Genomic DNA, 167122 nt, shown 5'->3' on the forward strand with positions numbered 1-167122 from the left:
CTTGGAGTTGGGCGGCACCGACCAGAAGTTCAACTTGCTGGTCGGCCGCGAACTGCAGAAGGAATACGGCCAGGAGCCGCAGTGCATCTTGACGATGCCGCTGCTGGTCGGCCTGGACGGCGTCGAGAAGATGTCCAAGTCCAAGGGCAACTACGTCGGTATCAGCGAGGCGCCGAACGAGATGTTCGGCAAGCTGATGAGCATCTCCGACGACCTGATGTGGACGTACTACACGCTGCTGTCGTTCCGCCCGCTGGCCGAGATCGACATGATGAAGGCGGAGATCGCGCTGGGCCGCAACCCGCGCGATTGCAAAGTGCTGCTGGCCCAGGAGATCGTTGCCCGCTTCCATAGCCAGGCCGATGCCGAGCGCGCGCTGGAAGACTTCAACCACCGCGCACGCGGCGGCGTGCCGGACGATATTCCGCAGATCGAGCTGGCAGGCGCGCCGCTGGGCATTGCGCAACTGCTCAAGCAGGCTGGTCTCTGCCCGTCCACGTCGGACGCCAACCGCAATATCGAGCAGGGCGGCGTGAAGATCGACGGCGCCGTCGTCAGCGACAAGGGCCTGAAGGTGGAAGCCGGCACCTTCGTGATGCAGGTCGGCAAGCGTCGCTTTGCGCGCGTGGTGCTGAAGTGATTGGGCTGATTCAGCGGGTGTCTGAAGCGGCGGTCCGTGTGGATGGCCGCGTTGTCGGCGAGATCGGCCCGGGGTTGCTCGCGCTGGTCTGTGCCGAACGCGGGGACACCGCCGCCGAGGCCGACCGCCTGCTGGAGAAGCTGCTGAACTATCGCGTGTTCTCCGACGCGCAGGGCAAGATGAACCTGCCCGTGCGCAACATCGACGGCAACGGGCAGGCAGGCGGCTTGCTGGTGGTTTCGCAGTTCACGCTGGCAGCCGATACCAAGTCCGGCACGCGTCCGAGCTTTACGCCCGCTGCCGCTCCGGAAGATGGCCGCCGCCTGTACGAACACTTCGTGGCGCGCGCCCGTGCGCAGCATCCCATCGTGGCCACCGGCGAGTTTGGCGCAGACATGAAGGTGTCGCTCGTCAACGATGGTCCGGTCACATTCTGGCTGCAGGTGGCGCCGCAAGTCGCTCCGTCCGCCGCAAAAGCGGCCGCGCCGGAAGCGGCCAAATCTGTCTGATTCGTTCGGGAACCTGTGATGCCACGCGCCGCCGCCATTCCTCTGCCGATGCCGCAGATCACCCACATCGTGCTCATCCGCCACGGCGAGACCGACTGGAACCGCGAACGCCGCCTGCAAGGCCAGCTCGACGTGCCGCTGAACACGCAAGGGCTGGAGCAAGCGGCGCAGCTCGGCAAGGCGTTGGCGCGCGAGCGGTTCGATGCGGTGTATGCGAGCGATCTGTCGCGGGCCAAGCAGACGGCGCAGGCCCTGGCAGATGAAGTGGGTGTGACCGTGCGCGACGACGCCGGTTTGCGCGAGCGCTGCTACGGCCAGTTCGAAGGTCTGACCTACGCTGAAGTCGCCGCGCAGCATCCAGCCGACTTTGATGCCTGGCAAAACCGCGTGCCCGAGTTCGCCCCGCCTGGCGGCGAGACGCTGACTGAATTCCACGAACGTGCGGTCGAGACAGCGCTTCGCTTGATCCGTCGTCACCCCGGCGAGCGCATCGCGCTGGTTAGCCACGGCGGCGTGCTCGATTGCCTGTACCGCCACGCCAACGCCATGACGCTCACCGAGCCGCGCCAGCATGAGCTGCGCAACGCGAGCATCAACCGGCTTTCATCCGATGGTCATCAACTGACCGTGCTGCAATGGGGGGATGTCGCGCACCTGGATTTGCTGGTGCTCGACGAGGTGGACCGCCGCGTTCCTTAAACCTTCAGCCGGAACGGCGTGAAGTCGGTGTCGCGGTCGTAGTAGTCTTCGTGCTCGACGCGTTTGAGGAAGGCGACGACCCGGTACGTGAGGGGCGTCGCCACGACCTCCCAGCCGGTCTTGAGGATGTATTGCGCGATGGCCACGCGAAGCACCTGCTGGTGGGGCCAGATCCCGTAGAAGGCGATGACGTAGAACAGCGAAGAATCCACTGCCTCGCCCACCACCGTAGACCCAATGAGCCGGGTCCACAGCCATTTTCCCTCGGTAGCGATCTTCATCTTCGCCAGCGTATAGCTGTTGGCAAAGCTGCCGCACCAGAACGCGATGAGCGACCCCGCGACGATGCGGGGCGTGTTGCCGAACACGTCGTTCAGGCTCTTCTGGTAGTCCGCCATGAAGGGCGCTACCGGTAGCGCCAGCACGACCAGCGACATGAACGACGCGAAGATCAGCGCGCCAAAGCCCGCCCACACCACGCGCCGGTCGCGCCCGTAGCCGTACACCTCGGTAAGGATGTCGCCAAAGATGTACGAGATCGGGAAGAACAGCACGCCGGCGCCAAACGTCACCGGCCCGACGATCGGCAGTGTGACCTGCGCCGCCTTGGCCGCGCCGATCAGGTTCGAGCACAGCAGCACCGTGACAAAGGCTGCCATGACGAAGTCGTAGTAGCGGAACGTGCGGTTTGGGTGGTGCGGGGCGGCGGACATGTCGGGGGCGGGCGGAGGTTTATTCGTTGTCGTCCCAGAGTTCACGAACTGGGCCGCTCTTGGGGGCGCCCAGCCCGAAATGCTGGTACGCCGATGCGGTGGCCACGCGCCCGCGCGGCGTGCGTTGCAGGTAGCCCTGCTGGATCAGGTAGGGCTCAAGCACGTCCTCGATCGTGTCGCGCTCCTCGCCGATGGCGGCCGCCAGGTTGTCGATGCCGACCGGGCCACCGTTGAACTTGTGCAGAATGGCTTCGAGCAGCTTGCGGTCCATCAGGTCGAAGCCAACCGCGTCCACGTCAAGCATGGCGAGGGCCGCATCGGCCACTTCGCGGGTGATGATGCCGTCGGCCTTGACCTCCGCATAGTCCCGCACGCGGCGCAGCAGGCGGTTGGCGATACGCGGCGTGCCGCGCGAGCGCTTGGCAATTTCCAGCGCACCTTCGTCGACGATATGAGCGTTCAGCAGGCCCGATGAACGCGTGACGATCTTCGCCAGTTCGGCAGGCGTATAAAACTCAAGCCGGGCGACGATGCCGAAGCGGTCGCGCAGCGGGTTGGTCAGCATGCCGGCGCGCGTGGTGGCGCCCACGAGCGTGAACGGCTGCAGATCCAGCTTGACCGAGCGCGCCGCCGGGCCCTCACCGATCATGATGTCGATCTGGTAGTCCTCCAGCGCCGGGTACAGGATTTCCTCTACCACGGGCGAGAGCCGATGGATCTCGTCGATGAAGAGGACGTCGTTGGCTTCGAGGTTCGTGAGCAGTGCGGCCAGGTCGCCCGGGCGCTCCAGCACGGGGCCGGAGGTCTGGCGCAGGTTGACGCCCATCTCGCGCGCAATGATGTGCGCCAGCGTCGTCTTGCCCAAGCCCGGCGGCCCGAACAACAGCACGTGGTCCAGCGCTTCGCTGCGGTTCTTGGCCGCGGTCATGAAGATGTCGAGCTGGCCGCGCACCTTTTCTTGGCCGACATATTCGTCTAGCAGCTTGGGGCGCAGCGCGCGCTCGAACGCCTCCTCGTTGGGGGAGGCGGGGGAGGCTGAGATGATGCGCTCAGCAGAAACAGCCTTGGCGGCGAGCTTGTCGGTTTCGATCATGACGGGCAGACGGCGCCGGGGCGGCGCGAGCAGGCCATTCTACCGTTTCGCCGCGCCTCGGGCGTCAGCCCTTGGAGAGCGCCTTGAGCGCCAGCTTGATGCCTTCGGAGACGCCCGTACCGGCCGGCACCTGCTTGATGGCGAGCGCCGCTTCCTTGTCGGAATACCCCAGCGCCAGCAAGGCGTTGAGCACGTCGACCGCGTCGTCTGAGACGGCAGGGCCGCCGGCCACCGCACCCAGATCGGCGCCCAGCTTGCCCTTGAGTTCGAGCAGCAGGCGCTCGGCCGTCTTCTTGCCAATGCCCGGGATGCGCGTCAGCCGCCCGGCTTCCTGAAGCGTGACGGCCTGCGCGAGTTCGGCCACCGACATGCCCGACAGCACCGCCAGCGCGATGCGCGCGCCGATGCCGGAAATCTTGATGAGCTGGCGAAAGGTTTCGCGCTCGGCGGCGGTGCCGAAACCGTAGAGCAGGTGCGCGTCCTCTCGCACGATCTGCTGCGTGAGCAGCACGACCTTTTCGCCGGTGGCGGGGAGGTTGTAGAACGTGCTCATCGGCACGTCGATCTCGTAGCCGACGCCGTGGCAATCGACCAGCAGGTGCGGCGGGTTCTTTTCGATCAGCGTCCCGGCGATGCGTCCGATCATGGGTGGGGTTCCTCGTCCAAAACGGGACGCAGTGTAGCCCAAACCTTCTGCGAGACCCGATCCGGGGTCGGCCGCTCGCTACGGATTGATGCGCGAAAACTAACGCTGGAAGGTCGACACGGCTTGCCGCCCGGCAGCCGGGTCATCGGTGAAGAAGCCGTCGACGCCCGCACGCAGGAACGCCTGGATTTCCGTAATCGAGCCGTTGACGTTGCGCGTGTTGTCAGCACCGCTGCGCAGCGACGGCGGCAAGAAGGTGTTCTCGGGGCGGAATGTGTACGGGTGGACGATCAGCCCGGCGTCGTGCGCGTTGCGGATCAGGTCGGTCGGGTCAGTGAGTCGGCCGTTGGCATCCAGGCCCATGATGCTGCTCTTGTCAGGGCCGACACCATTGGCATACGCGGCGATGTCGCGCATGCCTTGGCTGGTCATCATGTCGCCGAAGGTGCGGCTGTCTTTGGCGACCACAAAATCGTAGGGCTGCCGGCTGGATGTGCCCATCAGTTGCACGAGCTTCCAGTTGGGTTGGCTGCTGCCGATCTTGTTGCGAATCGCCTTGAGGTTGGCGACTTCGAACGACTGGATGTAGACCGTGGTGCGGCTGGCCGTAAAGGCGTCGCGGCGCAGGCCGTCGATCAACCTGTCTTCCAGCGGCAGGCCGATCGACTGGAAATACGTCGGGTGTTTCGTTTCCGGATAGATGCCGATGTTGCGGCCGAGCCTGGCGGATTGGTCCCGCGCCAGCACGATGATCTCGTCGAGCGTGGGGATGTCGAACTGGTCGTTGTAGGCGACGTTGTCGGGGCGGATGCTCGGGATGCGCTCGCGTGCGCGCAGCGTTTTCAGTTCCCCCAGCGTGAAGTCTTCGGTGAACCAGCCGGTGACACTCTGGCCGTCGATCGTCTTGGTGGTCTTGCGGCCGGCAAACGCTGCCACGTCGGCCACGTTGGTCGTGCCGGAGATTTCGTTCTCGTGGCGCGCAACCAGCACGCCGTCCTTGGTGGAGACGAGATCGGGCTCGATGATGTCGGCGCCATCGTCGATGGCCTTCTGGTATGAGGCCAGCGTGTGCTCGGGCCGCAGTGCCGGCGCACCGCGATGGCCGATCACCTGGACGGTGGCGATGGGCGTGGTGTTGCCCCCGCCGCCGCCGTGATTGTATTCCAGCCGGCAGGCCGACAAGGCCAGGGAGGCGCTCAAGACGAACGGGCTCAGCAGGATGAGACGGCGCAGCATCGGAGGCTCCTGAAGACGGATACCCGCATGGTAGTCGCCGTGTATGCGCGCAGCTACCCGTCGTCCTTAAGAATCCTGTCAGCCGACGAGGCGCCCGCGCCGCACGCGCAAGCCCTTTTGCGCAAGCTGCGGCGCCAGCCCGGCCATGGCGGCCAGTGTCTCGCCGCCGTGCGCATGACAGATGGCCACGCCCAGCGCGTCGGATGCATCGGCACCGGGTTTGCCTTCGAGGTTGAGCAGGCGCACGACCATTTCCTGCACCTGATCCTTATTGGCGCGGCCGTAGCCAACCACGGCCTGCTTCAGTTGCAGCGCGGTGTATTCGAACACCGGCAGGTTGCCGCTCATCAGGCCGCAGATCACCGCGCCGCGCGCCTGGCCCAACAGCAGCGTCGATTGCGGGTTGACGTTGACGAACACCTTTTCGATGGAAGCGCAGTCCGGCCGGTAGGTGCTCACCAGTTCAGAGACGCCGTCGTACAGCGTCTTCAGGCGGCTGGGCAGGTCGGCATTGCCGTTGCTCTTGATCGTGCCCGAGGCCACGTAGACGAGCTTGTGGCCGTGCCGTTCGAGCACGCCGAAACCCGTGGTGCGAAGGCCGGGATCGATGCCGAGGATGCGCATGAAATGGAGCGGAGCAGAAAAGAAAAACGGGGCAGGCGCCAGTCTACGCCTTGCCCCGCTGATCGGTCGAACGACCGTGCCGTTTAGTGGCGGAAGTGGCGCGTGCCCGTGAAGATCATTGCCACGTTGCGCTCGTCGGCGGCAGCGATGACTTCATCGTCGCGCACCGAGCCGCCCGGCTGGATCACGCACGAGGCGCCAGCGTCGACCACCACGTCCAGGCCATCGCGGAACGGGAAGAACGCATCCGATGCCACAGCCGAACCTGCCAGCGTCAGGCCGGCGTTCTGCGCCTTGATGCTCGCGATGCGGGCCGAGTCCACACGGCTCATCTGGCCGGCGCCCACGCCCAGCGTCATGCCGCCGCCGCAGAACACGATGGCGTTCGACTTGACGAACTTGGCGACGCGCCAGGCAAACATCAGGTCGTCCATCTCCTTCGGGGTCGGGTGGCGCTTGGTCACCACGCGCAGTTCGCTCGGTTGCACGTTCTTGGCATCCGGGCTCTGCACCAGCAGGCCGCCGCCAACGCGCTTGAAGTCGTACGCGTTCACGCCCTTGCCCAGCGGAATCTCCAGCACACGCACGTTTTGCTTGGCAGCAAACACCGCACGCGCGCCTTCCGAGAAGCCCGGGGCGATCAGCACTTCCACGAACTGCTTGGCCACCACCTGCGCAGCCGCTTCATCCAGCGGCACGTTGAAGGCGATGATGCCCCCGAAGGCCGAGGTCGAGTCGGTCTTGAAGGCCTTCTCATACGCTTCCTGCGCGGTACCGCCGATGGCCACGCCGCACGGGTTGGCGTGTTTGATGATCACGCACGCCGCGCCCTTGGCCGGGTCGAACGACTTCACGCATTCCCATGCGGCATCGGCGTCGGCGATGTTGTTGTACGACAGCTCCTTGCCCTGCAGTTGCGTGTAGTTGGCGAGCGCGCCGTCCACGACCTTCAGGTCGCGGTAGAACGCGGCGGACTGGTGCGGGTTCTCGCCGTAGCGCATTTCCTGCACCTTGTCGAAGGCCAGGTTCAGCGTTTGCGGATAGGCGCTGCGCGTGCTGTGCGACTTATCGGCGCCAAGGCTCGTCAGGTAATTCGTGATCGCACCGTCGTACTGCGCGGTGTGCGCGAACACCTTCTTGGCCAGCATGAAGTTGGTCTCGTAGCCAACCGTGTTGTTGTTGGCCTGCATTTCGGCCAGCACGGTGGCGTAGTCGGCCGGGTCAACGATGACCGTCACGTCACGATGGTTCTTCGCGGCCGAGCGCAGCATGGTCGGGCCGCCGATGTCGATGTTCTCGATGGCGTCGGCCAGCGAGCATTCGTCCTTGGCCACCGTTTGCTGGAACGGGTACAGGTTCACCACCAGCAGGTCGATGGTCGGGATGCTGTGTTCGGACAGCGCGGCCATGTGTTCGGGCAGGTCGCGGCGGGCCAGGATGCCGCCGTGCACCTTCGGGTGCAGCGTCTTCACGCGGCCGTCGAGCATTTCCGGAAAGCCGGTGTAGTCCGCCACTTCCGTCACGGGCAGGCCGGACTCGGCGAGCAGCTTGGCGGTGCCGCCGGTGGAGAGGAGCTTGACGCCGCGCTCGTGCAGGGCACGGGCAAAGTCGACGATGCCGGTCTTGTCGGAAACGGAAAGCAGGGCTTGCTGGATCATGGTGGAAACGCCGGTGGGCGGGTGTGGCGCTGGGTTTGCCAAACTGGCAGGAGGCGCCGTCAGAAAGGAAATCGGTTCAAAGGCCGGCCTGCGACCTCAGATTAGGCCGTGCTGCTGCAACTTCTTGCGCAGCGTGTTGCGGTTGATGCCGAGGTAGTCGGCCGCCTGCGACTGGTTGTTGGAAGCCCATTCCATCACGGTTTCCAGCAGCGGCCGTTCAATGGCCTGCAGCACCATGTCGTAGACGTTGGACGGGTTCTCGCCGTCCAGGTCGCGGTAATACGCATCCAGGCTGTCGCGGATGCAACGTTCGATCGGGTTGCGGCTCATGCGGCAAGCAGTTCCTTGTTGTTGTCGTTGTTGCCCGTCGTGGGGTGGCCGCCACCGGTGGTCTGGTCTTCGTAGACCAGACGGTCGGACAGCGCACGCTGCTCGTCGAAGAACGCGTTGACGGCCGCCAGTTGGGCCGCGGTGTCTTCGATGGTGTTCATGCGGTGGCGGAACAGGTTGGCCCCCGCCAACCCGCGCGTGTACCAGGCGATGTGCTTGCGTGCGGTGCGCACGCCGGTGTATTCGCCATAGAACGCGTAGTGCTCTTCCAGATGCGCATTCATGATGCCGCGAATCTCTTCGACTTCCGGTGCGGGCAGCAGCGTGCCGGTTTGCAGGAAGTGGGAAATCTCGCGGAACAACCACGGGCGCCCCTGCGCTGCGCGGCCGATCATGATGGCGTCGGCGCCCGTCACGGCCAGCACGTGCTTGGCCTTGGCCGGCGTGGTGATATCGCCGTTGGCCACCACCGGAATGCGTACCGACGCCTTGACCGCGGCGATGGTGTCGTATTCCGCTTCACCGTGATACAGATCGGCGCGCGTGCGGCCGTGCACGGTCAGCATGCTGATGCCGGCGTCCTGTGCAATGCGCGCCACGCTCAATGCGTTGCGGTGTTCGCGGTCCCACCCGGTGCGGATTTTCAGCGTCACCGGCACGCGATCGCCCACTGCACCCACCACCGCCTCGACAATGCGCTGGACCAGCGGCTCGTTCTGCAGCAGTGCAGAGCCGGCGGCCACGTTGCACACCTTCTTGGCCGGGCAGCCCATGTTGATGTCGATGATCTGCGCGCCGCGATCGACGTTGTAGCGCGCGGCTTCGGCCATCATCATCGGCTCGGCGCCGGCGATCTGCACGGCAATCGGCTCGACCTCGCCCGTGTGGTTGGCGCGCCGCATCGTCTTCTCGCTTTTCCACAACTGCGCGTTGGACGCGACCATTTCCGACACCGCATAGCCCGCGCCCAGCCGTTTGCAGAGCTGGCGGAACGGGCGGTCCGTCACACCCGCCATGGGCGCGACGAACAGGTTGTTGCGAAGGGTATGGGGTCCGATCTGCAAGGCTGGCGAGGAAGACGCGGCTGAAAGAAACGAAAAATCACCCCTTCCGCCCAGAGTCGAACGACGATCGGGCGGAGCGACGGGAGTGAAAAAATGCGAGGACGAGATTTTACCGCCAAACCGCCGGATTGCCTAAATGTTGTGCACAAACTATGCGGCAGTGCGGTCGGCGGCCGGGTGCTTGCCGTGGCTGGCGCTAGCGGAACCGTTGCAGGCCGTAGGCGTGGGCGTCGATGAAGGGTTTGCGCTCGCTGACCAGATCGGCGATGAGTTGGGCGGTGCCTGGCGCGCCCGTCATGCCCAGATGGCCGTGCCCGAACGCGAAAAACACGTTGCGGTGGCGCTCAGAGCGGTCGATCACGGGCAGGCTGTCGGGCAGGGAGGGTCGATGGCCCATCCATTGGCTGTCATCCGAGAATCTGAGGCCCGGAAAGAGCTGCTGGCCCTGCTGGATGAGAATGCGGGCGCGGCGATAGTCAGGCGGCGCGTCCAACCCGCCGATCTCCACGGTGCCGGCAATGCGCAAGCCGCCTTCCATGGGCGTGGCGATGAACTTGCGCTCGCAATCCATGATCGGCCGCGAGGGCTGCACGGTGGGAGCGCGCAGCGTGGCGTGATAGCCGCGTTCGGTGTCGAGCGGAATGCGGATGCTGGTGAGCTTGGCCCCCAGCCGCATCGACCATGCGCCTGCGCACAGCACAAGCTTCGACACGGGCAGCGTGCCGCAATCGGTGTGCAGCCGCGTCGGGCCGCCGAAGTCGCTTCGGCCGAATTCCACGTCCAGGACCTTCCGGCGCAGGAAGGTGCCGCCGGCCGCTATGAAGTTGGATGCCAGCGTCTTGACGAGCCGTTCCGGGTTGATCGTGAAGCCGTTGTCCGGCAGCAGCAGACCGGATTGGATGTCGGCAGCCAGCGCAGGCTCCAGTTCGCGCGCTTCACCGGCGCTCAGGGCTTGCGAGCGCACGCCGGTGGCGTCGCGAATGGACTGCGCCAGCACATCGCCCGACGAACGTGCCAGCGTGCGCCACACATACAGGTGGCCCGCCTGGCGGATCAGGCCGTCGTATTGCGCGGCGTCGAGCAGGTTGCGATAACCGGGGAAGGTCGCGCTGAAGAGGCTCGCCAGAGGCTGCGCCGTCGCACGGGCTTGCGCCTCGTTGCCTGCGAGCACCCATTGCAGCAGCCAGGGCAAGGCGCGCGGCAGATAGGGCCAACGCACCGTCAGCGGACCCATCGGATCGGCCAGCCATTTGGGCACCTGCTTGAGCATGCCCGGCAGCGCCATCGGCACGACCGACGCCACGCTCAGGCAGCCGGCGTTGCCGAACGAGCAGCCTTCGCCAATGCCCGCCTGATCGAGCAGCGTGACCTGATGACCCTCCCGCTGCAGCTGCAGCGCGCATGCCGTGCCGACAATGCCGGCGCCCACCACGGTGATCTGCTGGCGATCGCCCGCAGTGCTGACCTCGGCAAACGCCATCCGTTAACCTCGCTGCCCGAACATCATCTGCCGGGCCAGCCCGTGTTTGAGCGGCGGCAGGCATTCCAGCAGCGTAAGCGCGGCGCCGCGCAGGTGGCCAAACGGCCGGCCCGGCACGGCAAACGCGCGCGGCAGCAAATCGGTCAGGCCGATGGTGACAGCGCGGTCAAACGCGCGTTCGCGCGCGAAACGGGCGAGCGTGGCTGCCGTTGCCCCATCCCGAAGCGCGCGCGCCATTTCGAACGCGTCGCGCAGGCCGAGGTTGAAGCCCTGGCCCGCCACGGGGTGGATCGTCTGCGCGGCATTGCCGATGGCGGCGACGCGGCGGTCGACCGGAATGCGCTGCGCGTGCAGCCCGAGCGCGAATGTGTGGCGCGGGCTGGCGTGCGTGAAGCGGCCCATGCGCTCGCCAAAGGCAGCACCCAGTTCAGCGAGGAAGGCGTCGTCGGGCAACGCTGCGCGTCGGCGTGCTTCGTCGGGCGCGCAGCACCAGACGAGCGCGTAGCCAGGGCCCTGCGCGTCATCTTGCGGCAGCAATGCGAGCGGGCCTTCGGGTGTGAAGCGCTCCCATGCCCAGCCTTCCAGCGGCGCGCTGCAGCGCACGTGCGCGACGATGGCGGTCTGGCCGTAATCGCGGCGCCGTGCGTGGCCGATACCGCCTTGCTGCTTGCGTGCGTCGTCGAACAAGCCGCCTTCGGCCTGGATGACGACTTCGGTTTCGATGGCCAGCGGATGACGCCCTTCGCGTAGCGCCCGCACGCGTGCCGGGGCGATGGTGCCGTCGGCTCGCGGCAGTTGTTCGACGCGCTCCACGGGCGTGTGGTCGTAGCGGGTGAGGCGGTTTGGGTGGCGCGCCATCTGCGTGCCAAGTGCGGCGTTGAGCGCGGCGCTCAGGTTACCGTATTGCACGACGTGGCCGAGCGCCGGGACGTCGTAGTCTTCACGGCGGATATGCGCTTGCCCGAAGTGGCCGCGTTGCGAGACGTGGATGTGCGTGATGGGCGTGGCGCGCTTGGGCCACCCGCCAATCTCCTGCAGCAGCACGCGCGAGCCATGCGAGAGCGCCAGCGAGCGCGGGTCTCGCGCGGCGGCTTCAGCATCGCGCGCATCGAACAGGGCGATGCGCCAGTCGGTGTCGCGCAGCAACCAGTTGGCCAGCGCCAGCCCGACGGGCCCGGCGCCGACGATGGCGACGTCGAAATCCGGCACCGCGTTGCTTGCTGTGATGCTGTCGGTCATGCCTGGCTCCGCATCACCAGTTCGATTTCGTCCGGGGCCACGGGCACGTCGCGCGTGATGATTTCGCAGCCTTCGGGCGTGACGATGGCGTCGTCTTCAATGCGGATGCCGATGTGCCAGTACTGTTCCGGCACGCCAGGCGCGGGGCGCACGTAGATGCCGGGTTCGACGGTCAGCACCATACCGGCTTCCAGCGGGCGCCACGGGCGTTCGCCTTCTGCAGGCGCGGCGGTGCCGGGTGTGCGGTATTCGCCCACGTCGTGCACGTCCATGCCGAGCCAGTGGCCAGTGCGGTGCATGTAGAACTGGCGGTATTGGCCACCGGCGATCACGTCGTCAAGCGTGCCGACCGTGTTGCGGTCAAGCAGGCCAGTGTCGAGCATGCCTTGCGCCAGCACGCGCGTGGCGGCATCGTGCGGCACGTTATACGGCACGCCCGGGCGCGTTTCGGCCAGGGCGGCTTCCTGCGCGGCAACCACAAGCGCATACAGCTCGCGTTGCGGGCCCGTGAAGCGGCCGTTCACCGGGAACGTGCGCGTGATGTCCGATGCGTAGCCGTCCAGCTCGCAGCCGGCGTCGATCAGGCAGAGATCGCCGTCGCGCAGTTCGGCGTCGCCGGCACGGTAGTGCAGCACGCAAGCGTTGGGGCCAGTGGCAACGATGGAGTTGTAGGCGACGCTTTGCGCACCGTGGCGGCGGAATTCGTACAGCAGCTCGGCTTCGAGATGGTATTCACGCAGGCCGGCACGTGAAGCCTGCATGGCGCGCACATGCGCTCCCGCGGAGATGCGGCCGGCACGACGCATGATGTCGAGTTCACTCGGGTCTTTGAACAGGCGCAGCTCGTCGAGGATGGCGCGCACGTCCAGCGCCTGGTGTGGCGACGACACACCTGCGCGGCCTTGCATGCGCACCGCGTCGAGCCAGCGGCGCATGCGGCGGTCGAATATGCCGCTTTCAGCCAGCGGATAAGCGACGGCCGCAGCGTTGGCGAGCAGCTTGGGCAGCGTCGCGTCGATCTCTTCCACCGAGTCCGCCTCATCCAGGCCGAAGGCTTCCTTAGCGGCTTCGGGGCCGAAGCGGAAGCCGTCCCAGATTTCGCGCTCTTCATGCTTGGGCCGGCAGAACAGCACGCTGCGCGCGGGGGCGCTGCCAGCGGGGACCACGATGGCAAGCACCGCTTCGGGCTCGGTAAAGCCGGTCAGGTAATAGAAGTAGCTGTCGTGCCGGTAGGGGTAGTCGCTGTCGCGGTTGCGCATCGCCTCAGGTGCGGTCGGCACGATGGCGACGCCGCCATTGCCACCCGATGCCGCGCGCAGCCACTGCACGACGCGCTCCCGGCGCTGGCGATAGGTCTGGAGGAAAGCGAGTTCGGTGGCGGACATAGCGTGTTTTCCGGCAGCAAAAAGGATGCGTCGATTGTAACGCCGCGCCCGGCGGGCATTCGCAGGAGGGGCATTGCCACACCCGAAAGGAGACTTGTGCGCTGCGGACGGCCTCTCCTAAAGTCTCGGGCGGCCGCCGCCGTTAATACTGACCTGTTTTGCATCCCGGTTGCGACCTCCGCCTGCAGTGGACTGGCCGCATTGGATCGGCCTGCCCAGGAGAACCGATGCTCGCCAGCAGTTACAACCCTCTTCTTGTCCTGCTTTCCCTCTTCGTGGCCATCCTGGCGTCATATACGGCGCTGGATATGGCAGGACGTGTCGTCACGGCGCAAGGCCGCGCGGCGTCGTGGTGGCTCATCGGCGGCGCATCGGCCATGGGGCTGGGTATCTGGTCGATGCACTTTGTCGGCATGCTGGCGCTGAACCTGCCGATCCCCGTTGGATATGACGTTGGCATCACGCTGACCTCGCTCGCCATCGGCATTGGAGCGTCGATGTTTGCGTTGTGGCTGGTCAGCCGGCGTGAATTGCCTTGGCCGCGCCTGGCAGGCGGTGCGCTGCTCATGGGCGCGGGTGTCGCGGGCATGCACTACACCGGCATGGCCGCGCTGCGCATGAACCCCGGCATTCAATACAACCCCGCGAGGTTTGCGCTGTCGATCGTGATTGCCGTGCTGGCGTCGGGCGTGGCGCTGTGGATCGCGTTCCGCCTGCGGCGGCAGTCGCGGCGCGTTCGTGCACTGCGTGCCGGTTCGGCGGTGGTGATGGGCGTGGCCATCGTCGGCATGCACTACACGGGCATGTCGGCGGCAGCGTTTCCATTCGGCAGTGTGTGCGGCGCTGCGCACACCGGGGCGAGTGCCGAATGGCTGGCGCTGGTCATCATCATCGTGACGCTGGCGGTGCTGGCTATCGCGCTCATCATCTCGGTGCTCGACATGCGCATGGAAGCGCGCACCGCCTTGCTGGCGAACTCGCTGGCCGCGGCCAACAAGGAGCTGGCCTACCTAGCGCTGCACGACAACCTGACCAAGCTGTCCAACCGCGTCCTGCTGGAAGACCGCCTGACCCAGGCGATCCGCACGGCTGAACGCGAGAAGCGCCGCTTCGCGCTCATGTTCATGGACCTGGATGGCTTCAAGTCCGTCAACGATGTCTATGGCCACCACGTGGGCGATCTGTTGCTGATCGACGTGGCGCAGCGCATCGGCGCGCGGGTGCGGCAGCAGGACACCGTGGCGCGTGTCGGCGGCGATGAATTCGTCGTGCTCGCCTATGTGGACGATCCGGAAGACGCCGGCACCCTGGCCGACGCGCTGCTGGAAGTGGTGCGCGAGCCCTTCATGGCGGGCGGTCACGAGTTGCGTGTTTCCACCAGCATCGGCATTGCGATCTACCCGGGCGACGGCGGCAACCAGCACGATCTGCTGACCAATGCCGATGCGGCGATGTACCACGCGAAGGGCCTGGGCCGGAACGCCTACAGTTTCTTCGAGCCGTCAATGAACGCCGACGTGCATCAGCAGTTGCAGCTCGTGCAAGACCTGCGCCGCGCGGTCGAGCGGCACGAACTCGTGCTGCATTACCAGCCCAAGTTCAACGCGCCCAACGGGCCGATCATGGGCGTGGAGGCGCTGGTGCGCTGGCAGCATCCGCAGCGCGGCCTGGTGCCCGCCGACGAGTTCATCCCGCTGGCCGAGAAGACCGGGCTGATCGTGCCGCTGGGCGCATGGGTGCTGGACGAAGCCTGCCGCCAGATGGCGCAATGGCACCGCGAGGGGCGCACCGGCTGGACCGTCGCCGTGAATCTCTCTGCGTTGCAGTTTGGCCATGTCGCGCTCATCGACACCGTGCGCGACACGCTCGCGCGCCATGCGCTGGACCCCCGCAGCTTGACGCTGGAGATTACGGAATCGACCGCCATGCGCGACGTTGACGCAAGCCTGCAGATCCTGCAGCAGCTCGATGCGATGGGTGTGCGGATTTCGATCGACGATTTCGGCACCGGTTATTCAAGCCTGCTGTATCTCAAGCGCTTGCCTGCCAGCGAGCTGAAGATTGATCGCGGTTTCGTGCGCGACCTGGCGCACGACACGGAAGACGCGGCCATCGTCTCGGCCATCGTGGCGCTGGGCCAGACGCTGAACCTGCGCATCGTCGCAGAAGGTGTGGAGACGGCCGAGCAGCAGGCGTTTCTGACGCGGCTCGGTTGTCACTCGCTGCAGGGCTACTTGTTGGGCCGCCCGATGACGGCGGAATCGCTGAGCGCCGCGATGGCGTAAGTGCTTAGCGCGACGCGACTTCCGCGTCGAGCGCGGCCAGCTGCGCTGGCGTCCCGACGTTTTCCCAGCGCCCGTCGAAGCGCTCGCCCGTAGCGCGGCCTTCGGCGATGGCCTGGTGGTACAGCGGCGTCATCGCCAGCCGCGTACCGGGCGCGATGCCGGCAAACAGGCGCGTGTCGTACAAGCCGATGTTGCCGAACGTGAGACGCTCGGGGCCTTCGGCGTGGAGTGTGCCTTGGTCATCCAGGGCGAAATCGCCGCGCAGGTGATAGGGCGGATTGGGCACCATCACCAAATGCATGCCGGGTATCGCTTGCGCCGCCATCGCGGGCGCACGGTCGCATAGCACGGTGTAGTCGTAATCGCAGAACACATCGCCGCTGACAGCAATGAATACGCTGTGCCCATCGCCGGCATGCAGCAGCGGCATCGCCTGGGCGACGCCGCCTGCCGTTTCCAGCGCTTGCCGTTCCGGTGAATACGCGAGGCGCACGCCCCACGCGCTGCCATCTCCGAGCGCGGCTTCGATCTGCACGCCGAGCCACGCGTGGTTGATGACAATGTCGCGCACGCCGGCTGCAGCCAGGCGCTCGATCTGCCAGACGATCAGCGGTTTGCCGCCCACGTTGAGCAGGGGTTTGGGCGTGTGGTCGGTCAGCGGGCGCATGCGGTCGCCACGGCCCGCTGCAAAAATCATGGCGCGCGTCGTCGAATTCAAGCCATCACCTTCATAAGAATCAGCAGCACGGCCATGCCGCCGACGATGGTCCACATCGCGCTCTTTGTCACCCGTGCGATGACGATGGCGACGATGCCGGCAAGCAGACGGGGGTTGTCGACCGACACTGCGAGCGCGCCGTCACGCATCAGCAGATCGGGCGCGATCAGCGCGGTCAACATCGCGGCCGGCACGTAGGGCAGGGCGCTGCGGAACCACATCGGCAGGTTCATGCGCCCTTCCAGCGCGATGAACGATAGGCGGATCAGGTAGGTGGCCGCGCCGGAAATCAGTAACACGCCTAAGAGGATGAGGGCTTTCATGCGGTGGCCCCCTTGTCGGACGGTCGGGCGAGCAAGCGCTCAACCAGCGCGCCGACGGCGATGCCCACACATGCCGCGCTCATCAGCCCCAGCTTGTGCGGCCAGCCCGTCCAGGCCACGGCCAGCGCGGCGCCGGTCACGGCAGCGGCCAGCTGGGCACGCGTGCGCAGCGCCGGCACCACGATGGCGATGAACGTGAGCGGCAGGAAGAAATCAAGCGGCCACGAGGTCGGCACCTGCGCGCCCAGCACCACGCCGACGATCGTCGACGCCTGCCAGCTCGACCACAGCGCCACGCCAGCGCCAAGGAAGTACCAGTGGCGGTAGGCGGCTTCCTCGCTGCCAGGCTGCGCGGTGACAACGCGGCGGTTCATGGCGGCGAACGCCTCGTCGGTCAGCAGATAGGCGATCAGCCATTTCCAGCGGCGTGGCAGATGCGCGAGCGCCGGCGCGATGCTGGCCGAATACAGCGCATGCCGCAGATTCACCATCGAGACCGTCGCCGCAATCACCAGCGCGGGCGCGCCACCGGCCCACAATTGCACGAGGATCATCTGCGAGGCGCCACCGAAAACGATGGCGCTCATCACCACGGCAAGCCACGCGGGCATGCCGGCGGACGTGGCCAGCACGCCGTAGATCAGGCCGAACGGCACCACGCCCAGCAACATGGGCGCGAGTGCCAGCATGCCGGCGCGAAACTCGACGGCGCGGCGGGAAGCCATCAGAACGTATAGCCGATCTGCTGCGCGCGATCTTCGAGTTGATCGAGCAGGCGGGCCAACGGTGCCAGCGCGTTGTAGCGGCTGCATACACGGCGCAGGTAGGCGATGAAGCGCGGAGTGTCTTCCACGTAGCCGGTCTTGCCGTCGCGGTAGCGCAGGCGCGCGAAGATGCCGGCTACCTTCAGATGGCGTTGCGCGCCCATCCATTCGAGCGCGCGGTAGAACTCGCCGAAGTCGTCGTCCACGGGCAGCTTGGCGGCGCGGGCGGCTTCCCAGTAGCGCACGGCCCAATCCAGCTCCTGCTCTTCGTCCCACGACAAAAAGGCATCGCGCAGCAGCGAGGCGGCGTCGTAGGTGATCGGGCCGTAGACGGCGTCCTGGAAGTCCAGCACGCCCGGCTGCGACGGGTCGGCCACGTTGATCATCAGGTTGCGCGGCATGTAGTCACGGTGGACGTACACGCGCGGCTGGGCCAAGGCGCTGTCGACCAGCAGCTTGAACACCTTGTCGAGCGATTCGCGCTGCGCGGCGTCCAGCGGGCGTTGCAGGTGGCGCTCGACATACCAGTCGGGAAACAGCGACAGCTCGCGGCGCAGCAGCACTTCGTCATACGGGGGAAGCTCCCCCTCGCGTGAGGCCAATTGCCAGCGCACCAGGGTATGGATGGCCGGGCGGAACAGCGTGTTGGCGTAGGCGAGGTCGAAATCGTGCTCGCGCAGCGATTGCAGATACGTTTGCGGGCCCAGATCGGTTAGCAGCAGGAAGCCCTGCGCGAGATCCTGCTCCAGCACCTGAGGTGCATGCACGCCGGCCCCATTCAGCAGGCCCGCCACGTGGACAAACGGGCGGCAATCTTCCTGCGGCGGCGGGGCGTCCATGACGACCAGCGTGCCGGGTTTGCCACTGACTGCGCTGTCCAGGCGGAAATAGCGGCGGAAGCTGGCATCGGCCGAAGCGGGTTGCAGCGTGTCGATGCGCAAGCCGTGGGCGGCGGGCAATGTGCCGAGCCAGTCGCGCAGTTGGCCAAGGCGTGCGTCGGTTGCGCCTGCTGCGGCGCCAGGGGTCGAAGCCATGCTGAGAGAATGCTGGAATGAGGCTGGAAGGAAGCCCCGTATAATACCCGACCGAGTTTCGCCGCGAGCGAGCGCCGGCCCTGTCCAGGCCGCGTCCGGCGGCGGGATTGATCGCAGTACTGACTGATTTTGTGCCTGTGCGTGCCGTTGCGCGCGCGGCCCTGTTCCCGATCTGCATGACCGAACCGAACCGAGCCAGGAAAAACCGGCAGCGCGCTGCTGTTGCCGCGCCCGATCAGCGGCCCGCCAACCGGCGTGGCACGCTGGCATTGCGCCCGCTGGTATTTGCGGTGGCCGGTGTCTGGACAGCGACGTCCGCGGCGCAGAGCGCGGACACCACGCAAGCGACGGCGCCTGCTGTCACCCCGGCCTCGTCGGTCACAGCCCTGGCCACGTCCGGCCCGACCACGCCCGGCGGCAGCCCGCTGGTGCCCAAGATGGCCGAGCCCGTCCAGCGCCCGGACAACACCGTCCCCACCTTTACCGCGGCCGACAAGATGGACGGCCGCACCAACGAAGACATCCACCTGCGCGGCCATGGCGAACTGCGCCGCAACGGTTCGGTGCTCAAGGGCGACACGCTCGACTACAACCAGGACACCGACGTTGCCACCGCCACCGGCAACGTGCGTCTGTTCAAGGGCGGCACGCTCGTCACCGGCCCGGACGCCAAGCTCAAGGTCACCGCCAACGAAGGCACCATTAGCACGCCCACGTACGAGTTCCACACGACCGGCGGGCACGGCACCGCAGACCGCATCGATTTCATCGACAAGGACAACAGCCGCATCACGCGCGGTACGTACACTACGTGCTCGCCCGACAACGTCGACTGGTACTTCAGCGCAAGCCGCATCGACATCGACAGCGACCGCCAGGTCGGCACTGGCCGCAACGGCGTGCTGCACTTCTTCGGTGTGCCGGTGTTTGCCGCGCCGATCATGGACTTCCCGCTCAATGACGACCGGCGCAGCGGCTTCCTGGCACCCGTCTTCGGCTACAACAGCCGCAGCGGGGCGGACGTCACGCTGCCGTACTACTTCAACATCGCGCCGAACCGCGATCTGACGTTGTACCCGCGTCTGCTGAGCCAGCGTGGCCTGCAGCTTGGCGCCGAGTACCGTTATCTCGATACGTCGTACAGCGGCGTCCTGCGCGGCGAATTCCTGCCCGATGATCGTGAGGCGGGTCGCAATCGTTGGTCGATTTCGGCAGTACACACCCAGAGCTTGGCGCCAGGCCTGACCGGCTACATCAACTACAACAAGGTTTCCGATAACACCTACCCGGATGACCTGGGCCGCAGCATCGTCACGGCGACGCAGCGTCAGTACGTCCAGCAGGGCAGTCTCTCCTACACCATTGGTGATTGGATTGCCTCCGCAAGCGTGCTGAAATTCCAGACATTGTCTACGGCCACCACGCCGCTCGCCGCACCGTACGAACGCGTACCGCAGTTGAATCTGTCATATATGCGCTATGACCTCGCAGGGTTCGACGTCACCTTCCAGACCGATTACACCCGGTTCTCGATCCCAACGGCCAATACTGTCCAGGGCGAGCGGCTGTTCATGCAGCCGACGATCAGCTACCCGATCATCCGTCCGGGCTGGTACGTCACGCCGAAGTTCATCCTCAACACCACCGCATACCGCCTGGATCGTCCTGCAGGCGATACGCAGGACACGCAGATCAATCGCACGCTGCCCACGTTCTCGCTCGATTCGGGCATGACCTTTGAGCGCGATGCGCCGCTGGTCACCAAGCTGTTTGGCGTCAACTACATCCAGACGCTGGAGCCGCGCGTGTTCTATGTGTACACGCCGTATCGCGATCAGTCGCAGATTCCGTTGTTCGATACCGGTCAGTCGGACTACAACCTCGGCCAGATCTTTACGGAGAACCCGTACACCGGCTATGACCGCATTGCCGACAACAACAAACTGACGGCGGGCGTGACCACGCGCTTCATTGAGGCGGAGTCAGGCATTGAGCGCTTGCGGGCCACGATCGCGCAACGCATCGATTTTGAAGGACAGCGCGTGACGCTGGCGGGGGCGGCGCCGACGTCGGTGCGCCGCTATTCGGACCTTCTGGGCGCGACCACGATCCAGATGTTCCGCGGCATCTTTTTCGATACGAACCTTCAGTACAATCAGGACATCGACCGCATCATGCGCTCGACGGTCGCGTTCAGCTGGAAGCCGGAAGCCAACAAGGTGATCAACCTGGGCTACCGCTATTACCGGCAAGATGCCAATACCGGCCAACTGCCTCTGGAACAGGCCGATATCTCAACGCAGTGGCCGATCACACGGCGCCTGTACGGTCTGGGCCGCATCGGTTACGACCTGGATGCGCGCAAGCCGTCGGATATGCTGCTTGGCCTCGAGTATGTGGCGGACTGCTGGGTCGGCCGACTGGCGGTACAGCGCTACAGCAATGCGGTTTCGGGCTATACGACGCATATCTTTGCCCAGATCGAATTCAAGGGTTTGTCGAAGGTGGGGAACAATCCGATCGACGTGATTCGTCTGAACGTGCCCGGCTACCAGCCGGTGACCGCGCAGCCGATCACGCCGTCCGTGCTGGATCAATATGAATAACGACATCATGGCTTTCCAATCGACCGCTTTCGCCACGCGTGTGGCTCCTCTGGGCCGCTTGCGGGTTGCTACCGGCGTGCTGGTCGCGCTGATGGCGGGGACCACGCTGTCGCCAGCCGTCCACGCGCAGCAGGCGCAATCGGCAAAGAAGAGTGCACCGGTGCGCGGCATCTTCGCCAACCCGGGCTCGTCGCCAAGCCAGCCGCTGCTGCAGGGCACGCTGCCCGAGCCGACGGCTCCGGGTGCGCCGCGCAGCCAACTGGTCGACGAAGTGGTGGCCGTGGTCAACACCGATGTCATTACGCGCCGCGAACTGCTGAACCGCGCGGATCTGGTGGAGCGCACGTTCCGCGCACAGAACCGTCCGCTGCCGCCGCGCGCCGATATGCTCGGTGAAGTGCTTGAGCAACTGATCCTGGAGCGCGTGCAGGCGCAGAGCGCCAAGGAAAGCGGCATCCGCGTGTCCGACGCCGATGTGGATCGTGCCGTGGAAAGCGTGGCCCAGCGCAACAACCTGTCCGTGCCGCAGCTCAAGAGCAAGCTGAAGGATGCCGGCATGACGTACGACAAGTACCGCGACGACCTGCGTCAGGAAATCCTGCTGGCGCGCCTGCGCGAGCGCGAGGTCGACTCCAAGGTGCAGGTCTACGACGGCGAGATCGACAACTATCTGGCGCAGCAGGGCGGCGGAACGGTCCCGGCTGGCGAGCAGCAATACAACGTCGCGCAGATTCTCGTGCCGGTCGCGGAAGGCGCCACGGATGCGGAGAAGGCTGCAGCGCGCACCAAGGCCGAAAGCCTGCTCAAGCAGGCGCAGGGCGGCGCGGATTTCGCCAAGCTCGCGCGTGACAATTCGGGTGCGCAGGATGCATCGCAAGGCGGCGAGCTTGGGCTGCGTCCGATCGGTCGCCTGCCGGCTGTGTTCGCCAACGCCGTGGTCGACATGAAGGCGGGCCAAGTGGCGAGCCAAGTGGTCGAAAGCCCGGCCGGCTATCACGTGATCAAGCTGTTGGAGAAGCGCGCACCGAGCACCGCGATTGCCGCCAAGGTGCAGCAGACACAAGTGCGCCACATCCTGATCAAGACCGGTCCGACGATGTCTGCGGACGACGCGCGCCGCCAGTTGGCAGGCCTGCGTGACCGCATCGTCCACGGCTATGACTTTGGCGATGCGGCGCGCCGGTATTCGCAGGACGGTTCGGCCGGTGCAGGTGGCGAGCTGGGCTGGGTGTCGCCGGGCCAGCTGGTGCCGGAGTTCGAGCAGGCGATGAACCAGCTCAAGCCGGGTGAGGTGTCGCAGCCTGTGCAGAGCCAGTTCGGTGTGCACCTGATCCAGGTGGAAGGCCGCCGCGAGGCAGAAGTGTCGGGAGACCGCGAGCGCGACTACGCACGCTCGGTGATCCGCGAGAAGAAGGTGCAGGCCGCCTATGAGGATTGGCTGCGTGAGCTGCGCGACTCAGCGCACGTGGAATACCGCGTGAACCGCCAGCAGTAAGCTACGGATATCCGCATCGCTCACGGCCGCCTGCGGGCGGCCGTGGCGTTTCTAGATCGACCGGAAACCATCGCAGGAAAGCGCTGCATGTTGAACATTGCCATCACCACCGGCGAGCCCGCCGGTATCGGTCCCGACATCACCGTGGCTGCGTTGCTGCACCTGGCGCGGCAGGCCTCGCCGCGTTACGCCGATGTGCAGTGGCATGTGATTGGCGATGCGGCATTGCTGCAGGCGCGCGCTGACGCGATCGGGCAGGGCGATTTCTGGCGCGTTGCGTCCACGGCGCTGACCATTGTGGAGCGCCCGCTGGGTGCGCCGGTGCGCGCTGGCGTGCTCGATGCCGCCAACGGCCGCTATGTGCTGAACCTGCTCGATGCCGCCATCGACGGCTGCCAGATTGGCACGGTGGACGGCGTCCGCTACGACGCGATTGTCACGGCGCCGGTGCAGAAGAGCACGATCAACGACTCAGGGGTGCCGTTTACCGGCCATACCGAATACCTGGCGGAGCGCAGCCACACGCCGCGCGTGGTGATGATGCTCGCTGGCCCGCAGCCGGCGCACGATAACGCCATGCTGCGTGTGGCACTGGCGACGACGCACTTGCCGCTGCGCGAGGTGCCGGACGCCATCACGCCCACGGTGCTTGATGAAACGCTGGACATCGTGCAGCGTGATCTGCATACGCGCTTCGGCTTGACCGCACCGCGCATCCTCGTGACGGGGTTGAATCCGCATGCGGGTGAATCAGGTCACCTCGGCCGCGAAGAGATCGAGGTGATCGAGCCCGCCATCGCGCGTGCGCGTGCGCGCGGAATCGATGCGCACGGTCCGTATCCTGCCGATACGCTGTTCCAGCCGCGCCTTCTGGCTGACGCCGATTGCGTGCTGGCGATGTACCACGACCAAGGCTTGGCGCCGCTCAAGTACGGCACCTTTGGGCACGGCGTGAACATCACGCTGGGCCTGCCGTTCGTGCGCACGTCGGTAGACCACGGCACGGCGCTGGACTTGGCAGGTACGGGCCGTGCCGAGTTCGGCAGCATGATCGAGGCGATCGATACCGCCATCGCCATGGCGCGGCACACGGCGCGTTCCTGAGTTTCTTCACCTTTTCGATTTCGAGTTCGCAATGGCACGATCCACGACCGGCGTTCACCAGGGGCACCAGGCCCGCAAGCGCTTCGGCCAGAACTTCCTGGTCGATGACGGCGTGATCCACGCCATCGTTGCCGCCATTGATCCCAAGCCCGACGATGTGCTCGTCGAAATCGGCCCGGGCCTGGGCGCACTCACCGTGCCGCTCATGGAGCGTGTGCGCACGCTGCAGGTGGTCGAGCTGGACCGCGATCTGGTTGCGCGCTTGCAGAAGCGTTTCGGCGATCGGCTGATCGTGCATGCAGGTGATGCACTCGCGTTTGATTTCGGATCGCTGGTGGAGGCGGGCCGGCCGCTGCGCATCGTCGGCAACCTGCCGTACAACATCTCGAGCCCGCTGCTGTTCCATCTGGCCACGTTTGCCGATCGCGTGCGCGATCAACATTTCATGCTGCAGAAAGAGGTGGTCGACCGCATGGTGGCCGCGCCGGGTAGCAAGGCGTTCAGCCGGCTTTCGGTGATGCTGCAGGTGCGGTACTACATGGAGCTGGTGCTGGATGTGCCGCCGGGTTCGTTCAACCCGCCGCCCAAGGTGGATTCGGCGGTGGTGCGGATGATTCCCTGGCCGGCCGATAAATCGCCGTATGCGCCGGTCGATATGCGCGCGCTAGGCACGGTGGTGACGATGGCGTTTTCGCAGCGGCGCAAGGTGTTGCGCAACACGCTGGGCGCGCTGCGCGATGTGATCGATTTCGAAGCGCTTGGCTTTGACCTGGGCCGTCGCGCGGAAGAAGTGCCGGTGGAAGACTTCGTGGCGGTGGCGAACGCGCTGCCGGCCAACCGAATCGCCGGCAGCGTTTCCGAGCTTAGCGAAGATTGACGAGCAGGATGCCCGACAGCACGAGCGCCGCGGCCAGCGCAAACCGCAGGCCCACCGGTTCGTGCAACAGCAGCACACCAAACGCCACGCCAAACAGCGGCGTCAGGAACGAGAACACTGATAGCCGCGACGCCAGGTAGCGGCGCAGTAGCCAGAACCACGTCAGGTAACTGGCGAATGCGATCAGCACAGACTGGTAAGCGAGGCTCGCCAGCGCCGTGGGCGTGAGGTTCGCGGTAAAGACCTGCCCGGTGCCGGCGGCCATCAACAGCAGCAACACGGCGGAAACAGCCAATTGGTACAGCAGCGTCTTCGCCGCCGGGGCTTCGGAGAGCTTGCTTGCGCGCACGACGATGGTCGTCGCGCCCCATAACGCGCCTGCTGCCACGCCCAGCGCGTCACCCAATGAGGTTGATGGCCCGGCTGCCGGGTGCAGGACGCCGTCGGCAAACGCCAGCACGATCCCCCCAAACGCAATGCCGATGCCGGTCCACTGGCGCGGGCGCAGGTGCTCGCCCGGGACAAAGAAGTGCAGGCCGAGCGCGGTGAAGATTGGTGCGGTGTAGAGGAACACCGCCATGCGCGAGGCAGTCGTGTAGCCCAGACCGATGAAGATGCACAGGAACTCGACGCCGAAGAGCACACCGGCCATCAGGCCGCCGGCCAGCGTGCCGTCACGCAACGAGAGGCACGTGCCGCGCCACAGCGCAAATGCGAACACCAGGACCGACGCGATGGCCGAGCGCACGCCGGCTTGCATGACGGGGCCTACGTCGTGGGCGGCCACCTTGATGGCGACCTGCTGAAAGCCCCAGCACATGCACAGCACCACCATCAGCCCGATGGCGGTGCCGTCCAGCGGCCGGCGGATGGTGTCAGTGGCGGTTGCCATCGGGCATCGAGCGTGCCTGGATCAGCTCGATCTTGTAGCCGTCCGGATCTTCCACGAACGCAATGATGGTGCTGCCGCCCTTGACCGGGCCGGCTTCGCGCGTGACCTTGCCGCCCGCGTTGCGGATCTGGTCGCAGGCTTGCGCGGCATTGTCGACCTCGATTGCCAGGTGGCCGAACGCCGAGCCCAGATCGTATTCGCTGACGCCGTAGTTGTAGGTCAGCTCGATGACCGTGTTACCGGCCTCCGGGCCGTAGCCGACGAACGCGAGGGAGTATTTGTATTCCGGGTTATCACTGGTGCGCAGCAGCTGCATGCCGAGCACCTTGGTGTAGAAGTCGATCGATCGCTGCATGTCGCCGACGCGCAGCATGGTGTGGAGCATTCGCATGGGATTTCCTTCCTGGGGGACTGCGGAAGGCCATATTGTAGGAGGGTGTGGCGGAGCCTGCAGGCGAGGATTTTTTCTGCAGCCGCATCCCTCACATGCCGTTGCGGCGTGGGCGAGGCGAATCAGAACGCCGGCAGGTATTCCGGCGGATGCGAGCGCAGTTGCTCCCGGGCCTCACGAAACTCAGGAAAGATCGACTCCACCGTATCCCAGAAGCGCGGGCTGTGGTTCATTTCCTTGAGGTGCGCGAGCTCATGCGCAACCACGTAGTCGATCAAGCTCAGCGGGAAATGCACCAGGCGCCAGTTCAGACGGATCTTGCCGTCGGCGGTGCAGCTTCCCCACCGCGTGGCAGCTGAAGACAACGCATACGCGCTGTGCCGCACACCCAGGCGCTCGGCATACACCTCAAGTCGTTCGCCGAAGAGGCGTCGCGCCTGCGTCTGCAGCCAGCCTTGTACGCGGTCCTTGATCTGCTGCTCGGTGGTGCTGGGCGGCAGGCCCAGGTGCAGCATGCTGGTGTCGGCATCGAACATCAACGCGCCGATCGGCGACTCCAGCTTGAGCGTGATCGTTTTGCCGAGGAACGGCAGCCCGGCGCCGTCCTGCCACTCCATGGGCGGCAGCATGCGGCGTGCTGCGTTCGCGCGCCATTCGGCCAGCTTGGCGAAGATCCACTTCTGCTTTTCGGCGATGGCGTGTTCGATCTCGGCGAGTGTGACCCAGCGCGGTGCCGTGATCGACAAGCCGCGATCATCGATGACAAAGCCGATGGTGCGCCGCGACGAACGCTTGAGGTTATAGATCAGCGCACGCTCGCCCAGCGTCAGGCGGCGCTGATTGGGGCCGAGCGGTGCGGTGGAAAAGTCGAGTGCGGGCGGTGCGAGGAGGGATGCGTCTGGCGACTGCGATGGCGACGGGGCTTCGGGCGCGAGCAGCGGCAGCTCAAGCTGGACGCTGTCGGCGGTGGTGGGCGAAGTCGGTGGGCGCAGCAGTTTCATGCGTGCTCGCGGTAGCTATCGGCGTCGATTCTACGCATTTCTGCTTCGATCCACGCTTCGACTTCGCGGTTGAGTTCATCGCTGGTCTTGCCGGCGCTCGATATGGCTGGCCCGACCGACAGCGTGATCAAGCCCGGGTGCTTCAGGAACGAATTGCGCGGCCACACGCGGCCGGAGTTGTGCGCGATGGGGATGACCCATGCGCCGGTATCCACGGCAAAGCGCGCACCGCCGCTCTTGTAGCGCGGCTTCGGGTCGCCGGAGCGTGTGCGCGTGCCTTCGGGAAACATGATCACCCATGCGCCATCGGCAAGGCGCTCCTTACCCTGGCGCGCGACGGAAGCGAACGCATTGGCGCCGTCCTTGCGGTTGATATGCACCATCTTGAGCATGCCGAGTGCCCATCCGAAGAACGGCACATACAGCAGCTCGCGCTTGAACACGTAGCACAGCGGGCGCGGCATGGTCGCAACATAGGCCATGGTTTCCCACGCCGACTGATGCTTGGAAAGCAGCACCACCTGCTTGTTGGTGGCGACGGCTTCCTCGATGTTCTCCCAGCCCTGGTATTGCCAGCGGATGCCGAGCAGCCCGCGCGCCATCCAGATGGCGGACTTCGTCCAGCCGGACACCATCCAGAAACGGCGGTGCGGGTTCATGAACGGAAAGACGATGAAGCAGGCCACCGCGTAAATCGGTGTCCAGACGATCAAGAAGACCAGGTACAGCAGCGAACGGATAAAAGTCATCGGGGGCGCATTGGGGGCGAATTCAAGGGGCGCGCGTGGGCGTGCCCTGGGGCGCAGGGGACAGCAGCGCACGCGCAAACGCACGCAGGTCCTCATGAATCTGGGTGCCCGGGGGCAGGTCTCCGGCATCGCGGGTCTTGGCGCCCTTGCCGGTCAGTACGAGGTGAGGAACGGCGCCGACTTCGACGCCGGCTTGCAGGTCACGCAGCGAGTCACCGACCACCGGCACGCCCGTGAGGTCCATGTCGAACCGGCGAGCGATCTCGCGAAGCATGCCGGACTTCGGCTTGCGGCACTCGCACGCATCGGCGGCGGTGTGCGGGCAGAAGAAGACGGCATCGACGCGCCCGCCGTAGGTGGCGAGCGCCTTGTACATCTTCTCGTGCATGGCGTTGAGCGCGGCGGCCTCGAACAGGCCGCGCCCGATGCCCGACTGGTTGGTTGCCACCACCACCTGGTAGCCGGCCTGGTTCAGCTCGGCAATGGCTTCCAGGCTGCCGTCGAGGGCAATCCATTCGTCTGGCGACTTGATGAACTGGTCGCTGTCACGGTTGATGACGCCATCGCGGTCGAGGATCACCAGTTTGGGAACATGGGGCATGGTGGGCTCCGAACGGTGCTTGGGGTGCCGATCAGGCGGCCAGCTTGGAGATGTCCGCGACGCGGTTCATCAAGCCGTGCAGTTCACCCAGCAGCGCGAGGCGGTTGTCGCGCAGCGCGGTGTCCTCGGCCATCACCATCACGCCGTCAAAGAAGGTGTCGACTGCTTCGCGCAGGCCAGCCAGCGTCTTGAGCGCGGTGGTGAAGTCGCCGCGTGCGAAGGCATCGTGTACCTGCGGCTCCGACGAGGCCACGGCCTGGTGCAGTGCGCGCTCGGCGTCTTCCTTGAGCAGTTGCGGCTGCACTGCACCGATGGCCACGTCGGTCTTCTTCAGGATGTTGGTGATGCGCTTGTTGGCGGCGGCCAGCGCTTCGGCCTGCGGCAGGGCAGCAAAGGCGCGCACGGCTTCGAGGCGCGCGACGATGTCGTCCAGGCGCTGCGGGCGCTGGCTGACCACCGCTTCGACCTCATTGGTGCTGTAGCCCTTGTCCTTCAGGTAGCCGCGCAGGCGGTCGTACAGGAAGTCAGTGATCGCGGCGAGATCCGGCTTGACGGTCGCGATGCCGTCGAAGCTGGCGGCGGCAATCTGCAGCGCATCGTCAATCGTGAGCGTGAGCGGCTTCTCGATCAGCATGCGCAGGATGCCCAGCGCGTGGCGGCGCAGCGCGAACGGGTCTTTCTCGCCCGTGGGTTGCAGGCCGATGCCCCAGATGCCGACCAGCGTTTCCAGCTTGTCGGCCAGCGCCACCACGGTGCCCGTGGCGGTGCTGGGCAGCGCGTCGCCGGCAAAGCGCGGTTGGTAGTGTTCTGAGCAGGCCAGCGCCACGTCGTCGGGTTCGCCATCGTGGCGGGCGTAGTACGTGCCCATCGTGCCCTGCAGCTCGGGGAACTCGCCCACCATGTCGGTCAGCAGATCGGCCTTGGCCAGCAATGCGCCGCGCGAGGCATGTGCGACATCCGCGCCAAGCTTCTCGGCCAGTTGGCCCGCGATGGCCTGCAGGCGCGATACACGCTCAAGCTGCGTGCCGATCTTGTTGTGATAGACCACGCGTGAGAGCAGCGGCACGCGGTCGGCCAGCGGCTTCTTCTTGTCCTGCTCGAAGAAGAAGCGCGCGTCGGCCAGGCGCGGACGCACCACGCGTTCGTTGCCTTGAATGATGGCCTCGGGCGTGCCCGTGGCGATGTTCGAAACGATCAGGAAGCGGTTGCGCAGATGGCCCTGTGCATCGGTCAGCGCAAAGTACTTCTGGTTCGTCTGCATGGTCAGGATCAGGCATTCCTGCGGCACGGCGAGGAAGGCCTCCTCGAAGTGGCAGGGGTAGACCACGGGCCATTCGACCAGCGCGTTCACTTCATCCAGCAGCGCTTCGGGCATGACCACCGTATCGGCGCCGGCGGTCTTGAGCAGCTCGGCGCGGATGGCTTCCTTGCGCTTGCCATAGCCGGCGATGACTTTGCCCTGCGATTCCAGCGTGCTCGCATATGACGTAGCGTCTTGGATGACGATCTCGCCGGCTGACAGGAAACGGTGGCCCAGCGTCACGTTGCCCGATTGCAGGCCGAATGCGCTGACGGGGATGATTTCGCTGTCGAGCAGTGCGATCAGCTTGTGGGCCGGGCGCACGAACTGAACATTCTCACCGTTCGGGCGCTGATACGTCATCACCTTCGGGATCGGCAGGTTGGCGATGGTCTGCGACAGTGCCGTCTGCAGGCCGTCGGCCAGCACGGCGCCGCGCGCGGTATAGCGATAGAACAGCGCTTCGGCCTTGCCGTCAGGCGCGCGTTCGAGCGATTCGGGCGCGATGGCGTCCACGCCCACGGTCTTGGCCAGCGCGGCCAGCTTCTTGACCAGCGGTGCGGCGGGCTTGCCCTCGGCATCGAAGGCGATGGTCACAGGCAGCACCTTCTCGCGCAATTCGCGATCGGGCGCGGTGCGGCGCACGCCGGTGATCGATGCGGCCAGGCGGCGCGGCGTGGCAAAACCTTCCACGGCGGCGCCCTCTTCGAGCAGGCCTTGCGCCGACAGACCGTCAAACAGGCCGCGCGCAAACGCCTCGCCCAGGCGGGCCAGCGCCTTGGGCGGCAGTTCTTCGGTCAGCAGTTCGATCAGGAGGGTGGACATAGCGTTTGAATCGGTGACGTCGTTGTTCTGCGCCGCTTGGTGTTCAGATCAGTTGCGGCGGTACGTTGTGTTGTTCAGCTCAGTATTCAGTGATCAGCAGGGCGAGCCGGGCACGGGTTCCACGCCCGAGAGCAGCCACACGCCGTTCTGCTGCTGGAACTGCAATTGCGTGCCGGCGCACTGGCCCGGCGGCGGTGGCGGTGCAATCGGCGCGGGCGTGGTGCCGGGCGCGGCAGCATCGCGGCGCAGGAAGCGGGCTGACAGCAAGCCGCGTCGCGCGTCGTAACGCACCTCTTGCAGCGTGCCGGACACGTTGAATTCCAGACGACTCGGCAATTGCCCCGCCGAGCGGAACACGCGCGCACGGCGCTGTGCCTTCACGCCCGAGCCTTGCCACTCCACCCACGTGAGCGGGAAGCGCAGGGCCGTTGCATACGTGCGCAGCGGCACGCGATGCCAGCCGAGGTCACGCGCGCCGGACAGGTCGCAGGCCATCGTGCGCACCAGGCTCGTCCACTGATCGAGCGACGGCGGAGGCGGTGTCCAGGCCGTGCTCAGCGCTTGCTGCAGCGGCTTGGAATCGGCCACGCAAAGCTGCGTCAAAGTGTTGGGCACGACGAAAACCTTCTCCGTCGATGCCGCCTTGGACGTGCGATGCCGTGCCGCTTGTGCAACGCTCGCCGGTAGCGCCAGCGCGGCGATGGACACTGCGGTCAGCAGCGCCAGGCCACGCCGTGCTCGGTTGGCCGTCATGCGGCCTCCGTGGTCTTGGCGGCGGCGGCCGTGCCGCACATCGGGAAACCCAGGCGTTCGCGTGAGTCGTAGTAAGCCTGCGCGACCAGACGCGACAGGTTGCGGATGCGGCCGATGTAGGCCGCGCGCTCCGTCACCGAAATCGCGCCGCGCGCGTCCAGCAGGTTGAAGGTGTGGCCGGCCTTGAGCACTTGCTCGTAGGCGGGCAGGGCCAGCTGCACGACAGGTGCGTCGCCCTCGGCAGCAGCTTCGCCTTCTGCGCGCACGCCCATCAGGCGCTTGGCTTCGGCTTCGTGCTCGGCAAAGCGGCGGAACAGCACGGTCGTGTCGGCCTGTTCGAAGTTGTAGGTCGATTGCTCGACCTCGTTCTGGTGATAGACGTCGCCGTAGGTCAGGCGGCGCTTCACGGGGCCGTTCGGGCCCGGCTCTTCCCACTCCGTCCAGACCAGGTCGTAGATGTTCTCGACCTGCTGCAGGTACATCGCCAGACGCTCGATGCCGTAGGTGATCTCACCGGTCACGGGCTTGCAGTCAAGGCCCCCGACTTGCTGGAAGTACGTGAACTGCGTGACTTCCATGCCGTTGAGCCACACCTCCCAGCCCAGGCCCCAGGCGCCGAGCGTGGGGTTTTCCCAGTCATCTTCGACAAAGCGGACGTCGTTCTGCTTCAGGTCCAGCCCCAGCGCTTCCAGCGAGCCGAGGTACAGGTCGAGGATGTTTTCCGGCGCCGGCTTGAGCACCACCTGATACTGGTAGTAATGCTGCAGGCGGTTTGGGTTCTCGCCGTAGCGGCCGTCCTTGGGGCGGCGTGACGGTTGCACGTAGGCGGCACGCCAAGGCTCCGGGCCGATCGCGCGCAGGAAGGTGTGCACGTGCGACGTACCGGCGCCGACTTCGAGGTCGATCGGCTGCAGCAGGGCGCAGCCCTGGGCGTCCCAGTACGACTGCAGCTTGAGGATGAGTTGCTGGAAGGTGAGCATGGTGGAACCCGTTGGTCCGCGGCGGCACGGAACGTGCGTTGCACCGCGCGACGGTGGAATGCAGCGGCGGGCACGAGAAGCGCCTGGCTCCGTGCCCGCCGTAAAACGTTGAATTTTAGCGTTTTTTGTCAGCGACTCCGGAAAGTGGCTCGAAAGCCCTCCGGACGCTGAACGATCAATCTGGCGATGCCCGGCGGCGGCGCACAAATGCCACCAGCAGAACCAGCGCACCGAGGCCCAGCGCAGGCGCGTTGCCGGCCCGCACGAATGGCGTCAAGCCCTGCATGCCTTGCACGTCGGTCTGCAGTGTGCCAAGCGTGAAGACGGGCAGGCGCGCCTGCACGCTGCCGTCCGGTCGCACCACGGCGGTCGCGCCCGTGTTGGTGGCGCGCAGCATCGGACGGCCCGTTTCCAGCGCGCGCATTCGCGAGATCTGCAGGTGCTGGTCCAGCGCGATCGTGTCGCCAAACCACGCAAGGTTCGTCACGTTCGCGAGCATCGTGGCGGGCTGGTCCGCATGCCGCAGCGAAGCGGCAATCTCCTCGCCAAACAAATCCTCGTAGCAGATGTTGGGCGCGACGCGCTGATCGGCCACCGCCATTGGCGGCTGCACGGGCAGGCCGCGCCGGAAGTCGCCCAGCGGCATGTTCATCATGTTGACGAACCAGTGGAAACCGAAGGGGATGAACTCGCCGAAGGGCACGAGGTGGTGCTTGTTGTAGCGGTACACGCCCTGGAATTGCGGGCCGATGCCGAACACGCTGTTGGTGTAATCGACGCGCGAGTCCTCGCTGGCGGCACCAAAGAGCACGCTGGAGCCGGTGGTATCCACATAGGTGCGAATGGCCAAGGCGATGTCCTGCGGCATCTCCTGGATCATGATCGGGAAGGCCGTCTCGGGCGTGACCACGAGTTGCGCGGGCTTCTCGGTGACCATCTTGGTGTACAGCTCCAGCGAGCGCTCGATGCCGGTCTGCTGGAACTTCACGTCTTGCGGCACGTTGCCCTGCAAAAGACGTACGGAAATGGGCTTGCCCACCGGCTGCGTCCACGCAACGCTGTGCAGCGGCCAGCCGGCCACCAGCACGAGCGCGCCCGCAATGCCCGCCAGCCAATGCAGGCGGCGTTCGGCCGCGACACACAGCAGGCCGGCCAGCACGGCGGCGATCAGCACGATGCCGTAGACGCCCACCAGCGGCGCATAGCCGGCCAACGGGCCATCGGTGTGCGCGTAGCCGCCGTTGATCCAGGGGAAGCCGGTCCAGACCGTGCCGCGCAGCCACTCCGTGACGGCCCATGCCGCGCCAAACACCAGCGCGGATGCGGTACCAGACCACCGCCCGCGTCGCGTCATCCACTGCCATGCCCACACCGCGAGCGCCGGATGCAGCGCCAGATAGCCAGCAAACAGCAGCACGGCCAGCGCGGCCATCCATGCCGGCATGTCGCCGTAGACATGCATGCTGATATAGAGCCACCACACGCCCGACAGGAACCAGCCGAGCCCGAAGGCATAGCCAACCGATGCCGCGTCACGCAAGCGCGGCGCGCGCTGCACCAGCGCGGCCAGCCCCGTCAGCGAGAGGATCTGCAGCCACCACCAGTGGTTCGGCGCGAACGACAGCGTATGCATGACGCCAAGCAGCGCTGCCATTGGCATCGCAAAACGTAGCCGCGCGAGCGGCACAGCTTGGGCGTCCTGCCGACGGGACGCTGCGGCAGGGGAAGAGAACTGAGCGGGCACGGAAGGATCAGGCGGGGTGGGAACCAGAGGTGTCGGCCGTGGCATTGCCGCCGGCCGGCGCGGTGAGGCGGCGCACGAGCAGCACCTGCACCTGGCGCGCATCGGCGCGCAGCACGTCGAACTGCAGCGTGCCCATGACGATCTTCTCGCCGCGGTGTGGCACGCGGCCCAGGTGATTGGACAGCAGCCCGCCCACGGTATCGACGTCTTCGTCGGAGAAATGCGTGCCGAAGGCTTCGTTGAACTGGCTGATTTCGGTCAGCCCGCGCACCCGCATGTGGCCATCGGCGGTCGGCAGGATGTTGTCTTCTTCCTGGTCGAAGTCGTATTCGTCTTCGATGTCGCCGACGATCTGCTCGAGCACATCTTCGATGGTGATGAGGCCGGCCACGCCGCCGTATTCATCGACGACGATGGCGATGTGGTTACGGTTGACGCGGAAGTCGCGCAACAGCACGTTCAATCGCTTGGATTCGGGGATGAACACGGCCGGGCGCAGCATGTCGCGCACATCGAAGCCTTCGTCCGTATAGAAGCGCAGCAGGTCTTTGGCGAGCAGGATGCCGATGATGTTGTCGCGGCTGCCCTCGTAGACGGGGAAGCGAGAATGCGCGGCTTCCTGCACGAACGGGATGAATTCGGACGGCGCGTCGGCAATGTTCAGCGCGTCCATCTGTGCGCGCGGAATCATGATGTCGCGCGCACACAGGTCTGAGACCTGGAAGACGCCTTCGATCATCGACAGGGAGTCGGCGTCGATCAGGCTGCGCGCATGGGCGTCTTGGAGGATTTCGAGCAGCTCGGCCCGCGATTCGGGCTCGGGCGAGATGAGGTCGGTCAGGCGTTCCAGCAGCGTACGGGGTTTGTCGGCTGGCTTCGGACTGGGATACGGATCATTCATGGCGCGGTCGCGCGTCGTTAAACATCGGCCCAGCATACACCAAAAGCCCTGCCGTCCCGATGACGCGGGGTGGCCGCCCGACCTCCGGAAGTGACTTTTATTTCACATCCGGAGGCCGGGTTCGGGCGCGTTAAGGACGGATCTTCTGCCGAAGGGGGAGCGGTCAGTCGCGTCCGCCGTCGCCGCCGCGTTGCTGGCCGTTGCCGTGCGTGTTGCTGCCATCGTTGCCTTGATGATTGTCGTTCTGGCCCGGGCCGCCGTCGCCCTGACCATGATGCTGGCTGTGCCCGCCGGAGTCGTCGCGTTCGCCGCCGCGATCGTGGTCACCGCTGCGGTTGCCATCGCTGCCATGGCCGTGATCGCCGCCGTGGTTGCCGTCGCCGCCATGATCGTGGTCACCGCTGTGGTTGCCGTCGCTGCCATGGCCGTGATCGCCGCCGTGGTTGCCGTCGCCGCCATGATCATGGTCGCCGTCGTGGTTGCCGTCGCCGCCATGATCATGGTCGCCGCCGTGGTTGCCGGTGCCGCCATGATCATGGTCACCGCCGTGGTTGCCGTTGCCGCCATGGTCGTGGCTGCCACCGTGGTTGCCGTTGCCGCCATGGTCGTGATCGCCACCGTGGTGTCCGTCGCCGCCATGGTCGTGGTTGCCACCGTGATTGCCATCGCCGCCATGGTCGTGATCGCCGCCGTGATGACCGCCGTGGTCATGATCGTGGTCGTGATCATGGTGGTGCCCGGGATGGTGATCGCCTCCGTGGCAGCTTCCGCACGGCGATGGGACTGGCGATGGGCTCGGCGTTGGCGTTGGGACTGGCGTCGGTGTCGGTGCGGGTGTGGGTGTGGGTGTGGGTGTGGGACTCGGTGTCGGCGACGGACTCGGCCCGGGGCTGGGTGTTGGGGCCGGAGTGGGGCTGGGGCTGGGCGATGCGCCAGGTGCCGGTGTGGGACTGGGCTTGGACGGCGGCGTGTTGTTGCCGTTGGGTGGTGGCGCGTCGTTGTTGCTCGTCGGCGCGGTTGCGGCAGGTGCCGGGTCCGCAGGATGCGAATTGCTGTGATACCGGCCCAGGGTGCTCGCGCCGCCGTAGGCCGTCCAGCGTCCGGCGATTTCCATGTCGACGCCCGCGAGCCAATGGTCGCCTGTGGCGCCGACGCCCACCAGTGCCTTGCTGCTCGCAAAGTCGTAGCCGCCGCCAATGAGCGCCTGCACGCTCGTGCTGCCCACCACCGCCTGCACGCGCGGCCGGATGGTGCCTTGCGCGACCATCAGGTTCACCTCTGCGCCGACCACGTTGTTGCTGTCCGAAATGTTGACCGTACGGCAGCCGACCACCGCGCCCGGATGCCACGCGCCGTCAAAGACGACGACGATGCCCGCATAGCACGATTGCTTGTGATCAGCGTGTGCGATGCGCGGCGTGACCGCGAGCGCCGTGCCGACACCCACGCCAACCAGCAGCGTGGCCCACGGAATGCTGTCCATGAAGCGTTGACGCATGATGACCTCCCCGCGTGGCCTTGCCCGTCTGTGCGCGGGCTGGCCGATGGCGCTCGTTTGCGCCGAATTCGTGAAGCGCGCTCGAGCGGCGGCTTATGCGTGGAGGATAGAAATCGCTACGGCAAAACCCATGCGCCATACGGAGAGCGGCGAGGGTCCCGGATGGCCGACGGCCTGTGCGATGTGTATGCGCGATTCGAACGGCGCAAGCCTGCGCCGAATGGCGGAGGAAAACCCGTAAACCGTTGTCAGGACTGGGTTTTTCTTAATGCGGGTTGATTCAGTGTTGAAACGGCATGCTGCAAGAAAGGAACATCCAAAAGCAAAACGCCGGCGCGAGGCCGGCGTCTGAACATCAAGCGTGTGGCGCTTTAACGATCTGCGTACGGATCGGCAAAACCCAGGTCGCGGAGGATCTGCGTTTCGATGCCTTCCATTTCCTTTGCATCGGCGGCGTCTTCGTGGTCGTAGCCCTGGGCGTGCAGTGCACCGTGCACGATCAGATGCGCGTAATGCGCGAGCAGCGGCTTCTTCTGTTCCTTCGCTTCCTTTTCCACCACCGTGCAGCACAGCACGATGTCGGCGGAGACCGGGTCTTCGGCGCTCTCTGCGTAAGAGAAGGTCAGTACGTTGGTGGCGTAGTCCTTGCCACGGTAGGTGCGGTTGAGCGTGCGGCCCTCTTCTTCGCCGACAAAGCGCACGTTGAGCTGCGCATCGGCAAACAGTGCGGGGGCGATCCACGCCTCGATGTCCTGCTCTTTGGGCAGCGCCTTGCGTGCGGCGGCCTTGAGTTCGTCGCCGTACTGCACGGTCAGGTCGAGCGTGAGCATTTGAGCGCCGTCGAACGTGTCGTCGAGGTCTTCGGTTCGCTCGGTTTGTACCGGTTCTGCTTCAACGCGAAGCGTGATGCTGTCATGGTGCTCGGGACGCAGCGACAGCATGGCATTCGTGTTGGTGTCCGAATGCTCCGCGACGAGCGTGATGGCGCCATCGGCAGTGTCGGGCACGCTGATGATCAGGCTGCGGCCGTCGGCGAAGGCGATGCGCAGGGCGCTGGCATCCAACGTCTTGGGTTTGCCCTTGGCGTCGAACACGTCGACACGCGGGCCGGTGGCTTCGGGTTGGGTCTTCTTGGTTTTGGTTTTAGCTTTGGCCACGGTCAGGCGTCCTTGTGCTGTGCATGGAATTCGTCATAGGCCTCGACGATGCGGGCCACCAGCGGGTGCCGCACTACGTCGACGCTGGTAAAGCGCGTCATCGCCACGCCGCGCACGTCACGCAGCACGTGCTGCGCTTCGATCAGGCCGCTCTTCTGGCCGCGCGGCAGATCGATCTGCGTGGTGTCGCCGGTGATCACCGCCTTGGAGCCGAAGCCGATCCGCGTGAGGAACATCTTCATCTGTTCCGGCGTGGTGTTCTGGGCTTCGTCCAGGATGATGAAGGCATGATTGAGCGTGCGCCCGCGCATGTAGGCCAGCGGTGCGATCTCGATCATCTGGCGCTCGAACATCTTCTGCGTCTTGTCAAAGCCGAGCAGGTCATACAGCGCGTCGTATAGCGGGCGCAGGTACGGGTCCACCTTTTGCGCGAGATCGCCCGGCAGGAAGCCCAGGCGTTCGCCGGCTTCCACCGCCGGGCGCGTCAGCACGATGCGCTTGATGGCGTCGCGCTCCAGCGCATCCACCGCGCAGGCCACGGCCAGATACGTCTTGCCCGTACCTGCCGGGCCGATGCCGAACGACAGGTCGTGCGAGAGGATGCTGCGCAGGTACGCACGCTGCATCGGGGTACGGCCATGCAGATCGGTGCGCCGCGTGTGCAGCACCGGCGACAAATCATTGCCGTCCGGCTCGTCGGCGCTCGATTCCGGCAGGTAAGCACCATGTGCGGCGACCTGGCGGGTTTCCACCAGGCCCAGCTGGATGTCGTCCACCGACAGCGGTTCGCTCGCGGCGTTGTAGAACGTCTCCAGCGCGTTGGCCGCGCCTTGTGCGTTGGCGCCGCGCACCGTGAACTTGCTGCCGCGCCGGTTGATGGTCACGTCCAGCGCCTGCTCGATCTGGCGCAGGTTCTCGTCCAGCGGCCCGCACAGGTTCTGCAGGCGCGTGTTGTCGTTCTTGGGCGCTGTGAATTCTGCGATGGTGGGTTTCATCAAGTCGGGTCGTGTTGATGATCAGTGGGTTGCGCTGGCCATACGCTGTTCCGCCACTTCGCCACGCAGCGAATGCGGGAAGGCGTGCACGATGCGTACGTCGAGCATCTGGCCGATCAACTGGTCGCGGCGCGCCTGCGGCAGGTCGGGCAGCGCAAAGTTGACGACGCGGTTGTTCTCGGTGCGGCCGTGCAGTTCGGTCGGATCCTTGCGCGACGGGCCTTCCACCAGAATGCGCTGCACGCTGCCGACCATGCCCTGGCTGATGCGCGCTACGTTTGCTTCGATGGTCGCCTGCAGATGTTTCAGGCGTTCGAGCTTGACGGCCTGCGGCGTATCGTCGTGCAGGTTGGCGGCCGGTGTGCCTGGGCGCGGGCTGTAGATGAAACTGAACGAGGTGTCGTAGCCGATCTCGTGAATCAGGTCCATCGTCTTGGCGAAATCCGCATCCGTCTCGCCCGGAAAGCCGACGATGAAGTCGGTGGCGATCGAGATGTTCGGCCGGATCGCGCGCAGCTTGCGGATGCTGCTCTTGTATTCGAGCACCGTGTAGCCGCGCTTCATCGCCATCAGGATGCGGTCTGAACCGTGCTGCACGGGCAGGTGCAGGTGGTCGACAAGCTTCGGGTTGGTGGCATAGGCCTCGATCAGGCGGGAGCTGAATTCCTTCGGGTGGCTGGTCGTGTAGCGGATGCGCTCGATGCCCGGAATCTCGGCCACGTATTCGAGCAGCAGCGCAAAATCCGCCCGCTCGCTCGTGTCCCCCATCTTGCCGATGTACGCGTTCACGTTCTGGCCGAGCAGCGTGACTTCGCGCACGCCCTGTTCGGCCAGGCCGGCCACTTCGGCCAGCACATCCTCGAACGGGCGCGAGACTTCTTCGCCGCGCGTGTACGGCACCACGCAGTAGCTGCAGTATTTCGAGCAGCCTTCCATGATCGACACGAAGGCGCTGGCGCCATCCACGCGCGCGGGCGGCAGGTGGTCGAACTTTTCGATTTCGGGGAACGACACATCGACCTGTGACCGGCCCGTGCGGCGGCGCGCTGCGATCAGGTCGGGCAGGCGGTGCAGCGTCTGCGGACCGAACACCACGTCTACGTAAGGCGCGCGCGCCACGATGGACGCGCCTTCCTGGCTGGCCACGCAGCCGCCCACGCCGACCACGAGGTCCGGCTTGAGCGCCTTGAGCGCCTTGACGCGGCCGAGTTCGGAGAACACCTTCTCCTGCGCCTTTTCGCGCACGGAGCAGGTATTGAAGAGGATCACGTCCGCATCTTCGGGCGTGTCGGTGGGGACGAGACCTTCAGCCGCGTTGAGCACGTCGGACATCTTGTCCGAGTCGTACTCGTTCATCTGGCAGCCGTAGGTTTTGATGAAGACTTTTTTCATGTGCCGTTCACAGTGGTTGACCTGGGGGCACGTGCTTCGTGGGGTGTTCTGACTACTGGGACTGCGTTTGCGCCTGACTTTGCGCAGCCACCGCAGCCTTGTAATCGTCATCGCTGACAACCCAGGCGGTCAGCAACTGCTGATACAGATCGAGCTGGTAGCGCACCTTGAACGTCTGGCCGACCACCGAACCCGGCGGCAGCAGGCGCCCATCCAACGACAGAATCCGCACGCCCGGGGCGAAGCGGACGTCGGCGCTGCTGCTCCCAAAGCCCAACAGCAGGATGCGGACGATGCCGGTGCTGCCGGTACTCAGCGTGCCGGCGTTGGCCGAATTGACGGTCAACTGGGCCGCCGGAGCCGTCGCCGGAATGTTGCGCAGCACCTGCGCATGAGACAGCAACGGCGCCGATGCCGCAGCAAGGGCAGCAAAGGCGAGGGCGAGGACTTGGCGTCGGGTGCGCATGGCGTCATCAGGAGAAAGCCACCGCCGGGTGAGCGACCCGGCACACGAAACACGAGACAACCCGATATTGTAGCGTTCCGGGCCGAACTCTTATAGCGCTTCGGCAATCTTGGCGGCCAGCGCGACACCGCTCAGGAACGCGGCCTCCACGCGTGGGCCTTCGCACCAGTCACCGCAGGCACCGAGGCGCGCGGCGGCGTCCCAGTGGCAGGGCATGCCGGCAGACTGCTCGACCAGCGCGTGCGGCCACAGGTGCGCGGCCATCAAATCGGGTTCCGGCGTACCCGGGAAGGCTTCGGCAAAGCGGGCGTGCATGGCGTGCAGCACCTGCTCCGGTGTGTCCAGGGCATGCGCAGCCGACCAGCCCGGCGACGCATGCACCACCCAGGATTCATCGACCATGACGCGCCCCGGCTTGGTGTTGTCGCGGGCGGCCCAGGCCAGCATGTCGTCGTCGATGCGGATGCCGTCGTATGGCAAATCCAGCGGTTGCGCAAAGCCCATCATCAGCGCCCAGCATGGGGCGTAGTGCACCGGGGCGATGGCTTCCTGCAGCAACGCCGGCGTGGCGCCATGAAACAGTGCCGGCAGTTCAGGCGCGGGCAGCGCCAGCGCGATGATGTCGGCGTGGGTGGCGTCCGTGCCATTGCGCTCAATCGTCCAGCGCCGGCCATCGTGCGTCACACGCGTGACGGCGTGGCCGAAGCGCACATCCAGCGGCGCGGCCAGGCTGCGCACCAGCGCGCCCATGCCGGGCAAGCCGACGTAGCGGGCTTCGTCGCGTGAATCGGCTTGCAGGGCGTCGGCCGTGCGATGGCCCCAGCGCGCGGGCCAAGGCAGCACCGAGCCCTGACGGCCAGCGGCATCCACCGCGCGGCGGAAGGCCTCGCTGCGCACGTTGAACGACTGCGCTCCGTGATCGAACGCATACGCGGGGGCGGACTCGGGCAGCACCGTGGTGGCCAGCCGGCCCCCGACCCCGCCCGAGCGCTCATAAACCGTGGTGGCAATGCCTTCCGCGGCAAGCGCGTTGGCACAGGCAACACCGGCAATGCCGGCTCCGACGATGGCGATGGAAGGCTGGCTCATGGATGTGACGTAGGTGCGGAGCGGAGAATCCGGGAATCGGCGCGCAAATCGGCGCGTAACAGTCCGCCATGATATCGGGTGTCGCCCCAATGAAAAACGCCACCCGGAGGTGGCGTTTGCGATGTAGCAATTCTGCGGCTTAGAACTTGTAACCCACCGCCAGCCCGAACACGATCGGGTCGACCTTGATGTCGGTCTTGTTGACCGCCAGCACCTGGCCTTGCTGGCTGCGGATCGTGATGGTGGAGGTCGTCTTCAGCGGCAGGTACGACACCGTGCCGATGGCGGTCCAGTTCTTGGCGAACTCATACGACACGCCCACGTTGGCGACCGGCGTCCAGGAGCTGGACGTTTCTGCCGTCACCTTGGCCGGGCCCGTCGGAACCTGGCCCATGCCAAGCTGCAGCACCTGCCCCAGGTTCTGCAGGCCGTTGACGAAGTTCTGGTTCAGCCTCAGGTTGGTGAAGAAGTTGTAGCTGACACCCGCGCCGACGAAGGGGCGCAGCTTGCTTTCCTTGGTGCCGAAGTAGTACTGCGCGACGATCGCCGGGCTCCATTCGCGCACGGTGGCGACCGGGTTGTTCTGCGGCAGGCCCAGGTTGATCAGCGTCAGCGGCCCCACCACCGGCACCGGCGCGATCACATTGCCGCTGCCATACAGGTTGAACTTGGGCGGCACGCCACCCACGAACGTACCGGCGATGTTGTCGGTAAAGAAGTGCGTGAACGTGAGCGACAGCGTATTGGCGTTACTGACTTTCACGTCAGTTCCTGGCGATTGGTAGGTGCCGAGACCCAGCGCGCTGGTGGTGGTGGTCAGGGGCGTGGCCGAATCCATCGGACGGATGTAGAACCAGCCCAGTGCCATGACGTTGCGGCCCCAGACGTAGTTGTCCATGAAACCGCTGAAGCCGCCACCGCTGCTGCTGATGCCACTGCCGCTACCGCTGCTGGCGCTTGCAGCCACGTTGGCCTCTGCGGTGGATTGGGCGTGAGCCAGGGGGGCGGCAAGGGTGCTGGCGGCAGCGCAGGCAAGGGCTGCAGCAAGGCGACGGGCGGTGCGGTTCATGTGGTTGTCTCTCTGGATTGGATTGTTATCACGCCTTGGTGTGGCGATTTGTGTTTCCGCAGCATAACGCAGCGCTTTTGTTCGGTTGCGCTGCGATGATCGAAGTTTTCCTCTAGCGTGTACGCACGCAACAAGGGGTTTCCCCTAGTCTCGTTTCATACTCTCCACCGGTCGGCGGAGCCTTGGCCCACAACGGTCTCCGGGCTGCTGTCTAAAATTTGTATTCCGGATTTTTAGGGTTGAAAGTCTGGTCGTTCCAGGTCTTGCGCGTCACGCTCTCAATGACGATTTTCTCGAGCTGATTGCCCGATTCATCCCACGCTTCTTCAATGCGCACCCACGGGTTTTTGAGGTCAAAGTACAGGCGCACGCGCTTGGCGTAGAACGTGGGCGGTCCGCTTGGCGCATCCCAGGTCAGCCGCAGCATGCGCTCACCGTCTTCGGTCACCATTTTGGCTTCACTGAACTTGCCGCTGCCGCCGGCTGCCACGTGGGCACGTCCGTCGCGTTCGAGCGTATCGACGATGAACTGCAGCCCAAGCTCCCGCGCCGTGTGGTTCGACTGTGATCTGGCCAGCGAGCCATCCAGCGCACTCCAGATCGACACGAAACCGACGAGCCCGCCCAGGTGGCCGTACATCTCGTCCTTGCGCACGGTTTCGTCGTAGATGATCTCCTGACCGGCGTGCGCCCCGCCCTTGAGCCAGCGCGCGTAGACCTGGCGCGGTGCGTTGCGGTAACGGATGAGCATGAGTGCCGGCTGGCTCTGCCACTGGTCTTTTACGCGTTCCTGGCGGCGCATGCGGTATTCATATTCGGGCAGCTTGGCCACTTCGCCCTTGAGCCAGCGCACCAGCGTTTCGGGCTTCATGGCTTGCGCCATGGCGAGGACATCTTCGTCAGACCAGCCCGCGAACGCGTTGGCGTGGACCTGGCTGCCGAGCCAAGCCGTCTGCCTGGCGATGTCCATGGTGGCAAAGCTGCCAATGGCCGCCGATTGCGATGTAGCCGTTGGTGCGGCTGCCGCAGGTGGGGAAGCATCCGACGCGGCAGGCTGGGCCCAGGCGTGTGCGGCGCCTGCCAGCACCGTGGCCAGGGCGAGGGTACGCAAGCGCATATGAGTCTCCGGTGTTGTTGTTATTGCTGCGCCTGCGCGCGGGCGCGATTGATGTCCGGATCGGCATCGCGCAGCTCGCGGCGCAGGATCTTGCCTACCGTCGACTTGGGCAACTCTTCGTGGCGGAACTCGACGATGCGCGGCATCTTGTAGCCGGTCAGATGGGCGCGGCAGTGTTCGAGCAGCGCGGGCTCGGTCAGTGCGCCGGTGCGCGGCACCACGATGATCTTCACGCGTTCGCCGGCCACCGGGTCGGGCACGCCAATCGCCGCCACCTCCAGTACTTCGGGGTGCAGCGCCACCACGTCTTCGATCTCGTTCGGGTACACGTTGAAACCCGAGACCAGGATCATGTCCTTCTTGCGGTCGATCAGGCGGATGTAGCCGTTGGCGTCCATCACGCCGATGTCGCCGGTCGAGAACCAGCCTTCAGCGTCGATGGACTTGGCGGTCTCTTCCGGGCGTTGCCAGTAGCCGCGCATGACTTGGGGCCCACGCACCTGCAGTTCGCCGGGCTCACCCAGCGGCGCGATCGTGCCGTCGTCGCGCTTGAAGCGCACTTCGGTGGAGGGCGCGGGCAGCCCGATCGTGCCGCTGAATTCGGTCACGTGCGGTGGGTTCATCGACACGACCGGCGAGCACTCCGTCAACCCATAGCCTTCAACGATGGTATGGCCTGTCACCTCTTTCCAGCGCTGCGCAATCGCGCGCTGCACTGCCATGCCACCACCGATGGTGATCTTCATGGCCGAGAAATCGCGCTTGGCAAAGTCGGGGTCTTCCAGCAGCGCATTGAACAGCGTATTCACACCGGCAATGCCCGAGAAGCGCTCGTTGCGCAGGATGAAGATCACGCGCTTGGTGTCACGCGGATTGGCGATCAGGATATTGCGCCCGCCCAGCGTCATGAACATCAGCAGGTTCACCGTGAGCGAGAAGATGTGATACAGCGGCAGCAGCGTGACGTTGGTTTCCACGCCGCCGTTGAGCATGCTCTTGGACCACTCTTCCGCCTGCAGCAGGTTGGCGATGATGTTGCGGTGCGTGAGCATCGCGCCCTTGGCCACGCCCGTGGTGCCGCCGGTGTATTGCAGGAAGGCGATGTCTTCCGGCGCCAGTTGCACCGGTTGCATCGCGCGTGAGGCGCCTCCGGCCAGCGCATCGCGCAGCCAGACCGGCGAGGGCAGCTTGTACGGCGGAACCTGCTTCTGCACGTGGCGCATCACGAAGTTCAGCGCGCGGCCCTTGAGGTTGAGCGCACCACCCATCAGGTCGCCAATGCCGGTGATGACGATGTTGCGGATCTGGCTGCCGGGCAGCGCCTGCTCCAGCGTGCGCGCGAAGTTCTCCAGCACGACGATTGTCTGCGCGCCGGAATCGCGCAACTGGTGCGCCAGCTCCGGCACCGTGTACAGCGGGTTGACGTTGACGACGATGGCGCCGGCCAGCAGCGTGCCGAACAGGCACACGGGGTACTGCAGGCTGTTGGGTAGCATGATCGCCACGCGGTCGCCCTTCTTCACGCCGCGCGATTGCAGCCATGCCGCAAACTGCTTGGCCTGGCGTTCGCATTCGTCGTAGGTCATCTCGGTGCCGACACTCACGTAGGCGACGCGCTTGCGGTACTTCTCCACCGATTCACGAAACACCTCGGCCAGCGAGTGATAGCGATCAGGGTTGATTTCGGCGGGCACGCCCTCGGGGTACGACTTCAGCCAGATGCGGTCGGTAAGGCTGTTGCGGTCGGCAACGGTGTTCATGGTGTCTCCGTCCATGAAAGACGCGGCGTGGTTTTGTTATGTGCCGCGCGGGTTTTTGAATCTTGATAGACCCAGGCCGTTCCCGTTTTTCGGCCCGAGCGGTTTAGTGCGACATCGTTTCGGGGCGCTCCAGAATGGCAACGACGCCTTGTCCGCCCGCAGCACAGATCGACACCAGCCCGCGTCCGCTGCCGCGCTGCGCCAGCATTTTGGCCAGCGTCGCGACAATGCGCCCGCCCGTGGCGGCAAAGGGATGGCCCGTGCCGAGCGAGCTGCCATTCACGTTCAGCTTGCTGCGGTCGATGCTGCCCATCGGGGCGCTGCGGCCCAGTTTTTCGCGGCAGTATTCGGGCGATTCCCAGGCCGCAAGCGTGCACAGGACTTGCGCGGCAAAGGCTTCGTGGATCTCGTAGTAATCGAAATCCTGCAGCGTGAGCCCCGCGCGTTGCAGCATGCGCGAGACGGCATAGGCAGGCGCCATCAAGAGCCCTTCGTTCTGCTCCGGCGTGCCGCTGAAGAAATCGACGGCAGCCGTATCCGCGCAGGTCATGTAGGCGAGCACGGGCAGGTTGTGCGCGCGTGCCCAGTCTTCGCTGGCAAGCAGCACGCACGATGCGCCATCGGTGAGCGGCGTGGAATTGCCGGCGGTCATGGTGCCGGCCGCGCTGCGGTCAAACACCGGCTGCAGCTTCGCCAGTTGCTCGAGGGTCAGGTTGCTGCGCAGGTTGTTGTCGCGATCAAGCCCCAGGTGCGCGGTCATCAGGTCGGTGAAGAAACCGCGCTCGTAGGCGGCCGTGAGGTTGTGGTGGCTGCGCAGGGCCAGCGCATCCTGGTCTTCGCGGCGGATGCCCCAGCGCTTGGCCATCAGTTCGCAATGTTCGCCCATCGACAGGCCGGTGCGCGGCTCGCTGTTGCGCGGCAACAGGGGGCGCACGAACATTGATGGCCGCAGGCCGGCCAGCGCTTTGACGCGCGCGCCGGTGGACTTGGCGCGATTGGCCTCCAGCAGGATCTTGCGCATCTTCTCGTTGAGGCCGACGGGCGCATCGGAAGTGGTGTCCGTGCCGCCCGCAATGCCCACATCGATCTGCCCCAGCGCGATCTTGTTGGCGACGAGGATGGCGGCTTCCAGCCCCGTGCCGCATGCCTGCTGGATGTCGTAGGCGGGCGTCTGCTTGGCGAGCGTGGTGGAGAGCACCGTTTCGCGCGTAAGGTTGAAATCGCGCGCGTGCTTGATGACTGCGCCGGCCACGACTTCGTCCAGTCGTTGGCCGTGGAGGTTGAAGCGGTCGATCAGGCCCTGCAGCGCGGCGGTCAGCATCTGCTGGTTCGACGCCGTGGCGTACGCCGTATTCGAGCGGGCGAACGGAATGCGGTTACCCCCGAGGATGGCGACGCGGCGCACCTGCGCGTTGACGAGCATGGATTCAGTCTCCCGTGTGTTCTTGTTGTGCTTGCGGCAGCGTCAGCATGCCGCGCAGATAGGGTTTGTCGCCTGCGGCGTTGCGCACTTCAAATGCGCGGCCCGGTGTGGCTGAGGGGGCGTGCCACAACGTCGCCTCTCCCGGCAGCGATAGCGGTGTCTTGAATTCGGCCACCACTTCGCCTTGCGTGAGCGGCGCGGCCGGCAGCAGCGCCGCCAATGCACGGGCCTTCGTCCACATGCCGTGGGCAATGGGATGCGCAAAGCCGAACAGCTTCGCGCCGATGTTGGATACGTGGATGGGGTTCCAGTCGCCCGACACGCCGGCATAGCGTCGGCCGGTGTCGGCAGGCACATCCCAGCGGCCAATGGGCGACAGGTCCTGTGCCGTGGGCAGCGCAATCAACGGCGCGCCCTGCGGAGAAGACACGCCCACGCGCAGATAGGTGGAAAGCGATTCCCACACCACCGCACTGCCTCTGATGATGGCCGTTTCAATGGCGAACGCCTGCCCGCGCGCATGGTGGAACAACCGGCGCGGACGCACTTCCACGCGCACGCGTTCGCCAGCCTGCAGATGCTGGTGCTGGCGGATCGTGTTGCACAGGTGAACCAGGCCGATCACCGGGTAGGGAAACGCCGATTCCGTCATCAGCATGAGCTGCAACGGAAAGCCCAGCAGATGCGGATACGTCATTGGCACGCCATGCGCCGAGGAGAAGCCGCACACCGCCGCGTACTGCGCGATGTGTTCGGCTTCGAGCGGCACTTCCTGGCGCACCAGCGTGTGGCGCGGCAGCGGCCCGCCGCGCTTGCCCTTGCGTTGCGATAGCAGCGCGCGCCAGGCCAATGCCCCTGCCGACGGCGGCTCGGTCACCAGCGTCTGGGTCGCGATCATTGGAGAGGGCAGGGCCAGCGAGCGCATGGTCGCGTCAGGCCCCGAGCAGGCTTTGCCCGCACACGCGCACGATGTTGCCTGTTACGCCATTCGACGCAGGGTTGGCGAACCAGGCAATTGTCTCGGCCACGTCGACGGGCTGACCACCCTGGCTCATCGCATTCATCCGCCGGCCGGCTTCACGGATGGCGAATGGCACGGCCGCTGTCATCTGCGTTTCGATAAAGCCCGGCGCAACGGCGTTGATGGTGATGCCCCGCTCTGCCAGCAGCGGCGCGCCAGCCTGCACGAGGCCAATCACACCGGCCTTGGACGTCGCGTAGTTGGTCTGCCCCAGGTTGCCCGCAATACCGCTGATGGACGACACGCACACGATGGCCCCGCCTGCATGCAGCGCATTGGCCGCAAGCAGCGCGTCGTTGATGCGCAATTGCGCAGTCAGGTTGATGTCGAGCACGCTGCGCCACGCGGGTTCGGTCATGCGGGCGATGGTCTTGTCGCGCGTGATGCCCGCGTTGTGCACCAGGATGTCGATGCCGCCCAATGCGGCAAGTTGCTGGGCGAGCAGGGCGGGTGTTTCCGGTGCGGCGATGTCGTAGGTCAGTGCTTCACCGCCGATTTCCTGGGCAACGGCGTTCAGCGCTTCCTGTGCGGCGGGCACATCCAGGCACAGCACGCGTGCGCCATCACGCGCCAACACATGCGCAATGGCCGCACCGATGCCGCGCGAGGCGCCTGTCACCAGCGCGGTGCGCCCGGCCAACGGTTTCTGCCAATCCACCGGCACCGCTGCGGCGCGATGCACGCGCACCACTTGCCCCGATACATACGCCGAGCGCGCCGACAGCAGAAAACGCAGCGTCGATGCGGCTACGTTTTCCGCACCCTCTGCCACGTAGACGAGCTGCGCTGTGCAGCCGCGCCTGACTTCCTTGCCCAGCGAGCGCGTGAGCCCTTCCAGTGCGCGCTGCGCGATCGCTGCCTCCGGCGTCTTGCAGTCTTCCGGCGGACGGCCGATCACGACCACGCGCCCACAACGGCCGATGGCCCGGACGCCATCGTGGAACACGTGATACAGCGCATCGAGCCCGTCGACCGTCGCAATGCCCGTGGCATCGAAGACGATGCCGCCAATGCGGTCAAACGCGTCGCCGTCCTTGCCCGTGGGCGCGACAAAGCGGCCCGTGATCTGCCCGTGCCGGTTGGCGGCGCCGAGCCATTCCGGATCGCTTTCATGAAAACGCGTGGGTACGCCGGTCTCGGCAAACAGCGCGGCGAGCGTCTCGCGCATGGAGCCGCCCGGCGCCGCGCCCATCAGGAACGGCCCGACAAATTCCGGTTCCCCCGGCACATAACGGCGCAACGGCACCGGCTGCGGCAGGCCAAGGTTGGCCGACAGCCACTTGCCGAAACCGGAACCGACGAAATCGAGGTACTTGTCTTGCATCGTGGTTGTTGTCGTTGATCAGGCCCGGGCCATCAGGCTGCGCGGCGCTCGGCGGCCTGCAGCGCATCGAGCGCATCCTTGCGGCGCTGCAGGTCGGCCATCAGGTTGAAGTCGGGCGGGAAGTCGTCCACGGCGACCGCGTGTTCGCCATAGCACGCGTAGTCGCACAGTTGCTTGCGTTCGCCTTCGTCGATGAGGTTCTGTGCGACGGCTTGCGCGGTCCAGGCTTCGAAGTCGGGCAGGCTTTGTGGCACCGGCGGCAGCTTGCCAGCGCGGATGGCCGGTTTCAAGCGCTGCTCGATCGCGTCCACCGCGGGTTGCAGGCGGAACGCCGCTTCGCCATAGGCGATCGGGTCGACTTCGGGCGTTGGGCAGTATGAGTCGGCCAACAGGCGATCGCGCACGGCGCCCGGCGTTTGCATCAACTCGGCGACCTGCGCGGCCAGCGCATCCGACGGCTTGCGATACGGCGTCCCGAACGGGAAGATCAGCGCACGCAGCAGCGGTGCGATGCCCGCGTTCGGAAAGTTGGCCAGCACGCCGTCCAGCGCATCGTGCGCCTTCACCAGCGCGTCCTGCACCGACCAATGCACGAGCGGCGCGTCCTCGGAGGGGCGGCCCTCATCCTCAAAGCGCTTGAGCGTGGAAGAGATCAGGTACATCTGCGAGAGGATGTCGCCCAACCGCCCCGTGATGCTCTCGCGGCGCTTGAGCGTGCCGCCCAGCGTGAACATCGACACATCGGAGAGCAGCGCCAACGCAGTCGAGAAGCGGTTGACGGCGCGGTAATAGCGCTGCATTTCCGGCGCCGCATTGTCCGGCGCGCTTGCCACGCGGCCGCCCGTGAGCGCATGCAGCAGCGAGCGCACCAGGTTGCCCGCGATGAACGCACCATGGCCGAACAGCGCCGTGTCGAACGCACGCAGGGTCTCGGGGGAATCGCTGTCTTGCGCGGCCGTCATCTCGCGCAGCACATACGGGTGGCAGCGAATCACGCCCTGCCCGAAGATGATCAGGCAGCGCGTCATGATGTTCGCGCCTTCCACCGTGATGGCGATCGGCACCTGCTGATACGCACGCGCCAGGAAGTTGTTCGGCCCCATGCAGATGCCTTTGCCGCCGACGATATCCATCGCATCGGTCACCACATCGCGCGCACGTTCGGTGACGTGGTATTTGGCAATGGCGGAGATGACCGAAGGCTTCTCGCCCAGGTCTACGGCCAGCGCGGACAGGCGCCGAGCCGCATCCATCATGTACAGGTTGCCGCCCATGCGGCCGAGCGCTTCCTGGATGCCCTCGAACTTCCCGATGGGCGTACGGAACTGGCGGCGCACAGCGGCATACGCGCCGGTGCTGCGCACAGCCAGCTTGGCCATGCCCACGTTGGACGACGGCAGCGAGATCGCACGGCCCGCTGCCAGGCACTCCATCAGCATGCGCCAGCCGCGGCCGACCTGCGCCTGGCCGCCGATCACCCAGTCGATGGGAATGAACACGTCCTTGCCCCAGTTGGGGCCGTTCTGGAACACGGCGTTGAGCGGCCAATGGCGACGCCCGATGTTCACGCCCGGATGCTTCGTCGGAATGAGCGCGCAGGTAATGCCGGGCTCCTTGTCGCTACCGAGCAAGCCATCCGGATCGACCGCGCGGAAGGCCAGCCCCAACACCGTAGCGATGGGGCCGAGCGTGATGTAGCGCTTGCTCCATGTCACGCGAAAGCCCAGCGTTTCGCGGCCTTCGTGCACGCCGCGGCAGACCACGCCCACGTCGGGAATGGCCGCGGCATCGGAGCCGGCATACGCGTTGGTCAGCGCAAAGCAGGGGATTTCCTCACCGCGTGCGAGGCGCGGCAGGTAGTGGTTCTTCTGCGCTTCGGTGCCGTAGTGCAGAAGCAGCTCAGCGGGGCCCAGCGAGTTCGGCACCATGACCGACACGGCTGCGGCAGAGCAGCGCGTCGACAGCTTCATGATGACCTGTGAATGCGCGTATGCCGAGAAGCCTTTGCCGCCGTATTCCTTCGGGATGATCATGCCGAGGAAGCCGGCACGCTTCGCGTAGGCCCACGCCTCGGGCGACAGGTCCTGCCAGATCTGCGTGCTTTCCCAATCGTTGGCCAAGTCGCAGAGCTTTTCGGTCTCGACGTCGAGGAAAGATTGCTCTTCCGCCGACAGGCCCGGCGGCGGCGAAGACAGCAATCGCGACCAGTTGGGCCGGCCGGAAAACAGTTCGGCATCCCACCAGACGGTGCCCGCTTCAATGGCGTCGCGCTCCGTTTGCGACATCTCCGGCATGATCTTGCGGAACATCGCCAGCACCGGACGTGTGATGAGTGCGCGGCGAAGCGGCTTGAGCGCGAGCACCAGCGCCGACAGCACAAAGACGATGGCGAGTACCGTGGTCATCACCGGGCCGACCAGGCCCAGCCAGGCCCCCGCCACCAGCCACACAGCGGTTGCGACCAGCCAGGCGAATGCCGAGGCTTCGATGCTGGCGAGCCCGAGCACGCCGATGCAAAGCAGGACGATCCAGATCGTCGTCATGAGGGTCTCCATTCGATGCGTCTATGTGCCGGATGTCTTGAACATGGGCGGCACCTGCCGAATGCCCGAGCGACTCCCGTGCCCGCACACGGGAGATCGGGGCCGGGCCTGGGTTGTCAGGCGTTAGGGCTGCGCCAAGGGCGCATCGGATTGGCCGGGAAGATTGCGCGAGCCGCATTGCTGCGGCGAACGGCCAATGCCCGGGTGCGCGCGGAGGGCGCGGGGCCATCGCCATCGCTGTCATCGCCGTGATGATCGTCGTGTGCATCGGCGCCGAGATCGTCGTGGTCGTCTGCGGCGTCGTCGGCGCTTGCGCGAGCGGCGGGTGTGCGGCCGAACAGGTCACCGGCAAAGGGTGAGGCAGTGGTGTGCGTCGGGCTGCGTTCTGCGCTGCGGCCGTTGCCGTGCCCGGCGTGGCGCCCTGAACCGCCGTTGCCGCTGTCGTTGCCATTGGCGGCATCGTCCGCTTGCGCGACGGGCGTGGGCACCTGGGCTTCGGCCAGTTCGACCACCTGATCGAGCGCACCGGCCTCGCCGGGCAGGGGGGCGTTGAGTGTGGCCACCACCAGCGCCGTCAGGCGTGCCAGCAGCGAGGCATCGTTCATCGTTTTGCCCTGCGTGAACAGCGGCAGCAGGTTGTTGAGGTCGTCGCCGGCCAGCACCCCGGCAAGAGCCTTGAGCGCAAAGTGCAGGCGCCAGCCCAGTTCTGCGCGCGGCAGGTGCGGCAGCGCACGCGAGAAGGCTTCGAAGAAGCGATCGAACACCAGCGCGTAGTGACCGAGCAGGTAGTTCTGCACGAACGGTGAGGTGTCGGAATACACGCGCCCCATCAGGCGCAGGAACGCAGGGCCGCCGGTGTCGGGGTTGCGCGCCATCTGCAGCGCCGGCACAAACAGCGCGCCGAGCACGTGGTCGCAGGTCAGTTGTTCCTTGGTCCAGCGTTCTTCGCACGCGGTCAGCAGCGCTAGCCGACGCGTGTTGAGCGGGTCAAGCCGGCGCCCCAGCACCGACTGCATCAACGCTTCCTTGCTGCCGAAGTGATAGTTGACTGCGGCCAGATTGACCTTGGCGCGCGCCGTGATCTGCCGCAACGACATCGCCTCGTAGCCGAACTCGATGAACAGCAGTTCGGTGGCTTCCAGAATGCGGCCCTTGGTGTCTCCTGCTCCAGGACGTCCCATGTCTCCTACCTCGTTTTTTTAGGCCTGATATCGGGCTCGATTGCTGCAGTGCAGCGCTCGAACGTACGATTCAAACATGTGTATGGGGTTGCCCGGGCATGTTAGGAACAGACGTTTGAAAACGCCAAGCGCCCAATTCGAGCGGGCACTCTAGAGAGGAGACGGTGGCCAAGCCAACGTATGAAACACGTAGCTTTAAAAGTGAGTGGGCGCAAACATCGAAAAACTGGAGCGAGGTTTGCGCCCCCCTGTGGTGACCTGGGCGGGTCAGCCGGCTGGCCGATGGAGCGATGTCAGGCCGCCGAAGAATGCGGCGGCGTTCTGTGCAAGGGTAGGCAGGTGATAGCCGCCTTCCTGGACGACCAGCGTCGGCAGCCCGATCGCGCCAACGGCCTGGCCAAGCCGGCCGAACCCCTGCGTCGAGACATCCACCTGCGATTGCGGGTCTTCGCGATAGATGTCGAAGCCGAGCGAGAGCACCAGCGCATCGGGCTGGAAGCGCTCGAGTGCGGCAATCGCATCGCCGAGCTTGTCGAAGAACACCGATTCCGGCGAGCGGTGCGGCATCGGCAGGTTCACGTTCAGGCCCAGGCCTTCGCCTGTGCCGCGCTCGTCGTCAAAGCCGGCAACCACCGGGTAGAAGTTGGTCGGATCGCCATGAATGGAGACGTACAGCACGTCGGCACGGTCGTAGAAAATCTCCTGGATGCCCTGGCCGTGATGCATGTCGGTGTCGAGGATGGCGACGCGCTTGAACTTGCCCCGCAGCGCCTGTGCTGCAATTGCGGCGTTGTTCAGGTAGCAGAAGCCGCCGGCTGCCTCGCGGCGCGCGTGGTGGCCGGGCGGGCGGCACAGCGCGTAGGCCGTGCGCTCGCCATGGAGGATGGCTTGCGCGCCGGCTGCTGCGCTTTGCGCCGACCAATACGCCGATCGCCATGTGTTCTTGCCGACTGGGCAACTGCCGTCTGCCAGATAGCGCGCGGCCTGGGCCAGAACGCCGCGCAGCGCATTGGGTTCGCGCACGAAGATGTTGGACATGACCTCGTCGCCCCAGTCTTCGGGCAGGCGCTGCCAGTCGGCATGGGCGTCCTGCAGGAAGCGCAGATAGGGCTCGCCATGCACGGCGGTGAGCGGCGCGATGCCGTGGTCTTCGGGGCGCGCAATGGTAAAGCCGAGGTCGCGCGCCGCCTGCAGCAGATTCAGCGCGCGCTCCGGCACTTCCTGCGGCGTGCGCATCTTGCCGCGCGAGTAGTAGCTCTGCGGATGGTGCAGAAGCTGTTCAGGGTGAAAGAACGTCAGCATGGGTGAAACAAGGGTGGGGAGACTGTTATGCGCCGACTGCCTCGCCGGCAGTTGCACGGCCGCGCTGGCGCACATCGATGGCGGCAATGCACAGCAGCGAGATACCGGCGAGCAGCGTGTAGAACACCGCCAGCGGCCACCATTCGCCATGGAAGCGCTGCGCGAGGATGGTGCCGACCAGCGGCGTGAGCCCGCCCGCCACCGCGCCGCACACCTGGTATGACAGCGAGATCGCCGAATACCGCACGCGCGTTTCGAACACGCCCGACACGAAGCCTGCAATGACCGAGTAGAAGCTCGCCATGCACACCACGGCCAGCGCAATGCCCAGCACCATCAGCGGCGCCTGGCGCGTCTGCACCAGCAGGAACATTGGATACGGCGATGCCATTGCCAGCAGTGCCATCAGCTTGAGGAAGCGTGCGCTGCCAAGCTTCTCCGCCAGCCATGCCGCCAGCGGCTGCGCCAGGAACTGGATGAACGCCACCACGAAGAGGCAATCGAGAATCAGCGTTTTCGACAGCGACAGATACTGCGTCGTGTACGCGATCATGAACGTGTTGGTGAAGTACACACCCGCAATGCCGATGGTGTTGGCGCCAATGCACAGCAGCACCGGCACGCGAGCCGTGCGCCAGACTTCGGCGATTGGCAGCTTGGCCGTCTTGCGCTGCGCCTGCACCTGCGCAAACTCGGGCGACTCGTTCACGCCCAGGCGGATCGCCACGCCCACGAGCAGCAGCACCGCGCTGGCGAGGAATGGCAGACGCCAGCCCCAGTCCATGAACGCTTCCTTGTCCATCGACGTGACAAGGCGGAAAGCCAGCAGCGAAAGAATCAACCCGGCCGGGCTGCCGAGTTGCGCAAACGATGCGAAGAACGTGCGGCGGCCCTTGGGCGCGTGTTCGCCCGCCATCAGCACCGCGCCGCCCCATTCGCCACCGACCGCAACGCCCTGCACCACGCGCAGCAGCACCAGTAGCACCGGCGCAAGCGCGCCAGCGGTGGCATGTGTCGGCAGCAGCCCGATACCGATGGTCGCCAGGCCCATCATCGTGAGCGTGATCATCAGCGCTTTCTTGCGGCCGATGCGGTCACCCCAGTGGCCGAACACGATGCCGCCCAGGGGCCGTGCGAAAAAGCCCACGGCAAACGTGCCGAACGAAGCGAGCGTGCTCAGGAACGGGTCGCCACCCGGAAAGAACAGCGGCCCAAACACGAGCGCAGCAGCGGTGGCGTAGATGTAGAAGTCGTACCACTCGATCATGGTGCCGACAAAGGCGGCGGTGGCCGCGCGCGCAGGCTGGCGCCCGCCGGGTTGAGACGGTTGCATGGTGTAGCTCCTCACAGATTTTTTAGCCCGCCGCTTCAAGGCGGCGATGCGTGTTTATTGCCGCTTGACCGGTATTAGTCAAATTCTGAATACTTATTGTTTGTATAAATTCAACTCATATTCGCCGCCATGGATCCGTCCGCCCTTGATCCCGCCCTGGTCAGCGACCGGCTTGACTGGAACCTGCTGCGCACTTTTCTCACCATCGTCCACGAGCGGAGCATCAGTCGCGCGGCGGTGCGGCTGCACATCACGCAGCCGGCCGTGAGCCTTGCGCTGCGGCGGCTCGAAGATCAGCTCGGCCACACGTTGATTGAGCGGCGCGGCTCGCACTTTCGCCTCACGCGCGTTGGCGAAGACGTGTTGCGCATCGCCACCGATGTCTACGGCAATGTGTCGCGGCTGGGCTCAGAGCTGGGTGAACCGCAAGACGATGTGAGCGGCGTGCTGCATCTGCTGACGGTCAGCCGCATCCAGTCGGGCGTGTACGACGAATGCCTGGCGGCGTTCCATCGCCATCACCCGCGCGTGGATCTGCAGGTGGAAGTGATGCGCAGTACGGACATCCTCGATGCGCTTGCGCAGAAGCGCGCGGGCATTGGGCTGAGCCTGTGCCGCACGCCCGTCGAGAAGCTCGAGCGGCAACTATTCCTGCGCCAGCGCTATGCCGTGTTCTGCGGGCGGCATCACCGGTTGTTCGGGCGGACGGGCTTGTCGATCAGCGATCTGCTCGGCGAAAACTTTGTCTCGTTCATGAGCGACCAATTGGGCGATGCGCTATCGCCGCTGGCGGTGTTTCGGGATCAGCAGGGATTCACCGGCCGCATCGTCGCCACGTCACCGAGCCTGGACGAGATCAAGCGGCTGGTGTTTGCGGGGTATGGGATCGGCTGCCTGCCCGAGCACATCGTGGCGGACGATGTGGCGCAGCAGCGTTTGTGGCGGCTGCCGCCTGAAGAGGGCGTTGCCGACATCGATCTGTACCTGATGTGGCACAAGGAGCGGCGTCTGGCGCCAGCCGAAGACGCGTTCCTAGCGCATTTCCGGCGGTATATGGCGCGGTATTCGTTGGCCGAGCGGCTCGGGGATGTGGTGAATGCGCCGTTGGCGGCATTGCGGGCGCCGGTGGGGTAAACACCATCACCTGTTAAACTAGCGCCCTTCATGCAGTCCCCGGGGTCCAGTCGCCCCGTCACCTACCCAGGCTTTGTCCACGATTGGCGCACGAACGAATGCGCGGGACACGCCGGTCCAATCGCTTTTCCATGTCGTTTTCCGAACTCGGCTTGTCAGACAAGCTGGTACGCGCCGTGGCCGAACTCGGCTACGCAGAACCCACTCCGATTCAACGCCAGGCCATCCCCGCGATCCTCAAGGGCGGTGACCTGCTCGCCGGTGCACAGACCGGCACCGGCAAGACCGCCGGTTTCACGCTGCCGCTGCTGCACCGCCTGTCTGCCTCGCAGCCCAACAAGGTGCAGACGCCGCAGGGCATGCGCTTTCCGATCCGCGCGCTGGTGCTGACGCCCACGCGTGAGCTTGCCGCGCAGGTCGAAGAAAGCGTGCGCGCCTATGGCAAGTACCTGCCGCTGAAGTCGATGGTGATGTTCGGCGGCGTCGGCATCAACCCGCAGATCGATGCGCTCAAGCGCGGTGTCGATATCGTCGTGGCCACGCCGGGCCGCCTGCTGGACCACGTCGGCCAGCGCACCATCGATCTGTCGCACATTGAACTGCTGGTGCTGGACGAAGCCGATCGCATGCTCGACATGGGCTTCATCCACGACATCCGCAAGATCCTCAACATCCTGCCGCCCAAGCGCCAGAACCTGCTGTTCTCGGCCACGTTCTCCGACGACATCCGCGAATTGGCCGATCGCCTGCTCGACAAGCCGGCGCTGATCGAAGTCGCGCGCCGCAACACGACAGCCGAAACAGTCGAACAACGCATCTACCCGGTCGACCGCGAGCGCAAGCGCGAATTGCTGGCCAAGCTTGTGCGCGACAACGACTGGCACCAGGTGCTCGTCTTCACGCGCACCAAGCACGGCGCCAACCGCCTGGCCGAGCAGCTTACGCGCGACGGCATTCCGGCGCTGGCCATTCACGGCAACAAGAGCCAGGCGGCACGCACGCGTGCGCTGTCGGAGTTCAAGGCCGGGACGCTGCGCGTGCTGGTTGCCACCGATATCGCCGCGCGCGGTATCGACATCGACCAACTGCCGCACGTGGTGAACTTCGACTTGCCGAACGTGCCCGAGGACTACGTACACCGTATCGGCCGCACCGGACGCGCGGGTGCACAAGGCGAGGCAATCTCGCTGGTCTGCGTGGACGAGCACGGCTTGCTGCGTGACATTGAACGCCTCATCAAGCGCGAACTGCCGCGTACCTTGCTGGAAGGTTTCGAGCCGGACCCGACCATCGCGGCAGAACCGATTCCGAACGGGCGCAACTCGGCAGGCCGTGGCGGCAACGCGCGCGGTGGCCGCCCCGGCGGTGGCCGCAGCCAGCAGCCTCGCCAAGCGAGCGGCAACACCGCCCCGCGCGAGCCGCGGGCTCCGCGTGAGCCTCGCGAACCGCGTCGCGAGTCGAGCGGTAACAGCCAGGGCCAGGGCCAGGGCCAGAATCAAGGCCAAGGCCAGGGTCGCAATGGTGCCGGCAGCCGCCAGCGTCAGGCGCAAGGTCAGCAAGGTCAACGTGACGGCCAAGCTGCGCCGAAGCCGCGCAATGGTCAATCGCAAGCACGCGGCCAACGTCAGGGCAATGGCCAAGGCCAAGGCCAGGGCGGTGGGCAAGGCGGGCAGGGTGGACAACAACGCCGGGCATCGAACACGCAAGCCGCGCAGCCAGCCCACAAGGGACAGCCGGCCAAGCAGCCGTTCAACGGTTTGTTTGCCAAGGCGGCTGCGTTGCTCGGCGGCCGTAAAGCCTGACGTTCATGCACGACGACGGCCAACCGGCATCCGCTGAAGCGCCCTACGATGGCCTGACGCCCGACAGCATCCTCGATGCGTTGGCGCAGGTCGGGCTGATGCCGGACGGCCGCATGTTCGCGCTCAACAGTTACGAAAACCGCGTCTACCAGGCCGGCGTGGAAGACAGCGCGCCAGTGGTGGTCAAGTTTTACCGCCCGGGCCGCTGGACTGAAGCGCAGATCGTCGAAGAGCATGCCTTCACGGCAGAACTCGCGGCCGCGGAAATCCCCGTGATCGCGCCGCTGGAAATCGACGGCCGCACGCTGCACACGTTCGAGCGTTGGCATTTTGCGGTTTTCCCGCGCTGTGCCGGCCGGGTGCCGGCCATCGACCGCGACGACACGCTGGAATGGATGGGCCGTTTCCTCGGTCGCATTCACGCCATCGGCGCGCAGCGGCCGTTCATGGCCCGGCCCGCACTCGACATCGACACCTTCGGCGTGCAATCGCGCGACTGGCTGCTCGAACAGGATTTCATCCCGCCCGATTTGTTGCCGGCCTGGCGCAGCGTGGCCGATGCCGCACTCGACGGCGTGCGCCGCTGCTACGACCGCGCGGGCGACGTTTCGCTGCTGCGTCTGCACGGCGATTGCCACGCCTCAAACGTCCTCTGGATCGAAGAGGCCGACGCCAAGCAAGACGATCCGCTGCGCAGCGCTGGCCCGCATTTCGTCGACTTTGACGACAGCCGCACCGGCCTCGCCGTACAGGATTTGTGGATGCTGCTCTCGGGCGATCGCGCGTCGATGCAATCGCAGCTCGCCAGCCTGCTTGCCGGCTATGAAGACTTCTGCGAATTCGACACGCGCGAGCTGTATCTGGTGGAAGCGCTGCGCACGCTGCGCTTGCTGCACTACAGCGCATGGCTGGCGCGTCGCTGGAATGATCCGGCGTTTCCCGCCGCGTTTCCGTGGTTCAACACGCAACGCTATTGGCAGGACCGGGTATTGGAATTGCGCGAGCAGATCGCGCTGTTGGATGAACCGCCGCTCTGGTGAAACCGAGCGGCGGTTTTTCTTTGAGGCTTGGGCTTAGGCGAACTTGCCGGCCTGGAAGTCTCGAACAGCCTGGAAGATCTCTTCCTGCGTGTTCATCACAAACGGGCCGTATTGCGCAATCGACTCGTTCAGCGGCTTGCCAGCCACCAGCAGTACGCGCGCCTCAGCATCTCCCGCACGGATGACCACGCCCTCGGCGCCTTCCGTGTTGGCGAGGATGGCCATCTGCTTGTCTTCCACGCGCTGCAGCCCAGCGTTGCCAGATGCTTCGGCATCGCCCACCAGCGCGCTGCCACGGAACACGTAGACGAACGCGTTGTGCCCGGCCGGCAGCGGCTGCGCAAACGACGCACCCGCCGGCAGCGTGATGTCGAGGTACAGCGGCTGCGTCGCTTCACGCGTCATCGCACCTTGCACGCCTCGCGATTCGCCAGCGATGACACGCACGGCCACGCCGTCTTCCGTCGTGAACTCGGGAATCTCGTTCGACGGAATGTCCCGGTACCACGGCGTCGTCATCTTGTCGCGGGCAGGCAGGTTCAGCCACAGCTGGAAGCCTTCCATCACGCCATCTTCCTGTTCCGGCATTTCAGAGTGCACGACACCGCTGCCGGCGGTCATCCATTGCACGCCGCCGTGTTGCAGCAGGCCTTCGTGGCCGGCGCTGTCGCGGTGGCGCATGCGGCCCGCGATCATGTACGTCACCGTTTCAAAGCCACGGTGCGGGTGGTCGGGAAAGCCGGCCAGATAGTCGTTCGGGTCGTCACTGCGAAACGCGTCCAGCATCAGGAACGGGTCCAGCCGGCGTTGCAGGTTGTTCGTCAGCACGCGTGTGAGCTTGACGCCCGCGCCATCGGAGGTGGGGCGGCCCGTGATGATCCGCTCCACGCGGCGGCCACGTTGCACTTGCGGTTGCACGAGGGTTTCCATGTTGTTCTCCTGAAATCGGGCATTTGTCATATGCCAAATGTAGGGTGGTTGCCCGGTTTGCACTAGTCGGTTATTGTGGGAAAAAATGTTGCTCCCGGCGAGACAATCACAATCCCAGGCCGGCGCGCATCACGATAAGAGGAGGAAACCATGGATCTGAACCAATTGGCGCTATTCGTGCGCGTGGTTGAAGCGGGTAGCTTCACGGCAGCGGCAATGCGGCTCGATTTGCCCAAATCGTCCGTCAGCCGGGGCATCGCGGCGCTTGAACAGGATTTGAACGTACGACTGTTACAGCGCACCACGCGCACGCTGCATTTGACCGACGCTGGCCAGAGTTTGTATCAGGTGGCGTCGCATGCACTGGAAGACATCGAACGCGCCACGACCTGCGCCGGCGAACTGCAAGACCTGCCGCGCGGCAAGGTGCGGATCACGTCTTCGGAAGACGTCGGCCGCCTGCTGGTGGCGCCCGTGGCGGCGCGCTTCATGCTGCAGTACCCGGACATCGATCTGGACGTGGTGCTGACGCCGCGCAATGTCGATCTCGTGCAGGAAGGGTTTGACCTTGCCGTCCGCGTCGGGCGCTTAGCCGACAGTTCGCTCGTGGCGCGGTCGCTTGGCGTATTGCGCATCGGCTTGTTCGCCTCGCCCGATTACCTGCAGCGTCGCGGGGCTCCGGACACCGTGCAAGGGCTGGCCGACCATTGCTGCCTGGATTTTCGCGGCACGGGCCGCGGCGAAACGCAATGGCGCCTCGTCGGCCCCGATGGCCTGAAAACCGTGGCCGTGCGCGCGCGTCTGAATTCAGACAGCCTCATCTATCTGGAAACGTTGATTGCGTCGGGCGCCGGCATTGGCCCCCTGCCGCTGTACGCGAGTGCCGTGGCGCGCGCCAACGCGCCGCTGCCGCGCCTCGTGCGCGTGCTGCCCGACTACGCAACCAGCGGCGAGCCGATCAACCTCGTCACGCCATCCGCGCGGTTCGTTCCCAAACGCGTTCGGTTGCTGATCGACATGCTGACCGAGTCGATCCGGCAAGAGCTGGAAAACGCTGATCCCACCTGAGGTGTCGCGGCCCGGAAGCCGGGCGCGTCAAATGTTGTCACGAGTGCTCCGCTTACGCATATCGCACGGCATCATGCGCTTCGCATGTGCGGACCAGTACGTCGGACCCTCCATGACGTCACCCCCCGTAAGCGTCCCAGTGTTTCCCCCCGGTGCACTGGGATGTGTCCGGCACATGCGACCCTTGGGTGTTTCCGATCCCGTCACGTCGTGGGAAGCACCGCCGCCCGGACCTCGTCGTCCGGGCTTTTTTTTTGTCCACATTCCGCGGAGTGGATACGGCATTGCGTGCCTCCAGGGGTCTTCACAAATTAGGACTCTTCTCATGGTTCGTAGCAAACCTCGCCATGAAAATTGCAGACACGTAACACATGCAACGGATCGTGCTGAACGCGACTGTTTGGGCGAAATCACGCCCGCACCCTCCAGCGCGCATGTGCGTCATTTCCACGGAGCAGAACATGCGTATCGCCTTGCTTGAAGACGATCCCTTCCAAAGCGAAGTCATCGTCCAGATCCTGTCCCAGTCGGGCCACGACGTGGTGACCTACAGCGATGGCGCGACGTTGCTGCGCATGCTGGGACGCTCGTCGTACGACATGCTGATTCTCGACTGGCACACGCCGGGCATGCTCGGTATCGACGTGCTGAGCGTGGTGCGCAGCCGCCACAGGGAGGTCCTGCCGATCCTGTTCGTCACGGCCGAAGAAGGTGAAAAGAGCCTCGTGCGCGCACTCACGCACGGCGCCGACGACTACATCGCCAAGCCGTTCCGTATTGCCGAGCTGCGTGCGCGTGTCGATGCGCTACTGCGCCGTGCGTATCCGATTCCGTATGGCCGCCTGCCGTTCGCGGTGGGGCCATACCACTTCAATCCACAGCGCCAGCAGGTCACGCTGCACGGCGAGCGCGTTGCGCTGACGGCGATTGAGTTTCAGTTGGCATTGCTGCTGTTCTCGAACGTGGGCCGCACGCTGTCGCGCGACCACATCTTTGGGCAGGTGTGGGGCCGCAACTCGTCGGAGTACACGCGCACGATCGATAGCCATGTGTCGCGCATTCGTATGAAGCTGAATATCGAACCGGAAAACGAGGTGCGCTTGGTGGCGGTGTACAAGCACGGTTATCGGGTGGATCACCTGAAGCCGGCGGACGACATGAATGGGCTGTCGGACATGGAGGTCGCGTCGTACGGCGTCTAAGGGCAGGCCGATCGCGCAACCCAGGCTGGGCGCTACCGCTGAAACGCGGCGGCGCCCAATTTGTTTTCTATCGGCTGGTATGCTCGATGCCTCTCACTACTTGGGCGAGGCCAGTGTGCCGCTTGTGAATCTCAATGCAGAGGCCGACGCGCTGCCGCACGCATGGTCCTCTTGCGTGCTGGAGCGCTTTGGCGGTGGCAATTTCAAGGTGCTGCGCATGGACGGCACGCCGTATCCCGACGAAGTGCACAACTATGCAGAAGGTCTGCTTGTGATCGATGGCGAGCTGCGCCTGCGCATCGACGGCGATGCGGTGACGGTCTCGCGCGGCGAGCTGTACGTCGTGCCCGCCGGCGTGCCGCACAGCGTGGATCCTGGCAGCGCGGGTACGTTGGTCATTCTGGACGTATAAGCGGGGCGTCGCGTGCCTCCGCGAGTTGCTTGATCCGCTGCAGCATCATCCGGCGGATCAGCCCGCTCGGGATGCGGATCAGTACCCAGTAAGGCGTGAAGCGGCGGCGTGCCGTTGTGTCCGAGCAATGCACGCATGTGCGCGTGGTCAGCAGCGTGCCGGCGCCGTCGGGTTCGGCGACGAACGTCATGACCAGCTTGGCGATGTTGGATTCTGAGAACGCGCGAAATGCGCCGGCTTCAACGCGGACGAGCCCTCCGGCAGCTTCCCAGAAGCGACCGACTAGGCCCAGCGCGAATTCGCGATCTCCATCGCGGCCAAGTACCGTGAAATCGTGCAGGCCGAATCCGGCATCGATACGTCGCGCATTGGGCCTGCCCATCGCGGCGGCGATGCGCGCCGGGATGGCGCGCAAGTGCAGGAACATTCGGGCCAGCGGGAAATCGGTAACGTCAAGTTGCGAAACCATGTCGAGCACGCGCCCCGGTGCTGCATTGACGCGTATGCGGTGTTGCTCGCTGAACTGATGCTCTGGAAGGAAGGTGTGCAGCAGGCTCATGGTGATCGACGGCGTGGTGTCATGCCTGTGATTTTTCGCTGGCAGTCGTGGAAGCGGCGGCCGGGGCGAATGCGGCGTCGCGAGCGGGCGGTTCGGCCAGGCTGCGTTTCATCAGCCATGCAACACCCGGGATGCGCAAACCGGTGGCAAACACCACGTCTCGCATCCAGCCTCCATATTGAGACTGGAAGCATGGCGTAAGCGCACGGCTCAGCGTCTGATAGGCCTGCACGGTATGCAGACGACGGGCGTGATAGGCGAGGGCGCCATCGGTGGCGCCATGCACCTGCACGCACGCTGCGATTGCCAGGGCATCTTGCGCGGCTAGCGTGGTTCCCAGACCGAGCTGCGGGCTCATGGCATGCGCGGCATCGCCGATCACGCAGTAGGGCGGTTTGGCCAGCGCGCGCGGCCATGTGTGGCGATAGAAGGCAAAGGGCATGTCGTCGTGTGAGCCGATCTGCTCGACCATGGGCGCAGCTTGCGGCCACAGGCTCAACACATGCGCCTTCCACTGCGTGATGTCGGTCTGGCGCCAGGCGTTGACGGCATCGCCGGGCAGGCTCCAGAACATCGACAGGCGCGTGCGGCTGCCATCCACGTCAGTGGGCAGCAGGCCCATCATCTCGCGCGTGCCGCGAAAGCGCTGCTGCAGCACGCGCGGGTTCCAGCCGTCCACCCATCCTTGGAACCACAGCGTGCCCCATCGGTAGGTGCTCGACGGGCCGGCCAGGCCTGCAGGTTCACGCAGCGCAGACGCCGCGCCATCGGCAATCACAAACAGGTCGAAGACCGATTCGCCCTGTTCGTGCATGACCCGCGCCCGTGGGCCATCAAAAAGCAACTGCTGGATCGCGCAACCAAAGTGGAATGATGCGCCTGCGTGCAAGGCGGCGTCATACAGCATGGATGACAGCGCGTGCCGCGTGACGGCGCGGCCGGGTGCATCGGCGTAGTCAATGTCGAGCAGCCGCCAGCCGCGATGGCTCAGACCGATCAGTCGGTCGATCGGCGCGCCGATACCCTCAAGCTCGCGGCCCACGCCGAGTGCCTCCAGCGCGCGGATGCCCTGCGGCTGGATCAGCAGGCCCGCGCCCATGGCGGTCAACTGCGGATGCTTTTCGAAGACGTGCACGTCGTGCCCATGACGGGCAAACGCGATGGCGGCGGCGAGGCCGGCGTTACCGGCGCCGGCAATGCCGATGGTCAGCGGGCGGGGTGCGGTCATGAAGCGTGGCAGATCGTTTGCTCAGGATGATAACGATACGGCACGCACGTTAAGGCTGTTCGTGCACGCTGCGGAGATAATGCGCAGACCTCACGCCCACCACACAAACCGGACGCGCCATGCAGATCAAATGGCTGGAAGACTTCAAGGAACTGGCCAAGACCCGCAGCTTCAGCCGCGCGGCCGAGAACCGCAACGTCACGCACCCCGCATTCGGCCGACGGATCAAGGCGCTGGAAGAATGGGTGGGCACCGCGCTGGTCGAGCGCAGCGAGCATCCGGTCACGCTCACAGCGGCGGGGCGCTTGTTTCTGGATGCGGCGGCCAATGCCGTCGACGGCCTGAACGATGCGCGCTTGCTGCTGCGCGAGGCGCAATTGCCCGTGGCGCTCAAGATCGGCACAGGGCGTACGCTGGCGCGCACCTTCGTCCCGGGCTGGTATGAAACACTGGCACGCCAACGCGGCGTGTTTCCGCTCAGCGTGACGACGGGCGGCACGCAGGAAGGCGTCCTGGCTCTTGCCGATGGCACCGTCGATCTGCTCATCGCCTACGCCAGCCCGCAGGCCGATGCGGTGCTCGATCCGCGCAAGTACGACCATTGCACGCTGGGCAGAGAGACGCTCGTGCCGGTGAGTGCGCCTGACAAGCGCGGCCGCCCGCGCTTCACGCTGCCCGGTTCGGCCGCCGCACCGCTGCCATGGCTGGCCTTTGCGCGGGGGCTGACGTTGCGGCAAATGCTTGACAGCCACTTGGCCGCCGCCGACCGCAAGGCGCATCTGCAGCCCGTGTTCCAGGCCGATTTTTACGAGGCCGTGGAAGAGATGGCCCTGCGTGGATTCGGCATGGCGTGGTTGCCGTATCGCCTGGCCAAGCCGCACCTGAACGCGGGTGAACTGCGCCCCGCCGGCGATGACGCCTGGCACATCCACGTCAACATCCGCATGATGCGCGTGCGCAGCAACCAGAGCGCGCTGCTTGACGAGGTATGGCAACTGGCCGTTGACAACGCCAACAACAACGCCCGCACCGACCTCGCCTGACGCGCATCGCAAAAAGCCCAACCTTGTGCCGAAACGGCACAAGCTGCCTGGGCGCGGCACCTAGACTCCTCCGCAACCTTCGCCCGCCAGTGCAATCCAGCAAAACAGGCGGACCGGCACAGACCACGGGGAGACAACCATGCCAGCCCACACCCTCAATGCGAGCGGCGCATCCACACGCGCCACCGACACCCATCGACATCCCGCGCCCTGGCGTGCCGTACTGGCAGCCAGCGTTGGCAACGCGCTCGAATACTACGATCTGCTGATCTATGGCTATTTCGCCATCACCATCGGCAAGCTGTTTTTCCCGACGGGCGATGCGTGGAGCTCACTGATGCTCTCGGTCGGCACGTTTGGCGTGTCGTTCATCATGCGGCCGCTCGGTTCGATGGTGCTTGGCAGCTATGCAGACCGCGTGGGCCGCAAGGCTGCGCTGACGTGGTCGATCCTGCTGATGATGCTGGGCACGGCGATGATCGCGTTTGCACCGACGTATGCGTCGATCGGGCTGTGGTCGCCGGCCATCGTGATCGTGGCGCGCCTGCTGCAGGGTTTTTCGGCCGGCGGAGAATTCGGTTCGGCCACGGCGTTCATGATCGAACACGCCAACGGCAAGCGCATGGGCTACAACGCGAGCTGGCAGGCCGCCACGCAGGGCCTTGCCACATTGCTGGCGGCAGGCTTGAGCGCATGGCTGACTTATGCGCTGACCACCGCCCAGGTGGAGTCATGGGGCTGGCGTGTGGCGTTTCTGTTCGGCTTGCTGATCGGCCCCATTGGCGTCTACATCCGCCGTCATACGCCGGAAACGCCGGAGTTCATGGCCATGCAGGCGGAAGCGTCGGCAGCGCTGCAGGAGCGCTCGCCGCTGCGCGACACGCTCACGCAGGGTCTGCCCGGACTGCTGCTGGGCGCGGGCGTGGTGGTGGCCGTCACCGCATTCAATTACGTGCAGAAGGTCTACATGCCGACCTATGCCATCAATCAACTCCACATTGCGACCAGTGCCTCGCTGGTCTGCACGATGATCACCGGCGCGATGCTGATGGTGATGGCGCCGGCGTTCGGGTTGCTTGCGGATCGTTTCGGCAGCATCCGCGTGGTGTCGATTGCGATGGTGGTGATTGCGCTGTCGACGTATCCCATGTTTGCCACGCTGGTCGCGCAACCGACGTTCTGGACGCTGCTGATCATGCAGGCGATTGTGGGCGTGCTGTTGGCCGCCATCCTGGCGCCGCTGCCTGCGCTCCTTGCCGACATCTTCCCGACGCGTACGCGCGGCACGGGGCTGGCGCTCAGCTACAACCTGTCGGTAACGATCTTCGGCGGGTTCTCTCCGCTGATCGTTACGTGGCTGATTGGTGTTACACACATCAAGACGTCGCCAAGTTTTTATGTGTTTGCGACCACGCTGATCAGCCTGGCTTCGCTGTGGATGCTGCGCGGGCGCGCTCGTGCGGACCGAACCTGAACAGACTTCTCGTCACACCGAAGGATTTCGCATGATGACCCTGGAGGCGCTGCGCGCCACGCTGCCGGTCTACCCGATCGAGTTGCACAAGCCTGATATCCGCCGTTGGAAAGCCGGCACGCACGGCATTGATTACGTGCATACGTTCGACAGCGGGATGTCTGGCCCGCACGTGATGATCAACGCGCTCACGCATGGCAATGAGCTGTGTGGGGCGATTGCGGTAGATGCGCTGCTGACGGCCGGCGTGCGGCCGGCGCGTGGCCGCCTCACGCTGTCTTTCGCCAATGTGGAGGCGTACGAGCGTTTCGATATCAACGATCCGGATGCCACGCGCTTCATCGACGAAGACCTGAACCGCGTGTGGTCTGCCGACAAGCTCGACGGCCCCGGCAACACGCTGGAACTGCGTCGCGCGCGTGAGTTGCGCCCGGTGATCGACACGGTCGACTACCTGCTCGATATTCACTCGATGCACGAAAAGGCCGAACCGCTGATGCTGACTGGTCCGCATGCGAAAGGCGTCGCGTTGGGCCGGCAGGTCGGCGCGCCTTCGCACCTGATGATCGATGCCGGCCATGCCGCCGGCCGCCGTCTGCGCGATTACGGCGGCTTTGGCGATGCCGCCAGCCCGAAGAACGCGCTGCTCATCGAATGCGGCCAGCACTTTGAACGCGCGAGCCGCGATGTGGCGCTGGACGCGTGCGCGCGTTTCCTGGTAGCGCTCGGCACCGTCGACCCATCGACGGTATCGGATTGGCTGGGGATTGCGCCCGCGCTGGATGTGCGTTGCATTCGTGTGACGGATCCGGTGGTCGCCAAATCCACGGCCTTCCGTTTTGCGGACGACTATCGCGGTATGGAAACCGTTGAGCGCGCGGGCACCGTCATCGCCACCGATGGAGAACTGCAGATCATCACGCCGTACGATAACTGCGTGCTGCTGCAGCCGTCGCTGCGGCATCTGGCGCCCGGCGTCACCGTGGTCCGGCTGGGCAAGCCGGAAGGCACGGCTTAAGCGCCCAGCATGGCGCGCAACGTGCCGAGCACAACCTGCCGGCAGTTGCGCACCATCTTGTCTTCGGGATCGCGATAGCCTGTCAGAAGCCATGCTGCACCGACGTTGGTCAGGGCACCCACCAGCGCTAGGCCGATGATGCGTTGATCGGCGCGCAGCCCGGCATCGTCGTCATTGTGGGTGCCGGGCAGTTGGGCATTCGCCATGATTTGCTTGCCGAACTCCAGCAGGTTGCGCTGGTAGGTCGCGTCCGTTTCCGGGCTCACGCCCATTACTTCCAGCAGCAGCACGCGCGCCGCGCAAGGGTCACGCAAGAAGGCGAAAAACGCGTGCAGGCCGGCGTCGATACGAGCTTCCAGCGTGCCTTGCGCAGCGGCGGTGGCTTCTGACACCTGGGCGCGCAGGTCTTCGGCATGTTGCTGGTAGGTCGCGCGCAGCAGCGCTTCGGTGCTGTCGAATGCGGCGTAAAAGTACCGGTCATTGAGCCTCGCTTCCTGGCAGATCGCCCGCACGGTGGCCTTCCGAAAACCCACCGTGCCGAAGACGCGCGTGCCGGCGCGGATCAACGCATCCCGGCGTTCTGCAGCACGTGCTTCTGGCGCCACACCACCATACGGGCGGCCTTTCTTGGCGGGTGCGTCGGCCGTTTCAAGTGTTTTCTCCATTTCGCTATTTGACGTCAGGACGGCCAAAAATTAAAGTGGTGACGAATCGCACCACATTTAGTGCGAAATTTGCCACGCCTGCCCCCACGGCTGCAAACAGGAGACCGCATGGATACGACGATGGAGCGAAGCGCTAGCCCGGGCGCGCCCCGCAATCGGGCAACCGCACTCGATAGAGACCTCGATGTGCTCATCGTCGGCGCGGGCCTCTCGGGCATCGGCGCGGCGTATCACCTGCGCGAGCGCTGCCCGTCGGCACGCTTCGCCATCCTTGAAGGGCGCGAAACCATCGGTGGCACGTGGGATCTGTTCCGCTATCCCGGCATCCGATCCGACTCCGACATGTTCACGCTCGGCTACAGCTTCCGGCCGTGGCATAGCAGCAAAGCCATTTCCGACGGCCAGACGATCCTCGATTACATCCGCGACACCGCACGCGTGTTCGGCATCGACAAATCGATCCGCTTCCGCCACAAGGTGACGGGCGCGAGTTGGGATTCCACCGCGGCACGCTGGACCGTGCAAGCGCTGCGCAGCGATGGCGCCCGCGAGGAACCGGTGCAGTTCACCTGCAAGTTCCTCTATATGTGCAGCGGCTACTACGACTATGAGGAGGGTTACGCCCCGACGTGGCCTGAGATGGACACGTTCCAGGGCCGAATCGTCCATCCGCAGCATTGGCCGAACGATTTGTCGTATGCCGGCAAGCGTGTGGTGGTGATCGGCAGCGGCGCCACGGCCGTCACGCTTGTGCCCGCGATGGCCGGCAGCGCGCAGCACGTGACGATGCTGCAGCGCTCGCCTACGTACATCGTCTCGCGGCCCGAGCAAGATGCCGTGGCAAACACGTTGCGTCGCTGGCTGCCGTCGGGCCTGGCTCACCGGCTGGTGCGCACGAAGAACGTGCTGCTGACGATGTACTTCTACAGGCTCGCCCGCCGCAAGCCCAAGGCATTCAAAGACTTCATCATCCGCATGGCCGGTAAGCAGATCGGCCCCGGCTTCGACGTGCGCAAACACCTCACCCCGCGCTACAACCCGTGGGACCAGCGTCTGTGCCTCGTGCCGGATGGCGATCTGTTCAAGACGATCCGCGCGGGCAAGGCGTCGATTGCGACCGACGAAATCGCGCGCTTCACGCCGACCGGCCTGCAGCTCAAGGGCGGAGAGCATCTGGATGCCGACGTGATCGTCACGGCCACGGGGCTCAAGCTGAAGGTGCTGGGCGGGGCCGCCATCAGCGTCGACGGGCGCGCTGTGAACCTGGCAGAGACGGTGTCGTACAAGGGCATGATGTACAGCGGCGTACCGAACCTCGCGTCGTCGTTCGGCTATACGAATGCGTCGTGGACGTTGAAGGCAGAGTTGATCGCGCAGTACGTTTGCAGGCTGCTCAACCACATGCAGTCCAACGGGTTTGATACCTGCGTGCCGCGTCTGGACGACGAAGCCATGAGCCGCGAGCCCGCCGTCGATCTGACGTCCGGCTACATTCAGCGTGCCGCCGGCATCCTGCCCAAGCAGGGCGACAAGCAGCCGTGGAAGTCGTATCAGAACTACGCACGCGATCTGATGATGCTCAGGTTCGGCACACTCGCCGACAGCGCCATGCAGTTTGAACGCCGCGCCCAGCCGATCGGCGCGGCACAGCCCGCTTAACCGCCTGCCGCATCGGGGACACAATGACCAGCACCATTCTTGGCGTCATCGCATTTGCACTCCTGGCGCCTATTGCGTTCACTTTCTTTATCGCGCGCCGCGTCACAAAAGGGTTTCCGCCTGAAGGCAAGTTCATTGATGTCGGGGCAGACCGCGTGCATTACACCGATCGTGGCCAAGGCCCCGCCATCGTGTTCGTGCATGGCTTGTGCGGCAACCTGCGCAACTTTGCGTATCTGGATATAGATCGGCTGGCGCGCTCGCATCGCGTGATCGTGATCGATCGGCCGGGGGCAGGGCGGTCCGTGCGCGGGGCGGATTCGCCTGCCAACATCTACGCGCAGGCGCGCATGGTCGCGCAGTGCATCGAGAAGCTTGGACTCGACAAGCCCGTGCTGGTGGGGCATTCGCTTGGTGGGGCGATTTCACTGGCGGTGGGGTTGAACCATCCGCACGTCGTTCGCCGGCTCGCGTTGATCGCGCCTCTCACGCACGCTGAGAGCGCGCCGCCCGGCGCGTTCGGGGGCTTGGTGTTGCCGTCGCCGCTGGTGCGCAGGCTGGTGTCATGGACGCTTGCGATTCCCCTGTCGATCATCAATTCTCGCAAGGCGATCGCCGCGGTGTTCGCGCCTGAAACCATGCCGAGGGATTTCCCGTTCAAGGGCGGCGGCTTGCTGGGGCTGCGTCCGCACGTGTTCTATGCGGCATCGTCGGATCTCGTTTCTGCGCCGGAAGATCTGCCCGACATGGAACGCCGCTATGCCTCGATGACGGTGCCGGTTGACGTGTTGTACGGTCGCGGTGATCGCATCCTCAACGTCAAACGCCAGGGCGAAGCGCTCAAGCAGAAGCTCGACCGCGTGAATCTGCGCATCATTGACGGCGGCCATATGCTGCCCGTGACGCAGCCGGCGTTGACGACCGATTGGGTATTGGCGATTGCAGCTGCGGCGCCTGCGTACGCCGAGGCGCTTGCCTAACCTGGGCCCCTATGCGGGGCTAGGGACGCACGGAAGCAGCAGAAAAGCAAAAAGCCCTGCCGAAGCAGGGCTTTTTGGTATTTGGTGGCGAATCAGGGACTCGAACCCCGGACCTGCGGATTATGATTCCGTCGCTCTAACCGACTGAGCTAATTCGCCGAAGAAGCGGGATTCTACCGTCTTCGGCGAATATGTCAACCCCCTGTGTCAGTCGTTGCGATAAATATCCACATCCTTGGTTTCGCGCACGAACAGCACACCGATCACGAAGGTGATGGCCGCGATCCAGATCGGGTACCACAAACCGTGATAGATATTGCCGTTCTGGGCCACCAGGGCGAACGAGATGGTCGGCAGCAGGCCCCCGAACCAGCCGTTGCCGATGTGATACGGCAGCGACATCGACGAGTACCGGATGCGTGTCGGGAACATCTCCACCAGCATCGCCGCGATCGGGCCGTAGACCATGGTCACGTAGATCACCAGGATCACCAGGATCACCAGCACCATGATCGTGTTCATCTGGGCGGGATCGGCCTTGGCCGGATAGTTGGCTGCCTTGAGCGATTCGCTCACCTGCTTCTTGAAGTCGGCGATCTTGGCCTTGCTGTCGGCGTCGAAGTTCTGGCCGTCTGCCGTGCGCGTGGCGTTGAGCGAGGTGATCTGCTTACCCGCGATCGAGACCGAAGCGATCGTGCCGGCCGGGCCTTCCACCGTCTCGTAGCTGGCCGACGACTGCGCCAGCGTGCGCTTGGCGATGTCGCACGACGAGCGGAAGTCCACCTCGCGGGCGATCGGGCTGCCCTGGAATGAGCACTCCTTCGGGTCGACCGTGATGGTGATCTGCGCGGTCTGCTGGGCACGCTCCAGCGCCGGGTTGGCGTAGTGCGTGAGCGCCTTGAACAGCGGGAAGTAGGTCAGCACCGCCAGCAGGCAGCCGGCCATGATGATCTTCTTGCGGCCGATGCGGTCAGACAGCGACCCGAAGAACACGAAGAACGGCGTGCCGATGGCAAGCGCCACGGCAATCAGCACGTTGGCCGTGAAGGCGTCGACCTTCAGCACCTGCGTGAGGAAGAACAGCGCGTAGAACTGGCCCGTGTACCACACCACCGCCTGGCCGGCGGTCAGGCCGAGCAGCGCCAGGATCACGATCTTCAGGTTGCGCCATTGGCCGAAAGCTTCCGTCAGCGGGGCTTTGGAGGTCTTGCCCTCGGCCTTCATCTTCTGGAACGCGGGCGACTCGCTCATCGACAGACGGATGTACACCGACGTTGCCAGCAGCAGGATCGAAACCAGGAACGGGATGCGCCAGCCCCAGTCGTCGAACGCCTTGCCGGTCAGTTCACGCACGGCCAGGATGACGACCAGCGAGAGGAACAGGCCCAGCGTAGCCGTCGTCTGGATCCACGACGTGTAGGCACCGCGACGCCCGTGCGGCGCATGCTCGGCGACATACGTGGCAGCGCCACCGTACTCACCGCCCAGCGCCAGACCTTGCAGCATGCGCAGCGCGATCAGAATGACCGGTGCGGCAACGCCAATCGTGCCGTACGACGGAAGCAGACCGACGACGAATGTCGACGTACCCATGATGACGATGGTCACCAGGAACGTGTACTTGCGCCCGATCATGTCGCCCAGGCGGCCGAACACCAGCGCGCCGAACGGGCGCACCAGGAAGCCGGCGGCAAACGCCAGCAGTGCAAAGATGAAGCCCGCCGTGGGGTCCAGGCCCGAGAAGAACTGCTTGGCGATGATGGCCGCCAACGAGCCGTAGAGATAAAAGTCGTACCACTCGAACACCGTCCCCAGCGACGAAGCGAAGATGACCTTCTTCTCCTCCTTTGTCATGGGCGCGGGCTGTACACGCCCAGCGGGCGCGTTCGGTGCACTTTGCACGGTTGCCATGTTGTCTCCTGTTTTTTTCGTAGGTCGTCCCGCTGGGCACGGACATGACAACGCAAACGCTTTTCGCCCGCGGAAGTGTCAACGATTGTGGGAGCCGAAACTTACGGCGTTCTGACAGGCATGTGCTTTTCAATGCATGCGATCGGTGGCCGGGATTTCAAGAAAATCAAGCACTTGGACTCGCCTCGATCCTTCAGTGGGATGCGTGCGCTGCATCATCCGGGAGCCGCCTTGTGCCCGCAGTGCCAGCCGGTATGTGCGCCTCCTGCGAATGTGCATATGCACAAGATGCACGCGCGTTGCCACCGTCGTTTGGGGCGAAGGGACCCGGCCCGCGGCCCATTTGCCGCTGGACGTTGCGCACTGTTTCTTACGTTGTTTTGCGGCGCTAGGGAAAACCACTATCGCAGGAAACCGCCACCGGCGGCGTGAGTAAGAGTTCAGTCAGTTTCGCTATCCAGAATCGCCGCACACATTCCAAAAGCAAACCAGGAGACAGGCGATGCAGGATGGATTGGTAGGAAAAATCGAGGCGCATCCGAAATACGCGCAGCTCAAACAGCGGCGCAACAAGCTCGGAATCGTTCTGACAGTGCTGATGCTGGCTGTGTACTACGGCTACATCGCGCTGATCGCGTTCGATAAGGCGTTTCTCGCCAAGCCCGTGGGCACGGGCGTGATGAGCGTGGGCGTGCCCGTCGGTATGGCGGTCATCGTCTTCACGATCGTCATTACCGGCATCTACGTGCGCCGGGCCAACAGCGAATACGACCAACTGACGCAGGACATCTTGAAGGACGTCGCCAAATGAAGAAGATGCTTTCGATTCTGCTGGTGGCGCTGCTGGCCGCTGGCGCCTGCGGAGCGGCTCTGGCTGCCGGCGGCGATGTCGGACAGACCGCCAAGCAGGAAACCAACACCACGGCCATCGTGCTGTTTGCTGTGTTCGTGGCCGGCACGCTGTGGATCACGAAGTGGGCAGCCAAGCGTACGCGCTCCGCGGCAGATTTCTATACGGCGGGCGGTGGTATCACCGGTTTCCAGAATGGCCTGGCCATCTCGGGCGACTACATGTCGGCAGCGTCCTTCCTGGGCATTTCGGCGGCCGTGATGACCTCCGGCTACGATGGCCTGATCTATTCCATCGGTTTTCTGGTCGGCTGGCCGATCATCACGTTCCTGATGGCCGAGCGGCTGCGCAACCTCGGCAAGTTCACCTTTGCGGACGTGGCGGGCTACCGGTTTGAGCAAGGCCCCATCCGCAGCTTTGCCGCAGTTGGCACGCTGGTGGTGGTGGCGTTCTATCTGATCGCGCAGATGGTCGGTGCAGGCCAGCTCATCAAGCTGCTGTTCGGGCTGGATTACTGGATCGCGGTGGTCATCGTGGGCGCGTTGATGATGGTCTACGTGCTTTTTGGCGGTATGACCGCAACCACCTGGGTGCAGATCATCAAGGCGTGCATGCTGCTTGCCGGCGTGACCTTCATGGCGATCATGGTGATGGCGCAGTACGGCTTCAGCCTGGAAGCGCTGTTCGCCAAGGCCGTGCAGGTCAAGACGGCCATTGCAGCCAATGCCGGCAAATCGCCCGATGAGGCAGCCAAGATCGGTCTGTCTGTGATGGCGCCGGGCGGCTTCATCAAGGATCCGATCTCGGCCATCTCGTTCGGCATGGCGCTGATGTTTGGCACCGCTGGTCTGCCGCACATCCTGATGCGTTTCTTCACGGTGCCCGATGCCAAGGAAGCACGCAAATCGGTCTTCTGGGCAACCACCTGGATCGGCTACTTCTACATCCTGATCTTCATCATCGGCTTTGGTGCGATCACGCTGGTCTTGACGAACCCGGAACTGTCGGACGTGGCCAAGGGCGTCATCAAGGGCGGCGCGGGCACGGCCAACATGGCAGCCGTGCTGGTGGCCAAGACGGTCGGCGGCGATGTGTTCTACGGCTTCATTTCGGCCGTGGCATTTGCAACGATCCTTGCGGTGGTGGCGGGTCTCACGCTGTCGGGCGCTTCGGCGGTGTCGCATGATCTCTACGCCACGGTCTTCAAGCACGGCAAGGCCAACAGCGCAGATGAACTGAGGGTGTCGCGCATCACCACCCTGGTGCTCGGTGTGATCGCCGTGTTGCTCGGCATCGCTTTCGAGAAACAGAACATCGCGTTCATGGTGTCGCTGGCGTTTGCGGTGGCGGCGTCGGCCAACTTCCCGGTGTTGTTCCTCTCGATGCTGTGGAAGGGCTGCACCACGCGCGGTGCGGTCATTGGCGGGTTCCTGGGGCTGATCTCGTCGGTGGGTTTGACGATCGTTTCGCCGTCGGTGTGGGAAGCCACGCTCGGTTATCCGAAGGGCTCGGCGTGGTTCCCGTACACGTCGCCCGCGCTGTTCTCGATGACGATCGGCTTCGTGGGCGTGTGGCTGTTCTCGGTGCTGGACAGCAGTGTTCGCGCCAAGAACGAGAAGGCGTCGTTTGCCGCGCAGCAGGTTCGTTCGGAAACGGGTCTCGGTGCGGCTGGCGCATCGGGCCACTGATCGGCAATTCGCCACGCTGATGGGAGGCGGGTGACGCGATTGCATCGCCCGCCTTCAAGGCAACCATGCCCAGCGCTTTCAACTTCACCGTCTGGCCGTTCGACTGCCTCAACCAGGACGAGCAGCGCCTGGTGCGCGATGCCGTCGACATCGGCTACTACCCGCAAGGGCAAATCATCCTCGATACGGGTGCCGCACCGCTGCACCTGTTCTTGATCATCAAAGGCCGCGTCGCCCAGTACGACGGCGACGAGCTGATCGCTACCTATGGACCCGACGATTGCTTTGACGGCCGGGCGCTGGTGGCCGGCAAGGCGAGCAGCCGCTTCGTCGCGGCTCAAGAAGTCGTCGTCTATCAGGTTGCGCGCCAGGCGGTGCGTGACCTCATTGCGGCCAACGCCACCTTCGGTGCGCTGCTTTTTTCAGACCTCGGCAGCAAGCTGAGCGCCATTGCCCAGCGGCAAAGCATGGAGACGATGCAGTCGCTGGCCGTCTCGCGCGTGAGCGATGCCTTCATCCGGCCCGCCCATTTTGTGGATGCCGACACGGACGTGGTCTCCGTGGTCAAGCTGTTCCAGGCACACAACACTTCCAACGTGCTCGTGCGTGATGGCACCAGCAGCCCGCCGCGCATGGGCATCTTCACACGCAGTTCCTTGCAGCGCGCCGTCCTGCAAGGCACACCGCTGGATCGTCTGCCGGTAGGCCAGATGAGCCAGTTCTCCCTCATCACCGTGCCGGCCTCCGCGCAGATCGGCGATGCCCTGACACTGATGCTGCGCCATCGCGTTCACCGGCTCGTCGTCACGCAGGGAGACGACATTCTCGGTTTGCTCGAATCACTGGATGTGTTCAGCTTCCTGGCCAACCACTCGTATCTGCTGACGGTGCAGATCAACCTGGCCCAGGACTTGGACGCACTCGCGCAGGTGGCCGCGCAGATCACGCGGATGGTCGCGCTGCTCACCCGTGGCGGCTCGCGCATTGACCACGTTGCCAGCCTCGTGCGCGAAATCAACGCGCGGCTGTTTGAGCGGGCCTGGCAGATGATCGCCCCCCGGGAACTGGTGGAAAACAGTTGCCTGTTCGTCATGGGCAGCGAGGGGCGCGGCGAGCAACTGCTCAAGACCGATCAGGACAACGCGCTGGTGCTGCGCGATGGCTACGTGCCTCCCGCTGATCTGCAGCGCATCGTCACGCGCTTCTCCGATGCGCTGGCCGCGTTCGGCTATCCGCCTTGCCCGGGCGGCATCATGCTCAGCCGGCCCGAGTGGTGCATGAGCGCGAGCGACTTTGCGCGACGCATTCGCGAATGGCTGATCCTGCCGAGCCCCGAGGGCTTGATGCATCTGGCCATCTTTTTCGATGCGCATGCGGTGTGCGGCGATGCCGCCTTGCTCAAACAACTGCGGCGGACGCTGCTGGAACTGACGATCGACAATGACGCGGTACTTGGCCGCTTTGCCGCTGCCATTGAAGCCTTCAGTGCCGCGCCAGGTTGGCGGGATCGCCTGCTCGGGTTTGGCGATTCCGACCCAGTGCTCGACGTAAAGAAGGAGGGCATCTTCCCGATTGTCCACGGGGTGCGCAGCCTTGCGCTGGCCCACCGCATACTCGACGAGACCGGCACTGTGCCGCGCCTGGATGCATTGGTGCGCGCCGAGGCCCTCGACGCGCACATGGCTGCCGAGTTGAGCGAGAGCCTGCACTTCCTGATGACGCTGCGGCTCAAGGCCGGGCTGGCGGAAATCGATGCGCATCAACCGGTGTCGTGCGACGTGCACCTGTCGCGCCTGTCGTCGTTGGAGCGCGATCTGCTCAAGGATGCGCTGAGCACCGTCAAACGCTTCAAGGCGCTGCTGCGGCAGCGCTGGCGGACCGAGTGGATGTGAAGATGGACGGGCAGTCATGAACGGACGGCTCTCCGACTGGCTGCAGGCACTGCAAAGGCGGCGCCAGTTGCGCAGGTTGCGCGATCCGGCGTTTCGCTTCCTGTTCGAGGCCCCGCCCCCAGATGAGTGGGTCGCGCTCGATTGCGAGACCACAGGCCTGAACGTGCGCACCGACGAGATCATCTCCATCGGCGCCGTCCGTATCGTCGGCAATCGCATTCTGACCAGCCAGCGCCTGGAATTGCTGATCAGGCCGCGCGGGGAGATGCGCGCAGACAGCATCTGCGTGCATCGTCTGCGCAACCGCGACCTGGACAGCGGTGTATCGATCGAGCAGGCCGTTCATGCACTGCTGCACTTCATCGGCAGCCGGCCATTGGTGGGTTACTACCTTGAGTTCGACGTGGCAATGCTCAATCGGGTGGTGGCGCCCATGCTTGGCATCGGCTTGCCGCAGCCCAAGATTGAAGTCTCCGCCCTGTATTACGACTATCAGTTCCGGCAGCTGCCGCCGTATCGGCAACAGGGCGACCCCGATCTGGATCTGCGCTTCGCCACTGTCATGAAGGGATTGGACTTGCCGACCTGGGACGCGCACGACGCGCTTAACGACGCGGTGATGGCAGCGTTGGCGTTTGTGAAGCTGCGCCATCTGGGTGCAGCGTAACGTCCGGGTCAGATGGACGGCGGGTGGGATGACTTAGATGCCTCGCCTTGCGCCGTTTCGTCGTCTTGTGTGGCCGCATCCGCGGCGCGGTTGGTGCGCCACGCATAGAGGACTGTAATCAGCACATACACGATGGGCGCACCCTGCGCGCCGACCCAGTAGGCGAAGGTCCAGTCCGAGTTGAAGAAGTGCGTCGACAGGTCGCGCGCAAAGAACGCGACCACGAACGTCACCACAAACCACACCGCGAGCAGCGCCGCGATCCAGCGCATGTTGGTAATCCACCGGCGGCGCGCCGGGGTTCCGGGCGTAATGCTCATGCGTTGGTTTCCTCGCCCCGCGAGCAGAGGTGCAACGTAATGCGAAAGCGCGCCCCCGCCAGCCGCGGTGACGCCTGGTACACGTTGTCGAGCACCTCGATGTCGCCGCCATGCTGCTGCACGATCTCGCGCACGATGGCCAGGCCCAGCCCGCTGCCCTCGGCTTGTGTGCCGAGAATGCGGTAGAAGCGCTGCATCACGCGTTCGCGCTCGGCCACCGGGATGCCGGGGCCGGTGTCGTCCACGTCGATGAAGACAAACGGCTCGAATGGCGCCGTAGTCACGCGCACGGTGACATGTCCGCCGTCGGGCGTGTAGCGGATCGCGTTGTCGAGGAGGTTGTTGAGCATCTCGGCGAGCATCGTCGCATTGCCCGAAATCATGACCGGCGGCCCCGGCTCCTCAAAACCGAGGTCGATCTGCTTGGCCCACGCCTTGGGCAGCCAGTCGGCCACCACCTGGCGCGACAGCGCGCAGATATCCAGCGGCACCAGACCGTCGGTCGCGCCCATGTTCTCCATGCGTGCCAGCGAGAGCAACTGCTTGACGAGGTGCGCCGTGCGATCCGAACTGTCGGCGATATGCGCGAGCGTGCGGCGCAGTTCATCGGGCGATTGTTCGCGCTGGGCCAGCTCGGCCTGCATGCGCAGCCCGGCCAGCGGCGTCTTCATCTGATGCGCGGCATCCGCAATGAAGCGCTTCTGCGTATGCACCGATTGCTCCAGCCGCCCCAGCAGATCATTGAACGACGCCACCAGCGGCGTCAGTTCCTGGGGCGCGGCGCCTTCATCGATGGGGCTGGTGTCGCCCGGGTTGCGCGCGCGAATGCGTTCCTGAATCGCATTGAGCGGCGCCAGCCCGCGCGTGAGGCCGAACCACACCAGTATCACCGCCAACGGCAGGATCACGAACTGCGGCAGGATCACGCCCTTGATGATTTCGTTGGCGAGTTGCGCGCGCTTGTCGAGCGTCTCCGCCACCTGCACCAGCGCGGGCTTGCCGTCGGAGCCCGGCCGCTGCACGAAGGTATACGCAACACGAATCTCTGCGCCGTGGATGTGGTCGTCGCGCAGTTGCACGAGGCCACCGGCGTTGGCGTCTTCTTCGGGCGGCAGCGGGAGGTCGCGATCACCCGAGACAAACTCACCGTTGGTGCCGAGCACCTGGTAGTAGATATTGTCGGTTTCGTCCGCACGCAAAATCTCACGCGCCGAGATCGGCAGTTGCAGCGTCACGCGTCCATTCACCTCGCGCAACTGCTGGCTGAGCACGATCGCGCTCGATTCCAGCGCGCGGTCATATGGCGCATTCGCAATCGACTTGGCCACCAGGTACGTCACCGCAATGCTCATCGGCCACAGCAACAGCAGCGGCGCGAGCATCCAGTCGAGAATTTCGCCGAAGAGGGATCGGGCGACGGGCCGCGTGGCGTCGTCTTCGAGGTGGGGGAGGGTGTCGGCGAGGTCGCTGTCCTCGTCACGGCCATTGGGCCCGGGCGCCGCATCGCCGCGCTCGCGCAGCGACGCGCGATGCCGACGCCACGGCCAGGCCAGCCGGTCACCCATGGGCAGCTGTCGCGGTGGTGGTCGTTGGGGTGGCCATGCGTTCCAGGCAATAGCCCAGCCCGCGCACGGTCGCGATGCGGATGCCTTCCACCTCGATCTTCTTGCGCAGCCGGTGGATGTAGACCTCGATGGCGTTGTTGCTGACTTCCTCGCCCCAGCCGCAGAGGTGGTCGACCAACTGCTCTTTCGAGACCAGGCGGCCGACGCGCGCCAGCAGGATCTCCAGCAGCCCGATCTCACGCGCCGACAGTTCCACCACCTGGTCGTGGATATAGGCGATGCGCCCGACCTGGTCGAACGCCAGCGGCCCATGGCGCACGAGCGTGGCGCCCCCGCCGGTGCCGCGCCGCACCAGCGCACGCACGCGCGCTTCCAGTTCGGATAGCGCGAACGGCTTGGCCATGTAATCGTCGGCGCCCAGGTCCAGGCCCTTGACGCGTTCCTCCACACTGTCGGCGGCGGTCAGGATCAGCACCGGCAGCATGGCCCCGCGCGAGCGCAGGCGTTTGAGGACCTCCAGCCCCGACATGCGCGGCAGGCCCACGTCGAGAATCAGCAGATCATAGGTCTGTGCCGTCTGCGCGGACAGAGCCGCGTCGGCAGTCGCCCCATCGGAGGCTTGGTCGACGGCGTAACCCGCCTGGCGTAGCGAGCGTGTGAGCCCGTCAGCCAGCGTGGCGTCGTCTTCGGCAATCAGGATGCGCATGCGTGTCTCCCCGCGATGCCGGGCAAGATGTCTTGCCCATCCCGCCCGCTACATTGTTTTCGCGCGACATATGTTCTGGAGACTTGTCAAAACCACTGGTTTTTTATACAGTACTCCGAATTCGCGGTGCTGTAGTCTTGGCGGCGCTAAAGTCATGGAATGGGTCGCGTCGGGGCAATCAGCCAGCGGCCCGTTGTTGCAGGCAACCGCTGGAATCGCAAGCCCTTGCGGCCCATTTATACACCAATTTGCACGAAGGACGACCATGGAAGACGGTAAGAAGGCAGCCGCGATGAGCGCGGAAAAGCAGAAGGCGCTGGCTGCCGCGCTCGCGCAGATCGAAAAGCAGTTCGGCAAGGGCTCCATCATGAAGATGGGCGACGCCGAGGTCGAGCCGGTCCAGGTCGTGTCGACGGGTTCGCTGGGGCTGGACGTGGCGCTGGGCGTTGGCGGCCTGCCGCGCGGCCGCGTCATTGAAATCTACGGTCCGGAATCGTCGGGCAAGACCACGCTGACACTGCAAGTGGTTGCCGAGATGCAGAAGCTGGGCGGTACTTGCGCCTTCATCGACGCAGAACATGCGCTTGACGTCACTTATGCTGACAAGATTGGCGTCAGCGTGCCGGACTTGCTGATCTCCCAGCCGGACACGGGTGAACAGGCCCTGGAAATTGCCGATGCGCTGGTGCGCTCGGGCTCGGTCGACCTGATCGTCATCGACTCGGTGGCCGCGCTGGTGCCGAAGGCTGAAATTGAAGGCGAAATGGGCGACGCGTTGCCGGGCCTGCAGGCCCGTCTGATGAGCCAGGCGCTGCGCAAACTGACCGGCACCATCAAGAAGACCAATTGCATGGTCATCTTCATCAACCAGATCCGCATGAAGATCGGCGTGATGTTCGGCTCGCCGGAAACGACCACGGGTGGTAACGCGCTCAAGTTCTACGCTTCGGTGCGTCTGGACATCCGCCGCATCGGCTCGATCAAGAAGGGCGACGACGTGGTCGGCAACGAGACCAAGGTCAAGGTCGTCAAGAACAAGGTGGCGCCGCCGTTCCGCGAGGCCATCTTCGACATCCTGTATGGCCAGGGCGTGTCGCGCGAGGGCGAAATCATCGACCTCGGTGTGGAAGCCAAGATTGTTGAAAAGTCCGGCGCCTGGTACAGCTACGGCGGCGAGCGCATCGGCCAAGGCCGCGACAACTGCCGTGAATACCTGCGTGAGAACCCCGACCTTGCCCGCGACATCGAAAACAAGGTTCGCGAAGCACTGGGCGTGACGCCGATGGGCGCCATCGCAGTGGCCGAGGAAGTCGGAGAAGAGTAATTGGGTTGGCCGTCGACGCAGATCGACGGCTCTATCGAGCTTCATACGCCTGCCGTCCCCCAACGGTGGGCGTTTTCTTTTTGAGCCTGGAACCGTATGCCGTTGCCGCGCCCACCGTTATCGCTCAAGGCTCGTGCGCTGGGCTATCTGTCTCGGCGCGAGCACAGCCGCATCGAATTGCGCCGTAAGTTGGCTCCGCACGCCGCATCCGCCGAGGAGGTCGACGCGCTGCTGGATTGGCTGGAAGGCGAGAACTGGCTCTCCAACACACGGTTTGCCGAAAGCATGGTGCACCGCCGCGCAGGTCGCTACGGTACAGCGCGCTTGATGCAGGAGCTGAAAACGCATCAGCTGGGCGCAGAGACGCTGGGCGAGGTCAAGGCCCAACTGCAAAGCACGGAAGCGGCACGGGCGAAAGCCCTGTGGGAAAAGCGCTTCGGCCGCCCACCGGCCGACTTGGCCGAACGGGCCAAGCAGGTGCGATACATGATGGCGCGTGGATTCTCCAGGGCCGTGGTCTCGCGCATCATTGCAGGCACCGATGAACTGCTCGAAGATGGGGACGGGTCGGACTGAGTACTGTCGATCTTGCAACAATTCGTCCGGACAATTCATTTGTGTGCGGATCGCGTGAGTTGCACCTCTCGAGGTTGTTGCAACCACTTTCACACTGCATTGCAGCACGCGACCTGCCCGGTCGTGGCGACGTGTTAAAATCCAAGTCTTTGATATCGCCCTCAATTCTGGTTGCTGGGCGGTAGTGTTCGTGTGTGGCGGCTGATGCGCTTCTACATACGTCCTGCAGGCGATGCGCGAGATCCGCGTGCGCCGCCTCCATCGGTCCTATCGGTCTGTCTGGTCCATGCCTCTGTCTGCCCCCGTCCCGCGCGTCATGCGCCACCGCCGTGCCATCACGGTGGAGGCCTATTTGCGGGAAGACGGCTTGTGGGACATCGAAGCGCGCCTGACCGACACCAAACCACGCGACATCCCCCTGGCCAGCGGCGGCGTGCGCCCCGAGGGCCAGCCGCTGCATGACCTGTGGCTGCGCGTGACGATCGATACCCGCATGAACGTCGTGGATGCCGAAGCGTGTTCCGACTGGGTGCCGTACCCCACACATTGCGACACGATTGGCCCCGCCTACCGAAAGCTCATCGGCCTGAACCTGATGAAGGGATTTCGAAAGGCCTCGCGTGAGAGACTTGGCGGCGTGGCGGGTTGTACGCATCTGACCGAGCTGTGTGGCGTGCTGCCGACCGCCGCCATCCAGGCCTTCGCGGGCGACGTCTTCCCGGTGCGCGACAACTCGAACGACCTCCGGCCTGTCGAGCCCGGTGAAAAACCGCCTTATCAACTCCACGGCTGCCATGCCCTGCATCTTGAGGGCGAGGTGGTCCGCAAGCATTACCCGCGCTGGTTTGCATATCAGCCCGAAGCCAAGATCCAACCGCCACCCACCGAACTGTCGCCTGAGCCCTCGTCCTGAAGGGCACCGCGCTGTTCGCGTTTTCAATACTCATCACACTCACTCTGCCTAGCAAAGGAAACACGCATGAATATCCATGAGTACCAAGGCAAGGAAATCCTGCGCAAATACAATGTGCCGGTTCCGCGCGGCATTCCGGCCTTCTCGGTCGACGAGGCTATCAAGGCCGCAGAAACCCTGGGCGGCCCGGTGTGGGTCGTGAAGGCGCAGATTCATGCGGGCGGCCGTGGCAAGGGCGGCGGCGTGAAGGTGGCCAAGAGCATGGAGCAGGTCAAGGAATACGCCAGCAGCATCCTGGGCATGACGCTGGTGACGCACCAGACCGGTCCGGAAGGCAAGCTGGTCAAGCGTCTGCTGATCGAAGAAGGCGCGGACATCAAGAAGGAACTGTACGTGTCGCTGGTGGTGGACCGTGTGTCGCAGCAGGTCGCGCTGATGGCCTCGAGCGAAGGCGGCATGGACATCGAAGAAGTCGCAGAATCGCACCCGGAAAAAATCCACACGCTTCTGATCGATCCGCAAGCCGGCCTGCAAGACGCCCAGGCTGACGACATCGCCCGCAAGATCGGCGTGCCCGACGCGAGCGTGCCGCAAGCCCGTCAAGCCCTGCAGGGCCTGTACAAGGCATTCTGGGAAACCGACGCTTCGCAAGCTGAAATCAACCCGCTGATCCTGACCGGCGACGGCAAGGTCATCGCGCTGGACGCCAAGTTCAACTTCGATTCGAACGCGCTGTTCCGTCACCCGGAAATCGTTGCCTACCGCGATCTGGATGAAGAAGACCCGGCTGAAATCGAAGCCTCGAAGTTCGACCTGGCCTACATCTCGCTCGACGGCAACATCGGTTGCCTGGTGAACGGCGCCGGCCTGGCCATGGCCACGATGGACACCATCAAGCTGTTCGGTGGCGAGCCGGCCAACTTCCTCGATGTGGGCGGCGGTGCCACCACTGAGAAGGTGACCGAAGCCTTCAAGCTGATGCTGAAGAACCCGGACGTGAAGGCCATTCTGGTCAACATCTTCGGCGGCATCATGCGTTGCGACGTGATCGCCGAAGGCGTGATCGCGGCGGCGAAGGCTGTGTCGCTGTCGGTGCCGCTGGTCGTGCGCATGAAGGGCACCAACGAAGACCTCGGCAAGAAGATGCTGGCTGACTCGGGTCTGCCCATCATTGCCGCAGACACGATGGCAGAGGCCGCCGAGAAGGTCGTGGCCGCAGCCGCCGGCAAGTAAGCCGCCCGCTGACCCAACCATACGCGAACGCGAGTTGCGCCCGCTGCTGAGTACGTCGGCGCGGCTCGCTGCATAAAAGGATTACAGCATGTCGATTCTGATCAACAAAGATACCAAGGTCATCACCCAGGGGATCACCGGTAAGACCGGCCAGTTCCACACCCGCGGCTGCCGCGATTACGCCAACGGCAAGAACTGCTTCGTCGCAGGCGTGAACCCGAAGAAGGCCGGCGAAGACTTCGAAGGCATTCCCATCTACGCAACCGTCAAGGACGCCAAGGCACAGACCGGCGCGACCGTGTCGGTGATCTACGTGCCGCCCGCAGGCGCCGCTGACGCCATCTGGGAAGCTGTCGAAGCCGAACTGGACCTGGTGGTTTGCATCACCGAAGGCATCCCCGTGCGCGACATGATGATGGTCAAGGACAAGATGCGTAAGGCCGGCAGCAAGACGCTGCTGCTGGGCCCGAACTGCCCGGGCCTGATCACGCCGGACGAAATCAAGATCGGCATCATGCCGGGCCACATCCACCGCAAGGGCCGCATCGGCGTGGTGTCGCGCTCGGGCACGCTGACGTACGAAGCCGTGGGCCAGCTGACCGCGCTGGGCCTGGGCCAATCGTCGGCAGTCGGTATCGGCGGCGACCCGATCAACGGTCTGAAGCACATCGACGTGATGAAGATGTTCAACGACGATCCGGAAACGGACGCCGTGGTCATGATTGGTGAGATCGGCGGTCCGGACGAAGCCAACGCGGCTTACTGGATCAAGGACAACATGAAGAAGCCGGTGGTTGGCTTCATCGCTGGCGTGACCGCGCCTCCGGGCAAGCGCATGGGCCACGCCGGCGCGCTGATCTCGGGCGGTGCCGACACCGCGCAAGCGAAGCTGGACATCATGGAAGCCTGCGGCATCAAGACCACCAAGAACCCGTCGGAAATGGCACGTCTGCTCAAGGCGATGCTGTAATCGGCAAGGTTTGAGGTTATGCGAGAACGGGAGGCCTGGCCTCCCGTTTTTGTTTGGTCGCGACGCAGCATGCGATCCAGGCACGACATGTGTATAAGCAAACAAGATGCTGCAAGCGGGCTCACCGCAAGCCAACCCAAAGGACATCTACGAGAACACTATGGCGCTCACCTCAAGCGCATTCTGGTTCGCACTCGGCTCCATCATCCTGACCAACATCGTGCTGTCGGGCGACAACGCGGTCGTCATCGCGCTGGCCGCGCGCAACCTACCCAAGCGCCAGCAGAAACAGGCCATTTTCTGGGGCAGCGCCGGCGCGATTGTGCTGCGCGTCGTGCTGACCGTGCTGGCCGTCAAGCTGCTTGCGCTGCCGTATCTGAAAACGATTGGCGCGCTGCTGCTCGCCTACATCGGCGTGAAGCTGCTCACGGAAGCCGAAGATGAAGCCGCCGATCGCCATCAGCGTGCCGGCCTATGGCCCGCCATCCAGACAATCCTTATCGCCGACTTTGTGATGTCGCTCGATAACGTCGTCGCCGTGGCTGCCGCTGCGGAGAAAGGGCCGCCGGGCACGACGTTTCTGCTGCTGGTGCTGGGGCTTGGCTTCTCGGTGCCGTTGATCGTGTTCGGCAGCACGCTGCTGGTAGGGATCATGGCGCGCTTCCCGGTCATCATCACGCTCGGGGCGGCACTGCTTGGGTATCTGGCTGGCGACATGCTGGTCACCGATCCCGTTGATGCCGTGTGGTTTGAGCACGTGGTCCCGTATGCGGACGTGGTGGTGGGATGCGTTGGAGCGCTGTTGGTGGTGGGCGTAGGCCGCTGGCTCGGCCGGCGAACGTTGCGCCAGGTCTAGTCCGAAGGGTTCCCCCCGAAAGTAGGTGATGACGGGTTCTGTCGAGAATTCTGTCAAGAACGGTCAGATTTGGCCTCGAATTCCGGCCAAAGTGCGCCAGTTTTTGCGCGGATACACAATGTGTGCCATGGCATGGTCCCTGCAAGGTGGCCTCCCAACAACAAAATGCCTTTTGGGGAGAGGTCATGGGCTTCAAGTACAGCAAGGGAACAAGGCGTCGGGCGCGCGGCTTTACGCTGATCGAACTGATGATCGTAGTGGCGATTGTTGGGATTTTGGCGGCGTTGGCGATTCCGGCGTATCAGGACTATGCGATTCGGTCGCGGGTGACGGAGGGGCTGATCATTGCGGTGCAGGCGAAGGCGTTGGTAGTTGAAAACGCCGCAAACGCACAAAGCAGCCTGTCCTTGGGCGCTGCTTCGCTACCGGCCACACGCAATGTGGCCTCGTTAGATATTGATGGTAGCTCTGGAGAAATTTCCATCGGGTTCACCTCCAGCGTGGCCGGAGCCGGCAGCAACACGCTAATTCTCACGCCTTACTCGGGCACTGCGTCCTCTACATACGCGAATCTCAGTGCGGGGTCGGCTCCTCCTGCCGTCGTTATGTGGGTATGCTCGGCGAATGGCAAACAAATGCCACCGAACGTCAACCGCATCGGGACGCCAACTCTGGATGCTCGATATGCTCCGGCGGAGTGTAGATAGCGGCCCTTGCGCTCAGTCGAGGCCCTATGCGCCGTTTTCATGTAAGCTGCCGGCCACTGGTGACTTGGTGTCAGCTCCATAGAAATTGACGATCCACGTCATGGCATGTCAAAAACTGTCACTTCATGCCCAAGCAGTAGAGCGAATAGCGACAGTTTTGACACACAAGCTCACGGAATCGAGGTGGCACAGTCCCTGCTCTAATAGCCCTGCATCATCCTTAACCAAATTTTTCCGGGGGAAAATTCAATGAAATCGATGCGTCGTCTGAACAAGCGTGTCCAGAAGGGTTTCACGCTGATCGAACTGATGATCGTGGTCGCAATCGTCGGTATTCTGGCTGCAATCGCCATTCCGGCGTACCAGGACTACACGATCCGTTCGCGCGTGACGGAAGGCCTGTCGCTGGCTGCTGCAACCAAGGTGCTGGTGGCTGAAAATGCCGCCAACGGTATCGACGCTGCGACTGGCTTTACTCCTCCGGGCTCGACCAAGAACGTTTCCAGCCTCAACGTGGCCTCGGGTACCGGTGTGATTACTGTTACCTATAATTCGAATGCTGGCAGCGGTGACCTGACGATTACGCCTTACTACACGAGCGGTGCGACCGGCACGAATCTGTCGACGGGGGTCGTTCCTACTGCCCCGATTCAATGGCGTTGTGCCGCCGCTGGCGCGTCGGCTCCCTCGGGCGTCACCATTACGGCAGGGTCGTTGCTGGCTAAGTACGCTCCGGCAGAGTGCCGTTAAGTTACACTGCCTTGCATAGCAAGAGCGCCTTCGGGCGCTCTTTTTGTTTCAAGCGTTTCTTAGGCGTACTCACAGATGCGTCGATTTCCCATCCTGTTGTTGCCTGTCTGGCTTGCGTTAGGGGTGTGCTGGCTTATTCCTTTTCTGATCGCACCGCATACCTATCCTATTCCGACCTTTTATTCAGAATCTGCTGCCGCGATTTGTTGGATCGTTTTCGCGGTCGTGGTGCTGGGTAGGACGTGGAATCGAGCGGCCGGTTTGCCAAGCGCTGCTTTGGCGCCATTAGCGTTGGTCGTGGTGTTGATCGCGCAGTTGGCGATTGCGCCACCGCTGAATCCTTTCTTCTCCTTCGGGGCGATTGTCACCTTGCTGGCTGCTGCGGCCATTTGCGGATTGGGCCTGCGGTGCCGGGAAATGCCGGGCGTGCTGACTGCAATCGCGGCCGCGGTCATTGTTGGAGGCTTGCTGACCGTCGTTATCGAGCTACTGCAGCTATTCCGCGTGTCGAATTTACCCAGCGCCTTTTTCTCCATGGCGCCCACGGGCATTGCTCGGCGCATGTGGGGCAATTTGAATCAGCCCAATCACGTCGGAAGCTATTTGGCGTTCGGGTTGGCAGCGTGCCTTTTTCTCGCACAACGATATCGGAAATGGCTTCTGCCCTTGCTTGTCGTGACGCTGGTGCTGTTGCTTGGCATGGCACTCACGTTCTCTCGAATGACGTGGATACACGTCGCGGTTGTCGGGCTGCTCGCCGGCATACCGGTCGCGGCCGAACGCAGGGGGCGTCCGTGGACAACGAGGTTGTTCGTTCTGGCAACCCCGCTGGTGCTGCTTATGGTGGCGTATCAGGGATGGAACTGGTTGATTGCATTGGCCAACGGAATCTGGACCTTCGATTTGCCCGGGTCCATGGGTGAGCGTCTCCAAGAAGGCGCAGGGCTGCGTCCGTTGCTGTGGAATCATGCCTGGCATATCTTCCTGGCGCATCCGTGGTTGGGTGGTGGCTGGGGCGACTACGCCTGGAATCAGTACGTGCAAACCGATGCGCTCGGCCCAGTCGAGATGTCGTTGAATGCACACAACATCGTGCTGGATCTGCTTGCGAAAGTTGGTCTACTCGGGTTGTTGGCTGTACTCGCCCCACTCGTGTGGTGGGCATTCCACCTACGCGGTCGATTGCGATCTCCAGATACCGCGTTTCTGTGCGCCGCGGTTGCAGTCATGATTGTGCATTCCTTGCTGGAATACCCGCTCCACTACGTCTATTTTCTGTTTCCGTTTGCCTTTGCGGTGGGGTATCTGGATACCAAGGCGCTACGCTTTCCCTCTGGGGGCATTGCGTGGGTGCTCTCCAGCGTGATCGTGGTTTGTGGGGCCACCTTGGTCACGCGCTTATGGGTTGACTACCGCGTCGTCGAGCGGCTCTATTTCACCCAGGACGGCGTAGCCAAGGAGCTGGCTAGATACCAAGCTAGCGGCCAAATGTTGTTGGTGCCATATGCAACCCTGGTGATGGCAATGAACGCTTCGATCGACCGGGAAATGGCCCCTGTAATGGCGGCGCTGGAGCGGCAGGCCGTGCAGTTCTATCCTGGCCCGGCGACGGTTCAGCGCTATGCATTGACACTTGCATTGCAAGGAAGGAATGACGAAGCGATCATTCAAGTACGGCGTCTTCGCAATCAATACTGGACGAGCTATCCGTCGCAATCCACTGTGCTCACGCAAGCTTGTGCAAAGAAGGCAGACGATCTCAAAGTGTTTTGCCATCGCTTGAAATCCGAGAATCTACTCGTTGGAGTGGATTGATTCGGAAATATGGGGCTCAATTTTCTGATTTAAGCGTCCTCGCTGGGGCGCTTTTTTATTGTCCAATTCAATGCCCGAGTCTATGTGAAAATTGGTTGCGGGTCGTGAAATTGAGCCACTTTTTCGTTAGTCTTCTCCAGCTTCATTGGATTAAATTGGTTCATATTCAACTTTGGAGGAGAAGATGCAGATGCAGTCGAATCAAAAAGTCAGTGCGTCACGTCAGCAGGGCTTTACTCTCATCGAACTGATGATCGTTATAGCAATCGTAGGCATCCTGGCCGCAATTGCGGTTCCGGCGTATCAGGACTACACCATCCGCGCGAAGGTGACGGAAGGGCTAACAATCGCCGCACAAACCAAGACTCTAGTTGCGGAGAATGCCATTGCTGGGCGGAACGACTTATCCAAGGGGATGTCTACATTCTCGGTAACTAAAACCGTTTCGGATTTAGCGGTCGACAAAGAGACTGGTGAAATTGTTGTGACCTACGATTCAAAAATGGTGCCGACCGACAAGAGCAAACTTGTTCTGACGCCGTACTCGGCCAATGCAAACTTGCAGGCAGGGAGTGTTCCTGCCGGCGCAATTCAATGGGTCTGTGCTGCAAGTGGAAAGGCGCCTGACGAAGCTAGTGTTAAGCAGAATACTGAGCCGACTCTGGAAGCCAAATACGCTCCAGCAGAGTGCCGCTAATCCAGTTGGATAAGAAAAGAGCGTCTTAAGGGTGTTCTTTTCAGTCGAATTAGAGCTTGTTACGGAGTCACCCAATCCCCCGACTTCCCCCCATGCTTTTCCAATAGCCGCACATCCCCAATCACCATCCCCCGATCCACAGCCTTGCACATGTCGTAGATGGTGAGCAGCCCCACCTGCACCGCAGTCAACGCTTCCATTTCCACGCCGGTCTGCCCCCGCGTCTCGGCCCGAACCGTGCAGCGGACAGTGCTTGCCGCTTCATCCAAGGCAAATTCCACCCCCACCTTCGTCAGCGCCAACGGATGGCACAACGGAATCAAATCCGACGTCCGCTTGGAGCCTTGAATTGCCGCAACGCGCGCAATCCCCAGCACATCGCCTTTCTTGGCGTTGCCATCGCGCACCAGCGCAAACGTCTCGGGCAACATGCGGATCGTGCCGGTGGCGACGGCCACGCGGTGCGTGACGGCTTTGTCGCCGACGTCGACCATATGGGCTTGTCCAGCGGAATCGAAGTGGGTGAGTTGCGACATGAGTGACAGCGCGTTTTGCGGGGCAGGGTGCGAAGCGTTTTATGATAGCAAGCACCCGGCTTGCGGCGATGTGGCCGCGCTGATTCCGCTCTCCGTGCTTTCCGTATGACGCTTTCACTTTTTCGGCCGCGCGTCCGCAAACTGACGGCTGCTGTGTTGTTGTCGACGTGGCTGGCGCCCGTGCCGTTGCCCGTGCTGGCGCAGGTGGTGGCGTCCACGCCGGCGGCCTCGGTCAACCCGGGGTTGGGCTCTGCTGCGGCGGCGGATCAGGTGCAGAGCAACCTGAACCGTAGCGTGCAAATCGGCCGGCAGTCGCCGTATTTGCCGAAGGAGCCGACCGTCATTGACGCGCCGACGTACGAGTTGCCCGATATGGGCGATCCGTCGACGGCGTCGTTGTCGCCCGAGATGGAGCGCCGTCTGGGCGACCGTGTGATGCGCCAGATACGCCGCGATCCGGACTTTGTGCCCGATCCGCTGATCACCGACTACCTCAACGGCATCGGCTACAAGCTGATCGAAGCGGCGCGCCGTCAGCACGTGGCGGGCAGCACGTCGGCGTCGAGCTTTGAGCTGTTCGCCGTGCGGGATCCGGGCATCAACGCGTTTGCGCTGCCGGGCGGCTACATCGGCGTGAACACGGGGACGTTGGTCGCGACCGAGAGTGAATCGGAGCTGGCCTCGGTGCTCGGCCACGAAATCGGCCACGTGCTGCAACGGCACATTGCACGCGGCATCGATAAATCCGGTGAGTCAATGTGGATTGCGCTGGCGTCGATCCTGCTGGCGGGTCTTGCGGCCACCAAGAGCGGTGACGCCGCCCAGGCGCTGGCGATGGGTGGGCAGGCGGCGGCAGTGTCGAACCAGCTCGCCTTCTCGCGCGGCGCGGAGCGCGAGGCGGACCGCGTCGGTTTCACGCTGCTCACGGGCGCAGGCTACAACCCCGACGGCATGCCGGACTTCTTCCGACGCCTGCAGCGCGTGACGAACATTGCGGATACCGGCGTGATTCCCGGTTATGCGCGCACTCACCCGCTGACCGGCGAGCGCATCGCCGACATGGAAGACCGCGCGCGTAGCTTGCCGCATCCGCGCCAACCGCGCCGGCCAGAATTTGGTTTTGCGAAGGCGCGTGCGCGCGTGCTGCAGGAAACGTCGACGAGCGCCTATATCGACGTGCGAAATGCGATGCGCTCGCAGTTATCGTCGGCACCGGATGCGCCGGTCGAGAAGCGCGCGGCGCTCTGGTACGGCGTGGCCGTCGCCAACCAGATGGCCGGCCGGCTGGATGACGCTGAGCAGGCGCTGCAGGAGGCGCGACGCCTGTACGGCAACATTCCCGGCATCACATCCGGCAGCGTCGAGCTGGACGTAACGGCCATCGAACTGGCACGCGCTCGTAACCGCGCATCGGAGGCGTTGACGTTGGCGCGCGCAGCACTCACTGCGTATCCGCTGTCGCGCGCGGTGGGCATCACCTATGCGCAAACGCTGCTGTCGGCCGGCCGGGCCGATGACGCGATTCCGTATCTGAAAGACAAGACCCGCGAAGACACCGCCCAGCCAATCTGGTGGGACATGCTCGCTCGTGCCTATGCCGACAAGGGCAAGCGCGTTGAGCAGCATCGCGCGCTGGCGGAGAAATACGCACGGGATGGGGCGTGGGGCTCGGCGGTGGAGCAACTGAAGCTCGCCCGCGATGCGGGGGATGCAGATTTCTACACGCTATCCGAAGTCGACGCGCGCTTGCACCAGATGGAGCGGCAATACCGTGAAGAGAAGGCGGAAGACAAGGCGCTGCCGAAGTAGCGCGGGCTACTCCGCAGGCCTTGTCACGAAGCCATAGCGCTTTGCCACTTCTGCGCGCGCAATCGGCTCAATGTCGAATGTCCGGTCACCCAGTGTCAGCGTTCCCAGCGCCGCTCCGCACGCCTCTCCGTGCCAGTTGGCCAACGAGGAGAACGGCTCCAGGTCGTGATCGTGCAGCAGGGCGATGGTTTCCTCTGCTTCGTATCCGCCCACGCGGCCCGAGAGCAGCACGCTGCCGTGCTCGTCGACAAAACAGCCGCTCGGCGAGAAAGCAGCGCCCGTGGTTGTCGTAAATGCGGGCGGCGCGCCATCGGCTGACAGCCGTGCAACCCACGGCGTGTAATCGAGTTCAACAAACACCCGCTGCGGCCCGTTCTGGAAGAACCAGCGCCCGGCATCGTCATGCGCGTAGTTGCGCACGATGAAGTCGATGAGCGCCGCATGGCGAATTGGCTCGCCGGACAGTCTGTTGGCCTGCGCGTATTCGTTGCGCATGCGCCATTGGCCGCGCCGGTCCAGTGCCAGCCAGCCGAAGCAATTCGGCACGTTCGGCCACTTGGCCATGGCCTGGCGGACGATGTCATCCATCAGCGTCCTCCGCGTTGGCTTGGCGGCCCAGTACGTCATCGAAAAAGCGCAGGACGCGGGCGGGCATCCAATCCACGCGGCCAGTCTTGCCATGGCGCAGAAGGAAGCCGACATGGCCGCCGTGCAGCGGCTGGTCCAGCGTGATGTCGGGCGACACGTCGGCCGCGCCGGGCAGGTGTTGTCCGGGCAGGAACGGATCGTTGCGTGCGTTCAGCACCAACGCAGGCACACGCACCTCGCGCAGCACGGGTTTGGACGAAGCGCGCGTCCAGTAGTCGAGCACGTCGCGAAAACCGTGCAGCGGCGCGGTGACGAGGTTGTCGAATTGCCCCAGCGTGCGCGTGGCCATCATGGCGTCGCGGTCGTACAGGCCGGGATGCTGGTCGAGCTTCGCATTGGCCTTGGCTTTGAGCGTGCGCAGGAACATGCGCGTGTAGACCATGTTGAAGCCTTTGGACAATGCTGCGCCGCCAGCCCGCATATCCAGCGGCGCAGACACCGTCGCTGCCGCACTCACGTAGCGGGCATCGGTACCGTGCTCGCCCAGGTAGCGCAGCAGTGCATTGCCGCCCAGCGAGATGCCGACGACCAGCAACTTGCGGCCCTGCGGCTGGCAAACCGTCCGATACAGGCGTTCGAGGATCCACGCGATCTCGGCGCCATCGCCGCAGTGGTACATGCGCGGCGCGAGGTTCATCTCGCCCGAGCAGCCGCGGAAGTGTGGAATGACGCCCAGCCAGCGGCGGCCGCGCAGCGCGTCCATCAGCAGCCGCGCGTAATGGCTGCGCGAATCGCCTTCCAGGCCATGAAACATGACGACGAGCGGCGCGTTCGCGTCGGTCTCATGCGTGGTCCAGTCGAGGTCGATGAAGTCGTGGTCGGGCGTGTCCCAGCGCTCACGCCGATACGCAATGCGCGGAAAGCGCCACAGGCGCGCGGGCACGATCGTTTGCGCATTGCCGCCGATCAGCCACCACGGCGAGCGGAACGCGTGCGGCTCGAACGGCCCCGCAAGCAGGGCGCTCAGATTCAGTTCAAGAGGAGTGGCGTGGCGAGACGGGTGGGTCATCGAAAGAGACGGCGGCCACGCCGAGCGCGGCAGCTTAGTGCAGAGAGTGCGTGACGCTGGCGATGGAAGCGGCCACGCGTTCTTCGGCGGCCTGGCTGGAATGCACGTGGGCGATGCGCCAGCCTTCGTGGTTCTGCATCAGCACGTAGGTCGTGTGCACGTACAGATCGGCTTCGGTGGCGGTGGCCGAGAAGCGCAGCGCTTCCGTGGCTTCGAAGATGGATACGCCCAGCGACGAATGCACCTGCTGCGAGAGGCATTCGATCCAGACCGGATTCTTCTCGACCAGCGCATCGAGGCAGCCGCGCAGCTGCTCGTGGCCGTGCAGGCGCTGGCCGTCGGGCAGGATGAAGCTCACCGAATCTTCATCGAGCCACAGCTTGAGCGCGCCGTCGGCATCGCGGCGCTTGAGCGCATCGCGATAGGCTTCGAGGATGTCCTCGGCGGCTTCGAACAGGCGGGCAAATCGTGGCATGGCGGTGAACGTTAAGGAGAGCGTGTTACTGCGGCTGAAGCAGCCGGCGCAATTCATGAAACACCATCTCGGGGCCGATGTCGCGCAGGCAGCGCAAGTGGCCCAGCGGGCATTCGCGCGCGAAGCACGGGCTGCACTCCAGATGGAGCCACATGATACTCGCAGCGGGCGACAGCGGCGGCGTGTGGCGGGGGTCGCTGGAGCCGAACACGGCCACCTGCGGGCGTCCCAGGGCAGCCGTCACGTGCATCAAACCGGAGTCGTTGCAGATGGCGGCTTCGGCGCGGGCGAGCAGCTCGATGGCCTCGTCCAACGAGGTCTCGCCGCACAGGTTGCGCACGAACGGCGCACGCTCGACGATGGCATTTGCCATGTCGCGGTCCTTGCCCGAACCGAGCGCGACGATCTGCGCATACGGGAACGAGCGGCGCAGCATCTGCGCCAGCTCTGCGAAGTGCTCGGCTGGCCAGCGCTTGGCCGGGCCGTATTCCGCGCCGGGGCAGAACGCAATCAGCCGCGCGTTGCCCGGAATGCCGAACTTGGCGGACGTGGCGGCCACGCGCTGCACATCAACGTCCAGCTTCGGATCGGGCAGCGTGTCGGGCAGCTTGGCGTGGGGCTTAAAAGCCAGCGCCGCGTAGTGCTGCACCATCGGCGGACGCGCGTTCTTGGGCGGATTCGGGTAGCGCACGTTCAGCACGCCCAGGCGCGACTCGCCCTTGTAGCCGATGCGCAGCGGAATGCCGGCCAGCCATGGGATCAGCGCGCTCTTGAACGAGTTCGGCAGCACGTACGCTGCGTCAAAGGTTTCGCCCTTGAGCTGCTGGGCGAACATCGTGCGGCTGCCGAGCTGCAGCTTGCCATGGGCGAGCTCGGTGGGCAGCACGCGCGCGATCTCCGGCATGCGCGCGAGCACGGGAGCCACCCATTTCGGGGCAATCGCGTGGATCTGCGCGCGCGGGTGCCGCGCCTTGAGTTGCGCGAACAGCGGCTGCGCCATCAGCGCATCACCGATCCAGTTGGGGGCGACGACGAGGATCTTGCGCATCATCGAATCGCCAGACGGGTGCTGCGACCGGTGTCCTGCAGGTGAATCGGGCTCAATGGTGGCCCTTCAGTTCAACGCCGGGGGCCAGCTTGTAGACGGTGCCGCAGTACGGGCACTTGGCCTCGCCGGTGTCAGCGATGTCGAGAAACACGCGCGGGTGATAGTTCCAGGCCGGCGTCTTGGCGGTCGGGCAATGCAGCGGTAGGTCGTCTGCGCCGACTTCGATCGTGGGTGCGGTTTGCGTGGTCATGGTGAGTGAGGAGTGCCGGCGCGGTCTGAGCAGGTCAGCCACACCGTGATATGGGCCGCAGGTTCAAAAACCGACAAAGGCGAAATTGTAAGGGGTGGGCGCAGGCGCGCCAACGCCGATTGTTGCAGTGCGTGGCGCCCGGCACGAATCCCGGCATAGGGCGGGGCACGGGCGCATTGTCGTTAAGCGGATGCTTAACATCAAAAGTATAATCGTGTGTTTCCTACGAGCCACCCATGTCGCCCCCGACGTTCCTGCGCGCCCGCGCTGCCGGTTGCCCCTGTCCGGTTGATCAAAAAGAGTCTGATTCGCCACTTCTGGGGGCGCCATGGCGCTAGTTCGCTGGGCGGCTGCGTTGCAGCGCCGCTGGGAGGCCATCGATCCGGCCGAACGTGCGGGCTTCTTTGCCGGCGTGCGCGCCTATATGTCGTCGATGCCGCCGGTGCTGGCCTGGGGGCTGGTAACGGGCGTGGCGATGAGCAAGTCGGTGCTGACCATCCCGCAGGCCATCGGCATGACGATCTTCGTGTATGCCGGGTCGTCGCAGTTGGCGGTGCTGCCGCTACTGGCGGCGGGGTTGCCGATCTGGACGGCACTGCTGACGGCGTTCATCGTGAACGTGCGCTTCATCATCTTCAGCGCCGGGCTGATGCAGCATTTCGGGCACCTGCCGTTCATGCGGCGCGTGGTCCTGGGTGTGTTCAACGGCGATCTGCCGTTCGTGCTGTTCACCCAGCAGTACCCCTCGGCCGCGCCGCAGGCGGGCAAGGAGGGCTATTACTGGGGCATGGTCCTGCTGAGCTTCGTGGGCTGGCAGGTGTCGTCCATCCTGGGCATCGTCGCGGCGAGCCTGTTTCCTGACGCGTGGGGCTTGGCGCTGGCCGGGACGCTCGCGCTGATTCCGGTCATGGTGTCGACCATTCGTAGCCGTGCCACCCTCATGGCGGTGGCCGTGGCGGCGGTGCTGGCGCTGGTTGCCTTCAAGCTGCCGTATCGATTGAGCCTCGTGATTGCCGTGACCGGTGCCATGGCCGCCGGCCTTGCCGCCGACGAGGCTGCAGCGCGCCTGCAGTGGCAGCGCCGACGGGCCGCACAGGCGGCAGCTGACGAGGGCGAAGCATGAGCGCACTCGAAATCTGGCTGGTGATTGCCGGGATGACCGTGGTGACGATCGTCACACGTTCGCTGTTCCTGATCGTGGGCAACCGCATGACCCTGCCCGTGCGCATCCAGCACGCGCTGCGCTTTGCGCCGGCCGCGGCGCTCGTCGCCATCGTCCTGCCCGACCTGCTCTTGAATCACGGGCATTTTGACGCGAGCTGGACCAACCCGCGCCTGATGGCCGGCGTTGCCGCCACCGCGTTCTATGTGGCCACGCGGCGCATGCTCGGCATGATCTTCGTCGGCATGGGCGTCTTTACCGTGCTGCGTCTCTGGGGATGAACATGTCGGGCTCCAATCGCAACGGCGCAATCTTCGCGTTTCTGGCCTACACCATGTGGGGCCTGTTTCCGCTGTACTTCAAGCTGCTCAAGGCGGTGTCGCCGGTGGAGATTCTCTCGCACCGGGTGATCTGGTCATTGGCGGTGATGGTGATGATCCTGCTCGTGAAGCGGCACTGGGCATGGCTGTGGGCGCTGCGCACGCAACCGCGTGTCGTGGGGCGCTATGCGGCCAGCACGAGCCTGTTGGCCGCCAACTGGCTGACCTACATCTGGGCCGTCAACCACGACCACGTGATCGATGCCAGCCTGGGCTACTTCATCAACCCGCTGGTGGTGGTGATGCTGGCGCTGCTGGTGCTCGGCGAGCGGCTGCGGCCCGTGCAGTGGGTGTCGGTAGCCCTGGCGGCGGCAGGCGTGGCGTGGCTGACCTGGCAGGCCGGCACGCTGCCGTGGATTGCTCTGGCGCTGGCGTTTTCGTTTGGGTTCTACGGCTTGCTGCGCAAGACTTCGCCGCTGGGTGCGCTAGAGGGGCTGACGCTCGAGACGCTGCTGCTGTTTCCGCTGGCGCTGGCCTACCTCGGCTGGCTGGCTTCGCAGCATCAGAATGCCTTCCTGGCCGCATCGCCGGGCACGCAGTTGCTGCTGGCGCTGGCCGGCCCGCTGACGGCACTGCCTCTGCTGCTGTTTGGCGCCGGCGCGCGGCGTATTCCGCTGTCGCTGTTGGGTTTGCTGCAATACGTGAGCCCCACGCTGCAGCTGCTGCTGGGCGTTTGGCTCTACAACGAGCCGTTTGCGGGCCCAAAGGTGGCCGGCTATGTGCTGATCTGGGCAGGTCTTGCCGTGTATTCAGCCGAAGGCTGGATGCGGCTGCGCCGTCGCACGCCGCTGCCGGCGTAGCCCCACCGATCGGCCTCGGCAAGACGGTCGAGCCCGGCAGGTTCGGCCGAGAAACGCACGTTTTGACCAGTCGCATCGGGTAAAATCGTTGTTTTCCGCGATTTCTTCCGAAGCTGCCATGCCTCACGTCCTGCGTCTGTCCGATCTCATCTCCGAAGGAAAGCTTGCCGGTAAGCGCGTGTTCATCCGCGCCGACCTCAACGTGCCGCAAGACGATGCCGGCAACATCACCGAAGACACGCGCATCCGCGCTTCCGTGCCGGCCATCAAAGCCGCGCTGGACGCCGGTGCCGCTGTCATGGTCACCTCGCACCTGGGCCGTCCGACCGAGGGCGAATTCAAGCCCGAAGATTCGCTGGCACCGGTTGCTAAGCGCCTGTCCGAGCTGCTGGGCCGTGACGTGAAACTCGTCCAGAACTGGGTGGATGGCGTGGATGTCGCGCCCGGCCAGGTCGTGCTCCTGGAAAACTGCCGCGTGAACAAGGGCGAGAAGAAGAACAGCGACGAACTGGCCCAGAAGATGGCCAAGCTGTGCGACGTCTACGTCAACGACGCCTTCGGCACTGCCCACCGCGCGGAAGCCACCACCCACGGTATCGCCAAGTTCGCGCCCGTCGCCTGCGCCGGTCCGCTGCTGGCTGCCGAACTGGATGCGCTGGGCAAGGCGCTGGGCCAGCCGGCCCGCCCGCTGGTGGCCATCGTGGCCGGGTCGAAGGTGTCGACCAAGCTGACCATCCTGAAGTCGCTGGCCGACAAGGTGGACAACCTGATCGTCGGCGGCGGCATTGCCAACACGTTCATGCTGGCTGCCGGCCTGAAGATCGGCAAATCGCTGGCGGAAGCAGACTTGGTGGGCGATGCAAAGGCCATCATTGAGATGCTGGCTGCACGTGGCGCGTCTGTGCCCATCCCGGTCGACGTGGTGTGCGCCAAGGAATTCAGCGCCACCGCGGCCGCCACCGTCAAGGATGTGGCGGATGTGGCGGACGACGACATGATCCTCGACATCGGCCCGAAGACGGCCGCACAACTGGCCGAACAACTGAAGACCGCCGGCACCATCGTGTGGAACGGCCCGGTCGGCGTGTTCGAATTCGACCAGTTCGGTAACGGCACCAAGGTGCTGGCCGAGGCGATTGCTGCCTCGTCGGGTTTCTCGATTGCGGGCGGCGGCGACACGCTGGCTGCCATCGCCAAGTACAACATCGCCGACAAGGTGGGCTACATCTCCACCGGCGGCGGTGCGTTCCTCGAATTCCTGGAGGGCAAGACCCTGCCGGCCGTCGAAATCCTGGAACAACGCGCGCAGAACCAGGCCGCTGTCGCCTGAGCGCAAGCGCCGCCATCATCCCCACCACAACAACGAGACACCGCCGCCCATGACCCGCGCTACCAAGATCGTCGCAACGCTCGGCCCCGCGTCCAGCACGCAGGAAGTCCTGACCCGCATGATCGCCGCGGGGGTGGACGTGGTGCGGCTGAACTTCTCGCACGGCGCGGCGCAAGATCACATCGATCGTGCGCAACTCGTGCGTGAAGTGGCGCGCTCGGTGGGCCGCGAGGTGGCCATCATGGCCGACCTGCAAGGTCCGAAGATCCGCGTTGGCAAGTTCGAGAACGGCAAGATCACGCTCGAACCGGGCGATCGCTTCACGCTCGACGCCCGCTGCGAGCTGGGCAACCAGGAGCGCGTCGGCCTCGACTACAAGGAACTGCCGCGCGACGTTGGCCCGGGCGATCTGCTGCTGCTCAACGACGGCCTGATCGTGCTGCAAGTCGAGCGCGTGGTGGGTGAAGAGATCGAGACCATCGTCAAGATCGGCGGCGATCTGTCCAACAACAAGGGCATCAACCGCCAGGGCGGCGGGCTGTCGGCGCCGGCGCTGACCGCCAAGGACATGGACGACATCAAGACCGCGATGGCGCTGGGCGCCGATTACGTCGCGGTCAGCTTCCCGAAGAACGCGACCGACATGGAAATGGCGCGCCAGCTGGCCGCGGTGGCCGGCGCGCCGCACAACCACAAGACCCGCATGATCGCCAAGATCGAGCGCGCCGAGGCCATCCGCCCGGGCGTGCTCGAAGAGATCCTGGCTGCGTCCGACGGGATCATGGTCGCGCGTGGCGACTTGGCGGTGGAAGTCGGCAACGCTGCCGTGCCGGCGCTGCAGAAGCGCATGATCAAGCTGGCCCGCGAAAACAACAAGCTGGCCATCACCGCCACACAGATGATGGAATCGATGATCGTCAACCCGGTGCCGACGCGCGCCGAGGTGTCGGACGTCGCCAACGCCGTGCTGGATGGCACCGATGCGGTGATGTTGTCCGCGGAAACCGCTGCTGGCCGCTACCCGGTCGAGACCATCGAGGCCATGGCTGCCATTTGCGTGGAAGCCGAGAAGTCGCAATCCGTGCATCTGGACGCCGACTTCCTCGACCAGACCTTCAGCCGCATCGACCAGTCGATCGCCATGGGGGCGCTGTTCACGGCGCACCACTTGCAGGTCAAGGCGATTGCCGCGCTGACCGATTCCGGCGCCACGGCGCTCTGGATGAGCCGACACGGCATCAACATTCCCATTTATGCGATGACGCCCAACGTGGCCTCGCAGCGCAAGATGGCCCTGTACCGCAACGTGCAATCGCTGCCGCTGGCCAACAGCGCCGACCGCGACGAAGCGCTGCATCAGGCCGAAGAACTGCTGGTCGCGCGCGGTGTCGTGCAGCGCGGCGACTTCATCGTCCTGACCGTCGGCGAGCCGATGGGCCAGGCCGGCGGCACCAACACGCTCAAGATTGTTCGCGTCGGCATGCACTGACGCCCACGACGGAACGCCGTTTGCTACGTCGTTTAGATCGACCGGACGCGTTCCTGAGACCGAATACAGATCGATCCATAGGAGAAAACCATGCCACTCGTCTCGATGCGCCAACTGCTGGACCACGCCGCTGAAAACGGCTACGGCCTGCCGGCATTCAACGTGAACAACCTGGAGCAAGTCCAGGCTGTGATGGAAGCTGCCAAGGAAGCCGGCGCACCGGTCATCCTGCAGGCCAGCGCAGGCGCCCGCAAGTACGCCGGCGAATCGTTCATCAAGCACCTGATCCAGGCCGCTGTCGAGGCTTATCCGGAGATCCCGCTGGTCATGCACCAGGATCACGGCCAAAGCCCGGCCATCTGCCAGGGCGCCATCGACCTGGGCTTCGGCTCGGTCATGATGGATGGCTCGCTGCGCGAAGACGGCAAGACCCCGGCCGATTTTGACTACAACGTCGACGTCACCCGCCGCGTGGTCGAGATGGCCCACAAGGTTGGTGTGACCGTGGAAGGCGAACTCGGCTGCCTGGGCTCGCTTGAGACCGGAATGGCCGGTGAGGAAGATGGCCACGGCGCGGAAGGCAAGCTCGACCACTCGTCCCTGCTGACCGACCCGGAAGAGGCCGCCCAGTTCGTCAAGGCGACCCAACTGGACGCGCTGGCCATCGCCATCGGCACCAGCCACGGCGCCTACAAGTTCACGCGCAAGCCCACCGGCGACATCCTCGCCATCAGCCGCGTGAAGGAAATCCACGCGCGCATCCCGAACACCCACCTGGTGATGCACGGCTCGTCGAGCGTGCCGCAAGAACTGCTGGCCATCATCAACCAGTACGGCGGCAAGATGAAGGAAACCTACGGCGTGCCCGTCGAGGAAATCCAGGAAGCCATCAAGTACGGCGTGCGCAAGATCAACATCGACACCGACATCCGCCTGGCCATGACCGGCGCGGTGCGCAAGTTCCTGGCTGAAAACCCGGACAAGTTCGACGCCCGCGAATGGCTGAAGCCGGCGCGCGAAGCCGCCAAGCAGATCTGCAAGGCACGCTATATCCAGTTCGGCTGCGAAGGCCAGGCGGGCAAGATCAAGCCGATCGGCCTGTCGGTGATGGCGCAGAAGTACCAAAGCGGCGATCTCGCCCAAGTGGTGCAATAAGCATTCCGCGTCACATTTGGCAAACGGCTGGCACTGCGCCAGCCGTTTTGCATTGCATGGGCCACCCCATGGGCCACGTATAATGCTGGCCTTCCACGTTTTCTTATCTCCTCCCGGGTTCCGCCGTGTCCGCCACCCCTTCATCCTCCGCCCTTTACGAATCGTCGATCACCAGCCTGCCGTTGCTCGGCCGTGGCAAGGTGCGCGAGAACTACGCTGTCGGCGACGACAAGCTGCTGATGGTCACCACCGACCGCCTCTCGGCGTTTGACGTGATTCTCGGCCAGCCGATTCCGGACAAGGGTCGTGTGCTTGCGCAGATGTCGGACTTCTGGTTCAACAAGCTGCGCCACATCGTGCCGACGCACGAGACGGGCATCGCCCCGGAAACCGTGGTGGCCCCGAATGAAGTCGACCAGGTGCGCGGCCGCGCGATCGTGGTCAAGCGCCTGAAGCCGATCCTGGTGGAAGCCGTGGTGCGCGGCTACCTGGCCGGCAGCGGCTGGAAGGATTACCAAGCGACCGGCGCCGTCTGCGGCGTGCATCTGGCCCCAGGCCTGCAGAACGCGCAAAAGCTGCCCGAGCCGATCTTCACCCCCGCCGCCAAGGCGGAGATGGGCGAGCACGACGAGAACATCTCCTTCGATGAAGTCGAGCGCCGCATCGGCCCGGACCTCGCCGCGCAGATCCGCGACGTGAGCATCCGCCTGTACAAGGAAGCCTCCGACTTTGCCGCCACGCGCGGCATCATCATTGCCGACACCAAGTTCGAGTTTGGTCTGGACGAAAACGGCACGCTCACGCTGATGGACGAGGCGCTCACCGCAGACTCGTCGCGCTTCTGGCCGGCCGATTCGTACCAGGTCGGCACGAACCCGCCGTCGTTCGACAAGCAGTTCGTGCGCGATTGGCTCGAAGCCGTGCGCATTGATGGCAAGCCGTGGCCGAAGACTGCGCCGGCACCGCAATTGCCCGCCGACGTGATCGAAAAAACCGCCGACAAGTACCGCGAAGCGCTGACCCGCCTGACCGGCGAGTCCCTGCGTTAAACCGGAGCGATGACGATGACCGCACAGCAATCCGCTCCGCTCGTTGGCGTGGTGATGGGCTCCAGTTCCGACTGGGAAGTGATGCGCCACGCCGTCGACATGCTCACGCAGTTCGGCATTCCGTTCGAGGCGCAGGTCGTCTCGGCGCACCGCATGCCGGACGACATGTTCCGCTACGCCGAAGGCGCACGTGGTCGGGGTTTGCGCGCCATCATCGCCGGTGCTGGTGGGGCGGCGCATCTGCCGGGCATGATCGCCGCCAAGACGATCGTGCCGGTGTTCGGCGTGCCGGTGCCGTCCAAGTACCTGCGCGGCGAAGACTCGCTGCTCTCCATCGTGCAGATGCCCAAGGGCATTCCGGTGTCGACGTTCGCGATTGGCGAGGCCGGTGCGGCCAACGCAGCGCTGGCTGCCATCGCGACCATCGCCACCACCGACTCGGCCCTTGCCGACAAGCTCGAAGCCTTCCGCGCCCAGCAGACCGAAGTCGCGCGCGGCATGACGCTCCCCGTGCATGGCGCTTAAGTAACCTACGACCCGATTCATGGCCGACGACCTGAACCCGCGCCTGGCGCAAGCCCACACCGCGGAATCCCGCGCGCTGAACGTTCCCAACGCGATCCTGCCCGATGCCTGGCTTGGCATGCTCGGCGGTGGCCAGCTCGGCCGCATGTTCACGCACGCCGCACAGGCGATGGGCTATAAGGTTTGCGTGCTCGACCCGGACCCGAACAGCCCCGCTGGCACCATCGCCGAGCGCCATCTCTGCGCCGGCTACACCGATGAAGCCGCATTGGCCGAGATGGCCGCGCTGTGCCCGGCCGTCACCACCGAGTTCGAGAACGTGCCCGCGCAAGCGCTCGACAAGCTTGAGCAGCTCGGCGCGTTCGTTGCGCCGCGTGCCAACTGCGTATCGATCGCGCAGAACCGCATCGCCGAGAAGAAATTCTTCGCGCTGTGTGCCGCACGCACCGGCATCCACCCCGCACCGAGCTGGGTGATCGAGCACGAAGCCGATATCGAACAACTGCCTGCCGACCTGCTGCCCGGCATCCTGAAGATTGCCCGCATGGGCTACGACGGCAAGGGCCAGGCGCGTGTCTCAACGGTTGAAGAACTGCGCGCCGCCTGGGGCGCCATGCAGCACGTGCCGTGCGTGCTGGAGAAGATGCTGCCGTTGGCGTACGAGGTGTCGGTGCTGGCCGCCCGCGGCGCCGATGGCACGACCGCCACCTGGCCGCTCGCCGAGAACGAGCACCGTGACGGCATCCTGTTTTCAACGATCATGCCCTCGCGCAGCGTGTCGGACGACATTGCCACGCGCACCCGCGCCGCCGCGGCGATGGTCGCCGAAGAGATGGGCTACGTCGGCGTGCTTTGCATTGAATTCTTCGTGCTGCAGGACGGCTCGCTGGTCGCCAACGAGATGGCGCCGCGTCCGCACAATTCCGGCCACATCACCATGGACGTGTGCGAGACCAGCCAGTTCGAGCAGCAGGTGCGGGCCATGGCCCGGCTGCCGCTGGGCAGCACGCGCCAGCACTCGCCGGGCCGCATGCTCAACGTGCTTGGCGACGTGTGGTTCGAATACGGCCTGGAACGCACGCCTGCATGGCAGGAGGTCATGCGCCACAGCGGTACCAAGGTCCACCTGTACGGCAAGGCCGATGCGCGCCCGGGCCGCAAGATGGGCCACGTGAATTGCGTCGGCACCTCGCCGGAAGTGGTGGACGAAGCGTTCCGCCATGCCGCGCACGTGCTCGGTCTGCAGTCCGCCTAAAGACGAGTCGCCCATGCCGCATCGGACCAAAACGCCCTACACCATGCCTTCCGCTGAACGCCTTGATGAGGCCGCGCGCAGGCTGGAGGCCGGCGAGCTGGTCGCCTTCCCGACCGAGACCGTGTACGGACTCGGTGCCGATGCCGAAAATCCGCAGGCGATCGCCAAGATCTACGCAGCCAAGGGCCGGCCGTCCAGTCACCCCGTCATCGTGCACGTGGTGGATGGGGCCGACATTTCCTACTGGGCCGACGATGTGCCCGGCATCGCGCTGCAGCTCATCGAAGCCTTCTGGCCGGGGCCACTGACGCTGATCCTGAAACGTGCACCGCACATCCCGGCCGCCGTGGCAGGCGGGCAGGACAGCATCGGGCTGCGTTGCCCGTCGCACCCGGTGGCGCAGGCGTTGCTCTCGCGCTTCAAGCGTGGGCGCGGCGGTATTGCGGCGCCGTCGGCCAACAAGTTCGGTCAGGTCAGCCCGACCACCGCGCAGCACGTGCGGGATGAATTCGGCGATGCCGTGTTCGTGCTCGAAGGCGACGGCGTGGACGTGGGCATCGAGTCGACCATCATTGATCTTTCACGGCTGGACCAGGGCATTGGCCCCGTGCTGCTGCGCCCGGGCGCCATCACGCCTGAAGACATCGAGCGCGTGACTGGCGAAGTGCCTGCGCTACCGGATGCCGCTGCGCCGCGTGCTTCCGGCACGTTGAAGGCGCACTACGCGCCGCGCACGCCGTTGTATTTGGTGCCGGCGGCCGATGTGCCTGCGCGCTTGGCTGCACTGCCCGCTGACAAGCGCATCGTGTGGCTTGGTGCCCCCGTTGCACTGCGTGATGGTTGCGACCAGCGCGTCGCTCCCGCCACACCCGCCGCCTACGCCAACGCGCTCTATGCGCTGTTGCGCGAACTCGATCGCGGCGCTTACGACGCCATCTGGGTGGAAACCCTAGCCGATACGCCCGCCTGGGCCGCCGTCAACGACCGCCTGCGTCGCGCGGCCGCCGCGTTCGAGACGGACCTCTAATTCTTACGGGGCGCGCGTTCGCCGTGCGCCCGGCAACCTCGCTACACTTGGGCGTTGTGTCGTTCCGCGTGCTTCAAACGCGCACGGCGAGGTTACGCACCGCGGCACCACAGACCAAAAAAATTCCACACGGGAGACAGACATCATGAAGTTGCGTCAATGGATGGGCGTCGTCGCATCGGCGGCCCTGGCCTTGAGCCTGGCGGCTTGCGGCGGCGGTGAAAGCGATCAGAGCGGCAACCCCAACGTCGCCAAGGTGCAGCGCATGGTGGTATTCGGCGACAGCCTGAGCGACGCCGGCACCTACACGCCGGCAGCGGCTGCCGTGGGCGGCGGCAAGTTCACCACCAACCCTGGTCCGATCTGGGCGGAAACCGTGGCCGGACAACTTGGTGTGGCGCTCACGCCGGCCGTGATGGGTTACGCCACCTCGGTGCAGACCTGCCCGAAACCCGGTTGCTTCGACTACGCGCAAGGCGGCTCGCGCGTGACCGACCCGAATGGCATCGGTCACAACGGTGGCGCCGGGGCGCTCACGTATCCGGTCAAACAGCAACTCGCCAACTTCTACGCGGCCAGCAACAATACGTTCAACGGCAACAACGACGTGGTGTTCGTGTTCGGCGGCAACAACGACATCTTCTACTGGGCTGCCGCTGTCGCGACCCCCAACTCGGGTGTGACGCCCGCCATCGCGACCGCACAGGTGCAGCAGGCGGCGACCGATCTGGTCGGTTACATCAAGGACATGATCAGCAAGAACGCGACGCAGCTCTACGTGTTCAACCTGCCCGACAGCAGCCTGACGCCGCAGGGCGTGGCGGGCGGCGCGACAGGCCAGGCACTGCTGCATGCACTGGTGGGCGCGTTCAACACCACGCTGCAAACCGGTCTGGCCGGCACCAGCGCGCGCGTGATCGACTTCAACTCGCAGCTGACGGCCGTGATCCAGAACGGCGCGACGTTCGGGTTCAGCAACACGAGCGTGCCTGCGTGCGATGCGACCAAGATCAACGCGCTCGTGCCGGGCGCGGGCGGCAGCTCGCTGTTCTGCTCGGCCAACACGTTGGTGGCCACGGGGGCCGATACGTCCTACCTGTTCGCAGACGGCGTGCACCCCACCACGGGCGGCCATCGCCTGATTGCAAGCAATGTGCTGCAGCGCCTGCTTGCAGACAATCTGGTGCATTGACGCTGCGCATCGCGCTTAGCAAAACGCCCGCTTTACGCGGGCGTTTTTGTTTGCAGCGATGCCTGCGTTACTTTGCGTCGGCCGTCGGCAATGTCACCGCCAGGCGGGCTAGCGTGGCCTTGAGCACATCGTTTTGCGGCGAGATGGCGAGCCCCTGCTTGAAGCAATCGTGCGCTTCGTCTGCGCGACCCAGCTTCCACAGCACTTCGCCCTTGTGTGCGAGGCCTTCCGCGCGTGCTTCGCGTACCGCGTCATCGCTCGCTTCATAGTCGCCGTCGCGTTGCGTGAACACGGCGATGGAGCGGTCAAACCAGGTCAGCGCTTCGTCGTTCCGGCCGAGCCGGTACAGCGCCCAGCCCTTGCTGTCGAGGGCGAATGGGTCGTTCGGGTGCTGGGCCAGATACGCGTCGATCATTGACATGCCGCGCTCCACGCGCAGGCCCGCGTTAACGAGTTCATAGCCGTAGCTGTTGAGGCGGTCTTCCGGCACCGGCTGCAAGTCGAGGGCGAGGTCGATGCGCACGGCATCGCGTTCCGCAATCGCCAGCGACATCAGTTTGCGCGCGATGCGGCTCTGCAAGTCTTTGCTCAGTGTCGCCGCGTTGGCCGTGAGCGTGCCGAGGTACTGCGTGTAGAGATCGGGTGCGCCCGGCGCGTTGCCGCTGTCGGCAATCGCGCGCGCCTCGCCGGCACACCACGCGTTGTCGGCCCGGCTGAAGGCCAACGTGTTTTCAAGCTGCACGGTGCGCGACTCGCGCGATTGCACATAGGCGGTATACCCGCCGGCGTTGGAGCGGCCGCAGAACAGGTATTCGCCGACGACATCGACCAAATACGGGTGCCCCTCGATTGGCGCGCCGCCGAGCGAATCGACCAGGCGGAACGATTCGCCAAGCTCGCCATGGCCGACCACCGGATTGAGCACCCAGCGTGCCGCCGCATAACGCTTTGGCAACCGAACCTTGGCCGTGCGCCCGGCGCTGTCGGTCGTGCCGAAGATCACGCTGTCGGTTTCGCCCACCTGCGGCGGCTTGCCGGCGATGGTGTGGTCGGGCAGGAACAGGCGGTAGCGCGCGTTGGGCATTGCGCGCCCGGTCGCCGGGTCGACGAGCACGAACTGGTGGACCTGCGCGCCGTGCCCGAGGGTGGCATTCGGGGCGACCCAGTCACGCGCAGCGACTGGCAGGGCCGAGCAAAAAAATGCCGCGCCAAGCAGCGCGGCCGATAGACGGGAAAGCATGTTGTTGGGAGGGGGCTGGCGAAAAACTGAACCGCCCCATCATAGCCAAGCTGCCGTGCCCAGATGTTAAGAGTGCTTCATATGGGTGCATTGGCCAATTGCTGTACGGCAAACCGATACACCGCATCGACATCGTTCAGATCCAGCACGACTACGCCTTCAGGCGGTTGCACGGCGTCAGGCGAATCGGTGGCCACCGCCACCACGCCGCCAATCTCTGGCCACAGTGGCGCGCGGCCCAGTGAAGGGCGAAACACTTCGATTTTCGGGAAGGTGCTGCGCTTATAGCCTTCTACGATGACGAGGTCGGTGGCAGGCGAGAGCAGCGCCAGCACGTCGTCAAGTTCGGGTTCCACGGCGTTGGCGTATTCGCGCATCAGCACGAGGCGTTCACCGCCCACGAGCACGACTTCGGCGCTGCCGGCTTCGCGCATACGGTACGAATCCTTGCCCGGCGAATCGAGATCGAAGCCGTGATGCGTGTGCTTGATGGCCGCCACGCGCCGCCCGTCGCGCACGAAACGGACGATGAGCTGCTCGACGAGCGTGGTCTTGCCGCTGCCCGACGTGCCGGTGATGCCCAGTAGTGCCTTGCGTGAACTCATCGCGGCGCGCCCTGGTAAATCCATTGCAGCAGTGCGTCGTGGGCGGCTTGGCCGCCGCTGGCGTTCGGGTGGTTGATCATGCTGACCACCACGAAGCGCTCGCCGTTTTCACCTTCCACGTAGCCCGCGATGGCGCGCACGTCGTTGAGCGTGCCAGTCTTGATCTCGGCGTTGCCGGCCACCCCGGCACGTGTCAGGCGGTTGCGCATGGTGCCGTCCACGCCGACGACGGGCAGCGCATCGCGCAGCACGCCGCCGTTCGAGTTGGCATCAGCCTGCTGCAGCAGGCGCCCCATGTTGCGTGCGCTGATGCGCTCGATGCGCGACAGGCCCGAGCCGTTCTCCAGCACCAGTTCCGGCATCGTCAGGTTCTGTTTTGCAAGCCACTGGTTGATGACCTCGGTCGACTGCCGAACCGATGCGGGCTTGCGGCCGATTTCCGCGCCAATCGTCAGGAACAGCTGGCGCGCCATCACGTTGTTCGAATACTTGTCGATGTCGTGCACGACTTCCGACAACGGCGGGCCGTAGTGCGTGGCCAGCAGAACAGCCTGACGTGGCACCTTGCCTTCGCGCAGGCCCGGCGTGAAACGCGTCGTGCCGCCGGCTTGCTGCCACAGCGCCAGGAAGCCGCCCCAGATGAAGTCGGCATGCGTAAGCGCGGCGATATTGAAGACGCGTTCGCCGCACGCGGCGGCATAGCGGCCGTCGAAGCTGGCAAGCACATGGCCGTCGGTTTGCGTGGAGATGTTCGCGCCGGAGGTCGTCTTCCAGTCGCCGCAGCCGCCGCGCGTGGTGCGCAACTGGTTGTCGATCTGCAACTGCGCCAGCGGTGGCGATACATCGATGTTGACCGCGCCGTTACCGGCATCCGGCGACAGCGTGAACGTCAGCGTCTTGAACGAATACAGCAGCGCGTCGGGCGCAACGTTGTAGGCGCGCGCGCTGTCACCGTCCAGCGGCGGCGCATCCGACAGGCCGCCCTCGAAGTAGGTGCGATCGAGCACGATGTTGCCGGCCAGTTCGTCCACCCCGGCGCGGCGCACGTCGGTCACCAGCTTGACGAGTTCTTCGGGAATCAGCTTCGGATCGCCCTGGCCGCGCAGGTACAGGTTGCCGTTGAGCGTGCCGTTGACCGGCGGGTTGTCGGCATAGGCCCTGGTCTTCCAGCGAAAATCCGGGCCGAGCAGGTCCAGCCCTGCGAAGGTGGTCAGCAGCTTCATGGTCGACGCCGGGTTCATTCCGGTGTCGGCATTCCACTGCAGGATGGGCGTGGCGCTGCCGGTGCGGATCACGAACACGCTCACCGCATCCAGCGGGATGTGTGCGCGTGCAAAGGCCAGCGCCACGTTGGCAGGCAATCCGGCGGGGTTGTGCGCGGCTTGGCGAGCTTGTGCCGCGGTGGCGCGCGGCGCCGCGTGGGCCTTGGCCTTCTTGGCGTGGGCCAGCGGCGAGGCCGCAATGGTCAAGAGCAACGCGCAGGCAAGCGCACTGCGCGACAGATTCAGCAAACGGGTCGGACGAATTCGGGCCATCGGCGGGGGGCAGAGTGGGGCGCACAGGTGCGCCAAGTGCAGACTCAGGCATGTTAACGCAGCAACCCCGCACCTCGGCCGACAAGCAACGGGCCGTTCACCGCCTAATTCTTTCAGGAACGCCGATGTGTGGCGAGTCAGTCATTGGCGCCGATGCGCTTGCGCATATCGGCCGTGACCGATTGGCGCGTGCCGGCGTAGTCGGCCCACGGATCACCCTTGAGCTTGGCCAGCCGCTCCGGCAGCGTGCGCAGCGTCCACTGGGCAGACCCCTGCAGCCCCTCCAGTTCGTCATGGCGGATCGGCACCGACACCGGCAGCCCCGTCCGCGCGCGCACCGAATACGCCGCCACCGTGCTCGCGCCGCGGTTGTTGCGCAGATAGTCGATGAAGATTTTTCCCACGCGGTTCTGCGGGCCCATCTTGGCGACAAAGCGGTCAGGGAAAGTTGCGGCCATGTGCTGCACCACGGCTTGCGCGAAGGCTTTGAGCGTGTCCCAGCCGGCCGCCTCGCGGCGCGTGAGCGGCACCACCACGTGCATGCCGTTCCCGCCGCTGGTTTTCAGGAACGCCTTCAGGCCGAGTTCATCGAGCAGCGCGAGCGTAAGCTGCGTGGCCTCGATCACCCGTGCGAAGGGTAACGCCGGGTCCGGGTCGATATCGAAGACGATGCGGTCGGGCTGCTCGATGCGGTCGGCCAGCGCATTCCACGTGTGGAATTCCACCGTGCCCATCTGCACTGCACCGACCAGCGCTTCGGCCGAGTTGATGGCCAGCAGCGACGGATGGCCCGGGTCGAGCGACGGGTCCAGTTGCGTGATGCCCTGCAGCTTGAGCGCCGCGGAGTGCTTCTGGAAGAAGCGCTCGCCGTCGATGCCATCGGGCGCGCGCACCAGCGACGTCGGCCGGTTGTGCAGATGCGGCAGCATCCACTCGGCCACGCTCGCGTAATAGCGTGCGAGGTCAGCCTTGGTGGTGCCACTCGCTTTCTCGATCACGCGATCCGGATGCGTGACGTCCACATCGGCGATGCGTTCGGCACCGGGGCGCACCTTGCGTTCGGCAGCATTCACGGCGCGGGTCTCCTTGCGAGCGGCAGCGCTGGGCGGCTTGGCTTGTTCACGCACGATGTTGCGCGCAGGTTTGTCGTCGCGCAAACCTTGGAACACGGCTTGCCGCACGATGCCTTCGCGCGTCCATTCGGCAAAGGCGATTTCGGCCACGCGTTCCGGCTTGACCCATTGCACGTCGCGCGCGTCGCTGCCGGTAGGCGGGTTCGCAAAGGGCGGCGTGTCGACAGTCAGCCCCGTCAGTTCGTGATGCAAAGCGTGCAGGCTCGTCTCGTTGAAGCCGGTGCCAACGCGCCCCGCATAGCGCAGCTTGCCCGCGTCGTCATATACGCCGAGCAGCAGCGCGCCGAAGCCGCTGCGGCTGCCCTTGGGCGCGCTGTAGCCGCCGATCACGAATTCCTGCCGCTGCCCGCATTTGAGCTTGATCCATGCCGGGCTGCGGCCGGCGCGGTACGGCGCATCGGCCCGCTTGCCGATCACGCCTTCGAGCGACATGCTGCATGCGGAAGACAGCAAATCTTCGGGTGCCGCGTTGAACGTGCCTGAGAACAGCACCGCATCGCGGTCCAAGTCACCCGGCGCGGCATCGAGAATGCGTTGCAGCAGCGCCCGCCGCTCGCGCAACGGCACGCCGCGCAAATCCATGCCGTTGCAGAACGGGATGTCGAACAGGTAGTAGGCAATGTGTTCGGCATGCGCGGTTTCAAAGGCGTTCTGCAGCGCCTGGAAGTCGGGCACGCCGCGTTCGCCCATCACCACGACTTCGCCGTCGAGCCACGCCTCACGCAGGCCCAGCGCATGCAGCGTGCGCGCCTGGCGCGGCAGCTTGGCCGTCCAGTCGCGGCCGTTGCGGCTGAACAGGCGCACGGTGTTGCCGTCGATGCGCGCAAGGATGCGGTAGCCGTCGAATTTCACTTCGTAGTCCCACTCGCCGTGGGTGGGCGGCCCATCGACCAGCGTGGCGAGTTGGGGCTCCAGCGTTCTGGGCAACGTGGCGGGCACGGCACCGGCGGGTGGTTGCACTTGCGCCGGTTCGGAACGCTCCGTCCTGCCGTCACCGGCCTTGGCCTTTCCTTTGGCCCGGGGCTTTGCGCCGACGGTTTCCCCGGTGATCACGCTGGCGGGCAGTGCCTGCGTCACGTCGTAGTCTCTGGATGCGCGCACCTGATCGTCGCGTTCCTTGATCAGCAGCCACTGTTCTTTCGGATGCTTCCCCGTGCCGCGCAAATGCGTGCGCACCAGCGCCCATGCGCCGTGCAGCTTCTCGCCGTCGAGATCGAATTTGAGCTTGCCGTCGCGGTACGCCTTGCGCGGATCGCCATGCGGGCGCCAAGTGCCGCGGTCCCATACGATCACGTCGCCACCGCCGTATTGGCCTTCGGGGATGTGGCCTTCGAAATCCGCGTAGTCGAGCGGGTGGTCTTCAACATGCACGGCGAGACGCTTGTCGGCGGGGTCGAGGCTCGGGCCCTTGGGGACGGCCCAACTCTTGAGCGTACCGTCGAGTTCGAGCCGAAAGTCGTAATGCAGCCGAGTGGCGTCGTGCTTCTGGATCACGAAGTGCAGGGCGCCGTTTTCACGCTGCTCGTCGGCTTTGCGGCGTGCACCCGCGGGTTCTTGTGTCTGCGTGAAATCGCGCTTGCGGCGGTAGTCGGCGAGATGGCGTGGCATGGCGTCGGCTCCGTCTTGTTATGCGCGCTTGCGCGTGGCTGTCTTGCGCGCCGTCTTGGCGGCGGCCTTGCGCGGGGCACGCTTGCGCGGTGCGGGTTCGTCTTCCGCCTCGTCGTCTGACGCTCCGTTTCCCTTGCCGCGCTTGGCAAGGCTCTGCCGCAGCAGGTCGGTCAGGTCGATCACGTTGCCGGTGCGCGGTGCAGCTTGCTCGGCTTCCATCGGCTCGACCGACTCCGTGCGGCCTTCACGCACCTTGCGATCGACCAGCGCAAGGATGTCGTCGCGGAAGGTGTCGTGGTATTCGGCAGGGTCCCAGGTGCCGCTCATGTCGTCGATCAACTTTTCAGCCATCTCGATTTCCTTGGCCGTGAGTTTGGCGGCCTTCGCGCCTTCTTCCGGCACGTCGAGTTCGGACCAGTCGCGCACCTCGTTGGACCAGCGCAGCGTATGCAGCACGAGCACCGGCCCCATCGGGATCAGCGCGGCCAGATGCTGCTTGGTGTGCAGCACGACGTTGGCGACACCGATCTTCTGCGAGCGTGTGAGCGCCTCGCGCAGCAGTGCGTAGACCTTTTCGCCGCGCCGGTCGGGCGCCAGAAAGTAGGGCGTATCGAGATAGAGAAACGGAATCTCCGCCGCATCCACGAAGGTCAGCAAATCGACCGTTTGCGTCGAGACCGGGTTGGCGGCGCGGATGTCCTCGTCGGTGAGGATCACGTAGCGGTCTTTCTCGTAGGCGTAGCCACGCACGATCTGCTCGCGCGGCACCTCTTTGCCGGTGGTCTTGTTGATGCGCTTGTAGCCGACGCGGTCCATGGTGCGGCGGTCGAGCCAGTCGAAGTCGAGGTCGTCGCTGCGGGTGGCCGGATACAGCGCAACGGGAATGTGGACGAGGCCGAAGCTGACGGCGCCCTTCCAGATCACGCGAGGCATGGCGGGTCTCCCGATGCGGTGGATTCGAGCGTGGTGACGCAAACGGCATACCTGCCTGCCGCGGGGCCGCGTCATACGCTGATCAGCCGGGCGCGGTAGCATGGCGCCTTTGCGGCGCGACACGTTTGCGCCGTGCGTTTTTCTCAGCGGTCCTTCATGCCTTCCGAATACGTCCAATCTGCCGGCGCGTTGCGGCCTCGCCGGCTTCCCCTGTCGGCTCGCGCGGCGACGATGGCCCTCTTTTTCGCCAACGGTGCAACGTTTGCGACGTGGGGCGTTCACATTCCGACGGTGAAGGCGCGCTTCGGTCTGTCCGAGGCATCGCTGTCGCTGGCGATGTTCATGGTGGCCGCCGGTGCCATCGTCGCGATGAAGTTTGCGGGCAAGTGGGCGGCGCGCGTGGGCACGCGGCGCGCGAGTGTGCAGGGCGGCGTGGCATTTGGTGTCATGACCGGGCTGCTCATGCTGATGCCGAGTTACCCCGCGCTGCTGGCCGTGCTGCTGCTGTTCGGCATCACCAACGCCGGTTTCGACGTGGCCATCAACGCGCAGGCCGCCACAGTGGAGGCCAATCACCACAAGCCGATCATCTCGTCGCTGCACGGTATGTTCAGCCTCGGCGGCATGGTGGGTGCGGCGGTGGGCGGCGTGCTGCTGGAACTGGGCGTGCCGCCGGCCGTGCACTGCGGCGGCATGGCGCTCGTCACCATGGCGGCTGCCTTGTGTGCCGGACCGTTCATGCTGCCCGACCACGTGCATGCCGAAGGCGAACCCGCGCATCCGACCACGGGTCGCACGCTGTTCCTGCTCGGCGTGCTGGCCTTCCTGGGGCTGGTGGGCGAAGGCGCGATGTACGACTGGACGACCGTGTACATGCGCGAGATCGCCCAATCTCCGGAAGCTGTTGCCAGCGCGGGGTACGCAGCATTTTCGGGCGGGATGGCGCTCGCGCGTTTCGGTGGCGATTTCGCACGCGGGCGCTGGGGCAATATGCGCGTGCTTGGCGGCAGTGGCGTGCTGGCAACGGGCGGAATCCTGCTTGCTTTGCTGTGGCCCGCGCCGATTGCTGTCCTGACAGGTTTTGCGCTGATGGGCGTGGGCGCCGCCAACATGGTGCCGATCTTCTTCATCACCGCGTCGCGCCTGCCGGGCGTGCCGGCAGCCGAAGGCATTGCTGCCGTGGCGCGCTTTGCCTACGTGGGCTTGCTGATCGGCCCGGTCATCATCGGGCTGATTGCGCATCGCTCCGACCTGCGCTGGGGGCTGTCGGTGGTGGCGCTCACCATGGCGTTGATTGCGGTGATGGGCCCGAGTGCGATCCGCCAGCCGGAACGTCACTGATTCACCTACGGTTCAGCACGCAATTGCCCAAAAAATATGCAGTTTCTGTGCGTTGACTTTCCTGTGCGCTTGCCATAGCTTACGACGAGGAGAGGGGGTTTCCCGGCGCCGTCGCCAACATGCCAGTGCGCGTGACACCGGGATGCGTTCAAAACGAGGCTGCGCTTTCAGCCAGCCCAAACGACCCATAGGAAAGGAGCTTCAGATGCCGTACAAACGTCTTACCCTCGTGGCAGCGGTCGCTGCCGTAGCAGCCATCGGCACCGTAGCCCACGCGCAGACTGACCAGAAGAAGTTCGACCCGTACACCCAAGGCGCAAAGGTCGGCGACAAGTTCGATCCGTACCAGCAGGGTGCGAAGGCCGGCGACAAGTTCGACCCGTATTCGCAAGGCGCCAACAAGAACGACAGCACCGCCAGCGCGCTCAACCCCGGCGCCCAGCCGGCCAATGTCGAAAAGGGCAAGTACGACACGTACACCCAGGGCGCCAAGGCCGGTGAGAAGTTCGATCCGTATAGCCAGGGTGCGAAGGCCGGCGGCAAGTTTGACCCGTACAGCGAGGGCGCCAACAAGAAGGACGCGCCCAAGCAGTAAGCCCGTGCCGATCGGGTTCATGAAGACGCTGATGCATCGCCCGATGCATCGGCGTTTTTCTTTATGGAGCGCCGCCGTAGCCGTGGCCGCGATTGCACTGGCGTTGCCTGCGCAGGCAGCAGGGCTATGCTCCGCGCCGTGGGTGCACGACGGTAGCCGCGTGCGCCTGGACGGCAACGGCAAGACACCGATGATCGTGGAGTTCACCCTGCACGACGTCAATCGCGACATGCAGGACGGCTGCGAAATCGGCCTGCACATCTACGCCAAATCGGGCTTGGTGGCGCTCGGTGGCCGGCCCATCGAGACGGTGCAGGAGCACCAGTTGTTGGTGGACGAGGCTGGCGTGGTCACGCGCATTGTCAGCATCAACGGACGGGTGTTTGCGCAAAGCGAACATGCCGATCTGGTTGGCACCGTGAGCACTGCCATTTCCGGCATGTTCCTGTACGGTGCCGGCCTGGCGCCCGAAGCGCAGATGCTGCCGGGCGATACGTACGAATCCAGCTTCGATTTCGATGTGGTGTCGCCTCGGCTGGGGATCTCCGTCGGGCGCATGCAAGCCGAGCATGCCAAGGTGGAGGTGTCGGAGCGAGAGGTGGGGCCGCCGCAGCCGATGGACACTGTGGTCGGCCAGTTGCAGTGCCGGCCGATCCGCTACACGCGCACGGCGCGCCTCGGTGTGCTGCGGTTGGGCAATGAAACGCTCGAGCCCGACCCCACCGTTGCCCACATCACCGATTGGTACTGCCCTGAAGCGGCCGTGGTGATGCGCCAGGAGGTTGAGCAGCACGGCCAGACGCAGGTGATCGACGTGGTCGAACTCAAGCGCTGAGCGCGCTCTGCGCAGCGTCGAAGTCTTCGACGCTGCCATCAAACCGGTACACACGTGCCACGTTGAACGGCGCGTCGGGCGCCGCCTGCGAAAACAACGCGATGTGGTCGATGGGCATGGCGGCCGGCAGCACCACGCGCGATGCTTCCAATGCGCGGTAGCACGCGAGTTGCTCGGCATGGTCGAGCCGCCCGGTCAGCGTGATGTGGAACGTGAACGTCCCAAACACATACGGATAACCCCAACGCTCTAGATGGCGCTCCTGCGCATCCGACAGGCCTGCGCGACGGCGCCGCGCGAGTTCAGCAGGCGGCGGCGGTGCGCGGAAGGCATCGAACTCGGCGACGCACGCATCGGCGAACGCGTGGAGCGTGTCGCGCGCAGGGTCGCCATGACGCAGCCGCCAAGCGAGAAAGCCGCGCAGCGTCTGCAAGGCCGGCTCGATTGTGAAGGCGTGCTGCTGCTGCGCGAAGCGGCGCAGCGCAGCGTCCAGTTCGTCGACCGTGCGATCGCCTGCCAGGCGGAAAGGCGGTTTGAATGTGGCGTGTAGGCCGTACTGGCGCGGCGCTTCGGTCCAGCGGTCGAGCGTGGCGAGATCGATACCGGCCTCGCTGACAAACGCTTCGCGCTGATCTGCGGGGATGGCGGTGTTGGAGCGCGCACAGCGGCCCAGCCAGCGCGTGCCCAGGCCGTACCAGGGCTCGGGCGGCAGCAGGTAGAGCGCGTACCGCCAGGCTTCCGGTATCACTGACGGTAAAGGTGCCAGCGCTTGCTCCATGGCGCTGCTCAGCCGATCAGCGGCAACTGCCCGGCGGCATGGCGCAGTCGTCCGCCCACCACGGCCGCCACCACGCGCGGCAGCCCCGGGCGGCGGTCATCGACCACGATGGCATCGGCGCGCAGCCCTGTTGCGAGTGTGCCGCGATCCCTCAGCCCTGCGGCTTCGGCCGGGTTGGCCGCCACCAGCGCCCAGGCCTGGGCCAGCGGCACTACACCGCGCTCGGCCAGCTTGAACGGCGCGGCCAGCAGTGCGGGGTAGTAATAGTCGGAGGCCAGCACGGTGCCCAGGCCCGCGGCCACCATGGCGGTCGCGTCGGGTGCACCGTGATGGCTGCCGCCGCGCACGACGTTGGGCGCCCCGAAGACGATATGTCCACCATGCGCGCGCGCCGCCTGCGCAACATCGTCGGTCAACGGAAATTCGGTGACGGTGCAGCCGTGCGCGTGAAACGTGTTGCGCGTGGCAATGTCGGGTTCGTCGTGCGATGCCATGCAGATGCCGCGTTGCTGCGCTGCCCGCGCGAGCGTGCCGGTCACCTCGGCGAGCCGTGGGGTGTTGACTGCGGCGGCATTCAGACGGGCGAGGAACGTGTTGATGTCGCACTCGGCCCGATCGGCGTATTGTGCGAGCTTGCGCGCGTCGCCCAGCTTGTCGCGCATCCCGGGCAGGTGATCGTTGAACGACAGGAAGTGCACGCGGCCGGCGTCCATCCAGGCGAGCGCATCGGCAACCCCGTCTGCGTGGTGCAATTCGAAGCGCAGGTGCATCAGGTGCTGGGCCCCCAGATGCGGGCGCATGGCGTCAAGGGTGTCCAGCATGCGCAGCGCGTAGGGGCGGCCGCGCAAGCCGCCTTCCCAGGAATAGGTCACGCCGTGAAATTCGGTGGTGATGCCGCTGGCCAGCAATTGGCCGTCAACGTCGGCCAGGGCGGTTTCGTAGGGAAAGGCCACGCCGGGGCGCGGCATGACCGCGCGTTCGAAGGCATCGCCGTGCAGGTCGACGATGCCGGGCAGGACGAGCAGGTCGCCGCAGTCGATCATGCCGCGCGTCGGGTTGGCGTCACAGGCGGCAATCTGCCCATCGCGAAATTGCACGGCAGCTTCCGCCAGCCCTGCGGGTAGCAAGGTACGTCGCGAAATCAAGCCGGCCACGTGGCCGACGGAAGACGAAAACGATTGCATAAGGCCGAGGTGCGAAAAGTGCGCAGAGACGTCGTGCGGGCATTGTGCCGCAACTGGCGTGCCGCTTATCCGCACATCCGCCATTTGCCCCACCCTGAAGAGGGGAGGGCCAGCCAAACGCCTTAACTTTCCCGACACATTGGTCGATATCTTGAAAAACAACCCAGATATGGACGCCACCTCTGCTGAGCGGCCTGACCGTCCCGAACCGGATGTGATCGATCAGGACAGCCCCAGGCCCTTACCGCTCGCTGATGACCGTTACGAGGCGCTCGTCCGGCAAATGCCGGATGCGCTGTACATCGTGGCGGACGACATTATCGTTTTCGTCAACGAGGCGGGCGTTCGGCTGTTTGGCGCGCAAACGGCGCGCGACATCGTCGGCCACGAGCTGGACGAGTTCGTCCACGACAATTCGACCCACCTCGCCCGTCAGCGCCGGGAGTGGATGGTCACACACGGCGCAGGTTTGCCGCCCGTCGAGCAGACCTTGCTGCGCTGCGATGGCACGCCCGTGGAAGTCGAGGTGCTTTCCGCGCCGGTGCAGCTCGGCTGGCGCACCGCCATCCAGGTGGTGGCGCGCGACATCACGCAGCGCAAGCAGGCCGAACAGGCCCTGCGCGAATCCGAAGCCAACTACCGGGCACTGGCCGCCGAAACCGCACGCGCGAAGGAGTTGCTGCGCTGCGAAAAAACCGTGCTGGAACTCAGCTCGCGCAACGTACCGCTCCCGGATTTGCTGGCCGAGGTGTGCCGCCTGGTGGAGGCGCTGCTTGATGACGGCGCGATGTGTTCCGTCCTGCTCAGTGGTGACGGCGAGCACATCACGCAGGCCGTGGCACCGTCGCTGCCTTTCATCCTCTCGCAGTTGCTGGTTGGGATCGCGCTCGGCCCTTCAGTTGGTTCGTGCGGGACGGCCATGTTCCTGAACAAGACCGTGGTGGTGGAAGATATCGACGCCGACCCGCTCTGGGATGGCTACCGCGACATCGTTGCGCCGCTCGGTCTGCGCGCATGCTGGTCGACGCCCATTCGCGGCGACAACGCGCAGATGATCGGCGCGATGGGCATCTACTACGACACCCCGCGTGCGCCCACGCGCGACGCCATGGGGCTGCTCGACGGCATTACCGACATCATCGGCGTGGCCGTGCAGAAGGCGCATATCGCCCGCGATCTGCAAGAGAGCGAAGAACGCTACCGGCTGGCCGTCGACAACCTGACCGAAGGCATCGTCGTGCAGGCAGCCGACGGCACCATCCTCGCGTGCAACCCAAGCGCACGCCGGATTCTTCGGGCGGGCAACGTGTCGCCCGTCGGCACCAGCCATCTGACGCTGATGCGCCGTTCGTTGCGCGAAGACGGCAGCGAGATCCCGCTCAATGAACGCCCAACGCGCGTGGTGTTGGCCACCGGCAGGCCGCTGCTCGGCTTGACCGTCGGCCTGGAGCTGGTGGATGGCGACATTGTGTGGGTGCACGAAAACGTGCTGCCCATCGTGCGTCCCGGCGACGACGCCCCGTCGGCCGTGCTCATCTCGTTCAACGATATTGGCCCCGCGCGTGCGGCCCAGCAGCAGCTCACGTTCCTCGCGCAGCGTGATGCGCTCACCGGCTTGTACAACCGCGCTTATTTCTCGCAGCGCATGCAGGCCGTGATGGAGCAGGCGGCCAGTCAGCCCAACGAGACGCGCCAGGTCGCTGTGCTGTTCCTGGATCTGGATGGCTTCAAGAAGGTGAATGACACGGCTGGCCACGAAGCCGGTGACCACCTGCTGCGCATCGTCGCGCAACGCCTGTCGGCCTGCGTGCGCCAGAGCGATACGCTGGCGCGCCTGGGCGGCGATGAATTCGTCGTGCTGCTGGATAACGTGCGCTCGTTGGGCGAGGCGGAGCGTCTGGCCAAGCGCATCGTCCATTCCATCGCGCAGCCGTTTTCGACGAGCGGCACGGAGTATTACCTGGGCGCATCCATCGGCATTGCGGTGTACCCGGAACACGGCAACGATGCCGCCACGCTGCTGCGCTGTGCGGATGCCGCCATGTACAACGCCAAGCAGAACGGCCGCAACCAGCATCGCGTGTACACCGCGCGCTTGTCGCAGCGTGCGCAGCGCCGCTTCCAGCTGGAATACCACCTGCGCCGCGCGCTGACAGCGGGCGAGCTGTCGCTGCGCTTCCAGCCCATCGTCGATGCCACGTCGATGGACATCGTCGGCGCTGAAGTGCTGCTGCGCTGGCACAGCACGGAACTGGGCGAGGTGTCGCCCGCCGAGTTCATCCCCGTGGCGGAAGACGCCGGCCTCATCGGCGACATCGGCGAATGGGTGCTGGCGCAGGCGTGCCGTCAGGCCGCGCATTGGCGCGCCACCTGCATGCCCGAATTCTTTGTCGCCGTGAATTTGTCGCCGCGCCAGTTTGGCGAGGGGCTGGTGCCGACCATCTCGCGCTGCCTGACCGAGGCCGGCTTGCCCGCCAGCGCGCTGGAAATGGAGATCACCGAAGGCTTGCTCATGCGCGACACCGCCGCCGTGATGCCGATGCTCGACGCGCTCACGGCGCTGGGCATTCGCATCTCGATCGATGATTTCGGCACGGGGTATTCGTCGCTGTCGTATCTGCAGCGCTTCCCGATCGACAACCTGAAAGTGGATCGCTCGTTCGTCTCGGGCATTCCGCGCCACCGCGATTCGGTGGTGATCTCGCGCGCCGTGGTCGCGATGGCTGCGTCGCTGGACATGACCGTTACGGCGGAAGGTGTCGAGACGCTGGAGCAGGCCGAGTTCCTGCAAGCCGCCGGGTGCGACAAGTTGCAAGGCTTCCTGTTCGGCCCCCCCATGACGGCCGCCGCCTACGAGGCCCGGCTGCGCCGCGATCGCTCGGCACAGGCTTAGTGCTGCGCAAGGCGCATGTAATGCCCGCGTAAGCCGGTGCGGGTAGCGTCGCTCAAGCGCGCACCGCTCGCGCCGATACTCCCCGTAGAGGGTTTGCTTCGCCATCAGCGCGAGCGCACAAACAACAACGACATCTGGAGACAACCGCACGTGAAGCCATTCGTCTGGGGCCGCGGCCCGAAAGCCTCTCCCGACCTTGTAGCCCGCATTGCCGAAGAGGCCGGCCGCGTCGGCATGGGCATCTGCGAGGTCTCCGGCAACGTGGAAGACGTGGCCGTGCGGCTGCGCCGGCAGGCCGACGTGTTCGACCAGTTGCGCAACGCAGCCGATGTCACCATGCGCGGCAACCACGACATCGCCGTGGCCGCGCGGCATGCGCGCGAAGTCGCATCGCATGCCAGCGAGGAGGTCAGCGGCTCACGCGCAACGGTCGATGCATCGCTGCGCGACATTCGCGAGCTGGCCGTTGGCGTGGCGAGCATGGAGCAGCAGATTGCGGCACTGCGTGAAGCGCTGGTCCAGGTGGCGCAGGCGGCCGAGCAGATTTCGCAGATTGCCAAGCAGACCAATCTGCTGGCGATCAACGCGGCCATTGAAGCTGCACGCGCCGGCGAATCGGGCCGCAGCTTTGCCGTGGTGGCGGGCGCGGTGAAGCAGCTCGCAGGGCAGACCGCCGAAGCGACGCAGCGTATCGAAACCACCTTGGCGGATTTGTCCGGCCAGACCGACAAGCTGATCGGCGACAGCAGTGCCAACGTGGCGCGCGCCCAGCGCGTGGATGCCGGCACGCAGGCGATTGGCGCGGTGATCGGCGTGGCGGGCGAAGCCATCGCGCGCTTCGACGTCGAGGCGACGAGCATTGCCGAATCCACCGCCGCCATTGAAGGCGAATGCGCGTCGCTCGCGCGTGAGGTGGATGCGATGGCCGAGGGCGTGAAGCAATCGAGCCACAACATCGACAACGCGCAGCAGCAGCTCTCGGGTTTGCTGGGCGCGTCGGAAACGTTGATCCGGTTGACGGCTTCAACCGGTGTGCAGAGTGCCGATACGCCGTTCATCGAAGCGGTGCAAGCGGCGGCCGGCAAGATCAGCGCGCTGTTTGAATCGGCGCTTGCGCGGGGTGATATCACCGAGGGCGATCTGTTCGACCGCACCTATGCGCCGGTCCCGAATACCGACCCGCCGCAGCACATGACGCGGTTTACGGCGTTCACCGATCGTGTGCTGCCGGCGGTGCAGGAGCCTTTGCTCCAGTTGGATCCGCGCGTGGTGTTTTGTGCGGCGGTCGATACCAATGGCTATCTGCCGACGCACAACCTGAAGTTCTCGCAGCCGCAGGGCAGCGACCCGGCCTGGAACGCTGCCAACAGCCGTAACCGCCGGCTGTTTACCGATCGCACGGGGCTGGGGGCGGCGCGCAATACCGAGGCATTCTTGTTGCAGACGTATCGTCGCGATATGGGGAACGGGACGTTTGCGATGATGAAGGATGTGTCGGCGCCGATTTACGTCAAGGGCCGGCACTGGGGTGGCGTGCGGATGGGTTACAAGGTGGCCGGTTAAGGTCCGTAACGCCGTCGGTGGGGTTCCGAACTTCTCTGATGGGGTTCGGAACCGCATTCGTGAGGTTCAGAACTGCATGTGTTGGGTTCGGATCTTGGGGCCTTGGCGTTTGGAACGCCATGAATGGGGTTGGGGACCGCTTTGGGCGAGTTCGGAACCTCATCGGTGAGGTTCGGGACTGCGTTGATGGGGTTCGGAACGTCGAGGGGTGGGGTTTGGGACCTCGCTGGTGGGGTTTGGAACCTTGCTGGCGGGGTTTTTGGTGTTGATGGTGCATCCCTTGTTTCGTCCCCTGCCGGGGCCGACTTACTTTCTTTGTCTTGCCAAAGAAAGGTAAGCAAAGAAAGGCGCGCCCGAGATGGCGACTTCCCCTTGAATTTATGTCGCAGGGAGGGGAAGGAGGCAAACTCGCTGCGCTCAGACAGTTCCCCGTCTTGTTTCCGCCCGCTTACGAAAATTCAAGGCGCCATCTAGGGCAGGGTACGGCCAAACCGTCGCGGCGCGGGGGTGGGCGCCACGATGGTTCGTCTACGTGCTTAGTGTTTGCGGGTGCCTAGAATGACCAGGACGGCGGCGCCCAGCTCCAGCGCGGCTACGAAGTAGAGGCCGGCGGAGAGGTGGCCTGTGCTGGTCTTCAGCCAGCCGATCATGTACGGCGCGACGAAGCCTGCAAGGTTGCCGATGGAGTTGATGAGGGCGATGCCGCCTGCGGCTGCGGTGCCTGCCAGGAACACGGCCGGGATGGACCAGAACACCGGGAACGCGGCGAGGATGCCGATGGCGGCGACGGTGAGCGAGATCAGCGCAAGCGCCGGCGAGCCGAGCAGTGCGCCTGTTGCGACCAGGCCGGCGGCTGCGATGACGGCTGCAATGGCGCAGTGCATGCGGCGCTCGCCGGTGCGGTCGGAATGCGCGCCGTTCCAGACCATCGCAATCGTGCCGGCGATGAACGGAATGGCCGAGATCAACCCGATGTGGAAATTGCCCTGCACGCCCAGCTCTTTGATGATCGACGGCGTCCAGAAGGCGATGGTGGCGTTGCCGCTGACCACGCAGAAATAGATGGCAGCGCAGATCCACACGCGGGCGTTGGCCAGTGCGGCGCCAAACGAGGCGTGCTTGGCGGGGTCGCGGTTCTCCACTTCAACGGCGCGCACGACGGCGTCTTGCTCGGCGGCAGAGAGCCACTTGGCCTGACGCGGCGTTTCGGGCAGCCACGCCAGCACGGCAAAGCCGGCCAGCACGGACGGAATGCCCTCCAGCAGGAACAGCCATTGCCAGTTGGCGAGGTGGCCGACGCCTTCCATGCGGCTCATGATGAAGCCGGCGACCGGGCCGCCGACCACCCCGGCAATCGCAAACGACGTCATGAACAGGCCGTTGATGCGCGCACGGTGTGCGGAGGGAAACCAGTACGTCAGGTACAGCACCACGCCCGGGAAGAAGCCCGCTTCAAAGATGCCCAGCAGAAAGCGCATCACGTAGAACGAGGTCGGCGTCTTCACGTAGATCATCGCCATCGAGGCCAGGCCCCACAGGATGGTGATGCGCGCGAGCGTCTTGCGTGCGCCGATCTTTTCGAGCAGCAGGTTGCTCGGCACTTCAAACAGGAAGTAGCCGATGAAGAAGATGCCGGCGCCCAGGCCGTATACCGCTTCGCTGAACTGCAGATCCTGCAGCATCGACAGCTTGGCGAAGCCGACATTGACGCGGTCGATCCAGGCGAGGATGAACAGCACCACCAGGAACGGCACCAGCCGGTACGCAATGCGGCGGTAAGTCACATCCAGCTCGGTGCTGGGGAGTGGGCGGCTGGCCGGGTCCGTCGGGGTGGCCGGTATGGCTTGGGTTTGCGACATGGTTTCCTCCAATAGCGTGTGAGGGCGCCGGCGTCCCGTGTGCTGCTGTGCTTTACGAAACGCAGGCATGAGTTGGGCCCGGCGCGTCTGCTGCGCGCCTTTTTTTGGCTTGGCTTGGGGAACCGCCCGCGTGGCCCGGACGCAGGCGGCGAATGTTCTGGCTAGTCGATCAACGCAGGGCAGCCTCCACCGCCCGGCCGACGCGCAGGATGCGCGCGTCGTCGTTGGCGAGACCGCAGAGCGACAAGCCGACCGGCAGTTCACCGGCAGCGTGTACCGGCAGCGTCAGCGCGCAGCCGTCCAGGAAATTGATCACGCTCGGATTGCGCAGCGCGAGGGCGTTGACGCGGAAGAACGCTGCGTCGTCAGCCTCAAGCGGTGCGACCTCGGGCGGCACGATGGCCACCGTCGGCATCAGCCATGCATCGAAGTTGCCCAGGCGCTTGCGTGCGGCGGCAATCATGCGCACGCGTGCGTTGATCACGTCGATATAGGCGGCTGCGCTCATCTGTTCGCCACGGCGGATGCGCGTGGCGACGCGCGGGTCGTACTGCGCTTCGGCACGCGCGAGCAGCGAGCGATGCCATGCCCAGGACTCCGCCGCCGAGAAGCCGCCGCCGCTGTTGATTTCCGGCAGTTGCAGCAGCTCGGGAAACTCGAAACGCACGATGTGTGCACCGGCACGTTCGAGCCGTTCAACGGCGCGGTTGAATGCGACGGCGACCGTGTTGTCGAGGTCTGCGCCTACAAAGTCCTGCGTGATGCCAAAACGCAATCCGGCCAGCGGCACTGCGGTGGTATCGCATGCGTCGTTGCCGGACTCGCCGCTCAACACGGCATCGACAATGGCACAGCAATCGACCGAGTTGGCGAGCGGGCCGCCGGAATCGAGCGACGTGGACAGTGGCACCGCGCCCGTCATCGGCACACGGCGCGCGGTGGGCTTGAAGCCCGTCAGATTGCAGAACGCAGACGGAATGCGGATCGAGCCGCCGGTGTCGGTGCCCAGTGCCGCCACGGCCATGCCGCCCGCAACGGTGACGGCACCGCCCGAGGTGGAACCGCCCGCCGCGCGCGCGCCGTCTGCCGGTGTGCGCGGCGTGCCGTAGTGCGGATTCAAGCCCAGACCCGAGAACGCAAATTCGCTCATGTTGGTGCGGCCGAGCAGCACGGCTCCGGCTGAACGCAGGCGTGCCACGGCAGCCGCATCGGCAGTGGCGCGCGGCTGGTCGGCCAGGGCGCGCGAGCCGGCTGCAGTCACCTGGCCGGCCACGTCAAACAGATCCTTGATCGACACCGGCAACCCCGCCAGCAGCGAAGGCACGTTGCCCGCTGCACGCGCGGCATCGGCGGCGCGCGCCATGGCCAGCGCGGCTTGCACGTCGATGCTCACGTAGGCGGCACCGCCGGCGGCGCGATGCGATTCGGCGCGCTGCAGCGCGGCTTCGGTCAGCGCGACGCTGGTGGTGCGGCCGGCGGCCAGGTCAGCGGCCAGCGAGCGGATCATCTTCGGACGGGGCGTCATCATGCAGTGGTCTCCGTTGGGTGGGGCGCGTCAGCCTTCAACAGGCAGCGTGTCGACAGCATAGCGATGGCGCAGCTCGGTGCCCGACACGGGGTCGATCAGGGCCATGTCGAAGGCCTCGCCAAAACCGAGTTCGCCGATGATGGGTTGCGTGCCGCAGAACATGGCGGTGCCCACCGGCAGCGTGTCGTTGCCGGTGTAGCGGCGGATAAGGTCGCGCGGGTCGAGCATGCGCGTGACGCCGCCTTCCTGGTACAGCGCGGTCTGGCCGTCGCGGGTGCGCCAGGTCTTCATCTGCAGGCTGTCCCAATGGTCGGCCAGCGCTTCGAAGCGCCACACGTCGCGGCTCACGGGCTTGGCGCACATCTGCTTGGAGACCGTCACACCATAGGCTTCGACCTTGCGGTCGGTGTGGTCCGAGCCAATGCCGACCAGCAGGCCCATCGGCGTGGAATACAGCACGAACTCGGCTTCGCCGGACGAATCGGCGCCGGGAATCTCCACGGCGGCGTCGGTGGTCAGCAGCGAGGCCGACACGCGGTAGAAGCACGGCACGCGCGCCGGACGCGCCACGCCGATCGCTTCAAGCTCGGCGATGTGGTGTTCAACGGCCTGCGCATCGCGGCCTGTCCAGCCGGCAATGACAAGGTGGTCCACGGTCACGTCGATGGGGCCGTGGCCGATCAGGTTCAGGTGCAGCATGGTCATGCGGAATCCGGAAGAAGCGGGAAAAGCGAACGGGGGAAATCGGAATCGGATCAGAGCGTGCGGATGATCGTGCGGCGGAACTCGTCGATGTGCTCGCGAATGGCTTCGCGCGCCGCGGGCACGTCGCGGCGCTCCAGCGCGTCGAGCACGGCGAGGTGCTCGTCGTAGACGTTCTGCAGGTGTTGCGGCTCTGACAGCGAGAGGAACCAGAAGCGCGCCTGCTTCTCGTGCAGGCCACGCAGCAGTTCGGCCAGAACGCGGTTGCGCGAGGCAGCGGAAATGGCGAGGTGGAACTTGAGGTCCAGCGCGGCCAGCGCGGCAATGTCGCGGTGCTCGATCAGCGCGGGCGATGCATCGACGATGGCGCGCATGGCTTCGAAATCGGCCGGATGGGCGCGCTCGGCGGCCAGCGTCACGCACAGGATCTCGTTGGTGGCGCGCACCTCGATCATGTCGAGTACGTCGTTGAGCGACAGCGGCGTCACCAGCACGCCCTTGCGCGGCAGGATCTGCACCAGCCCCTCCACCTCCAGCCGATGCAGCGCCTGGTGGATGGGCGTGCGGCCCAGTCCCAGAATCGTGCCGAGCTGCGCTTCGTTGAGTGGCTCGCCGGGGCGGAATTCGCACGCCATGATGCGGCGCTTGATCTCGTTGTAGGCGAGTTCACGCATGGCGGCGCCCTTGGGCGCGTGCGCGGCAGGTTCAACGGCAAACGGTGCAGACGCGGGCGAGGGTGTGGAAGCACCCGAAACCAGCTTGATGGGACGCGACATTGGGGCGGCCTCGAATCTCGTAAAAGTCGAGTGATGGTATTGTGATATCTCACAGAGCGTCAAGCGGTCAACGCGCCGCATTCAGCCGCCTTCGTCTAGGTATTTGCCCTGATATGTCGCCCGCAGGATGCCGTTGCGATTCGTTATAGACTGCAACAAATTTCAGGGAGACAGCCATGAAGATCGCCATCATCGGGGCGGGCATCGGCGGCCTGACGCTCGCGTTGATGGCCGAGCGCCAAGGTTTCGAAGTCGAAGTGTGGGAGGCCGTGCAGACGCTGCGGCCGCTGGGTGTGGGCATCAACCTGCTGCCGCACGCCGCGCGCCAGTTGTGCGAACTGGGGCTGGAAGACACGCTGAGCGCGCTGGCGATTCGTACCTCCGCGCTGGCCTATTACAACCGGTTCGGCCAGCCGATCTGGCACGAGCCGCGCGGGCTGGCCGCCGGGTACGACTGGCCGCAGTTCTCCATTCACCGTGGCGAATTCCAGATGGCCCTGGCCGACGCTGTGGTTGAGCGGCTCGGTGCGGATTGCATCCGCCTGGGTCACAGCTTCGAGGCAGTCCAATCGACGGGCGAGAAGGGCGGCCCCGTGCGATTTACGCTGCGTGATCGCACCAACGACACCGTTGTCGAATCCTCGGCCGACGTGCTGGTCGGCGCCGATGGCATCCACTCGGCTGTGCGCCGGCACTTCTACCCGACGGGCGATGCGCCGCGCTTTGCGGGCCGCATGCTGTGGCGCGCCGTCACCGAGGCCGAGCCGTATCTCGATGGCCGGACCATGTTCATGGCGGGCCACCAGGACCAGAAGTTCGTCGCCTATCCGATTTCAGAACCGCTACGCCAGCAGGGTCGCTCGCGCATCAACTGGATTGCCGAGCTGCGCGTGCCCGACGAGGCGCCGCCGCGCAGCGACTGGAACCGCGAGGTCGACCGCGCGATCTTCCGCAGCGCCTTCGCCGATTGGAAATGGAGCTGGATCGACATTCCGGCTTTGATCGACGGCGCACAGGCTGTGTACGAATTCCCGCTCGTCGACAAAGACCCGCTGCCGCGCTGGACCTTCGGCCGCGTCACGCTGCTGGGCGATGCGGCACACCCGATGTATCCGATCGGCTCGAACGGCAGCGCGCAGGCGATTCTGGATGCGCGCGCGCTGGTCGATTGCCTGCTCGCCTCGCGCGACACCGGCGTTGCCCTGCGCGAGTACGAGGCAGATCGCCTGCCGCGCACGGCTGGCATCGTGCTGCGCAATCGCCTCAACGGGCCGGAGCAGGTCATGCAGCTCGCACATGAACGCGCGCCCCGAGGCTTTGCGCGCATCGATGACGTGATCCCGCGCCCGGAACTGGAAGGGATTGCGATGCGCTACAAAAAGCTGGCCGGATTCGATCCGCAATCGCTGCGCGATCAACCCCCCATGCCCGGCCGCGCCTGAAACAGCCGTACGTTCACACGCCAAAAACCAAAAGAGGAGAGGGGCCCCATGACCATCCGCCGCACCATCTGCGCCGCTGCTGCGCTGTTGCTCGCCACCGCTGCCCATGCCGACATCGTCGTTGGTGTGAGCCTGTCGACGACAGGTCCGTCGGCGTCGCTCGGCATCACGCAGAAGAATTCGCTGGCGTTCTATCCGGACACCATCGCCGGGGAAAAGCTGCGCCTCGTGGTGGTGGATGACGCTTCCGACCCGAGCACCGGCACGCGCCTGGCGCGCAAGCTGGTGACGGAAGACCATGTCGACATCATCGTTGGCTCGTCGGCGGTGGCACCGTCGATTGCGATTGCCGAAGTCGCCACTGAATCGCACACGCCGCAACTGGCGTTGGCGCCGGTCGAGCTGAAACCGGGCAAGGGCGACTGGACCTATCGTCTTGCGCAGCCGATCTCGCTGATGGCCGAGGCGATTGCCGCGCGCATGGCGGCGTCTGGTATCAAGAACGTCGGCTTCATCGGCTTTGCCGATGCGTACGGCGAGAGCTGGCTCAAGGACTTCACCGCCGCTGCCACGCCGCGCGGCATCAAGATCGTCGACGTGGAGCGCTATGCCCGCGCAGATACCAGCGTGACGGGGCAGGTCGCCAAGCTGGTCAGCATCAAGCCCGACGGGATCCTCGTGGCCGGTGCGGGCACGGGCGCCGCGTTGCCGCACACCGCGTTGCGCGAGCGCGGCTATGCAGGCCCGATCTACCAGACGCACGGCGCGGCCACGAAAGACTTGATCCGCATCGGCGGCAAGGCGGTTGATGGGGCCATCCTGCCGGCGGGCCCAGTGATCGTGGCTGAGCAGTTGCCCGACAGCCACCCCAGCAAGAAGACCGCGCTCGAATATGTGACGCGCTATGAGAAGGCCAACGGCCCCGACACGCGCACGCAGTTCGGTGCCCATACGTGGGATGCACTGCAGGTGCTCCAGCGCATCGTGCCGGTGGCGCTCAAGAAGGCCAAGCCGGGCACGCCCGAATTCCGCCAGGCGCTGAAGAACGCGCTGGAATCGGAGCATGACATCATCGTTTCGCACGGCGTGCTCAACTACACGGCCACGGATCACTTCGGCTTTGACGCACGCGGCCGCGTGCTGCTGACCATCGACCACGGCAAGTGGAAGTTGTTGAACTGAAACGCACACGCGTGCATGGCCGGCGGGCGCATCGCCGACGATAATCGAGGGGTCTTTCACCATCGACACCGCCATGCCGCGCACGCCCAAAGCAGACGACCTGTATCCCGCCGTGGCCCCTTCGGGGCACTTCAATCCGCATCTGGCGGACGTGGAGTATGGCGCGCTCGATGGGTTGGTCGGCTATGCCGTGCGGCGGGCGCAGCTACACATCTACGAAGATTTCGTGCGCTCGCTGCACGCGTGGAACATCACGCCGCCGCGCTTTTCGGCGATGACGGTGATCGCGCATAACCCGAACCTCAAGCTGACCGAACTGGCCAATATCCTGGGCGTGGCGCGCTCCGGGGCGGTGCTGCTGGTCGATACGCTGGAAGACATGGGCATGGTCGAGCGCCAGCCCGCGCCCAAGGACAAGCGCGCCTTCCGGCTCGTGCTGACCGCCAAGGGCGCGACCACCCTCGACGACATCACCCGGGCCGTCACCGCACACGACGCCCGCGTAACGGCGCATCTTTCCAAGGATGAACGGCACACGCTGCTGGCGCTCCTCAACAAGCTGGCCTCGGGGCCGGATTCCGCTTCCTGATCTGCAGCCGGTGCGTGCAAATGACAAGCGGCCCGAAAGTGGGCCGCTTTGCTTTGGTGCGAGGTGCGAGGTGCGAGCGCTTCAGCGCTTGTTGGCGTCGATGGCCTTCTGCCAGAGGTCTTTGTCCGGCGGATACAGCGAGTCGAAATACTCGCGCAGCGCGCAGATTTCCTGGACGATTTCGAACGGAAATCCCTGGCGGCCGCCTCGATCGTCAATCTGCAGGCTGTTCAGGTAGCGCCGGCAGCCGATGAAATCGGCCCACTTGGCGGCGATTGTGTTGATGATGCGCGGAAACTTTCGGCCGAGTTCGATCGGCCGCACCTCGTCGGGCAGGGACGCGAGCCACCGGATGGCGTCGCGGTTGAGCGCGAAGTCATCGGCGTTCTGCTGCTTGCGTTGGGAGGTGGGATCTTGAGTCATGTCGGATGCGCATCCTTGAAGTCTAGTGTACCCCTCCCGCGCCGGGCTGCCAGCCCGACAGGCGAGGGTCTTGACGCATCACCTGTTTGATTCGACCGCCGCCACAGCCAGTGTCCCGCCGTTTGCTTGCCAAGGCTGCGGTATGCCGCGCGCCGCCGAATCCACATTTGCCTCAAGTTTTGCTCAGGCTTGCCGATAAGCCAAGCGCGGTTTGGCGCGCTGATGGACCAGAGCATCCACCAGCGTAAAGCGCCTAGACTGCGAAACACGAGCCAGTGTCGGCTGGCACGCCGCTCCCCTAATTCAATCAAAAAACCGGACTTCGAGCCGAGGTAGGCAGGGTATGAAGCGAATCGATGCGAGCCAATTGCGGGTCGGCATGTTTGTAATGAAGCTGGGTGGGTCCTGGCTCAAGCATCCGTTCTGGCGTGCGCAATTCCAGTTGTCGCACCAGGGCCAGATTGACGACATCCGCCGCGCGGGTATCACCGAGATCTGGATCGACCCCGAGCGCGGCGAAGACGTCATGGTAGAGACGCTGATGCCCGTGCCGGCGCCGGCGCCCGCGCCCGAGCCGCTCACGCGAGAGACCCTGGCCGCGCGGCCACCGATCACGCCAACGTCGCTCAAGGAAGAGTGGAAGCACGCCCAGCAGCTGATGCAAAACGGCAAGGCGACGCTGGGGCACATGTTTTCCGAAGCCCGGATGGGGCGCGCACTGGAAACCGAAAAGGCGCTGCTGCTGGTGGACGACGTGTCGAACTCCCTGGCACGCAATTCCTACGCGCTGATTGCCCTCGCGCGCCTGAAGAACAAGGACGACTACACCTACCTGCATTCGTTTGCCGTTTGCGCACTGATGGTGGCGCTGGCCAAGACGCTGGGCTTGCCTGAAGACGAGATCCGTGAATGCGGACTGGGCGGGCTGGTGCACGACATCGGCAAATCGGCCATGCCGCGCACGCTGCTCGACAAGAGCACGGCGCTGACCAAGGACGAACTGGCGCTGCTGCAGACCCACGCCGTGGGCGGCCATCACCTGCTGCAGGGCACCGGCCAGTTCAGCGAGATTGCGCGCGAGATCTGCCTGCACCATCACGAGCGCATCGACGGCAGCGGCTATCCTGACGCCCAGAAGGCCGAGGGCATCAGCCTGTGGGCCAAGATGGGCGCCATCTGCGATGTGTACGACACGCTTACGTCAAGCAGCCCGTACCACCATGCATGGTCGCCGGCGCAGGCATTGAAATACATGATGGCGCGCACCGATACGCAGTTCGATCGCACCGTGTTCCAGGCCTTCACGCGCAGCGTAGGCATCTACCCGGTGGGCACGCTGGTGAAGCTGCGCACCAACCGGTTGGGCGTGGTGGTCCACCAGAACGAGGCGTCTGCGCTCAAGCCGGATGTGGTGGTGTTCTATTCGGGTAACACCAAGACGCGCGTGCGCCCCGAGCGCATCAGCCTGGGCAAGTCCGACGACTCCATCGTCACCGTGGAAGATGCCACCACGTGGGGTTTGTCGGACGAGGAAGTCTCCGACATGTGCCTGGTCTGAGCCGCGGGCGGCCAGGGTCAGACGTTCTCCACGGGTGGCTCATTCTGCTCGGCAGGATTCGGGCGGGTATCGCGTGGCACCAGCGGGTCGCCAGGCTTGCGCTTGGCGGGCTCGGGCTGGGCTTTCGGATTGGCGGGCTGCGTCGAATCGGTTTCTGAACGATCTGGCTGGGTGGGCATCGCGGTCTCCTGATTTGCGGATGCCTCTCTTCCAGCATGTCGCGCGCCTGGCAAGTCCCCACGTTTCATGTGTATTTTTCTTAACACGGACTTCAACAAACTTCATGGCACACCCCTCTAAAGTGGGGTACGTTTGAGTCGTTGGTTTTTACATTGCTGAACAATCGCCACACATTTAGAGCGACGTCGGCAATCCGCAAACAAACGATTCAGTCTTCCGGGGGGTGACATGAACGTTTCCAATCTGCTGCATGCGGCGTCGAACTGGGTCGTCCAGTCGCGCGCTTTCAATGTCACGCAATCGGTGGCGCACCACCGCACGCCCAGCGATGCGTTGGCGCACTGGAAACTCGATATCTGGCACAAGAGCGTGCCGTTCCTGTTCGAGGGCGGCCTTGCCGAGCCCGCGCACCAACTGTTTCCCAAGCATCTGGCGCATGCCGAATGGGTGGACGAGCTGCACCACCATCTGAGCCAGCTCGTGGGCGTGCGCCGGGAGCATTGCAAGATCGACATTCGGGCGGTGACGGGGCTTGCGCAGTCGCCGTGCTCGGTGCATTCGTTTCCGAGCATGCTGGTGTTTGCGCATCAGCATTGCCGCCGCATTCCGCACAGCACCGATGCCGACTTTGCCGCCAACCGGCGCCACGTATTCCGCTACGCAGATCAGGCCAACGTGTTTCGCGCCTACGACTTTGCCGGCGGCGAGCTGTTCTACATGAATGAGTGGGGCGCGCACCATTTCGCTGCGCTGGCACTGCAGGCTCGCACGCAGAACCGTGAGCTGCTGGTCGATGCCGAGGTGCGCCACGCGCGTTCTGCGCTGGGGTTGCGTCGGCTGCTTGACGGCTTCTACGTGATCGGCGCGCGGCGGCAAGGGCAGCAGCGCTACGGCACGCGTTTGTCGGAAGCGCTGGCCAGCCACCAGGTGCCGCATCGCTGGATGCATGGCCGCCGCGAGGCCGAAGGCTTTGAGCTGTGCTTCCTGCCCAAGTCGGATCGCTTTGCCAATTGCGTGGGCGAACAGCTCGTGCGCGACGGCTGGTTCGACTACGGCGCCTGGCTGGCCAGCCTGCACGATGCCACCGAGGTAGGCGCCCCGGCGCAGCGTGCCGAGGCCGCTCGCAAGACGCGCCCGAACTGGAAGCGCGTGCAGGTGCCGAGCCTGGGCGTGCCGACGGGTCTCATGCCGGGCTTCGCGCACACGCGTTTGTAATACTGGGGCGCTACGCTCGCGGACTGTTCTGCCCCTCCACCTGACGGATTGCTGAATCAGGCGGCTGGTGTCAGAATTCGCAACTTAGTTGCATTGAGGCGCGCGATGTCGAGTGACATCGTGCGCCTGCATCTGCGCCCAACCTTGCGTTCCTTCCGCTCCTCCTTCCTCCACCTGCGTTGGCTGGCTTGCCTGCTGGCGGTGTTCCTGCTGTTTGGTCAGCAGGGCGCGCTGCGGCATGCGCTCTCGCATTGGAGTGAACTGAGCGAAGGGACTGCTCTCCAGTTCAACGCTGCCGCCACGGCCAAGCCGGCCGGCGCCGAGCGCAACCAGCCCGCGCAGGAGCACGCCGCGTGCTTGCAGTGCGCAGCCTATGCTGCGCTGGCGGCTGCCTTGCCGATGCTGGTGGCGCTGCGCCTGGCGCATACGCGGCGCTGGCACTTTCCGCGCATCGGCTTTCATGCGGGCGCGCCGGTCTTTCCGGTGGCCGTCTGCTCGCGGGATCCTCCATTCCGCCTTTGATTCCTGCCTTGCCCCTCGGCCCGCGCGTTGTGTTGACGCATGCGCCGGCCGCTGCTTAACGCATCCGCTCGATTCAAAGGTCTTTCATGATTCCGTTCCAGCCCCGCAAGCTGGTGATGGCGCTTGCCGCCGTCCTGCCGTCCGTCGCCTCGGTTTCCGCACTGGCTCAGCAAGCGACGCCGCCGGCGTCCACGTCCGCTACGCCCGCCACGACGGCACCTGCTGCACAGCCGAAACCGGCCGCCACCAATGTGCGCGACCTCAGCGAAACCCGCGTCACCGCCAAGCGCCTGGACGCCGCACGCAATGCGCTGTCGCCGGATACCGGCAGCTCCGTCTACAAGTTCGACACCGATGACATTGCCCGCCTGCCGCTGGGCGATGCCACGCCGCTCAACCAGGTGCTGCTGCAGGCGCCGGGCGTGGTGCAGGATTCCTACGGGCAACTGCACGTGCGCGGAGACCACTCCAATCTGCAGTACCGCATCAATGGCGTGATCGTCCCCGAGCCGATCAGTGGTTTCGGGCAGATGCTCGACACGCGCTTCGCCAACCAGATCAATGTGCTGACCGGCGCGCTGCCTGCACAGTACGGCTACCGCACTGCCGGCATTGTCGACATCACCACCAAAGGTGCGTCCACCGACGAGGATGGAGAGCCGAAGGCATTTGGCGGCGAGATCGGCACGGTGCTGGGCAGCAATGCCACGCACGAGGTCAATGCGCAGATCCAGGGCACCAAAGACCGCTTCAGCTACTACCTCTCAGGCGTGTTTGCCGAGAACAACCTCGGCATTGAAAACCCCACGGGCAACCGCAACGCCACGCACGATCACACCACGCAAAACAAGTCGTTCGGCATGCTGTCGTATCTGCTTGATAACGACAGCCGCGTGAGCTTCATGTTCGGCACGTCGAACGGCCGTTTCCAGATTCCGACGCGCCCGGGCCTGACGCCGCAATTCACGCTCGATGGCGCGGTGCCGCCGGCGTCGGAAGCGCTCAACGCCAATCAGCGTGAGAAGACCGACTTCCAGATCCTGACGTATCAGCAGAAAGTGTCGCCCAAGCTGGACTACCAGGTGTCGGTGTTCCGCCGTGCAAGCCGCATCGATTACATGCCCGATCCGATCGGTGATCTCGTCTACAACGGCGTGGCCGCCGACATCACGCGCCGCAACGAGGCCTACGGCGTGCAGGGTGACGCGAGCTACAAGCTCACCGACAAGCACACGCTGCGTGCCGGCGTATTCGTGCAGCGCGAGCGCTACGTGGCCGACAACACCGCCAGCGTGTTTGCCGCCGACAGCACCGGTGCGCAGACCAGCACCACGCCATTCACCATCGTCGACAACCACAGCGGCAGCGGCACCACCATGGGCGTCTACCTGCAAGACGAGTGGAAGCCCACCGACAAGCTCACCGTCAACTACGGCGCACGCTACGACCGCGTCAACACCATCGTCAGCGAGCAGCAACTGAGCCCGCGCCTGGGCCTGACGTATGACCTGACGCCGCGCACCCGCGTGCATGCCGGTTACGCGCGCTACTTCACGCCGCCGCCCACGGAGAAGTTCGATACCACGTCGGTGCAGGCCTTTGCCGGCACGACCAACGCGTTGCCATCGGACGCCAACACGGCCGTCAAGTCGGAGCGTTCGAACTACTTTGATCTGGGAGTTTCGCACCAGCTCACGCCGCATCTGACGCTGGGTCTGGATGCGTATTACCGCGACGTGCGCCATCTGCAGGATGAAGGTCAGTTCGGCAACGCGCTGCTGTACTCGGCATTCAACTACGAGCGCGGCCGGATCTACGGGCTGGAAGGCAGCGCGAACTATCGCAACGGCAACTTCGGGGCGTATCTGAATCTGGCCGTGTCGCGCGCGCAGGGCAAGGGCATCGAGACCGGCCAGTTCAACTTCGGTGCCGACGAGCTGGCCTATATCAACAGCCATTGGGTCAACCTCGATCACGACCAGCGCCTGACCGCGTCGGCAGGCGTGTCGTATCGGTATTCCGGCACGACGTATACGAGCGACGTGCTGTTCGGTACGGGTTTGCGCAATGGCTTTGCCAATACCGAGCACCTGCCGGCCTACTGGCAGATGAACCTGGGCGCTGCCCGCGATTTCAACCTACCGACGCTGGGCAAGTTCAAGACGCGCCTGACCGTGCTGAACATCTTCGACCGCAGCTATCAACTGCGCGACGGCACGGGCATCGGCGTGGGTGCGCCGCAGTTTGCGCCGCGCCGTACGTTCCTGCTGTCGGTCAGCAAGCCGTTCTAAGCAAATCGGGCCAGCACATGTGGCTGGCCCGATGCTGTATCGATTACTTCGTCATCACATCGGCGGGATCATCCCGTCCTTGCCGACCAGTACGCGCTGCGCGACCAGCGTGCCTTGCGCATCGGCGCGCACGAACATGACAACGTGCGCGCCGGCTTTCAGGTCATCGCGCCGACCCGGCTCGAAGGTGACGATCGGCACTTGCGGCGGCACCACGATGCGCTGCTCCCCATCCTTGTATTTGACCGACAGCGTGCGGCCTTGGGCCCCGGTAACGGCGCCCGCCTGTTCGACCGTGCCGTTGGTCATGCTGCTGTTCGGGCCCATGTCGTAGGGGCGATGGCCGTCCCCGGTGCCACGCATGGCTTCCGGAAACACGTGGACTTCAAGCGCACGCAACGTGCCGTCGGGCTCTTTGACCGCCGCCGTACCGATATAGCTGCCGGCGCGAATGGCCGACGGCTCGATCGGCGCAACCTGCGTGACGTTGATGTCCACCGGCAGTGTCACGGTGGCCTTGTTGCCGGAGGCGTCGGTCACATCGACAGCGGTGCTGTGCACGGCGTTGATGGTGGCGCGTACTCGGGTGGGCGCAGCGGTACTTTGCGCGGAGGCGGCCCACGGGAAGAGTGCTGTCACGACGGTGACAACTGCAGCGGTACGGGCTGAGAGACGTAGTCGGTTCATTTGGCAGTGGCGTGAAGTTGGCTCAAGGGGAGCGGGGTGGGCCAGCGCAACTCGCATGTGCTGCGGGGCGGCCCGCCAGTCTAGACCGGACCGCGCCCACGTGCAGGCACGGTCCCCGTTCCGTCCGATACGGCTCAGCCACGATGCTGGCCAGGCACGCGCTTGCCTTTGTACGTCGGGCGGCTTCGGCGCATGTTGTCGGACCAATCTGTTCCGCCCTCGGTGGGCGAGTGCACCGGCACATCCCGGCTGCCCGGCTGCGGGTCGATCGGCGCTTCGTCCAGGTCGACGGCGTCCGGTGCATCGGCATCGTCGTTTTCACCGGCCAAGCCAGTGGCGTGCTCGAAGTTCTCGTCGTCGATCGGTGTGTCGACGTCGGGGTGATGGATGTCGTGTATGGCGTCGGGCATCAGGTCGCCGCCTTCGCGTATGACGGGCTCATGCCCGGCGGCGCGGCGCTCGCCGGTGCCGGTGGAGTCTGTGTCGCTGTCGAGGTTGACGTCCCCCAGGTCCGCGCCGGCCGTGCGGTTGGCTGCATTGCCGTGCGGGTGCACGGCGGGATCCTCGTCAAAGCGATCTTCAACGTCGCTGCCCAGGCCCGGGCCGCCTACCACGTCGCTGCCCGAGTCCGAACTGTCGGAGGGGCCGAGTGCGTCGGTTCCGTGACCTTTGCCGGTCTGTGCAGGTGCTTCGCCGGTGCGATACAGGTTGCTGGTTGCCATGTGGTTTCTCCATGCGTGCTTGTGCGCCAATGCGCGACACAGTGAGCGCAGCAAGGTGGATACCTGGGGCAGGGGCGCTGCACGCGTACATCTCGCACTGTTACGGCGGCACGCGGGTTGCGACGCGGTTGGGTACGGGCGAGCCGTCCGTGAACCGAACCAGGAGGCTGACGATGAAGCAACACGCACAGCAACCGCACAAACCCGCTGCCCACGCGGCGGAAAATGCGGGGGAACGCAAGAGCGAGAGCAAGAAGGGCGAGCGCGGCGATCAGGCACAGCAAGGACGGGGTGCCGCCAAGGACCGCGCTGATTCCGACCGCGCCGAGCGCACTTCTATGCAGCACGGCACAGACCCATCGGCAAAACGTCCGATGCAGGCGCCCGCCGAGGATGGCCGTGCCGCCGCGCAAGAAGGGCAATTGCCGCAGAATCAGCAACGTCTGGGGCAGCACCAGAACAGTCGGAAGCAGCCATGAGCGCCACCAAGAAGCCTCATGGCGATGACAAAGCCAAGGCGCCTTCGGGTGACGCCGCCAGGCCCGTCGTGCCGGCCATCCCAAGTGAAAGCGGCGTAGGCGAAGAAGATCCGGGCGACTTCGAGAACGCGTCGATCCATTCGGACGACGGGAAACGCCCCGGCGCCTCGCCGGCCAAGCCAGACGGGCGGCGGTAACAGCTCACCTCGTCATTTCAGCCGCGCGACGTCCTGCGCGGCTGAACTACGTTAGCCAACCAACGCCACATTGCAGACCAGGCCGGGCGCTGTGTGCGGGCGGTAGCGGCGACGATGCGCACGTGCGCGCCGATGCGGCTGTCGGCATGCAGGTGCCACCACCCGGACGTTTCCACAACGTGCGCGTGGCCGGCGCCGAGCGTGTACCGCGCTGCTGCAATCGAGCGTGATGGTGGCTCCAGGTGCAAGCAGCCTTCCAATGCCACAAGCACGGTTCCAGCGGGTAGCCAGCGCAGGCCGGCTTCTCCGGGGCAAAGCGCCAGCCATTCGGGTTCGGAAGCGGGTGCCGTTGCAGTCATGTCGATCTCCTGAACATGGCTCAAGCGTAGGGACGCGACCCAAAGCTCAACAGACACAGAAACCGGCAATGTGCGGGGCAACAGGCGTGCCCCTGTGACAATCTGTTGCGGTACAGTTTGACGTTGTCTGTATCTGTTGCGGTGGCGGCCGTGCCGGCATGATGTGTCGGATCCCTCTCCTTGCCGCCTGTCGCCGTCCGCTCGCCGCCCCTCGCCGCCATGTCCGTCACCGAGTTGACTTCCCCGCCCGCGCAGCCGCTGTACCGGACACTTGCCGATCATTACCTTGGTGCGATCCGCAGCGGGGTGTTGGCGCCGGGCGAGCGCATGCCGTCGGTGCGCATGCTGATGCGCACGCACGCGGTGAGTCTGTCGACCGCGCTGCAGGTGTGCCGGCATCTGGAGACGGAAGGCTGGCTGGAAGCGCGCGAGCGCTCCGGCTACTTCGTGCGCCAGCCGCGCCGCGCCTTGCTGGCCCCCGTCAAGGAACCCGAAGTTTCGACGCCGGATCCCGCCGCCTACGTGGGTGTGCATGCGCGCGTGTCGGCCATCGTGGCGCGCGGGCAGCAGGCTGCTGTGCACGTCGACCTCTCCGGCGCAAGTGGAGCGGCTGCGCTGTACCCGGCGGCAGCGCTCAACCGGATTGCGTCCCAGGTGCTGCGGCGGTATCCGTTGCTGCTGACGCAGGCCGTCATCCCGAACGGTCATCCCGAATTACAGACCGCCGTGGCGCGCCGGGCGCTCGACATGGGCGTGCAGGTCGCGCCGGACGACGTGATCGTCACCCACGGCTGTATCGAGGCGGTGAACCTGGCATTGCGCGCGGTGGCCCAGCCGGGCGATACGGTGGCCGTGGAATCACCGACTTACTACGGGCTGCTGCAGGTGCTGGAAAGCCTGGGCATGCGCGCGGTGGAAATTCCTACCAGCCCACGCACCGGCATGTCGCTTGAAGCGCTCGAGATGGCCGTGCAGGCCTACGGCAACATCCGCGCCGTGGTGGTGGTGCCCAACTTGCAGAACCCGCTCGGCAGCATCATGCCGGACGCGGCCAAGCGCCGGATGGCCGCCTTTTGCGACGCCAACCGCATCGCGCTCATTGAAGACGATACCTACAGCGCGCTAGGCGACAGCCCCACGCCGCTGAAGGCCCTCAAGGCGTGGGACCGCACGGGCAGCGTCATCTACTGCGCGTCGTTGAGCAAGGTGCTGGCACCCGGGCTGCGCCTGGGCTGGATGGCGGCCGGCCGCTGGCAGGGGCGCGTGCAGATGCTGAAGTTTGCGCAGTCGCGGCCGAACGATTCGTGGTCGCAGGTGCTGGCGGGGCGCTTTATCGCCTCGGGTGCGTACGACCGTCACCTGCGCACGCTGCGCCAGACGTTGCGTGAGCAGCGCGAGCGCATGGCCGAGTCGATTGCGGGATGCTTTCCCGCCGGCACGCGGTTGTCGGTCCCGTCAGGCGGATTGGCGATGTGGGTGGAGTTGCCCGCGAACGTGTCGTCGATGGAACTGTTCGATGCGGCGCTGGCACAGGGAATCCGCATTGCGCCGGGGACGATGTTCTCGAACCTGAACCGCTTCGATCATTTTTTCCGCATCTGCTTCGGGCTGGCGCCTTCGGCCAACCTTGAAGCTGCGCTTGCCACGCTCGGCCGGCTCACGCAGGAACTGGCCGAGCGCTGACGTATCGCCTTACCGGCACCACGCCGGCACAGCGGAAGGTGTTTCCAGACTCTGCACACTCTGCGCAATCTGTTGCGACCACTGCTGCACGAGCCGTTGCGTGGATGACACCACCGCGTCTACGCCCGCATTCGCATCCGCACCTGCAGGTTGCCCATTCACGGGCAGCGCAAGCGTCGTCTGGCAGGTCAGGGCGGCGGTGCTCGCGCCTTGGGTGGCCGCATCGCGTGATACGCGCCAGGTCACCAGCGCCGTCACGCCTTGTCCGGGCCGCGCGTCATAGCTGCGCATTTCAGCGCCGATGCGGTAGAGGGGCACGCCCGCCGGTGCAGCAGCGCCTCCCACGTCCACCGCAGACAGCGTTGTCGCCAGGTCCGCAGACAGCGCATCGCGCAGTTCCGAACCGAACGGCGCGGCCCAGCGCTGCTGCTCAAGCGCCACCACTTCGCTGTCGGACGTACGCAGCACGATCTGCGGCTTGTCCAGCCGATCGGGCACTCGCACGCCCGAGAGGCGGAAGGCGCGCTGGAAACGGCCGGTGTCCGAGGCTTCGGGGCGCACCGACAGCGTATGCAACGTCGGCTCGGGCGAAGCGCACGCGCCAACCAGCAACGCCACGGCGGCGGCGCTGGCCAGGCGAAGGGAAGAAGACAGCATCGTCGTTTGCATCGGCATCATTGCGCGTCCTTTGCCTTGCCGCGGATCAGCGCTTCCGGGTGGCGGTCCAGATAGTCGGTCAGCACGCGCACGGACGCGGCGGCCTTGGCCACCTGTTCCAGCGTGTCGCGCGCATTGCGTTGCAGCGGGGCATCGTCGGAGAAGACCTGACGCGCAGAATCGAGCGTGCGGCGCGCCTCGGCCAGCGTTTCCTTCATCTGCGGGGCGAGATCGCTGTTGACGGTCTTGGCCAGTTGCTCGGTTTGCTTGAGCGTGGCGTCGAGCGTCGTCAGCGTGCGGTGCACGTCCTGCCCGATCTGCTCGAACGGCACTTTGTTGAGCTTTTTAGCGATGCCGGCAATCTGTTCTTCGATGTCGTCGGTCGGGTTGTCGGCGGTCGGGAACACATAGGCGCCGTCGCGCTCACGCATGCCGAAACGCGGCGGGGTCTTGTCGCGATCGGCCGCGTCGATGAAGTCGAGGTTCACGAACTGCTGGCCCGTCAGCAGGCTCGCGCTCTTCAACTGCGCGCGCATGCCGTTCTTCACCAGCACGTCGAACTGCGTGCGGACGTCTTCGGCGGCGTGCTGCGGATTGTCGTCGCGGATGTCCATGCCGAAGCGCGTGGGATACAGCGTGGCCGTCACGGGCAGCACGAACTCGTGGCGCTTTTTGCTGTAGTGGATGCCGATCGACTTGATCTCGCCCACGTTGATGCCCTTGAATTCCACCGGCGCACCCACGTTGAGCCCGCGCAGCGAGCGGTGGAAGTACATCACCACGGTCTGCGACAGGTGTTCGGGGTCCTTCAGTGCCATGGTCTCGTTGCGCACGAGCGGGAACTCGGCGTCGGAGGCAGCGGGCGCGTGATCGGCTTCTTCAGGCGTCTGGAAAGCGATGCCGCCCAGCGCCACGGTCAGCAGCGATTGCGTATCGACCTTCAGGCCGCTGGCGTCGAGCTTGAGGTCGATGCCGCTGGCGTTCCAGAACCGCGTGCCGCGTGCCACAAACTTGTCGAACGGCGCGTTGACGAAGATGTGCAACGTCACGCCCTTGCCGTCGGTGTCGATGTCATAGGCCGTGACCTGGCCCACGCGCACGCGGCGGAAATACACCGGCGCGCCGATATCGAGCGAGCCCAGGTCGGGCGCATGCAGCGTGAACTGTTTGCCGGGCGCATCCGCGGAAATGGCCGGCGGCGTGTCGAGGCCCTTGAAGGTGGATTTCTTCTCCTGCGAGCGGCCGCCGTCCACGCCGATGTACGCGCCGGAGAGCAGTGTGCCGAGGCCGGAAATGCTGCCGGCCGCCACGCGCGGGCGCACCACCCAGAAGCGTGTGTCCGATGCGGCAAACGCCTTGCCATCATGCGTCAGTTCGATCAGTACCACGGCGCCAGACCGGTCCTCCGTGAGGCCCACCGCCTTGACCACGCCGATATCGACGCTTTTGTATTTCACGCGGGTCTTGCCGGCTTCGATGCCCTCTGCCGAGCTGAAGGTGACGGTCACCTGCGCGCCGCGCGCCAGGATCACGCGCGCCATGAGCGTGGCGCCCACCAACAGCGCCACGATCGGCACCAGCCAGATCAGCGAGGGCAGCCAGCGCTTGCGCTTCGTGCGGCGCGGCGCGGGGATGTTTTCGTTATCGACGGGGTCGGTCATACATCGGTCTCTTCAGGATCGGGCTCGTCGATGACGTCCCAGATCAGGCGGGGATCAAAACAGCGGGCGGCGAACATGGTCAGCACCACCACGGCGGCAAACGGGCCGACACCAGGGCCGGGCTTGATGATGGCCAGCGTCGACAGATGTACGAGTCCCGCCAGCAGTGTCACCACAAACACATCGAGCATCGACCACCGGCCGATGATCTCGACCAGCGCATACAGGCGCGTGCGCAGTCGCGGGTTCCAGCGCCAGCGCTGCTGCACCGACAGGCAAAGCACCGCCAGGATCCCGAGCTTGGCCAGCGGCACCAGGAAGCTTGCAATGAACACGATGATGGCCAGGTGCCACGAACCCGACGTCCATAGATAGACGATCCCGCTCATGATGGTGTCCTGCTGCGTGCCGAGCAGGGTGTCGGTAATCATCACGGGCAGCAGGTTGGCGGGCAGGTACATGGCGGCCGCCGCAATCAGCAGCGCCCAGCATCGCGCCAGGCTGTCGGGCTTGCGCACGTGCAGGGGCGACATGCAGCGCGGGCAGACCGGCGCCGCGGCGGTCTCGTCAGGTGCGTCTTCGTGGGTAAGCACCGCTTGCGTGGCGGCCTCCGATTCGGGCATGCGCGCCAGCAGGCCGCAGTGCTCGCATGTCGCCAGGCCATGTGCGGCGGCGCGCAGCGGGCGGGCTTGTTGCGCCGGCTGTGCGGAGGCAGACGTCGTGGCGCTGCTCATGGGCGGTCCTCGCCGGGGCGGGCCGCGGCATCCGCGCCGGTGGGCGCGTCGACGTGTGAGCCCGGCGGCAGCGTGAGGCCGATCTCGCGCCAGAACGGTCGCAGGTCGATCGACAACGCCACCGTCAGGAACACGGTGAGCGCGGCAAACGCCCACAAGCCCGCATCGGCTTCCAGCGACACCATGCGCGCGACTTTGATGAGCGCCACCACCACGCCCAGCATGAATATCTCGACCATCGCCCACGGGCGGATCAGCGCTGCCGCGCGCAGCACCAGCGCTGCGGCCGGATGCTGGCGCCCACGCCATCGTGCAATGAGCAGTGGGGCAAGCACCGACATGTACATCAGCGGGAAGAACACCGTGGTGAGCGCCACCAGCACGGCGGCGAACAGCATGTCGTAGTCGTACAGCGCCACGATGGCGCCCCACAGCGTGGTGGCGTGCCGGTTGCCGCCACCGTTCATCTCGGCAATCGGAAAGATGTTGGCGACGATGTAGACGATCAGGCCCGTCAACACCAGCGGCAGCAGTACCGAGAGCCGCTCGCTCTGGTTGCGGTACAGCTTGACGCCGCAGCGTGTGCAATGTGCCTCTTCATCCAGCGCAATGACCTCGTGGCGATGCAGGGTGTCGCAGTGCTCGCACGCGATCCAGGCATCGGGATCGCCGGGCAGCGGCTGTGCGACCGGGGCGGCCTTGGCGTTGGGGGCGTCGCCCGCTGCGCGCCAGGACTGCGGCAGCGGGAAGGGGAATTTCACGTTAACAGCTCCATCGTCGGGCTGAAGGCGCGGTGGCGGCGTTGCAGATGCAAGCACTGGAGCACGGACAGCCGGGCAGGCGATTATACATACACGATTGAATGTATAGCTGAGTGCGGACCTCCGCATTTTGACGCACGGTCACAAGCAAATATCCCGCCAATCCGCACGATCGACATGACATGGCGTGACGGCGGAACGGGCCTTGCTCCCGTGGAAGGGGCACGTTCTCAACCTCAAAGGAGCAATTCATGACGTATCTCCGTGCCTCTTCTTTAATCGTCGCACTGGCGCTGGCGGGCGGTACCGCCGCAGCGTATGCCCAGACGGGGGCAACCCAATCCAATAGCACGGCTGGCGGCAGCAGCATGTCTCCAGCGGGTGGCACCGGCACCGGCGCAACTGCGACGGGCACGGGGGGTGCCGCCGCCGACAGCAATTCCGCCAACAGCGGCCGGGACGCCACCCGCAACCGCAACGCCACCGGTAAGCAAGGGCACTCCGGCAATATGCGCTCGCGCTCGAGCGGCGGTTACGGCGGGAGTGCCAATGATGCGACCGGCAGCGCGACCGGTGGCGGCTCGGGTGGAATGGGCGTAGGAGCCCCAGGTAACGGCGGGTCGATGGGCGCGCCCGGCGGCGGTAGTGGCGGTGGGGCTGCTGGCCCGGGCGGCGGCAGTGGCGGTGCGGGTACCGGAGGCGCCGGCGGAGCGGCGGGCGGCAGTGCCGGTGGTGGCAGCCGCTAGCCCAGCCGCGCGCTTACCTGCGGCTAGCGCAGTTGTGCTGCGTGATGCAGCAGGTGGTCTTCGATGAAGCTCTCGATGAAGTAGTAGCCGTGGTCGTATCCCGGGTGGCGGCGCAGTCGCAGCGGTTGCCCGGCTGCAGCACACGCCGCGGCAAAGTCATCGGGGTACAACTGCTCGGCGAGAAATTTGTCGGCCTCGCCTTGATCGATCAGGATGCCGCCGGGGAACGGGCACGATGCCTGCCGCATCAACTGCGTGGCGTCGTGGGCTGCCCAGGCGGCGCGATCGTCCCCGAGATATCCGGTGAACGCCTTGATGCCCCACGGGCACACGGACGGATGCGCGATGGGCGCAAACGCAGAGACGGAAGCGAAGCGCTCCCGGTGGCGCAAGGCCAGCGTCAACGCGCCATGGCCGCCCATCGAATGCCCAAAGATGCCGATGCGTCCCGGTGCCACCGGAAAGGCCACGCGCGCGATGTGGTGCAGCTCGTCGGCAATGTAGCTTTCCATGCGGTAGTGCTGGCGCCACGGTGCCTGCGTGGCGTCGAGGTAGAAGCCGGCGGCGATGCCGAAATCCCAGCTATCGGTTTCGCCGGGGATGTTTGCATCGCGCGGGCTGGTGTCAGGCGCGATGAGGATGAGGCCTTCACGTGCCGCCACGCGCTGCGCGCCGGCCTTGATGGCGAACGTCTCCTCCGTACACGTCAGGCCTGCCAGATAGAAGAGTGCCGGGCAGCGCGTGCCTGCCAGGGTCTGCGGGGGCAGGTAGACCGAGAAGCGCATCGGCAGCCCGATTGCCGTCGAGGCATGCCGATAGAAGCGCTGCACGCCGCCAAAGCAGGCGTGCTCCGAAAGGAGTTCAAGTTCCGGTACCGGGATCGTCATCGCGTGGCTCCATCCTCAAGGTTCAATACAGCACGACCGAACGGATCGACTCGCCGCGCTTCATCAGCTCGAAGCCTTCGTTGATGCGCTCCAGCGGCAGCCTGTGCGTGATGAGGTCGTCGATGTTGAGCTTGCCTTCCATGTACCAGTCGACGATCTTCGGCACGTCGGTGCGGCCACGTGCGCCGCCGAAGGCCGAGCCTTTCCATTCGCGGCCGGTGACGAGCTGGAACGGGCGCGTGCTGATCTCCGCGCCGGCCTCGGCCACGCCGATGATGATCGACTGGCCCCAGCCCTTGTGGCAGCACTCCAGCGCCTGACGCATGACCTTCGTGTTGCCGATGCACTCGAACGAGTAATCCGCGCCGCCATCAGTCAGCTGAATGATGTGGTCGACCACGTTCTCCACATCGTTCGGGTTGATGAAGTGCGTCATGCCGAATTTGCGTGCCATCGCCTCGCGCGCGGGGTTCAGGTCCACGCCGATGATCTTGTCGGCGCCGACCATCTTCGCGCCCTGGATCACGTTCAGCCCGATGCCGCCCAGGCCGAACACCACCACGTTGGCGCCGGGTTCCACCTTGGCTGTGTACACCACCGCGCCCACGCCCGTGGTCACGCCGCAGCCGATGTAGCAGACCTTGTCGAACGGGGCGTCGGGCCGGATCTTCGCCAGCGCAATTTCCGGCACGACGATGTGATTGGCAAACGTTGACGTGCCCATATAGTGGAACAGCGGCTTGCCATCAAGCGAGAAGCGCGACGTGCCGTCCGGCATCAGGCCCTTGCCCTGCGTGGCGCGAATCGCCTGGCACAGGTTGGTCTTGCGCGAGAGGCAGAACTTGCACTGGCGGCATTCCGGCGTGTAAAGCGGAATCACGTGATCGCCCGCTTTCAACGACGTCACGCCGGCGCCCACCTCCAGCACGACACCCGCGCCTTCATGGCCGAGGATCGCCGGGAAGATGCCTTCCGGGTCAGCGCCCGAGAGCGTGTAGTAATCGGTATGGCAGATGCCCGTCGCCTTGATCTCGACCAGCACCTCGCCGGCACGCGGTCCTTGCAAGTCCACCTCTTCGACAGTGAGCGGAGCACCGGCTTTCCAGGCGATAGCGGCTTTGGTTTTCATGCGCATTCCTTTTTTTGAAGTGGGGCCTGCCCGACGTGGGCAGCGTAGGGAGGGCGATTGTAGAACGTTGCCTGCTCCGGCAACGTGATAGCAGAGTCATGTCACGCAGATCAGACTTCAGATTTCCTTATGACGGCCGTTTCTTGTGCGACGGCATGGCCGACAGGGTCGTGTGCCGCATGCCTTACATGGTGGAATCCCTGCCATGGGCCTCGTAGTAGGAAACCATACCGTGCTTGCATCCATCCGTACCCGCATTTTGCTGACTTGTGTTGCCATCGTGGTCGGCGCATTGACCTTCGCTGGCGGCCTCAACTATCTCGTCACGCGTTCGTACAACGACGAGTCCATCCGCCAGAACCTGCAGTCCGTCGCACGCGGCCACATCGCCGGTATCGACGACTGGGTAGCGTCCAAGACGCAGATGATGGTGTCGCTGCAGGACGTGGCAGTGTCTGCTGATCCGATTCCGGTTTTCAAGGCCGTGCATAAGGCCGGCGGCTTCATCAACGTCTATGTCGGCTACCCCGACAAGTCGTACAAGTTCTCCAACCCTGAAGGCATTCCGCCCACGTATGACCCGACCGCGCGCCCCTGGTACAAGCAGGCGGTGGAGGCCGGCAAGCCCGTGGTGACGCCGCCGTACGTGAGCGCCAGCACTGGCCAACTCGTCGTGACTTTCGCGGTGCCTATCCTGGAAGGCAGCACGCTCAAGGGCGTGATTGGCGGTGACGTGGCGATGGACAGCGTGATCGCCAACGTCAAGGCCATTCACCCGACACCGGCCAGCTTCGGCTTCCTGGTCAATGCGGCCGGCAAGATCGTCGCGCACCCGAATGACAAGCTCACGCTCAAGCCGGCAACCGATCTGTCGGCAGGGCTGAACGAAGCCACGCTGGCATCGCTGGCGCAGGCGGAGAAGCCCGTGGAAGTCACGGTGGATGGCGCGTCCAAGCTGCTCTACCGCCAGGGCGTGAAGGGCACCGACTGGGGCCTGGTGGTGGCGCTGGACAAATCGGATGCCACGGCCGGCATGCGCTCGCTGGTGATGACGTCGATCGGCGCGCTGGTGGGTGTGGCCATTGTTGCCGCCCTCATCGTCGGTGCGATGACGGCACGTGCGTTCCGCCGCCTGTCGATGATCCGCGATGCCATGGACGACATCGGCTCGGGCAGCGGTGACCTTACCAAGCGTCTGCCGTCCGATGGCGAAGACGAAGTCGCGCAGATCGCCCGCTCGTTCAATACGTTTGCCGACAAGCTCACGGCGGTGATGCAGCAGATCCGCCTGGGCAGCGATTCGGTGCGCTCGGCCGCGCAAGAAATTGCTGCCGGCAACGCAGATCTCTCGCAGCGCACGGAAGAGCAGGCCAGCTCGCTGGAAGAAACCGCATCGAGCATGGAAGAACTGACGAGCATCGTGAAGCAGAACGCCGATAACGCGCGTCAAGCCAGCCAGCTTGCCGTGACGGCGTCGGACGTTGCCACGCGCGGCGGCAACGTGGTCGGCCAGGTTGTTCAGACCATGGGCGGCATCAACGAGAGCAGCAAGAAGATCGCCGACATCATCGGCGTGATCGAAAGCATTGCGTTCCAGACCAACATCCTGGCACTGAATGCCGCGGTGGAAGCCGCACGTGCCGGCGAGCAGGGCCGCGGCTTTGCCGTGGTGGCCAGCGAAGTGCGCAGCCTGGCACAGCGCTCGGCCGGCGCTGCGAAGGAAATCAAAGCGCTGATCCACGACTCGGTGGATCGTGTGAGCAACGGCACGGCGCTGGTTGATCAGGCCGGGGTGACGATGGCGGAGATCGTCGATGCGGTGAAGCGCGTGACCGACATCATGGGCGAGATTTCGTCAGCGTCGGAAGAGCAGAGCAGCGGCATCGAGCAGGTCAATCAGGCCGTCAACCAGATGGACCAGGTGACGCAGCAGAACGCGGCTCTGGTCGAGCAGGCCGCGGCCGCTGCGGAATCGCTGGAGGAACAGGCCCACAACCTCAACGAGGCCGTGGGGCAGTTCCGCCTGTCGCACTGAACCGGGCTCAGGCCTGGGGAGCGGCTGCGCCGGCGGCCGCTTTGGCCTGGTCCTGTTCTTCCGCCAGAGCGAGGTCTGCTGCCCGGGCTCGCTTGACCCCAGGCCGTGCCAGGACGCGGTCGATATACGCGCGCACCACGGGCGTTTCGGGCATCAGCTTGAACATCGTGATCCAGTCCAGTGCGGCGCCCCAGAGCACGTCTGCCGCCGTGAAGCGCTCGCCGAGGAAGTAGGGCCCTTTGGCCAACTGGGCGTTGATCGCGGCAATGACCGTATCGAAGTCGCCATAGGGTGAGGTCGAATACGCGGCAGGCGGGCGGCCCATTGAATGGTCGACGACAGCGGGCTCGAAGCACGAACCGTAGAACGCCATCCAGCGCAGATATGCGCCGCGCAGCGGGTCGCCCACCGCGGGCGACAGCCCGGCTTCCGGATACAGCTCTGCCGCATAGAGATACACCGCCACCTGCTCGGTGACGACCACATCGCCGTGACGCAGCGTCGGCACCTTGCCTAGTGGGTTCATCGCGAGAAACTCCGGCGTCTTGTGCTGGCCCGTGGTCAGGTCGAAGGCGTGTACCTCGTAGTCGGCACCGAGTTCTTCGAGCAGCATGCGCGTGCCCCGCGAGCGGCTGCGCGGCGAGTGGTAAAGGATCAGGTGGCGGTCTTGGGGCATCGTCGGCTCCGTATGCGATGGAAACGGGTGAGGAAAGACTGTCACTGTAGGCGCGGGGCATGCCTGCGTCTTGGAAAAATCCGCTGCGGCGGTGCATCATCGCGGCATTGTCTTCGCCCCCCGCCGCTTCCATGACCGATCTACGTGACGTTGCCGCCAAGCCAAAGGGTGTGGTCGATCCGCTGGCATTTCGCCAGCGCTTCCGCCTGAACCGTTACGAGCCGAGTGCTGCGTTGGCCGGGGTGCTCGAGCACCACTGGATTGTCGAATGGGACTTGCGCGGCCAGCCGCCCTATACGCAGCGCACGCTGCCGTATCCGTGCGTCAACCTGGTGTTCGACCGTCGGCAGACCGCTGTCTTTGGCGTGGTGTCGGGCGCGTTCGAAACCACATTGGCTGAGACGGGCCGCGTGATCGGCCTGCGCTTTCGGCCAGGTGCGTTTCGCGCGTTCTTCGGCAAGCCGGTGCGTTTGCTGACCGACAAGACCGTGCCGGTTTCCGATGTGCTCGGCATTGGCGATGCGCAGGCAGAAGAGATTGTGCTTGGTGCACGGGACGACGCCGGCATGGTGTCTGCCGCCGAAAGGCTGCTGCTACGCGTGCTGCCGCCGCCCGATCCGCAGGTTGAGCGTATCCACAGCATCTTGCAGTCGCTTCATCAGGACGCACGCCTGACCCAGGTGCGCGACCTTGCCGAGCGCGCCGGCATAAGCGAACGCACGCTCCAGCAATTGTTCTCGGAGTATGTTGGCGTGACGCCCAAGTGGGTGATCCGCCGATACCGCTTGCATGAAGCGGCTGACCAGCTTGCCAACGGCGCGGACGTGGATCTGGCTGAGCTTGCGCACGGGCTCGGTTACTTTGACCAGGCCCACTTCACGCGTGACTTCCGCCGCCTTGTCGGTAAGGCGCCCGCGGAGTATCGGCGCGCCAATCAGGCCTAGCGCGCCCGGCGCATCAATCCGCCGCGAGCGCCACGTCTGGCGACGCAGGCGGGCGGTCCGTCATGACGCAGTTGCGCCCCGCCAGTTTGGCGGCATACAGCAATCGGTCTGCACGCCGCAGCAGTGGCTCCAGTTCGGGGCCATCGGCCGCAGGTGCTGCCGCTACGCCAAAGCTGGCCGTCATGCGGCAGGGCAGATCGGTGCCGGTGGGCACCGTCACCTCGGCAATGCGATGGCAGAGGTGATCGGCCACCGCGCGCGCCTGCGCGAGGTTATCTGCCCACACCATCACCGCGAATTCTTCGCCGCCGATGCGCGCCACCATGTCGGCGGACGGGCCCTCGGCGCGGCACAGGCTTGCAACGGTGCGCAGCGCTTCGTCGCCCACGGCATGGCCGTACGTATCGTTGATGCGCTTGAAGTGGTCGATGTCGAACATGATGAGCGCAATGAGCCGCGCTTCCGGCTGCGGCGATTTGCACATCGCGCTGGCACGGTCTTCAAAGGCGCGGCGGTTGAGCAGATGCGTGAGCGGGTCGGTCTCGGCCATGCGCGCAAGTTCCCGCATCAGGTGCGCGCGCTCCAGTTCCAGCCGGCGGCGCTCGATGCTGTTGATGCGCAGCACGCGGATCGCCTCGAACATCGCGCGGATCTCGCGTCGCGCGAAGCCGGTCGGGATGTGCACGCTCAAGTTGCCGCGCGCAATCCCGTCGATCAGCCGCGTGGCATTGACAAACGGCCCCACCACATTGCGGCGGAACGAAATCGTCATCCATGCCAGGGCGCCCAGCACCGACACCACGGCGGCCGCCGAGCCGATAAGCACCAGCAGCATCGCGCGCCGATGTTCGCGGATGTCGTCAACCGCCAGGCCCAGCACGATGTCGCGGAAATCCGTGATGGCGCGCATGGTGGGCACGTAGCGCTCGGCAAATGCGGCAGGGGTGATATCGACGCCGCCGGGCTGGCTGGCCTTCTCACGCACGGTGGCCACGTAGCGCAGCCCGTCGCCGAAGTATTGCGCGCCGAGCGTGGTGACGGCGTGCTGGTTCAATGCCGCCTGCGCGCCCACGCGGGTCTCGATCATGCTGCGCAGCTGGTCAATGCGGCCTTGCGTGCGTTCGATGGCAAGCTGCTCTTCAAATGTGAGCATGCGGTGCATGGCCAGCGCACCGGTAAAGCGCGAACCGAGCTGGCCCGCGTATTCACGCAAATCGGCCGACAGCCGCGCCAGCGTCAGGCAATTGAGCACGTCAGGATCGCCGCGCGTGATGTTGGCCGTGCGTGCGTTGACGATGGGCAGGAATTCCGGGATCACCGCGATCATGCGGTTCACGCCGTCGGCCAGGTCGCTGCTGCTGCGCGAGCGCAAGGGCAGGGCGGTCAGCCGGTCGATGTTGGCGCGGGCCGCGGCCAAGTGCGTTTGGGCGCGGCCTGCTGCCTTGATGTCGGCTTCGCAGCCTGGGCAATGTTCCGGACCCAACGCGTCGAGTAACTCGGCGATGTGTTTGTCGCTGGCGGCGCGCATGTGTTGCAGGGCCGCGATGCGCTCGGCCGGTACCGGCAAGTCTTCGCCCAGCACGCCGTTGGTCGGGCCGCGTTCGGCTGAAACCTTCTCCATGGCCAGCAGTGTCATGCGCAGCGCCTGGACGCTGCGGGCTGCATTGTCGGCGCGGCCGTACGCCAGCCACGCGTAGCCCAGCAGCCAGCACGATAACGACAACACGGGAACGAGGACGATGGCGACGCTGGCGCCAAAGCGCCTGTCCATCGACGTTTCAGAAGACATGAACGGAGTGGTTGAGCGTCTTGGCGGGCGGTTGGGCAGAGCCGGGAGGCTGTTGCGAACGGGTGGCACAGGTGCCCGCGCTCATTGCCGCGCGCAGTGCACATCTCTGGCTAACGGCAGCATCGGGGGCTTCTTTACGCTGCCATTCAACCCGCGCCGCGGGAGCGGACTGCAAACAAATGCAAAAGGATTCTTACGAGATGTTCAGGCCAGAGCGCAGAAAAAGGAGCTGGGCGGTCAGGCCGTAACGCTGGCAAGGCACGAGATGAGTGCAAGCTGAGAACGCCGCGTATCTCGTGCCTTGGGGGGAGGATCGATGGATTCGGGCGGGCCGATTACTTGACTGCCACCTCCGAGTGCACGACTTCCGGCGCCTTGGCGAAGAACGGCCCTACCAGCTTGCGCCATTCCTGGAAGTCGTCGGACTCGCGAAAATCGACCATATGGTCTTCCACGGTGTTCCAGCGCACGAGCAGCACGTAGCTGGTGTCGCGCTCGACGATGTGGTGCAACTCGGCGCCGTGGCAGCCCTTGGCGCGGGCAAATAGCGGCAGGGCTTGCTGGACGGCGGCTTCAAACTCGCGCTGCTTGCCGGCGAGAATTTCGATGTGGGCCATTTCGAATACCACGTTGTGCTCCGTTCGGTTGGATGGGTGAGGAGACTATAGCTGGCAATGCCCGTTGCCATAGCCCGGCCGGCTTCGGGGTTGTTCAACCGTGGGCGCCAGCCTTCGGCGGGCTTCGTAAGCCTGTCTGCACCGCCGGCCGCCCCTATGACAACCGCGGTTGCGCGGGCATACTCGGATTTCATTGCTTGGCCTGGATCCTGCTCAGGCCTTTTAGACGTCACCTTCAAGCGAAAGCAACCCATGGATAGCGGAAACGACCACCAGAAATTTTTCTACCTCTTGCTGTTCGTCGTCACGCTCGGGCTCTGCTGGATCCTCTCGCCGTTCTTTGGCGCGGTGTTCTGGGGTGTCATCCTCGCGATCCTGTTCCAGCCCGTGCAGCGCGCGCTGGTCGCCCGGATGGGCAAGCGGCGCAATCTCGCTGCGCTCACCACGCTCGCCCTCATCATCCTGATCGTGATCCTGCCCGTGATCTTTGTGACGGCGACCATCGTGCAGGAAATCGGTGTTGCCTATCAGGAGATTCAGAGCGCGCAGCCGAATTATTCCCGGTACCTTTCCGAAGCGGTTCATGCGCTGCCCACATGGGTGCAGCAACTGCTTGCCAAAGCCGGCCTGACCAACATCCCAGGCATCCAGAAAAAGCTGGCCGACGGCGCTGCGCAGATCAGCCAGTTTGCCGCCACGCAGGCGCTCAGCATCGGGCAGAACACGTTCCAGTTCGTGGTCGGCTTTGGCGTGATGCTGTACATGGTGTTCTTCCTGCTGCGCGATGGCGCCGAGATCGGCCGCCGTGTGCGCCGCGCGCTGCCGATGGATGAAGAGCACAAGCGCCTGCTGCTGAGCAAATTCACCACCGTCGTGCGCGCCACCGTGAAGGGCAACATTGCCGTTGCGCTGGTGCAGGGCGCACTTGGCGGGCTCATCTTCTGGTTCCTCGGCATTGACGGCGTGGTGCTGTGGGGCGCGTTGATGGCATTCCTGTCGCTGCTGCCCGCGATTGGCGCGAGCCTCGTGTGGATTCCGGTCGCGGTCTACTTCCTGATGGTGGGCGCGATCTGGAAATGCGTGATCCTCGTTGCGTTCTGCGGCGGCGTGATCGGCCTTGTCGACAACTTGCTGCGCCCGCTGCTGGTCGGCAAGGACACCAAGATGCCCGACTGGGTCGTGCTGATCTCCACCCTGGGCGGAATGGAGCTGTTCGGCATCACCGGCTTCGTGATCGGGCCGCTGGTCGCCGCACTCTTCATGGCCAGCTGGGACATCTTTGCGCGCGGGCAGAACGATTGATGCCTCGGCCGAGCGGGCGCTTCATCGCGCTTATATCCGCTCGAAGCGCAGACCGGCATGGCGGGTCAGGCGCTCGATGAAACGCTCATCAAACATCGTGGCCGGCGTCCAGAAGCCGCCCGGGCGCCCGGTCTTGGTGCCGTCTTTTACGTGGTCCAGCGCGAGGCTGGCGGCGGCCTGCCCCAGCATCTTGCCGGTCGAGCCATAGCCGGGGTCGCGATCCCCGGTCACCTTCACGCGCAATGTGTTTCCTTGATCGGTGCGGCCAAAGAGGCGCAGGTCGTAGCGGCCGGCCAGTTGCGCTGCAGGCGTGGGGCCTTCGCCGGGTTTGGGCAACAGAATGCGCTCCATCACGATGCGCACGGGCTTGACGACAATGCCCAGCATGAAGGCGCCCAGGCCCGCCACCACCGCCACGGCCCTCAAACGGCTGCTCAGGCCGGACCCCGTCATCACCGCTTCGTCGTAGATGAATGGGTTGCCATAGGCGTTGCCGGACAGGGCGTTGGAGCGGTGCACCACGCGCTCGTTGATGGCCGCCATGACGAAGGGCGCAATCCACACATCGAAATCGGCATCGAATGCCGCGCCCCGGACTGAGCGCTGGCGTGCCGTGAAGCCGTGGCCCTTGGGGCATAGGGAGTAAGGGTCGGCCAGTTCCCTGCGCAAATCGGGGTCGGCAGCGGCTTCTTGCACGACGTTGATCAGGCTGGCCACCGTGCCGCCAGATGCGCCGCCCTTGAGTGTCTTGACCCGCAACTTCACCTGCGTGGCGGGCGTACCCCATTCCCGCATGGCTTGTTGCTGCAGGAAGTAGACGCCCATGTCCGATGGCACCGAGTCGAAGCCACAGCAATGCACGATGCGTGCTCCCGATTGCTGTGCCGTCGCTTCATATTTGTCGATCATGCGCCTGATCCATTGGGTCTCGCCGGTGAGGTCGCAGTAGTCCGTACCGCTTTCGGCGCAGACCTTGATCAACGGCTCGCCGTATAACGCGTAAGGGCCCACCGTGGACACCACTACCCGCGTTTGCGCGCACAGGACGCGCAATTGGGCTTCGTTGGCAGCATCCGCCACGATGATCGGAACCGACTCTCCTGCTGCACCCAGTGAACGTTTGACCTCCAGGAGCTTTGCTTCGGATCGTCCGGCAATGGCCCAGCGCAGCGTTTCCGCATCGCCCGAGAAATGTTCAGCCAGATATCGGGTCAGGATCTGGCCGACAAAGCTGGTGGCGCCAAAGACGACCACGTCGTAGTCCGGAGCGAGCATGGAGTCTTCCTTTTGCTGTGGGCGGATGAGGGCGCTGGGCTGCGCCACTTCGATCGTTGAGCGGCAAGCACATAGTGGGGGCGCCGAGCCCGCCCGGCAACTGGCTGCGCGGGTATCACCGCTCCAGGTTGACGCGCGTCGCTCGGTGCTGCACCGGTGAATTTGCCGGACTTCAGCACCTGAAAGGCCGTTTCACATTGCGGAATTTGCCCCGAAATTCTTCGTTACCGCCGTCCCGTTTGCTGAAAACACGTTCCGCATCGCAAAATTTGTTTGCTATCTCTTTGAAAAATAAAGAGAAACTAAGTCTTATGTCTTATATAAGACCTTGCTGCGACGCGTCAAAGCCGACCTACAATAAATCCACGCTGCTCGCTTCGAACTCCGTAGCTGCACACGCAACCGATTCTTCTCAAACGCGCTTTATTTCCAGGAAATTGACATGGCCCAGTATCAAGACGACATCAAGGCAGTTGCCGGTGTGAAAGAAACCTACGGCAGCGCATGGAACGCGATCAACCCCGAGTACGCTGCGCGCATGCGTGCCCAGAACAAGTTCAAGACGGGTCTGGACATCGCCAAGTACACCGCCAAGATCATGCGCGCCGACATGGCCGCCTACGATGCTGATCCGGCCAAGTACACGCAGTCCCTGGGTTGCTGGCACGGCTTCATCGGCCAGCAGAAGATGATTTCCATCAAGAAGCACTTCAAGAGCACCGAACGCCGCTACCTGTACCTGTCGGGCTGGATGGTCGCCGCACTGCGCTCGGAGTTCGGCCCGCTGCCGGACCAATCGATGCACGAGAAGACTTCTGTCAGCGCGCTGATCCGCGAGCTGTATACGTTCCTGCGCCAGGCCGACGCCCGTGAACTGGGTGGCCTGTTCCGCGAACTGGACGCCGCCAAGGACGCAGCCGCCAAGGCCGCCATCCAGGAAAAGATCGACAACCACGTCACGCACGTGGTGCCCATCATTGCCGACATCGACGCCGGTTTCGGTAACGCAGAAGCCACCTACCTGCTGGCCAAGCAGTTCATCGAAGCGGGTGCCTGCTGCATCCAGATCGAAAACCAGGTGTCGGACGAGAAGCAGTGCGGCCACCAGGACGGCAAGGTCACTGTGCCGCATGAAGACTTCCTGGCCAAGATCCGCGCGATCCGTTACGCGTTCCTGGAACTGGGCGTGGACGACGGCATCATCGTCGCCCGTACCGACTCGCTGGGCGCCGGCCTGACCAAGCAGATCGCCGTGACGAACACGCCGGGCGACCTGGGCGACCAATACAACGCGTTCCTCGACTGCGAAGAACTGTCGGCCGACCAACTGGGCAACGGTGACGTCGTCATCAAGCGCGACGGCAAGCTGCTGCGTCCGAAGCGCCTGCCGAGCAACCTGTTCCAGTTCCGCGCCGGCACGGGCGAAGCACGTTGCGTGCTGGATTGCATCACCTCGCTGCAAAACGGCGCCGACCTGCTGTGGATCGAAACCGAAAAACCGCACATCGGCCAGATCGGCGGCATGGTCAAGGAAATCCGCAAGGTCATCCCGAACGCCAAGCTGGTGTACAACAACAGCCCGTCGTTCAACTGGACGCTGAACTTCCGTCAGCAGGTGTATGACGCCATGAAGGAAGCCGGCAAGGACGTCTCGGCCTACGAGCGCGGCCAACTGATGAGCGCCGAGTACGACGACAGCGAACTGGCGAAGCTCGCCGACGAGAAGATCCGCACGTTCCAGGCTGATGCATCGCGCGAAGCCGGCATCTTCCACCACCTGATCACGCTGCCGACGTACCACACCGCCGCGCTGTCGACCGACAACCTGGCCAAGGAATACTTCGGCGACCAGGGCATGCTCGGTTACGTGGCTGGCGTGCAGCGCAAGGAAATCCGCCAAGGCATCGCCTGCGTCAAGCACCAGAACATGTCGGGCTCGGACATCGGCGACGACCACAAGGAATACTTCAGCGGCGAAGCAGCGCTGAAGGCTGCGGGTAAGGACAACACGATGAACCAGTTCCACTGATTCATTGATCGACTGATCCGGTCATACCCCAAGCAAAACGCCAACCCATTCCGGGTTGGCGTTTTTTTATTTTGCAGTTCCGACGCAGTGAATTGCTTGAGCCCGTCTTGCAGCAGTGCGGCCCCCCAGTTGCGCGGCGAAAACGTGGCGACGCAGGCCAGAAACGATTGATAACCAAAGCACATCAATCCTTCCGAAAATTGCACTTCTCGTTTGTCGGTCTCCCGGTGAATATTGCCAAAACGACAAAGCGCCGTTCGACGGCGTATTCTTTTTTGGCTTCCAGGAGACACCTCGATGCACCCCCAGTCCAGCCTTTCGACCGGGCAATCAAAGGCCGCCGCGGTCTTCCGCGTCACTGCCGGGAATTTCCTGGAGCAGTTCGACTTCTTCCTGTTTGGCTTCTACGCCACGCAGATCGCCAACGTCTTCTTCCCCGCCCAGAGTGAGTTCGCCTCGCTGATGATGACCTTCGCCGTTTTTGGCGCCGGCTTCCTCATGCGGCCGCTGGGCGCCGTCGTGCTCGGTGCGTACATTGACGATGTCGGTCGCCGAAAGGGCTTGATCGTCACACTGTCCATCATGGCAAGCGGGACCGTGCTGATCGCGTTCGTTCCCGGCTACGCCACGATCGGCCTCCTGGCGCCTGCGCTCGTGTTGCTCGGGCGCCTCCTGCAGGGCTTCTCGGCGGGTGCCGAGTTGGGCGGCGTATCGGTGTATCTGGCCGAGATGGCCACGCCGGGCCGCAAGGGTTTCTTCACGAGCTGGCAGTCGGCCAGCCAGCAGGTCGCAATCGTCGTGGCGGCAGGCCTGGGGTTTGTGCTCAACCAATGGCTGAGCGCACCGGCCATCGCCGCATGGGGATGGCGCGTGCCGTTCTTCGTCGGTTGCATGATCGTGCCGTTCATCTTTGTGCTGCGCCGTAATCTTGAAGAAACGCAGGAGTTCAAGGCACGCAAGCATCGCCCGAGCATGAAAGACGTATTCAGCACGCTGGCGCAAAACTGGGGTGTCGTCATCGCCGGCATGATGCTCGTCGCCATGACCACCACGAGCTTCTACCTCATTACCGTCTATGCGCCGACGTTCGGCAAAACGGTCTTGCACCTGAGCACGGCCGACAGCCTGCTCGTCACGCTGTGTGTGGGGGTGTCGAATTTCGTGTGGCTGCCGATTGGGGGTGTGCTCTCCGACAGGATCGGCCGCCGCCCGCTGCTCATCAGCATGACGGTGCTGACCATCGCCACCGCCTATCCGGCGCTCTCGTTCCTCGCGCATGCGCCGAGCTTCATGAACATGCTGCTCGTGTTGCTGTGGCTGTCGTTCATGTACGGCATCTACAACGGTGCGATGGTCGTTGCGCTCACGGAAGTGATGCCCGTGGAGGTGCGCGTTGCGGGTTTCTCCCTGGCCTATAGCCTCGCAACAGCAGTGTTTGGCGGTTTTACCCCCGCCATCTCGACAGCCATCATCCACATGACGGGCGACAAGGCCGCCCCCGGCTACTGGATGAGTTTTGCCGCCGTGTGCGCGCTCCTGGCGACGTTGACGCTGTATCGCCGTCGCGCGGTAGCGCTGGCTCCGGCCCACTGACGCAGAGCGCGTTCCGCATATTCACAAACACGTACGACCTGGCATGACCATCACCATGAAGACTCTGTTTCTGAAACTGTGCGCAGCCGCGCTCGTCGCAACCTCCGCAGTTGCGGCCCACGTGCAGGCGGCCGAGCTGCACGTCATGAGCTCCGGTGGCTTTACCGCCGCCTACAAGGTGCTCGGGCCGAAATTTGCATCGCAGACGGGCAACACGCTCAACACCGCGCTTGGGCCCTCGATGGGCAAGTCGCCCGAAGCCATTCCGAACCGGCTTGCGCGCGGTGAGCCTGCCGACGCCGTCATCATGGTCGGCTACGCGCTCGACGATCTGATCAAGCAGGGCAAGATCATCCCGGACTCACGCGTGGAACTGGCCGACTCGCGCATCGGCATGGTCGTGCGCGAAGGCGCGGCCAAGCCCGACATCAGCTCCCCCGAGGGGCTCAAGCAAGTGCTGCTGCATGCCAAGTCGATTGCCTACTCGGACAGCGCAAGCGGCGTCTATATCGAGCGCGAGCTGTTCAAGAAGCTCGGCATTGAAGATCAGGTCAAGGCGAAGGCGAAGATGATCCCGCGCATTCCGGTGGCGTCAGTGGTGGCCACCGGCGACTATGAAATCGGCTTTCAGCAAGTGAGCGAGTTGCTGCCGGTGCAGGGCGCAACCTTTGTCGGCAAGATTCCGGAGTCGCTGCAGTCGGTCACGCGCTTTGCCGCGGGCATCCCCGTTGGCGCGCAGCATCCAAAGGAAGCCAAGGCGCTTCTCGACTATCTTGCTTCGCCCGGTGTGCAGGTAGATGTGAAATCGACTGGTCTCGATTCGGTACTTGCCCATTGAGGCACCGCGTCCGCGTGGCACGTCAAGCGGCGCTGGCTATGCATTGCTTGCTGTCACGCCGCCACGCTTCGCTTCAATGATCATCCGGTGAAACGCCTCGGCGGCCGGTGTGAGCGCCCGGCCGCGCCGCTTCACAATCCCCACGCGCCGGTTCACCACCGGCTCCACCAGCGGCACGCTCGTGAGAATCGGGTGGTCGCGCCCCGGCATGGCCATCGATGGCACCGCGGCAACGCCAAGCCCCGCTTCAACCAACCCCAGCATGGTGGTGACGTGCCGCGTCTCGCACACGCTGGGCGCTCGCGGCGCCACCGCTGACAGCGCCTGGTCCAGCAACAGGCGGTTGCCTGACGTCTTGTCCACTGACACGTATTCGTGCGTGTAAAGCTCGTTCCACGTCACGCGCTTCTTTCGGGCGAGCGGATGATCGCGTCGGCACGCTGCAACAAACCGCTCCTGCAGCAGCATCTTGAATTCGATCTCGGGCTCCTGGCTGCCCATGAAGCTCACGCCAAAATCTGCCTCGCCGCTGATGACGGCGCCGAGCACTTCGTTCGCGCTTGCATCCAGCAGCTTGACCCTGATGCGCGGAAAGCGGCGGTGGTAGGTCGCAATCAGGTTCGGCAGAAAGTAGTAGGCCACCGACGGCACGCATGCGATGGTCACGTGCCCGAGGCGGCTCGATGAAACGTCGCGGATGCCGAGCAGGGCGACGTCCAGATCGTCGAGCAATTGTTCGGCACTGCGGGCAAACACGCGCCCGACGGTGGTGAGCGTGACGCTGCGCGTGGTGCGTTCGAACAAGGGCACACCCAGCGCGCTCTCGAGCTTGTCGATCCGACGGCTCAACGCGGGCTGGGAAATGCTGATCGCCTCGGCGGCCTTTCGGAAGTTGCCCAACTCCACCACCGCCCGAAAGGCTTGCAAGTCCGTCAAATCGAAATTGATGCCCACCGGCTTGCCTCCACATCGCAGATGCGCAGCATTTTGCGCGATTTATCACCGGGTGACACGGGGCGGACAAGGACGGAAGCGATGCGGCGGTCACGGTGATGCGCCCATTTGCGCAAGAGACCGTGCCCGAATGTTGGCCGGCATGCGACCCGGCGCTTTATCAAAAAAGCTCATCAAATCTGCCAATGCATTGAAATGTGCTGACGCTTCGTGTCACATGTCGCACCAAACCGCATCACCCCTCTTTCGTAGGGGGTGTGGCACGGTTCGTGCAATCTTGCGCGCGGTTTGACGACAACAAGAAAGTCGGGAGGGTGTGTGAGCAACAAGCAGGTACCCCGGGGTACCGCTGTTGGAAGAGGCTTGCCCCACGGGCAGCATGGTGAAAATTTCGCGCCGACACTTCGACGTTCGACGGCCTTGTCGATGATCTCCGCATCTATCGCGACGCGCTCAGCGCTGCCCAGATTGCGTCACTCATGGCGAGTTGATTGCCACGGGCCCGATGGGGCCCAGCAATCAGATGCACCTTTTCTTTCAAGGATTTTTTGATGACCGTGTTTTCTCAACGATGGATTGCCGTCGCAGCGATTGCGTTTGCGCTAGCGGGCTGTGGTGGCGGATCCGATAGCACGCAGGCCAGCAGCACGACCGGCACGGGCAGTGGCACAGGGGCGCAAGGCGGTACCAGCGGTGGCACCAGTGGAGGGAGCACCGGCGGCCAGACCGGCGGAAATGGCGGTGGAACCACCGGCGGCAGTACATCGACCCAGTCGGCCAGCGCGGCCCTCGTCCAGAAATTGGGCAAGCCTTCGCGCGTGCTTGTCGGCCTCGGTTCGGGCCAGTCGATTTCGGATATGCAAAGCCAGGGCATTCGGCCGGACATCATCGATGTCTACCTCGTGGGTGCGGGGCCTGGCTCGTGGCCCTACTGGAACAGCCCCGACGGCGCCTACATCACGTACAGCGCGCAGGCCGCCCAGGCCTATGGCGCAACGCCGATGTTCACCTTCTATCAGATGGCGCAGAACGGTGACGGCAACCTCAGCGGCATCACCGATGCGACGTTCATGAACACGTACTGGAGCCAGGCGCGATTGATGTATCAACGCATCGCCGCCCTGAACGCGCCCGTGCTGGTCAACCTGGAGCCCGATTTCTGGGGCTACGTGTGGGCGCAAGCACCGAGCCATGACCCCACGCAGATGCCCGCGGTGGTGAACAGCCAGCCCGAATGCAGCAGCCTGCCCAACACCGCCGCCGGCATCGGGCAGTGCCTGGTGCAGATGGCGCGCCAGATCGCACCCAAGGCGCTGATCGGATTCCCGCCCGCGTTCTGGTCGGGATCGCCGACTGCGGTGGCGGGGGAAATGCGTGCTGCGGCCGCGCACCAGGCCGACTTCATCGTCGCGCAGACCAGCGACCGCGACGCCGGCTGCCTGGAAGTTGCCGCGGTGGCTGAATGCACGGGCCGCAGCGGCACGTTCTACTGGGACGAGGCCAACATCAACACGCCGAATTTCCACCAGTCGCAAAGCAGCTACCTGGACTATCGGACCGCATTGGGCAATGGGCTGCCGATTCTCTGGTGGCAGACGCCGCTGGGTGTGGCGTCCAGCACGCCGGGTGGCACCAACCAGCACTATCGTGATAACCGCGTCGATTACATGCTGCGCAACACGCAGGAATACGGCGACGGCCATACCTTCGCCATCGTCTTCGGCTCGGGCGGTACGTACCAGACGACGATCAACACCGACGGTGGCCAGTTCGCGCGCCTGCTCGGTCTGTATCTGGGCGGGGGCGGGGCCACGCTGCAATAACCGGGCTAGGCAACCGTCGCACAGTCAACGCGGTTGCGGCCTTTGCGCTTGGCCTCGTAGAGCGCATCGTCCGCAGCCTTGGTCAATGCGTCCGGCGACGCGAAGCTCGCGCGCCGCGCCGTAGCGCAACCGATGCTCACCGTGAAGGGGGCCAAGCCTGTGTTGCCGGTGCCGGCGCGGGTTCCTTCCACTTCGGCACGGATCGCTTCGGCGATTTGCCTGGCGCCGGCTGCGTCCGTATCGGGCAACAACACCACGAACTCTTCACCGCCGTATCGGGCCGCGAGGTCGCCGCGCCGTCGCGCATGCTTGGAAATGCAGTGGGCGAGGACCTGGAGCGCGGAGTCGCCCTGGGCATGCCCGTGCTCGTCGTTGTAGCGTTTGAAGTGATCGGCATCGACAAACAGCACGGATAGGCGACTGTCATTGCGCTGCAGGCGGTCCCATTCGTTCTCCAGTGCGACATCCAGTGCGCGCCTGTTCTTCAGCCCGGTCAGCGGGTCGGTTTGCGTCAGCTCGCGCAGATGGCTTTCGGCCATCACGCGCCCACGCAGTGCAAAAGCCAGCAGCCATACGCCCGCGCAGAAGGCGAGGCTGACCGACAGCGACGACAACCCGACGATCCACGACAACCGTTGCCAGGGTGCAAGTGCATCGCTCATTGCCGGGGCCACCACGGCGATGAAGGGTGTGCCCGGCACACGTTGGAATGTATAGAGGCGCAGCACGCCGTCGCTGGCAGACCGTGCTACGTAGAAGCCGGACTCCTGGTTCACCATGCGCGGGAATGTCAGCGATTTGCTGAAATTGAGCGCGCGGGCTGCGCCGGGAGGCGGATTTCTCGCCACCAGCGTTCCGTCGGTGCGGACAATGGCCGTGATGCCACGCGGCCCGACATCGAGCTTCCCAAGAAGCTGCTTGAAGTAATCGAGGTCGATTGCCACCAGCGCGGTGCCCGCGAACGTCCCATCGGCTCGGTTCATCCTTCGGCTCAGGGCAATGGCCTCCACGCCTGCGCGTGAGCGCGCCTTATAGACGGCGGAGATGTAGAGGCCAAGGTTTGCGTGGTCGCGATGGACGATGAAGTAATCCCGATCGCTGAAATCCCAGTGGTGCGTCGAGGAGCAGCAACCGTCAACGAGCCGGCCCTTGTCGTCGGTCACGCCCATGCCGGTGACATATCGGGCGGAAGCCGTCTGGCTGAAAAGCAGGTCGTGCTGTACCTCTGGATCGAGTTGCCGGATGCCGGGCTTGTTGAGCGCGGCAATCAGCATCAGCAGAGACTGATCCGCCGATTCAACGGTGCGCGAGATGTGGCTTGCCAGAACGGCGGCGACATTCCGCGAGGTTTCGTTAGCGTGCTCGATGGCCGTTTCGCGGTTGGCCCACAGTGTCAGCGCACTGATTGCCAGGACAATCAACGTCAGCAGCGTTCCCAGCGCACCAACGATAAAAGGATGGTGGCCTGCCGATGTGGCCAGCCGTCGGGCAAGGGGGCGAAGGGGCATGTCGTGGTCTTGGGCGCAACGACCGGCCGCATGTCTGCCTCTTCGACAAGGCAGACCGCGGTCGGTCTGGGGCGCGCGCGCGGCACGCCGTCACCGCTGGTAATCGGCACAAGACAGAAGAACTGCAGTCCGGCGAGCCGCTTTTATTGCGGGCCTTTCCTATTCGGCCGAGATGCCGCCAAGCCTGTAGGTGGCTCAACCGGCGATCTCGGTGGCGAAGTCACGAGACGAGCTCGACATCGCCGGCCTGCGGGACCATGCCATCGCTTACGTCGCTCTGAATCGCCCCGCTGCCAGTAGACACCTGTGAGCCTCAAACTAGAGGTTAGACAGGAGTTGCGATGAGTGCGCAGAGATACACCGAAGAATTCAAGGTCGAGGCGGTCAATCAGGTCTTGGACAGAG

The 167122-nt window shown here is 64.8% G+C and carries 151 protein-coding genes and 1 tRNA gene (1 of these 152 only partly in view); 68 read left to right on the top strand and 84 right to left on the bottom strand.

The window, feature by feature from the left end; all coding sequences use genetic code 11:
* The 3 genes in view from tyrS to ACU8YE_RS13740 are tightly spaced (at most 18 nt apart) and all read left to right on the top strand, a layout consistent with a single transcriptional unit that may run on beyond the window.
* Window positions 1-640 carry the 3' portion of a tyrosine--tRNA ligase gene (gene tyrS / locus ACU8YE_RS13730; RefSeq protein ID WP_232041957.1) on the top strand. The gene continues 626 nt to the left of window position 1, outside the view, so only the last 640 of its 1266 coding nucleotides appear in the window; the start codon falls outside the window, past its left edge; it ends in the stop codon at window positions 638-640.
* A complete protein-coding gene (gene dtd / locus ACU8YE_RS13735; RefSeq protein ID WP_343620033.1) occupies window positions 637-1149 on the top strand; it encodes a D-aminoacyl-tRNA deacylase in 513 nt (170 codons plus the stop codon). Before tyrS ends, dtd begins: the two co-directional genes overlap by 4 nt.
* Window positions 1150-1167: 18 nt before the next feature.
* The gene (locus tag ACU8YE_RS13740; protein ID WP_322017739.1) at window positions 1168-1848 is read left to right on the top strand and encodes a histidine phosphatase family protein; all 681 of its coding nucleotides are present in this window, start codon (window positions 1168-1170) and stop codon (window positions 1846-1848) included.
* Here the strand turns inward: ACU8YE_RS13740 and ACU8YE_RS13745 are convergent.
* From ACU8YE_RS13745 to ACU8YE_RS13795, 11 genes are all read right to left on the bottom strand, one after another.
* Window positions 1845-2561 carry a queuosine precursor transporter gene (locus ACU8YE_RS13745; protein ID WP_232041960.1) on the bottom strand — a complete coding sequence of 239 codons (717 nt, stop codon included), beginning with the start codon at window positions 2559-2561 and terminating at the stop codon, window positions 1845-1847. The genes ACU8YE_RS13740 and ACU8YE_RS13745 overlap by 4 nt on opposite strands.
* Before the next feature lie 19 nt (window positions 2562-2580).
* On the bottom strand, window positions 2581-3654 hold the full coding sequence (ruvB, locus tag ACU8YE_RS13750; protein WP_232041961.1) for a Holliday junction branch migration DNA helicase RuvB: 1074 nt from the start codon (window positions 3652-3654) through the stop codon (window positions 2581-2583).
* A gap of 64 nt (window positions 3655-3718) precedes the next feature.
* The gene (ruvA, locus tag ACU8YE_RS13755) at window positions 3719-4300 is read right to left on the bottom strand and encodes a Holliday junction branch migration protein RuvA (protein ID WP_316888564.1); all 582 of its coding nucleotides are present in this window, start codon (window positions 4298-4300) and stop codon (window positions 3719-3721) included.
* Between the two features lie 99 nt (window positions 4301-4399).
* The gene (locus tag ACU8YE_RS13760; RefSeq protein ID WP_446928938.1) at window positions 4400-5536 is read right to left on the bottom strand and encodes a glycerophosphodiester phosphodiesterase; all 1137 of its coding nucleotides are present in this window, start codon (window positions 5534-5536) and stop codon (window positions 4400-4402) included.
* Between the two features lie 78 nt (window positions 5537-5614).
* Window positions 5615-6160, bottom strand: coding sequence for a crossover junction endodeoxyribonuclease RuvC (ruvC, locus tag ACU8YE_RS13765; RefSeq protein WP_004635567.1), 546 nt, complete (start codon window positions 6158-6160; stop codon window positions 5615-5617).
* Window positions 6161-6243: 83 nt separating this feature from the next.
* Window positions 6244-7818, bottom strand: coding sequence for a bifunctional phosphoribosylaminoimidazolecarboxamide formyltransferase/IMP cyclohydrolase (purH, locus tag ACU8YE_RS13770; RefSeq protein ID WP_232041963.1), 1575 nt, complete (start codon window positions 7816-7818; stop codon window positions 6244-6246).
* Window positions 7819-7914: 96 nt separating this feature from the next.
* Window positions 7915-8148, bottom strand: coding sequence for a Fis family transcriptional regulator (locus tag ACU8YE_RS13775; RefSeq protein ID WP_004635563.1), 234 nt, complete (start codon window positions 8146-8148; stop codon window positions 7915-7917).
* On the bottom strand, window positions 8145-9212 hold the full coding sequence (gene dusB, locus ACU8YE_RS13780) for a tRNA dihydrouridine synthase DusB (protein WP_316658904.1): 1068 nt from the start codon (window positions 9210-9212) through the stop codon (window positions 8145-8147). The genes ACU8YE_RS13775 and dusB overlap by 4 nt, the downstream gene beginning before the upstream one ends.
* A gap of 196 nt (window positions 9213-9408) precedes the next feature.
* Complete coding sequence (locus ACU8YE_RS13785; protein ID WP_446928939.1) at window positions 9409-10692, bottom strand: NAD(P)/FAD-dependent oxidoreductase; 1284 nt, start codon at window positions 10690-10692, stop codon at window positions 9409-9411.
* A 3-nt stretch (window positions 10693-10695) separates the two neighbouring features.
* Complete coding sequence (locus ACU8YE_RS13790; RefSeq protein WP_446928940.1) at window positions 10696-11931, bottom strand: UbiH/UbiF/VisC/COQ6 family ubiquinone biosynthesis hydroxylase; 1236 nt, start codon at window positions 11929-11931, stop codon at window positions 10696-10698.
* Window positions 11928-13316 (bottom strand): aminopeptidase P N-terminal domain-containing protein, encoded by a 1389-nt coding sequence (locus tag ACU8YE_RS13795; RefSeq protein WP_446928941.1) that lies wholly within the window; start codon window positions 13314-13316, stop codon window positions 11928-11930. The genes ACU8YE_RS13790 and ACU8YE_RS13795 overlap by 4 nt, the downstream gene beginning before the upstream one ends.
* A gap of 227 nt (window positions 13317-13543) precedes the next feature.
* Here ACU8YE_RS13795 and ACU8YE_RS13800 point away from each other — a divergent pair, with 227 nt between their 5' ends.
* Complete coding sequence (locus tag ACU8YE_RS13800; RefSeq protein WP_446928942.1) at window positions 13544-15601, top strand: putative bifunctional diguanylate cyclase/phosphodiesterase; 2058 nt, start codon at window positions 13544-13546, stop codon at window positions 15599-15601.
* A 4-nt stretch (window positions 15602-15605) separates the two neighbouring features.
* On the opposite strand, the gene murU is transcribed toward ACU8YE_RS13800, so the two are convergent.
* The 4 genes from murU to ACU8YE_RS13820 are packed head-to-tail and all read right to left on the bottom strand — an operon-like array spanning window position 15606 to window position 18440.
* A complete protein-coding gene (gene murU, locus ACU8YE_RS13805) occupies window positions 15606-16298 on the bottom strand; it encodes an N-acetylmuramate alpha-1-phosphate uridylyltransferase MurU (protein ID WP_446928943.1) in 693 nt (230 codons plus the stop codon).
* Window positions 16299-16315: 17 nt separating this feature from the next.
* Window positions 16316-16642: an AzlD domain-containing protein gene (locus ACU8YE_RS13810; protein ID WP_260803060.1), complete on the bottom strand. Its 327-nt coding sequence runs from the start codon at window positions 16640-16642 to the stop codon at window positions 16316-16318.
* Entirely contained in the window at window positions 16639-17367 is a 729-nt protein-coding gene (locus tag ACU8YE_RS13815) for an AzlC family ABC transporter permease (RefSeq protein ID WP_446928944.1), read from the bottom strand. Before ACU8YE_RS13815 ends, ACU8YE_RS13810 begins: the two co-directional genes overlap by 4 nt.
* A complete protein-coding gene (locus tag ACU8YE_RS13820; RefSeq protein WP_446928945.1) occupies window positions 17367-18440 on the bottom strand; it encodes an aminoglycoside phosphotransferase family protein in 1074 nt (357 codons plus the stop codon). The genes ACU8YE_RS13815 and ACU8YE_RS13820 overlap by 1 nt, the downstream gene beginning before the upstream one ends.
* Before the next feature lie 176 nt (window positions 18441-18616).
* On the opposite strand from ACU8YE_RS13820, the gene ACU8YE_RS13825 reads away from it, so the two are divergent.
* From ACU8YE_RS13825 to rsmA, 4 genes are all read left to right on the top strand, one after another.
* A complete protein-coding gene (locus tag ACU8YE_RS13825; RefSeq protein WP_446928946.1) occupies window positions 18617-21046 on the top strand; it encodes an LPS-assembly protein LptD in 2430 nt (809 codons plus the stop codon).
* Between the two features lie 7 nt (window positions 21047-21053).
* A complete protein-coding gene (locus ACU8YE_RS13830) occupies window positions 21054-22541 on the top strand; it encodes a peptidylprolyl isomerase (RefSeq protein ID WP_446928947.1) in 1488 nt (495 codons plus the stop codon).
* Window positions 22542-22628: 87 nt separating this feature from the next.
* Window positions 22629-23645: a 4-hydroxythreonine-4-phosphate dehydrogenase PdxA gene (pdxA, locus tag ACU8YE_RS13835; protein ID WP_446928948.1), complete on the top strand. Its 1017-nt coding sequence runs from the start codon at window positions 22629-22631 to the stop codon at window positions 23643-23645.
* Between the two features lie 31 nt (window positions 23646-23676).
* Window positions 23677-24522 (top strand): 16S rRNA (adenine(1518)-N(6)/adenine(1519)-N(6))-dimethyltransferase RsmA, encoded by an 846-nt coding sequence (rsmA, locus tag ACU8YE_RS13840; RefSeq protein WP_232041976.1) that lies wholly within the window; start codon window positions 23677-23679, stop codon window positions 24520-24522.
* Here the strand turns inward: rsmA and ACU8YE_RS13845 are convergent.
* From ACU8YE_RS13845 to ACU8YE_RS13970, 26 genes are all read right to left on the bottom strand, one after another.
* Window positions 24509-25414, bottom strand: coding sequence for a DMT family transporter (locus ACU8YE_RS13845; protein WP_446928949.1), 906 nt, complete (start codon window positions 25412-25414; stop codon window positions 24509-24511). The two genes, rsmA and ACU8YE_RS13845, sit on opposite strands and share 14 nt — an antisense overlap.
* On the bottom strand, window positions 25398-25805 hold the full coding sequence (gloA, locus tag ACU8YE_RS13850; protein ID WP_024976612.1) for a lactoylglutathione lyase: 408 nt from the start codon (window positions 25803-25805) through the stop codon (window positions 25398-25400). The genes ACU8YE_RS13845 and gloA overlap by 17 nt, the downstream gene beginning before the upstream one ends.
* A gap of 122 nt (window positions 25806-25927) precedes the next feature.
* Window positions 25928-26806 carry a M48 family metallopeptidase gene (locus ACU8YE_RS13855; protein ID WP_260803053.1) on the bottom strand — a complete coding sequence of 293 codons (879 nt, stop codon included), beginning with the start codon at window positions 26804-26806 and terminating at the stop codon, window positions 25928-25930.
* On the bottom strand, window positions 26803-27555 hold the full coding sequence (locus tag ACU8YE_RS13860; protein WP_232041979.1) for a lysophospholipid acyltransferase family protein: 753 nt from the start codon (window positions 27553-27555) through the stop codon (window positions 26803-26805). The genes ACU8YE_RS13855 and ACU8YE_RS13860 overlap by 4 nt, the downstream gene beginning before the upstream one ends.
* A 22-nt stretch (window positions 27556-27577) precedes the next feature.
* Window positions 27578-28156: a D-glycero-beta-D-manno-heptose 1,7-bisphosphate 7-phosphatase gene (gene gmhB / locus ACU8YE_RS13865; protein ID WP_024976609.1), complete on the bottom strand. Its 579-nt coding sequence runs from the start codon at window positions 28154-28156 to the stop codon at window positions 27578-27580.
* A 31-nt stretch (window positions 28157-28187) separates the two neighbouring features.
* Window positions 28188-30281 (bottom strand): glycine--tRNA ligase subunit beta, encoded by a 2094-nt coding sequence (gene glyS / locus ACU8YE_RS13870; protein ID WP_446928950.1) that lies wholly within the window; start codon window positions 30279-30281, stop codon window positions 28188-28190.
* Between the two features lie 93 nt (window positions 30282-30374).
* On the bottom strand, window positions 30375-31034 hold the full coding sequence (locus ACU8YE_RS13875) for a hypothetical protein (RefSeq protein WP_232041981.1): 660 nt from the start codon (window positions 31032-31034) through the stop codon (window positions 30375-30377).
* Window positions 31031-32014, bottom strand: a complete 984-nt coding sequence (gene glyQ / locus ACU8YE_RS13880; RefSeq protein WP_446928951.1) for a glycine--tRNA ligase subunit alpha — start codon at window positions 32012-32014, stop codon at window positions 31031-31033. Before glyQ ends, ACU8YE_RS13875 begins: the two co-directional genes overlap by 4 nt.
* Before the next feature lie 175 nt (window positions 32015-32189).
* Window positions 32190-33701, bottom strand: a complete 1512-nt coding sequence (lnt, locus tag ACU8YE_RS13885; RefSeq protein ID WP_446928995.1) for an apolipoprotein N-acyltransferase — start codon at window positions 33699-33701, stop codon at window positions 32190-32192.
* A gap of 64 nt (window positions 33702-33765) precedes the next feature.
* Complete coding sequence (locus tag ACU8YE_RS13890) at window positions 33766-34659, bottom strand: HlyC/CorC family transporter (protein ID WP_232041983.1); 894 nt, start codon at window positions 34657-34659, stop codon at window positions 33766-33768.
* A gap of 163 nt (window positions 34660-34822) precedes the next feature.
* On the bottom strand, window positions 34823-36157 hold the full coding sequence (locus ACU8YE_RS13895) for a hypothetical protein (protein WP_446928952.1): 1335 nt from the start codon (window positions 36155-36157) through the stop codon (window positions 34823-34825).
* Window positions 36158-36528: 371 nt separating this feature from the next.
* The gene (gene ybeY, locus ACU8YE_RS13900) at window positions 36529-37314 is read right to left on the bottom strand and encodes an rRNA maturation RNase YbeY (protein ID WP_322017724.1); all 786 of its coding nucleotides are present in this window, start codon (window positions 37312-37314) and stop codon (window positions 36529-36531) included.
* Between the two features lie 2 nt (window positions 37315-37316).
* Entirely contained in the window at window positions 37317-38309 is a 993-nt protein-coding gene (locus tag ACU8YE_RS13905; RefSeq protein ID WP_446928953.1) for a PhoH family protein, read from the bottom strand.
* Between the two features lie 21 nt (window positions 38310-38330).
* Window positions 38331-39701: a tRNA (N6-isopentenyl adenosine(37)-C2)-methylthiotransferase MiaB gene (gene miaB / locus ACU8YE_RS13910; protein WP_446928954.1), complete on the bottom strand. Its 1371-nt coding sequence runs from the start codon at window positions 39699-39701 to the stop codon at window positions 38331-38333.
* Between the two features lie 52 nt (window positions 39702-39753).
* Window positions 39754-40167, bottom strand: coding sequence for a hypothetical protein (locus ACU8YE_RS13915; RefSeq protein ID WP_343619332.1), 414 nt, complete (start codon window positions 40165-40167; stop codon window positions 39754-39756).
* Window positions 40168-40257: 90 nt separating this feature from the next.
* Window positions 40258-41256, bottom strand: a complete 999-nt coding sequence (locus ACU8YE_RS13920; RefSeq protein WP_446928955.1) for an NAD(P)/FAD-dependent oxidoreductase — start codon at window positions 41254-41256, stop codon at window positions 40258-40260.
* Between the two features lie 139 nt (window positions 41257-41395).
* Window positions 41396-42325 carry an OmpW/AlkL family protein gene (locus ACU8YE_RS13925; RefSeq protein WP_260803047.1) on the bottom strand — a complete coding sequence of 310 codons (930 nt, stop codon included), beginning with the start codon at window positions 42323-42325 and terminating at the stop codon, window positions 41396-41398.
* Window positions 42326-42536: 211 nt separating this feature from the next.
* On the bottom strand, window positions 42537-43442 hold the full coding sequence (locus tag ACU8YE_RS13930) for a DUF1571 domain-containing protein (RefSeq protein WP_316868333.1): 906 nt from the start codon (window positions 43440-43442) through the stop codon (window positions 42537-42539).
* A 20-nt stretch (window positions 43443-43462) separates the two neighbouring features.
* Window positions 43463-45202, bottom strand: a complete 1740-nt coding sequence (locus ACU8YE_RS13935) for an AMP-binding protein (protein ID WP_414560189.1) — start codon at window positions 45200-45202, stop codon at window positions 43463-43465.
* A gap of 103 nt (window positions 45203-45305) precedes the next feature.
* Window positions 45306-46625: an acetyl-CoA C-acetyltransferase gene (locus tag ACU8YE_RS13940; RefSeq protein ID WP_232041993.1), complete on the bottom strand. Its 1320-nt coding sequence runs from the start codon at window positions 46623-46625 to the stop codon at window positions 45306-45308.
* Window positions 46626-46629: 4 nt separating this feature from the next.
* Window positions 46630-47523 (bottom strand): MaoC/PaaZ C-terminal domain-containing protein, encoded by an 894-nt coding sequence (locus tag ACU8YE_RS13945; RefSeq protein WP_446928956.1) that lies wholly within the window; start codon window positions 47521-47523, stop codon window positions 46630-46632.
* Window positions 47524-47557: 34 nt separating this feature from the next.
* Window positions 47558-48970, bottom strand: a complete 1413-nt coding sequence (locus tag ACU8YE_RS13950; RefSeq protein ID WP_316868338.1) for a 3-oxoacyl-ACP reductase — start codon at window positions 48968-48970, stop codon at window positions 47558-47560.
* A gap of 32 nt (window positions 48971-49002) precedes the next feature.
* A complete protein-coding gene (locus ACU8YE_RS13955; protein WP_446928957.1) occupies window positions 49003-51513 on the bottom strand; it encodes an acyl-CoA dehydrogenase in 2511 nt (836 codons plus the stop codon).
* A 116-nt stretch (window positions 51514-51629) separates the two neighbouring features.
* Window positions 51630-52694: a TetR/AcrR family transcriptional regulator gene (locus ACU8YE_RS13960; RefSeq protein ID WP_316868341.1), complete on the bottom strand. Its 1065-nt coding sequence runs from the start codon at window positions 52692-52694 to the stop codon at window positions 51630-51632.
* Window positions 52695-52961: 267 nt separating this feature from the next.
* Window positions 52962-53996: a histone deacetylase family protein gene (locus ACU8YE_RS13965; RefSeq protein WP_232041998.1), complete on the bottom strand. Its 1035-nt coding sequence runs from the start codon at window positions 53994-53996 to the stop codon at window positions 52962-52964.
* A 25-nt stretch (window positions 53997-54021) separates the two neighbouring features.
* Window positions 54022-55329: an MFS transporter gene (locus ACU8YE_RS13970; RefSeq protein WP_446928958.1), complete on the bottom strand. Its 1308-nt coding sequence runs from the start codon at window positions 55327-55329 to the stop codon at window positions 54022-54024.
* Window positions 55330-55458: 129 nt separating this feature from the next.
* Between ACU8YE_RS13970 and ACU8YE_RS13975 the strand changes: the two genes are divergently transcribed.
* The 3 genes from ACU8YE_RS13975 (at window position 55459) to ACU8YE_RS13985 (ending at window position 59305) form a co-directional block, all read left to right on the top strand.
* Window positions 55459-56463 (top strand): LysR family transcriptional regulator, encoded by a 1005-nt coding sequence (locus ACU8YE_RS13975; protein ID WP_232042000.1) that lies wholly within the window; start codon window positions 55459-55461, stop codon window positions 56461-56463.
* Window positions 56464-56594: 131 nt separating this feature from the next.
* Complete coding sequence (locus ACU8YE_RS13980) at window positions 56595-58265, top strand: DEAD/DEAH box helicase (RefSeq protein ID WP_446928959.1); 1671 nt, start codon at window positions 56595-56597, stop codon at window positions 58263-58265.
* Window positions 58266-58270: 5 nt separating this feature from the next.
* A complete protein-coding gene (locus ACU8YE_RS13985; protein ID WP_446928960.1) occupies window positions 58271-59305 on the top strand; it encodes a serine/threonine protein kinase in 1035 nt (344 codons plus the stop codon).
* A 33-nt stretch (window positions 59306-59338) separates the two neighbouring features.
* On the opposite strand, the gene ACU8YE_RS13990 is transcribed toward ACU8YE_RS13985, so the two are convergent.
* A complete protein-coding gene (locus ACU8YE_RS13990) occupies window positions 59339-60235 on the bottom strand; it encodes a pirin family protein (RefSeq protein WP_232042003.1) in 897 nt (298 codons plus the stop codon).
* Window positions 60236-60385: 150 nt separating this feature from the next.
* Between ACU8YE_RS13990 and ACU8YE_RS13995 the strand changes: the two genes are divergently transcribed.
* From ACU8YE_RS13995 to ACU8YE_RS14005, 3 genes are all read left to right on the top strand, one after another.
* On the top strand, window positions 60386-61303 hold the full coding sequence (locus ACU8YE_RS13995; RefSeq protein ID WP_446928961.1) for a LysR substrate-binding domain-containing protein: 918 nt from the start codon (window positions 60386-60388) through the stop codon (window positions 61301-61303).
* 461 nt (window positions 61304-61764) lie between these two features.
* Window positions 61765-62505, top strand: coding sequence for a response regulator transcription factor (locus ACU8YE_RS14000; protein WP_232042005.1), 741 nt, complete (start codon window positions 61765-61767; stop codon window positions 62503-62505).
* A gap of 79 nt (window positions 62506-62584) precedes the next feature.
* Window positions 62585-62917, top strand: coding sequence for a cupin domain-containing protein (locus tag ACU8YE_RS14005; RefSeq protein ID WP_343621432.1), 333 nt, complete (start codon window positions 62585-62587; stop codon window positions 62915-62917).
* On the opposite strand, the gene ACU8YE_RS14010 is transcribed toward ACU8YE_RS14005, so the two are convergent.
* Window positions 62901-63476, bottom strand: coding sequence for a hypothetical protein (locus tag ACU8YE_RS14010; RefSeq protein ID WP_343621434.1), 576 nt, complete (start codon window positions 63474-63476; stop codon window positions 62901-62903). The genes ACU8YE_RS14005 and ACU8YE_RS14010 overlap by 17 nt on opposite strands.
* Before the next feature lie 19 nt (window positions 63477-63495).
* Complete coding sequence (locus tag ACU8YE_RS14015) at window positions 63496-64704, bottom strand: FAD-dependent oxidoreductase (protein ID WP_446928962.1); 1209 nt, start codon at window positions 64702-64704, stop codon at window positions 63496-63498.
* A gap of 119 nt (window positions 64705-64823) precedes the next feature.
* Between ACU8YE_RS14015 and ACU8YE_RS14020 the strand changes: the two genes are divergently transcribed.
* The 3 genes from ACU8YE_RS14020 (at window position 64824) to ACU8YE_RS14030 (ending at window position 68239) form a co-directional block, all read left to right on the top strand.
* Window positions 64824-65747, top strand: coding sequence for a LysR family transcriptional regulator (locus ACU8YE_RS14020; RefSeq protein ID WP_232042008.1), 924 nt, complete (start codon window positions 64824-64826; stop codon window positions 65745-65747).
* 139 nt (window positions 65748-65886) lie between these two features.
* A complete protein-coding gene (locus ACU8YE_RS14025; RefSeq protein ID WP_260803029.1) occupies window positions 65887-67221 on the top strand; it encodes an MFS transporter in 1335 nt (444 codons plus the stop codon).
* A 31-nt stretch (window positions 67222-67252) separates the two neighbouring features.
* Window positions 67253-68239 carry a M14 family metallopeptidase gene (locus ACU8YE_RS14030; RefSeq protein ID WP_446928963.1) on the top strand — a complete coding sequence of 329 codons (987 nt, stop codon included), beginning with the start codon at window positions 67253-67255 and terminating at the stop codon, window positions 68237-68239.
* On the opposite strand, the gene ACU8YE_RS14035 is transcribed toward ACU8YE_RS14030, so the two are convergent.
* Window positions 68236-68904 carry a TetR family transcriptional regulator gene (locus tag ACU8YE_RS14035; RefSeq protein WP_440816093.1) on the bottom strand — a complete coding sequence of 223 codons (669 nt, stop codon included), beginning with the start codon at window positions 68902-68904 and terminating at the stop codon, window positions 68236-68238. The two genes, ACU8YE_RS14030 and ACU8YE_RS14035, sit on opposite strands and share 4 nt — an antisense overlap.
* Before the next feature lie 120 nt (window positions 68905-69024).
* On the opposite strand from ACU8YE_RS14035, the gene ACU8YE_RS14040 reads away from it, so the two are divergent.
* Window positions 69025-70563 carry a flavin-containing monooxygenase gene (locus ACU8YE_RS14040; protein WP_446928996.1) on the top strand — a complete coding sequence of 513 codons (1539 nt, stop codon included), beginning with the start codon at window positions 69025-69027 and terminating at the stop codon, window positions 70561-70563.
* A gap of 23 nt (window positions 70564-70586) precedes the next feature.
* Window positions 70587-71543: an alpha/beta fold hydrolase gene (locus tag ACU8YE_RS14045; protein WP_446928964.1), complete on the top strand. Its 957-nt coding sequence runs from the start codon at window positions 70587-70589 to the stop codon at window positions 71541-71543.
* A gap of 82 nt (window positions 71544-71625) precedes the next feature.
* On the opposite strand, the gene ACU8YE_RS14050 is transcribed toward ACU8YE_RS14045, so the two are convergent.
* Together ACU8YE_RS14050 and ACU8YE_RS14055 are read right to left on the bottom strand one after the other, a co-directional pair.
* Window positions 71626-71702 (bottom strand) — tRNA-Met (locus ACU8YE_RS14050).
* A gap of 48 nt (window positions 71703-71750) precedes the next feature.
* Window positions 71751-73454 carry an MFS transporter gene (locus ACU8YE_RS14055; protein WP_446928965.1) on the bottom strand — a complete coding sequence of 568 codons (1704 nt, stop codon included), beginning with the start codon at window positions 73452-73454 and terminating at the stop codon, window positions 71751-71753.
* Window positions 73455-73956: 502 nt separating this feature from the next.
* On the opposite strand from ACU8YE_RS14055, the gene ACU8YE_RS14060 reads away from it, so the two are divergent.
* The 4 genes from ACU8YE_RS14060 (at window position 73957) to ACU8YE_RS14075 (ending at window position 78551) form a co-directional block, all read left to right on the top strand.
* The gene (locus tag ACU8YE_RS14060) at window positions 73957-74265 is read left to right on the top strand and encodes a DUF485 domain-containing protein (RefSeq protein ID WP_232042039.1); all 309 of its coding nucleotides are present in this window, start codon (window positions 73957-73959) and stop codon (window positions 74263-74265) included.
* Window positions 74262-75992 (top strand): cation acetate symporter, encoded by a 1731-nt coding sequence (locus tag ACU8YE_RS14065; RefSeq protein ID WP_316868369.1) that lies wholly within the window; start codon window positions 74262-74264, stop codon window positions 75990-75992. The genes ACU8YE_RS14060 and ACU8YE_RS14065 overlap by 4 nt, the downstream gene beginning before the upstream one ends.
* A 65-nt stretch (window positions 75993-76057) precedes the next feature.
* On the top strand, window positions 76058-77884 hold the full coding sequence (locus ACU8YE_RS14070; protein WP_446928966.1) for a DUF294 nucleotidyltransferase-like domain-containing protein: 1827 nt from the start codon (window positions 76058-76060) through the stop codon (window positions 77882-77884).
* Between the two features lie 16 nt (window positions 77885-77900).
* The gene (locus ACU8YE_RS14075) at window positions 77901-78551 is read left to right on the top strand and encodes a 3'-5' exonuclease (protein WP_260803024.1); all 651 of its coding nucleotides are present in this window, start codon (window positions 77901-77903) and stop codon (window positions 78549-78551) included.
* Window positions 78552-78559: 8 nt separating this feature from the next.
* Here ACU8YE_RS14075 and ACU8YE_RS14080 read toward each other — a convergent pair whose 3' ends face one another.
* From ACU8YE_RS14080 to ACU8YE_RS14090, 3 genes are read right to left on the bottom strand one after another with little or no spacing between them, the layout of a single operon-like run.
* Window positions 78560-78871: a sodium/substrate symporter small subunit gene (locus ACU8YE_RS14080; protein WP_232042043.1), complete on the bottom strand. Its 312-nt coding sequence runs from the start codon at window positions 78869-78871 to the stop codon at window positions 78560-78562.
* A complete protein-coding gene (locus ACU8YE_RS14085) occupies window positions 78868-80436 on the bottom strand; it encodes a sensor histidine kinase (RefSeq protein WP_232042044.1) in 1569 nt (522 codons plus the stop codon). The genes ACU8YE_RS14080 and ACU8YE_RS14085 overlap by 4 nt, the downstream gene beginning before the upstream one ends.
* Complete coding sequence (locus ACU8YE_RS14090) at window positions 80429-81142, bottom strand: response regulator (RefSeq protein WP_232042045.1); 714 nt, start codon at window positions 81140-81142, stop codon at window positions 80429-80431. Before ACU8YE_RS14090 ends, ACU8YE_RS14085 begins: the two co-directional genes overlap by 8 nt.
* Before the next feature lie 265 nt (window positions 81143-81407).
* On the opposite strand from ACU8YE_RS14090, the gene recA reads away from it, so the two are divergent.
* The 10 genes from recA (at window position 81408) to ACU8YE_RS14140 (ending at window position 90983) form a co-directional block, all read left to right on the top strand.
* A complete protein-coding gene (recA, locus tag ACU8YE_RS14095) occupies window positions 81408-82466 on the top strand; it encodes a recombinase RecA (RefSeq protein WP_232042046.1) in 1059 nt (352 codons plus the stop codon).
* A 96-nt stretch (window positions 82467-82562) separates the two neighbouring features.
* Window positions 82563-83042 carry a recombination regulator RecX gene (gene recX, locus ACU8YE_RS14100; RefSeq protein ID WP_446928967.1) on the top strand — a complete coding sequence of 160 codons (480 nt, stop codon included), beginning with the start codon at window positions 82563-82565 and terminating at the stop codon, window positions 83040-83042.
* A 286-nt stretch (window positions 83043-83328) separates the two neighbouring features.
* The gene (locus ACU8YE_RS14105; RefSeq protein WP_232042048.1) at window positions 83329-83955 is read left to right on the top strand and encodes a DUF2889 domain-containing protein; all 627 of its coding nucleotides are present in this window, start codon (window positions 83329-83331) and stop codon (window positions 83953-83955) included.
* A gap of 66 nt (window positions 83956-84021) precedes the next feature.
* The gene (gene sucC / locus ACU8YE_RS14110; protein ID WP_092973140.1) at window positions 84022-85188 is read left to right on the top strand and encodes an ADP-forming succinate--CoA ligase subunit beta; all 1167 of its coding nucleotides are present in this window, start codon (window positions 84022-84024) and stop codon (window positions 85186-85188) included.
* 88 nt (window positions 85189-85276) lie between these two features.
* Window positions 85277-86158 carry a succinate--CoA ligase subunit alpha gene (gene sucD / locus ACU8YE_RS14115; protein ID WP_116575903.1) on the top strand — a complete coding sequence of 294 codons (882 nt, stop codon included), beginning with the start codon at window positions 85277-85279 and terminating at the stop codon, window positions 86156-86158.
* Window positions 86159-86318: 160 nt separating this feature from the next.
* A complete protein-coding gene (locus ACU8YE_RS14120; RefSeq protein WP_446928968.1) occupies window positions 86319-87014 on the top strand; it encodes a TerC family protein in 696 nt (231 codons plus the stop codon).
* Between the two features lie 185 nt (window positions 87015-87199).
* Window positions 87200-87721, top strand: coding sequence for a pilin (locus ACU8YE_RS14125; RefSeq protein WP_446928969.1), 522 nt, complete (start codon window positions 87200-87202; stop codon window positions 87719-87721).
* 249 nt (window positions 87722-87970) lie between these two features.
* The gene (locus tag ACU8YE_RS14130; protein WP_446928970.1) at window positions 87971-88471 is read left to right on the top strand and encodes a pilin; all 501 of its coding nucleotides are present in this window, start codon (window positions 87971-87973) and stop codon (window positions 88469-88471) included.
* 75 nt (window positions 88472-88546) lie between these two features.
* Window positions 88547-90286: a Wzy polymerase domain-containing protein gene (locus tag ACU8YE_RS14135; protein WP_446928971.1), complete on the top strand. Its 1740-nt coding sequence runs from the start codon at window positions 88547-88549 to the stop codon at window positions 90284-90286.
* A gap of 190 nt (window positions 90287-90476) precedes the next feature.
* Entirely contained in the window at window positions 90477-90983 is a 507-nt protein-coding gene (locus tag ACU8YE_RS14140; protein ID WP_446928997.1) for a pilin, read from the top strand.
* A gap of 59 nt (window positions 90984-91042) precedes the next feature.
* On the opposite strand, the gene moaC is transcribed toward ACU8YE_RS14140, so the two are convergent.
* Window positions 91043-91519 (bottom strand): cyclic pyranopterin monophosphate synthase MoaC, encoded by a 477-nt coding sequence (gene moaC / locus ACU8YE_RS14145; protein ID WP_446928972.1) that lies wholly within the window; start codon window positions 91517-91519, stop codon window positions 91043-91045.
* 105 nt (window positions 91520-91624) lie between these two features.
* On the opposite strand from moaC, the gene ACU8YE_RS14150 reads away from it, so the two are divergent.
* Window positions 91625-93328: a beta-barrel assembly-enhancing protease gene (locus ACU8YE_RS14150; protein WP_446928973.1), complete on the top strand. Its 1704-nt coding sequence runs from the start codon at window positions 91625-91627 to the stop codon at window positions 93326-93328.
* A gap of 6 nt (window positions 93329-93334) precedes the next feature.
* Here the strand turns inward: ACU8YE_RS14150 and ACU8YE_RS14155 are convergent, their stop codons facing one another.
* Genes ACU8YE_RS14155 through ACU8YE_RS14175 form a run of 5 tightly spaced genes read right to left on the bottom strand, consistent with a single transcriptional unit; the run spans window position 93335 to window position 96758 of the window.
* Window positions 93335-93916, bottom strand: coding sequence for a DUF2946 family protein (locus tag ACU8YE_RS14155; RefSeq protein WP_446928974.1), 582 nt, complete (start codon window positions 93914-93916; stop codon window positions 93335-93337).
* Entirely contained in the window at window positions 93909-94985 is a 1077-nt protein-coding gene (locus ACU8YE_RS14160) for a YheT family hydrolase (protein WP_446928975.1), read from the bottom strand. Before ACU8YE_RS14160 ends, ACU8YE_RS14155 begins: the two co-directional genes overlap by 8 nt.
* A gap of 34 nt (window positions 94986-95019) precedes the next feature.
* Window positions 95020-95460 (bottom strand): YybH family protein, encoded by a 441-nt coding sequence (locus tag ACU8YE_RS14165; protein WP_009239042.1) that lies wholly within the window; start codon window positions 95458-95460, stop codon window positions 95020-95022.
* A gap of 25 nt (window positions 95461-95485) precedes the next feature.
* A complete protein-coding gene (gene waaF / locus ACU8YE_RS14170; RefSeq protein ID WP_027678124.1) occupies window positions 95486-96511 on the bottom strand; it encodes a lipopolysaccharide heptosyltransferase II in 1026 nt (341 codons plus the stop codon).
* Window positions 96512-96560: 49 nt separating this feature from the next.
* Window positions 96561-96758 carry a zinc-finger domain-containing protein gene (locus ACU8YE_RS14175; RefSeq protein ID WP_232042057.1) on the bottom strand — a complete coding sequence of 66 codons (198 nt, stop codon included), beginning with the start codon at window positions 96756-96758 and terminating at the stop codon, window positions 96561-96563.
* Window positions 96759-97086: 328 nt separating this feature from the next.
* Here ACU8YE_RS14175 and ACU8YE_RS14180 point away from each other — a divergent pair, with 328 nt between their 5' ends.
* The 11 genes from ACU8YE_RS14180 to ACU8YE_RS14230 all read left to right on the top strand — a co-directional run bounded on the left by ACU8YE_RS14180 (window position 97087) and on the right by ACU8YE_RS14230 (window position 108122).
* Window positions 97087-97881, top strand: coding sequence for an AzlC family ABC transporter permease (locus tag ACU8YE_RS14180; RefSeq protein WP_446928976.1), 795 nt, complete (start codon window positions 97087-97089; stop codon window positions 97879-97881).
* Window positions 97878-98201 carry an AzlD domain-containing protein gene (locus tag ACU8YE_RS14185; protein ID WP_232042059.1) on the top strand — a complete coding sequence of 108 codons (324 nt, stop codon included), beginning with the start codon at window positions 97878-97880 and terminating at the stop codon, window positions 98199-98201. The genes ACU8YE_RS14180 and ACU8YE_RS14185 overlap by 4 nt, the downstream gene beginning before the upstream one ends.
* A 2-nt stretch (window positions 98202-98203) precedes the next feature.
* Complete coding sequence (rarD, locus tag ACU8YE_RS14190; RefSeq protein WP_232042060.1) at window positions 98204-99100, top strand: EamA family transporter RarD; 897 nt, start codon at window positions 98204-98206, stop codon at window positions 99098-99100.
* Between the two features lie 118 nt (window positions 99101-99218).
* Complete coding sequence (locus tag ACU8YE_RS14195; RefSeq protein WP_260803009.1) at window positions 99219-100430, top strand: phosphoglycerate kinase; 1212 nt, start codon at window positions 99219-99221, stop codon at window positions 100428-100430.
* A gap of 49 nt (window positions 100431-100479) precedes the next feature.
* The gene (pyk, locus tag ACU8YE_RS14200) at window positions 100480-101919 is read left to right on the top strand and encodes a pyruvate kinase (RefSeq protein WP_232042062.1); all 1440 of its coding nucleotides are present in this window, start codon (window positions 100480-100482) and stop codon (window positions 101917-101919) included.
* Window positions 101920-102009: 90 nt separating this feature from the next.
* Window positions 102010-103074 carry a class II fructose-bisphosphate aldolase gene (gene fba / locus ACU8YE_RS14205; protein ID WP_004636117.1) on the top strand — a complete coding sequence of 355 codons (1065 nt, stop codon included), beginning with the start codon at window positions 102010-102012 and terminating at the stop codon, window positions 103072-103074.
* Between the two features lie 125 nt (window positions 103075-103199).
* Complete coding sequence (locus ACU8YE_RS14210) at window positions 103200-104123, top strand: phosphoribosylaminoimidazolesuccinocarboxamide synthase (RefSeq protein ID WP_232042063.1); 924 nt, start codon at window positions 103200-103202, stop codon at window positions 104121-104123.
* 15 nt (window positions 104124-104138) lie between these two features.
* The gene (purE, locus tag ACU8YE_RS14215) at window positions 104139-104648 is read left to right on the top strand and encodes a 5-(carboxyamino)imidazole ribonucleotide mutase (protein ID WP_232042064.1); all 510 of its coding nucleotides are present in this window, start codon (window positions 104139-104141) and stop codon (window positions 104646-104648) included.
* Between the two features lie 19 nt (window positions 104649-104667).
* Window positions 104668-105903 carry a 5-(carboxyamino)imidazole ribonucleotide synthase gene (locus tag ACU8YE_RS14220; protein ID WP_446928977.1) on the top strand — a complete coding sequence of 412 codons (1236 nt, stop codon included), beginning with the start codon at window positions 104668-104670 and terminating at the stop codon, window positions 105901-105903.
* A 13-nt stretch (window positions 105904-105916) separates the two neighbouring features.
* Window positions 105917-106930 carry an L-threonylcarbamoyladenylate synthase gene (locus tag ACU8YE_RS14225; RefSeq protein WP_232042066.1) on the top strand — a complete coding sequence of 338 codons (1014 nt, stop codon included), beginning with the start codon at window positions 105917-105919 and terminating at the stop codon, window positions 106928-106930.
* 145 nt (window positions 106931-107075) lie between these two features.
* Complete coding sequence (locus ACU8YE_RS14230) at window positions 107076-108122, top strand: SGNH/GDSL hydrolase family protein (protein ID WP_232042067.1); 1047 nt, start codon at window positions 107076-107078, stop codon at window positions 108120-108122.
* 67 nt (window positions 108123-108189) lie between these two features.
* Here the strand turns inward: ACU8YE_RS14230 and ACU8YE_RS14235 are convergent, their stop codons facing one another.
* From ACU8YE_RS14235 to ku, 5 genes are all read right to left on the bottom strand, one after another.
* Window positions 108190-109362, bottom strand: a complete 1173-nt coding sequence (locus ACU8YE_RS14235; protein WP_446928978.1) for a tetratricopeptide repeat protein — start codon at window positions 109360-109362, stop codon at window positions 108190-108192.
* 77 nt (window positions 109363-109439) lie between these two features.
* On the bottom strand, window positions 109440-109967 hold the full coding sequence (gene mobB, locus ACU8YE_RS14240; protein ID WP_440838552.1) for a molybdopterin-guanine dinucleotide biosynthesis protein B: 528 nt from the start codon (window positions 109965-109967) through the stop codon (window positions 109440-109442).
* Window positions 109964-111502, bottom strand: coding sequence for a D-alanyl-D-alanine carboxypeptidase/D-alanyl-D-alanine endopeptidase (gene dacB, locus ACU8YE_RS14245; protein WP_446928979.1), 1539 nt, complete (start codon window positions 111500-111502; stop codon window positions 109964-109966). The genes mobB and dacB overlap by 4 nt, the downstream gene beginning before the upstream one ends.
* A 137-nt stretch (window positions 111503-111639) precedes the next feature.
* The gene (gene ligD, locus ACU8YE_RS14250) at window positions 111640-114243 is read right to left on the bottom strand and encodes a DNA ligase D (protein ID WP_446928980.1); all 2604 of its coding nucleotides are present in this window, start codon (window positions 114241-114243) and stop codon (window positions 111640-111642) included.
* A gap of 18 nt (window positions 114244-114261) precedes the next feature.
* Window positions 114262-115176: a non-homologous end joining protein Ku gene (gene ku, locus ACU8YE_RS14255; RefSeq protein ID WP_446928981.1), complete on the bottom strand. Its 915-nt coding sequence runs from the start codon at window positions 115174-115176 to the stop codon at window positions 114262-114264.
* Between the two features lie 156 nt (window positions 115177-115332).
* Here ku and ACU8YE_RS14260 point away from each other — a divergent pair, with 156 nt between their 5' ends.
* From ACU8YE_RS14260 to ACU8YE_RS14270, 3 genes are all read left to right on the top strand, one after another.
* Window positions 115333-116517 carry an MFS transporter gene (locus tag ACU8YE_RS14260; RefSeq protein ID WP_433866391.1) on the top strand — a complete coding sequence of 395 codons (1185 nt, stop codon included), beginning with the start codon at window positions 115333-115335 and terminating at the stop codon, window positions 116515-116517.
* Window positions 116518-116722: 205 nt separating this feature from the next.
* Window positions 116723-117112 (top strand): hypothetical protein, encoded by a 390-nt coding sequence (locus tag ACU8YE_RS14265; protein WP_232042074.1) that lies wholly within the window; start codon window positions 116723-116725, stop codon window positions 117110-117112.
* A gap of 19 nt (window positions 117113-117131) precedes the next feature.
* A complete protein-coding gene (locus tag ACU8YE_RS14270; protein WP_232042075.1) occupies window positions 117132-117947 on the top strand; it encodes a hypothetical protein in 816 nt (271 codons plus the stop codon).
* Here ACU8YE_RS14270 and ACU8YE_RS14275 read toward each other — a convergent pair.
* The gene (locus ACU8YE_RS14275; protein WP_322017681.1) at window positions 117937-118725 is read right to left on the bottom strand and encodes a DUF1045 domain-containing protein; all 789 of its coding nucleotides are present in this window, start codon (window positions 118723-118725) and stop codon (window positions 117937-117939) included. The genes ACU8YE_RS14270 and ACU8YE_RS14275 overlap by 11 nt on opposite strands.
* An 8-nt stretch (window positions 118726-118733) precedes the next feature.
* On the bottom strand, window positions 118734-119909 hold the full coding sequence (locus ACU8YE_RS14280) for an alpha-D-ribose 1-methylphosphonate 5-triphosphate diphosphatase (RefSeq protein WP_446928982.1): 1176 nt from the start codon (window positions 119907-119909) through the stop codon (window positions 118734-118736).
* 169 nt (window positions 119910-120078) lie between these two features.
* On the opposite strand from ACU8YE_RS14280, the gene ACU8YE_RS14285 reads away from it, so the two are divergent.
* Window positions 120079-122802 (top strand): sensor domain-containing protein, encoded by a 2724-nt coding sequence (locus tag ACU8YE_RS14285; protein ID WP_232042078.1) that lies wholly within the window; start codon window positions 120079-120081, stop codon window positions 122800-122802.
* 150 nt (window positions 122803-122952) lie between these two features.
* The gene (locus tag ACU8YE_RS14290; RefSeq protein ID WP_414560228.1) at window positions 122953-124365 is read left to right on the top strand and encodes a methyl-accepting chemotaxis protein; all 1413 of its coding nucleotides are present in this window, start codon (window positions 122953-122955) and stop codon (window positions 124363-124365) included.
* Window positions 124366-124901: 536 nt separating this feature from the next.
* Here ACU8YE_RS14290 and ACU8YE_RS14295 read toward each other — a convergent pair.
* The 4 genes from ACU8YE_RS14295 to ACU8YE_RS14310 all read right to left on the bottom strand — a co-directional run bounded on the left by ACU8YE_RS14295 (window position 124902) and on the right by ACU8YE_RS14310 (window position 129230).
* Entirely contained in the window at window positions 124902-126224 is a 1323-nt protein-coding gene (locus ACU8YE_RS14295) for an MFS transporter (RefSeq protein ID WP_446928983.1), read from the bottom strand.
* A 169-nt stretch (window positions 126225-126393) separates the two neighbouring features.
* Window positions 126394-127752 carry an amidase gene (locus ACU8YE_RS14300; protein ID WP_446928984.1) on the bottom strand — a complete coding sequence of 453 codons (1359 nt, stop codon included), beginning with the start codon at window positions 127750-127752 and terminating at the stop codon, window positions 126394-126396.
* A 27-nt stretch (window positions 127753-127779) separates the two neighbouring features.
* Window positions 127780-128457 (bottom strand): DUF2848 domain-containing protein, encoded by a 678-nt coding sequence (locus tag ACU8YE_RS14305; protein WP_343618069.1) that lies wholly within the window; start codon window positions 128455-128457, stop codon window positions 127780-127782.
* Window positions 128458-128507: 50 nt separating this feature from the next.
* Window positions 128508-129230: a GntR family transcriptional regulator gene (locus ACU8YE_RS14310; protein ID WP_147216420.1), complete on the bottom strand. Its 723-nt coding sequence runs from the start codon at window positions 129228-129230 to the stop codon at window positions 128508-128510.
* A gap of 176 nt (window positions 129231-129406) precedes the next feature.
* On the opposite strand from ACU8YE_RS14310, the gene ACU8YE_RS14315 reads away from it, so the two are divergent.
* From ACU8YE_RS14315 to ACU8YE_RS14325, 3 genes are all read left to right on the top strand, one after another.
* Window positions 129407-130672 carry a flavin-dependent oxidoreductase gene (locus ACU8YE_RS14315; RefSeq protein WP_440816161.1) on the top strand — a complete coding sequence of 422 codons (1266 nt, stop codon included), beginning with the start codon at window positions 129407-129409 and terminating at the stop codon, window positions 130670-130672.
* Window positions 130673-130720: 48 nt separating this feature from the next.
* Window positions 130721-131854, top strand: a complete 1134-nt coding sequence (locus ACU8YE_RS14320; protein ID WP_446928985.1) for an ABC transporter substrate-binding protein — start codon at window positions 130721-130723, stop codon at window positions 131852-131854.
* A 73-nt stretch (window positions 131855-131927) separates the two neighbouring features.
* The gene (locus ACU8YE_RS14325) at window positions 131928-132443 is read left to right on the top strand and encodes a MarR family winged helix-turn-helix transcriptional regulator (RefSeq protein WP_260802986.1); all 516 of its coding nucleotides are present in this window, start codon (window positions 131928-131930) and stop codon (window positions 132441-132443) included.
* Window positions 132444-132524: 81 nt separating this feature from the next.
* Here the strand turns inward: ACU8YE_RS14325 and ACU8YE_RS14330 are convergent, their stop codons facing one another.
* Window positions 132525-132866 carry a hypothetical protein gene (locus ACU8YE_RS14330; protein WP_147216428.1) on the bottom strand — a complete coding sequence of 114 codons (342 nt, stop codon included), beginning with the start codon at window positions 132864-132866 and terminating at the stop codon, window positions 132525-132527.
* A 343-nt stretch (window positions 132867-133209) separates the two neighbouring features.
* Here ACU8YE_RS14330 and ACU8YE_RS14335 point away from each other — a divergent pair, with 343 nt between their 5' ends.
* Window positions 133210-134424: an HD-GYP domain-containing protein gene (locus ACU8YE_RS14335; RefSeq protein ID WP_232042085.1), complete on the top strand. Its 1215-nt coding sequence runs from the start codon at window positions 133210-133212 to the stop codon at window positions 134422-134424.
* A 17-nt stretch (window positions 134425-134441) separates the two neighbouring features.
* On the opposite strand, the gene ACU8YE_RS14340 is transcribed toward ACU8YE_RS14335, so the two are convergent.
* Window positions 134442-134603: a hypothetical protein gene (locus tag ACU8YE_RS14340; RefSeq protein ID WP_260802985.1), complete on the bottom strand. Its 162-nt coding sequence runs from the start codon at window positions 134601-134603 to the stop codon at window positions 134442-134444.
* 229 nt (window positions 134604-134832) lie between these two features.
* Between ACU8YE_RS14340 and ACU8YE_RS14345 the strand changes: the two genes are divergently transcribed.
* The 3 genes from ACU8YE_RS14345 to ACU8YE_RS14355 all read left to right on the top strand — a co-directional run bounded on the left by ACU8YE_RS14345 (window position 134833) and on the right by ACU8YE_RS14355 (window position 138632).
* Window positions 134833-135819 carry a DUF6685 family protein gene (locus ACU8YE_RS14345; RefSeq protein ID WP_232042087.1) on the top strand — a complete coding sequence of 329 codons (987 nt, stop codon included), beginning with the start codon at window positions 134833-134835 and terminating at the stop codon, window positions 135817-135819.
* 105 nt (window positions 135820-135924) lie between these two features.
* On the top strand, window positions 135925-136341 hold the full coding sequence (locus ACU8YE_RS14350; protein ID WP_446928986.1) for a hypothetical protein: 417 nt from the start codon (window positions 135925-135927) through the stop codon (window positions 136339-136341).
* Window positions 136342-136427: 86 nt separating this feature from the next.
* The gene (locus ACU8YE_RS14355; protein WP_446928987.1) at window positions 136428-138632 is read left to right on the top strand and encodes a TonB-dependent receptor; all 2205 of its coding nucleotides are present in this window, start codon (window positions 136428-136430) and stop codon (window positions 138630-138632) included.
* Between the two features lie 54 nt (window positions 138633-138686).
* Here ACU8YE_RS14355 and ACU8YE_RS14360 read toward each other — a convergent pair whose 3' ends face one another.
* Window positions 138687-139319 (bottom strand): hypothetical protein, encoded by a 633-nt coding sequence (locus ACU8YE_RS14360; protein WP_260802983.1) that lies wholly within the window; start codon window positions 139317-139319, stop codon window positions 138687-138689.
* 134 nt (window positions 139320-139453) lie between these two features.
* Window positions 139454-140041: a hypothetical protein gene (locus ACU8YE_RS14365; RefSeq protein ID WP_260802982.1), complete on the bottom strand. Its 588-nt coding sequence runs from the start codon at window positions 140039-140041 to the stop codon at window positions 139454-139456.
* 173 nt (window positions 140042-140214) lie between these two features.
* On the opposite strand from ACU8YE_RS14365, the gene ACU8YE_RS14370 reads away from it, so the two are divergent.
* Window positions 140215-140520, top strand: coding sequence for a hypothetical protein (locus tag ACU8YE_RS14370; RefSeq protein WP_232042092.1), 306 nt, complete (start codon window positions 140215-140217; stop codon window positions 140518-140520).
* Window positions 140517-140717: a hypothetical protein gene (locus ACU8YE_RS14375; protein ID WP_232042093.1), complete on the top strand. Its 201-nt coding sequence runs from the start codon at window positions 140517-140519 to the stop codon at window positions 140715-140717. Before ACU8YE_RS14370 ends, ACU8YE_RS14375 begins: the two co-directional genes overlap by 4 nt.
* A gap of 17 nt (window positions 140718-140734) precedes the next feature.
* On the opposite strand, the gene ACU8YE_RS14380 is transcribed toward ACU8YE_RS14375, so the two are convergent.
* On the bottom strand, window positions 140735-141076 hold the full coding sequence (locus ACU8YE_RS14380) for a hypothetical protein (RefSeq protein WP_322017673.1): 342 nt from the start codon (window positions 141074-141076) through the stop codon (window positions 140735-140737).
* A gap of 219 nt (window positions 141077-141295) precedes the next feature.
* Here ACU8YE_RS14380 and ACU8YE_RS14385 point away from each other — a divergent pair, with 219 nt between their 5' ends.
* On the top strand, window positions 141296-142759 hold the full coding sequence (locus ACU8YE_RS14385) for an aminotransferase-like domain-containing protein (RefSeq protein ID WP_446928998.1): 1464 nt from the start codon (window positions 141296-141298) through the stop codon (window positions 142757-142759).
* A gap of 9 nt (window positions 142760-142768) precedes the next feature.
* Here ACU8YE_RS14385 and ACU8YE_RS14390 read toward each other — a convergent pair whose 3' ends face one another.
* From ACU8YE_RS14390 to ACU8YE_RS14405, 4 genes are read right to left on the bottom strand one after another with little or no spacing between them, the layout of a single operon-like run.
* Entirely contained in the window at window positions 142769-143437 is a 669-nt protein-coding gene (locus ACU8YE_RS14390) for a PqiC family protein (RefSeq protein ID WP_446928988.1), read from the bottom strand.
* Window positions 143434-145077 carry a PqiB family protein gene (locus tag ACU8YE_RS14395; RefSeq protein WP_414560239.1) on the bottom strand — a complete coding sequence of 548 codons (1644 nt, stop codon included), beginning with the start codon at window positions 145075-145077 and terminating at the stop codon, window positions 143434-143436. Before ACU8YE_RS14395 ends, ACU8YE_RS14390 begins: the two co-directional genes overlap by 4 nt.
* Window positions 145074-145811 (bottom strand): paraquat-inducible protein A, encoded by a 738-nt coding sequence (locus tag ACU8YE_RS14400; protein ID WP_322017671.1) that lies wholly within the window; start codon window positions 145809-145811, stop codon window positions 145074-145076. Before ACU8YE_RS14400 ends, ACU8YE_RS14395 begins: the two co-directional genes overlap by 4 nt.
* Entirely contained in the window at window positions 145808-146629 is an 822-nt protein-coding gene (locus ACU8YE_RS14405) for a paraquat-inducible protein A (protein WP_394372361.1), read from the bottom strand. The genes ACU8YE_RS14400 and ACU8YE_RS14405 overlap by 4 nt, the downstream gene beginning before the upstream one ends.
* 194 nt (window positions 146630-146823) lie before the next feature.
* Between ACU8YE_RS14405 and ACU8YE_RS14410 the strand changes: the two genes are divergently transcribed.
* Window positions 146824-147318: a hypothetical protein gene (locus tag ACU8YE_RS14410; protein ID WP_316868410.1), complete on the top strand. Its 495-nt coding sequence runs from the start codon at window positions 146824-146826 to the stop codon at window positions 147316-147318.
* 23 nt (window positions 147319-147341) lie between these two features.
* On the opposite strand, the gene fghA is transcribed toward ACU8YE_RS14410, so the two are convergent.
* Entirely contained in the window at window positions 147342-148205 is an 864-nt protein-coding gene (fghA, locus tag ACU8YE_RS14415) for an S-formylglutathione hydrolase (protein ID WP_414560241.1), read from the bottom strand.
* Window positions 148206-148227: 22 nt separating this feature from the next.
* Window positions 148228-149334, bottom strand: coding sequence for an S-(hydroxymethyl)glutathione dehydrogenase/class III alcohol dehydrogenase (locus tag ACU8YE_RS14420; RefSeq protein ID WP_024976502.1), 1107 nt, complete (start codon window positions 149332-149334; stop codon window positions 148228-148230).
* 232 nt (window positions 149335-149566) lie between these two features.
* Here ACU8YE_RS14420 and ACU8YE_RS14425 point away from each other — a divergent pair, with 232 nt between their 5' ends.
* Window positions 149567-151369 (top strand): methyl-accepting chemotaxis protein, encoded by a 1803-nt coding sequence (locus tag ACU8YE_RS14425; RefSeq protein WP_232042101.1) that lies wholly within the window; start codon window positions 149567-149569, stop codon window positions 151367-151369.
* A gap of 7 nt (window positions 151370-151376) precedes the next feature.
* Here ACU8YE_RS14425 and ACU8YE_RS14430 read toward each other — a convergent pair whose 3' ends face one another.
* Window positions 151377-152045 (bottom strand): glutathione S-transferase family protein, encoded by a 669-nt coding sequence (locus ACU8YE_RS14430; RefSeq protein ID WP_446928989.1) that lies wholly within the window; start codon window positions 152043-152045, stop codon window positions 151377-151379.
* A gap of 131 nt (window positions 152046-152176) precedes the next feature.
* On the opposite strand from ACU8YE_RS14430, the gene ACU8YE_RS14435 reads away from it, so the two are divergent.
* Window positions 152177-152989, top strand: coding sequence for a DUF6597 domain-containing transcriptional factor (locus ACU8YE_RS14435; RefSeq protein WP_446928990.1), 813 nt, complete (start codon window positions 152177-152179; stop codon window positions 152987-152989).
* A 13-nt stretch (window positions 152990-153002) separates the two neighbouring features.
* On the opposite strand, the gene ACU8YE_RS14440 is transcribed toward ACU8YE_RS14435, so the two are convergent.
* Both ACU8YE_RS14440 and ACU8YE_RS14445 read right to left on the bottom strand, forming a co-directional pair.
* The gene (locus tag ACU8YE_RS14440; RefSeq protein WP_446928999.1) at window positions 153003-154760 is read right to left on the bottom strand and encodes a GGDEF domain-containing protein; all 1758 of its coding nucleotides are present in this window, start codon (window positions 154758-154760) and stop codon (window positions 153003-153005) included.
* A gap of 353 nt (window positions 154761-155113) precedes the next feature.
* Entirely contained in the window at window positions 155114-155395 is a 282-nt protein-coding gene (locus ACU8YE_RS14445) for an antibiotic biosynthesis monooxygenase family protein (RefSeq protein ID WP_004629803.1), read from the bottom strand.
* 252 nt (window positions 155396-155647) lie between these two features.
* Between ACU8YE_RS14445 and ACU8YE_RS14450 the strand changes: the two genes are divergently transcribed.
* Window positions 155648-156697 carry an AI-2E family transporter gene (locus ACU8YE_RS14450; protein ID WP_260802967.1) on the top strand — a complete coding sequence of 350 codons (1050 nt, stop codon included), beginning with the start codon at window positions 155648-155650 and terminating at the stop codon, window positions 156695-156697.
* 30 nt (window positions 156698-156727) lie between these two features.
* Here the strand turns inward: ACU8YE_RS14450 and ACU8YE_RS14455 are convergent, their stop codons facing one another.
* The gene (locus ACU8YE_RS14455) at window positions 156728-157972 is read right to left on the bottom strand and encodes a saccharopine dehydrogenase family protein (protein ID WP_446928991.1); all 1245 of its coding nucleotides are present in this window, start codon (window positions 157970-157972) and stop codon (window positions 156728-156730) included.
* Window positions 157973-158414: 442 nt separating this feature from the next.
* Between ACU8YE_RS14455 and ACU8YE_RS14460 the strand changes: the two genes are divergently transcribed.
* From ACU8YE_RS14460 to ACU8YE_RS14470, 3 genes are all read left to right on the top strand, one after another.
* Entirely contained in the window at window positions 158415-160001 is a 1587-nt protein-coding gene (locus ACU8YE_RS14460) for an isocitrate lyase (RefSeq protein WP_232042107.1), read from the top strand.
* A gap of 297 nt (window positions 160002-160298) precedes the next feature.
* Complete coding sequence (gene tcuC, locus ACU8YE_RS14465; RefSeq protein WP_232042108.1) at window positions 160299-161594, top strand: MFS transporter; 1296 nt, start codon at window positions 160299-160301, stop codon at window positions 161592-161594.
* Between the two features lie 55 nt (window positions 161595-161649).
* Window positions 161650-162432, top strand: coding sequence for a substrate-binding domain-containing protein (locus tag ACU8YE_RS14470; RefSeq protein WP_446928992.1), 783 nt, complete (start codon window positions 161650-161652; stop codon window positions 162430-162432).
* A gap of 36 nt (window positions 162433-162468) precedes the next feature.
* Here ACU8YE_RS14470 and ACU8YE_RS14475 read toward each other — a convergent pair whose 3' ends face one another.
* The gene (locus tag ACU8YE_RS14475) at window positions 162469-163386 is read right to left on the bottom strand and encodes a LysR family transcriptional regulator (protein ID WP_232042110.1); all 918 of its coding nucleotides are present in this window, start codon (window positions 163384-163386) and stop codon (window positions 162469-162471) included.
* Window positions 163387-163937: 551 nt separating this feature from the next.
* Between ACU8YE_RS14475 and ACU8YE_RS14480 the strand changes: the two genes are divergently transcribed.
* Complete coding sequence (locus ACU8YE_RS14480) at window positions 163938-165209, top strand: hypothetical protein (RefSeq protein ID WP_446928993.1); 1272 nt, start codon at window positions 163938-163940, stop codon at window positions 165207-165209.
* Between the two features lie 5 nt (window positions 165210-165214).
* Here the strand turns inward: ACU8YE_RS14480 and ACU8YE_RS14485 are convergent, their stop codons facing one another.
* A complete protein-coding gene (locus ACU8YE_RS14485) occupies window positions 165215-166717 on the bottom strand; it encodes a diguanylate cyclase (RefSeq protein WP_446928994.1) in 1503 nt (500 codons plus the stop codon).
* Window positions 166718-167122 lie beyond the last annotated feature (405 nt).

The organism is Ralstonia sp. VS2407 (genome assembly GCF_052950655.1).

Excerpts from the sequence above, each read along its gene's own strand:
- ruvB (WP_232041961.1), bottom strand. The coding sequence starts at position 3,654 with ATGATCGAAACCGACAAGCTCGCCGCCAAGGCTGTTTCTGCTGAGCGC.
- ACU8YE_RS13825 (WP_446928946.1), top strand. The coding sequence starts at position 18,617 with ATGACCGAACCGAACCGAGCCAGGAAAAACCGGCAGCGCGCTGCTGTT.
- ACU8YE_RS13860 (WP_232041979.1), bottom strand. The coding sequence starts at position 27,555 with ATGACTTTTATCCGTTCGCTGCTGTACCTGGTCTTCTTGATCGTCTGG.
- ruvC (WP_004635567.1), bottom strand. The coding sequence starts at position 6,160 with ATGCGCATCCTCGGCATCGATCCCGGCCTTCGCACCACGGGTTTCGGC.
- ACU8YE_RS14160 (WP_446928975.1), bottom strand. The coding sequence starts at position 94,985 with ATGACCCACCCGTCTCGCCACGCCACTCCTCTTGAACTGAATCTGAGC.
- ACU8YE_RS13915 (WP_343619332.1), bottom strand. The coding sequence starts at position 40,167 with ATGCGCACCCGACGCCAAGTCCTCGCCCTCGCCTTTGCTGCCCTTGCT.
- ACU8YE_RS13955 (WP_446928957.1), bottom strand. The coding sequence starts at position 51,513 with ATGACGACGATCTGGATCGTCCTGCTTTGCATCGGCGTGCTCGGGCTC.
- ACU8YE_RS14485 (WP_446928994.1), bottom strand. The coding sequence starts at position 166,717 with ATGCCCCTTCGCCCCCTTGCCCGACGGCTGGCCACATCGGCAGGCCAC.
- ACU8YE_RS13790 (WP_446928940.1), bottom strand. The coding sequence starts at position 11,931 with ATGACCGACAGCATCACAGCAAGCAACGCGGTGCCGGATTTCGACGTC.
- ACU8YE_RS14285 (WP_232042078.1), top strand. The coding sequence starts at position 120,079 with ATGGACGCCACCTCTGCTGAGCGGCCTGACCGTCCCGAACCGGATGTG.
- ACU8YE_RS14005 (WP_343621432.1), top strand. The coding sequence starts at position 62,585 with ATGCTCGATGCCTCTCACTACTTGGGCGAGGCCAGTGTGCCGCTTGTG.
- ACU8YE_RS13815 (WP_446928944.1), bottom strand. The coding sequence starts at position 17,367 with ATGGCTTCCCGCCGCGCCGTCGAGTTTCGCGCCGGCATGCTGGCACTC.
- ACU8YE_RS14080 (WP_232042043.1), bottom strand. The coding sequence starts at position 78,871 with ATGAGCATTACGCCCGGAACCCCGGCGCGCCGCCGGTGGATTACCAAC.
- ACU8YE_RS14340 (WP_260802985.1), bottom strand. The coding sequence starts at position 134,603 with ATGCCCACCCAGCCAGATCGTTCAGAAACCGATTCGACGCAGCCCGCC.
- ACU8YE_RS13905 (WP_446928953.1), bottom strand. The coding sequence starts at position 38,309 with ATGAAACCCACCATCGCAGAATTCACAGCGCCCAAGAACGACAACACG.
- purH (WP_232041963.1), bottom strand. The coding sequence starts at position 7,818 with ATGATCCAGCAAGCCCTGCTTTCCGTTTCCGACAAGACCGGCATCGTC.
- ligD (WP_446928980.1), bottom strand. The coding sequence starts at position 114,243 with ATGCCACGCCATCTCGCCGACTACCGCCGCAAGCGCGATTTCACGCAG.
- pyk (WP_232042062.1), top strand. The coding sequence starts at position 100,480 with ATGACCCGCGCTACCAAGATCGTCGCAACGCTCGGCCCCGCGTCCAGC.
- gloA (WP_024976612.1), bottom strand. The coding sequence starts at position 25,805 with ATGCGAATGCTCCACACCATGCTGCGCGTCGGCGACATGCAGCGATCG.
- ACU8YE_RS14235 (WP_446928978.1), bottom strand. The coding sequence starts at position 109,362 with ATGCTTTCCCGTCTATCGGCCGCGCTGCTTGGCGCGGCATTTTTTTGC.
- recA (WP_232042046.1), top strand. The coding sequence starts at position 81,408 with ATGGAAGACGGTAAGAAGGCAGCCGCGATGAGCGCGGAAAAGCAGAAG.
- ACU8YE_RS14325 (WP_260802986.1), top strand. The coding sequence starts at position 131,928 with ATGCCGCGCACGCCCAAAGCAGACGACCTGTATCCCGCCGTGGCCCCT.
- mobB (WP_440838552.1), bottom strand. The coding sequence starts at position 109,967 with ATGAGTTCACGCAAGGCACTACTGGGCATCACCGGCACGTCGGGCAGC.
- ACU8YE_RS14440 (WP_446928999.1), bottom strand. The coding sequence starts at position 154,760 with ATGGACAGGCGCTTTGGCGCCAGCGTCGCCATCGTCCTCGTTCCCGTG.
- ACU8YE_RS13890 (WP_232041983.1), bottom strand. The coding sequence starts at position 34,659 with ATGAATGATCCGTATCCCAGTCCGAAGCCAGCCGACAAACCCCGTACG.
- ACU8YE_RS13945 (WP_446928956.1), bottom strand. The coding sequence starts at position 47,523 with ATGATCGCGACCCAGACGCTGGTGACCGAGCCGCCGTCGGCAGGGGCA.
- ACU8YE_RS13740 (WP_322017739.1), top strand. The coding sequence starts at position 1,168 with ATGCCACGCGCCGCCGCCATTCCTCTGCCGATGCCGCAGATCACCCAC.
- ACU8YE_RS14355 (WP_446928987.1), top strand. The coding sequence starts at position 136,428 with ATGATTCCGTTCCAGCCCCGCAAGCTGGTGATGGCGCTTGCCGCCGTC.
- ACU8YE_RS13970 (WP_446928958.1), bottom strand. The coding sequence starts at position 55,329 with ATGCAACCGTCTCAACCCGGCGGGCGCCAGCCTGCGCGCGCGGCCACC.
- ACU8YE_RS14000 (WP_232042005.1), top strand. The coding sequence starts at position 61,765 with ATGCGTATCGCCTTGCTTGAAGACGATCCCTTCCAAAGCGAAGTCATC.
- ACU8YE_RS14085 (WP_232042044.1), bottom strand. The coding sequence starts at position 80,436 with ATGGGTGACCGGCTGGCCTGGCCGTGGCGTCGGCATCGCGCGTCGCTG.
- glyQ (WP_446928951.1), bottom strand. The coding sequence starts at position 32,014 with ATGCTCACCTTCCAGCAACTCATCCTCAAGCTGCAGTCGTACTGGGAC.
- ACU8YE_RS14180 (WP_446928976.1), top strand. The coding sequence starts at position 97,087 with ATGGCGCTAGTTCGCTGGGCGGCTGCGTTGCAGCGCCGCTGGGAGGCC.
- dacB (WP_446928979.1), bottom strand. The coding sequence starts at position 111,502 with ATGGCCCGAATTCGTCCGACCCGTTTGCTGAATCTGTCGCGCAGTGCG.
- ACU8YE_RS14135 (WP_446928971.1), top strand. The coding sequence starts at position 88,547 with ATGCGTCGATTTCCCATCCTGTTGTTGCCTGTCTGGCTTGCGTTAGGG.
- ACU8YE_RS14125 (WP_446928969.1), top strand. The coding sequence starts at position 87,200 with ATGGGCTTCAAGTACAGCAAGGGAACAAGGCGTCGGGCGCGCGGCTTT.
- ACU8YE_RS14410 (WP_316868410.1), top strand. The coding sequence starts at position 146,824 with ATGACGTATCTCCGTGCCTCTTCTTTAATCGTCGCACTGGCGCTGGCG.
- moaC (WP_446928972.1), bottom strand. The coding sequence starts at position 91,519 with ATGTCGCAACTCACCCACTTCGATTCCGCTGGACAAGCCCATATGGTC.
- ACU8YE_RS14045 (WP_446928964.1), top strand. The coding sequence starts at position 70,587 with ATGACCAGCACCATTCTTGGCGTCATCGCATTTGCACTCCTGGCGCCT.
- sucC (WP_092973140.1), top strand. The coding sequence starts at position 84,022 with ATGAATATCCATGAGTACCAAGGCAAGGAAATCCTGCGCAAATACAAT.
- ACU8YE_RS14435 (WP_446928990.1), top strand. The coding sequence starts at position 152,177 with ATGACCGATCTACGTGACGTTGCCGCCAAGCCAAAGGGTGTGGTCGAT.
- ACU8YE_RS14455 (WP_446928991.1), bottom strand. The coding sequence starts at position 157,972 with ATGCTCGCTCCGGACTACGACGTGGTCGTCTTTGGCGCCACCAGCTTT.
- ACU8YE_RS14195 (WP_260803009.1), top strand. The coding sequence starts at position 99,219 with ATGCCTCACGTCCTGCGTCTGTCCGATCTCATCTCCGAAGGAAAGCTT.
- ACU8YE_RS13930 (WP_316868333.1), bottom strand. The coding sequence starts at position 43,442 with ATGCGCTTGCGTACCCTCGCCCTGGCCACGGTGCTGGCAGGCGCCGCA.
- waaF (WP_027678124.1), bottom strand. The coding sequence starts at position 96,511 with ATGATGCGCAAGATCCTCGTCGTCGCCCCCAACTGGATCGGTGATGCG.
- glyS (WP_446928950.1), bottom strand. The coding sequence starts at position 30,281 with ATGTCCACCCTCCTGATCGAACTGCTGACCGAAGAACTGCCGCCCAAG.
- ACU8YE_RS14185 (WP_232042059.1), top strand. The coding sequence starts at position 97,878 with ATGAGCGCACTCGAAATCTGGCTGGTGATTGCCGGGATGACCGTGGTG.
- ACU8YE_RS14395 (WP_414560239.1), bottom strand. The coding sequence starts at position 145,077 with ATGACCGACCCCGTCGATAACGAAAACATCCCCGCGCCGCGCCGCACG.
- ACU8YE_RS14400 (WP_322017671.1), bottom strand. The coding sequence starts at position 145,811 with ATGAGCAGCGCCACGACGTCTGCCTCCGCACAGCCGGCGCAACAAGCC.
- ACU8YE_RS13995 (WP_446928961.1), top strand. The coding sequence starts at position 60,386 with ATGGATCTGAACCAATTGGCGCTATTCGTGCGCGTGGTTGAAGCGGGT.
- ACU8YE_RS13975 (WP_232042000.1), top strand. The coding sequence starts at position 55,459 with ATGGATCCGTCCGCCCTTGATCCCGCCCTGGTCAGCGACCGGCTTGAC.
- ACU8YE_RS14375 (WP_232042093.1), top strand. The coding sequence starts at position 140,517 with ATGAGCGCCACCAAGAAGCCTCATGGCGATGACAAAGCCAAGGCGCCT.
- fghA (WP_414560241.1), bottom strand. The coding sequence starts at position 148,205 with ATGACGATCCCGGTACCGGAACTTGAACTCCTTTCGGAGCACGCCTGC.
- ACU8YE_RS14020 (WP_232042008.1), top strand. The coding sequence starts at position 64,824 with ATGCAGATCAAATGGCTGGAAGACTTCAAGGAACTGGCCAAGACCCGC.
- ACU8YE_RS13855 (WP_260803053.1), bottom strand. The coding sequence starts at position 26,806 with ATGAAACTGCTGCGCCCACCGACTTCGCCCACCACCGCCGACAGCGTC.
- ACU8YE_RS14070 (WP_446928966.1), top strand. The coding sequence starts at position 76,058 with ATGCCCAGCGCTTTCAACTTCACCGTCTGGCCGTTCGACTGCCTCAAC.
- ACU8YE_RS14260 (WP_433866391.1), top strand. The coding sequence starts at position 115,333 with ATGCCTTCCGAATACGTCCAATCTGCCGGCGCGTTGCGGCCTCGCCGG.
- ACU8YE_RS14220 (WP_446928977.1), top strand. The coding sequence starts at position 104,668 with ATGGCCGACGACCTGAACCCGCGCCTGGCGCAAGCCCACACCGCGGAA.
- ACU8YE_RS14370 (WP_232042092.1), top strand. The coding sequence starts at position 140,215 with ATGAAGCAACACGCACAGCAACCGCACAAACCCGCTGCCCACGCGGCG.
- sucD (WP_116575903.1), top strand. The coding sequence starts at position 85,277 with ATGTCGATTCTGATCAACAAAGATACCAAGGTCATCACCCAGGGGATC.
- ACU8YE_RS14350 (WP_446928986.1), top strand. The coding sequence starts at position 135,925 with ATGTCGAGTGACATCGTGCGCCTGCATCTGCGCCCAACCTTGCGTTCC.
- ACU8YE_RS14030 (WP_446928963.1), top strand. The coding sequence starts at position 67,253 with ATGATGACCCTGGAGGCGCTGCGCGCCACGCTGCCGGTCTACCCGATC.
- ACU8YE_RS14165 (WP_009239042.1), bottom strand. The coding sequence starts at position 95,460 with ATGCCACGATTTGCCCGCCTGTTCGAAGCCGCCGAGGACATCCTCGAA.
- purE (WP_232042064.1), top strand. The coding sequence starts at position 104,139 with ATGACCGCACAGCAATCCGCTCCGCTCGTTGGCGTGGTGATGGGCTCC.
- ACU8YE_RS13950 (WP_316868338.1), bottom strand. The coding sequence starts at position 48,970 with ATGCAAGACAAGTACCTCGATTTCGTCGGTTCCGGTTTCGGCAAGTGG.
- ACU8YE_RS14230 (WP_232042067.1), top strand. The coding sequence starts at position 107,076 with ATGAAGTTGCGTCAATGGATGGGCGTCGTCGCATCGGCGGCCCTGGCC.
- ACU8YE_RS14315 (WP_440816161.1), top strand. The coding sequence starts at position 129,407 with ATGAAGATCGCCATCATCGGGGCGGGCATCGGCGGCCTGACGCTCGCG.
- ACU8YE_RS14055 (WP_446928965.1), bottom strand. The coding sequence starts at position 73,454 with ATGGCAACCGTGCAAAGTGCACCGAACGCGCCCGCTGGGCGTGTACAG.
- ACU8YE_RS14460 (WP_232042107.1), top strand. The coding sequence starts at position 158,415 with ATGGCCCAGTATCAAGACGACATCAAGGCAGTTGCCGGTGTGAAAGAA.
- ACU8YE_RS14335 (WP_232042085.1), top strand. The coding sequence starts at position 133,210 with ATGAAGCGAATCGATGCGAGCCAATTGCGGGTCGGCATGTTTGTAATG.
- ku (WP_446928981.1), bottom strand. The coding sequence starts at position 115,176 with ATGCCTCGCGTGATCTGGAAGGGCGCCGTCAGCTTCGGCCTCGTCCAC.
- gmhB (WP_024976609.1), bottom strand. The coding sequence starts at position 28,156 with ATGCCCCATGTTCCCAAACTGGTGATCCTCGACCGCGATGGCGTCATC.
- ACU8YE_RS14385 (WP_446928998.1), top strand. The coding sequence starts at position 141,296 with ATGTCCGTCACCGAGTTGACTTCCCCGCCCGCGCAGCCGCTGTACCGG.
- ACU8YE_RS14010 (WP_343621434.1), bottom strand. The coding sequence starts at position 63,476 with ATGAGCCTGCTGCACACCTTCCTTCCAGAGCATCAGTTCAGCGAGCAA.
- ACU8YE_RS13985 (WP_446928960.1), top strand. The coding sequence starts at position 58,271 with ATGCACGACGACGGCCAACCGGCATCCGCTGAAGCGCCCTACGATGGC.
- ruvA (WP_316888564.1), bottom strand. The coding sequence starts at position 4,300 with ATGATCGGACGCATCGCCGGGACGCTGATCGAAAAGAACCCGCCGCAC.
- ACU8YE_RS13795 (WP_446928941.1), bottom strand. The coding sequence starts at position 13,316 with ATGTCCGCCACCGAACTCGCTTTCCTCCAGACCTATCGCCAGCGCCGG.
- ACU8YE_RS13980 (WP_446928959.1), top strand. The coding sequence starts at position 56,595 with ATGTCGTTTTCCGAACTCGGCTTGTCAGACAAGCTGGTACGCGCCGTG.
- ACU8YE_RS14090 (WP_232042045.1), bottom strand. The coding sequence starts at position 81,142 with ATGCGCATCCTGATTGCCGAAGACGACGCCACGCTGGCTGACGGGCTC.
- ACU8YE_RS13960 (WP_316868341.1), bottom strand. The coding sequence starts at position 52,694 with ATGGGACGTCCTGGAGCAGGAGACACCAAGGGCCGCATTCTGGAAGCC.
- tcuC (WP_232042108.1), top strand. The coding sequence starts at position 160,299 with ATGCACCCCCAGTCCAGCCTTTCGACCGGGCAATCAAAGGCCGCCGCG.
- ACU8YE_RS14105 (WP_232042048.1), top strand. The coding sequence starts at position 83,329 with ATGCCTCTGTCTGCCCCCGTCCCGCGCGTCATGCGCCACCGCCGTGCC.
- ACU8YE_RS14140 (WP_446928997.1), top strand. The coding sequence starts at position 90,477 with ATGCAGTCGAATCAAAAAGTCAGTGCGTCACGTCAGCAGGGCTTTACT.
- ACU8YE_RS14480 (WP_446928993.1), top strand. The coding sequence starts at position 163,938 with ATGACCGTGTTTTCTCAACGATGGATTGCCGTCGCAGCGATTGCGTTT.
- ACU8YE_RS14380 (WP_322017673.1), bottom strand. The coding sequence starts at position 141,076 with ATGACTGCAACGGCACCCGCTTCCGAACCCGAATGGCTGGCGCTTTGC.
- ACU8YE_RS14320 (WP_446928985.1), top strand. The coding sequence starts at position 130,721 with ATGACCATCCGCCGCACCATCTGCGCCGCTGCTGCGCTGTTGCTCGCC.
- ACU8YE_RS14015 (WP_446928962.1), bottom strand. The coding sequence starts at position 64,704 with ATGACCGCACCCCGCCCGCTGACCATCGGCATTGCCGGCGCCGGTAAC.
- ACU8YE_RS14345 (WP_232042087.1), top strand. The coding sequence starts at position 134,833 with ATGAACGTTTCCAATCTGCTGCATGCGGCGTCGAACTGGGTCGTCCAG.
- ACU8YE_RS13820 (WP_446928945.1), bottom strand. The coding sequence starts at position 18,440 with ATGGCTTCGACCCCTGGCGCCGCAGCAGGCGCAACCGACGCACGCCTT.
- ACU8YE_RS14365 (WP_260802982.1), bottom strand. The coding sequence starts at position 140,041 with ATGGCAACCAGCAACCTGTATCGCACCGGCGAAGCACCTGCACAGACC.
- ACU8YE_RS13760 (WP_446928938.1), bottom strand. The coding sequence starts at position 5,536 with ATGCTGCGCCGTCTCATCCTGCTGAGCCCGTTCGTCTTGAGCGCCTCC.
- ACU8YE_RS14155 (WP_446928974.1), bottom strand. The coding sequence starts at position 93,916 with ATGGATGACATCGTCCGCCAGGCCATGGCCAAGTGGCCGAACGTGCCG.
- ACU8YE_RS14075 (WP_260803024.1), top strand. The coding sequence starts at position 77,901 with ATGAACGGACGGCTCTCCGACTGGCTGCAGGCACTGCAAAGGCGGCGC.
- ACU8YE_RS14060 (WP_232042039.1), top strand. The coding sequence starts at position 73,957 with ATGCAGGATGGATTGGTAGGAAAAATCGAGGCGCATCCGAAATACGCG.
- ACU8YE_RS13800 (WP_446928942.1), top strand. The coding sequence starts at position 13,544 with ATGCTCGCCAGCAGTTACAACCCTCTTCTTGTCCTGCTTTCCCTCTTC.
- ACU8YE_RS14390 (WP_446928988.1), bottom strand. The coding sequence starts at position 143,437 with ATGATGCCGATGCAAACGACGATGCTGTCTTCTTCCCTTCGCCTGGCC.
- ACU8YE_RS13940 (WP_232041993.1), bottom strand. The coding sequence starts at position 46,625 with ATGCTCGTCAACGCGCAGGTGCGCCGCGTCGCCATCCTCGGGGGTAAC.
- ACU8YE_RS14150 (WP_446928973.1), top strand. The coding sequence starts at position 91,625 with ATGACGCTTTCACTTTTTCGGCCGCGCGTCCGCAAACTGACGGCTGCT.
- ACU8YE_RS14330 (WP_147216428.1), bottom strand. The coding sequence starts at position 132,866 with ATGACTCAAGATCCCACCTCCCAACGCAAGCAGCAGAACGCCGATGAC.
- ACU8YE_RS14280 (WP_446928982.1), bottom strand. The coding sequence starts at position 119,909 with ATGCAATCGTTTTCGTCTTCCGTCGGCCACGTGGCCGGCTTGATTTCG.
- rsmA (WP_232041976.1), top strand. The coding sequence starts at position 23,677 with ATGGCACGATCCACGACCGGCGTTCACCAGGGGCACCAGGCCCGCAAG.
- ACU8YE_RS14120 (WP_446928968.1), top strand. The coding sequence starts at position 86,319 with ATGGCGCTCACCTCAAGCGCATTCTGGTTCGCACTCGGCTCCATCATC.
- ACU8YE_RS13965 (WP_232041998.1), bottom strand. The coding sequence starts at position 53,996 with ATGCTGACGTTCTTTCACCCTGAACAGCTTCTGCACCATCCGCAGAGC.
- ACU8YE_RS14040 (WP_446928996.1), top strand. The coding sequence starts at position 69,025 with ATGGAGCGAAGCGCTAGCCCGGGCGCGCCCCGCAATCGGGCAACCGCA.
- ACU8YE_RS14225 (WP_232042066.1), top strand. The coding sequence starts at position 105,917 with ATGCCGCATCGGACCAAAACGCCCTACACCATGCCTTCCGCTGAACGC.
- ACU8YE_RS14430 (WP_446928989.1), bottom strand. The coding sequence starts at position 152,045 with ATGCCCCAAGACCGCCACCTGATCCTTTACCACTCGCCGCGCAGCCGC.
- ACU8YE_RS13845 (WP_446928949.1), bottom strand. The coding sequence starts at position 25,414 with ATGGCAACCGCCACTGACACCATCCGCCGGCCGCTGGACGGCACCGCC.
- ACU8YE_RS13745 (WP_232041960.1), bottom strand. The coding sequence starts at position 2,561 with ATGTCCGCCGCCCCGCACCACCCAAACCGCACGTTCCGCTACTACGAC.
- ACU8YE_RS14175 (WP_232042057.1), bottom strand. The coding sequence starts at position 96,758 with ATGACCACGCAAACCGCACCCACGATCGAAGTCGGCGCAGACGACCTA.
- ACU8YE_RS13810 (WP_260803060.1), bottom strand. The coding sequence starts at position 16,642 with ATGAAAGCCCTCATCCTCTTAGGCGTGTTACTGATTTCCGGCGCGGCC.
- ACU8YE_RS14360 (WP_260802983.1), bottom strand. The coding sequence starts at position 139,319 with ATGAACCGACTACGTCTCTCAGCCCGTACCGCTGCAGTTGTCACCGTC.
- ACU8YE_RS13895 (WP_446928952.1), bottom strand. The coding sequence starts at position 36,157 with ATGCGTCAACGCTTCATGGACAGCATTCCGTGGGCCACGCTGCTGGTT.
- ACU8YE_RS13785 (WP_446928939.1), bottom strand. The coding sequence starts at position 10,692 with ATGGCGTTTGCCGAGGTCAGCACTGCGGGCGATCGCCAGCAGATCACC.
- ACU8YE_RS14445 (WP_004629803.1), bottom strand. The coding sequence starts at position 155,395 with ATGGCCCACATCGAAATTCTCGCCGGCAAGCAGCGCGAGTTTGAAGCC.
- recX (WP_446928967.1), top strand. The coding sequence starts at position 82,563 with ATGCCGTTGCCGCGCCCACCGTTATCGCTCAAGGCTCGTGCGCTGGGC.
- ACU8YE_RS14275 (WP_322017681.1), bottom strand. The coding sequence starts at position 118,725 with ATGGAGCAAGCGCTGGCACCTTTACCGTCAGTGATACCGGAAGCCTGG.
- ACU8YE_RS14130 (WP_446928970.1), top strand. The coding sequence starts at position 87,971 with ATGAAATCGATGCGTCGTCTGAACAAGCGTGTCCAGAAGGGTTTCACG.
- miaB (WP_446928954.1), bottom strand. The coding sequence starts at position 39,701 with ATGAAAAAAGTCTTCATCAAAACCTACGGCTGCCAGATGAACGAGTAC.
- ACU8YE_RS13990 (WP_232042003.1), bottom strand. The coding sequence starts at position 60,235 with ATGGAAACCCTCGTGCAACCGCAAGTGCAACGTGGCCGCCGCGTGGAG.
- ACU8YE_RS14420 (WP_024976502.1), bottom strand. The coding sequence starts at position 149,334 with ATGAAAACCAAAGCCGCTATCGCCTGGAAAGCCGGTGCTCCGCTCACT.
- ACU8YE_RS13935 (WP_414560189.1), bottom strand. The coding sequence starts at position 45,202 with ATGAACACCGTTGCCGACCGCAACAGCCTTACCGACCGCATCTGGCTG.
- ACU8YE_RS14035 (WP_440816093.1), bottom strand. The coding sequence starts at position 68,904 with ATGGAGAAAACACTTGAAACGGCCGACGCACCCGCCAAGAAAGGCCGC.
- murU (WP_446928943.1), bottom strand. The coding sequence starts at position 16,298 with ATGATTTTTGCAGCGGGCCGTGGCGACCGCATGCGCCCGCTGACCGAC.
- ACU8YE_RS13775 (WP_004635563.1), bottom strand. The coding sequence starts at position 8,148 with ATGAGCCGCAACCCGATCGAACGTTGCATCCGCGACAGCCTGGATGCG.
- ACU8YE_RS13875 (WP_232041981.1), bottom strand. The coding sequence starts at position 31,034 with ATGACGGCCAACCGAGCACGGCGTGGCCTGGCGCTGCTGACCGCAGTG.
- ACU8YE_RS14025 (WP_260803029.1), top strand. The coding sequence starts at position 65,887 with ATGCCAGCCCACACCCTCAATGCGAGCGGCGCATCCACACGCGCCACC.
- ACU8YE_RS14305 (WP_343618069.1), bottom strand. The coding sequence starts at position 128,457 with ATGACCATGCTGCACCTGAACCTGATCGGCCACGGCCCCATCGACGTG.
- rarD (WP_232042060.1), top strand. The coding sequence starts at position 98,204 with ATGTCGGGCTCCAATCGCAACGGCGCAATCTTCGCGTTTCTGGCCTAC.
- ACU8YE_RS14310 (WP_147216420.1), bottom strand. The coding sequence starts at position 129,230 with ATGTCGCGTCCCATCAAGCTGGTTTCGGGTGCTTCCACACCCTCGCCC.
- ACU8YE_RS14265 (WP_232042074.1), top strand. The coding sequence starts at position 116,723 with ATGCCGTACAAACGTCTTACCCTCGTGGCAGCGGTCGCTGCCGTAGCA.
- ACU8YE_RS13925 (WP_260803047.1), bottom strand. The coding sequence starts at position 42,325 with ATGAACCGCACCGCCCGTCGCCTTGCTGCAGCCCTTGCCTGCGCTGCC.
- ACU8YE_RS13830 (WP_446928947.1), top strand. The coding sequence starts at position 21,054 with ATGGCTTTCCAATCGACCGCTTTCGCCACGCGTGTGGCTCCTCTGGGC.
- ACU8YE_RS14470 (WP_446928992.1), top strand. The coding sequence starts at position 161,650 with ATGAAGACTCTGTTTCTGAAACTGTGCGCAGCCGCGCTCGTCGCAACC.
- ACU8YE_RS14300 (WP_446928984.1), bottom strand. The coding sequence starts at position 127,752 with ATGATGACGCCCCGTCCGAAGATGATCCGCTCGCTGGCCGCTGACCTG.
- ACU8YE_RS14270 (WP_232042075.1), top strand. The coding sequence starts at position 117,132 with ATGAAGACGCTGATGCATCGCCCGATGCATCGGCGTTTTTCTTTATGG.
- ACU8YE_RS14295 (WP_446928983.1), bottom strand. The coding sequence starts at position 126,224 with ATGTCGCAAACCCAAGCCATACCGGCCACCCCGACGGACCCGGCCAGC.
- fba (WP_004636117.1), top strand. The coding sequence starts at position 102,010 with ATGCCACTCGTCTCGATGCGCCAACTGCTGGACCACGCCGCTGAAAAC.
- pdxA (WP_446928948.1), top strand. The coding sequence starts at position 22,629 with ATGTTGAACATTGCCATCACCACCGGCGAGCCCGCCGGTATCGGTCCC.
- ACU8YE_RS14450 (WP_260802967.1), top strand. The coding sequence starts at position 155,648 with ATGGATAGCGGAAACGACCACCAGAAATTTTTCTACCTCTTGCTGTTC.
- ACU8YE_RS13920 (WP_446928955.1), bottom strand. The coding sequence starts at position 41,256 with ATGAGCCAGCCTTCCATCGCCATCGTCGGAGCCGGCATTGCCGGTGTT.
- ACU8YE_RS14065 (WP_316868369.1), top strand. The coding sequence starts at position 74,262 with ATGAAGAAGATGCTTTCGATTCTGCTGGTGGCGCTGCTGGCCGCTGGC.